This window comes from Pseudomonas sp. CAU 1711 (assembly GCF_039888625.1).
GTDB lineage: Bacteria > Pseudomonadota > Gammaproteobacteria > Pseudomonadales > Pseudomonadaceae > Aquipseudomonas.
In genome coordinates this window covers 1-204755 of sequence record NZ_JBDQQT010000010.1, presented here as the reverse complement: position 1 = coordinate 204755, position 204755 = coordinate 1, and the positions used below count along the sequence as shown (strand labels likewise).

General features: G+C 65.4%; 195 protein-coding genes, 1 tRNA gene and 1 pseudogene. 96 read left to right on the top strand and 101 right to left on the bottom strand.

The genetic code is table 11. The annotated features are described in order from the left end of the window. Positions 1 to 162, bottom strand: a pseudogene (locus AAFN46_RS13495) (IS5/IS1182 family transposase); the annotation flags it as partial. Between the two features lie 256 nt (positions 163 to 418). Here AAFN46_RS13495 and AAFN46_RS13490 point away from each other — a divergent pair. Both AAFN46_RS13490 and AAFN46_RS13485 read left to right on the top strand, forming a co-directional pair. Beyond that, entirely contained in the window at positions 419 to 1120 is a 702-nt protein-coding gene (locus AAFN46_RS13490; RefSeq protein ID WP_347809214.1) for a transposase, read from the top strand. Positions 1121 to 1464: 344 nt separating this feature from the next. After that, positions 1465 to 4200, top strand: coding sequence for an autotransporter domain-containing protein (locus AAFN46_RS13485; protein ID WP_347809213.1), 2736 nt, complete (start codon positions 1465 to 1467; stop codon positions 4198 to 4200). A 70-nt stretch (positions 4201 to 4270) separates the two neighbouring features. Here AAFN46_RS13485 and AAFN46_RS13480 read toward each other — a convergent pair whose 3' ends face one another. The 3 genes from AAFN46_RS13480 to AAFN46_RS13470 all read right to left on the bottom strand — a co-directional run bounded on the left by AAFN46_RS13480 (position 4271) and on the right by AAFN46_RS13470 (position 8295). Then, entirely contained in the window at positions 4271 to 5335 is a 1065-nt protein-coding gene (locus AAFN46_RS13480; RefSeq protein ID WP_347809212.1) for a 3-deoxy-7-phosphoheptulonate synthase, read from the bottom strand. A 407-nt stretch (positions 5336 to 5742) separates the two neighbouring features. Continuing rightward, positions 5743 to 6963, bottom strand: a complete 1221-nt coding sequence (locus AAFN46_RS13475) for a CaiB/BaiF CoA-transferase family protein (protein WP_347809211.1) — start codon at positions 6961 to 6963, stop codon at positions 5743 to 5745. Between the two features lie 150 nt (positions 6964 to 7113). After that, positions 7114 to 8295: an acyl-CoA dehydrogenase gene (locus AAFN46_RS13470; protein ID WP_347809210.1), complete on the bottom strand. Its 1182-nt coding sequence runs from the start codon at positions 8293 to 8295 to the stop codon at positions 7114 to 7116. Between the two features lie 176 nt (positions 8296 to 8471). On the opposite strand from AAFN46_RS13470, the gene AAFN46_RS13465 reads away from it, so the two are divergent. After that, the gene (locus AAFN46_RS13465) at positions 8472 to 9368 is read left to right on the top strand and encodes a LysR family transcriptional regulator (protein ID WP_347809209.1); all 897 of its coding nucleotides are present in this window, start codon (positions 8472 to 8474) and stop codon (positions 9366 to 9368) included. 312 nt (positions 9369 to 9680) lie between these two features. Here AAFN46_RS13465 and AAFN46_RS13460 read toward each other — a convergent pair whose 3' ends face one another. From AAFN46_RS13460 to oscA, 6 genes are all read right to left on the bottom strand, one after another. Continuing rightward, entirely contained in the window at positions 9681 to 10445 is a 765-nt protein-coding gene (locus AAFN46_RS13460) for a hypothetical protein (RefSeq protein ID WP_347809208.1), read from the bottom strand. Positions 10446 to 10631: 186 nt separating this feature from the next. Continuing rightward, on the bottom strand, positions 10632 to 11600 hold the full coding sequence (locus tag AAFN46_RS13455) for a sulfate ABC transporter ATP-binding protein (protein ID WP_347809207.1): 969 nt from the start codon (positions 11598 to 11600) through the stop codon (positions 10632 to 10634). Positions 11601 to 11604: 4 nt separating this feature from the next. Beyond that, positions 11605 to 12474: a sulfate ABC transporter permease subunit CysW gene (cysW, locus tag AAFN46_RS13450; RefSeq protein ID WP_347809206.1), complete on the bottom strand. Its 870-nt coding sequence runs from the start codon at positions 12472 to 12474 to the stop codon at positions 11605 to 11607. Positions 12475 to 12484: 10 nt separating this feature from the next. Continuing rightward, entirely contained in the window at positions 12485 to 13303 is an 819-nt protein-coding gene (cysT, locus tag AAFN46_RS13445; RefSeq protein WP_347809205.1) for a sulfate ABC transporter permease subunit CysT, read from the bottom strand. A gap of 88 nt (positions 13304 to 13391) precedes the next feature. Next, positions 13392 to 14390, bottom strand: coding sequence for a sulfate ABC transporter substrate-binding protein (locus AAFN46_RS13440; protein WP_347809204.1), 999 nt, complete (start codon positions 14388 to 14390; stop codon positions 13392 to 13394). 96 nt (positions 14391 to 14486) lie between these two features. Then, complete coding sequence (gene oscA, locus AAFN46_RS13435) at positions 14487 to 14666, bottom strand: sulfur starvation response protein OscA (RefSeq protein WP_347809203.1); 180 nt, start codon at positions 14664 to 14666, stop codon at positions 14487 to 14489. A 267-nt stretch (positions 14667 to 14933) separates the two neighbouring features. On the opposite strand from oscA, the gene AAFN46_RS13430 reads away from it, so the two are divergent. Next, positions 14934 to 15899, top strand: a complete 966-nt coding sequence (locus AAFN46_RS13430; protein WP_347809202.1) for a sensor domain-containing diguanylate cyclase — start codon at positions 14934 to 14936, stop codon at positions 15897 to 15899. A gap of 21 nt (positions 15900 to 15920) precedes the next feature. On the opposite strand, the gene AAFN46_RS13425 is transcribed toward AAFN46_RS13430, so the two are convergent. Genes AAFN46_RS13425 through AAFN46_RS13415 form a run of 3 tightly spaced genes read right to left on the bottom strand, consistent with a single transcriptional unit; the run spans position 15921 to position 17763 of the window. Continuing rightward, the gene (locus AAFN46_RS13425) at positions 15921 to 16217 is read right to left on the bottom strand and encodes an antibiotic biosynthesis monooxygenase (protein ID WP_347809201.1); all 297 of its coding nucleotides are present in this window, start codon (positions 16215 to 16217) and stop codon (positions 15921 to 15923) included. Positions 16218 to 16275: 58 nt separating this feature from the next. Beyond that, entirely contained in the window at positions 16276 to 16971 is a 696-nt protein-coding gene (locus AAFN46_RS13420; RefSeq protein ID WP_347809200.1) for a YafY family protein, read from the bottom strand. Between the two features lie 3 nt (positions 16972 to 16974). Further along, a complete protein-coding gene (locus tag AAFN46_RS13415) occupies positions 16975 to 17763 on the bottom strand; it encodes a helix-turn-helix domain-containing protein (protein ID WP_347809199.1) in 789 nt (262 codons plus the stop codon). A gap of 124 nt (positions 17764 to 17887) precedes the next feature. On the opposite strand from AAFN46_RS13415, the gene AAFN46_RS13410 reads away from it, so the two are divergent. Together AAFN46_RS13410 and AAFN46_RS13405 are read left to right on the top strand one after the other, a co-directional pair. Further along, a complete protein-coding gene (locus tag AAFN46_RS13410; RefSeq protein ID WP_347809198.1) occupies positions 17888 to 18289 on the top strand; it encodes a hypothetical protein in 402 nt (133 codons plus the stop codon). 134 nt (positions 18290 to 18423) lie between these two features. Further along, positions 18424 to 19005: an alpha/beta hydrolase gene (locus AAFN46_RS13405; RefSeq protein ID WP_347809197.1), complete on the top strand. Its 582-nt coding sequence runs from the start codon at positions 18424 to 18426 to the stop codon at positions 19003 to 19005. Positions 19006 to 19007: 2 nt separating this feature from the next. On the opposite strand, the gene AAFN46_RS13400 is transcribed toward AAFN46_RS13405, so the two are convergent. Next, positions 19008 to 19628, bottom strand: a complete 621-nt coding sequence (locus AAFN46_RS13400; RefSeq protein WP_347809196.1) for a LysE family transporter — start codon at positions 19626 to 19628, stop codon at positions 19008 to 19010. Positions 19629 to 19907: 279 nt separating this feature from the next. Between AAFN46_RS13400 and desA the strand changes: the two genes are divergently transcribed. Next, on the top strand, positions 19908 to 21092 hold the full coding sequence (gene desA / locus AAFN46_RS13395; protein ID WP_347809195.1) for a delta-9 fatty acid desaturase DesA: 1185 nt from the start codon (positions 19908 to 19910) through the stop codon (positions 21090 to 21092). 272 nt (positions 21093 to 21364) lie between these two features. Here the strand turns inward: desA and AAFN46_RS13390 are convergent, their stop codons facing one another. From AAFN46_RS13390 to AAFN46_RS13365, 6 genes are all read right to left on the bottom strand, one after another. After that, the gene (locus tag AAFN46_RS13390) at positions 21365 to 22285 is read right to left on the bottom strand and encodes a hypothetical protein (protein ID WP_347809194.1); all 921 of its coding nucleotides are present in this window, start codon (positions 22283 to 22285) and stop codon (positions 21365 to 21367) included. 7 nt (positions 22286 to 22292) lie between these two features. Beyond that, positions 22293 to 24218: a hypothetical protein gene (locus tag AAFN46_RS13385; RefSeq protein ID WP_347809193.1), complete on the bottom strand. Its 1926-nt coding sequence runs from the start codon at positions 24216 to 24218 to the stop codon at positions 22293 to 22295. Next, complete coding sequence (locus AAFN46_RS13380; RefSeq protein WP_347809192.1) at positions 24215 to 25453, bottom strand: metallophosphoesterase; 1239 nt, start codon at positions 25451 to 25453, stop codon at positions 24215 to 24217. Before AAFN46_RS13380 ends, AAFN46_RS13385 begins: the two co-directional genes overlap by 4 nt. A gap of 12 nt (positions 25454 to 25465) precedes the next feature. Next, on the bottom strand, positions 25466 to 26266 hold the full coding sequence (locus AAFN46_RS13375; RefSeq protein ID WP_347809217.1) for a Dam family site-specific DNA-(adenine-N6)-methyltransferase: 801 nt from the start codon (positions 26264 to 26266) through the stop codon (positions 25466 to 25468). 381 nt (positions 26267 to 26647) lie between these two features. Then, a complete protein-coding gene (locus tag AAFN46_RS13370) occupies positions 26648 to 27172 on the bottom strand; it encodes a Shufflon-specific DNA recombinase (protein WP_347809191.1) in 525 nt (174 codons plus the stop codon). Between the two features lie 111 nt (positions 27173 to 27283). Further along, positions 27284 to 27360, bottom strand: a tRNA-Arg gene (locus AAFN46_RS13365). Positions 27361 to 27887: 527 nt separating this feature from the next. On the opposite strand from AAFN46_RS13365, the gene gabD reads away from it, so the two are divergent. Both gabD and gabT read left to right on the top strand, forming a co-directional pair. Next, positions 27888 to 29339 carry an NADP-dependent succinate-semialdehyde dehydrogenase gene (gene gabD, locus AAFN46_RS13360; RefSeq protein WP_347809190.1) on the top strand — a complete coding sequence of 484 codons (1452 nt, stop codon included), beginning with the start codon at positions 27888 to 27890 and terminating at the stop codon, positions 29337 to 29339. Between the two features lie 202 nt (positions 29340 to 29541). Then, positions 29542 to 30822 carry a 4-aminobutyrate--2-oxoglutarate transaminase gene (gene gabT, locus AAFN46_RS13355; protein ID WP_347809189.1) on the top strand — a complete coding sequence of 427 codons (1281 nt, stop codon included), beginning with the start codon at positions 29542 to 29544 and terminating at the stop codon, positions 30820 to 30822. 309 nt (positions 30823 to 31131) lie between these two features. On the opposite strand, the gene AAFN46_RS13350 is transcribed toward gabT, so the two are convergent. Continuing rightward, on the bottom strand, positions 31132 to 31728 hold the full coding sequence (locus AAFN46_RS13350; protein WP_347809188.1) for a 2-hydroxychromene-2-carboxylate isomerase: 597 nt from the start codon (positions 31726 to 31728) through the stop codon (positions 31132 to 31134). 134 nt (positions 31729 to 31862) lie between these two features. Continuing rightward, positions 31863 to 32594 (bottom strand): SDR family oxidoreductase, encoded by a 732-nt coding sequence (locus tag AAFN46_RS13345; RefSeq protein ID WP_347809187.1) that lies wholly within the window; start codon positions 32592 to 32594, stop codon positions 31863 to 31865. 80 nt (positions 32595 to 32674) lie between these two features. Here AAFN46_RS13345 and AAFN46_RS13340 point away from each other — a divergent pair, with 80 nt between their 5' ends. Further along, a complete protein-coding gene (locus tag AAFN46_RS13340) occupies positions 32675 to 33238 on the top strand; it encodes a TetR/AcrR family transcriptional regulator (RefSeq protein ID WP_347809186.1) in 564 nt (187 codons plus the stop codon). Between the two features lie 2 nt (positions 33239 to 33240). Here AAFN46_RS13340 and AAFN46_RS13335 read toward each other — a convergent pair whose 3' ends face one another. Beyond that, positions 33241 to 33933, bottom strand: coding sequence for a Crp/Fnr family transcriptional regulator (locus AAFN46_RS13335; RefSeq protein ID WP_347809185.1), 693 nt, complete (start codon positions 33931 to 33933; stop codon positions 33241 to 33243). 82 nt (positions 33934 to 34015) lie between these two features. Between AAFN46_RS13335 and AAFN46_RS13330 the strand changes: the two genes are divergently transcribed. The 4 genes from AAFN46_RS13330 to AAFN46_RS13315 all read left to right on the top strand — a co-directional run bounded on the left by AAFN46_RS13330 (position 34016) and on the right by AAFN46_RS13315 (position 37825). Next, positions 34016 to 34540 carry an Mpo1-like protein gene (locus AAFN46_RS13330; RefSeq protein WP_347809184.1) on the top strand — a complete coding sequence of 175 codons (525 nt, stop codon included), beginning with the start codon at positions 34016 to 34018 and terminating at the stop codon, positions 34538 to 34540. A 387-nt stretch (positions 34541 to 34927) separates the two neighbouring features. Beyond that, entirely contained in the window at positions 34928 to 36049 is a 1122-nt protein-coding gene (locus AAFN46_RS13325) for a Re/Si-specific NAD(P)(+) transhydrogenase subunit alpha (protein WP_347809183.1), read from the top strand. Between the two features lie 11 nt (positions 36050 to 36060). Continuing rightward, a complete protein-coding gene (locus AAFN46_RS13320; protein ID WP_347809182.1) occupies positions 36061 to 36375 on the top strand; it encodes an NAD(P) transhydrogenase subunit alpha in 315 nt (104 codons plus the stop codon). A 1-nt stretch (position 36376) separates the two neighbouring features. Next, positions 36377 to 37825 carry an NAD(P)(+) transhydrogenase (Re/Si-specific) subunit beta gene (locus AAFN46_RS13315; RefSeq protein ID WP_347809181.1) on the top strand — a complete coding sequence of 483 codons (1449 nt, stop codon included), beginning with the start codon at positions 36377 to 36379 and terminating at the stop codon, positions 37823 to 37825. A gap of 61 nt (positions 37826 to 37886) precedes the next feature. Here the strand turns inward: AAFN46_RS13315 and AAFN46_RS13310 are convergent, their stop codons facing one another. Genes AAFN46_RS13310 through AAFN46_RS13265 form a run of 10 tightly spaced genes read right to left on the bottom strand, consistent with a single transcriptional unit; the run spans position 37887 to position 48198 of the window. After that, positions 37887 to 39002, bottom strand: coding sequence for a glycosyltransferase family 4 protein (locus AAFN46_RS13310; protein ID WP_347809180.1), 1116 nt, complete (start codon positions 39000 to 39002; stop codon positions 37887 to 37889). After that, positions 39002 to 40132 carry a glycosyltransferase family 1 protein gene (locus tag AAFN46_RS13305; RefSeq protein ID WP_347809179.1) on the bottom strand — a complete coding sequence of 377 codons (1131 nt, stop codon included), beginning with the start codon at positions 40130 to 40132 and terminating at the stop codon, positions 39002 to 39004. Before AAFN46_RS13305 ends, AAFN46_RS13310 begins: the two co-directional genes overlap by 1 nt. Further along, the gene (locus AAFN46_RS13300; RefSeq protein ID WP_347809178.1) at positions 40116 to 41498 is read right to left on the bottom strand and encodes a glycosyltransferase family 1 protein; all 1383 of its coding nucleotides are present in this window, start codon (positions 41496 to 41498) and stop codon (positions 40116 to 40118) included. The genes AAFN46_RS13305 and AAFN46_RS13300 overlap by 17 nt, the downstream gene beginning before the upstream one ends. After that, a complete protein-coding gene (locus tag AAFN46_RS13295) occupies positions 41482 to 42756 on the bottom strand; it encodes an ABC transporter ATP-binding protein (protein WP_347809177.1) in 1275 nt (424 codons plus the stop codon). The genes AAFN46_RS13300 and AAFN46_RS13295 overlap by 17 nt, the downstream gene beginning before the upstream one ends. After that, entirely contained in the window at positions 42756 to 43553 is a 798-nt protein-coding gene (locus AAFN46_RS13290) for an ABC transporter permease (protein WP_347809176.1), read from the bottom strand. The genes AAFN46_RS13295 and AAFN46_RS13290 overlap by 1 nt, the downstream gene beginning before the upstream one ends. Next, a complete protein-coding gene (locus tag AAFN46_RS13285; RefSeq protein ID WP_347809175.1) occupies positions 43553 to 44992 on the bottom strand; it encodes a mannose-1-phosphate guanylyltransferase/mannose-6-phosphate isomerase in 1440 nt (479 codons plus the stop codon). The genes AAFN46_RS13290 and AAFN46_RS13285 overlap by 1 nt, the downstream gene beginning before the upstream one ends. A gap of 5 nt (positions 44993 to 44997) precedes the next feature. Next, a complete protein-coding gene (gmd, locus tag AAFN46_RS13280; RefSeq protein ID WP_347809174.1) occupies positions 44998 to 45969 on the bottom strand; it encodes a GDP-mannose 4,6-dehydratase in 972 nt (323 codons plus the stop codon). A 2-nt stretch (positions 45970 to 45971) separates the two neighbouring features. Next, positions 45972 to 46874 carry a GDP-mannose 4,6-dehydratase gene (locus AAFN46_RS13275; protein ID WP_347809173.1) on the bottom strand — a complete coding sequence of 301 codons (903 nt, stop codon included), beginning with the start codon at positions 46872 to 46874 and terminating at the stop codon, positions 45972 to 45974. Then, positions 46871 to 47314: a divergent PAP2 family protein gene (locus AAFN46_RS13270; RefSeq protein WP_347809172.1), complete on the bottom strand. Its 444-nt coding sequence runs from the start codon at positions 47312 to 47314 to the stop codon at positions 46871 to 46873. Before AAFN46_RS13270 ends, AAFN46_RS13275 begins: the two co-directional genes overlap by 4 nt. Further along, the gene (locus AAFN46_RS13265; protein WP_347809171.1) at positions 47311 to 48198 is read right to left on the bottom strand and encodes a decaprenyl-phosphate phosphoribosyltransferase; all 888 of its coding nucleotides are present in this window, start codon (positions 48196 to 48198) and stop codon (positions 47311 to 47313) included. The genes AAFN46_RS13270 and AAFN46_RS13265 overlap by 4 nt, the downstream gene beginning before the upstream one ends. Between AAFN46_RS13265 and AAFN46_RS13260 the strand changes: the two genes are divergently transcribed. From AAFN46_RS13260 to AAFN46_RS13235, 6 genes are all read left to right on the top strand, one after another. Continuing rightward, positions 48193 to 48633 carry a GtrA family protein gene (locus AAFN46_RS13260; protein WP_347809170.1) on the top strand — a complete coding sequence of 147 codons (441 nt, stop codon included), beginning with the start codon at positions 48193 to 48195 and terminating at the stop codon, positions 48631 to 48633. The two genes, AAFN46_RS13265 and AAFN46_RS13260, sit on opposite strands and share 6 nt — an antisense overlap. Continuing rightward, on the top strand, positions 48633 to 49934 hold the full coding sequence (locus AAFN46_RS13255) for an FAD-binding oxidoreductase (protein ID WP_347809169.1): 1302 nt from the start codon (positions 48633 to 48635) through the stop codon (positions 49932 to 49934). The genes AAFN46_RS13260 and AAFN46_RS13255 overlap by 1 nt, the downstream gene beginning before the upstream one ends. A gap of 4 nt (positions 49935 to 49938) precedes the next feature. Continuing rightward, positions 49939 to 50676, top strand: coding sequence for an SDR family oxidoreductase (locus tag AAFN46_RS13250; protein ID WP_347809168.1), 738 nt, complete (start codon positions 49939 to 49941; stop codon positions 50674 to 50676). Beyond that, on the top strand, positions 50673 to 51680 hold the full coding sequence (locus AAFN46_RS13245) for a hypothetical protein (RefSeq protein WP_347809167.1): 1008 nt from the start codon (positions 50673 to 50675) through the stop codon (positions 51678 to 51680). Before AAFN46_RS13250 ends, AAFN46_RS13245 begins: the two co-directional genes overlap by 4 nt. A gap of 71 nt (positions 51681 to 51751) precedes the next feature. Beyond that, the gene (locus AAFN46_RS13240) at positions 51752 to 52777 is read left to right on the top strand and encodes an acyltransferase (RefSeq protein WP_347809166.1); all 1026 of its coding nucleotides are present in this window, start codon (positions 51752 to 51754) and stop codon (positions 52775 to 52777) included. 103 nt (positions 52778 to 52880) lie between these two features. Then, positions 52881 to 54014: a hypothetical protein gene (locus AAFN46_RS13235; protein ID WP_347809165.1), complete on the top strand. Its 1134-nt coding sequence runs from the start codon at positions 52881 to 52883 to the stop codon at positions 54012 to 54014. A gap of 20 nt (positions 54015 to 54034) precedes the next feature. Here AAFN46_RS13235 and AAFN46_RS13230 read toward each other — a convergent pair whose 3' ends face one another. From AAFN46_RS13230 to AAFN46_RS13200, 7 genes are all read right to left on the bottom strand, one after another. Next, positions 54035 to 55114: an acyltransferase gene (locus tag AAFN46_RS13230; RefSeq protein WP_347809164.1), complete on the bottom strand. Its 1080-nt coding sequence runs from the start codon at positions 55112 to 55114 to the stop codon at positions 54035 to 54037. 426 nt (positions 55115 to 55540) lie between these two features. Next, the gene (locus AAFN46_RS13225) at positions 55541 to 57397 is read right to left on the bottom strand and encodes a hypothetical protein (protein WP_347809163.1); all 1857 of its coding nucleotides are present in this window, start codon (positions 57395 to 57397) and stop codon (positions 55541 to 55543) included. Further along, entirely contained in the window at positions 57394 to 58782 is a 1389-nt protein-coding gene (locus tag AAFN46_RS13220) for a hypothetical protein (RefSeq protein ID WP_347809162.1), read from the bottom strand. The genes AAFN46_RS13225 and AAFN46_RS13220 overlap by 4 nt, the downstream gene beginning before the upstream one ends. 77 nt (positions 58783 to 58859) lie before the next feature. Then, on the bottom strand, positions 58860 to 59687 hold the full coding sequence (locus AAFN46_RS13215; RefSeq protein ID WP_347809161.1) for a class I SAM-dependent methyltransferase: 828 nt from the start codon (positions 59685 to 59687) through the stop codon (positions 58860 to 58862). Between the two features lie 3 nt (positions 59688 to 59690). After that, positions 59691 to 60581 carry a methyltransferase domain-containing protein gene (locus tag AAFN46_RS13210; RefSeq protein ID WP_347809160.1) on the bottom strand — a complete coding sequence of 297 codons (891 nt, stop codon included), beginning with the start codon at positions 60579 to 60581 and terminating at the stop codon, positions 59691 to 59693. Further along, entirely contained in the window at positions 60565 to 62115 is a 1551-nt protein-coding gene (locus AAFN46_RS13205; protein WP_347809159.1) for a glycosyltransferase, read from the bottom strand. Before AAFN46_RS13205 ends, AAFN46_RS13210 begins: the two co-directional genes overlap by 17 nt. Beyond that, complete coding sequence (locus tag AAFN46_RS13200) at positions 62112 to 63605, bottom strand: glycosyltransferase (RefSeq protein WP_347809158.1); 1494 nt, start codon at positions 63603 to 63605, stop codon at positions 62112 to 62114. Before AAFN46_RS13200 ends, AAFN46_RS13205 begins: the two co-directional genes overlap by 4 nt. Positions 63606 to 63902: 297 nt before the next feature. Between AAFN46_RS13200 and AAFN46_RS13195 the strand changes: the two genes are divergently transcribed. Beyond that, positions 63903 to 64223, top strand: coding sequence for a DUF2388 domain-containing protein (locus AAFN46_RS13195; protein WP_347809157.1), 321 nt, complete (start codon positions 63903 to 63905; stop codon positions 64221 to 64223). Next, positions 64220 to 66175 carry a DUF4105 domain-containing protein gene (locus tag AAFN46_RS13190; RefSeq protein WP_347809156.1) on the top strand — a complete coding sequence of 652 codons (1956 nt, stop codon included), beginning with the start codon at positions 64220 to 64222 and terminating at the stop codon, positions 66173 to 66175. The genes AAFN46_RS13195 and AAFN46_RS13190 overlap by 4 nt, the downstream gene beginning before the upstream one ends. Positions 66176 to 66181: 6 nt before the next feature. On the opposite strand, the gene AAFN46_RS13185 is transcribed toward AAFN46_RS13190, so the two are convergent. Continuing rightward, a complete protein-coding gene (locus AAFN46_RS13185; protein ID WP_347809155.1) occupies positions 66182 to 66583 on the bottom strand; it encodes a GFA family protein in 402 nt (133 codons plus the stop codon). Between the two features lie 84 nt (positions 66584 to 66667). Here AAFN46_RS13185 and AAFN46_RS13180 point away from each other — a divergent pair, with 84 nt between their 5' ends. From AAFN46_RS13180 to AAFN46_RS13165, 4 genes are all read left to right on the top strand, one after another. Further along, a complete protein-coding gene (locus AAFN46_RS13180) occupies positions 66668 to 67576 on the top strand; it encodes an AEC family transporter (protein ID WP_347809154.1) in 909 nt (302 codons plus the stop codon). A gap of 149 nt (positions 67577 to 67725) precedes the next feature. Further along, positions 67726 to 68487 carry a TerC family protein gene (locus AAFN46_RS13175; RefSeq protein ID WP_347809153.1) on the top strand — a complete coding sequence of 254 codons (762 nt, stop codon included), beginning with the start codon at positions 67726 to 67728 and terminating at the stop codon, positions 68485 to 68487. Between the two features lie 169 nt (positions 68488 to 68656). Next, positions 68657 to 69652, top strand: a complete 996-nt coding sequence (locus tag AAFN46_RS13170; RefSeq protein ID WP_347809152.1) for a patatin-like phospholipase family protein — start codon at positions 68657 to 68659, stop codon at positions 69650 to 69652. After that, positions 69618 to 70022 (top strand): hypothetical protein, encoded by a 405-nt coding sequence (locus tag AAFN46_RS13165; RefSeq protein ID WP_347809151.1) that lies wholly within the window; start codon positions 69618 to 69620, stop codon positions 70020 to 70022. Before AAFN46_RS13170 ends, AAFN46_RS13165 begins: the two co-directional genes overlap by 35 nt. 146 nt (positions 70023 to 70168) lie before the next feature. Here the strand turns inward: AAFN46_RS13165 and AAFN46_RS13160 are convergent, their stop codons facing one another. The 4 genes from AAFN46_RS13160 to recC form a co-directional block, all read right to left on the bottom strand. Then, on the bottom strand, positions 70169 to 71338 hold the full coding sequence (locus AAFN46_RS13160) for a hypothetical protein (protein WP_347809150.1): 1170 nt from the start codon (positions 71336 to 71338) through the stop codon (positions 70169 to 70171). Positions 71339 to 71347: 9 nt separating this feature from the next. After that, positions 71348 to 73186 carry an exodeoxyribonuclease V subunit alpha gene (recD, locus tag AAFN46_RS13155; RefSeq protein ID WP_347809149.1) on the bottom strand — a complete coding sequence of 613 codons (1839 nt, stop codon included), beginning with the start codon at positions 73184 to 73186 and terminating at the stop codon, positions 71348 to 71350. Between the two features lie 145 nt (positions 73187 to 73331). Next, entirely contained in the window at positions 73332 to 76880 is a 3549-nt protein-coding gene (gene recB / locus AAFN46_RS13150; protein WP_347809148.1) for an exodeoxyribonuclease V subunit beta, read from the bottom strand. Beyond that, positions 76877 to 80173, bottom strand: a complete 3297-nt coding sequence (gene recC, locus AAFN46_RS13145; protein WP_347809147.1) for an exodeoxyribonuclease V subunit gamma — start codon at positions 80171 to 80173, stop codon at positions 76877 to 76879. Before recC ends, recB begins: the two co-directional genes overlap by 4 nt. 107 nt (positions 80174 to 80280) lie before the next feature. Between recC and AAFN46_RS13140 the strand changes: the two genes are divergently transcribed. From AAFN46_RS13140 to AAFN46_RS13130, 3 genes are all read left to right on the top strand, one after another. Then, the gene (locus AAFN46_RS13140) at positions 80281 to 81018 is read left to right on the top strand and encodes a Bax inhibitor-1/YccA family protein (protein WP_347809146.1); all 738 of its coding nucleotides are present in this window, start codon (positions 80281 to 80283) and stop codon (positions 81016 to 81018) included. Positions 81019 to 81174: 156 nt separating this feature from the next. Continuing rightward, positions 81175 to 82848, top strand: a complete 1674-nt coding sequence (locus tag AAFN46_RS13135; RefSeq protein ID WP_347809145.1) for a Na/Pi cotransporter family protein — start codon at positions 81175 to 81177, stop codon at positions 82846 to 82848. A gap of 57 nt (positions 82849 to 82905) precedes the next feature. After that, on the top strand, positions 82906 to 83913 hold the full coding sequence (locus AAFN46_RS13130; protein WP_347809216.1) for a DUF5924 family protein: 1008 nt from the start codon (positions 82906 to 82908) through the stop codon (positions 83911 to 83913). A gap of 115 nt (positions 83914 to 84028) precedes the next feature. Here the strand turns inward: AAFN46_RS13130 and AAFN46_RS13125 are convergent, their stop codons facing one another. Continuing rightward, positions 84029 to 85645 carry a methyl-accepting chemotaxis protein gene (locus AAFN46_RS13125; protein WP_347809144.1) on the bottom strand — a complete coding sequence of 539 codons (1617 nt, stop codon included), beginning with the start codon at positions 85643 to 85645 and terminating at the stop codon, positions 84029 to 84031. A gap of 128 nt (positions 85646 to 85773) precedes the next feature. Beyond that, entirely contained in the window at positions 85774 to 87000 is a 1227-nt protein-coding gene (locus AAFN46_RS13120; RefSeq protein WP_347809143.1) for a nucleoside recognition domain-containing protein, read from the bottom strand. 127 nt (positions 87001 to 87127) lie between these two features. Between AAFN46_RS13120 and AAFN46_RS13115 the strand changes: the two genes are divergently transcribed. Genes AAFN46_RS13115 through AAFN46_RS13105 form a run of 3 tightly spaced genes read left to right on the top strand, consistent with a single transcriptional unit; the run spans position 87128 to position 88915 of the window. Next, positions 87128 to 87589 carry a GNAT family N-acetyltransferase gene (locus tag AAFN46_RS13115; RefSeq protein WP_347809142.1) on the top strand — a complete coding sequence of 154 codons (462 nt, stop codon included), beginning with the start codon at positions 87128 to 87130 and terminating at the stop codon, positions 87587 to 87589. Beyond that, positions 87568 to 88095 (top strand): GNAT family N-acetyltransferase, encoded by a 528-nt coding sequence (locus AAFN46_RS13110; protein WP_347809141.1) that lies wholly within the window; start codon positions 87568 to 87570, stop codon positions 88093 to 88095. Before AAFN46_RS13115 ends, AAFN46_RS13110 begins: the two co-directional genes overlap by 22 nt. A 19-nt stretch (positions 88096 to 88114) precedes the next feature. Next, a complete protein-coding gene (locus AAFN46_RS13105; RefSeq protein ID WP_347809140.1) occupies positions 88115 to 88915 on the top strand; it encodes a glucose 1-dehydrogenase in 801 nt (266 codons plus the stop codon). A gap of 68 nt (positions 88916 to 88983) precedes the next feature. Here the strand turns inward: AAFN46_RS13105 and AAFN46_RS13100 are convergent, their stop codons facing one another. The 4 genes from AAFN46_RS13100 to AAFN46_RS13085 form a co-directional block, all read right to left on the bottom strand. Beyond that, positions 88984 to 89148 (bottom strand): DUF1328 domain-containing protein, encoded by a 165-nt coding sequence (locus AAFN46_RS13100; RefSeq protein ID WP_347809139.1) that lies wholly within the window; start codon positions 89146 to 89148, stop codon positions 88984 to 88986. Positions 89149 to 89253: 105 nt separating this feature from the next. Then, entirely contained in the window at positions 89254 to 89442 is a 189-nt protein-coding gene (locus tag AAFN46_RS13095) for a hypothetical protein (protein WP_347809138.1), read from the bottom strand. A gap of 50 nt (positions 89443 to 89492) precedes the next feature. Continuing rightward, positions 89493 to 89924: a PA2169 family four-helix-bundle protein gene (locus AAFN46_RS13090; protein WP_347809137.1), complete on the bottom strand. Its 432-nt coding sequence runs from the start codon at positions 89922 to 89924 to the stop codon at positions 89493 to 89495. 65 nt (positions 89925 to 89989) lie between these two features. Continuing rightward, positions 89990 to 90820: a BON domain-containing protein gene (locus AAFN46_RS13085; RefSeq protein ID WP_347809136.1), complete on the bottom strand. Its 831-nt coding sequence runs from the start codon at positions 90818 to 90820 to the stop codon at positions 89990 to 89992. 229 nt (positions 90821 to 91049) lie between these two features. On the opposite strand from AAFN46_RS13085, the gene algB reads away from it, so the two are divergent. The 3 genes from algB to AAFN46_RS13070 all read left to right on the top strand — a co-directional run bounded on the left by algB (position 91050) and on the right by AAFN46_RS13070 (position 94886). Next, the gene (gene algB, locus AAFN46_RS13080) at positions 91050 to 92396 is read left to right on the top strand and encodes a sigma-54-dependent response regulator transcription factor AlgB (protein ID WP_347809135.1); all 1347 of its coding nucleotides are present in this window, start codon (positions 91050 to 91052) and stop codon (positions 92394 to 92396) included. Continuing rightward, complete coding sequence (locus AAFN46_RS13075) at positions 92393 to 94168, top strand: ATP-binding protein (RefSeq protein WP_347809134.1); 1776 nt, start codon at positions 92393 to 92395, stop codon at positions 94166 to 94168. Before algB ends, AAFN46_RS13075 begins: the two co-directional genes overlap by 4 nt. Before the next feature lie 61 nt (positions 94169 to 94229). Then, positions 94230 to 94886 (top strand): DUF3313 domain-containing protein, encoded by a 657-nt coding sequence (locus AAFN46_RS13070; RefSeq protein WP_347809133.1) that lies wholly within the window; start codon positions 94230 to 94232, stop codon positions 94884 to 94886. A gap of 39 nt (positions 94887 to 94925) precedes the next feature. On the opposite strand, the gene AAFN46_RS13065 is transcribed toward AAFN46_RS13070, so the two are convergent. Continuing rightward, positions 94926 to 95699 (bottom strand): N-acetylmuramoyl-L-alanine amidase, encoded by a 774-nt coding sequence (locus AAFN46_RS13065; protein WP_347809132.1) that lies wholly within the window; start codon positions 95697 to 95699, stop codon positions 94926 to 94928. 17 nt (positions 95700 to 95716) lie between these two features. Next, positions 95717 to 96310: a MarC family protein gene (locus AAFN46_RS13060; RefSeq protein ID WP_347809131.1), complete on the bottom strand. Its 594-nt coding sequence runs from the start codon at positions 96308 to 96310 to the stop codon at positions 95717 to 95719. A gap of 187 nt (positions 96311 to 96497) precedes the next feature. Between AAFN46_RS13060 and AAFN46_RS13055 the strand changes: the two genes are divergently transcribed. Beyond that, positions 96498 to 97919, top strand: coding sequence for a DASH family cryptochrome (locus tag AAFN46_RS13055; protein WP_347809130.1), 1422 nt, complete (start codon positions 96498 to 96500; stop codon positions 97917 to 97919). Here AAFN46_RS13055 and AAFN46_RS13050 read toward each other — a convergent pair whose 3' ends face one another. The 5 genes from AAFN46_RS13050 to AAFN46_RS13030 all read right to left on the bottom strand — a co-directional run bounded on the left by AAFN46_RS13050 (position 97920) and on the right by AAFN46_RS13030 (position 102567). Continuing rightward, positions 97920 to 99776 carry a diguanylate cyclase gene (locus AAFN46_RS13050; RefSeq protein ID WP_347809129.1) on the bottom strand — a complete coding sequence of 619 codons (1857 nt, stop codon included), beginning with the start codon at positions 99774 to 99776 and terminating at the stop codon, positions 97920 to 97922. Positions 99777 to 99800: 24 nt separating this feature from the next. Continuing rightward, positions 99801 to 100646 carry an endonuclease/exonuclease/phosphatase family protein gene (locus AAFN46_RS13045; RefSeq protein WP_347809128.1) on the bottom strand — a complete coding sequence of 282 codons (846 nt, stop codon included), beginning with the start codon at positions 100644 to 100646 and terminating at the stop codon, positions 99801 to 99803. Positions 100647 to 100656: 10 nt separating this feature from the next. Continuing rightward, positions 100657 to 101286: a thiol:disulfide interchange protein DsbA/DsbL gene (locus AAFN46_RS13040; protein ID WP_347809127.1), complete on the bottom strand. Its 630-nt coding sequence runs from the start codon at positions 101284 to 101286 to the stop codon at positions 100657 to 100659. Between the two features lie 291 nt (positions 101287 to 101577). Continuing rightward, positions 101578 to 102228: a c-type cytochrome gene (locus tag AAFN46_RS13035; RefSeq protein ID WP_347809126.1), complete on the bottom strand. Its 651-nt coding sequence runs from the start codon at positions 102226 to 102228 to the stop codon at positions 101578 to 101580. 45 nt (positions 102229 to 102273) lie between these two features. After that, positions 102274 to 102567, bottom strand: coding sequence for a c-type cytochrome (locus tag AAFN46_RS13030; RefSeq protein WP_347809125.1), 294 nt, complete (start codon positions 102565 to 102567; stop codon positions 102274 to 102276). Positions 102568 to 102755: 188 nt separating this feature from the next. Here AAFN46_RS13030 and yihA point away from each other — a divergent pair, with 188 nt between their 5' ends. Beyond that, entirely contained in the window at positions 102756 to 103400 is a 645-nt protein-coding gene (gene yihA / locus AAFN46_RS13025; protein ID WP_347809124.1) for a ribosome biogenesis GTP-binding protein YihA/YsxC, read from the top strand. A gap of 256 nt (positions 103401 to 103656) precedes the next feature. Here yihA and polA read toward each other — a convergent pair whose 3' ends face one another. Next, on the bottom strand, positions 103657 to 106452 hold the full coding sequence (gene polA, locus AAFN46_RS13020; protein ID WP_347809123.1) for a DNA polymerase I: 2796 nt from the start codon (positions 106450 to 106452) through the stop codon (positions 103657 to 103659). A gap of 74 nt (positions 106453 to 106526) precedes the next feature. On the opposite strand from polA, the gene AAFN46_RS13015 reads away from it, so the two are divergent. Together AAFN46_RS13015 and AAFN46_RS13010 are read left to right on the top strand one after the other, a co-directional pair. Beyond that, positions 106527 to 106811, top strand: coding sequence for a DUF2782 domain-containing protein (locus tag AAFN46_RS13015; RefSeq protein WP_347809122.1), 285 nt, complete (start codon positions 106527 to 106529; stop codon positions 106809 to 106811). A 6-nt stretch (positions 106812 to 106817) separates the two neighbouring features. Further along, positions 106818 to 107768, top strand: a complete 951-nt coding sequence (locus AAFN46_RS13010; protein ID WP_347809121.1) for a homoserine kinase — start codon at positions 106818 to 106820, stop codon at positions 107766 to 107768. A 99-nt stretch (positions 107769 to 107867) separates the two neighbouring features. Here AAFN46_RS13010 and AAFN46_RS13005 read toward each other — a convergent pair whose 3' ends face one another. Next, positions 107868 to 108785 carry a zinc ABC transporter substrate-binding protein gene (locus AAFN46_RS13005; RefSeq protein ID WP_347809120.1) on the bottom strand — a complete coding sequence of 306 codons (918 nt, stop codon included), beginning with the start codon at positions 108783 to 108785 and terminating at the stop codon, positions 107868 to 107870. A 62-nt stretch (positions 108786 to 108847) separates the two neighbouring features. Between AAFN46_RS13005 and AAFN46_RS13000 the strand changes: the two genes are divergently transcribed. The 7 genes from AAFN46_RS13000 (at position 108848) to AAFN46_RS12970 (ending at position 114708) form a co-directional block, all read left to right on the top strand. Then, on the top strand, positions 108848 to 109348 hold the full coding sequence (locus tag AAFN46_RS13000) for a Fur family transcriptional regulator (RefSeq protein ID WP_347809119.1): 501 nt from the start codon (positions 108848 to 108850) through the stop codon (positions 109346 to 109348). Then, a complete protein-coding gene (znuC, locus tag AAFN46_RS12995; RefSeq protein WP_347809118.1) occupies positions 109345 to 110136 on the top strand; it encodes a zinc ABC transporter ATP-binding protein ZnuC in 792 nt (263 codons plus the stop codon). The genes AAFN46_RS13000 and znuC overlap by 4 nt, the downstream gene beginning before the upstream one ends. Before the next feature lies 1 nt (position 110137). After that, on the top strand, positions 110138 to 110926 hold the full coding sequence (gene znuB, locus AAFN46_RS12990; RefSeq protein WP_347809117.1) for a zinc ABC transporter permease subunit ZnuB: 789 nt from the start codon (positions 110138 to 110140) through the stop codon (positions 110924 to 110926). Positions 110927 to 110979: 53 nt separating this feature from the next. Next, positions 110980 to 111972: a hypothetical protein gene (locus AAFN46_RS12985; protein WP_347809116.1), complete on the top strand. Its 993-nt coding sequence runs from the start codon at positions 110980 to 110982 to the stop codon at positions 111970 to 111972. 205 nt (positions 111973 to 112177) lie between these two features. Next, positions 112178 to 113185, top strand: a complete 1008-nt coding sequence (locus AAFN46_RS12980) for a methionine ABC transporter ATP-binding protein (protein ID WP_347809115.1) — start codon at positions 112178 to 112180, stop codon at positions 113183 to 113185. Beyond that, entirely contained in the window at positions 113182 to 113862 is a 681-nt protein-coding gene (locus tag AAFN46_RS12975; RefSeq protein ID WP_347809114.1) for a methionine ABC transporter permease, read from the top strand. The genes AAFN46_RS12980 and AAFN46_RS12975 overlap by 4 nt, the downstream gene beginning before the upstream one ends. 66 nt (positions 113863 to 113928) lie before the next feature. Next, positions 113929 to 114708: a MetQ/NlpA family ABC transporter substrate-binding protein gene (locus AAFN46_RS12970; RefSeq protein ID WP_347809113.1), complete on the top strand. Its 780-nt coding sequence runs from the start codon at positions 113929 to 113931 to the stop codon at positions 114706 to 114708. A gap of 400 nt (positions 114709 to 115108) precedes the next feature. On the opposite strand, the gene AAFN46_RS12965 is transcribed toward AAFN46_RS12970, so the two are convergent. The 5 genes from AAFN46_RS12965 to AAFN46_RS12945 are packed head-to-tail and all read right to left on the bottom strand — an operon-like array spanning position 115109 to position 119087. Further along, positions 115109 to 115744: an SCO family protein gene (locus AAFN46_RS12965; RefSeq protein ID WP_347809112.1), complete on the bottom strand. Its 636-nt coding sequence runs from the start codon at positions 115742 to 115744 to the stop codon at positions 115109 to 115111. A gap of 27 nt (positions 115745 to 115771) precedes the next feature. Then, positions 115772 to 116671: a heme o synthase gene (cyoE, locus tag AAFN46_RS12960; RefSeq protein WP_347809111.1), complete on the bottom strand. Its 900-nt coding sequence runs from the start codon at positions 116669 to 116671 to the stop codon at positions 115772 to 115774. 16 nt (positions 116672 to 116687) lie between these two features. Then, the gene (locus AAFN46_RS12955) at positions 116688 to 117743 is read right to left on the bottom strand and encodes a COX15/CtaA family protein (protein WP_347809110.1); all 1056 of its coding nucleotides are present in this window, start codon (positions 117741 to 117743) and stop codon (positions 116688 to 116690) included. Positions 117744 to 117781: 38 nt separating this feature from the next. Further along, positions 117782 to 118357: a hypothetical protein gene (locus tag AAFN46_RS12950; protein ID WP_347809109.1), complete on the bottom strand. Its 576-nt coding sequence runs from the start codon at positions 118355 to 118357 to the stop codon at positions 117782 to 117784. Further along, entirely contained in the window at positions 118332 to 119087 is a 756-nt protein-coding gene (locus AAFN46_RS12945; RefSeq protein WP_347809108.1) for an SURF1 family protein, read from the bottom strand. Before AAFN46_RS12945 ends, AAFN46_RS12950 begins: the two co-directional genes overlap by 26 nt. Positions 119088 to 119163: 76 nt before the next feature. Here AAFN46_RS12945 and AAFN46_RS12940 point away from each other — a divergent pair, with 76 nt between their 5' ends. After that, positions 119164 to 119367 (top strand): twin transmembrane helix small protein, encoded by a 204-nt coding sequence (locus AAFN46_RS12940; protein ID WP_347809107.1) that lies wholly within the window; start codon positions 119164 to 119166, stop codon positions 119365 to 119367. A gap of 65 nt (positions 119368 to 119432) precedes the next feature. On the opposite strand, the gene AAFN46_RS12935 is transcribed toward AAFN46_RS12940, so the two are convergent. Genes AAFN46_RS12935 through coxB form a run of 4 tightly spaced genes read right to left on the bottom strand, consistent with a single transcriptional unit; the run spans position 119433 to position 123652 of the window. Continuing rightward, on the bottom strand, positions 119433 to 120320 hold the full coding sequence (locus tag AAFN46_RS12935; protein ID WP_347809106.1) for a cytochrome c oxidase subunit 3: 888 nt from the start codon (positions 120318 to 120320) through the stop codon (positions 119433 to 119435). Positions 120321 to 120332: 12 nt separating this feature from the next. Further along, on the bottom strand, positions 120333 to 120911 hold the full coding sequence (locus AAFN46_RS12930; RefSeq protein WP_347809105.1) for a cytochrome c oxidase assembly protein: 579 nt from the start codon (positions 120909 to 120911) through the stop codon (positions 120333 to 120335). 10 nt (positions 120912 to 120921) lie between these two features. Then, positions 120922 to 122523 carry a cytochrome c oxidase subunit I gene (ctaD, locus tag AAFN46_RS12925; protein ID WP_347809104.1) on the bottom strand — a complete coding sequence of 534 codons (1602 nt, stop codon included), beginning with the start codon at positions 122521 to 122523 and terminating at the stop codon, positions 120922 to 120924. Position 122524: 1 nt separating this feature from the next. Beyond that, a complete protein-coding gene (gene coxB / locus AAFN46_RS12920) occupies positions 122525 to 123652 on the bottom strand; it encodes a cytochrome c oxidase subunit II (RefSeq protein WP_347809103.1) in 1128 nt (375 codons plus the stop codon). Between the two features lie 374 nt (positions 123653 to 124026). Here coxB and AAFN46_RS12915 point away from each other — a divergent pair, with 374 nt between their 5' ends. Further along, positions 124027 to 124674: a hypothetical protein gene (locus AAFN46_RS12915; RefSeq protein WP_347809102.1), complete on the top strand. Its 648-nt coding sequence runs from the start codon at positions 124027 to 124029 to the stop codon at positions 124672 to 124674. 46 nt (positions 124675 to 124720) lie between these two features. Here AAFN46_RS12915 and AAFN46_RS12910 read toward each other — a convergent pair whose 3' ends face one another. Both AAFN46_RS12910 and AAFN46_RS12905 read right to left on the bottom strand, forming a co-directional pair. Then, the gene (locus tag AAFN46_RS12910) at positions 124721 to 125446 is read right to left on the bottom strand and encodes a carbonic anhydrase (protein ID WP_347809101.1); all 726 of its coding nucleotides are present in this window, start codon (positions 125444 to 125446) and stop codon (positions 124721 to 124723) included. A gap of 108 nt (positions 125447 to 125554) precedes the next feature. Then, positions 125555 to 126925 (bottom strand): PLP-dependent aminotransferase family protein, encoded by a 1371-nt coding sequence (locus tag AAFN46_RS12905; protein ID WP_347809100.1) that lies wholly within the window; start codon positions 126923 to 126925, stop codon positions 125555 to 125557. A gap of 346 nt (positions 126926 to 127271) precedes the next feature. Between AAFN46_RS12905 and AAFN46_RS12900 the strand changes: the two genes are divergently transcribed. Continuing rightward, positions 127272 to 128024 (top strand): SDR family NAD(P)-dependent oxidoreductase, encoded by a 753-nt coding sequence (locus AAFN46_RS12900; RefSeq protein WP_347809099.1) that lies wholly within the window; start codon positions 127272 to 127274, stop codon positions 128022 to 128024. A 157-nt stretch (positions 128025 to 128181) separates the two neighbouring features. Here AAFN46_RS12900 and AAFN46_RS12895 read toward each other — a convergent pair whose 3' ends face one another. From AAFN46_RS12895 to AAFN46_RS12880, 4 genes are all read right to left on the bottom strand, one after another. Next, positions 128182 to 129240, bottom strand: a complete 1059-nt coding sequence (locus tag AAFN46_RS12895; RefSeq protein ID WP_347809098.1) for a PA0069 family radical SAM protein — start codon at positions 129238 to 129240, stop codon at positions 128182 to 128184. 133 nt (positions 129241 to 129373) lie between these two features. Further along, a complete protein-coding gene (locus AAFN46_RS12890; RefSeq protein ID WP_347809097.1) occupies positions 129374 to 129631 on the bottom strand; it encodes a YheV family putative zinc ribbon protein in 258 nt (85 codons plus the stop codon). Continuing rightward, positions 129628 to 131676, bottom strand: coding sequence for an oligopeptidase A (prlC, locus tag AAFN46_RS12885; RefSeq protein ID WP_347809096.1), 2049 nt, complete (start codon positions 131674 to 131676; stop codon positions 129628 to 129630). The genes AAFN46_RS12890 and prlC overlap by 4 nt, the downstream gene beginning before the upstream one ends. 82 nt (positions 131677 to 131758) lie before the next feature. Further along, complete coding sequence (locus tag AAFN46_RS12880; RefSeq protein WP_347809095.1) at positions 131759 to 133432, bottom strand: diguanylate cyclase; 1674 nt, start codon at positions 133430 to 133432, stop codon at positions 131759 to 131761. 121 nt (positions 133433 to 133553) lie between these two features. On the opposite strand from AAFN46_RS12880, the gene AAFN46_RS12875 reads away from it, so the two are divergent. After that, positions 133554 to 134096 (top strand): gamma carbonic anhydrase family protein, encoded by a 543-nt coding sequence (locus tag AAFN46_RS12875; protein WP_347809094.1) that lies wholly within the window; start codon positions 133554 to 133556, stop codon positions 134094 to 134096. Here the strand turns inward: AAFN46_RS12875 and AAFN46_RS12870 are convergent. Next, a complete protein-coding gene (locus AAFN46_RS12870) occupies positions 134093 to 134320 on the bottom strand; it encodes a DUF1161 domain-containing protein (RefSeq protein ID WP_347809093.1) in 228 nt (75 codons plus the stop codon). The genes AAFN46_RS12875 and AAFN46_RS12870 overlap by 4 nt on opposite strands. A 53-nt stretch (positions 134321 to 134373) precedes the next feature. Continuing rightward, a complete protein-coding gene (locus AAFN46_RS12865; RefSeq protein ID WP_347809092.1) occupies positions 134374 to 135429 on the bottom strand; it encodes an aminopeptidase in 1056 nt (351 codons plus the stop codon). A gap of 95 nt (positions 135430 to 135524) precedes the next feature. Between AAFN46_RS12865 and AAFN46_RS12860 the strand changes: the two genes are divergently transcribed. Beyond that, a complete protein-coding gene (locus tag AAFN46_RS12860; protein ID WP_347809091.1) occupies positions 135525 to 135947 on the top strand; it encodes a hypothetical protein in 423 nt (140 codons plus the stop codon). Between the two features lie 212 nt (positions 135948 to 136159). On the opposite strand, the gene AAFN46_RS12855 is transcribed toward AAFN46_RS12860, so the two are convergent. The 5 genes from AAFN46_RS12855 to AAFN46_RS12835 form a co-directional block, all read right to left on the bottom strand. Then, positions 136160 to 137158, bottom strand: coding sequence for an LLM class flavin-dependent oxidoreductase (locus tag AAFN46_RS12855; protein ID WP_347809090.1), 999 nt, complete (start codon positions 137156 to 137158; stop codon positions 136160 to 136162). 93 nt (positions 137159 to 137251) lie between these two features. Continuing rightward, positions 137252 to 137476 carry a DUF1161 domain-containing protein gene (locus AAFN46_RS12850; RefSeq protein ID WP_347809089.1) on the bottom strand — a complete coding sequence of 75 codons (225 nt, stop codon included), beginning with the start codon at positions 137474 to 137476 and terminating at the stop codon, positions 137252 to 137254. A 97-nt stretch (positions 137477 to 137573) separates the two neighbouring features. After that, on the bottom strand, positions 137574 to 137789 hold the full coding sequence (locus tag AAFN46_RS12845) for a dodecin (protein WP_347809088.1): 216 nt from the start codon (positions 137787 to 137789) through the stop codon (positions 137574 to 137576). Between the two features lie 70 nt (positions 137790 to 137859). Next, positions 137860 to 138099: a hypothetical protein gene (locus AAFN46_RS12840; protein WP_347809087.1), complete on the bottom strand. Its 240-nt coding sequence runs from the start codon at positions 138097 to 138099 to the stop codon at positions 137860 to 137862. Positions 138100 to 138156: 57 nt separating this feature from the next. Further along, a complete protein-coding gene (locus AAFN46_RS12835) occupies positions 138157 to 139047 on the bottom strand; it encodes a LysR family transcriptional regulator (protein WP_347809086.1) in 891 nt (296 codons plus the stop codon). Positions 139048 to 139249: 202 nt separating this feature from the next. On the opposite strand from AAFN46_RS12835, the gene trpB reads away from it, so the two are divergent. The 3 genes from trpB to AAFN46_RS12820 all read left to right on the top strand — a co-directional run bounded on the left by trpB (position 139250) and on the right by AAFN46_RS12820 (position 141642). Then, positions 139250 to 140461, top strand: a complete 1212-nt coding sequence (trpB, locus tag AAFN46_RS12830) for a tryptophan synthase subunit beta (RefSeq protein ID WP_347809085.1) — start codon at positions 139250 to 139252, stop codon at positions 140459 to 140461. Further along, entirely contained in the window at positions 140461 to 141270 is an 810-nt protein-coding gene (trpA, locus tag AAFN46_RS12825; protein WP_347809084.1) for a tryptophan synthase subunit alpha, read from the top strand. The genes trpB and trpA overlap by 1 nt, the downstream gene beginning before the upstream one ends. Positions 141271 to 141411: 141 nt before the next feature. Beyond that, positions 141412 to 141642 carry a hypothetical protein gene (locus AAFN46_RS12820; protein ID WP_347809083.1) on the top strand — a complete coding sequence of 77 codons (231 nt, stop codon included), beginning with the start codon at positions 141412 to 141414 and terminating at the stop codon, positions 141640 to 141642. A 16-nt stretch (positions 141643 to 141658) separates the two neighbouring features. Here AAFN46_RS12820 and AAFN46_RS12815 read toward each other — a convergent pair whose 3' ends face one another. Further along, positions 141659 to 142783: a M14-type cytosolic carboxypeptidase gene (locus AAFN46_RS12815; protein ID WP_347809082.1), complete on the bottom strand. Its 1125-nt coding sequence runs from the start codon at positions 142781 to 142783 to the stop codon at positions 141659 to 141661. Between the two features lie 196 nt (positions 142784 to 142979). Here AAFN46_RS12815 and AAFN46_RS12810 point away from each other — a divergent pair, with 196 nt between their 5' ends. From AAFN46_RS12810 to AAFN46_RS12795, 4 genes are all read left to right on the top strand, one after another. Beyond that, positions 142980 to 144266 (top strand): FAD-binding oxidoreductase, encoded by a 1287-nt coding sequence (locus tag AAFN46_RS12810; RefSeq protein ID WP_347809081.1) that lies wholly within the window; start codon positions 142980 to 142982, stop codon positions 144264 to 144266. A gap of 110 nt (positions 144267 to 144376) precedes the next feature. Then, positions 144377 to 144934, top strand: coding sequence for an XRE family transcriptional regulator (locus tag AAFN46_RS12805; protein ID WP_347809080.1), 558 nt, complete (start codon positions 144377 to 144379; stop codon positions 144932 to 144934). A 17-nt stretch (positions 144935 to 144951) separates the two neighbouring features. After that, on the top strand, positions 144952 to 146301 hold the full coding sequence (locus tag AAFN46_RS12800; protein WP_347809079.1) for a glutamine synthetase family protein: 1350 nt from the start codon (positions 144952 to 144954) through the stop codon (positions 146299 to 146301). Between the two features lie 146 nt (positions 146302 to 146447). After that, the gene (locus tag AAFN46_RS12795; RefSeq protein ID WP_347809078.1) at positions 146448 to 146975 is read left to right on the top strand and encodes a transposase; all 528 of its coding nucleotides are present in this window, start codon (positions 146448 to 146450) and stop codon (positions 146973 to 146975) included. A gap of 103 nt (positions 146976 to 147078) precedes the next feature. On the opposite strand, the gene pbpG is transcribed toward AAFN46_RS12795, so the two are convergent. From pbpG to hemF, 6 genes are all read right to left on the bottom strand, one after another. Continuing rightward, complete coding sequence (gene pbpG, locus AAFN46_RS12790; RefSeq protein ID WP_347809215.1) at positions 147079 to 147951, bottom strand: D-alanyl-D-alanine endopeptidase; 873 nt, start codon at positions 147949 to 147951, stop codon at positions 147079 to 147081. A gap of 128 nt (positions 147952 to 148079) precedes the next feature. Further along, a complete protein-coding gene (locus tag AAFN46_RS12785; RefSeq protein ID WP_347809077.1) occupies positions 148080 to 148682 on the bottom strand; it encodes a hypothetical protein in 603 nt (200 codons plus the stop codon). Next, positions 148679 to 149938, bottom strand: coding sequence for a peptidylprolyl isomerase (locus tag AAFN46_RS12780; RefSeq protein ID WP_347809076.1), 1260 nt, complete (start codon positions 149936 to 149938; stop codon positions 148679 to 148681). The genes AAFN46_RS12785 and AAFN46_RS12780 overlap by 4 nt, the downstream gene beginning before the upstream one ends. After that, positions 149919 to 150905 (bottom strand): hypothetical protein, encoded by a 987-nt coding sequence (locus tag AAFN46_RS12775; RefSeq protein ID WP_347809075.1) that lies wholly within the window; start codon positions 150903 to 150905, stop codon positions 149919 to 149921. The genes AAFN46_RS12780 and AAFN46_RS12775 overlap by 20 nt, the downstream gene beginning before the upstream one ends. 129 nt (positions 150906 to 151034) lie before the next feature. Beyond that, positions 151035 to 151853: a shikimate dehydrogenase gene (aroE, locus tag AAFN46_RS12770; RefSeq protein ID WP_347809074.1), complete on the bottom strand. Its 819-nt coding sequence runs from the start codon at positions 151851 to 151853 to the stop codon at positions 151035 to 151037. 49 nt (positions 151854 to 151902) lie between these two features. Continuing rightward, on the bottom strand, positions 151903 to 152841 hold the full coding sequence (hemF, locus tag AAFN46_RS12765) for an oxygen-dependent coproporphyrinogen oxidase (protein ID WP_347809073.1): 939 nt from the start codon (positions 152839 to 152841) through the stop codon (positions 151903 to 151905). Positions 152842 to 152958: 117 nt separating this feature from the next. Here hemF and AAFN46_RS12760 point away from each other — a divergent pair, with 117 nt between their 5' ends. Then, complete coding sequence (locus tag AAFN46_RS12760) at positions 152959 to 153936, top strand: NADPH:quinone reductase (RefSeq protein ID WP_347809072.1); 978 nt, start codon at positions 152959 to 152961, stop codon at positions 153934 to 153936. 81 nt (positions 153937 to 154017) lie between these two features. Here the strand turns inward: AAFN46_RS12760 and AAFN46_RS12755 are convergent, their stop codons facing one another. From AAFN46_RS12755 to AAFN46_RS12745, 3 genes are all read right to left on the bottom strand, one after another. Continuing rightward, positions 154018 to 154575: a Sua5/YciO/YrdC/YwlC family protein gene (locus AAFN46_RS12755; protein WP_347809071.1), complete on the bottom strand. Its 558-nt coding sequence runs from the start codon at positions 154573 to 154575 to the stop codon at positions 154018 to 154020. 42 nt (positions 154576 to 154617) lie between these two features. Next, positions 154618 to 155703 carry a DNA-processing protein DprA gene (dprA, locus tag AAFN46_RS12750; RefSeq protein ID WP_347809070.1) on the bottom strand — a complete coding sequence of 362 codons (1086 nt, stop codon included), beginning with the start codon at positions 155701 to 155703 and terminating at the stop codon, positions 154618 to 154620. Positions 155704 to 155766: 63 nt separating this feature from the next. Continuing rightward, positions 155767 to 156807, bottom strand: a complete 1041-nt coding sequence (locus tag AAFN46_RS12745) for a LysM peptidoglycan-binding domain-containing protein (protein WP_347809069.1) — start codon at positions 156805 to 156807, stop codon at positions 155767 to 155769. A 133-nt stretch (positions 156808 to 156940) separates the two neighbouring features. On the opposite strand from AAFN46_RS12745, the gene def reads away from it, so the two are divergent. The 5 genes from def to AAFN46_RS12720 are packed head-to-tail and all read left to right on the top strand — an operon-like array spanning position 156941 to position 161492. Continuing rightward, positions 156941 to 157447 (top strand): peptide deformylase, encoded by a 507-nt coding sequence (gene def / locus AAFN46_RS12740; RefSeq protein WP_347809068.1) that lies wholly within the window; start codon positions 156941 to 156943, stop codon positions 157445 to 157447. A gap of 57 nt (positions 157448 to 157504) precedes the next feature. Beyond that, entirely contained in the window at positions 157505 to 158434 is a 930-nt protein-coding gene (gene fmt, locus AAFN46_RS12735; protein ID WP_347809067.1) for a methionyl-tRNA formyltransferase, read from the top strand. Positions 158435 to 158447: 13 nt separating this feature from the next. Continuing rightward, complete coding sequence (gene rsmB / locus AAFN46_RS12730) at positions 158448 to 159761, top strand: 16S rRNA (cytosine(967)-C(5))-methyltransferase RsmB (RefSeq protein WP_347809066.1); 1314 nt, start codon at positions 158448 to 158450, stop codon at positions 159759 to 159761. 11 nt (positions 159762 to 159772) lie between these two features. Next, entirely contained in the window at positions 159773 to 161146 is a 1374-nt protein-coding gene (gene trkA / locus AAFN46_RS12725; RefSeq protein ID WP_347809065.1) for a Trk system potassium transporter TrkA, read from the top strand. A 22-nt stretch (positions 161147 to 161168) separates the two neighbouring features. Next, on the top strand, positions 161169 to 161492 hold the full coding sequence (locus AAFN46_RS12720) for a tetratricopeptide repeat protein (RefSeq protein ID WP_347809064.1): 324 nt from the start codon (positions 161169 to 161171) through the stop codon (positions 161490 to 161492). Between the two features lie 12 nt (positions 161493 to 161504). Here AAFN46_RS12720 and AAFN46_RS12715 read toward each other — a convergent pair whose 3' ends face one another. From AAFN46_RS12715 to AAFN46_RS12705, 3 genes are all read right to left on the bottom strand, one after another. Further along, positions 161505 to 161774 carry a PilZ domain-containing protein gene (locus tag AAFN46_RS12715; RefSeq protein ID WP_347809063.1) on the bottom strand — a complete coding sequence of 90 codons (270 nt, stop codon included), beginning with the start codon at positions 161772 to 161774 and terminating at the stop codon, positions 161505 to 161507. A gap of 51 nt (positions 161775 to 161825) precedes the next feature. Next, positions 161826 to 162713, bottom strand: a complete 888-nt coding sequence (locus tag AAFN46_RS12710) for a lysophospholipid acyltransferase (protein ID WP_347809062.1) — start codon at positions 162711 to 162713, stop codon at positions 161826 to 161828. 83 nt (positions 162714 to 162796) lie between these two features. Next, on the bottom strand, positions 162797 to 163345 hold the full coding sequence (locus AAFN46_RS12705; RefSeq protein WP_347809061.1) for a DNA-3-methyladenine glycosylase I: 549 nt from the start codon (positions 163343 to 163345) through the stop codon (positions 162797 to 162799). 166 nt (positions 163346 to 163511) lie between these two features. Here AAFN46_RS12705 and glyQ point away from each other — a divergent pair, with 166 nt between their 5' ends. The 10 genes from glyQ to AAFN46_RS12655 all read left to right on the top strand — a co-directional run bounded on the left by glyQ (position 163512) and on the right by AAFN46_RS12655 (position 173811). Beyond that, positions 163512 to 164459, top strand: a complete 948-nt coding sequence (glyQ, locus tag AAFN46_RS12700) for a glycine--tRNA ligase subunit alpha (RefSeq protein WP_347809060.1) — start codon at positions 163512 to 163514, stop codon at positions 164457 to 164459. Beyond that, positions 164456 to 166510 carry a glycine--tRNA ligase subunit beta gene (gene glyS / locus AAFN46_RS12695; protein ID WP_347809059.1) on the top strand — a complete coding sequence of 685 codons (2055 nt, stop codon included), beginning with the start codon at positions 164456 to 164458 and terminating at the stop codon, positions 166508 to 166510. The genes glyQ and glyS overlap by 4 nt, the downstream gene beginning before the upstream one ends. Positions 166511 to 166592: 82 nt before the next feature. Beyond that, entirely contained in the window at positions 166593 to 167123 is a 531-nt protein-coding gene (gmhB, locus tag AAFN46_RS12690) for a D-glycero-beta-D-manno-heptose 1,7-bisphosphate 7-phosphatase (protein WP_347809058.1), read from the top strand. A 17-nt stretch (positions 167124 to 167140) separates the two neighbouring features. Beyond that, entirely contained in the window at positions 167141 to 167911 is a 771-nt protein-coding gene (locus tag AAFN46_RS12685; protein ID WP_347809057.1) for a lysophospholipid acyltransferase family protein, read from the top strand. A 184-nt stretch (positions 167912 to 168095) separates the two neighbouring features. Then, a complete protein-coding gene (locus AAFN46_RS12680) occupies positions 168096 to 168719 on the top strand; it encodes a CDP-alcohol phosphatidyltransferase family protein (RefSeq protein WP_347809056.1) in 624 nt (207 codons plus the stop codon). Between the two features lie 10 nt (positions 168720 to 168729). After that, a complete protein-coding gene (locus AAFN46_RS12675; RefSeq protein ID WP_347809055.1) occupies positions 168730 to 170484 on the top strand; it encodes a bifunctional alpha/beta hydrolase/class I SAM-dependent methyltransferase in 1755 nt (584 codons plus the stop codon). Then, a complete protein-coding gene (locus AAFN46_RS12670) occupies positions 170484 to 171803 on the top strand; it encodes a phosphatase PAP2/dual specificity phosphatase family protein (protein WP_347809054.1) in 1320 nt (439 codons plus the stop codon). The genes AAFN46_RS12675 and AAFN46_RS12670 overlap by 1 nt, the downstream gene beginning before the upstream one ends. After that, entirely contained in the window at positions 171793 to 172239 is a 447-nt protein-coding gene (locus AAFN46_RS12665) for a hypothetical protein (protein WP_347809053.1), read from the top strand. Before AAFN46_RS12670 ends, AAFN46_RS12665 begins: the two co-directional genes overlap by 11 nt. Before the next feature lie 14 nt (positions 172240 to 172253). Beyond that, positions 172254 to 172877, top strand: a complete 624-nt coding sequence (locus tag AAFN46_RS12660; protein ID WP_347809052.1) for a lysophospholipid acyltransferase family protein — start codon at positions 172254 to 172256, stop codon at positions 172875 to 172877. Between the two features lies 1 nt (position 172878). After that, on the top strand, positions 172879 to 173811 hold the full coding sequence (locus AAFN46_RS12655; protein WP_347809051.1) for a phosphatidate cytidylyltransferase: 933 nt from the start codon (positions 172879 to 172881) through the stop codon (positions 173809 to 173811). A 286-nt stretch (positions 173812 to 174097) separates the two neighbouring features. On the opposite strand, the gene AAFN46_RS12650 is transcribed toward AAFN46_RS12655, so the two are convergent. The 6 genes from AAFN46_RS12650 to dnaA form a co-directional block, all read right to left on the bottom strand. Then, entirely contained in the window at positions 174098 to 174934 is an 837-nt protein-coding gene (locus tag AAFN46_RS12650; RefSeq protein ID WP_347809050.1) for a bifunctional allantoicase/(S)-ureidoglycine aminohydrolase, read from the bottom strand. Between the two features lie 192 nt (positions 174935 to 175126). Beyond that, on the bottom strand, positions 175127 to 176011 hold the full coding sequence (locus AAFN46_RS12645; protein WP_347809049.1) for a LysR substrate-binding domain-containing protein: 885 nt from the start codon (positions 176009 to 176011) through the stop codon (positions 175127 to 175129). 170 nt (positions 176012 to 176181) lie between these two features. Beyond that, a complete protein-coding gene (gyrB, locus tag AAFN46_RS12640; RefSeq protein WP_347809048.1) occupies positions 176182 to 178605 on the bottom strand; it encodes a DNA topoisomerase (ATP-hydrolyzing) subunit B in 2424 nt (807 codons plus the stop codon). After that, positions 178602 to 179702 carry a DNA replication/repair protein RecF gene (recF, locus tag AAFN46_RS12635; protein WP_347809047.1) on the bottom strand — a complete coding sequence of 367 codons (1101 nt, stop codon included), beginning with the start codon at positions 179700 to 179702 and terminating at the stop codon, positions 178602 to 178604. The genes gyrB and recF overlap by 4 nt, the downstream gene beginning before the upstream one ends. Positions 179703 to 179713: 11 nt before the next feature. Continuing rightward, positions 179714 to 180814: a DNA polymerase III subunit beta gene (gene dnaN / locus AAFN46_RS12630; protein WP_347809046.1), complete on the bottom strand. Its 1101-nt coding sequence runs from the start codon at positions 180812 to 180814 to the stop codon at positions 179714 to 179716. 30 nt (positions 180815 to 180844) lie between these two features. After that, positions 180845 to 182278 carry a chromosomal replication initiator protein DnaA gene (dnaA, locus tag AAFN46_RS12625; RefSeq protein ID WP_347809045.1) on the bottom strand — a complete coding sequence of 478 codons (1434 nt, stop codon included), beginning with the start codon at positions 182276 to 182278 and terminating at the stop codon, positions 180845 to 180847. 525 nt (positions 182279 to 182803) lie between these two features. Between dnaA and rpmH the strand changes: the two genes are divergently transcribed. The 22 genes from rpmH to AAFN46_RS12515 all read left to right on the top strand — a co-directional run bounded on the left by rpmH (position 182804) and on the right by AAFN46_RS12515 (position 203600). Beyond that, positions 182804 to 182938, top strand: a complete 135-nt coding sequence (rpmH, locus tag AAFN46_RS12620) for a 50S ribosomal protein L34 (protein WP_003458028.1) — start codon at positions 182804 to 182806, stop codon at positions 182936 to 182938. Between the two features lie 13 nt (positions 182939 to 182951). Beyond that, positions 182952 to 183347, top strand: coding sequence for a ribonuclease P protein component (gene rnpA, locus AAFN46_RS12615; protein WP_347809044.1), 396 nt, complete (start codon positions 182952 to 182954; stop codon positions 183345 to 183347). Next, positions 183340 to 183576 carry a membrane protein insertion efficiency factor YidD gene (yidD, locus tag AAFN46_RS12610; RefSeq protein WP_347809043.1) on the top strand — a complete coding sequence of 79 codons (237 nt, stop codon included), beginning with the start codon at positions 183340 to 183342 and terminating at the stop codon, positions 183574 to 183576. The genes rnpA and yidD overlap by 8 nt, the downstream gene beginning before the upstream one ends. Positions 183577 to 183579: 3 nt before the next feature. After that, on the top strand, positions 183580 to 185253 hold the full coding sequence (gene yidC, locus AAFN46_RS12605; protein ID WP_347809042.1) for a membrane protein insertase YidC: 1674 nt from the start codon (positions 183580 to 183582) through the stop codon (positions 185251 to 185253). A 77-nt stretch (positions 185254 to 185330) separates the two neighbouring features. Beyond that, on the top strand, positions 185331 to 186698 hold the full coding sequence (gene mnmE / locus AAFN46_RS12600; RefSeq protein ID WP_347809041.1) for a tRNA uridine-5-carboxymethylaminomethyl(34) synthesis GTPase MnmE: 1368 nt from the start codon (positions 185331 to 185333) through the stop codon (positions 186696 to 186698). A 398-nt stretch (positions 186699 to 187096) separates the two neighbouring features. Next, the gene (mnmG, locus tag AAFN46_RS12595; protein WP_347809040.1) at positions 187097 to 188989 is read left to right on the top strand and encodes a tRNA uridine-5-carboxymethylaminomethyl(34) synthesis enzyme MnmG; all 1893 of its coding nucleotides are present in this window, start codon (positions 187097 to 187099) and stop codon (positions 188987 to 188989) included. Then, positions 188989 to 189636 (top strand): 16S rRNA (guanine(527)-N(7))-methyltransferase RsmG, encoded by a 648-nt coding sequence (rsmG, locus tag AAFN46_RS12590; RefSeq protein WP_347809039.1) that lies wholly within the window; start codon positions 188989 to 188991, stop codon positions 189634 to 189636. Before mnmG ends, rsmG begins: the two co-directional genes overlap by 1 nt. A gap of 12 nt (positions 189637 to 189648) precedes the next feature. Continuing rightward, positions 189649 to 190437 (top strand): ParA family protein, encoded by a 789-nt coding sequence (locus tag AAFN46_RS12585; RefSeq protein WP_347809038.1) that lies wholly within the window; start codon positions 189649 to 189651, stop codon positions 190435 to 190437. Between the two features lie 8 nt (positions 190438 to 190445). Next, on the top strand, positions 190446 to 191318 hold the full coding sequence (locus tag AAFN46_RS12580; RefSeq protein ID WP_347809037.1) for a ParB/RepB/Spo0J family partition protein: 873 nt from the start codon (positions 190446 to 190448) through the stop codon (positions 191316 to 191318). A 154-nt stretch (positions 191319 to 191472) separates the two neighbouring features. Then, complete coding sequence (locus AAFN46_RS12575) at positions 191473 to 191880, top strand: F0F1 ATP synthase subunit I (protein ID WP_347809036.1); 408 nt, start codon at positions 191473 to 191475, stop codon at positions 191878 to 191880. Positions 191881 to 191896: 16 nt separating this feature from the next. Further along, positions 191897 to 192766: a F0F1 ATP synthase subunit A gene (gene atpB / locus AAFN46_RS12570; RefSeq protein WP_347809035.1), complete on the top strand. Its 870-nt coding sequence runs from the start codon at positions 191897 to 191899 to the stop codon at positions 192764 to 192766. An 81-nt stretch (positions 192767 to 192847) separates the two neighbouring features. Further along, positions 192848 to 193105, top strand: a complete 258-nt coding sequence (gene atpE / locus AAFN46_RS12565; RefSeq protein ID WP_003457994.1) for a F0F1 ATP synthase subunit C — start codon at positions 192848 to 192850, stop codon at positions 193103 to 193105. Positions 193106 to 193153: 48 nt separating this feature from the next. Next, positions 193154 to 193624 carry a F0F1 ATP synthase subunit B gene (locus tag AAFN46_RS12560; RefSeq protein ID WP_277691501.1) on the top strand — a complete coding sequence of 157 codons (471 nt, stop codon included), beginning with the start codon at positions 193154 to 193156 and terminating at the stop codon, positions 193622 to 193624. A 12-nt stretch (positions 193625 to 193636) separates the two neighbouring features. Next, positions 193637 to 194173 (top strand): F0F1 ATP synthase subunit delta, encoded by a 537-nt coding sequence (locus AAFN46_RS12555; protein ID WP_347809034.1) that lies wholly within the window; start codon positions 193637 to 193639, stop codon positions 194171 to 194173. Positions 194174 to 194194: 21 nt separating this feature from the next. Continuing rightward, the gene (gene atpA / locus AAFN46_RS12550; RefSeq protein ID WP_347809033.1) at positions 194195 to 195739 is read left to right on the top strand and encodes a F0F1 ATP synthase subunit alpha; all 1545 of its coding nucleotides are present in this window, start codon (positions 194195 to 194197) and stop codon (positions 195737 to 195739) included. A 50-nt stretch (positions 195740 to 195789) separates the two neighbouring features. Beyond that, entirely contained in the window at positions 195790 to 196650 is an 861-nt protein-coding gene (gene atpG, locus AAFN46_RS12545) for a F0F1 ATP synthase subunit gamma (RefSeq protein ID WP_347809032.1), read from the top strand. 30 nt (positions 196651 to 196680) lie between these two features. Continuing rightward, on the top strand, positions 196681 to 198057 hold the full coding sequence (gene atpD / locus AAFN46_RS12540) for a F0F1 ATP synthase subunit beta (protein ID WP_347809031.1): 1377 nt from the start codon (positions 196681 to 196683) through the stop codon (positions 198055 to 198057). Positions 198058 to 198099: 42 nt separating this feature from the next. After that, a complete protein-coding gene (locus AAFN46_RS12535) occupies positions 198100 to 198525 on the top strand; it encodes a F0F1 ATP synthase subunit epsilon (RefSeq protein WP_068828730.1) in 426 nt (141 codons plus the stop codon). A gap of 194 nt (positions 198526 to 198719) precedes the next feature. After that, positions 198720 to 200081, top strand: coding sequence for a bifunctional UDP-N-acetylglucosamine diphosphorylase/glucosamine-1-phosphate N-acetyltransferase GlmU (glmU, locus tag AAFN46_RS12530; protein ID WP_347809030.1), 1362 nt, complete (start codon positions 198720 to 198722; stop codon positions 200079 to 200081). Positions 200082 to 200289: 208 nt separating this feature from the next. Next, entirely contained in the window at positions 200290 to 201060 is a 771-nt protein-coding gene (locus tag AAFN46_RS12525; protein ID WP_347809029.1) for a DeoR family transcriptional regulator, read from the top strand. A 12-nt stretch (positions 201061 to 201072) separates the two neighbouring features. Continuing rightward, entirely contained in the window at positions 201073 to 202920 is a 1848-nt protein-coding gene (gene glmS / locus AAFN46_RS12520; RefSeq protein ID WP_347809028.1) for a glutamine--fructose-6-phosphate transaminase (isomerizing), read from the top strand. A gap of 338 nt (positions 202921 to 203258) precedes the next feature. Continuing rightward, positions 203259 to 203600, top strand: a complete 342-nt coding sequence (locus AAFN46_RS12515; protein WP_347809027.1) for a hypothetical protein — start codon at positions 203259 to 203261, stop codon at positions 203598 to 203600. Positions 203601 to 204755 lie beyond the last annotated feature (1155 nt).

Sequence of the window (204755 nt, the reverse complement as noted above, 5' to 3'; positions counted from 1 at the left end):
ATACGCTGGGCGACCGCCTTCACCCTTCGGGTAATGCGGCTCGATCAGGGCAACCAAGCCCTTCCACGGCACCACCTGATCCATCTCGATCAGGAACAACTCCTTGCGGGTCTGCTTGCGCTTACCGGCGTACTCGGCATCGGCGAAGGTCATCTGCTTCATCGGGAAACTCGGGCAACGGGATCGGCGTATTTCACCAGATTCGGGAAGTCTTCTTCAGAATTTCCCTAGTAATAGGGGACAGACCCTGAGTGATCCCCACAAATCTAGCCCAGTCCCTGCGCCTGTTGATGTACCTCCAGGCGCAGGCTCCGCTCCATTTCTAGGAAAAGGGGACCTAGGAAAAGGGGACAGATTTATTTTCTGGCTGATTGTTTAGTCAGCTAGGCTGAAATCTTCCAAGGATGGAGGGTCGTGTATGCCAAGGATGGGGCGTGTTGTGTTGCCGAATTATCCACACCATGTGGTACAGCGAGGGCACAATCGGCAGGTTGTCTTTGCGGCGGAAGACGATTACCGCCGTTATCTGGGGGATCTTCGAGAGCTCAAAGAGCTATTTGGCGTGAAGGTCTATGCCTACTGCCTGATGACCAACCATGTTCATCTATTGCTGGCCCCGGGAGACTCGGTCGCCGGGCTTGGGCAACTGATGAAGGCCCTGGCCGCAAGGGCTACACGCTACCGTAACCGCCTCGAAGGGCGTAGCGGGACGCTTTGGGAAAGCCGCTACAAGTCCAGTGTCGTGCAAACCGATAGCTACCTGCTGGCCTGCTCCCGCTATATCGAACTCAACCCAGTACGCGCCAGAATGACCGCAGAAGCAGGCGATTACCCTTGGTCGAGCTACCGCGAACGCACAGGTAAGGACGCTGGCAGCGATTGGCTGGATACCGACCCCTGCTTTCTAGCTCTGGGTTGTGATCAGTTGAAGCGGCGAGAACGTTACGAGCAGTTTGTTAAGCAGGCCGTGCCCTACGAGGAAATTCGCTTAATCCGCGAAGCGCTGCAACGTGGGCAATTAACTGGCAGCAATCGGTTCATTGATGAGATTGAACGGATTACGGGGCTGCGCATTGAGCAAAGAGGCCAAGGAAGACCGAGAATAGACGCAAGAAAATAAATCTGTCCCCTTTTAGCTGGCAAGCGCGCCATCCAGCAGGCAATGGAGTCGATGGCCGAGGAAGTCACCGGCAACAACTGGAAACCGGCCCAGGCGGCCTGATTCCGGCGCAATGCGACAGAGGCCACCTGCGGGTGGCCTCTGTCATTCTCGGCAAGGGATCCTGGCTGGCGAGTGCCACCCGCATAGAATCTGTGCCTCTGCCATATCCCCTCCTCCACCCAGAAGGCTCGCGCCCAACGGCATGGCGTTTTGCCATAGCCTGACTAGGCTTCAGCTAACTCGGGTGCTCGCGAGGGCGGTGCTCTTTGCCCGGCGTCGTTGCGGCGCCGAGGGAGGCGGAGATGGGGCGAGGTACGCTGTTGGCTGGGGGCTTATGGCTGTTGTGCGCGACCGCCGAGGCGGTGGTGTTCTCCGGCACGGACTCGGCCGGTAGCGGGTCGATCGACAATACCGGCGGCACGCTGATCTTCAATGATCAGAGCACGGCGGGCAGCACCAGCATCAACAACGATGTGGCCGGGCTGGTGCAGTTCAACGACCAGAGCACGGCGGGTCAGGCCAGCATCACCAACATCGACGACTCGGTGACCGAGTTCCACGATCAGAGCACGGCCGGCACAGCCAGCCTGGTCAACCAGCTGGACGGCAGCGTCGAGTTCCATGGCAACAGCAGCGCGGGCAACGCGAGCATAGTCAACGAGAACGGCGGCTCGACGCTGTTCTACGACAACAGCACGGCCGGCAACGCCCGCCTGGTGGCCAATGCCGGCGGCTTCGTGCAGTTCTTCGGCGCCGGGGCGGTGAGCGCCGGCTCCATCGCGGGGGCGGGAGACTTCTACCTGGGCACGGTGCTGCTCAGCGTGGGCAGCAACAACCTGTCCACCCTGATGGCGGGCACCCTCCACGGCGCGGGGGCGAGCGGGCTGGTGAAAGTCGGCACGGGCACGCTGAGCCTGAGCGGCGACAGCAGCGACTACTTCGATGGCAGCATCCGTGTCGAGGCTGGGCTGATCCGCTTTTCCAGTGCCGACAGCCTGGGCAGCAACCTGAGCCTGATCACCCTGGATGGCGGTGGCCTGCAGTGGGCGGCGGGCAATACGGATGACATTTCCGACCGACTGCAGGCGCTGGGCGCCGGCGGCGGCCGGCTGGACACCAATGGCAACGACGTGACCCTGGCGTCGGCGCTCAGCGGTGTCGGTGGGCTGACCAAGGCGGGCGGCGGCACCTTGCTGCTGAATGCCGTGAACGGCTACAGCGGCACCACCCGGCTGGAGAACGGCACGCTGCGCCAGGGCCTGGCGGGCGGCCTGGTGGGCGGCGGGGCCTATGTGATCGACGGCGGGGTGCTCGACCTGAATGGCTTCGACCTCACGATGGCATCGCTATCGGGCAGTGGTGGCAGCCTGAGCCTGGGCACGGCGCAACTGACCGTGAACCAGGCGAGCGACAGCAGCTTCGCCGGCGCCATCGGCGGCTCCGGCGGGCTGGTCAAGAGCGGCGGCGGTACGCTGACCCTCACCGGCAGCAGCGGCTACACCGGCGCCACCCTGGTCAACGGCGGCACCCTGCTGGTCAACGGCTCGCTGGTTTCGCCGGTACAGGTGGCCAGCGGCGGGACCCTGGGAGGTACCGGCAGCGTCGGCGTCGTGGTGGTGGATGGCGGAGGCATCCTGGCGCCGGGCAATTCCATCGGCACCCTGACGGTCAATGGCAACCTGGCCTTCAACGGCAATTCGGTCTATCAGGTGGAGGTGGACCCTGCCGGCAATAGCGACCGCATCGTGGTCACCGGCCAGGCCAGCCTGGCCGGGACGGTGCAGGTGCTGGCCGGACAGGGCAGCTATGCGCTGGGCACCACCTACAGCATCCTCAGCAGCGGTAGCCCCTTGCTCGGGCAGTTCGACGCGGTGACCAGCAACCTGGCCTTCCTCGACCCCAGCCTCAGCTACAGCAGCAATGAGGTGTTCCTGACCCTGCTGCGCAACGACGTCACCCTCGTCAGCCTGGCGCAAACGCCCAATCAGCGGGCCTTCGCCCAGGGCGCCAGCGGCCTGCCGGCGAGCAACGAAGTCGCCCGGACCCTGTTCAATCTCGCCTTCGAGCAGGTCCCGGCGACCTACGACCGGCTCTCCGGCGATGCCCATGCCAGCTTTTCCACGGCCCTGATACTGGATGACCTGGGTCTGCCCTGGGTGCCGCTGGAGCAGCTCGACGCCAACCTCAGCGATCCGCAACGCGCCCTGCCGTTCTGGGTGCAGGTCCAGACCGGTCACCAGCGCACCCGCGACGACGGCAACGCCGGGCTGGTGGTGGCGGACCAGGATGGCGTACTGATGGGTGGCGACTGGGCGCTGCCCGGCGGCTGGCGCATGGGCATGGCCTTCGGTTACGGCGACCAGCAGCTGGAGGTAGGCTCGCGCAGCGCCGACGGTGAGGCGGGCAGCTACCGTTCGGCGCTATACGCCGGCAACCAGATGCCAGTGCCCGGCGGCAAGCTGAAGGTCGCCCTGGGCGCGAGCTACAGCCGGCATCAGGTGGATGGCCGGCGCAGCCTGCAGCTGGCGGACGGCGCGCAGCGCCTGCTGAGCGGCTACGACGTCGGCATCGCCCAGGGTTTCGGCGAGCTGGCCTTGCGCCTGGGCGACGATCAGCAGAGCTACCTGGAGCCCTTTGCGCGGCTGGTCAGCCTCGATCAGCGGGCCGAGGGTTTTCGCGAGCGCGGCGGCAGTGCCGCGCTGAACGCCAGCAGCCAGGCCAACCAATTGCTCAGCTCGACCATCGGCAGTCGCGGCCAGCACAAGACCCAGCTGCTGGGGCGCGAGCTGGTGCTCAACGGCAGCCTGGCCCTGCGCCACCTGCAGGGCGACCTGCAGCCGCAGCTCGAACTGCGCCTGGATGAGGGCGAGCCGTACCGGGTGCTCGGCACCGAGCTGCCGGATAACAGCCTGCTGCTGGACCTGCGGGCCGAGTACGCCATCGCCCCGGGCATCGGCCTGGATCTGCGCTACCAGGGCATGAGCGGTTCGGGCAGCGAGAGCAATGCCCTGGCGGCGAGCCTGCGTTGGCGTTTCTAGATGCGCCCCTAGGCTAGCCGCGCGGCTCGGGACGCCTCGCCACCGCCCGCGCCATGCTCCGCCACATCGCTTACATACCTTGCCCACATGCCTGGCGCAGCCTCTCCGCCGTCTCGCGCAGCAGGTCGGCACTGCTCTCCCAACCGAGGCAGGCATCGGTGATCGACTGGCCATAGCGCAGGGGCTGTCGCAGCGGCTGGCAGCCGTCCAGCAGGTGGCTCTCCAGCATCACCCCGCGCAACGACAGGTCGCCGGCCAGGCGCTGCTCCAGCACCGCGCGCAGGACCTCGGGCTGACGCGCCGGGTCCTTGCCGCTGTTGGCGTGGCTGCAGTCGACCAGGATGCGTGCCGGCAGGCCCCGGCGCTGCAGGGCCTGGCGCGCGGCGGCGACCTCGGCGGCGGCATAGTTGGGGCCGTTGCGGCCGCCGCGCAGCACCAGATGGCCGTCCGGATTGCCGCGGCTAAGCAGCAGCGCCGGCCGCCCCTGCTGGTCCAGGCCGAAGTGGCGATGTGGCTGCGCCGCCGCCTGCAGGGCGTCGCAGGCGATCTCCAGGCCGCCGTCGGTGCCGTTCTTGAAGCCCACCGGAAGATCCAGGCCGCTGACCATCTCGCGGTGTACCTGGGATTCGCTGGTGCGCGCGCCGATCGCGGCCCAGCCCAGCAGGTCGTCGATATAGGCCGCCGCCATGGGCTGCAGCAGCTCGCTGGCCAGCGGCAGCCCCAGGCGCAGCAAATCCAGCAGCAGGCCGCGCGACAGGCGCAGGCCCTCGTCGGCGGCGCCGCTGCCATCCAGGTGCGGGTCGAACAGCAGGCCCTTCCAGCCCACGGTGGTGCGCGGTTTTTCCAGGTAGGCGCGCATCACCAGCAGCAGCTGGTCGCCGACTTCCTCCTGCAGGGCGGCCAGGCGCCGGCCGTAATCGAGGGCGCAGACGGGATCGTGCAGCGAGCAGGGGCCGGTCACCACCAGCAGGCGCGGGTCGTGACCATCGAGCACGGCGCGGATGGCGGCGCGCTGCTGATGCACGCGCTCTGCGAGCAGCGGATCGAGCGGCAGCTGCTGGCGCAGCTGGGCGGGCGTGGGCAGGGTTTCGGCGCGGGGTGTAACGCTGGCGACGAGGTTCAGGGGAGCATTCATGGTCGGCAGTCCTTGGCCGGCGGCGGTGCCGCGCGGCGCTAGCGAAGTGTTCGGCAGTCGGTTCGGTGCGGGTGGGCGAAGCGGCTAAATCGCCAGGCAGAGCTGCGGTAACGGTATGCGGTCATGTCGGTTTCCTCGGTGCAAAACAAAACCCCCGGTCGGGTGGCCGACCGGGGGTTCTGGGGAAACTCTCTGGTGGCGACCCGGGTGTGCGGGGCGCCTGTGGGGTATCAGGCGCGCCCGTGGCTAAACCAGTAACCATGGAAATACGCGCGCGCACCCGACGGCGCTGCGGCACGCGGGGCGGCGCAGACGAGGGCGAGGTGCGGGCGAAGGGTCATGGGGTCGCTGTCTCCTGAAAGCTGGCCTCAACGCTACCCGGCCACGCCGGGCAGCGCAAGCGCCGATTACACCACGCCCTGCTCGCGCAGGCGGGCGATGGCGGCGCTATCCAGGCCGAGCAGGCGCTGCAGCAGGGCATCCGAATGCTCGCCGAGCAGCGGCGGCGCCGAGCGGTACTCCACCGGCGTCTGCGACAGGCGCAGCGGGCTGGCCACCTGCGGCGTGCTGCTGCCCAGGCCGTTGGCCAGCTCCAGGCGCAGGCCGCGGGCCTGCACCTGGGGGTCGGCGAACACCTGAGCCAGATCGTTGATCGGCCCACAGGGCACGCCGGCCGCCTCCAGCAGGCGCACCCATTCGGCGGTGGTCTTGAACACCGTGGCCTGGCGGATCAGCGGGATCAGCTCGGCGCGATAGGTGACGCGCGCCTTGTTGGTGGAAAAACGCGGGTCGTCGGCCAAAGCCGTAAGGCCGGCGACCTCGCAAAACTTGCGGAACTGCCCGTCGTTGCCCACCGCGAGGATGAAGTCGCCGTCGGCGCTGGGGAAATCCTGGTAGGGCACGATGTTCGGGTGGGCGTTGCCCAGGCGCTTGGGTGAAGTGCCGGTGGCCAGGTAGTTCATCGCCTGGTTGGCCAGGCAGGCCACCTGCACGTCGAGCAGTGCCACGTCGATGTACTGGCCGGAACCGCTCTGTTCGCGAGCGTTCAGCGCGGCCAGCACGCCGATGGTGGCGTACAGGCCGGTGAGGATATCGGTGAGGGCGACGCCGACCTTCGTGGGGCCGGCACCGTCCTCGCCATCGGGCTTGCCGGTCAGGCTCATCAGCCCGCCGAGCCCCTGGATCATGAAGTCGTAGCCTGCCCGCTTGGCGTAGGGCCCGTTCTGCCCGAAGCCGGTGATGGAGCAGTAGATCAGGCGCGGGTTGAGCGCTTTCAGCGACTCGTAGTCGAGGCCGTAGGCCTTGAGGCCGCCGACCTTGAAGTTCTCCAGCACCACGTCGCATTGCGCCGCCAGCTCGCGCACCAGACGCTGACCCTCGGGCTGGGTGAAGTCCAGGGTCAGCGACTGCTTGTTGCGGTTGGCGCACTGGAAGTAGGCGGCCTCGCGGCTGTCGTTGCCCTCGGCGTCCTTGATATAGGGCGGGCCCCAGTGGCGGGTGTCGTCACCCGAGCCGGGACGCTCGACCTTGATCACCTCGGCGCCGAGATCGGCGAGGATCTGCCCGGCCCAGGGGCCGGCCAGCACGCGGGACAGGTCGAGGACGCGGATTTTCGACAGGGCGGACATAAGCGGAGCCTCAAGCTGCAAGCTTCAAGCGACAAGAGGTGCCGCCCTGGTTGACGGCAGAACGCCTGAAGCTTGGGGAATGTTCGGGGCGTAAGCCGCGAGCCGTGCCGCTTCTTCTTGCGGCTTGAAGCTTGCGGCTTGGCGCTGTCTTTAGAAGAACGCCTGCAGCCCGGTCTGCGCGCGGCCGAGGATCAGCGCGTGGACGTCGTGGGTGCCCTCGTAGGTGTTGACCACTTCGAGGTTGACCAGATGGCGGGCCACGCCGAACTCGTCGCTGATGCCGTTGCCGCCCATCATGTCGCGGGCCATGCGCGCGATATCCAGCGCCTTGCCGCAGCTGTTGCGCTTCATGATCGAGGTGATTTCCACCGCGGCGGTGCCTTCGTCCTTCATCCGCCCCAGGCGCAGGCAGCCCTGCAGGGCCAGGGTGATCTCGGTCTGCATATCGGCCAGCTTCTTCTGGATCAACTGGGTCTGCGCCAGCGGGCGGCCGAACTGGGTGCGGTCCAGGCAGTATTGGCGGGCGGTGTGCCAGCAGAACTCGGCGGCGCCCAAGGCGCCCCAGCTGATGCCGTAACGGGCGGAGTTGAGGCAGGTGAACGGGCCTTTCAGGCCGCGCACCTCGGGGAAGGCGTTCTCTTCCGGGCAGAACACGTTGTCCATGACGATCTCGCCGGTGATCGAGGCGCGCAGGCCGACCTTGCCATGGATCGCCGGGGCGGAGAGGCCTTCCCAGCCTTTTTCCAGGACGAAGCCGCGGATCTCACCGGCATCATCTTTCGCCCAGACCACAAATACATCGGCAATGGGGCTATTGGTGATCCACATCTTGCTGCCGGTCAAACGGTAGCCGCCGTCGACTTTCTTGGCGCGGGTGATCATCGAGCCCGGGTCGGAACCGTGGTTCGGCTCGGTCAGGCCGAAGCAGCCGATGTATTCGCCAGACGCGAGTTTCGGCAGGTACTTCTGCTTGGTCGCCTCATTGCCGAACTCGTAAATCGGCACCATCACCAGCGACGACTGCACGCTCATCATCGAGCGGTAGCCGGAGTCGACGCGCTCCACTTCGCGAGCGATCAGGCCGTAGCACACGTAGTTCAGGCCACTGCCGCCGTAGGCTTCGGGAATGGTGGCGCCGAGCAGGCCGGTCTCGCCCATCTCGCGGAAGATCGCCGGGTCGGTCTTTTCATGGCGGAAGGCCTCCAGCACGCGCGGGGCCAGCTTGTCGGCGGCGAACTGCTGGGCGCTGTCGCGCACCATGCGCTCTTCCTCGGTCAGCTGCTGGTCCAGCAGCAGCGGGTCGATCCAGTTGAAGCTTGCCTTGGCGGCCATGATTGATCCTCGAAACGTGGCAGTGAAGGGCCGGCACGGAACCGGGCAGTGGTGAAAGCCTAGGCCCCTGCACGGCGCGCGGCAAACGAGTATTTCGCACGCTGTTGTGCGAAATACTCACTCCGAGATAGTCTGAAATGACGTTTATTGCCGTTAAGAGTGAGGCGTTGGCATAAATGCGCCGCAAGATTCCCAGCACCGCCGCCCTGGTGGCCTTCGAGTCGGCCGCCCGCCACCAGAGCTTCACCAAGGCCGCCGAGGAGCTGGCGCTGACCCAGAGCGCGGTGTGCCGGCAGATCGCCGGGCTGGAGGAGTTCCTCGGCATCGAGCTGTTCCGCCGCTCGCGGCGTGGGGTGAAGCTGACCGAAGCGGGCCTGGCCTACAGCCGCAAGGTCGCCGCGCAGCTGGACGCGGTGGAGCGCGACACCCTCGCCGCGATGGGCCGCCAGGGCGCGCAGAGCCTGGAACTGGCGGTGGTGCCGACCTTCGCCACCCAGTGGCTGGTGCCGCGCCTCAAGGCGTTCCAGCAGCTGCACCCGGAAGTGACGGTGCACCTGACCAACCGCACCCGCCCCTTCCTGTTCGCCGACACCGCCTTCGATGCCGCCATCTACTTCGGCGACGGCGACTGGTCGGGTACCGAGGCGCACTACCTGATGCCGGAGGAGCCCGTGCCGGTGTGCAGCCCCGAGCTGCTGGCCGGACGCGCGGCCTTCGCCGCCGCCGAACTGGCCGAGCAGCCGCTGCTGCAACAGAGCACCCGGCCCTACGTCTGGCGCCAGTGGTTCGCCGCCCAGGGCCTGAGCGTGCCGCGCGACCTCAGCGGGCCGCGCTACGAGCTGTTCTCCATGCTGGCCCAGGCCGCCGCCCACGGCATGGGCGTGGCGCTGATCCCGCCGTTTCTGATCGAGCGCGAACTGACCGAGGGCCGCCTGGTGCGGGCCCATCCGGCGGCGCTGCTGAGCAGCGACAAGGCCTACCGCCTGATGATTCCCGAGCGCAAGGTCGAGTCCGCCGCCCTGCGCGCCTTCCGCGACTGGCTGCTGCAGGCGGCTCGCGAGTACCGGGCATGAAAAAGCCGGGCATGAGCCCTAATGCTGCTCACTTAGCGGAATCACGGCCACGGCCGGACTTTTCTTGGTTCAGGTCTGCGGCTGTCGTTCTCCCCCTGGGAGAGGGTCGGGGTGAGGGCCAGGCAACGAGTAGGCGATAGTCCCTCCCCCCAGGGAGAGGGGAGCGCGCGACATCCAGGTCATGGTATTGCGCAGAGCCTTTCGCCGCTGGCCAAGTCGGAAAAACGCCGCAGCTCTGTAAAGAAGTCGCGGCGTTTTCTTAAGTGAACAGCATTACGGGCATGAGCCCGGCTTTTTGCACAGCACAACGGATTATGGCGAACCGGCCACCTGGCCCAGGCCCATCCACTGGTCGGTCAGCGAGCGGGTATGACGATCCACTGTGGTCGGCGCGAAGGCACGGCCGGAGGTGCTGGCCAGGGTGTTGCTGCCGCTGTTCATGTCCATCAGCGCGGCGCGCAGGAACTTCCAGCGGGTCTTCAACCTGGCCACCGCGCCGTTGGCCTTGGTGTCCAGCTGGCCAAGCTCGGCGTCGATCTTCGGGACCAGCTGGCGCTCGTCCTGGCCGACATAGTTGTCGGGCTGCTCGCGGGCGATCTCGAAGCTGCCGATATAGGAACGGCTGAGATACTGCACGCCGAGATACTCGACTTTGGCCGGCAGCTCGCCCGCCGGATCGGCGTTCGGCACGGCACGGGCCACGGTCAGCAGTTCGCGCAGGGCCTTGGCCAGATCCTGGGGATATTCCCAGGGCATGTTGTCTTCGTTGGGGCCAAAGGAAACACCCAGGCGTAACTGGGTAACAAGCTTGGTGGTCAGCCCGGGGATCTCCGAACTGGCGCTCATGGCATTCTGGGCGGCGCCCTCCAGATCGGCGATATCCTGCTCCAGGCGGCGCTGGTGCTCATCCTGGAAGCCCTCGCCGCGCAGCAGCAGCAGGCTGCTGGTGGCCCGGCTGGCATACACCTGGACCTGTTCGGCGGCGGTCATGGCGGCGGCCTGGGCAATCGCGGAGAGGCTCGCCATGAGCCCGAGAAGCATATAAAAGCAAAATCGAATCAAAGGATTACGGTTCATCCCCGGTCGCTCCTTATTATTCTTGTCGGCGCGGATTGGTTATGGGCCCGCAGGCCACAGGCGCAGTGGAAACAGCCTACTGCGCTTGTGATAGCAAAGGATGAGCCAAAAGAGTGATTTGCATCGCAATTTTGGCGTCGTGGCGCCGGCGCGGCCGCACTTGTGCTAGCGGCCGCGCCGGCTCGATCAGACCCTGGGCATGAAGTAGATCGCCTCGCCGCGCGCCAGCCCGCTCAGGCTGGCGTGGTCCTTGCCGACTTCGGCCTCTATCGGCTCCTCCTGACTGGCGATCCGCAGGGTGACCCGGGTGATGGCGCCGAGCGGGCGGATATCGCGCACCTCGGCACGCTGATGCCCCGCCACGGCCAGGCGCGACAGCGACACCTCGTGCGGGCGGAACAGCAGCTGCCGGTCACCACCGAGCTGCAGGCGGTTGGCGTCGCCGAGGAAGTGGTAGACGAAGTCGCTGGCCGGCCGCTCGTAGACTTCGGCGGGCGAGCCGACCTGCTCGATCGCGCCCTTGTTCATCACCACGATGCGGTCGGCCACTTCCATGGCCTCTTCCTGGTCGTGGGTGACGAACACCGAGGTCAGGTTGATCTCCTCGTGCAGGCGCGCCAGCCAGCGACGCAGTTCCTTGCGCACCTTGGCATCCAACGCGCCGAACGGCTCGTCGAGCAGCAGCACCTTGGGCCGCACGGCCAGGGCACGGGCCAGGGCGATGCGCTGGCGCTGGCCGCCGGACAGCTGCTCCGGGTAGCGCTCGGCCAGCCAGTCGAGCTGTACCATGCCCAGCAGCTCGTGCACCCGCGCGGCGATCTCGCGCTCGCTCGGCCGCTCGCGCTTGGGCTTCATGCGCAGGCCGAAGGCGACGTTGTCGAACACCGTCATGTGGCGAAATAGCGCGTAGTGCTGGAAGACGAAGCCGACGTTGCGGTCGCGCACGTCGTGGTTGGACACGTCCTCGCCATGGAACTGGATGCTGCCGCTGTCCGGACTCTCCAGGCCGGCGATGATGCGCAGCAGGCTGGTCTTGCCGCAGCCGGAGGGGCCGAGCAGAGCCACCAGCTCGCCGCTGCGGATATCCAGGTTGATGTCGTCGAGGGCGCGGAAGGCGCCGAACTGCTTGCTGACATTACGCACTGCGATGCTCATGGGGTTACTCCTGATCAGCAGACTTGAGTCGGGACAGACGCGCCTCGCTCCACTGCTTGAGCAGCAGGATGACCAGGGCCAGGGCCAGCAGCAGGCTGGCCACGCTGAAGGCGGCGACGTGGTTGTATTCGTTGTAGAGAATCTCGACGTGCAGCGGCAGGGTGTTGGTGTAGCCACGGATATGTCCGGACACCACCGACACCGCGCCGAACTCGCCCATGGCCCGCGCGGCGCACAGCACCACGCCGTAGATCAGGCCCCACTTGATGTTGGGCAGGGTCACGTGCCAGAACATCTGCCAGCCACCCGCGCCGAGCAGGCGCGCGGCCTCCTCCTCCTGGCTGCCCTGCTCCTGCATCAGCGGGATCAGCTCGCGGGCGACGAAGGGCACGGTGACGAACACGGTGGCGAGGACGATGCCGGGCAGGGCGAAGATGATCTGGATATCGCGCTCCTGCAGCCAGCTCCCGAAGAAGCCCTGAGCGCCGAACAGCAGCACGTAGATCAGACCGGCGATCACCGGCGACACCGAGAACGGCAGGTCGATCAGGGTCACCAGCAGGCTCTTGCCGCGGAACTGGTGCTTGCTCACGCACCAGGCGGCGGCCACGCCGAACACCAGGTTGAGCGGCACGGCGATGGCCACTGCGAGCAGGGTCAGTCGCAGCGCGGACAACGCGTCCGGCTCCAGCAACGCGCCGAAGAAGGTGCCCAGGCCGAGCTTGAGCGCCTCGCTCAGCACCACCAGCAGCGGCAGCAGGAGAAACAGGGCGAACACCAGCCAGGCGCCGGCGATCAGCGCTCGGCGGCCGTTGGCGTTGCCGCGGCGGGCGGCGTTGACCTGGGCCGCGGCCGACAGGGTCAGGGAACTCATGTGGGCCTCCTCAGGGGCGCTCGATGCGGCGCTGCAGCAGGTTGATCAGCAGCAGCAGGGTGAAGGACACCAGCAGCATCAGCACGCCGATGGTGGTGGCGCCGTGGTAGTCGTACTGGTCGAGCTTGACCATGATCAGCAGCGGCAGGATCTCGGTCTTCATCGGCATGTTGCCGGCGATGAAGATCACCGAGCCGTACTCGCCGACGCCACGGGCGAAGGCCAGGGCGAAGCCGGTCAGCCAGGCCGGCAGCAGGGCCGGCAGCAGCACATGGCGGAACACCTGCAGCGGCTTGGCGCCCAGGCAGGCGGCGGCCTCCTCCACTTCACGCGGGATATCGGCCAGCACCGGCTGCAGGGTGCGCACGACGAAGGGCAGGGTGACGAAGGTCAGCGCCAGGGTGATGCCGATCGGGGTGTAGGCGATCTTCAGGCCCAGCGCCGTGGCGAACTGGCCGACCGAGCCGGCCGGTGCGTACAACGCGGTGAGGGCGATGCCGGCGACAGCCGTGGGCAGGGCGAACGGCAGGTCGATCATGGCGTCGATCAGCTTGCGCCCGGGAAACGGGTAGCGCACCAGCACCCAGGCCAGCAGGGTGCCGATCAGCCCATTGAGCACGGCGGCGGCCAGCGCGGTGGCGAAGCTCAGCTTCAGCGCGGCGAGCACCCGCGGCGCGCTGACGATGGCCCAGATCTGCTCCCAGCTGAGCTGGGCGGCGTGGATGAACAGGGCGCCCAGGGGAATCAGCACCAACAAGCTGAGGTACACCAGGGTGTAGCCCAGGGTCAGCCCGAAGCCGGGTATGACGGGGGAAATGCGGCGAGACATGGGACCTCGGCTTAGGCTGCAAGCGACAAGTCGATGCCACCCGCGACGAGCCCGCTTGCAGCTTGGGGCTCGTCGCTCGTGGCCGTTCTTAGTGCGCCAGGTAGATCCGGTCGAAGATGCCGCCATCGTCGAAGAACTTCGGCTGGGCGGTCTTCCAGCCGCCGAAGTCCTGGTCGATGCTCACCAGCTTCAGCTCTGGGAACTGTCCGGCGAACTCGGCGGCGACCTTCGCGTCACGCGGTCGGTAGTAATTCTTGGCGGCGATGCGCTGGCCTTCCTCGCTGTACAGATACTGCAGGTAGGCGCTGGCCACCTCGCGGGTGCCCTTCTTGTCGACGTTCTTGTCGACCACGGCCACCGGCGGCTCGGCGAGAATGGACAGCGAGGGCGCGACTATCTCGAACTGCTCGCCACCCTGTTCCTTGAGGGCCAGGAAGGCTTCGTTCTCCCAGGCCAGCAGCACGTCGCCGATCTGGTTGTTGACGAAGGTGATGGTCGAGCCACGGGCGCCGGTGTCCAGCACCGGCACATGCTGGTACAGCTGCTTCACGTACTCCTCGGCCTTGGCCTCGCTGCCGTACTGCCGCTGCGCCCAGGCCCAGGCGGCGAGGAAGTTCCAGCGCGCGCCGCCGCTGGTCTTCGGATTGGGGGTGATGACTTCCACGCCGTCCCGGGTCAGGTCGGCCCAGTCCTGGATGCCCTTGGGGTTGCCCTTGCGCACCAGGAACACGATGGTCGAGGTGTAGGGCGTGCTGGCGTGTGGCAGGCGGCTCTGCCAGTCCGCGGGGATCAGCTTGCCGAGCCTGTTCAGCTCGTCGATATCGCCGGCCAGGGCCAGGGTCACCACGTCGGCGCGCAGGCCGTCGATCACCGCGCGCGCCTGTTTGCCCGAGCCGCCGTGGGATTGCTGGATGGTCAGCGCCTCGTGGCCCTGGCGCTGCCAGTGCTGGTTGAAGGCGGCGTTGAACTCGTTGTACAGCTCGCGGGTCGGGTCGTAGGAGACGTTGAGGATGGCCGTGGCGGCGAAGGCCGGGCTGGCGAACAGGGCGCCGGCGAGGGTGGCCAGGGCGAAGGTGCGGATAGACATGGTGAGGCTCCTGGGGATGCGGTAGTGGCGTGGCATTGGCGCAGCGTGTTGTCGGTTGTGCTCACGCCCTCCGGTGATCCGGTCGGGCCTGGGGTGTCAGGGTTGTTTGGGCGGCGGCGGCAGGCGGAATTTTTCCTTGCGCTCGATCTGCACCACCTGGCCGTTGTGCACGGTGATCTCCACCGAGCCGAAGCGCAGGCCCTGCAGGACGGCCTGAATCTCGCTCAGGATGCCGGCTTCGGCCTGGGCCGCCACGCCGCTGGGGGTGGTACTCATGCTCTGCTCCTCGACATGGGCCCGGTGGTGGGCGTGGAGCGGATATTAGGGGCGGCCCTTATATTCTTTGAAAGAATATTTATCGATTTATATATTCCATAAAGATCTATACATGCTCGTCCCCTCCGTCGCACGGGGCCGGCGGCCGGCGCTATCCTGACCATGCGGTCCGATTCCATGCCGTCCATCACATCTCGGCCCTGCGCCGGTCGCCGCAGGACCGGGCCAGGCATAGCCTGTAGCCATGTCTGCCGCGAGGTGGCCGCCATGGCCGACGAGCAAAGCCCCAGCGATGTGGAAACCCTGACCCTCGCCCTGCTGCATAGCCGTGGCGAAGTGGAACGCCTGCACGAGCGCGAACGCCTGGTGAACAGCCTGCTGGGCAGCCTCAACGTGGTGCTCTGGGCGCTGGACTGGACGGCGCACAAGGTGGTGTACGTCAGCCCCGCCTACGAGCGCATCTTCGGCCGCAGCGCCGCCCTGCTGCTGGCCGGCTACGACCAGTGGCTCGACAGCATCTACCCGGACGACATGGAGTACGCCGTGCAGAGCCTGCAGTCGGTGCATCAGCTGGGCTCGGTGGAGCAGCGCGAGTACCGCATCGTCCGCGGCGATGGCGAAGTGCGCTGGCTCAGCGACAAGTGCTTTCTCAGCTCGCCGCGCCTGCTCGGCGGGCAGAGCCTGGTCGTCGGCATCGCCGAGGACATCACCGAGAAGAAGGCCCTGCAGAGCGAGTTGCAGCGCCTGGCCACCCGCGACGTGCTGACCGGCGCCAGCAATCGCCGGCACTTCTTCGAGCAGGCGCAGGCGCGGCTCCTGGCGGCGCAGAGCGAAGGCCAGCCGCTGGCCTTCCTGCTGCTGGACATCGACGACTTCAAGAAGATCAACGACGCTCACGGCCACCAGATGGGCGACCGCGTGCTGCAGCGCGTGGCCCACTGCGGCGCCTACGTGCTGCGCCGCGACGACCTGTTCGGGCGCATCGGCGGCGAGGAGTTCGCCGCCCTCTTCCCCGACTGCGACCTGCAGCAGGCCCGCCAGGTCGCCGAGCGCCTGCAGCGCGAGGTGCAGCGGCTGCGCTTCGACGTCGAGGCCGGCAGCTTCGCCGTGAGCATCAGCCAGGGCATCACCGAACTGCGCGCCGGCGATGCGCTGGACGATCTCTACGCCCGCGCCGACGCGGCCATGTACCAGGCCAAGCGCGCGGGCAAGGACTGCATAGTGCTCGGCTGACCCCCGCGCGCCTGCCGGACCTCAACTGCGGAAGTGGCCCATGAAGCGCAGGCTGTGGATCGCCTCCATGTAGGGCGCGAAACGGGGGTCGCCGGCGGCGAAGGCGGTCGCCGCCGCCTGGGCGTTCTCCAGGCTGTCCCAGCGCGCGATGTCGGCGAACACGCGGTCGTCCGCCAGCGGCGAATAGGTCTGCAGTTCGAGCAGGCCGGGGAAATCCCGCAACGCCTGACGCAACCCCGCCCGTAACGCCGGCATCTCGGCCTCGTAGCCCGGCTTGACCTCGAACAGTGCGACTTCCAGTACCTCGGTGGCTTGCATGGTGATGCTCCTTGCTGTGGGAGCCGTCATCCTCGCCGAGGCTGCTGACAGCGTGCTGTCACTGCTCGGCGGCCCGCTGCCAGGCCAGGGCCTGGTGCCGCAGGTAGCGCTGCAGGTCGACACCCGCCGGCAGGGGCACCGGGTCCGGCACCCGCTGCAGGTGCTGGATGCGATCCAGGCGGAAGTCGCGATAGTCCTCGCGCAGCAGGCACCAGCCGCCCACCGTCCACTTGCCGCCCCAGTAGAACAGGCCGAGCGGCCGCAGCAGGCGCTCCGAGGCGCGCTGCTGGCCATCCAGGTAGTGCAGCCGCACCGCCTGGGCATGACGGATGGCGTCGTGCAGGGCGTCCCAGTGGCGCGTCGGCGTCTGGGTATCAGCCAGCAGCGGCGCCCGTAGCGGCGCCGAGGCGGGATCGGGCATGGCCGGCAGCGCGGCCCCCAGCTTGGCCAGCAGCGAGCGCGCCGCCGCGGCCAGCGCGGGGCCGGTGCTGCGGGTCAGCAGTTCGGTGCCGAGCAGCAGCGCGGCCAGCTCGTCCTCGTCGAGGCTCAAGGGCGGCAGCTCGAAGCCCGGGCGCAGGGCGTAGCCGCGGCCCGGCTCGCCATACAGGGGCACGCCGCTCAGGGACAGGTCATCGATATAGCGGTAGACGCTGCGCACCGAGACGCCGAGGCGTTCGGCCAGGCGCTGGGCGCTGATGGGCTGATGGACGCGGATCAGGTTGACCAGCTGGAACAGCCTGTCGGCCTTGCGCATGCCTCAGCCCTCCGCCGCCAGGGCGCGCAACAGCTGCGCGCTGGCCGCGTCGGCCGGGAAGAAGGTCTCCAGGGCCAGCTCGGCCAGGGTCACGTCGTTGGGCGTGCCGAACACCGTGATGGTGCTGATCAGGCTGAGCACGCCCCGCTCGGTGCGGAACTGCAGCGGCATCAGCACGCTCTCCGCCACCGCCTCGACGCGCTCGGCGGGGGCCGGATAGCCCAGCAACTCCTCCTGCAGCGCCAGCAGTTGCGGGTCGCCACTGCGGCCGATGTCGTGCTGCAGGCGCATCAGCAGGTAGGCGCGCCACTGCGCCAGGTTGACGATGCGCGGCGCCAGGCCGTCGGGATGCAAGGAGACGCGCAGCACATTGAGCGGCGGGCCGAGCAGCTCGGCCGGCAGACCGACGAGGAAAGGCGCCACCGCGGCGTTGGCCGCCAGCAGATTCCACTGCCGGTCGATGGTCAGCGCCGGGTAGGGTTCATGGGCCTTGAGCAACTGCTCGATGGCGGCGCGGGCGGCGGCCAGTGCCGGATCGTCCAGGCCATGCTGGCTGTACAGCGGCGCGTAGCCGGCGGCGGTGAGCAGACGGTTGCGCTCGCGCAGGGGAATATCCAGGCGCTCGGCCAGGTGCAGCAGCATGTCGCGGCTGGGCTGGGCTCTGCCGGTCTCGACGAAGCTCAGATGGCGCGTGGAGATATCCGCCTCGCAGGCGAGATCGAGCTGGCTCAGGCGGCGGCGTTGGCGCCACTGGCGCAGCAGGGCCCCGACGGGGTGATTGAGAGTATTCATGCTGGCGGACGATAGCCCAGGGCCGTCATCGCGACCATTACCTGGCAGGTAATCGACGCACCACAGGCGGCGAAGGAACCCTATGGCCAGGCGCCAACCCGGCGCCCTCATCGGAGGATTCGCCATGCATACCCTGAACGCTTCCCCCCTGCTGCGCCGTGCCCTGTTCGCCGATGGCCTGCTCGGCCTGGTCAGCGGCTCCCTGTTGGTACTGGCCAGCGCCTGGCTCGCCGAGTTGCTGGCCATGCCGCGCGAGTTGCTGCTCGGCAGCGGCCTGGCTCTGCTGCCACTCGGCGCCTTCCTGCTCTGGCTGAGCAGCGGCGAGACGGTCAACCGCCTGCTGGTGTGGGCCGTTCTGGCGATCAACGCGCTGTGGGTGGTGGACAGCCTGCTGCTCCTGCTCGCCGGCTGGATCGCGCCCAACCCGCTCGGCCAGGCGTTCGTCATCGGCCAGGCGCTGACGGTGCTGCTGTTCGTGGAGCTGGAGTGGCTGGGACTGCAGCGCTCCGAGGCGCTACCGGCCTGACCCGGCCGACAGCCGCTCGGCCGGCCGCCGCCGGCCGATCCAGCAAAAAAAGAATAAGCAAATAAATTCTTATTCCTTAACTTGCGAAACACCGCCCCCTAGACTGGCCTCTCATCCCTTCCAGGAGGCAGCCCATGGCCAGCCAGACCACCCACTACCTGATCCTGCCGGGCTGGCAGGGCTCTCCGCAGGAGCACTGGCAGAGCCACTGGCAGCGCAGCCTGCCGAATGCCGGCCGGGTCGAACAGGCGAACTGGGAGCGCCCCGAGCCGCGGGCCTGGGTCGCCGCCCTGCAGCGCGAGGTGGCGGCCGCCCGCGGGCCGCTGATTCTGGTGGCGCACAGTCTGGGCTGCGTGACCCTGGCGCGTTGGGCAGCGCAGGCGCCGCAGGCCGCGCTGCTCAAGGTACGCGGCGCCCTGCTGGTGGCGCCGGCCGATGTCGAGCGGGACAACTGCCCCGAGGCCCTGCGCGGCTTCGCCCCCATCGCGCGCCAGCCCCTGCCGTTCCCCAGCCTGCTGGTGGGCTCCGACAGCGATCCCGCCGCCAGCGCCGAGCGTGCCCTGCAGCTGGCCCGCGACTGGGGCAGCGAGGCGGTCATCCTGCCCGGCGCCGGGCATATCAACGTGAAGTCCGGGCATCGCCGCTGGGAGCAGGGCTTCGCCTACCTGTACCGCCTGCAGCGGCGGATCGAGCGCCAGCGGCTGCAACGCGCCTGAAGTCAACCGCGCTGCAGCGAGGAGGCCGCCAGACCCAACCCCAGCGCCACCAGCACGCCACCGATGGCGCGCTCGATCAGATGGCGGCAACGGCCGACGAAGCCGCGCGCGGCCTCCGAGGACAAGCCGTAGGCCACCAGGGCGAACCAGAACAGGTGGGCCGCGGCCATGAACAGGCCATAGCCGAGCTGAGTCAGGGTCGCGGTGTCCGGGCCGATCACCTGGGTGAACAGGGCGACCACGAACAGCGTGGTCTTGGGGTTCAGCGCATTGGTCAGGAAGCCGATCCGCAGCGCCTGCCAGTCGCTCAGCCGGGGCGCGGCCACGACCTGCTGCGGGTCCTGCCTGCGGCTGCGCAGCATGCCGATGCCGAGCCAGATCAGGTAGGCGGCGCCGACGAACTTGACCAGGTTGAACAGCAGGATCGACTGAGAGATCAGCAGGCCGATGCCGAGCATCGAGTAGCCGACGTGGACCAGCACACCGAGGCCGATGCCCAGCGCCGTGAGCAGCCCGGCGCGGCGCGAGAGGAACATGCTGTTGCGGCTGACCATGGCGAAGTCGGCGCCGGGGCTGATCACGGCGAGCAGGGTGATGGTGACGACCGAGACGAGTTCGAGCATGGCGCAGTCCTTCTGCCGGGCGGGCCGCTCAAGATGGCGGCAGAACCGCCGCCACGCAAGTGCCGCGCTCGGCCGGGCGTCGAGGGCGTGGGGCTGCTCCAAGGATTGAGCGAGGATGCCGGCCATGGCGCATATGTGAAATGCCGCGCATTATAGATAGAAGGGCGAGCAGCGCATTCTCGTCTAAAGGCGTACTGGCATTCTCCCGACTCATCCGGATAATGCCAAAGAGGCCCGACAATGGGCCGGCTCTTTCTTCCCCGCGAGGCAATTCCTTTCATGTGGTACAACGGCTTTCTCGACCTGTCGCCCTGGCAGTTGGTGGCGGTCACCCTAGTGCTGACCCATATCACCATCGTCAGCGTCACCGTCTACCTGCACCGCTACTCCGCGCACCGCGCGCTGGAACTGCACCCCGCGCTCAAGCATTTCTTCCGTCTCTGGTTGTGGCTGAGCACCGGCCAGAACACCCGCGAGTGGACCGCCATCCACCGCAAGCACCACGCCAAGTGCGAGACCGTGGACGACCCCCACAGCCCGGTGGTCAAGGGCCTGGGCACCGTGCTGCGCAAGGGCGCCGAGCTGTACCAGGAAGAAGCGAAGAACCAGGAGACCCTGCGCATCTACGGCAAGAACTGCCCGGACGACTGGCTCGAGCGCAACGTCTACAGCCGCTACCCGATCGGCGGCGTGACCCTGATGGCGATCATCGACCTGGCCCTGTTCGGCGTGCTCGGCATGACCGTGTGGGCGGTGCAGATGATGTGGATTCCGGTATGGGCGGCGGGCGTGATCAACGGCCTCGGCCATGCCGTCGGCTACCGCAACTTCGAGTGCCGCGACGCCGCCACCAACCTGCTGCCCTGGGGCATCCTGATCGGCGGCGAGGAACTGCACAACAACCACCATACCTACCCGAACAGCGCCAAGCTGTCGGTGAAGAAGTGGGAGTTCGACCTGGGCTGGGCCTGGATCCAGCTGTTCAGCTTCCTGCGCCTGGCCAAGGTGCAGCGCGTGGCGCCCATCGCCCACCGTGTCGAGGGCAAGCGCAGCCTGGACATGGACACCGCCATGGCCATCCTCAACAACCGCTTCCAGATCATGGCGCAGTACCGCAAGCTGGTGATCAAGCCGCTGGTGCAACAGGAGCTGGCCAAGGCCGACGCCTCGGTGCGCCACCTGTTCCGCCGCGCCAAGCGCCTGCTGGCGCGCGAGACCAGCCTGCTGGACGAACAGCACCAGGCCCGCATCAGCGAACTGCTGGCGCAGAGTCAGGCGCTCAAGGTGATCTACGAGAAGCGCATCGCCCTGCAGCAGATCTGGGTCAGGACCAGCAGCAACGGCCACGACATGCTCGAGGCGATCAAGCAGTGGGTGCACGAGGCCGAGGCCAGCGGCATCCAGTCCCTGCGCGAGTTCGCCGAGCAGCTCAAGACCTACTCGCTGCGCCCGGCCACGGCCTGACCGATATCCGGCCCAAAGCAAAAGGCCCCGGGGCATATGCCTCGGGGCCTTTTCATTTATGGCGCATCCGGCGGGATTCGAACCCACGACCCCTGCCTTCGGAGTCCTAAAAGTCACCCTTTACGATCAAGAGGTTAGCGCGGAGTAGCTGCAAAATCAAAGAGTTGTATTAGCTAACGATCGCTAGATATCACCGAGAAAGTCTGGCTGAGTGTGGCAAAAATGTGGCAACCCTGGCCGCTAGTATTGAGCCTGAAAACTCACAGCACTGATCAAGAAGGGGCTGCGTCCAGAATACATCTGAAGCCCATGATGTACTTAGAGGCAGTTATTTCAGCCGAATTTGAATCCCCCCTCCCAGTAACCCGCCAAACCCCAAGCTCTGGGTGGTTTAAGCATTGGAACAGGCATAGAAAGAAAAATATCTTAGGTCCAAATGGCAGAAGCACAGGGTTCGAGTGTTTTGTTAATGCACTAATGACGAGCTCAAGCTGGCCATATGTAAATTCAGGATCATCAACATCATACTCAATCAAGCGAGTTTCTTCGGTCTTGCTAATTAAGTTATGGTTATTTTTATTAACTTGCTCTAGGAACTCGGGAATTGGAGATCTAGGTATAAAAACCCACTGATCACACGGCTCGAAATACTCAGATGCTCCTTCCGCTTTATCTGGCTCATATCCCAAGCCAAGTATCAAGCTGGTAGGCTTAGTTTCTGGAGTCGCCCACCCTGCAAGCCTCCCATGAACCGGCTCAATACTTTCATTGGCGAGCCTATTTTCAACAGGAAAGGTAAACTCTGCCAGAGAATATAAGGTTATAAGCTCCACCCTACTATTCGGAGAGTCAAACGCCATGACAGAAAATATATTCGCCATGAGCGTTCTAGACATACAAGATATATCTAGGACGACTTTGACTTCAGCCCCCTGCTTTGAGATTAAATCCAGCAAGATATCCGAAACTCTCTCACTGTCGTCAACCTTTACGACATTTTTGCAGCTCACCGGTAAGTCGCTAATATCATCAATTCCATCACTACGAACTATCAAGACATTACCTGCAACCACTCTAAGGCTCCTAAGCACATTAGTAGCGCGCGCCTCTAGGCAGTTACAAACGATAAATAAATCACACTCTAAATCCTGTTCCTGCGCCGGAGTGAATTTCTCAAGTTTAGATAGATTCATATGGCACCTAAAACAGATCTAGTTGATCTTTCTTTTCTAGTGGGCGGTGAGTTTTCTTAGGGCTGGGTGCTGGACTAGCCTTAACCGGCTCCAGCTTGATCTCAAATTTTTTACCACTTAGGGCACTATGCATTTTCACGTCGCGCCCAGCTCTAAGAGGAAGGAAAAATTCCGGTGCTAACCTATAGCATATTCTAACAACTCGCCCTTCCAAAGCTGCAGTACCGGGGATAAAAGCGGACTCTTTTGAGGCATCGTCATCCACTAAAACAAGTGCACCCAGGTGGATGCAAATTGATATAAGCTCCCCGAATTTCTCAACTGACTGCTTATCAATACTGAACGCCAACGCTGGATCCGGCGAAAACCCATTCTGATATATTTTTTGTCGAATATGTTGCGCCAACTCATTTAGAAAATCATATGGAGTTAGCGACAAATCGCTTTCAGACTGCCCTACGGGGTAAACCCTGAGCATTGATATAAATCGGTCTTTGAATGAGGATATAGCATCAGCCTGCACCCCCTGAGCATCAACGCCCTGGCCTTTAGTTCTAGCACCCATAGCTAGGTTCTCAGCCAAATTTAAAATCCAGCGAGGATTACCCTCAGTAAGATCCAATATATTTGGATACCTAAAGTATGGCTGATAACTTATTTTTGACCTGTACTTATGCCCATCAGGCGACCAACTTTTTATTACATGATTTCTCAAATAAACCAGAGGCGTAATTTTTCGCACAAGCGTGCCGCGCTCGGTGTTGTCCGAGGTGGGCAGACTCTCAATATCTATACCCTTCCCCATAATATACTCTTGGAATGAAGAGTCTTTATTCGCAAGCTCCTGAAAAAGCTTCTTTCGCTGCTCTAGAGATATTTTATTGGTCTCACCAGTAGCCTGGCCACCTTGATCCTCTTCACTCGTTCCAGACCAGCCTAAAACATCATTAAGCTCAAGATCAGAATCTATGAGGCCACGTTTTTTGAGTGCTTGCGTGAGAAGAAGAGTAGAGAAAGCCCGAGTGTCTTCCTTTTTGGCATTCCAAAGTGTCAGCGGTGAAAAGTCATTTCCTTGCGTTGGATCACTTTCTTCATTGCTTGCGAGTATATTTGATCCTGCCCCCGTTGGGCTTAACGCATACTTGAATACTAGATTACTTGAAGTAGATCTTAGTGGCGCAAGAATCCTGGTTAGGAGATCGGCCGGAATGATTTCAAGCTCATCAACAAGAAGCGCCCATTTTTGATCTTCAACACCCAGCTGATCATTGATGGTTTCGATTGCCAACGTAAGTGAATTTAGCCAACTCAGCCCGATAAAAGGGTAATCAGTGCATACAGATGTTATATCTCGAGAGGCGAGCTCAGAGCATATTTTAGGTATTTCAGACTGCTGCACTCTTAATGCGTGTTTTAGAGCCGAAAATGAAGGAGTCGACTGAGCCTTCCATATGTCAGAAAAACTTCTAGCAAGCAGCGACTCAGATGTTCGATCAAGAGACTCAACTGATGTGCCAAAAGGCTTTAACACCTTGAGCTGTATAGATTTTTGTACAGCCTCGACAAAGGATAAGTTTACAAAATTGCTAAATGCACTTTCGTGTATTAAGACTCTCTTCTGCGGATCACTTATTCCTTTTGTAATCAGCTCCAGCTGCTTTGCCCATCGAACGTCAGCCGCCACAAATATTCCAACAAACTTAACTAGATCAGCGCTTTCAGCGCTGTCTTTTGAGTACCAACTAGCCAGCGCGGGCGTCTGCAGCATCTTCAAGAGTGTGGTTTTACCGCTTCCACGCGGCCCAACAAGAATGCAGTTATTGAATTCAAGTATTTCGCTAAATTGGGGAGGTGGAATGAAATCCTTGGCAACCTCAGCCGAGGACTTATGCCGCGCATTAAAGGTATCATTTTGGAGAGAGTTATAGCTCATTGGTCTATCCATAGATCTTGTGGAAACCACACCCCCTCCATCGGCGAGCGCTTGATACCGCACTCATCTAACTTCTTATGCAAGATCTGAATTTCTTTGGGCATGAGAAATTTCAGAGCACTTATAGAGTCTTGCAGCTCTTTCCAGTTCATTACCTGGGAAGGACTCGCCTCTATTGCTTCTTTTATTGCCCTTGCCAGCACAGTTGCCCGTGCCGGGCTAGACGGATTGAAACCACATCCATGAGGAAGGCCATGGGCGACGTCACTACAAACATTCCAAGAGCTGCTATCCCAATATATCGACTCAAATTGACCTTTCAGGCGATTATCAGAATCTTTATTCTCTATGCTTAGCTCAACAATATAGAATTGATTCTTTGTTTGATTTGCAAGCTCTGCTGTTAGTAGAGCGCCAAAGCTGGCCGCCCCAAGTATTATTGGAGAATACTCCGTGCTACCTGACTTTGTTAGTCGAAAAAGATGCTTATGCCCATGGATTACAAGCCAATCTTCCCCAGTCTCCTCAAGAGCCTGAAGTAAAAGATCGCCGTTGTACATCGGCGTCCTACCTAAATCAACGTTAAAATCTTCGTGATTTGATGGCGGATGGTGCAGCACAACGATCCGATACAGGTAACTTTTTGACAACCCCTTCAAGCCTTCTCGTAACTCAGCCAAAGCAGCCTGTCCGATTCGGCCTCGCTCATACTCATTAGGGAGAAGTGAGTTATGGTAGTGACAGCTATTTATAATCACTACCACCCAATTATCACCATGAGCTATTTGATAGCCTCGCCCCCAATAGACCCATTTCTTATCAGGAGAGTCAAAGCAGGCAGGATAATTGTTGGTCTCGATAAGGTGCTCAAAAGGCTGAATCGCAATTTCAGCATTACCAGATATGGAGTGCTCTTTAGCAGCCCTTGATATTATTTCGTGATTGCCCGTAGCAGCAATTAAATGCTTCGCCCCTAACTTTTGCTTAAGTTTATTAAGATCATCCCAACCGCGCACAAAGGATTTTGTGCAAGCACCGGTTGTTATGTCTCCCGGACAAATTAGCAAATCTGCTTTAGGGCTAATGGCAGGATCGGGACTATCGAGATAATGAAATAGCGAGTCCATAGGATCAATTTTTGATCCGTGGATACACACCTGAGGAGATATCCTTCCAGACTCATCGGATGTGTAATGAAGATCTGTCGCTATTGCTATTCTAAGTGGAATAGTCACAAATAATTCCATTTAGTAATTTGTGATAATAACTTCCGGCACCCTTTTACGGCCCTTTGCGAAGCCAGATACGCTTCTCTCTACAGATATTTCGCTTACATTCCAACCTGAAAAGCTGGATTTTATAATCGGGATGCTAGCATACGACAACAATATCTTAGCCCCCCTTTCTGACGCTGCTTCAAGAGATAAGCTCAATCTTTTAATGTCATCCTCTTTGAATGAGCATGGGCCATACTCACCCCGATCTCTTGACTCTGTGCCGGCATATGGAGGGTCAAGGTAAATAAAATCTCCAGCCACAGCTTTTCCAATAATCTTTTCGAAATCGGAATTTACAAATTCTGTATGCTTTATTTTCCTAGAGAAGTCCATTATCTCCTCTTGACTGGGAACTTCCGTCAGCTTACTTCCGAACGGAACATTAAATTTCCCAGCCTTATTTGTCCTATAAACACCATTAAAGCAATGCCTATTGAGAAAGAAAAATCTAATGGCTTTTTCTAAGTCATCGAGGGCGCCAGCATCAAGCTCGCGCATTCTGTAATATTCTTCTTTTTCCCGAGGGATACTGTGAATCCCCCGAGACACTTTGAGCGGACGTTTTTTGACTTGCTTGTAGAAATTTATAAGCTCTGCATTTATATCTGCCATTACTGCTCGTTGAGGGGAAAGCTTTAGAAATAAGCTCATCGACCCACAGAAAGGCTCAATATACCGCTCATAGCTACTGGGACTGTGTGACGCCAAGACATTTAGCAAGCGCGTCTTGCTTCCCGCCCACCGAATTAATGGTCTATTTTTTAGTTTCACAGCAACTCTTTTTTCAAGACCCAAACAGGGGCAACTAGATTTTGCCGAATATTTCCTGCCGTCACAATCAAACAAAAAGGCTAGCCTAAGCACGCCTTTTCTTCCTCGGCCTTGGAACACCCTTACCTGCTGGCAATTTAACAGCCCGACTCAGCAAGCGGAAAGCTAAGCCATCCTACTGGAAAGGCTGCTCAGGCAGCAGGGCGTCCTACAACGGGCTTGGGCCTGACGATAGCCTTGGCAAAGGCGGCCATGGCCTAATCCTGGCACTGCACGACGTCTCTTTGGCGCAGACTCAGACCCCGATCCGCTTGATCCAAGGGTTGTGCGATCCGTCCGCATAGGTGCCATCTTCACGACGCTCATGGTATTCGAGTGCACTCAGCAGATAGGCCTCTTCATCGGGAGCCAGGCGGCGGGAACGTTCGTCGTTGTAGCTGGGTCGGCTGACCATCCGCACGGGTTGTCAGCCAGGTGGATGCCCCACTCACGCCGCGCAACCTCAAGCACGCATTGAAACAGCGCGAGCTCGCGTTTGACTGTGTTGCCCTTGCGAATCTTCAAGCGCTCGTCGCGGTAGCGAGCGAAATCGGAAGAGGTGAGGGTAGCGACAATGCGGCCAGCCAGCGGATGCCGTTTGAGGGCCTCGAGGCGTTTGATCTCTGAGTAGGCGCCCTTGTGCTTGGGGGCCACCTCGGCGATGTAGCGATCGATGAGTTCGCTGAATAGCGTGCGCTCTGCTTCGGCTCGGGAGACGAAGACGCCACGGTCCATTTCGCTTTCGATCATGCGCGCCCAGGCTTGGGCATCGGCTTTGGTTTCGAAGGTCTTGCGCTGAGCTGGATAGCCCTTGCGGCGGATCTGCACTTCCCACTGATACTCGCCGCGATTCCTGATCGTTGCCATTCCTACCATCCACGCCACATCAACTGTGGCAAATTTGTGGCAAAAACGACTTTCAGGCCTAGGACAGGTTTTCGTCAGGAGCGCATCCCTTTGATCTCAAAGGGAAAAGGATGGCGCATCCGGCGGGATTCGAACCCACGACCCCTGCCTTCGGAGGGCAGTACTCTATCCAGCTGAGCTACGGATGCGTTGCGGGCGCAATAATACGCATCCGACCAGCGCGCGTCCATGCGGGCCGTCGCGCAAAGCTCGCACCCCGCATTCGGCCGGTAGCGCGACCTAGGACATATGGCGATCGCCCCCGGGGCTCGCCGCGGACCGGGCCACGGGCCCAGCGGAAGCGGCCGCCGGGCCGGGCGAAGCCCCGGCCCGTGCAACGGCAGCCCGAGCAGCTAGGCTGTAGCGTGAGGCGAACGGCACTACAGCCAGCGTTGCGAATATCGAACAGGATAACGATGCTGCCGCCGCGCCCGCCCAAGCCCCGCCAATTCGCGCTCGCCCGCATTGCCGTGGGATATAAGGAAAAATGCCCGGAGCAAATGATGGTTCCCCCTTTTTTGCTATTTTGTTGATTTTATCGAACAAGGCTCTTGCCCTTTGCGCGACTCGGCCCTAGGATTCGTTTGACATTTCAAACGCACCGCCCGCCCCTTTGGCGGGCGAACTTTATGCCCTTACTGCCTTGCCTCCGTGGTGGCGCGTACAGGAGAACGCCATGCAACTGAAAGACGCCCAGCTGTTCCGCCAGCAAGCCTATATCGACGGCCAGTGGCTGGACGCCGACAGCGGCCAGACCATCGCCGTGAACAACCCGGCCACCGGCGAGATCCTCGGCAGCGTGCCGAAGATGGGCCGCGCCGAGACCCGCCGCGCCATCGAGGCCGCCGAGCGCGCCCTGCCGGCCTGGCGTGCGCTGACCGCCAAGGAGCGCGCGGGCAAGCTGCGCAAGTGGTTCGAGCTGATCATGGCCAACCAGGACGACCTCGGCCGCCTGATGACCCTGGAGCAGGGCAAGCCGCTGGCCGAGGCCAAGGGCGAGATCGCCTACGCCGCCTCCTTCATCGAGTGGTTCGCCGAGGAAGCCAAGCGCATCTATGGCGACACCATCCCCGGCCACCAGCCGGACAAGCGCATCATCGTGATCAAGCAGCCGATCGGTGTGACTGCGGCCATCACCCCGTGGAACTTCCCGGCGGCGATGATCACCCGCAAGGCCGGCCCGGCCCTGGCCGCCGGCTGCACCATGGTGCTCAAGCCGGCCAGCCAGACCCCGTACTCCGCCCTGGCCCTGGCCGAGCTGGCCCACCGCGCGGGCATCCCGGCCGGCGTGTTCAGCGTGGTCACCGGCAGCGCCGGCGAAGTCGGCGGCGAGCTGACCAGCAACCCGATCGTGCGCAAGCTGACCTTCACCGGCTCCACCGAGATCGGTCGCCAGCTGATGGCCGAGTGCGCCCACGACATCAAGAAGGTGTCCCTGGAGCTGGGCGGCAACGCGCCCTTTATCGTGTTCGACGACGCCGACCTGGATGCCGCCGTGGAAGGCGCGCTGATCTCCAAGTACCGCAACAACGGCCAGACCTGCGTGTGCGCCAACCGCCTGTACGTGCAGGACGGCGTGTACGACGCCTTCGTCGACAAGCTCAAGGCCGCCGTGGCCAAGCTGAATATCGGCAACGGCCTGGAAGAGGGCATCACCACCGGCCCGCTGATCGACAACAAGGCCGTGGCCAAGGTCGAGGAGCACATCGCCGACGCCGTGAGCAAGGGCGCCAAGCTGGCCGCCGGCGGCAAGCCGCACGCCCTGGGCGGCAGCTTCTTCGAGCCGACCATCCTGATCGACGTGCCGCACAACGCCGCCGTGGCCAAGGAAGAGACCTTCGGCCCGCTGGCGCCGGTGTTCCGCTTCAAGGACGAGGCCGAAGTGATCCGCCTGGCCAACGACACCGAGTTCGGCCTGGCCTCCTACTTCTACGCCCGCGACCTGGGCCGCGTGTTCCGCGTGGCCGAGGCCCTGGAGTACGGCATGGTGGGTATCAACACCGGCCTGATCTCCACCGAGGTGGCACCCTTCGGCGGCGTGAAAGCCTCCGGCCTGGGCCGCGAAGGCTCCAAGTACGGCATCGAGGACTACCTCGAGATCAAATACATGTGCCTGGGTGGGGTATAACCACGCGGCAGTGATTTCCGTGGGTGTCGGGCGACAGGCAGGAGTCGAGTCGCCCGGCGTCGGCGTTTCCGGTGGTGGCACCGGCTGACCCAGCCGACGGCCAGCGGGCAGGCGACAGTTCGATCATCGTTAGCTGCAGCGCCTGCCCCGCCCCGTCATCATCCTTGGACCGGGTCGCCACGAGCGACTTATGAGGACAACCATGAGCAAGACCAACGAATCCCTGATGCAACGCCGCACCGCCGCCGTACCGCGCGGCGTGGGCCAGATCCACCCGATCTTCGCCGCCAAGGCGGAGAACGCCACCGTCACCGACGTCGAGGGCCGCGAGTTCATCGACTTCGCCGGCGGCATCGCCGTGCTCAACACCGGCCACCTGCACCCGAAGATCATCGCCGCCGTGCAGGAGCAGCTGACCAAGCTGACCCACACCTGCTTCCAGGTGCTGGCCTATGAGCCCTACGTGGAAGTGGCCGAGAAGGTCGCCGCGCGCGTGCCGGGCGACTTCGCCAAGAAGACCCTGCTGGTCACCACCGGCTCCGAGGCCGTGGAGAACGCGGTGAAGATCGCCCGTGCCGCCACCGGCCGCGCCGGCGTGATCGCCTTCACCGGCGGCTACCACGGCCGCACCATGATGACCCTGAGCCTGACCGGCAAGGTCAATCCCTACTCCGCCGGCATGGGCCTGATGCCGGGTGGCGTGTACCGCGCCCAGTACCCCTGCGAGCTGCACGGCGTCAGCGTGGACGACTCCATCGCCAGCATCGAGCGCATCTTCAAGAATGATGCCGAGCCGCGCGACATCGCCGCCATCATCATCGAGCCGGTGCAGGGCGAAGGCGGCTTCTACGTCGCGCCGAAGGCCTTCATGCAGCGCCTGCGCGCCCTGTGCGACCAGCACGGCATCCTGCTGATCGCCGACGAAGTGCAGACCGGCGCCGGCCGTACCGGCACCTTCTTCGCCATGGAGCAGATGGGCGTCGCCGCCGACCTGACCACCTTCGCCAAGTCCATCGCCGGCGGCTTCCCGCTGGCCGGTGTGTGCGGCAAGGCCGAATATATGGACGCGATTGCCCCGGGTGGCCTGGGCGGCACCTATGCCGGCAGCCCGATCGCCTGCGCCGCGGCCCTGGCGGTGATGGAAGTGTTCGAGGAAGAGAAGCTGCTGCAGCGTTCCCAGGCCGTGGGCGAGCGCCTGGTCGCCGGCCTCAAGGCCATCCAGGCCAAGCACAAGTCCATCGGCGACGTGCGCGCCCTGGGCTCGATGATCGCGGTGGAGCTGTTCGAGAACGGCGACCTGCACAAGCCGAACGCCGCCCTGACCGGCGCCGTGGTCGCCAAGGCCCGCGAGAAGGGCCTGATCCTGCTGTCCTGCGGCACCTACGGCAACGTCCTGCGCGTGCTGGTGCCGGTCACCGCACCGGACGCCCAGCTGGACAAGGGCCTGGCGATCATCGCCGAGTGCTTCGACGAGCTGGCCTAAGCGCCACGGCCCCTCGGGGCCACCGTCCTGCGTGACGCCCCCAGCGATGGGGGCATCACCCGATTCGCCTGTGGCTCACCAGGCCAGGCGTCTCCCTTGCGACCCGCCCTTTGGCGGGTCTTTTTTTGTGGCCCGCCATCCCTGGCGGCCACCCTTCGGGCCGTCGCAAGCGCCGTCAAAAATGGCTCCCGGCCATTTTTTGCCTGGTGAAATTCATGCGTAGCCCGCTTGCAGCGCCAAGGCAGGTATCAGCGCTTCGCACCTAGCCCTGCAGCGCCTCGCGGGCTGGGGCGGGGGTGAGAAAAGACCTCACCCCGCCTGCAGCGCCTCGCGCACAAAGTCCAGGCGGTCCTGGCCGAAGAACAGCTCGTCGCCGACGAACATGGCCGGCGCGCCGAACACGCCGCGCTTGACCGCCTCGTCGGTGAGCGCCTTGAGCGCGTCCTTGATCTCCTGCTCGGCGGTCAGCGCCAGCAGTTGCTGGGCATCGAAGCCGCCAGCGGCCAGCACTTCGCCCAGCACGGCGGCATCGCCCAGGTTGCGTGCCTCGACCCACATGGCCTCGAAGATCAGCTTGAGGAAGGCTTCGAAGCGCTCCGGCATGCGCAGCTGCACGGCCACGGCGGCACGCATCAGCGCCAGGGTGTTGATCGGGAAGTGCGGGCTGAACTGCATCGGCACCCGGTAGCGACGGGCGAAGCGCGCCAGGTCCTGGAGCATGAAGCGGCCCTTGGCCGGGATGGTCACCGGCGAGGCGTTGCCGGTGGCCTGGAACACCCCGCCGAGCAGCATCGGCTTGTACACCAGGGCCGCGCCGGTCTCGGCGCAGAGCCGCGGCAGCTGGGTCCAGGCCAGATAGGTGGCGGGGCTGCCGAAATCGAAATAGAACTCGACGGTCTTGCTCATGAAAGGCTCTCTCTTATGATTGTTCTGGCGGGGTTTCGCGGCCCTGCGCGCTAGGCCGCGCGAGTCGCAGGGTGGACAACGCCGCAGGCTTGTCCGCCAGGGTGGATGGTTACGGCCATCCACCCTACAGAGCTTTACCAGCGCTCCATCCAGGGACGCAGGTCCAGTTCGAAGGTCCAGGCATCGCGCGGCTGGGCATGCAGGAACCAGTAGTTGTCGGCGATATGGGCGGGGTCGAGGATGCCGTCCTGCTCCTTGCGCGCATACATTTCCGGGAAACTGTCGCGAATAAAGGCGGTATCGATGGCGCCGTCCACCACCACATGGGCGACATGGATGTTCCGCGGCCCCAGCTCGCGCGCCATGCTCTGCGCCAGGGCGCGGACGCCGTGCTTGGCGCCGGCGAAGGCGGCGAAGTTGGCGGCGCCGCGCAGGCCGGCGGTGGCGCCGGTGAACAGGATGGTGCCGCGGCCGCGGCCGACCATGCGCCGCGCCACCGCCTGGGCGCTGAGGAAGGCGGCGAAGCAGGCCATCTCCCAGATCTTGAAGTACTTGCGCGCGGTCTCGTCGAGGATGCTGCACGGCACGTTGGCGCCGATATTGAAGACGAAGGCCTCGATCGGGCCGATCGTGCTCTCGATCTGCTCGATCAGGGCCGCCACCTCCTCTTCCTTGCGCGCATCGGAGGCGAAACCATGGGCCTCGCCGCCCGTGGCGCGGATCTCGTCGACCAGCGGCTGCAGCTTGTCGGCGCTGCGCCGGGTCACGCAGGCCACATAGCCCTCGCGGGCGAAGCGCTTGGCGATGGCGCCGCCGGTGGCATCGCCCGCACCTATCACCAGCACCACTTTCCTGTCGTTATTCATGGCTTCGCCCTTTAATAAACGATCATTTAGTTAACGGACGTTATGCTAAGCTCCCGACATCCGTCAAGCTGGAGTCCGTCATGCGTTATTCCGCCGAACACAAGGCCCAGACCCGCGAGAAGCTGCTCACCAGCAGTGGCGCGCTGGCCAAGCGCGGCGGCTTCTCCGCTACCGGGGTGGACGGCCTGATGAAGGCCATCGGCCTGACCGGCGGGGCCTTCTACGGCCACTTCGCCTCCAAGGACGAGCTGTTCGCCGCCATAGTCGAGCGCGAGCTGAGCCACAGCGTCGCCCTGCTCGGCCAGGGCGACGGCGGGCGCGAGCGGCTGCAACGCTGCCTGGACATCTACCTGAGCATGCAGCACGTCGAGCAGCCGGACAGCGGCTGCGCCTTGCCCAGCCTGGGCGCCGAGATCGCCCGCGCCGACCTCGCCGTGCGCGAGAACGCCGAGCACTGGCTGGAGCGCCTGCAGCAGGCCTGGGCCAAGGAGCTGGCCGATCCGCAACTGGCCTGGGCGATCCTCGCCCAGTGCGTCGGCGCCCTGCTGCTGGCGCGCATGCTGGCCAGCCCGCAGCGCCAGGAGCAGGTGCTGGATGCCAGCCGCCAGCTGCTGGCGCGCGCACTGCAGCCGCCGCAGGCCTGAACTCAGGCGTCTTCGGCGGCCCTGCGCAGGGCGTCGAGGTCGAGAATCTCGATCTCGCCGTAGGTCAGGCGCAGCACCGCGGCGGACTCCAGCGCCTTGAGAATCTGGTTGGTGGTCTGCCGCGACAGGCCGAGCATCAGCGCCAGCTGTTCCTGGGCCAGGTGCAGCACTCGCCGTGGCCCGGTCTCGCCATACCCCTCGGCCATCAACAGCAGGCGCCGGGCCAGGCGCGGCGCGGCCGGCAGCAGGCTCATCTCCTCCAGGGCGATAAACGCCAGGCGTAGCTTCTGGCTCATCAGCAGGGCGAAGTCGCGCCAGTAGCCGGGCTCGCCGGCGAGCAGCGCCAATAGCGCGGCCTGCGGCACCTGCAGCAGGCGGGTCGTGCCCTCGGCATAGGCGTCGTGGGTGCGCGGCTGGCCGTCGAACAGGGAGATCTCGCCGAACCAGTAGGGCGGCTCGACCAGGGTCAGCAGCGCCTCCTTGCCGTCGCGACCGACCGCACCGACTCGCATCATGCCCTCCAGCACGGCATACAGGCCGCAGGGCGGATCGCCGCGGCGGAACAGGCGCTGGCCGGGCTCCAGATGCAGCGGCCGCGCCTGCTCCAGCAGAGCCGTGCGCAGGGCCGGAGGCAGGTGGCTGAACCACTGACCGCTCTCCAGCAGGGCGCGATAGCGGGATGGGGTCTCGGACATGGGCTTTGTCGCCTAGCTGACAGTCGTGACGCGGGAGCTGGCGCGATGATGCCAGTTACCCGCCCCGCTGAGGACCATAACAATGAAGACCCTCGTCGACCATCTCGGCCAGTACGCCGAGTACCACCGCGACCGGCGCAATATCTTCAGCCACTTCATCGGCATCCCCATGATAGTCGTGGCCGTCGCCGTGCTCCTGTCGCGCCCGGGCTGGGACATCGCCGGCCTGTGGCTGTCGCCGGCCTCGCTCACCGCACTGGCCGCCGGCCTGTTCTACCTGCGCCTGGATCTGCGCTTCGGCCTGCTGATGGCCGCGCTGCTGGCCCTGTGCCTGTGGGCCGGCGCCGCGCTGGCCCAGCAGTCCACCCTGGTCTGGCTCGGCGGCGGCCTCGGCCTGTTCGTGGTCGGCTGGATCATCCAGTTCATCGGTCACTACTACGAGGGGCGCAAGCCGGCCTTCGTCGACGACCTGATGGGCCTGGTGGTCGGCCCGCTGTTCGTGGTCGCCGAGCTGGGCTTCCTGCTCGGCCTGCGCCCGGAGGTGCGGGAGGCCGTCGAGCGACGTGCCGGCCCCACCCGCATCCGCCCAGGCAAGGCCCTGGTCTGAGCCGGCCTCCGGCGGCGCGGTAGTCCAGCCGCCGGAGTGACTACAAGAACGACTCCATCTGTCGACTTTGCGACACCGCCCCGGTCATCTTGCGTGACCGACGAACGGCTATTCAGCTCCTTGATGACCCGCCTTCTCAGTATCCCTCTGCAATCCAACGGCATCCCAGGCATGGCGGTGCTTTACGGGGCACTATAGGAATTATCGGTCACCCTGTGACTTGTAGTTACCCCGCAGTGCCACTTCAGAAATTCTTGATGACCCCGGCAATCGCCTGCACAATGCCGCGCCCGCCCACTTTCGGGGCGGCTATGTGCTGATCCCCTTTTGCCCGTGCGCCAGCGTAGTGCCTGGGTTCACCTAAAAGATCACGCAGGAGATTTTGAAGTGCACATCGGTGTTCCTCTCGAGACCCACGCCGGGGAGACGCGGGTTGCCGCGACGCCCGAGACCGTCAAGAAACTGGTTGGCCAGGGCCATCAGGTGACCGTCCAGGCCGGTGCCGGCATCAGCGCCAGCATCCCGGACAGCGCCTTTGAAGCCGCCGGCGCGACCATCGGCAACGAGTCGTCCGCCTTCGGCGCCGACCTGGTGCTGAAAGTGGTCGCCCCGACCGAAGCCGAACTGGCCCACATGAAGACCGGCGCCGTGCTGGTCGGCATGCTCAACCCGTTCTGCAACGACACCATCGCGCGCATGAACGCCCGCGGCGTCACCGCCTTCGCCCTGGAGGCCGCGCCGCGCACCTCCCGTGCGCAGAGCCTGGACGTGCTGAGTTCGCAGGCCAACATCGCCGGCTACAAGGCCGTGATGCTCGCCGCCAACCACTATCCGCGCTTCATGCCCATGCTGATGACCGCCGCCGGCACCGTGAAGGCCGCCCGCGTGCTGATCCTCGGCGCCGGTGTCGCCGGCCTGCAGGCCATCGCCACGGCCAAGCGTCTGGGTGCGGTGATCGAAGCCTCGGACGTGCGTCCGGCGGTGAAGGAGCAGATCGAGTCGCTCGGCGCCAAGTTCGTCGATGTGCCGTTCGAGACCGACGAGGAGCGCGAGTGCGCCCAGGGCGTCGGCGGCTATGCCCGCCCCATGCCGCAATCCTGGATGGAGCGCCAGGCCAAGGCCGTGCACGAGCGCGCCAAGCAGGCCGACATCGTCATCACCACCGCGCTGATTCCGGGCCGCAAGGCGCCCACCCTGCTGCATGAAGCCACCGTGCAGGAGATGAAGCCGGGCTCCGTGGTCATCGACCTGGCCGCCGCGCAGGGCGGCAACTGCCCGCTGACCGAGGCCGACAAGGTGGTGGTCAAGCATGGCGTGACCCTGGTCGGCCACACCAACCTGGCCGCGCTGGTGGCGGCGGATGCCTCCGCCCTGTACGCGCGCAACCTGCTGGACTTCCTCAAGCTCGTGATCGACAAGGAAGGCCAGTTCCAACTCAACCTCGAAGACGACATCGTCGCCGCCTGCCTGATGTGCAACGGCGGTGAAGTCGTGCGCAAGAACGGTTAAGGAGTCGAGAGATGGAACTGATCTCCCCCAGCATCTACAACCTGATCATCTTCGTGCTGGCCATCTACGTGGGCTACCACGTGGTATGGAACGTCACCCCGGCCCTGCACACCCCGCTGATGGCCGTGACCAACGCCATTTCCGCCATCGTCATCGTCGGCGCCATGCTGGCCGCCGCCCTGACCGTGACCCCGCTGGGCAAGCTCATGGGCACCGCCGCCGTGGCCCTGGCCGCGGTCAACGTGTTCGGTGGCTTCCTGGTCACCCGTCGCATGCTGGAAATGTTCAAGAAGAAGGCGCCCAAGGCAAAGGCGGAGGGCAAATAAGATGAGCATGAACCTGATCACCCTGCTTTACCTCGTCGCCTCGGTGTGCTTCATCCAGGCACTCAAGGGCCTGTCCCACCCGACCTCCTCGCGCCAGGGCAACGCCTTCGGCATGGTCGGCATGGCCATCGCCGTGGTCACCACCATCTTCCTGGTGTTCAAACTCGGCGCGGAAATGGCCGAGGGCGGCGCCGCTGCCGGTCTGGGTTACGTGCTGGTCGGCCTGCTGCTCGGCGGCACCGCCGGCTCGATCATGGCCAAGCGCGTGGAAATGACCAAGATGCCGGAACTGGTCGCCTTCATGCACAGCATGATCGGCCTGGCCGCGGTGTTTATCGCCATTGCGGCGGTAGTAGAGCCGCAGTCGCTGGGCATCGTCGCCAACCTCGGCGACGCCATCCCCTCGGGTAACCGCCTGGAGCTGTTCCTCGGCGCGGCCATCGGTGCCATCACCTTCTCCGGCTCGGTGATCGCCTTCGGCAAGCTGTCCGGCAAGTACAAGTTCCGCCTGTTCCAGGGCGCCCCGGTGGTGTTCAAGGGCCAGCACATGGTCAACCTGGTCATCGGCCTGGCGATCCTGGCCTTGGGCCTGTACTTCACATTCACCGGCAACATCACCGCCTTCGCCATAGTCGTGGCGCTGGCCTTCGTCATCGGCGTGCTGATCATCATCCCGATCGGCGGCGCCGACATGCCGGTGGTGGTGTCCATGCTCAACAGCTACTCGGGCTGGGCGGCCGCCGGTATCGGCTTCTCGCTGAACAACTCGATGCTGATCGTGGCCGGCTCGCTAGTCGGTTCGTCCGGTGCCATCCTCTCGTACATCATGTGCAAGGCGATGAACCGCTCGTTCTTCAACGTCATCCTCGGCGGCTTCGGCGCCGATGCCGACGCCGGCGGCCCGGCTGGCGCCCAGCAGGAGCGTAACGTGAAGTCGGGCTCCTCCGACGACGCCGCCTTCCTGCTGACCAACGCCGACACCGTGGTCATAGTCCCGGGCTACGGCCTGGCCGTGGCCCGAGCCCAGCACGCGCTGATGGAACTGGCCGAGAAGCTGACCCACCGCGGCGTGACCGTGAAGTACGCGATCCACCCGGTGGCCGGCCGCATGCCGGGCCACATGAACGTCCTGCTGGCCGAGGCCGAAGTGCCTTACGAGCAGGTGTTCGAGATGGAAGACATCAACTCCGAGTTCGGTCAGACCGACGTGGTCCTGGTGCTCGGCGCCAACGACGTGGTCAACCCGGCGGCGAAGAACGATCCGAAGTCGCCGATCGCCGGCATGCCGATCCTCGAGGCCTACAAAGCCAAGACCATCATCGTCAACAAGCGCTCCATGGCCAGCGGCTACGCCGGCCTGGACAACGAACTGTTCTACATGGACAAGACCATGATGGTGTTCGGCGATGCCAAGAAGGTGATCGAGGACATGGTGAAGGCGGTCGAGTAAGACGCCTTCTCCAAGCCAATAAAAAACCCGGCCGCGTGCCGGGTTTTTTATGCCATGAAGATCAGTGCCTGGTCAGCAGCTCCCGATAGAGAAGGGCCATCTGCCGCCCCATGCGCTCGGCGGTAAACAGCTGGCCATAGCGCTCCTGCGCCTTTCGGCCCATCCGCTCGCACATCTCGGGGTCATCCCAGAGCTTATCCATAGCCGCGCGGAAAGCCTGCGGATCGCTTGGCGGCACCACCAATCCGGTTTCGTTGTGAACATTGATATAGCTGGTACCGGTACCGATCTCGCAGGAAATCATCGGCTTGCCAAACATGGCGCCCTCCAGTAGCGAGATGCCGAAGGCTTCGGAACGCAAGTGGGAGGGAAAGACGATGGCCGCGCATAGCTGCAGCAACGCAACCTTGTCCTCGTCACTCACGCGGCCGAGGAATTGAACCCTCTGCAGCCCCAGCCGCCGGGCCTGCGCCTTGAGCTCCACTTCCAATGGCCCGGCACCGACGATGATCACCGGATAGTCACTACCGTGCACAGCCTCCAGCAGGATATGCAGCCCTTTGTAATAGCGCATGACGCCGACAAACAGGAAGAATCGCCCACCACAGCGCTCACGCCAGTAATTCAGACGACCCGCCTGCGGCACCGGATAGCTACGCTGATCAAGGCCATAGGGGACTACCACAGTCTTGTTCCGGTAGTGGTGCAGCACCTTGCTAGTCGCCAAGTAGTTGGGTGAGGCAGCGACGATGCGATCGGCGCGCTTGAGGAAGCTCTGCATCAACGGGCTGTAGAGACGCATCAGATACTTCTGGCGGACAACGTCGGAGTGGTAGCTAACCACCACGGGCTTTTTCACACCGGCGAGAAAATGCAGTAGGTCCATGAACGGCCAGGGAAAGTGGTAGTGAATCACGTCAGCCTGCGCAGCCAGGTGCCGGAAGCGCTTAAGCACACTGTAGGAGAGCCCGGTAGAGGCAATCTGCAAGTCGAGTTTGGCGCGGTGCACGCAGTGATCGGCGACTCTCAACTCACTGGGAATAGGGTTGTCGCTGAGGGTCAGCACTTCGCTATGGATTCCATGCGGCAGGCTGCTCTGGCATAGCTGGTATATCACTTGCTCGATACCACCCATGGAGTCGGGCAGGTAGGTCTTAAAAAGGTGCAGTACGCGCATCAGTGCCCCAGTATCTCTCGGTAAACTGCCGCAGTGATGCGCGCACAGCGCGCCCAGCTGAAGTCTTGCGCTCGCACCAGTCCGGCATCGCGCAGTGCCGCCCATTGTGCCCGATCCTCAATCAGCGCCCCGATTGCCGCAGCGCATCCCACGTCATCCTGCGGGTCGATGTACAGTGCGGCGCCCCCCGCCACCTCCGGTAGTGCAGAGCTCCGGCTAAGAATCACCGGCGTGCCGCTGGCCATGGCCTCAAGTACCGGCAAGCCAAAGCCCTCGTACAACGAGGGAAACAGCAATAGGTGGGCCCCTGCGTACAGCTCGGCCAGACAATCGTCGTCCTGGTAACCGAGCAGTCGTACCTGTCCGCCGGCCATGGCACGCCGCATGGGGCCCTCCAACTGCTCCGTCCTCCAACCAGGCATCCCGATCAGGACCAGCGGATAACGCTCACGCATCGCCGCTGGCAAGCGCGCATGGGCGCGCAGGGCTAGCTGCAGGTTCTTGCGCGGCTCCAGCGTGCCGACGCACAGCAGGTAGCGCCCCGGCTGCAGGCCCAGCGCAGCTAGGCGCCCGGCCAGCCGCTCGGGCGAACGCGGATGGAAGCGCGCCGCGCAGCCTAGGGGAGCGACCACGACCCTTTCAGCCGGCACGCCATAGTGATGACACAGTTCATCGCCAATGAAGCGCGAATCGACCATGATGCGCTGCGCCCGCTCGACCCCGCGCGCCGCATAGCGCTCGATAGCGGCCAGGCGGTCGGCCGGCTGCGTGTGCGGATAATGAACATGGGTCAGGTCGTGCAGAGTCATGACCATCGGCCCGTCGAACTCCAACGGCCACAAGCTGGGCTCGTGGTATAGGTCTGCACGTGCTGCCTTTTGGCTGAAACGCCGCTGCTCAACCATCCGGCGCAGGGCATAAGCATTGGGCAGCCCGCGCTTCACCAGTGCGCTCCAGCGCGAATAGCCGGGCAGCGCCGCGGCTGGCAGCCGATTCTGCCAACCCCAGCCGTTGAACAACCAGGCCTCAAACTCCGAGTCCATGGCCAGCGCGAGCACCAACTCGACCAAGTACTGACCGATGCCGGTGCGTGGTGCGCGCAGGATCGAGGCGTTAAAGGCGATTCGCATGCACGGAATGGTCCGGCTGCCGCGCGCCACTCCGCAGCCCTGCGAGAGTGCCGGCGATCAATTGCTGGCAGGCCTCGCGCCAACCGAGCCAGCGCCAGTCGCCCAATGGTCGCTGCGCCGGGAACTCGCCCGTGCACTCGAACTGGGCAATCTGAGAGGCCAGGCTCTGCGGCTCGGCCAAATCAAAATAAGCCATGTAGTCGCCACCCACCTCGCGGAAGACCGGGATATCGCTCGCCATGGCCGGCAGGCCGCGCTGCATGGCCTCCACCAATGGCAGGCCAAAGCCCTCCACATAAGATGGGAAGATCAGTGCGCGGGCCTTGGCGTAGGCATATTCGAGACTCTTGTCGTTGATCCGGTTGAACATGAACAGACGCTTGCCCTGCTGCGGGTGCTGCCTGATCCGCTCGACCAGCTCCTCGCACTTCCAGCCGATCTTGCCGATGATGCACAGGCGGACATCGCTGCCCTGCGCCCACAGCAACTCGAAGGCATCGAGCAAGTAGCGATGGTTCTTGCGCGGCTCGATGGTACTGACCATCAGGTAGACGGGCGCCGGATCACGGAACATGCGCTGCAGGTCGGCGTCCAGACGCGCATCCTTGTGCTGCAGATCCAGCTCCGAACCGAGATGAAAATGGCCATGCCAGCGCCGGGCTGCCGCCTCCGCGCCCAGGCGCCGCTGAATCTCGGTGGCAACCTGCCGGCTGATGGTCTGAGAGATGGCCATGAAACCATCGGCCGTCTCGGCGATCCAGTCGAACCAGCGATCGAACACCTTCACCAAGCCCTCGTCGCAGAACTGCGGGTGTGTCAGCGGGATCAGATCATAGATGACCGAAACAATACCGACGCCTTGCCGCTTGAGCTTTTCTGCCAGGGGGAAAAAATCATCATGCCAGGACGAATCGAGCAATATCAGCTGGTCGCCCGCCCGAGCCTGTAGCGGCACCGCACGCTGAGGCGCCGGTTGCGCGTTGCGGTTCGCCCAGAGCAGGCCCCGCAGGGGCAGGGTGATAGCCAGGCTGGCCAACTTGCACGGCCAGTAGAGCAGCCGCCGCGCCAGGGGCGAGCGCCGGAACGGCCATAGCCGCTCCAGTCGAGAATGCCACCACCAGTAGCGGTTGCGCAGATGATCAAGCCTGACGATGAGCGCCTGTCTCCGGGTCGCGCCACGGTCTACCGTCAACGGTGCCAAGCTCAGCACGCGATATAACTGGCCACCGTTCATCATCACCGGCACGCACTCGACCTCTGGCTGCGCCGCGCCAAGCTCACGAACGATATTGCGCACCACCCGCTGAATCCCCGAGTTGTCCTGGGGATGCTCGTAAACATAAGTGCATTCAATGAGAAAACGCATGAGGCTCTCGCGAAATGGGAGTGCAGACCGGCTGCGGCAGGCGTTGAATGCTGAGAGCCGCATCCAGCGAGGCACAGCCGACGAAGTCTGGCTTGTTGATGTTGATCACATGGAATACCAGGGCGAAATCGCGCCACTCGTAATTGGTGTCCAGGTGCGAGTCGAAACGCGACAGGGACAAGGCAATCGAATAGTTGCCCTTGCCCAGGTTCGCCGGAAAGTCGAAACGGTAGATGATGCGCTCGCCTGCTGAGAGATTTTCCAGCTCGCGATTCAGGCGATGGGTATTAATGCCGTAGATCGCCTGCCCCATGCGATCCTTGATCATGAACCCAAGCACTAGGCGAGTGATCGGCGCACGCACTTCGACCGTCACCTCCAGCGTGGCCTGGCTGCCGACCTCCAGCACCTCCACCCGCTGCCCCTGGGCATTGAGCAAGGCGATATCGACGAAGCCCGCTTCGCCGGTGCCGGAAATAGTGCGGATCTTGCCATTGTCCAGCCGCTCCTGGCGTACCGTCTGCTGCTCCTTCTCGGCCAGCATGGCGCTATAGAAATCCATCACTTCCTCGGGGGCGCCCTCCAGGGCCAGACGCCCATGGGCCAGCAGGATCGCCCGGTCGCACAGGTTTTGAATAGCCTGGCGGTCATGCGAAACAATCAGCAGCGTGGTGCCTGCCTTGCGGAACTCGCGGATGCGATCGAAGCTCTTGTGCTGAAAATAGGCATCGCCCACCGACAACGCCTCATCGACGATCAGCACATCCGGACGGCGCGCGGTCGCCACGCTGAATGCCAGGCGCATCTGCATGCCACTGGAATAGGTGCGCACCGGCTGATCCATGTAGGGTCCGATCTCGGCGAATGCCTCGATCTCGGGCATCAGTGCCTGCAGCTCCTCCATGCTCAAGCCCAGCAGTTGGCCGGCCATGAGCACATTCTGCCGGCCACTGAAATCCGGGTGGAAACCCATGCCCAGCTCAAGCAGTGCCGCCACGCGCCCTTGTATATGGATCTGCCCGCTACTCGGCTGCGTTGTGCCGGTAATCATCTTCAGCAGCGTGCTCTTGCCCGCACCGTTGACCCCGATGATGCCCAATGCCTCCCCAGGGTTGACGTTAAACGAGATGTCCTGCAGCACCCACTTCAAGCGGTGGCGTGGGCTGGAGAAGGGAATCAGCCACTCGGCCAGGCGCGCCCAACGGCTGGGGTATTGCTTGTAGGCCTTGCCCAACTGGACAACCTGAATGCTACCCATCAGAGTTCATCCACCATTTCACCGGAACGCTTGCGGAAGAGCCGCATCGCCAACAGACAGAGCACGCCGGCCAGCAGCGCGGGCGGCCAGAGTGCCGACCACAGCGGCCACTGGCCATATACGAAAATGCCCTGGTAGGCGGAAATCAGCGGCACCATGGGATTCGCGTGAATCAGTGGACGGATGCCCTCGGGCAGAATCGACGCCGGATAGACGATCGGCGTAAGCCAGAACCAAAACTGCAGAAAGATGCCGACAAACTGCCCGACGTCACGGAAGAACACGTTGAGCACGCCTAACAGAATGCCCAGACCGATGGAAAACGCGATCTGGATCAGCAACACAGGGATCACCCCCAGCACCGCCCAACCCGGGAAGTTCTGCGTTACCAGCAGGAAACCGAGAAATAGCGCAAAGATGATGGCGAAGTTCAGGCTCGCATTCAGCACCACGATCAGGGGCAGGCAGATACGCGGAAAGCTGAGCTTCTTGATAAGGTTGGCATGCTCCAGAAAAACCGACTGGCTGCGCCCGATAACCTCGGCGAAGAACCCCCAGGCCAGAATGCCGGAGCACAGATAGATGCCATAGGCCAAGCCGTTCTCCACGCCGGGCAGGCGGGCCTGCATCAGCTGGGAGAAGATCACCGTGTAGACGATGATCATCGACAATGGATTGAGGATCGTCCACGCCGCGCCGAAAAGAGAGTTACGATAGCGCGTCTGAAATTCACGCTGCACGCTGCCCAGCACGAAGCCGCGATAGCTCCATACCGCGCGAGCCATAGCTAACGCCATCAGTGCACCCTGCCGTACTGGTCTTCGAAGCGGACGATGTCATCCTCGCCCAGGTACTCGCCGCTCTGCACCTCGATCATCACCAGATCAATCACCCCGGGGTTCTCCAGGCGGTGCTTGTGACCGGCGGGGATAAAGGTCGACTCGTTGCTGTTTACCAGCCGCGGCTCGCCACCGTTGACCACCTTGGCCATCCCCTGCACGACGATCCAGTGCTCGCTGCGATGGTGATGCATTTGCAACGACAAGGCCGCTCCAGGCTTCACCACAATGCGCTTGATCTTGAAGCGCGGCCCCTGCTCAAGCACCGTGTAGGTCCCCCAGGGGCGTGACACCGTGCGGTGCAGACGATATGCCTCGTGGTTCTCCAGTTTCAGGCGCTTGGCCACCTGACGCACGTCCTGGGCATGATCGGCATGGGCCACTAGCACGGCATCCGCCGTGTCGACCACGATCAGATCGTCGACCCCCACCGTGGCAACCAGGCGGCCCTGGCTCTGCACGTAGGTATTGCGGCTATCGATGAACATCGCATCGCCTTGCGCGCGGTTGCCATCGGCATCCGCCGTCACCAGCTCACGCAGAGCCTTCCACGAACCGATGTCGCTCCAGTCGAATTGCGCCGGCACCATCGCTACACGCACGGAGCGCTCCATCACGGCATAGTCGATGGAGATATCCGGCATTGCCGCAAAACTGGCCGCCTGCAGCTCCTGCATCAGCCCACTGGCATTGGTCTGTAGGGGGCTGTTCTCGACGCACGCGCGCGCCTGCTCCAACAGGTCGGGAGCATGGGCCTGAAACTCGCGGATAAGGCTGGCGGCGGTGAAACAGAACATGCCCGAATTCCACAGGAAGCGACCACTGTCGAGGTACTCCTGGGCCGTCGCGCTGTCCGGTTTCTCGACAAAGCGCTGCACCTGACAACCCCCCAACTCATCCAGCGCGGCCCCGGCCTCGATATAGCCGAAGCCGGTCTCCGGAGTGGTCGGGCGCACTCCATAGGTCACCAGATAACCTTGCTCGGCCAGTTGTACCGCATGCTCGGTCGCAGCCTTGAAACCCGCAAGGTCATGAATCAGGTGATCCGCAGCCATCACCACCAGCACCGCCTCATCACCGTGCTCGGCCGCCAAGGCCAGGGCGGCAGCCGCCAGGGCCGGCGCCGTGTTACGCCCCTGTGGCTCGAGTAGGAAACGCGCTCGACATCCCGCCAGCTTGGCCTCGGCAAAGTGATCCCGGCTCTCGAAATAATGCTCGCGGTTGGTCACGGTAACGATCTCGCCACCGGTGCCAAGCAGCCCGGCAGCGCGAGAGTACGTCTTCATCAGCAGCGACTGGCCATCCGGCAGGCGCATGAAGGGTTTGGGGTGATCCTCGCGTGAGGCCGGCCACAATCGGGTGCCGGCGCCGCCGGAAAGAATGACGGGAATGATCATGTGCCTTACTCCTTGGCGACGCGGCGCAGATCAGCGTCAACCATCATCTGAATAAGATCGCTGAGACTGGTCTTGGGCCTCCAGCCCAATTGGCGCTCTGCCTTGGCCGGGTTGCCCAGCAGAATATCGACTTCGGCGGGGCGGAAAAACTGCGGATCGATGACCACATGGTCCTCATAATTGAGGCCGACATGCTCGAAGGCCAGCTTGCACATGTCGCGCACCGTGGTGGTGACACCGGTGGCCACCACATAGTCGTCGGCCCGTTCCTGCTGCAGCATCAGCCACATGGCCTCGACGTAGTCGCCGGCGAAGCCCCAGTCGCGCTTGGCGTCGATATTGCCCAGGCGCAGCTCGCGCTGTTTGCCAAGCTTGATCCGCGCGACCGCATCGGTGACCTTGCGGGTAACGAACTCGATCCCGCGCAGCGGCGACTCGTGGTTGAACAGGATGCCGCTGGAGGCGTGCAGACCGAAGCTCTCGCGGTAGTTCACGGTAATCCAGTGGCCATACAGCTTGGCCACCCCATAGGGGCTGCGCGGATAGAAGGGGGTGTTCTCGTCCTGGCGCTCGGCCTGGATCAGACCGAACATTTCACTGGTCGACGCCTGATAGAACCGGGTCTCCGGGCTGAACTGGCGTATGGCCTCCAGCAGATGAGTCACCCCCAGGCCGTCAACGGTAGCGGTGGTGACCGGCTGATCCCAGGAACTGCCGACAAAACTCTGGGCGCCGAGGTTGTAGATTTCCTGCGGCTTGGCCTTGATCACCGCACGTTGAATGGAGCACGCATCGGCCAAGTCGCCCTCGATGTAGCGAATCCGCTCCTCGATCCCCAACTCACGCAAACGCCAGCGGGTATCCGAGCTACGCCGCGCCACCAGGCCATGCACCTCGTAATCTTTTTCCAGTAACAGGTTGGCCAGATACGCGCCATCTTGGCCGGTCAGGCCGGTAATCAAAGCAACTTTGGGCATCTTTATAGTTCTCTTGCTTCCCAGTCAGAGAGCACGCTCTGCAGGGTCTCCGTGATTGAAATTCCGGGCTTCCAACCGGTGTCTTTTTGTAGTTTCTCGGCACTACCGACGACTCGGCGCTGATCTGCCGGCCGCAGCCGCGCAGGGTCTTGAACGAGCTCGACGCTCACCCCCGCCAACGTGGCCATCTGCATGATCAAGTCGCGAACCGTGCGCTCCACTCCCGAGCACAGGTTGTAGATTTCGCCGCTTCGCCCGCGCTCCAACAGAGCTAAGTAAGCAGAAATCACATCCCGCACATCGAGAAAGTCCCGGCTGACGTCGATATCGCCAACCTCCAGGGTAAGTCGTTGCCCCTCCGCGCGAGCACCTACGATCTGCTGCGCCATGTTGGCAACCACGAAACTTGCCGCCTGCCCGGGTCCAACATGGTTGAACGGGCGGGCAATCAATATGCGCCAGCCTTCGCTGTAGCCCCACTGCTGGCACAGCAATTCCGCGGCGACCTTGCTCACCGCGTAAGGGTTGCGCGGCTTAGGCGCCAAACCCTCGGTAATCGGCAAGGCGGTCTCGGCGACCTGGCCATAGACATCACCCGAGCTGACGAACAGGAAGGTGCCACTGAAACCCGCACGCTTGAGAGCCTGAAGCAGGTTCAAGGTGCCGAGCAGGTTGACCTGTAGCGTATGCGCAGGGTCCTTGAAGGCCGCTGGCACGAAGGTCTGCCCGGCCAGGTGGATCACCGCATCCGGCACCCCCGTCCGCAGCCAGGCATCCAGAGAAGCAGGATCGAGCAGATTGTGCGGCTGCGCCGCCAGCAACTGCCAGCCCTCGCTACCCGCTATCGCTTTTTGCAAATGCCCACCGACAAAGCCGCTGAGCCCGGTAGCCAATAGGGTCTTCATGAAAGCGCCCTCATCACATGACTGATCCATGGCCCGACCTGATCAACCAGCCATGCAACTACAGCCCCCACGGCCAACCCCGCCAGGATTTCCGGGCGACTGTGACCCATACGCTCGCGCAGCGGCTTGCCGGTAGCCCGGACCTCGTTAATCGCCTGGGCATGTAGGCCAACCTGGCGCCGCAGGCTATTGGCATCCAGCAACACGATAAAGGCCAACGTAATCGCAACCCCGAAGGCCGGTTCGGCAATGCCTTCCCGCAGCGCAATCAAGGCGACCATACTGGCCACTATGGCGCTGTGGTTGCTTGGCATTCCGCCGTAACCGATCAGATCGAATGCCAGACGTCTGGCCCGCAGGGTATTGATGACGAACTTGATGCACCCCGCACACAGCCATGCACAAAAGGGCGTAACCAGAAAGGCGAAATCCATCTTCATGCGGTACCGCCGGGCCAAATGGCATAGGCACTCAACCCGCCCCAGAGCAGCACGGTGATCAGCAGCTGCCAATCGCTCAGCAGAGCATCGGTAGGCGATTCGCCCGCCTCTTTTGCCTCGACGATGAACCAATAGCGATACAAGCCATACAGCACCAGGGGAATGGTCATGACCATTTCCGGGCGCGCGGTCATGACAAACAGGCTGTAGAACAACAGCGCGCCGGTAGCCGCCATTTCGGCATACCGATCGATCAGCTGCGGCGTGTAATGCTGCAGCACCTCGCGGCTTTCCGCTCCATTGCTGGCCAGCTCCTGACGCCGCTTCACCGCGGCAAGATAGAGCGCCAGGCACAGGGTCGTCACGAACATCCAGGATGAAACCGGCACCGCAAGGGCCGTGGCGCCGGCATAGACGCGCAGGACGAAGCCCATGGCGATGGTAAAGATATCGATGACCGGCTGATGCTTGAGCACAAAGGTGTAGGCCAAATTGAGCAACATATAGCCCAGCACCACATGCACCACGGCCGGCAGCAACAACCAGGCAATGCCCAGCAGGCCATAGAGCACCAGAAGCAGTGCCACGGCCGATGGCACGCCGACCTGGCCGGACGCCAGCGGACGCTTTTTCGACTTGAGCGGATGGCGACGATCGCGCTCGATATCGTGCAGATCGTTGACGATATAGGTAGCAGAAGAGGCGATGCAGAAAATCAGCGTGGCCAGCAGCGCCTTCTCAATCGAAGCAAGATTGAGAAATTCCCCGGCAAAAATCAGGGGAGCTATGACGAACACGTTCTTCACCCACTGGCGCGGCCGCGCCAGGGTCAACAACCCTCCGGCGAGCGCTAGAGGGGAACGTAGCACTGCGGTAACATGCATGCCTTCGGCCTCATGACATTTAGAATTAATATGAAACTTGCGGCTATCTACGCACTACTGGCAGGGATCGCGACGGCAATCAATATTTCTGCGCAGGCGCTATCGATTTGGCTCTACTCCGGCTTCGCCAGCATCGTCCTGTCCATGCTGATCGGCACCGGAGCCGGGCTGATTGTTAAATATGTTCTCGATAAGCGCTACATCTTTCGCTTTAAAGCGGAGAACGTCGCCCATGATGGACATACCTTCCTGCTTTACAGCCTGATGGGGGTGCTCACCACGGCCATTTTCTGGGGCACCGAACTGGCCTTTCACTTCATCTTCCAGTCCGCCGAACTGCGCTACCTCGGCGGCACCATCGGCCTGGCCATCGGTTACCTGACCAAATACGAACTGGACAAACGTTTCGTTTTCCGTACACAAGGAATCGCCTGATGCGCCTCAGCGGTTGGGGTCGCTATCCGTGCATCGATGCCGACCTGATAGAACCGACAACCCTTAGCGCCGCCCGGGAAAGCCTGGCAGAGCTTGCCAGCCTTGCTCCACGCGGGCTGGGGCGCAGCTATGGCGACAGCGCCCTGGCCGAGAAGATTGTTGGCACCAGACAGCTCCGGCACTTACGCAGCTTCGATGAAAGCAGCGGAGTGCTCGATTGCGATGCCGGCATCAGCCTCGGTGAACTGCTCAATCTGTTTGTTCCACGCGGCTGGTTTTTACCAGTCACCCCAGGCACCAAGTTCGTCAGTATCGGCGGCGCCATTGCCAGCGATGTGCACGGCAAGAATCACCATCTGCACGGCTGCTTCAGCGAATGCGTCGACAGCATCGAGATCATGCTCGCCGACGGGCAGCTCACCCGCTGCTCGCGCACCGAGCAGCCCGACCTGTTCCACGCCACCTGCGGCGGCATGGGCCTGACGGGACTGATTGTCGGCGCTCGATTGCGCCTCAGGCGGATTGAAAGCGCGTACATCACACAGACCACACACAAAGCCGCCAATCTGGATGAGGTCGTGGCCCTGTTCGACAGCCACGGTAGCGCTACCTATTCCGTGGCCTGGATCGACTGCCTGGCCAGCGGCAAGGCTCTGGGGCGCTCGCTACTAATGCTTGGCGAACACGCCAGTGATGGCGAGCTGTCCCTTTCCCCAAAGCCGACCCTAAGCATTCCGCTCGACATGCCATCGACCTTGCTGAACCGCTATTCAGTGCAGGCATTCAACGAGCTGTACTACAGGCGCATTCGCCAGACCGAGTCCCAACAGCGAGTCGGCTACGAGAGCTTCTTCTATCCCCTGGACAGCATTCGGCAGTGGAATCGCCTCTATGGCAAACGGGGCTTTCTGCAATATCAATTCGTCATCCCCAAGGCAGCAGGCCTGGAAGGCATGCGCGCCATTCTGCAGCGCATTGCGGCGTCCCGGCGCGGCTCCTTCCTCGCCGTGCTCAAGGCGTTCGGTGCCGCCAATGACAATCTGCTGTCGTTCCCTGTCGAGGGTTATACCCTGGCCCTGGACTTCAAATACGAGACCAACCTGCTGGAGCTACTCAGCGAACTGGACGCCATGGTGCTGGCCTATGGCGGGCGCCTCTATCTCAGCAAGGATGCTCGCATGAGCGAAGCCACATTCAAACACAGCTACCCGCACTGGACACGGTTTCAGGAAACGCGCGCGCGCTATGGCGCCCTGCATAAATTTGCATCCCTGCAATCCCGTAGACTCGGCCTGGACTAATCCCATGCAGAAAATACTCATCATCGGCGCCACTTCGGCGATTGCCGAGGCCGTGGCCCAGCGTTTTGCGGCCCAGGGCCACACTCTATATTTACTGGCCCGCAATCAGGAGCGCCGGCAAATGCTCGCCGCGGACCTGAAGGTGCGAGGGGCGGGCGAGGTATTTCAGGGCGACCTCGACGCCAACGACTTTGCCAACCATGCCGAGCTGCTCAGGAAAGTAGTGACCGAAATGGGCGGGCTGGACACCACCCTGATCGCTCACGGCACCCTCGGCGACCAGAAGGCCTGTGAGGCGGATTTCCAGAAGACGCTTGCCGAACTCAACACCAATGCAATCAGCGTGATCTCCCTGCTCACCCATCTGGCCAATCACTTCGAGCAACAGCGCCACGGCAGCATCGCAGTGATCGCCTCGGTGGCCGGCGACCGCGGGCGGCAATCCAACTACGTCTACGGCACGGCCAAGGGCGCCCTGAGCATCTTCCTGCAAGGGCTGCGCAACCGGCTGCACAAGAGCGGCGTGCAGGTACTGACCATCAAACCCGGTTTCGTCGACACTCCGATGACCGCCGCTTTTCCCAAAGGCCCGCTGTGGGCCACGCCGGAAAAGGTTGCCGCGGATATCGAGAAAGCCCTTGAGAAGAAACGGGATGTGCTTTATACGCCGGGGTTCTGGACTCTGATCATGACGATTATCAGAAACATCCCCGAAACACTTTTCAAAAGGCTGTCACTGTGACCGCACAGTTCGAAAATATGGGACTTCACTTGCCAAACAGCACAGCTTATACGACACAAACAATGACTTATCGCCCTCTAGCATTAGGTGTGGCGCTGTCATTTTTGCTCAGTTTTCTATCTATGGTTGAGTATGCCAAAGTGGCTGGCGGTATCTTTGACGCATGGGATGCCTGGCATTATGCCAATATGGCCGGCTTGGCTCCATCTCCCCTGCAACAGCGAATACTATCGTTCCTGATACCCGAAGCATTACATCAAAGCTTCGGCCTAAGCATCCTTCACTCTTATCTACTGGAGCGCTTTACCTTTCTAGCACTTTCCGGGACAGCAATGTTCATACTTGCTGCTCGGTTCGTTTCAACTGAAAAGTCCCTGGCCTTGCTACTGATATTCTTTATGTTCTACAACCTGTCTTCATTGGCGCACATTCAACCTGCCGAAGAAGTCAACATATTTGTCTTCGCACTTTGCTTTCTGCTGATAGACAGCAGGCGTTTTACACTGCTCCTGCTAACCGCAGCCGTGGGCGCAGCGGTCAAAACCACTATCATCTTTATCGTCCCTATCTACTTCGTATTTTGCATTCTCACTCGCCGGCCAGCGATTCGGACTTTGGTGGAAAGCGGCGTGCTTGTGGGCGTAATCAGCGCCATCGCCGGCGGAATCGCTCTACACTATTCAGCACCACGCGAATATTTGGGCGGACTCTGGCAGTATACCTACAACACCCAACAGATTCTCGACCTTTCCCCCCAGAGCTTCCCCTTCATCCTCGTTTCGCTTGCGCCGATGCTTTGTGTTTTCCACTCATGGCAAAAGCAGCCACCCATCATCCAGGCCGTCGCTATTGTCTGCCCGCTATTTGTAGCTGGCCACTACCTCATTTCGAGAGTGGAAGAATTCAGAACCTTTATGCCAATTGCTTTAGCGCTACTCATCGGAATGCTTATTTTCAGCAGCCAGTCATTCCAAGCCCACCCTACCAACGCTAGGCGAGGATGACCAGTACCAGCGGAGACTGACGATGGCCTTTCACAGGCCTATCATTAAAACAAACAAGACATTAAATCACTTTGGCTATACAAGACAAAACCTACTTCAAGGCTTTTGACGGTCTTCGTGGACTGGCAGCTATCGCTGTCGCGCTGCTTCATTGGCTACTCAGTTTTGTCGGCTATCTTGCAGTAGACTTCTTTCTGGTGCTCAGCGGCTTCATCCTGGCCCATCGTTACCTCTATGCGGCTAGTCCGGTTAGCAGCGGGAAGTTTGTTCTTAGCCGCTTTGCCAGGCTCTATCCGATGCATTTGTTCGGCCTACTCAGCTATACGCTGGCGCACAGATTGCTAGTTAAGGATATTCCGCGCTATCCAGATGGCACCTTATTCACGCTTCTTCAACAACTCACCTTGACTCATAACATAGGCCTGAATTCGCACGGACAGACATGGAACGTGCCGAGCTGGTCGATTTCCATGGAGTTCTGGTTGAATGTACTGTTTTTCTGCTGTATACACCGCAACACAAGCAGCCTGCCCCTACTATTGATCAGCGTTATCGGCTTAACGGTGATCTACAACCTGACCGGCCATATTGACACCACCTACCAGAATTATTTTCAGATCGCCAACTCCGGCCTGCTGCGCGGCTGGTCCTCTTTCGTGTTGGGGATCATTGCCTACCGCGGTTGGCGGCTGGCTCGCACGATAGAGTGGCCACCTCTGATACTTCTTCTCGCTAAATGCGTGATCTGTATAAGTGCATTAGCCCTGCTCTTCGCCCGTAGTGGAAATCTTAGCCTCCTAGATATTTTTGCCCCTATTGCCTTCACCGCGCTAGTCGTGGAGCTCGCTCTGGAACAAGGGATTCTGGCTTGGTTAGTAGCAAAGCTGCAGTGGCTCGGAACCATTTCTTATTCCATCTATCTGAACCACTTGATTATCTTGATGGTGATAGATTGCGGACTGGTACACCTAAGCCTCAGCCATGTACAGCTAACGCCACTGTACCTCGGAGGCCTGCTGGCTTATTTCGCGATAACTTACCGCCGGGTCGAGACGGCAGGCAAGCGATTGATCACGAAGCTCAGCATAACATGCTGATGCTCCGCACGAATCAGGCGACACCCTAAAGAGTGGTGTTAGATAAACAGCGGAAACCACGCACCAAAATCTTCAGCACAGACCTTTCCCGCGGATTGCCACAATGGTCAGAAATATACACATCAAATGGATGGTTGCAGTTCTTGGCATAGCTGCTGCTGTCAATATATTCACTAAAACCATTATTGTTCCAGAACTGGGCGACGGTAAGTTGATGGCCTTGATCCTCGCCAATCGAGAGATCTTTCCCGCCACAAAATATCTGGCAGGGATGGAGACTCTTCGCATGGGCTATGCAGCCATTTGGCAATTTCCGCCCTTATTAATCCTGCTGCCAGACACTATTATCAATCACTCAGACTTCATACGAATTGCCGGCATCGTTGTCATGGCTTGCATGTCCATTTATCTACTGCAGGCATACCCTGGCAAGTATCGCGTGCTGCTAGTCATAACAACCCCTATCTGGATATTGTTTTCTTTCGGCTACTTGGAATATTACCCATTCATAGCCGGGGTTTATCTAGCATTGCTCTGCTGGGCGTTCGATGGGGATTTTGAAGAAAAATCAGAGTTATCGATCGGCCTGATTGCTGGCAGCCTGCCGCTTTTATACTTGGGCTTTGCCCCTGTCAGTTTCATCATGTTGCTTGTTTATTTGTGGGGAGCCCGCACGGCAGTAGTTGCGCGCACTCTCGCCGCGCTATTTCTGGGCTTTGTCATTACGCTCAAGATTTTCTGGGCGAACAATCTATCGGACTACTTTATCAGTCTCTATCAAGAAATGAATTTCGGAGAGAAGAACACCGTCTATGAGGCATATCGTGGCATGTCCGCAAACGCGACCTCAATTTTCTTTAAGAGCAGCTACGTTTGGTCTGTTGCGCACTTAAAAGAAATATCCGGCATGCTGGCGTATGGTCTTGGCCTGGCCCCCATAGCCATTTTTGCTATCGGGATTTTCGTCCACATAAGAAAGGTAGTTTTTTTCACCAAAAAATCAATCCTTGCCATTCTTATTTTGGGCTGGGCACTGTTTTATCTTATCTACACTATTCCCAAGCTAGGGCCGATCGTAGATATAGACATGTTCTTCATGACATATATTACAGTTGCATTCTTCGGTGGCGCACTGCTAGATATGAGCAAAAATATTAAGCATACCGCCATCGGCACGCTTTGCTTGCTCAGCACCTGCGCATCCCTCATGCTTCTTTTGCGCCTGACCGCTATATAAGTTGCCACCTCAGTGATCGCTTAAAAATACCGGCTCCGCCTTGATAGTATAGGCAACTCAACATATCGGTAGGTCAAATATGCCAACAACAGAGTCGATGGCATAACAATTGCCAGATTGATAATTGGCGAAAAATTGAACTTAACCACCAGCAACCACAGCAAAGGCCAGTGCCACAAATAAATTCCATAGCACATCAAGCCAATACCCTGTATCGGGCGACAACTCAAGAACGACTTCAAACGATTTTTCGTAGGGGCTATCAGCACCAGTATGGTTGCGCTGGAAAGCAATAAGACTAGACTTTGCTGCCAAACGAAATAGTAAATTTCGCGAGGCTTACAAAATAATACAAGCGCACACAGCACTAACGCGGATGCTTGCATAAGCCTTAGAAAAACAGGCGAACGATGCCACCCTTCACCCCATGCATCCCACGCCAGGGCCAAAATCCCCCCCATGAAAAATGCATCCATGCGCGTATCCAAACCATAGTAAACTCTAGACCACTCCACACCCTCATTAATCAAAAAATTACGCCACGCAACAGCAACAACCATAAATCCAGCGAACAGCAACAACACTTTCACCCGACTCAGCCTTAACTTCAAGACCACCAGCAACAGTGCCGGCCACAACAAATAAAACTGCTCCTCTATTGAAAGAGACCATGTGTGCTCAAAATATGTCGGATACACATGCGCATTAAGCTTTGTCCAGTTGGAATAATAAAGCAATGTTCTGACAGCATCTTCCCATACAGGAGCAAGGTCATGAACTAGAAATACAGCAGCAATTAAATAAACAACTATCACCAACATGAGCGCCGGATAAAGTCGCCGCACGCGCCGGCTGAAGAACTTGAACAGCTGCAACTGCCCGGTCCGCTCTATATTTCTGAGCAGAATTAGAGTAATTAAGAACCCCGAGATAACAAAAAATATATCCATCATAATTTGCGCACCCGGAAACCAGGACAGTTTTACGTGCGCAAAAATAACTCCAAGCGCCATCAAGCCGCGCAGCCCATCTAGAGCAGGGAAATACTGCCCCGCTTGATCTGCACGACAAGCTAGCTGATCTGCGGCTAAATTTGACATTAAATAGCTCACCAAACAACGAAATAGAATTAATTATGCTTGAGAATTGATGCCAGATCGCTACAAGCGGGCTCAATAGAGCACGAGATTATGCAAGGAACCTTAAGCTCCCTTAGTTCGACGACTCCGGCACTCTAGACGCCTAGCAACTTAAACTGCCCCGTTACGATTTAACTTACTTGGAACGGCCTGCATTCGACGCACTCGCACTAATCCAAGAGTAAAACTGACAACGCCCTAATTGCTGTCCGCTTGACAATACTAGACCCTTCCGCCTCTCAAAAGTCGCGTTCCAACTTAAAGCGCTCAACATATGCATATAACGGCTATCAGAGCTTGAAAAAGGCGGTACTTAAATAAACACCCCAGCAACCATATGGGTTACAGGGCGGCCATTTCGCAAATTCAGGGCCATTTCATAGCCACCTAACGAATCAGAACTGTTTGTACCCCTATCGCCAATGTGCGCTGATCACCGTTACCAGGCTTGCGCGCATCGGGTAGATCAAATTCGAAAGCATTTAACCCGTCTCCACGGAGTAAGGCAGGAGAAAATCCTACTGACCAGCTACAGCAGCTGGCACTCTCATCCAACCTAACTGTGGAAATCTCTGCGCCATTCAGGCGTATCGTCACCTGTTGAGCCCCTAAAATAGGCCCTCTGACTATGAGTTCGCCCTTATACTTATGCTCCGGCCGGGAGGAAAACAATATTGTTGCGCGATAACCACTACTCCAGCGATGTGTCTTCTCGGCGGCACTCCAATCAGGGAAGCTTCTGTTATCTTTGAAATCAGGCTTATCTGGGAGGACTATAACCTCCAATTGTCCATCATCTCGGATTTCAGACACCTTACCCCGAGCCTGCTCAGGCTGATGCAGCCACCTTAGCCGTGGGTATACAGCCTCCATAATATTAGTCATAGGCTTACGCGCCCCCATAAAACCATATACGAACGCGGGAAAATCTGCAGGCCAAACTACCCGTGGAGAAAGCTCAATGGATGCGGCCTTGAGCGAACGGTCCAGCTCGCTCATAAAGTCATGGGTGAGGCGATGTTGTTCATAAGCCTTTGAAAAAATAGAGCGACTCGCATAATAAGAGCCTACAGGGTAGCAAATAAGCACTGCAAGCAATACCAAAGACCTGTAATGCTTTCTACTTGGAGAAAATGCTTTGGTTGAAGAATCAATATGTTCCGTTATGATCAATATAGTGAAAATGGCAACTACAAAAAGCTCATCCGAGTAGTAGCGCATAGATGCTAAGGGAAAGCCTGCAAGAGCGCCTCGCCCAACCACCGCCAAGGTAAAGCTAATGATCAGTGTTGCAAGCAACGCCGCTATTGGCAATGCGCTACGTGGCCTGCGCCAGATCGACCAGCATGCTAGGCTAACCCAGAATATTCCAGCAACCCATTCTGCCCAACTCTGTTCAATTGGTAAAAATAATAAAACAGCCCCAAGTCGAGTGACAAAATTAAATGCAACCGAAAGTACTTCTGGCACATCCATTTCATTATTAAGTTGTATAGTCGGCGAGCAAAGCAGGTACCAAGCCACATAAACTGCTGAGATCAGTGACATGCATATACACAGCCCCCCCCCCTCGCGAGACAATTTCTTGTTGAAGAAAGAAAGACAACCCTCGACAGCGATTAAGATAACGGGAAACAAAATAGCCTTTATGTAGAATCCGAGCGCAATAACCTGCATTGCCAAGCAGAGCAGCGCCTCAGCTTTTCGTCTATTTTCACGATAGCGCAGGTAGTAAAAACAGGCCATCGCCTGCAGCAGCAGATAGGGAATTCTATGGATAGCTGCGCTCCACCAGATCAAAATGTGCAACCATGCAGGACTCGTCGCAGCTATGAGCGTGACTAATAAAGCCATACGCTGTGGAGCTAGCCGGTTCAAAACAAGGTACAGAAGAAGAACTCCCCCTATCCAGCCTGCGATCATGACCCCCAAAGCAACATCGAAATTTAAGGGAGACAGCTTAAAAAGCAAATAGCTCGCGAGCTGATGCAAGGGGGCGAAATGCACATCTATACGCGTCGCCAGCATCTCGCCTAAACTCTTCGAAATAGCATCATCAAAATGATCAAAGTCATCACTTATAAAATGACTATTATGCCGAACAAAAATAACGGTCGCACTGATGAATAGCAATATCATTAATGATGTAACGAATGGGGTGACTCGATCGATAGAGCCTAGGGTACCTGCGGCTCTTTCGTGCAAGCATCTAATACCAAAGTTCCTCACAAATTGACTATTCACTTGATAGCCTCTTTAATCATCGGAATGATGGTGCAACCACTGTCAAGTCCTTTGCGCGGATAACCATCCCAGTCATAAACAAACAAATAGTTGGGAAACATTGCGCTGTCACAAAGTACTCGATAATCCACACTACGCGCGGGAAAGACTTGGGTCACACTGTGGGCAGAACCTGTCCAGCGCGCACCGGAACGGAAGAAATCGTCAAAGAAGTATTGTTCAACGCCGGAATAACCGAACGAGACGGTAGTATCAGGTGGTAAGGTTGCAATAAAAGCCCTAACCTTATCGATTTCACTGGCTGGCAGGAAGTTACGGGACAACATCGACAAGCGTGGATTGAGTGCATCGATTTGGGGATTGCCACTGCCGGCATGCAGCCCCAATTGGTAAAACAGGCCACCAGCAATCAACGCACAACCTATGCGACACCAAGCTCTACTCAGCGTGGCCGTGCTGACCAACACGCCCAGCAATAATAGCCAGAAACCGAAGTTATATCCAAAGCTGTACCACATGTTGTGACCGTTCAAAGTCATGGCAATAAAGGCCACACCATACAACGACAGAAAAGCCTCCGCTCCGAGACGGCGATGTGCAATCAACTGTAAGAAAGGAATCAATAGCACTAGGCCAAGCAGCGTCCAGCCTTCACTCCCCCCCATCACCGGCGAGCCCAATTTATAGGCAAACTGGAACTGCATGTCCTGCCAAAATCCATCGATATGCTTGATTACAAACAAGCCATAACTAGCCAGCGTCAGTGCGGCGATGACCAACGCCAGCAACTCACCCGGACCGATGCTGAGGGTTTCTCGGTGCAAAATCTTCCATAATACCAGTACGCCATAGGGCAGCAGGAAATACACTGCATTGAAATGCACGATTGCACCGAGCAGCACCAGCGCCAGCCCCAAGGCATACTTATCTCTTAGTACCGCCAACAGAGAGAGCAGAAAGATTAATGTATATAACCCTTCCATCCGCGCAATATTGGAAATCGCCAGCGAATAAGGCGAGAGAAAAGCTAATAGCATCAGCACCAGTGCCAGCCTCTGCCGCCAGCCACTCAGCGTGATGTGAACAATTACGAGCCCCACCCCAAAACAGCCCAAGTACATCAGGGTAGAAGCCCAGCGGGAGATCTCGAAGCTATACCCGAAAATCTTATATATACCGGACAAGAGCAACATGTATCCCGGCGGCATCCACATTACCACACGCTCACTGTTCAACCCGTATACATAAAAACTTCCTGTATGGCTAAACTCGAATGCCTGCGAAGTGAAAGCAGTTTCATCATTCCATGGAATGGGAAATTCGAAACCCAAGCTCATACGGATAAATAAGACCACGGCGCCGACCAAGCCCGTGCAGGCCAGCATCACCCAATACCGTCTAGCACATGCAAGACTGCGATCCAGTGGAAAAAAAGAAGACATCGAAAGTAGTCCTTAGAGCTCTATGCCGGCTTACGAGCAATGATTGCCTGGCTCTTTGGCATGGCCTCATCCAAGGCTTTCTTGATACGCGGGCCGTCGCGCATTTTAAGAAGCATGTCCCATGTTCTGGCCCAACTTTCCAACAACGGGTGCCATGGCGGAGACAGATCCTGATCGCATGTCCAGAAGAACGCCCAAAAGATTGACCAATAGAACCCATAATAGGCATGCTTCTCAATGATCAGGCCGGCGTCCACTATCAACTGTTCGAACTCGGCCCGACTGAAGACATTGATGTGATTGGGCTTCTCGAAGTGCCCCGGAGGGGCTAGGTGCTTTTGAACCAGCTCACTTGTGGCATCTGGAACACTTAGCAAATACAACGCACCTGGTTTTCCTACGCGGACAAGCTCGTGAATGAAACTCGACGGGGAATCAACATGCTCCATGACTTCCATAGCGATGATTTTATCAGCATAGGCATCGGGCAGCGGTAACGGATCTGCATCACTCACCAATCCATGAACGCCACGAGCATTGAATTGCTCTAGGCGGCTACTCACAGTGGCTATTTTCTCCGAATCGATATCGGCAAACGTTACTTCGGCACCAAGTTTTGCACAAAAGCCAATGAAAGTGCCGTCGCCGCAGCCGACATCCAATACATGGTCATCCGCACTGACGGGGAACCCCTCAAGCAACTCCCCGGTCTCTTCCTTGAACCAGCCACTCAAAGAGGCGTCTACCAGCGTGAAGTCTGCCGGCACCGGCTCAACGGGACTGGACTCTTGTACAGACAAAGGCTGAACAGTTTTCTTGCGAAAGAAATTATTAAATGAAGAGAGCATGTTTCACTCAAGTTCGACAGATGAAACGGGTTTACGCGCCAGGATGATTTGCGTTTTAGGCAGGGCCTGATCCAGGGCTGCACGAATTTTTTCACCGCCTGGCAGGTTGATGGTCGCGTGCCAGAGAGTGGCCCAACTATTTAGCAGCGGATGAAAGGGCCCCTCCAGCTGATCGTGAGTCGCGCCGCTGAAGACGTGCCCTTCGGCCTGCTTGGTGCCCCAAAACAGCATCATCCACAGCGTCCAATAAAAGCCATAAGAATCTCGACTTTCGATAATCAGCCCGGCGTTTTCCACCAATTCGACGAATGCTTCGCGGGAGAACACATTGATATGGTTGGGGGGCTCGAAATGCAGCGCTGGCGCTACCGCACGCTGCAGTTCCTCACTCGCCCGATCGGGCACCGAAATAAAATACTGCGCACCAGGGCGACCGACCCTGACCAACTCTTGGAGTATCGCCAATGGCTGCTCGACATGCTCCAACACTTCGAGGGCAATGACTTTGCTGGCCAGATTGTCCGCCAAGGGTAAGGGCAGACTATTCGAGACGATGCCCTCAGCCTGCCGGGCCGACGTCTCGCGAACTTTTTCTCGCAACGCCTCGACTTTCTCCGCCTCGCTGTCGGTAAAGATCACGTGCGCACCGCGACGAGCACAGAACAGCGTCGAACCGCCGTGCCCGCAACCCAGATCCAGCACTACATCGTCTGCGGCTATGCTGAAACCACGAAACAGCTCATCCGAGGCATTCTGAAACCACCCTCCCATCACCGCGTCAACCAAACCGCAGTCACGCGGGTCGACTACTTGCAAAGCAGGCGGTTGCGTAGTCTGAGCAGCACCATGGACGGCCGAACAACAGCGCTGCCACCATTTACGCATGAGCCGCATGAGCCCCTCCCATAACCAGAAACTCTCTTAGGCGCCCTGCGGTAACGGCCTGCGAACAATGGCTCCTCATTCGCTCGATAGCATTGTCTGACAGCCGCCGGTATTCCTGCGGAGCCTGTCGATAGCAGTTGTAGGCAGCGATATAAGCGCTGCGCAAAGAGTCCCAGTCGATCTGGTGACGCACCGTGCGGTACGCCAGACGTGGGTCGTGCGACCAAGCCGTAGCATCTTCCCAACTTGAAACCACGAAGCCGACATCCTCATCCATGTAATCGAGCATGGCCGAATGCCGAGGCGCCACGGCGGGCTTGCCACATGAAAGAAACTCCATCAACGGCAGGCATTGGCCTTCACCATGCGAGGCATTGACGGCGAAGGCGGTGGCCTGAATGAGGCTATCGAACTCCTTGCCGTCCAGGTAGCCTTGTAGCAGCACGACCCGGCATTTGAACTTGGGCATGCGCGCCAGCCAGATCAGCATGTCGTGCATGGCCGACTCGTACTCGCGATGGCCCAGCTTGAACACCAGGGTGGCATCTTCGGTATCGCGAAACGCCGAACAGAACGCGGTCAACATGTCCGCCCAGTTCTTGCGACCATCGTAGGGATTGAACAACGCGGTAAATACCACGCCAGACAATGTCAGCCTGCATTCGCCCGGGGTCCAGACCGGCATTTTCGGCGCCAGGCCTTGAGTGCCAGGATGCGGAGGCTCTACGGGGTTGTCAGGTTCCAGCTTCGCCTTTTCCGAAGTGCGCAGTTCCAGGCCTTCGATGGCGACTGAATGGGGACGACACGCGGCACGCCAGACTGCCTGGGATACCTGTTTCAGCCATTGCCGCAGGTAGCGCCACGTGATAGTCGCGACCGATTCGGTGCGGCAGACAGGAACCTCGGCCTGGGGAGCCTGCCGCCGACGCATGGCGCTCTCGTGCTCACGAATCGCCTGCACTACGCAGGCGATCGCATCCTGCCCTGAGATATAGGGGCTAAGAGCCGGGTCGCAAGTGTCCGCAATCACACCATCGGCAACCTTGATCACGGTTTTCTCGGGAATCCCGCGCCTGTCACGACGAAAAGCCGCGAACTTGTCCCATACCGGTGATGGCATGGAGGCAATCGGGTAGTCCACGCCCAGTTCGGCCCGCACGCTGCGCACAATCAGCTCGGAGTGGGTAATCGCCATTCCAAACCGGGCAAGCATCGCACTCCAATTCTGCCGCTCATCGCCTTGCCAGCTTTCGTTGGGGATGCTGTAGAACTCCCAGGCAAACACAGGTATGACCTTGCACGGCAAATCGGTGGGGGACTTGTGCGGCGGGGTGAACGCCAGTAGCACGCAATCGTCGCCGGTCGAGGTGCAGGCCTCATGCAAGCCTGTCACTTCGGCCAGGTCGCGCACCACAACTACCTCGGCAAGCTCCTGCAGCACCGGTAGGAAGTCTCGTAATACGAAGTAATAGCTGTAGTCCGGCAGGCCAAGACTAGAACCAATCGTGTCGGCGTTTACCGCTGAATACACCAGGATCTTCATGCTCTGTTTTGCCGCTTATCCAGAATACGGGAGGGGTCTAGGGCCTGAATGAACTCGGACAGCTGCCGAGCGACCTGATCCTGCGATGCGAAACCCTGCAGCCGCGCGCAGGCGCTCTTCGACATCGACCGGTAGCGCTCAGGCTCCTCGCGCACCACCCGGAAGCTCTCTCTGAACGCCGCCACCAGCGAAGCCCAGTTCAGCCGGTGCCGATGTGTCATGTAGACGCCTGAGGGGTCATGCGGCCAGCAGAAGGGCTCCCGCGAGCAGTCGACGGTAAAGGCCAGGGAGCCCTGGATATAATCGGCCATGGCGGTGTGCGTTGGCGCCAATGCCGGACACCCCGCGGAAAGAAACTCCATCAGCGGCAGGCACAAGCCCTCCCCGGAAGAGGCATTGACGTAGTAGCTGGTGGCCTTGATCAGCTCCTGATACTGCCCCTCTTCCAGAAAACCATGCACTACCAGTACCCGGCACTTGAATGGCGAAAGACGCGACAGCAGAGTAATCAGGACGATCCGGTAATACTCCAGATCGTAGTGGGTCATCTTGACGACCAGGGTAGCCTCGGCTTCGTCCTTGAAAGCCCAGCAGAACGCCGCGATGATTTCCGTCCAGTTCTTGCGGCTATCCGCCGGATTCAGCAGCGTGGTGTAGACGACTCCGGTCACCTGCAAATTGAGAGGAGTTTCCGTGAACAGCACCCCCGCCGGCACTGCAGGCCGCACGGAAACAGCTGCATCGTCTGCAACGCTTGCGCCATTGGCCTTATCCCGTGACGCACGCGGCAAAGCCAGCTCATTGCGCCACTCCTGGTAGAGTTGCTTGCTCAGGGCCCAGAGTCCGGGCGCATCTTCAGGCATGGCACGCTCTGCAGGCTCGACGCCGTTTGGCGCATTGCTCTCCGGCGCTAGATGTGCGGTTTCCGGCACCAGGCCGTCAGCCGAGAGGCCCAAGATGGCGCTATCAATCAAATATCCGGTGAAGGAAAAATAGCGCGCATCACGCAGTGGCAAATGCCCATCGGCCTCAGCCAGATGGGCGTAGTGATTCCACACCGGGGCGGGGATGGCGGCAATCGGAAAACCAGGCGCCTCCCGCTCCACCAAGTGCTGCGACTCACGGCTGGTGCAAATGGCTCCGGCTATATGGCGAAACACGTACCGCCAATCATTGCGTGGTTCGTCATCCCAGGGCTCGTCAGGTAGAGAGTCGAACTCCCAGGCGAACAGACAAAGCGTCGGGCAGTCCAGGCCGACCGGCGTCTGATGGGGAGGGCTGACACTGAGGAACAGCACCGCCTCCCCCGCCTCGGTATACTGACGGTACAGACTATCGACGTCCGCCACCGAGTCCAGCACCTCGATTTGAGCTATCCGTTCAAGTGCGGGAAGAAACTCCTTCAGCAGGAAGTAATAGCTGTACTCCGGCTTGCCTAGAGACGCTTGGATGCTGGCCTGGCTGATCTTAGAGCAAACGAGAATTATCATCTGTATCGCTTGTTGTGGGGATAGTGCGCCTATCTTGCACTCGGACTCTTGTTATTCACCACATGGCCTTGCGAACGAAACCTGCTCGTCACGTGGTCGCGCGCATAGCAACAGTTATTGCTGTGGCTTGCAATAGTGGGCCGCTTGGAAAGCCTGACCCGCAGGTCGACTTTCTGCCCAATAGACAGACGCCTTTTCATCTTCCTTGTGCGCCAACGCAACTCGCGACTGAGTTGAATAACAGTGGAGCGTTCATGTCCAATACTTCACCTATCTCCCTCCCTGCATAGAGCCACCATGCGCCATCTACTGCTTAGCATCATCGTCACCGGCCTCTGCCTCGCCGCCACCGCCCAGGCGCAGACCCTGGTGGCCACCAGCAATATCCTGGTGCGCGCCCTGGATCGCAGCCTGGACTTCACCTCCGACACCACCACCTCGATCCGCGATATGAAGGTGGTGCTGGCCGCCCGTGACGATGCCGCCAGCTTCGTCGCCAGCGGCGGCGATATCCGTGGCGCGCGCCTGGAGGCGGCCTTCGCCACCCTGCGCGAGCAGCTGCCCGAGGCCCGCGCAGCCTCCGACCGGCAACTGGCCGAAGCCATTCTCGCTCTGTGAACCCCCATCCCGCGCGCTGGCTGCTGGCGCTTGTGCTGCTGGTCGGCGCCGGGGCCCAAGCCGGCCTGCGCCTGAGTCTGGACAACGAGGGCCTGTCCCCCACCCAGCGCCAGGTGAGTCTGGACCTGCTCGAGCAGGCGAGGGCGCATCTGCCGCCCAGCTTCATCGAGCGCCTGGATCGGCGAATCGAGGTGCGCTGGTCCGCCGAGCTGCCGGCCGCCGTCTACGGGCGCGCCACTCGCCGCGATGCCCTGCAGCTGAATGCCGAGCTGCTGCCGCGCCTGCTCGACCCGGCCCAGGCCAGCGCCCCCAGCGGTCGCACCCATGGCAGCCTGCGCCGCGAGTTGCTGGCCACCGTGCTGCACGAGCTGACTCACATATATGACCGCGCGCGGCTCTGGCCTGAGGCACAGCGCCAGTTGCTGGCGCGCTGCCGCCGCGCTACCCAGGTCAGCGGCCTGGTCGGCCAGCGCGGCGAGTGCCGTGGGCAGGACGCGCGGCGCTTCACGCTCAGCGACGACCCACAGCTGCTCGACCTGGCCGGCTGGCCGCAGACCGTGGGCCGCCGCGGCGCCCGCGAGCGGAACAACGGGCAAGCGGCGCGCAGCCCGGATGCCTATGAGCTGAGCAACCCGCGCGAGTTCGTCGCGGTGAACCTGGAGTACTTCCTCCTCGACCCGACCTACGCCTGCCGGCGCCCCGGCCTGCAACGCTACCTGCGCGAGCACTTCGCCTGGCAGCCGGCGCAGCAGGCCGAGTGCCCGGCCGAGCTCGCCTACCTCAACGCCGGCCGCGACTTCGCCCGTCAGCCGCTGGGCCAGCTCGACCCGGAGCGGGTCTACCAGGTCGACTATCTGCTGGCCGAGGCCAACCAGCAGTGGGCCAGCCGCTGGGGCCACAGCATGCTGCGCCTGGTCATCTGCGCCCCGGGCCGGCCGCGCGGTCCGGCCTGCCGGCTGGACCTGGAGCAACACCTGGTGCTGTCCTACCGCGCCTTCGTCGGCGACGTGCAGCTGTCCAGCTGGGACGGCCTGACCGGCGCCTACCCGTCGCGTCTATTCATCCTGCCGCTGGCCCAGGTGATAGAGGAGTACACCAAGGTCGAGCTGCGCGGCCTGGCCTCGGTGCCGCTGCGCCTGTCGCGCGACGAGATCGAGCGACTGGTGCAACGTGCCGCCGAGCAGCACTGGAGCTACGACGGCGACTACTGGTTCCTGTCCAACAACTGCGCGGTGGAGACCCTCAAGCTGCTGCGCGCCGGCACCGCGCGCAGCGAGTTGCAGGACCTCGACAGCATCATGCCCAACGGCCTGCTCGATCTGCTCGCCGCCCGCGGCCTGGCCGACCGCAGCGTGCTGGCCGACCCGCGCGAGGCGCTGCGCCTGGGTTATCGCTTCGACTCCTTCCGCGAACGCTACCAGGCCATGTTCGCCGTCCTGCGCACGCGCCTGCCGGTGCCGCAGCGGCAGGTCGAGGATTGGCTGGCACTGCCGGCCGCCGAGCGCCAGCGCTGGTTCGCTCGCGCCGACCTGCGCTCCGCGGCTGCCCTGCTACTGCTGGAGCAGGCGGCCCTGCGCCGCCAGCTGCTGCTGGCCCAGGAGCGGCTCAAGCAGCGCTACCTGAGCGGCCGCGGCGCCGGGAACCGGCGCCATGCCGAGGCCGATGCCACCCTGCGGCAGATTCTCGCCGGCAGCGGCTTCCTCAGTCGTCCGGCGGAGCTGCTCGACGCCGGCTACGGCCTGCCGCAACCCGGCGAGTGGCGGCAGCTGCAGGCCAGCAGCGGGGCGCGTCAGCTGCGCCTGCGCCAGCTCAGCGCAGCGCTCGACCGCGAGGTGCGCGAGCTGCTGGAGCCGGCGCTGCTGGCCGAGATCGAGGCGGGCGAGAGCAATCTCGAGCGCCTCGGCGAGCACCTGCGCGAACTGCACCGGGCCGGCGGCGGGCTGAGCCTGTAGCCGGTCTCATAGCCGTTCCTCGTCCTCTTCCGGCAACTGCGGGTCCAGCTGCAGCCAGGGCAGCCGGCTGCTGACCCAGATATGCCGGTCGGCCGGCGCCGCCTCGGGGTGGTCCAGGCTGGCCACGGTGATGTCCAGGCTGTCCGGGCTGCGATTGGTGAACAGGCTCAGTTGGCAACCGCAGCGGCCGCAGAAGTAGCGCAAGCAGCTGGCCGACGAGGCATAGGCCGCGGGGCTGCCCTGGCTCCAGCGGAAGCTCGCCAGCGGCACCGTGGCCCAGGTGGTGACGATGCCGCCGCCGGTGCGCCGGCACACCGAGCAATGGCAGTGGGCGATGTCGCGCAACGGCGCGTCGATGCGGTAGCGCAGCCGCCCGCAATGGCAGCCGCCGGTGACGGATTCGCGCATGGGAGCCCTCCTGAGGCATCTGCTCACCCTAGCGCGCCCGCGCGCTTTTGCCCAAGATGGCGTCTTTTCGCCCCGGAACCCGCCGTGACCACCCTGCTGCAAGCCCTCTGGCCCCTGTTCGCCCTGATCGTCGGCGGCTACGCCCTGCGCCGCTGGAATTTCCCCGGTGAGGCCTTCTGGCCGGCCGCCGAGCGCCTCAACTACTTCATCCTGTTTCCCGCCCTGCTGCTCAGCAGTCTGGCCAGCGCACCGCTGGACAACCCGGCGCTGCCACGCCTGGCCCTGGCCGTGCTGGGCGGCCTCGCCGCCGGCTGGCTGGGCCTGCTGCTGATGCGGCACCTACGCGACTGGCCGGCCGGGCGTTTCGGCGCCTTCACCCAGGGCGCCCTGCGCTTCAATACCTACCTCGGCCTGGCCGCCATCGGCAGCCTCCATGGCCAGCCCGGCCTGGTGCTGGCCGCGCTGCTGCTGGCGCTGCTGGTGCCGGCGGTGAATATCCTCTCGGTGTGGTCGCTGTCGGCGGAGCGCGGCATCGGTGCCCGCGGCCTGCTGCTGCCGATCCTGAAGAACCCCCTGATCCTCGCCTGTGCCGGCGGCGCGCTGCTCAACCTGCTCGGCATCGGCCTGCCCGGCGGCAGCGATCGCCTGCTCGGCCTGCTGGCCGCGGCCAGCCTGCCGCTCGGGCTGCTCTGCGTCGGCGCCGCGTTGCGCCCACAGGAGTTCAGGGGCGAGAAGTCCGCGCTGGTGTGGAACTGCGCCCTGCGCCTGCTGGCCATGCCGGCGCTGGCCTATGCCGTGGCCCGCCTGCTGCAGTTGCCACCGCTGGAGAGCGCGCTGCTGGTGCTGTTCTTCGCCCTGCCCACGGCGCCCACCGCCTATGTGCTGACCCGCCAGCTGGGCGGCGACGGTCAACTGATGGCCGGCATCATCACCCTGCAGACCCTCGCCTCGGCCGCCAGCCTGCCGCTGGTGCTGGCCCTGCTCGGCGGCTGACGACCTGCCGCCGCGCGGCCCCGGCGAAAGCCTGGCGCAAGCCATAGCCCGCAGCATTTGGCCACACAAATTCCTCTGCGCCGCCGGCAGCATTCCGTCTGCGGCGACGCTAGAATCGCGCACCGCATCCCCCCTGCAGAGATCCTTCTATGGAATGGCTGACCAACCCCGAGATCTGGGTTGCCTTTCTGACCCTGACCGCCCTGGAGATCGTCCTCGGCATCGACAACATCATCATGATCGCCATCCTGGTCGGGCGCATGCCGCCGCACCTGCAGGCGCGCACCCGCCTGTTCGGCCTGGCCCTGGCGATGATCACCCGCATCGCCCTGCTGCTGTCGATCACCTGGATCATGCGCTTGACCAACGACCTGTTCGAACTGTTCGGCCAGGGCATCTCCGGGCGCGACCTGATCCTGTTCTTCGGCGGTCTGTTCCTGCTGTGGAAGAGCACCACCGAGATGTATCACAGCCTGGAAGGCGAGGACGAAAGCGAGCAGACGCCGGGCAACGCCGCCGCGCGCAACTTCATCGGCACCATCATCCAGATCGCCATCATCGACATCGTGTTCAGCCTGGATTCGGTGATCACCGCCGTCGGCATGGTCGACCAGGTGCCGGTGATGGTCGCCGCGATCATAGTCGCAGTGCTGGTGATGATGCTGGCCGCCGGCACCATCAGCGACTTCATCGACAGGCACCCGTCGCTGAAGATGCTGGCCCTGGCCTTCCTGGTGGTGGTCGGCACCGTACTGATCGCCGAGGCCTTCGAGGTCCATGTGCCCAAGGGCTACGTCTACTTTGCTATGGCCTTCTCCCTCGGCGTCGAGGCCCTGAATATCCGCATGCGCGTGCTGCGCGGGCGCAAGGAAGACCCGGTCAAGCTGCGCAAGGAGATTCCGGGCGAGTAAGCCGGGAACGCCAGAAAACGGGGCCGCATGGCCCCGTTTTGCATGGCGGCGGGATTGCGATCCGCGCTAGCCGCAATCGCGCAAAGGTCTAATGCTCTGTTGCCACTCGTCCTAACTGTTCAAGTGACCGGCCCCGCCGGTCATTCACTACAGGGACAAGGAGGCAGTTATGAAGAAGATACTGAGCATCGATGGCGGCGGCATCCGCGGCATCATCCCGGCGCTGGTACTGGCCGAGATCGAGAGGAAAACCGGAAGGCCTATTGCGGAACTGTTCGACCTGATCATCGGGACCTCGACCGGCGGGCTGCTGGCGCTGGGGTTCGGCAAACGCAGCCAGGCCGGCGGCGCGCAGTATTCGGCCCGGGAACTGAGCGAACTCTACGAGAAGCGGGGAGCCGAGATATTCTCGCGCTCTCTCTGGAGGAGAATGCCGGGCTACAACATCACCGACGAGAAATACTCGCACGAGGGCCTGGAGACGGTGCTCGAGGAGTACTTCGGCGACGACAGGCTCGGCCAGCTGAGCCCGAATATCGTGGTGACCGCTTACGACCTCCATCAGCGCGACCCGCTGTTCCTGAAAAGCTGGAACACAGCGCACCGCGACATCCGGGTCCGCGACGCAGCCCGCGCCACCTCGGCGGCGCCCACCTACTTCGAGCCCCTGCCACTGCAGGTGTGCGAGAACGACTGCGCCCTGGTCGACGGCGGCGTGTTCATCAACAACCCGGCGGTGTCCGGCTATGCCGAGGCGCGCAGGCTGTTTCCCGAGGAAGAGGCGTTCTTCGTACTCTCCCTCGGCACCGGGCAGATGACGCGCAAGATCCCCTACCAGGATGCCAAGGACTGGGGCCAGGCCGCCTGGGTCATTCCCCTGCTCAGCTGCATGTTCGATGGCGTGTCCGACGCGGCGGACTACCAGATGCGCCAGATCCTGCCGGAAGGCTCCTACTTCCGGCTGCAGGCCAACCTGGGCAAGAGAGGCGATCCGCTGCGCGCCAACGACGACATGGACGACGCCAGCGAGCGCAATATCCGCGATCTGCAGGCACTCGCGGTGCACCTCATTCATTCGCATGCGGAAGAGCTGAAGGCGATCTGTGCCGCACTCACGGCGGGAGGTGAGCATGCACAAGCTCGTCGTCGGCCAGACGCGGCATGACATCCGCATCGACTCAAGGCTACGCTGGAACGCCACGGGGATTCGGGTGGGTCCCGGGGAGTCGTACCGGGTGCAGGCGTCCGCCGATCGGTGGTACGACGCCGGCATTCCGGCAGACGCCGACGGACAGCCGGGCAACCTGTTGCAGAAGCTGTTCAAGTGGCTGATTCGCTGCAAGCAGGCGACCTGGTTCCAACTGGTTGGCGCCCTGGGGCAGTCCGACAGGCAGCTGTTCCCGCTGGGGCGGGATGCCTGTTTTACGATTCCCAGCGGTGCGGAGTCCGAGCTGACCCTGTTCGCCAACGACGTGTCGTTCATGTACGGCAATAACAGCGGCTGCATCTCCATCCACATCACCCGGCTGGCCTGAGCGCCACACGGAGGGGCATATCGCCTCTCCGTGCGGCGGCAGGGTCATCGGTCGACGAAGCGCTCGCCGCGGAACCTGCGCCGCGCATTGCCCCGCTCCAGCCGGTGTCGTGCAGGGCGCCCCGGCATGCGTCGGCGATACCCGGCTTACTCCGGCAGTCTCAGCTTCAGCCGGCCGGGGTGCTGTTTGAGCAGCGCGTAGGGCAGCACCGGCCAGTCGACCAGGTCGCAGGGGCGCATGGCCCGGGCAAAGTAGGGGGCGAGGTGAAGTCCCTCGGGGGTGAGGTACCAGGCGGGAAAGTTCCATACCTCGCTGTCGGCGTATCGGCAATCGTCGTCCTCGGGCTCGGCCATGCGATCCGGGTAGAGCCGGCCCAGCTGCTCGACCAGCCAGGGCGCCAGTCGCTCCGAGCGGTAGTCGGAGTAGGTGGTGAAGTCCACCGAGCCGGGCACCGGCCTGCCCTCGCCATCGTCGCGGTAGAGCAAGGCCGGCCCGTCGGCGACCCACAGCACATCCTCCAGCGCCAGCACCTCGCCGGTGCGTGCATCGAGCGTCAGCGGGGAGGCACTGAAATCGGGGTGCGCACCGCCACAGTAGTAGCTGGTGAGGATGTCCAGGCTGACGACCTGGGCCGACAGCAGCGCCGGTTTCAGCGTCTGCATGAACTCGTCGCCACCCAGCTTGCAGCCGTGATAGTCGATCACATCCGTCCACAGCCGCTCGCGCAGGCGTTGATTGATCAGCGCCAGCTGCGCCGGGGGATAGCCATCCAGCACTTCGAATGCAGTCAGGCCTGAGACAGGCTCGCGCCACCACTGCAGTTCATGCCCCATGAAGCGCTGTCGCTTGCTGGGCTCAAGCGGCGAAGCCTTGAGACGCAGGAAGTCGTAGGGAGACTCCGCGTGGATGCGTTGCCAGAAGGGCTCGTCGTCAGTCGGCGGCGGCTCGACGGACAGCCGGCTCAGACTCACGACCAGGCGCTTGCCCTGCGGCCCGCGCCACTCGCCCTGCCAGCCCTGGGCGGTGCGTTGCAGCTGCAGTTCGGGCCGCGGGATATCGTCATAGCGTTCACGCCCTTCCCGCAGGCTGAGCTGCGCACCCTGCAGCTTGCCTTCCAGGGCCAGGTCATGGCGGTACTTGCGGTAGAAATAGCGGCCGGTGACCTGTTCGGGATCGCGCAGATCCAACTCCACCACGACCTCCATCCTGCCCAGCGTGCCGCCGAACAGCTGGGGCCCTTCGGCCGCGAGCAACGCGGGCGAGAGCACAAACAGCATGAGCGCCAGCAGTCGGCGCAGGAACCTTTCCTTGTTCATCGAAAATTCCTAGCTAAAAAGATCGAGTTGGCCCCGTCCCGGGTGGGGACAAGTGTTCTCGGATACCATGATGGCCAGCCGCTGCGCCAACCCCGCCGCGCGCTCGGCCTTGGTGTTCACCGCCTCGCTCAGGCGCGCCGGCAGCCCCCATATCTCCACCTTGTGCTTGGCGCGGGTGATGCCGGTGTAGAACAGCGCGCGGGTCAGCAGCGGGCTGGGACTTTCCGGCAGGGCCAACAGCACCTCGGCGAACTCCGAGCCCTGGCTCTTGTGCACGGTCATGGCGAAGGCGCTGTCGTGGCTGGGCAGGCGCGCCGGGGCGAAGGCGCGAAAGCCCTGTTCCCCCTCGAAATAGACGCGCAGGCCGTGCTCGGAAGCGAGGCAGATGCCGATATCGCCGTTGAACAGACCCAGCGCGTAGTCGTTCTGCCGTACCATCACCGCGCGGCCGGGGTACCAGCGCTCGCGCTCGGGCAGCGAATAGCGGCGCTTGATCCGCACCTCCAGCGCCTCGTTGAGGCCGGCGACGCCCCAGGGCCCCTCGCGTTGGGCTGTGAGCGCGCGGAAGGCGTTGAAGGCGACGAAGGCCTCGCCCGCATCGCCGCGCCGCGCCGCCTGCAGATAGGGCAGATAGCCCTGCTCCAGGCGCGCCAGCAACGCGGCCTGAGTCGGCTCTGCCTGCCAGGCCAGGTCCGCACGATTCTCCCTGAGCAGGTTGAGGGTGCCGGCGGCATCGCCACCGTTGATGCGCCGGGCCAGCTCGCCGATGCCGCTGTCACCGGCAAAACGGTGGCTGTGGGTGAGCAGCACCACGGCGTCGCCCAGCGCCGAGCGCGGCGCCTGCACCGGCACGCTCTGCCCGGTGATGCGCCGCAGCTCGGCGGCGGCCGCCGCATCGAAACCGCGGCCCTCGCACAGCTCGGCGAACACCGCGCCGGCCTCCACGGCGGCCAGTTGGTCCTTGTCGCCGAGCAGGATCAGTCGCGCCTGCGGCGGCAGGGCATCGACCAGCTTGGCCATCAGCGCCAGGTCGACCATCGACGCCTCGTCCACCACCAGCACATCCAGCGCCAGCGGCCGCGCCGCGTCATGGCGCACCGCCGGGCTGTCGCCACGGCTGCCGAGCAGGCGGTGCAGGGTGCGCGCCTCCTCGGGCAGCAGCGCCTTGAGTTCATCGGCCAGCGGCAGGCTGGCCTTGGCATGGCGAAGCGCCTCGGCCATGCGCGCCGCCGCCTTGCCGGTCGGCGCGGCCAGGCCGATGGCCAGGCGCTCGCCGCCGGGCTGCTCCAGCAGCGCGGCGAGCAGGCGCACCACCGTGGTGGTCTTGCCGGTGCCGGGGCCGCCGGAGATCACCGCCAGCCGGCGGCGCACCGCCTGCGCGGCGGCCAGGCGCTGCCAGTCGGGTTGTTGCCCCGCTTGTGATGAAGAGTTAAAGGCGAACAGCCGCGTCAAGCTCTCGCCCAGCTGCCGCTCATCGACCTCGGGGTGCTCGGCCGCCATGGCCAGCAGGCGCTCGCCCAGACGCTGTTCGTAAGCCTGATAGCGCGCCAGGTACAGGCGCTCCTCTTCCAGTATCAGCGGGGCGAACACGCCAGGAGCGCCGACCAGCGCCGAGCCTGACAGCAGCCTGCGCAGCTCGGCCAGCGGCGGCAGAGCGAAGTCGAATTCCGGCCAGGGCCGGCGCCCGGCCAGCCGCGCCAGCGGCAGGCACACATCACCGGCGGCCAGGGCCTCGCTGCACAGCGCCGCGCAGGCCAGCACGGCCTCGTCGGCCAGCGGATCGAGACGCCGCAGGCTGGCCAGCAGGGCGCGCTCCAGCGGGCCGAGGGGGATGTCTGCAATGCTCATGCGGTGCTCTCCCTCACCCCAACCCTCTCCCGGAGGGAGAGGGGGCGGTTGCGGAGTTTATTCGAGACAACCTGGTTGAAAGCTGCAGCGGCCATTCCCCTCTCCCATCGGGAGAGGGCCAGGGTGAGGGTCGCTCTTTCACAGGTCATGGGGCGTCGCCTGCAAAGAGCCGATCCAGCGCATCCAGCAGCCCATCGCTGGGCCGGGCGAAATACACCCCGGCCGCCGGCATGCCGCGCAGGAACAGGTACCAGGCGCCGCCCAGCTGCTCGTCGGCAAAATCGGCCAGGCGCGTGCGCAGGAAGCGGCGCAGCGCCACCAGGTAGATCAGGTACTGCAGATGGTAATGCTCGGCGGCGATGGCCTGCTCCAGGCGCTCGGCGCCGTAGTGGGCGGCGGTGGGGCCGAGCCAGTTGGACTTGTAGTCGAGGATGTACCAGCGCCCGGCGTGCTCGAAGGTCAGGTCGATAAAGCCCTTGAGGAAGCCCTTGAGTTCGTCGAACTGCAGGCGCTCTGCGGCCTGGCGCATGGCCGGCGGCAGTCCATGGGCCGGGTCGGCCAGCAGCGCGCGCAGGCGCTGCACATCCAGGCGTTCGACCGGGAAGGTGAAGCCCAGCTCGGGCAGACGCCGGTTGGGCTGCAGGGCCGACAGGCGCAGGCCCTGGCCGTCCAGATCGGTGTCCAGCACCGCCTGCAGCTGGGCGATGGCAATTTCGCTCCAGGCCTTGGCATCGATGCCGTGATCGGTCAGCGCCGTCGGCACCAGCTGCGCCAGCTCGCCCTTGCCGCGCATCCAGTCTTCGAGGATGGCGTGCAGGCAGGTGCCGGCACGGGCGCCACGGGGGAAGGCGAAGAAGCCGGCGCCCGGCTCGCTGGCATCGACCAGGGCCAGGGCGTCGCGGTCCGGTGCCTCCATATGCATGCCGGCGGCAAGTCCCGAGAAGCTGCCGATGCGCCAGGCGCTGTGTAGCGTGCGGGCGAAGGGCTGCAGCATCTGCGGTGGCTCGGCGCGGCCTTCGCCGGCGGCGCTGGCCTCGACATCCAGCGGTGCCAGTCTGGCGATCAGCCCGTCGCTGCCTTCGGCCAGCCGATCCAGCTCGGCGGCCAGGGCCGGGCCTTCGCGGCTCGACAGATACTGCGCCAGCTCGCCCAGGGCATCCTCGCCGGCAAGCGTGCGGCCGTGCAGCAGCCAGGCCAGGGCACTGCTGTGCAGGCCCTCGTCGGGCAGCGAACCGTCCTTCTTCGGCTTCGGCAGCGCCGCCGGGCCCCAGTGCAGCCATAGTCGATGCTTGGCCCGTGTGAGCGCCACATAGGTCAGGCGCAGCTTCTCGGCGAAGCTCTCACGGCGCGCCGCCTGCAGGCGCTCGTCCAGGCGTTCGCTGCCCAGATCGAGCAGCGGCTGGCCCTGTTCGTCGTGGCAGCGCGCGCTATCGGTGTGCTGGCCGAGCAGGCGGCCGTCCCACAGGAAGGGGCAGAACACCAGCGGGTATTCCAGGCCCTTGGAGGTGTGGATGGTGACGATCTGCACCCGCTCGGCATCGCTCTCCAGGCGCAGCAGGGCATCTTCGCCGGCGCCCTCGCTGGCGCGCTGGGCGGCGAACCAGGCCAGCAACGGCTCCAGCCCGGGACGCCGCAGGCTCTCGGCCTGCAGCAGCTCGCCCAGGTGCAGCAGGTTGGTCAGCCGGCGCTCGCCGTCGATGCCGGCGAGCAGGCGTTCGGCCACCCGTTCCTGATCCAGCCACGCTCTAAAGACGCGCATAAAACCCTGCTGCTGCCACAGCTGATGATACTGCTCGGCGGCGGCGCGTTCGCCGTCCCAGGCACGTTCGTCGTCCTGGCAACGGGCGATCTGCGCGGCGTCGCGGCCGAGCAGGCGGGTGGCCAGGGCATAGCGCAGCACGCCCTCGCGGCCGGGCTCGGCATAGGCGGCCAGCACCGCCGCCAGCTCGCCGGCCTCCTCGCTGTGCCAGACGCTGTCGCGACCACGGCGCACGCTCGGCACGCCGCGCGCGGCCAGCTCGGCGGCGACACTGGCGGCCTCGCGGTGGTTGCTGACCAGCACGGCGATATCGCCGCCTTTAAGCGGCTTTCTGTCGCCATCGTCTTCGAAGTAGGCATTTCCGTTGGCGCTGGCCGCCAGCAACCCGGCAATCCGCCGCGCCGTGTCCAGCGCCGCCAGCTCGCCGGCCCTGGCCTTATTCAGCCCCTCGTCACCCAGCCAAACCAGCCCCAAGGGCGCCGTGCCGTCCCGCTCGGGCAGCACCAGCCTGGCCCGCGACTTCTTCCCGGCACTAACCGGCGGATACACCAACCCGTTTTCGGCAAATGGCTGCGGGCGGTCGAACAGCAGGTTCAGCGCGGCGATCAGCGCGGGCGTGGAACGGTAGTTGAACGGCAGGTCGTACTGCCGCTCGGCGTCATCGCGGGCCTGCAGATAGGTGGCCAGGTCGGCGCCACGGAAGGCATAGATGGCCTGCTTGGGGTCGCCGACGAAGCACAGATCGCCGCCGTCGCGGTACAGGCGATCGAAGATGGCGTACTGGATCGGGTCGGTGTCCTGGAACTCGTCGATCAGCGCCAGCGGGTACTGCTCGCGCAGGCGCGCGGCCAGATCATCGCCGGCGGCGCCTTGCAGCGCCTGGTTGAGGTTGTTGAGCAGATCGTCGAAGGCCAGCAGGCGCTGCGCGGCCTTGCGCCTGGGCAGCTCGGCATTCAGGCGGTCGAGCAGTTCGACCTGCAGGGCGATCAGCTTCTGCTTGCCCGCCGGTAAGGCAGCCGCCAGCGCTTCGCCGAGCGCATCCAGGGCCTCGGCCACGGCGCTCTGCGGCGCGTCGAAACCCTTCTTGGTGGCCTTGAGCAGCGCCGCCGCGCCTAGCTTGGCCAGGCCGTCGGGCACCTCGAACAGCGCCGCCGGGTCGGCGAAGTAGGCATCCAGCTCGGCCGACCACAGCGGCAGCTTGGCCACCTTATGCGTGCTCTGGCTGAGGCCGCCGTGTTCGCGCAGCGCCTCGACCCAGGCATAGCCTTCGGCCTGCCACAGCGCGGCGGCGCATTGCCAGGCGACGCTGGCGGCGTTCAGCTCGGTTTCCCCGGCGGGCCCGCGCGGCTCGACACGCAGATAGGGCTTGCCCAGATGGCTGCGCAGGGCCTGGCGCAGGGTCGCCGGGGTGATGCGCTGTTTGGCCAGGAAACGCGCCCAGGCCGGGTCGGCGCCGGCCAGCACATGGCGCCAGGCATCGCCGAGCAGGGCGTCGAGCAGCTCGCGGTCGTCCTGGGTCAGCTCGGCATCGAAGTCGCCGCCGGCCTCGAAGGCCGAGTCCTGCAGGGCGCGCTGACAGAAGCCGTGGATGGTGAAGATGGCCGCCTCGTCGAAGCCGTGTACGGCCAGCAGCAGGCGACGACGCGCTTGCTCGCCGGGATAACGGCGGCGCAGCTCGTTGAGAAAGCCATCGCCGCTCTCGCCACCCTCGTACAGCGCCAGCAACTCGGCCAGGCGCGCGCGGATGCGCTCGCGCAGCTCGGCGGTGGCCGCCGTGGTGTAGGTCACCACCAGAATCTGCCCGACCGACAGCTCGCGCTCCAGCAGCAGGCGCGCGTACAGCGCGGTGAGGGTCCAGGTCTTGCCGGTGCCGGCGCTGGCCTCGATCAGCGAGCGGCCAGCGAAGGGCGAGTCGTGCAGGTGCAGATCGCTCATTCGACCTCCTCCTCATTGCTGGCCAGGGCCTTGAGCGCCGGGCCGAGCAGCTGTTCGGCCAGTTGCTCGAAGCGCGCGTCGAGCGGCTCGCGCTCGCGGAAGGCCAGGGCGTACCAGGGGTCCTGGCACTCGCCGGGCAGCGGGCTGAACTCGGCGCCCCGCCAGGCGGCCAGGGCGTTGTCGCGGGCGGCGTCGATGGGCTGCTTGCGGCTCCTGGCGCTGGGGGTGACCAGCGCCTTGGCGAATTCATAGCTGCTGCGGGTGATAAAGGGCGACGGCTCGCACAGCGCCTCGCGGTAGGCGGCCAGCCAGGGCTCGAGCAGCGCGCGGGCGTCGTCCAGCGGGCCCAGCTGCCAGTCGCCGGCCGGCGACACCAGCAGGCTCTCGCGGGCAATGGCGGGCGTGGCAGCGATGTTGAGCAGCAGGTGGCGCAGCCAGAAACCGGGCAGATCGCGGGCGTCCGGCGCGCGCAGGCGCCAGTCGAACAGGCCGCAGGAAGTCACCCCGTCCAGCCAGCCGTGCAGGCGTACGCCGGCCAGCTCGATATTCACCAGCAGCGGTTGCGCTGCCTCCCCGGGGCGCGCCTCGAACAGGCGCGGGGCGAAGGCGCGCACCGGGCCGCGCTGCTTGCCCCACAGGGCCAGGCCCAGCTCGCCGGGCGGCAGCCAGCCGGCGGCGCGAGCCACGCGGCGCTCCTGCTCCTCGCTCCAGCCGCGCTCGACCGCCTGCAGGGCCAGCTGGCGCAGGCCCTGGTAGGCGGGGCGCTCCAGGCTGAAGGGTTCGTCGGCGGCGATGCCTTCGTCGGCGTCGGCCAGGCGCAGGCCGAGGCGCTGCTCCAGCAGGAAGCGCGCCGGATGGCGGAAGCAGTAGAGCAGCTGGCTGGGTTCAATCACCAACCAATCGGCATTTGGCTCCGGCAGACGCTGGATAAAAGCCGGCGCCTCGGTCGGCGCCTCGGCCAGGCGCTGGGCGGCGCGGAACCAGCTGGCGGCGAAGCCGCGCCGCGCGCCGGAGCGCTCGAAGTTGCCGGGGGCGAAGGGCTGCAGCGGGTGCTCGGTGGTGATGCAGGCGCTGGCCTTGCTCGGCGGCAGCGGCTCCACACCGCTTGCCGCCCCCCCCGCATCCCTGTGGGTCGCGGTCAGATCGACCGCCTCCAGCAGCTCGCTGACCAGCACCGAGGGCGGCAGCTCGGCGTTGTCGCGCGGGTCGCGGCCGACATAGCTGAGGTACAGACCATCCCGGGCGCTGAGCAGGGTTTCCAGGAACAGGTAGCGGTCGTCCAGCCGCCGCGCGCGGTCGCCGCGCCGTGGGCGTTTGCCGATCAGGTCGAAACCGGCGGCCGGGGTGCGCCGGGGCAGGGCGCCATCGTCCAGGCCGAGCAGGCAGACCAGGCGAAACGGCAGGCTGCGCATCGGCACCATGGTGCAGAAGGTCACCGCGCCGGTGAGAAAGCCCGAGGCGCCGCTGCCCTGTTCCAGTGCCGCGCCGAGCTGCTGGCGCACCAGCGCCAGCTCCACCGGGCGGACGATGGCCGAGTCCTCGGCCTGGCGCGCCAGCGCGGCGCAGGCCTGGCTAAGCAGTAACAAGGTCTCTCCAGATTCGCGCTCGTCGAACAGTGCGTCGAGCAGGCCCTGCAGCTCCAATGCCCAGTCGGCCAGCGGGCGCGCGCGCTGCAGGCGCTCGGCCAGGCCGGCGAGCAGCTCGACGAAGGCGCACAGGCGCCCGAGCAGCTGCGCGCGGGCGCCTTCCAGGGCGTCCAGCGGCAGGCTGTCGCCGAGCAGCGGCAGGCCGTCGCCGGCCAGTTGCGGCGGCGCGGCGAAACCGAGCAGCAGGCGGTCCAGACCCTGGCGCCAGGTGAAGGCCTCGTCGGCCGGCAACTCCAGCGCCGCGCGGTGGCCCGCGTCGCGGCCCCAGCGCACGCCGGCCTGGCGCAGCCAGTCGCGCAGCAGCGCCAGGTCCTCGGCCTCGATGCCGGCGCGGCGGGCGATGGCCGGCTGCTCCAGCCAGGCGAGGATCTCCTCGGCGGCGAAGCGGCTCTCGGGCAAGCTCAAGAGGCCAAGGAAAGCTTCGATCAGCGGCGTCTCGGCGCGCAGGCTGCGGTCGGCCAGGCTGTAGGGCACGTAGGGCGCACCTTCGCGACGAGCGAAGACGGCTTCGATATAGGGCGCGTAGCGCTCGATGTCCGGGGTCAGCACCACCACCTGGTCCGGGCTCAGGCTCGGGTCGGCGGTGAAGCGGGCGAGCAGCTGGTCGTGCAGGATTTCCACTTCGCGCAGCGGCGAGTGGGCGATATGCAGCTCCAGCGAGCGGTCGTCCGCGCGCAGGGCAAGGCGCTCGTCGGCCGAACGGGTGCGCAGGCGCAGGATGTCGTTCTGCAGGGCGTGCAGCAGGCTGTCGTCGGCCAGTTCATCGTCTTGCGGGTAGATGCCGTGCTCCTCGGCGATCTGCCCGAGCAGGCTGTCGAAGAAGTCGCGGCCCTGCTTGCCCAGGCTGGCCAGCAGCGGGTGGCCGACATCGAGATACCAGTCGTCCGGGCTGACCTCGGACTGCGCCAGCTCGCGCACATCGCGAATCTCGCCCCAGGCCTCGCGGCAGGGGTTGAGGGCGAAGACGATAACGTCCGTATGCCGCGCCAGCCCCTCCAGCACCCGCAGGTGGTGCGGCGGCAGCGAGCCGATGCCGAACACCAGCAGGCGCTCGGGCAGGCCGTCGATGGGCGGGTCGCTGTGCAGGCGCGCCAGCAGCTCGCCGAGCAGGCGGGCGCGGTGTGGGTGGCCATCCTTGGTCAGCTCGGCCCAGAGCAGCGCCTGCCAGGCCTCGTCCGCGCCCAGGTCGCACAGCTCGCCGCGCTCCCAGGCCGCCAGCCAGTCGTCGCGATACAGCAGGTACTGGTCGAACACGTCGGCGATTTTCGCCGCCAGGGCCAGGCGGCGGCGCTCGTCGCCTCCCTCCAGATAGCGCTCGAGACGTTCGGCGCGGGCCAGATTGGCCGGCTCGCACAGCCAGTCATACAGGCGCCAGGTCAGCGCCTGCGGATTGAACGCCGACTGCTCCGGCAGCGCGCCGAGCACCTGGCGCGCCAGGGCCCAGACGAAACTGGACGGCAGCTGCACCTCGAGATGCATGGCGATGCCCTGCTCGCGGGCCAGTTGCAGGGTCAGCCAGCGGCCGATGCCCTGGCTCGGCACCACCACCCGTGCCGGCGCCAGCAGGTCTTCCTGCGGCTGGGCGAGCAGACGGCAGGCCAGCAGGCCGAGGGTTTCCAGGTCGGGGGCGTGGTACAGGCTGAGCATCGCGAGGCGTCGACGAATGGACTGCCGGCAAGGTTATCAAGAAGCGCCGCTCAAGCGGCCTTTTTGCTAACCTGCGCGGGCCTATAACAACGACGCAAGGAGCGCATATGGCATCCGGTAATCCCTCGCTTTCCGAAAAGGCCTTCAGCGATCTGGAGGTTTCCGCCAACCCCATGACCCTCGCCGGCACGGTCAACAAGACGGCCATGCTGCTGGCGCTCACGCTGATCCCGGCCATCTGGGTCTGGGGCCGCTATTTCAGCAACCCCGAGGCGGCCGCCGGGTTGCTGCCACTTCTGCTCGGCAGCGCCCTCGGCGGTTTCGTGCTGTCGCTGATCATCATCTTCGCCAAGCGCACCGCACCCTATCTGGCACCGCTGCACGCGCTGGCCGAAGGCGTGTTCGTCGGCGCCATCTCGGCCTTCTACGAGGCCAAGTACCCGGGCATCGTGATGCAGGCGGTGGCGCTCACCTTCGGCACCCTGTTCTGCCTGCTGGCCGCCTACCGCAGCGGGCTGATCCGCGCCACGGAGAACTTCAAGCTCGGCGTGGTCGCCGCCACCGGGGCGATCGCCCTGCTGTACCTGGTCAACCTGGGCCTGCGCCTGTTCACCGACCTGTCGATTCCCTTCATCCATGAGAGCGGCACGCTGGGCATCTGCTTCAGCCTGTTCGTGGTGGTGATCGCCGCGCTCAACCTGGTGCTGGACTTCGACTTCATCGAGCAGGGCGTCGAGCAGCAGTGCCCGAAGTACATGGAATGGTACGCCGCCTTCGGCCTGATGCTGACCCTGGTCTGGCTCTATCTGGAAATCCTGCGGCTGCTGGCCAAGCTGCGTAAGTAGCTCTCCAGCGCCTCCGGGAAGGGCCGCTCGCGCGGCCCTTTTTCTTACCAGGCCGGTGGCGTGTTCGGCGATCAGCGGCCAAGCTGAAGGGTAGCGGAGCCGGCAACGGCACCCATGAAAACGAGCGAGCCCCGATAGCGTTCAGGAGGCTGCGCCATGCTGACCCTGCTCAATCTGCTGTCCGCCATCGCCCTGTTGGTATGGGGCACCCATATCGTGCGTACCGGCATCCTGCGGGTATATGGCTCGCAACTGCGCCGCGTGCTCAGCCACAGCGTGCGCCGTCGGCCGCAGGCCTTCATCGCCGGCATCGGCGTGACCGCCCTGGTGCAGAGCAGCAACGCCACCGCACTGCTGGTCACCTCCTTCGTCGCCCAGGGGCTGATGGCGCTGCCGCCGGCGCTGGCGATCATGCTCGGCGCCGACGTCGGCACCGCGCTGATGGCGCGGGTGCTGACCTTCGACCTGTCCTGGCTGTCGCCGCTGCTGATCTTCCTCGGGGTGATCCTGTTCCTCTCGCGCAAGCAGAGCCGCGCCGGCCAGGTCGGCCGGGTGGCCATCGGCCTGGGCCTGCTGCTGCTGGCCTTGGAGTTGATAGTCGAGGCGGCGCGGCCGATCGCCGAGTCGCACGGTTTCGAGGCGCTGTTCGCCTCGCTGACCGGCGACCTGCTGCTCGATGCCCTGGTCGGCGCGCTGTTCGCCATCCTCACCTATTCCAGCCTGGCCGCCGTGCTGCTCACCGCGACCCTGGCCAGCAGCGGCATGATCGGCCTGCCGGTGGCCATTGGCCTGGTCATCGGCGCCAATATCGGCAGCGGCGTGCTGGCCCTGCTCGGCAGCGGCATGCAGTCCGCCTCCGGGCGCCAGGTGGCGCTCGGCAGCCTGCTGTACAAGCTGCTCGGCCTGCTGCTGATCCTGCCCCTGGTGCAGCCGCTGGTGGACTGGATGGGCCGCCTGGAGTGGTCGGCGGCGACCCTGGTGATCGCCTTCCACCTGCTCTACAACAGCCTGCGCTGCCTGTTGCTGCTGCCGACCGTGGGACCGATGGCGCGCCTGTGCCGGCTGCTGCTGCCGGAGCGCAGTCGCGACAATGGCGTGGCCAAGCCGCGCCACCTGGACCGCGCCGCCCTGGACACGCCGAGCCTGGCGCTGGCCAACGCGGTGCGCGAGACCCTGCGCATCGGCGACCTGGTGGAGCAGATGCTGGCCCACCTGCTGGAGGTGCTGCGCGAGGGCTCGAGCGAGGCCGGCCAGCAGCTGCGCCGCCTGGACGACGACGTCGACGCCCTGTACGGCGCGGTCAAGCTGTACCTGGCGCAGCTGCCGCGCGACTACCTGGCCGCCCACGAGAGCCGGCGCTGGGCGGAGATCATCGAACTGGCGGTGAACCTGGAGCACGCCGGCGACCTGATCGAGCAGATGGCCGGCAAGCTGGACAGCCACAAGCGCACCCGCCACGACTTCTCCGCCGAAGGCCTGGAGGAACTGACCGCCCTGCACGGCCTGCTGGCCGGCAACCTGCGCCTGGGCCTCAACGTGTTCCTCAACGGCAACCGCGACAACGCCCGCAGCCTGCTGGAGGAGAAGCAGCGCTTCCGCCGCGAGGAGCGCCGCCTGGCCCACGCCCATGTCGACCGCCTGGCCCAGCAGGTGGTGCAGAGCATCGAGACCAGCGGCCTGCACCTGGAGCTGATCGCCGACATGAAACGCCTCAACTCGCTGTTCTGCAGCAGCGCCTATGCCCAGCTGGAAGCCCAGAGCGCGCCTTTGCAGGCACCGCCGCCCGGCGAGGACGCCGAGGAGCGGGAGCAGGCGCCGACCCGGCACTGACCACGCCCCCGGCGCCATGCGATGATGCGCGCCCGCGCCACCACCGCTGCGTCGTCGATGCCACACTGGAAACCCCATCTGCTGCGCCTGCTCGCCCTGCTGCAGCGCTACCCCGGACTGATCGCCGCCTTCGGCTTCTGCTCCGGCGTGGCCAGCTTCATCCTGGTCGACCGCCAGGCCGGCGTGGGCCGGGTGATCGCCGTGCTGATGCTGCTGAGCTGGGCCTGGCTGTTGCTGGAGGGCCTGCTGACGCGCGGCGCGGTGCGCTGGCTGGGGATCGAGGTGCCGCCGCTGCTGCTGCGCTACCTGACCCAGCTGATCCACCAGGAGAGCCTGTTCTTCGCCCTGCCGTTCTTCTTCGTCACCACCGCCTGGAACAGCGGCCAGGCGCTGTTCACCGGCCTGCTCGGGGCGGCGGCGCTGCTGGCCATCACCGACCCGCTCTACTACAGGTGGCTGGCCGCGCGGCGCTGGCTCTACCTGAGCTTCCACACCCTGGCGCTGTTCGCCGTGCTGCTGGTGGCCCTGCCGCTGATCGTCCACCTGACCACCGCCGAGAGCTATCGCCTGGCCCTCGGCGTGGCGCTGCTGGTGGCCCTGCCCAGCCTCGGCAGCAGCCTGCGCATCCAGCGCTGGTGGCGCTGGCCGCTGCTCGGCGCCCTGCTGCTGGCGCTGGGCGGCGGTGCCTGGCTGGCCCGGCCCTGGGTGCCGCCGGCGACCCTGTGGCTGAGCCAGGTGGCGGTGACCGAACGCCTGCAGGCACGCAACCCCGGGCGCAGCCTGGAGCGGGTCGCCGGCGCCCAGCTGCGCGAGGCCGGGCTCTACGCCTTCACCGCGATCAGCGCGCCGCGCGGGCTGAACGAGCGCATCTACCATGTGTGGCGCCACCAGGGCCGCGAAGTCGACCGCATCGCCCTGGATATCCAGGGTGGTCGCAAACAGGGCTACCGCGCCTGGAGCCACAAGACCCGCTTCCCCGCCCGCCCGGCCGGCGACTGGCAGGTGCAGGTGGTCACCGAGACCGGCCAACGCATCGGCGTGCTGCGCTTCGTGGTGACGGAGTAGCCGCGCGCCCGGCCCACGCCTGTAGCCCGGATGCAATCCGGGAAAACCGGCCGCTCCGCTCCCGGATTGCATCCGGGCTACGGCCGGGTTTCGCTGCGCTCTACCCAGCCTACTGCTACAGACGGAAGCGCTGCACCATGCCGTTCAGATCGCTGGCCAGGCGCGCCAGCTGGTCGCTGGCCACCGAGGTCTCGTGGGCGCCGGTGGAGTTCTGCGCGGCGATGTCGCGGATGGCCACCAGGTTGCGATCCACTTCGCGCGCCACCTGGGCCTGCTGCTCCGCCGCGCTGGCGATCACCAGATTCATCTCGTTGATCTGCCCGACGCGCTGGGCGATCTGCGCCAGCGCCTCGTCCGCGGCGCTGGCCATCGCGCTGCTGCGGCTGGCGTACTCGCTGCTCTGGCCCATGGCGTCCACCGACTCCTGGCTGGCGCTCTGGATGGCGCTGATCATCCGCTCGATCTCCTGGGTGGAGCTCTGCGTACGCTGAGCCAGGGCGCGCACCTCGTCGGCCACCACGGCGAAGCCGCGGCCCTGGTCGCCGGCCCGCGCCGCCTCGATCGCCGCGTTCAGCGCCAGCAGGTTGGTCTGCTCGGCGATGGTACGGATCACTTCCAGCACCCGGCCGATGGCGATGGCCTCCTCGGCCAGGCGGGCGATGGTGGTCGAGCTATGTTCCAGGCGCTGGCCGAGCTGCTCGATGGTACTGCGCGTGGTGCTCACCTGCTTGCGCCCGGCCTCGGCGCTCTGCTCCGCCTCGCGCGAGGTGTCCGAGGTCTGGTTGGCGTTGCGCGCCACCTCGTCCACCGCCGCCGACATCTCGGTCACAGCGGTGGCGGCCATCTGGATCTCGTCGTTCTGCCGGTTCAGGCCATTGGCCGACTGTTCGGTGACCGTGTGCAGCTCCTCGGCCGCCGAGGCCAGCTGGGTGGAGGCGCCCTGGATGCCCTGCAGGGTGTCGCGCAGGCTCTCCTGCATCTGCTTGAAGGAAACCTGCACCTCGGTGATCTCGTCGCGGCCGCTGCACTGCACCGGCTGGCTGAGGTCGCCGGCGGCATTGCGCGCCACCACCTCGCGCAGCTCGCGCAGACGCAGGTTGATGGTGCGGCTCAGCGACCAGGCCTGCAGGCCGCCGCCGATCAGCAGCACCAGCAACAGCCCGGCGACCAGATTGAAGTCCCGTTCATACAGAGCCAGGCCGGCCTGGTACTGGCGCTCGGACTCCTGCAACTGCACCTCGATCAGCTTGGAGAACTGCTCGGACAGCGGGTCGATCAGCGGGTACAGCTCCTCGACGGTGAAGTCGACCAGGGCCTGCTTGTCGTCGGCGCGCAACATCGCCTTGAGCCGCTGCAGCGGCTCCTCCGCCTTGCGCATCAGGGGTTCGATCTGGGCGATCAGGCGCTTCTCGTCGTCGATCAGGTGAGTGGCCAGGTAGGCTCTCCAGATCTCCTGGATCTTGCCCTGCGCCTCCTCCACCTGGCGCGCCGCCTCGGCCGGCGCGACGCCGCCGTTGCGCGCCTTGTGGCTGGCATCGACTATGTTCACCGCGTAGAGGTCGGCGATCACCTTGAGATCGCGCAGCGGCACCACGCGATCCAGATAAACGCTGTTGAGGCCGTCGAGTACGCCGCGCAGGCCGGTGAGACCGGCGGCACCTATAACCAAGCTGCCCGCCATCATCAGGACGATGAGGACGAACAACCTTGTCCGAATAGTCCAGTGTTTCATGGTAGGTCACCTACTACAGGCTATATGCCTACCAAAACCATAGCCGCATTTTGCCGGCAACGCCGGCCGGCGTGGTGTTCAGCCCGCCAGCGAGGCGGCTGGGCCGCTCCGGGACATGAGGTCGACGCTCAGCCGAAGAACCAGTAGCACACGCCTATGGCCGCCAGCACCCCGGCCAGGTCGGCCAGCAGGGCGCAGCCCACGGCGTGGCGGGCGCGCTGGATGCCGACCGCGCCGAAGTACACGGCGAGCACATAGAAGGTGGTCTCGGTGCTGCCCTGGATGGTCGCCGCGATCAGCGCCGGGAAGCTGTCGACGCCATGGTTCTGCATGGTCTCGATCAGCATGGCGCGCGCCGCGCTGCCGGAGAACGGCTTGACCAGGGCGGTGGGCAGGGCGTCGACGAAACGGCTGTCCCAGCCGGCCCATTCGACCAGCGAGCGAATGCCGTCGAGGCCGAAGTCCAGGGCCCCGGAGGCGCGCAGCACGCCGATCGCGCAGAGCATGGCAACCAGGTACGGCAGCAGGTTCTTGGCCACTTCGAAGCCTTCCTTGGCGCCCTCGACGAAGCTCTCGTAGACCGGCACCTTGCGCAGCCAGCCGACCAGCAGGAACAGCAGGATCAGGCCGAACAGGGTCAGGTTGCCGAGCAGCGAGGACAGCTCCTTGAGCGCCACCGCGCTCAGCCCGGCCAACAGCGCCATGAAACCGCCGAGCAGCAATGCCCCGGGCACCAGGTAGGCCAGCACCACCGGGTCCCACAGGCGCAGGCGCTGCATCAGCGCCACGCTGAGCAGGCCGGCCAGGGTCGAGGCGCTGGTGGCCAGGAGGATCGGCAGGAACACCAGGGTCGGGTCCTCCGCGCCCTGCTGCACCCGGTACATGAAGATCGACACCGGCAGCAGGGTCAGCGACGAGGCGTTGAGCACCAGGAACAGGATCTGCGCATTGCTCGCCACCGTGGCGCTGGGGTTGAGTTCCTGCAGCGCCTTCATCGCCTTGAGGCCGATCGGCGTGGCGGCGTTGTCCAGGCCCAGGCCGTTGGCGGCGAAGTTGAGGGTGATCAGGCCGAGCGCCGGGTGGCCGCGCGGCACCTCCGGCATCAGGCGGGCGAACAGCGGCCCTAGGGCACGGCCGAGCAGGTCGACCAGGCCGGCCTGCTCGGCGATGCGCAGGAAACCCAGCCACAGGGTGAGGGTGCCGAACAGCACCAGCATCAACTCGACCGAGACCTTGGCCATGGCGAACAGGCTCTCGACCATGGCGGCCCAGACGGCCGGGTCGCCACCCAGCCAGCGCAGCGTGGCGGCCACCGCGGCCACCACGAAGAATCCCAACCACAGGCCGTTGAGCATGCCTCATTCCCCCACATCGATTGGCGCGATCATAGCGCGTCCAGCATGGCTCAGCGCCGCCAGTGGCCGACAGCCTGCCCGTTCGGTGTTAGCGTGGAGGCAGGATAAAACCGAGCCCAGGGAAGGTATGAGCATCCGATCAGCCACCATTGACGACGCACCCCGCATAGCCGAGCTGGTGCGCTCGCTCTCTCATCACTATCTCGATAACCCGCAGGGCAAGCTGCCCGACTGGTTCTGCCAAACCCTGAGCCTCCAGGCCTTTCGCCAAAGGGCAGCGAGTGGCGACTATGCCGCGTTCGTCTTCGCGCGCGACGGCGTCATCGCCGGCTACCTGGCCATGCGTGGCGACTCGCACCTCTACCATCTATTCGTGCACGCCGATCAGCAGCGGCGCGGCATCGCGCGCCAGCTGTGGCAGCACGCCCTGGTCCGCAGCCAGGCCGAGTGCATCACCCTGCGTTCGAGCCTGTGCGCCGTGGCGGTCTATCGCCGCTTCGGCTTCAGTTCAACCGGCCCCCGCGGGAACCGCGATGGAATCAGCTTTCAACCCATGGAACTGTGTCGATGCCTCGCTCCGACGCCCTGATACGCACGGCCAGCCTGGACGACCTGCCGCTCATTCAGCAGCTCGGCCGCACCACCTACGTCGATCACTTCGCCGGCCTGTGGTCAGCCGCAGGCCTCGAGCAGTTCCTCGCCCAGGACTTTGCCAGCGCGGCGCTGGAGTCGTCGCTCGGCGATCCGGGTCGCCACCAGTGGCTGCTGGCCTTCGCCGAGGAGGGTGAGGCCATCGGCCTGAGCAAGACCAACTGGGGGCGGGCGAACCCGCTGACCGGGGTGACGGGCGCGGAGCTGCAGAAGATCTACCTGCGCCGCGCCGCGGTGGGACAGGGCATCGGCGAGCGCCTGCTGAGTTCGGTGCTGGGCAGCGCGAGGGAGAAGGAGCAAGCCAATGTCTGGCTCGACGTGCTCAAGAGCAACAGCGGGGCGCAGCAGTTCTATGCCCGCCACGGTTTCCGCAAAATCGGCGAGATCGCATTCGCCAGCGACTTGCAAGAGATCGGCATGCTGGTGATGCTGCGCCAACTTTGAAACCGACAGGGAGGTGAAGATGGGACGTCTCGAAGGCAAAGTGACGCTGGTCACCGGCGCCGCCAGCGGCATCGGTGAGGCCATCGCCAGGCATTTCGCCGCTGAGGGCGCCTTCGTCCTGGTCAGCGACATCGACGTCGAGCGAGGCCGGCAGGTGGCCCTCTCGATCGGCGCTGGCGCCAGTTTCGAGCCTCTGGACGTGCGCGATGAGCGGGCCTGGCAGATGGTCGTCGAACGGGTACTGGCCGAGCATGGCAGGCTCGATGTGCTGGTGAACAACGCGGGCATCACCGGCTTCGAAGCGGGCCAGGTCGCCCACGACCCCGAACACGCGACGCTGGAAGCCTGGCGGGCGGTGCACCAGACCAACCTCGACGGGGTGTTCCTCGGCTGCAAGTACGCCATCCGGGCCATGCGCGCGAGCGGCAGCGGCGCCATCATCAACATGTCTTCGCGCTCGGGCCTGGTGGGCATCCCGGCCGCAGCCGCCTATGCCTCCAGCAAGGCCGCCGTGCGCAATCACACCAAGAGCGTGGCGCTGTATTGCGCGGAGCAGGGGTTGAACGTGCGCTGCAACTCCATTCACCCGGCGGCGATCCTCACGCCGATGTGGGAACCGATGCTGGGCACTGGCGCCGAGCGCGAGCGGAACATGGCCCTGTGCGTGCGCGACACGCCGCTGCAACGCTTCGGCAGGCCCGAAGAAGTGGCGGCGGTGGCCGTCATGCTCGCCTCCGACGAGGCCTGCTACATCACCGGAACGGAGATCAACATAGACGGCGGCATTCTCGCCGGTTCGGCCGCCCCGCCCACGCGCTGATGGCCTGTGCAACACAGGCCGGGAGCAGGGCGGCGGCGAACAGCTTGGCAAGCGCCGTCATCGCCCCCTCAACCTCGTGGCTGGCGGCCGAGGATGAGCGACAGGACGAACATCACCAGGAATACCAGGAACAGGATCTTGGCGATGCCGGCTGCGGTACCGGCGATGCCACCGAAGCCGAGCACGGCGGCGATGATGGCGACGATCAGGAAGGTAATGGACCAACTCAGCATGACGACTCTCCTCGGCTACGAATGAGGGCTGAAGCTGGCATCGACCTGGCGGCGCTGCAGCACGAGCAGCCCCAGGGCGAGCAGCAGATTCATGGCTGGGCCGCCTCAGAACACCCAGCCCGGCCTGCGCCGGAGCTGCAGCAGATCGGCCCGCCGCGCCGGCGACGGCTGCTGTCGCGCAGGCTCGACCAGGGCTTGCGGACGCGGGTTGGACGCGTTCGGCCAGCTCAGGCCGGTGGCGACACCGAGCACGAACAACAGGGCGGCGGGTAACGACAGGTGCAGGCGTTTCATGGCGGTTTCTCCAGGTGTGCGGGCCGCCATGCCGGCGGCCCGCCTCAGGCTCAGATCGCGCGCTTAACCCCGCGCATGCGCTCATGGCAGGCGCGCACCTTGGGCATCTCGTTGGCCAGCAGCGGCCGGAGCTGGGCATCGGCGCACTCCAGGGCGTCCTCGAAGGCATGCAGGATGCGATCCTCGGCCTCCTCCAGCTGGGCCACGTAGGTGGCCGCCTCGTCGCTGGCCAGGGTGGCGCGGGTGTCGGCATAGACCTGGCGCAGCTTGCCGAGCAGGGTGCCGCCAGTGGCGGGCCGCTCGTGGTTGGCGGCGACCCGGGCGGACAGCGCCTGGATCACCTCGACCTTGGCCCGCGACATCTCGCCGAACAGGCTCTTCAGGTGGTTGTCCTTGACCTCCTGGCTGGCGTGCTCGTAGAAGCGCTGGCCGTCGCGAGTGATCTCGATCAGTTCGTTGAGTTGGGCGGTTTGCTTGCTCATGGTTTTCTCCTTTTGCGGCGTCAAACGCCGGTTGGGGCGCCGGCAGCAGTGCCGGCGCCGGGGAGTCAGCCGCCGATCTGCAGGGCGTCGGCGTCGACGCCGCGCACACCGCGGATGTTGCGGGCGATCTCGATGGCCAGCTCCTTCTCGGCCGCGTTGAGCACGCTGCCGCTGAGCTCGACCATGCCGGCCTTGGTCTCCACCGAGATGTCCAGGCCGTCGAGCTGGCTGTCATACAGGTAGCTGGACTTCACCTTGCTGGTGATCCAGGCGTCGCTGATGGCCCGGCTGGTGTCCTGGGCGGCCTTCTGCGCCTGGCCGGCCGTGCCGTCGCCCGCGACGCTGAGGTGGTTGTCGACGCGCTCCACGCCCTTGGTGTTCTCGGCCAGGCGACCGGCCAGCTCCTTGGCCTCGGCGGAGCGTGCGTGGCCCTTGAGGGTGACCACCCCGGAGCGGGTGTCGACATCGATGTCCAGGCCCTCGGTGTTGCTGTTCCACAGCAGCTTGGACTTGACCATGGCGGTCAGGGTGGCGTCGTCGAACTGCTGGGCCAGGCCGGCGTTCTGCTGGCTCGGCTGGGTACCCGGGTCGACCTGCAGGCGGTTGTCGACCTGCTTCACGCCCTCGGTGCCGAGGGCCAACTGCTCGGCCAGGTCGCGGTCGACATCGCTTTCCACCTTGCCGCTCAGCACGGCCACGCCGTTCTCCACGTCCACCTCGATGCTGAACGGGCTGAGGTGGCGGTTGAGAGCGATCGCCGTCCAGATCGAGCCCTCCTGACGCGCCTCGCTGAGCTGCCGACTCAGGTCGCTGTCGGCCGCCTGGGCGGCCAGCGGCGACAGGCCGAGCATGCCGGCAGTCAGGGTGGCCAGGGCGAGTTTCTTCATCTGATACATGGCGGTTCCTCCATCTCTGTTCATGGCGGCCGTCTCGGCAGCCGCTGGAGGGAATATCGCAAGCCCTGTGCCAGCCTTTTATCTCGAAAAAAATCACTTTTATTTCAACAAGTTAACTATTCACAAGGAACTCCGCCGGATTGCATTGTGCAAGGTCGGCCAGAAATCGTCGTGCAACTTGCACGGTATTCCCGGGACTAAGTTCGACAGCGTTCAAGGAGAGCCGCCCATGCCCAACAGCCCGAACAACAGCGGACGCATCCTGCTGGTGGACGACGAAGCCGCCATCCTGCGCACCTTCCGCTACTGCCTGGAGGACAGCGGCTACCAGGTCGCCGGCGCCGGCAGCGCGGCCCAGGCCGAGGCCCTGCTGCAACGCCAGGTGTTCGACCTGTGCTTCCTCGACCTGCGCCTGGGCGAGGACGACGGCCTGCAGGTGCTGCAGCGCATGCGCGAGCAGGCACCCTGGATGCGCGTGGTGATAGTCACCGCGCACTCCGCCGTGGACACCGCGGTGGACGCCATGCAGGCCGGCGCCGCCGATTACCTGGTCAAGCCCTGCAGCCCCGAGCAGTTGCGCCTGGCCGCCGCCAAGCAGCTGGAGGTGCGCCAGCTGGCGGCGCGCCTGGAGGCGCTGGAAGGCGAGGTGCGCAAGAACCAGGGCGGGCTCGACTCGCACAGCCCGGCCTTCATGGCCGTGCTGGAGACCGCGCGGCAGGTGGCCGACACCGATGCCAACGTGCTCATCCTCGGCGAGTCCGGCACCGGCAAGGGCGAGCTGGCCCGCGCCATCCACGGCTGGAGCCGGCGCGCGCGCAAGGCCTTCGCCACCATCAACTGCCCCTCGCTGAGCAGCGAGCTGATGGAGAGCGAGCTGTTCGGCCACAACCGCGGTGCCTTCACCGGCGCCAGCGAGAGCACCCTGGGGCGGGTCAGCCAGGCCGACGGCGGCACCCTGTTCCTCGACGAGATCGGCGACTTCCCGCTGCCGCTGCAGCCCAAGCTGCTGCGCTTCATCCAGGACAAGGAGTACGAGCGGGTCGGCGATCCGCTGACGCGCCAGGCCGACGTACGCATCCTCGCCGCCACCAACCTCGACCTCGACGCCATGGTGCGCGAGGGGCGCTTTCGCGAGGACCTGCTCTATCGCCTCAACGTCATCTGCCTGACCTTGCCGCCGCTGCGCGAGCGCGGCGAGGATCTGCTGCCGCTGGCCGAGGGTTTCCTCGCCCGCTTCGTCCGCGAGCACGGCCGCCCGGCCCGCGCCTTCAGCGACGAGGCCCGGGCCGCCCTGCAGGCCTATGCCTGGCCCGGCAATGTGCGCGAGCTGCGCAACGTGATCGAGCGGGCCAGCATCATCTGCCCCGGCGAGCGGATCGAGCCGAGCCACCTCGGCCTCGACCCGGCCCAGGCCGACAGCGCGCCGCGGGTCGGCGCGGCGCTGAGCCTGGAGCAGCTGGAGAAGGCCCATATCGCCGCCGTGCTGGCCGCCAGCGCGACCCTGGAGCAGGCCGCCGCGACCCTCGGCATCGACGTCTCCACCCTCTACCGCAAGCGCAAGCAGTACGGCCTATGAAGCTGCGCAGCCGCCTGTTCCTCAGCAGCAGCGCGCTGCTCACCCTGGCCCTGCTCGGCCTGCTGCTAGGCATGGCCAGCGTGCTGCTGCTGACCCGCGCGCAGAACCAGGCAATGACCCGCAACCTGGAGATCATCGAGGCCAGCCTCGGCATGCGCCAGGAGATGGGCAGCCAGATCATCCTGCTGCTGCGCGACCGCCTCGACCGCCAGGCCCTGAGTGACTCGGACGAGCGCTTCCGTCATTGGCTGCAACGGGCCGGGGCCGGCGCCATCGAGGCCAGCGACCAGCAGGCGCTGGCCGAGATCGAACGCGCCTACGGCCATTTCGACCAGTACCTCGACAGCCCGGTGCAGGTGCGCCGCCGGCTGCTCGAAGACGACCGCTTCGTGCTCGCCCTGCAGGCCCTGCGCGACCGCATCAACGCCGTGCAGACCCGCTACGTCGGTGCCGTGGAACGGGAACAGCAGGTGACCCGCCAGCGCGCCTGGATGATCGCCGCCCTGCTCGGCCTGATCGGCCTGGCCCTGCTGGTGATCGGCTTCATCACCGCCCACGCCATGGCCCAGCGCTTCGGCCGGCCGATCGAGGCCCTGGCCGAGGCCGCCGACCGGATCGGTCGCGGCGATCTGCAGGTGAGCCTGCCGCTGTCCGGCGAGGCCGAGTTGGCCTCGCTGAGCCGGCGCTTCGGACAGATGGCCGAGGCCCTGCGCCAGTTCCGCGCCAGCCGCGTGGCCGAGCTGATCGCCAGCCAGCGGCGCCTGCAGGCGGTGCTCGACAGCATCGACGACGGCCTGCTGATCATCGACCGCAACGGCTGCCTGGAGCACGCCAACCCGGTGGCGCAGCGCCAGCTCGGCTGGGACGCGGCGCCGGTCGGCCAGCCCGTGCCGCGCCTGCTGGAGCACGAGCCGCTGCGCGAGCAGCTGGGCCTGGCCCTGGCCGGCGAGCACCCGCAACAGAATGGCGAGGACCTGAGCCTGAGCAGCGACGGCGAGCAGCGCCTGTTCAGCTACGGCCTGACCCCGGTCAACGACGAGGGCGGCGGTGTGCTGGGCGCGGTGATGGTGCTGCGCGACGTCACCGCGCAGCGCGCCTTCGAGCGGGTGCGCGGCGAGTTCGTGCTGCGTGCCTCCCACGAGCTGCGCACGCCGGTCACCGGCATGCACATGGCCTTCGGCCTGCTGCGCGAGCGCCTGCAGTACCCGCCGGACAGCCGCGAGGCAGACCTGCTACGCACCCTCGACGAGGAGATGCGGCGCCTGCTGCGCCTGCTCAACGACCTGCTCGATTTCTCGCGCTACCAGAACGGCCTGCAGCGCCTGGAGCTGCAGGCCTGCCTGCCCGGGGAGCTGCTCGAACAGGCCGCCCGGCGCTTCGCCGCCAAGGCCGAGGAACGGCGCATCGCGCTGCGGCTGGAGCTGCAGGAGCCGCTGCCGCGCCTGCAGGCCGACCGCCTGCAGCTGGAGCGGGTGCTGGACAACCTGCTGGGCAACGCCCTGCGCCATACCCCGGCGGGCGGGCACATCCGTCTGCAGGCACGGCGCCAAGGCGAGCAGCTGATCCTCGGCGTCGAGGACAGCGGCGAAGGCATCGCCTACGGCCAGCAGGCGCGGGTGTTTGAGCCCTTCGTCCAGATCGGCCGGCGCAAGGGCGGCGCCGGCCTGGGCCTGGCCCTGTGCAAGGAGATCGTGCAGCTGCATGGCGGGCGCATCGGCCTGCACTCGCGCCCCGGGCAGGGCGCGCGCTTCTACCTGGCCTTGCCGCTGTAATACGGCTGAGCGGAAAGCGGTCTAGGCTGAAACTGCCTCCAGACCCAAAGGGAATTACCCAATGCAACGTTCAGCACTATTCGCCGTAGCCCTGGGCGCCGGCCTGCTGCTCGCCGGCTGCGCCAGCCAGACCACCCAGCCCTCGCAGTACTCCGGCTTCCTCGGCGACTACTCGCAGCTGCAACCGGCCACCTCGGCCAGCGGCGCACCGGTGATGCGCTGGGTCTCGCCGAACTACCAGGCCACTCAGTTCCGCTCGGTGTATATCGAGAAGCCGGTGTTCTATCCGGCACCGACGCCCAGCGCCCAGGTCAGCCAGGCGACCCTCGACCAGGTCACCGGCTACCTGCAGCAGGCCATGCGCCGCGAGCTGCAGGGACGCATGCCGGTGGTCGAACAGCCCGACACGGACAGCTTGGTGCTGCGCAGCGCCATCACCGCGGTGAACGTCTCGACCGAGGGCCTGAAACCCTACGAGGTGATTCCCGTCGCCCTGGTGCTGGCCGCCGCCTCCACCGCAGCCGGCACCCGCGACCGCAACACCGATATCTATGTCGAGATGGAAGCGCTGGACGCGCGCACCAGCCAACCCGTGGTGCGGGTGGTGCGCAAGGGCCACGGCCTGACGCTGGAGAACAGCAGTAGCCAGCTGAGCCTCGACGACCTCAAGCCGGTCCTCGACGTCTGGGCTCGCGACGCCCGGGCCTTCCGCCCCTGAGCGGCTCGCCGGCGCCCGGCCGCCTGCCGCCGCGTCGCCTCAGCGGCCGTTGAGGGTCGCCAGCAGGGCGGCCGTCTCCGCATCCGCCTCGCCGTCGTAGCGGGCCTGGCGGTACTTCATCTGGAAGGCGGCCAGCACCCTGCGCGTCGGCTCGTCGAACTGACCGCTGAACTCCAGACCGTAGCCGACCCGCGCCAGCTGCTGCTGGAACCACAAGGCATCCGGCAGCGCCCGTTCGAACTCGGCGCGCCGCGCGGCGACCCGGGCGGCATCCGGCCAGCGGATCAGGCCGGCCTCGGCCAGGCGCCGCCAGGGGAACAGCGGGCCCGGGTCGACCTTGCGCTGCGGGGCGATGTCGCTGTGGCCGACGATGCTGTCGATCGGCAGCCCGTGGCGCTTGACCAGGTCCTTGAGCAGGGCGATCAGCGCCTGCATCTGCGCCTCGCCGTAGGGCTGCCAGTAGCGCCCCTGGGGGCCGTCGAAATAGCCCTGGTTGACCAGTTCGATGCCGATGCTGCTGGCGTTCAGCCAGGTGCGCCCCTGCCACTCGCTCTCCCCGGCGTGCCAGGCGCGGCGGTCCTCGTCGACCAGGCGGTAGACCTTGGCCGGGGCGTCGCCGATCAGGTAGTGGGCGCTGACCTCGCCCTGGGTCAGCAGGGCAAGGGAGCGGGCCATGCCGGTGGAGGTGTAGTGCAGCACTATGTACTGCACCCGGCTGCTCTGGCCGCGGGCGGTGAAACTGTCGTCGATGCGCGGGCCGCTGGCGCAGCCGCCGAGCAGCAGGGCGACGAGGGTTAACGCGATAAATCTCATGGGCGGATCGACAAGACTCAGGGGGCGATATGGAAGACGCTCTGCAGGTTGTCCAGCAGCATGTCGACGCTGAGCATGATCAGCAGCATGCCGGTCAGCCGCTCCACCGCGGTGAGGCCGCGCTGGCCGAGGAAGCGCTGCAGCCAGGAGGCCTGCAGGAGGATGCTGGCGGTGGCCAGCCAGGCCAGGCCGACGGCCAGGTACAGCTCCCACAGCGGGCCGTCGTGGGTGTTGCGCAGGGTCATCAGCACCGCCAGGGCCGAGGGGCCGGCCACCGCCGGGGTGGCCAGCGGCACCAGGAGCGGCTCGCCGTCCGGCAGGTCGCCGAGCACGCCCTCGGGGCGCGGGAAGATCAGGCGCATGGCGATGACGAACAGGATGATGCCGCCGGCGATGGCGGTGGCCTCGCGCGACAGGCCCAGGCCGCTGAGAATCTTGTCGCCGAAGGTGAGGAACAACATCAGCAGGGCCAGGGCGATCAGCAGCTCGCGCAGCGCCACGCGCATGCGCCGCTCGGGCTTCACGCTCTTAAGGGCGGCGAGATAGATGGCGATGTTGCCGAAGGGGTCGGTGACCAGAAACACCAGGACGGCGATGCCGAAGATTTCCATGCGAGGCTCCTTGCGAATAGACACAGTTTATCCGCCGGCGCCGGCAGCGTCTTGCGCGCGAAAAACCGTGAAATGCATCACAGTCGAGTCCATACAACGGACGCAGGGGCAAGCGGTCTGGACAAACGGCCGTGCAACCCGCGCAGAAGGGCATATCGTCAATCCTAGGCCCCTCGAGGATCGCCCCATGCACCGCGTGCTGCTGTGGATCAAACAGGATCTGCGCCTCGACGACCATCCGGCCCTGCAGGCCGCGCTGGACGCCGACCGGCTGCTGCCCGTCTATGTCTTCGACCCCGAGCTGCTGCAGCCGGGCCCCCTCGGTTGTCGCCGCCTGGGCGTGCATCGCGCCCGCCTGCTGCTGGAGAGCCTGGCGGCGCTGGACGGCGAGCTGCGCCAGCGCGGCTCCGCCCTGCTGGTGCTGCAGGGCAGCGCCGAGCGGCTGATCCCGAGCCTGGCCGAACGCCTCGACATGGACGAGGTGCTGACCCTGGACGAGGTCGCCCCCGAGGAACGCGCCCAGCTGGATGCGGTGAGGCAGCGGCTGGGCGACATCCGCCTGCTGCTGGCGCCCGGCAACTTCCTCCTGCGCGACGACGAGCTGCCCTGTCCGGTCGACCAGCTGCCGACCGCCTTCGGCCCGTTTCGCCAACTGGTCGAGCAGCGCCTGCCGGTGTTCCAGCCGCGCCCGGCACCGGCGCGCCTGCCGGCCCTGCCGGACAATGCCGGCGCCTACTTCGCCAGCCTGCCCAGCTTGTCCCAGCTCGGCCTGGGCGAGCCGCTCAGCGTGGCCAACAGCGCCTTCCCCTTCTCCGGCGGCGAGCCGGCCGCGCAGGCGCGGCTGCGCGACTACCTGTGGCTGAGCCAGGGAGTCCGCCAGCACCAGCAGACGCGCAACGGCATGATCGGCAGCGAGTACTCCTCCAAGCTCTCGCCCTGGCTGGCCAGCGGCTGCCTGTCGCCGCGCCGGGTACTCGCCGAGCTGCGCCGCCACGAGGCCCAGTATGGCCGCAACGACTCGACCCAGGCCCTGTGGCAGGAACTGCTGTGGCGCGACTTCTTCCGCTGGACTCTGCTGCGCCATGGCGGCGCCCTGTTCCGCGCCGGCGGGCTGAAGGCCACGGCGCGCGCGCCGCGCCAACTCGACCGGCGCTTCCAGCGCTGGTGCCAGGGCCGTACCGGCGTGCCGCTGGTGGACGCCAACATGCGCGAACTGGCCATCACCGGCTTCATGTCCAACCGCGGGCGCCAGGTGGTGGCCAGCTACCTGGTGGGCGAACTGCAACAGGACTGGCGGCATGGCGCGGCCTGGTTCGAGGAGCATCTGCTGGACTACGACCCGGCCAGCAACTGGGGCAACTGGGCCTATCTGGCCGGCATCGCCAGCGACCCACGGCAGCGGCGCCTGTTCAACGTCCTGCGCCAGGCCCGCCAGTACGACCCGGACGCCGCCTATGTCAGCCTCTGGCTGCCGGAACTGCACGGCGTGCCACAGCACCTGCGGCATACGCCCTTCCTGCTGCCGCACCTGCAACTGGACGCCCTCGGCTATCCGCGCCTGGAGAGCATTCCGGAGAACTGGCGGCCCTACCTGCCCAGCGCCGCCTGATCAGCCCCGCTCGATGCGGTTGCGCCCCTCGCGCTTGGCCCGATAGAGCGCCTGGTCCGCGCGCTCGAAGGCCGCCTCGCTGCTCTCGCCCGGAACGAAGGCGGTCAGCCCGGCGGACAGGGTGATGGTCAGCGGTTCGCCGCGAAAGTGGAAGGGGCAGGTCTCGATGGCGCCGCGCAGGGTCTCCAGCAACTGCTGGCCACCCTCCAGCGGCGTGCTGGGCACCAGCAGGACGAACTCCTCGCCGCCGAAACGGGCGAGGAAGTCGGTCTTGCGCAGACGCTTGCTCAGCTCGCCGGCGATGATCTTCAGCACCTTGTCGCCGGCCAGGTGGCCGTAGCCGTCGTTGATCCGCTTGAAATGGTCGATGTCCAGCACCGCCAGCAGCAGGTCGCCGCCGTAGCGCCGCCAGCGCGCCACCTCCAGCTCCAGGCGCTCGGCCCAGCCGGCCCGGTTGGCCACCCCGGTGAGCGGATCGGTGAGGGCCTTCTGCCGCTGCTCCTCGATATGCTCGCGAAAGCCCTGGGCCTCCAGCTCCATCTCGGTGACCTTCTGCGACAGGGCCTGCAGGCGCTGCGCCACCTCCTCCTCGCTCCCCTCGCGCTGGCGCTGGTGCTCGATCACCGTGTCGAGCAGGCCGTCCAGCCGCCGTTCCAGGGCCTGCTTGAGGCTGGCCAGGTCGGCCGCCTCCTGCACGCTGGCCTGCAGGTCGCTGACCTGCTCGCGCAGCTCGCGGTTGAAGCTGCGCGCGCTCTCCACCGACTCGCTGTAACCCTCGTGGGCCAGGCTCAGGGTATCGATGAAGGCCGCCAGACGCTCGTTGAGCTGCTTGAGGTAGCCGGCGAACTCGCGCTGGCCGCCATCGGTCACCGCCAGCACCAGCACCGCCAGGTCGTCCAGCAGCGGCACCAGCTCGTACCAGTTGACGCCGCCCTGCAGGCGCTCGCGCAGCGACTCGCCCTGCGCCTGGTAGTGTTCCGGCAGCTCCAGTTCGTCGAGCAGGCCCAGCAGGCTCTCGGCGATATGCGGGGCCACCGCGCTGTAGCCCGGTTCGGGACGCTCGGGCAGCGCGTAGGCGGGATCGCCGGCGCCGCCGGTGACGAGGCTGGCGTCCAGCGGCAGGCTGTCCAGCGTGGGGACCGGCGCCGGATCGGCCTGCCGCTGGGCGGCGGCCTGGGGCGCCGGCGCGAGGGGAGCGGCGCCGCGCGGCGCCTCGTCGACATCCACGGCGGCCTGCTCGGCAGGCGCCGGCGGCGGCGCGGGCGAAACCGGTGCGGCCGTTGCCTCATCGCGCGCAGGCGCAACCTCGGCTTGAGGCTGGCCCCCGGGCTCGGCCTCGTCGCGCCCGCCGAACAGGCGCTGCAGCAGGCCGGGGCGCGCCGCCGGGGCGCTGCCCAGCACGGCCAGGGCCTTGCCCTGCAGGCTGCTCAGCTCCGCCAGCAGGGCCGGCAGCTCGCGCGGCTGGCCGGCGCGCTCGTCGATACGCTTGGCGAACTGCTTGAGCGCCTTGCGCACCTCGCGCGGCGGATCCAGCTCCAGCAGCTGCTGGGTCAGCCCGGCGAAGCCGGCGACATTCTGCTCGAGCCGTTGCTGGCGACGCTGCTCGGAGTCCAGCACCGCCTTCTCCAGACGCGGGATCAGCGCGGACAGACCCTCCATCTGCTCCCCGCGCAGCAGCTCGCGCAGTTCCTGCATGCACTGGTCCACGGCCTTGTCGCTGCCCTCGGCGGCCAGCGAGCTGCGCACCAGGCCGCGGCGCAGCAGGTCGAGGCGCTGATTCCAACGCTGCTCCTGGTGCTCCTGGCGCTCCAGGGATTCCAGGTACTTGGCTTTCCAGCGCTGGGCTTCATCGGTCATGGTGGCGATCCAGTGGCAAAGCCACTACAGCATAGGCAGGTTCAGGCCGCTCGGCAGGCGGATGTCGACCGCCACCGGCAGGTGATCGGAAATCGCCTGGCTGAGCACCTCGACCCGCTCCAGGGCCAGCTCCGGGCTCAGCAGGATATGATCCAGGCAGCGCTGCGGACGCCAGCTGGGAAAGGTGGCCTCGATCTGCGGGGCGACCAGGCCGAGGTCGCGCAACGGCGAGTGCTGCAGCAGATCGGCGGCATGGGTGTTCATGTCGCCCATCAGCACGACATGCCGATAGCCGCCGATCAGCTCGCGGATATAGGCCAGCTGGCGGGTGCGGGTGCGGGCGCCGAGGGCCAGGTGCAGGTTGACCACCGCCAGCGCCTCCGCGCCCTCGCCGAAGCGCGCGAGAATGGCGCCGCGGCCGGGCGGCCCGGGCAACGGGTGGTCCTCCAGCAGGCTGGGCTGCAGGCGGCTGAGCATGCCGTTGCTGTGCTGGGCCAGGCGCCCGAGATTACGGTTGAGCTGCTGGTACCAGTAGGGGAAGGCGCCGAGCATGGCCAGGTGCTCGACCTGGTTGACGAAGCCGGAACGCAGGCTGCCGCCGTCCACTTCCTGCAGGGCGACCAGGTCGTAGTCGCCGAGCAGGGCACCGATGCGCTGCAGGTTGAGCTGCCGCCCGGGGTGGGGCAGCAGGTGCTGCCAGCCACGCGTCAGGTAGTGGTGGTAGCGTTCGGTGCTGATGCCGACCTGGATATTGAAGCTGAGCAGGCGCAGGCAGCCGTCGCCGCGCTGGCCGGCGGAGTCCCGGCAGAAACCGTTGACCTGCGCCTGGCGCAGGCCCGCGATACGCCCGGAACCCCAACGGCGCAGCATGGCTCCGCACTCAGTTGGCGGCGCGCTCTTTGCCGATCAGGAAGTCGGCGACTTCCAGGGCCTGCTCCGGACCGCCCGAGCTGCGAATGTCGAAGCGGTACTTGCCACCGACGATCAGCACCGGCACGCCCTTGATCTGATAGGCCACGGCCAGTTTCTTGGCCTTGGCCATCTGCCCCTTCACGGCGAAGGAGTTGAATGTGCCGAGGAACTTGTCCTTGTCCACGCCCTGGGTGGCGAGGAACTCGGCCATTTCGTCGACATCCGCCAGCTTGCGCTTGTCCTTGTGGATGGCGTCGAACACCGCCTCGTGGACCTTGCGCTCGACGCCCATGGACTCGAGGGTGATGAACAACTGGCCGTGCACGTCCCAGATGCCGCCGAACAGGGCGGGAACGCGCACGAAGTTGACGTCATCAGGCAGCTTCTCGACCCAGGGATTGAGGGTCGGCTCGAACTGATAGCAGTGCGGGCAGCCGTACCAGAACAGCTCGACCACCTCGATCTTGCCGGGCTGCGAGACCGGCACCGGACTGCTCAGTTGCTCGTACTGGCGGCCGGCCTCGATGCTTTCCGCCTGAGCGGTGGCGCCGAGCAGGCCGAGACTGGCGAAGACGGCGCTGAGAATCAGGTTACGCATACAAAACTCCTTGGCGATGGGACCGCGCATGGGGCGGCTGGCACGGTTCGACCGGCGGCGCGGCAACGGGTTCCGGCATTGTAGCGGCAGCGCCAACGAAAAAGGGTGGCCATGGCCCCCCTTTTGTTTCCGCTTATCAGCGCCGGTCTAGAACCTGCTTACGATCTCGCGAGCTAGAGTCAGGCTAGGCGGGGAAGGGCCGAGGGCGCGGAGTTTACAACTAGTAAATGAGCACCCGAGGCCCTTTTCCAACGACGCATGGCCGACGCGCAGCAGATCGTAAGCGGGTTCTTAGTGCAGGCCCTGGATATAGCTGGACACGGCGTCGATGTCCTTGTTGCTCAGTTTGGCGGCGATGGCGCGCATGATCATGGCGTCGCCGTCGTTGGTACGGTTGCCTTCGCGGAAGTCGGTCAGCTGCTTGGCCACATACTGCGCGTGCTGGCCGCCCAGTTTGGGGAAGCCCGCGGCGGCCAGGCCGGCGCCGTTCGGCGAGTGACAACCGGTGCAGGCCGGCATGCCTTCTTCCAGCTTGCCGCCACGGAACAGCGCTTCGCCGCGCTCGACCAGCTTGGGATCGGCGGCGCCGACGCTGCCCTGCTGGCTGGCGAAGTAGGCGGCGATGTCGGCCATGTCCTGGTCGCTGAGGTTATCCAGCAGACCGGTCATTTCCAGCACTTTGCGCCCCTTACCTGCCTCGGCGGTAGGTGCAGTACCCTCCTTGATATCGTGCAGCTGCTTGAGCAGGTAACGCTCGCCCTGACCGGCCAGCTTGGGGAAGTTCGGCGCGGCGCTGTTGCCGTCGCCGCCATGGCAAGCGGCGCAGACGGCGGTCTTGGCCTTGCCGGCCTCGGCATCGCCGACGATCTTGGCGGCGTCGGCGGCTTGCGCGGCCACCGAAACACCCAGGCTCAACAGGAGACTCACCAGTACTTTGTTCATCAGCTAATCCAATAACGGCTAGAGGTAGAAAGTTTTCTTACGGGACTACTCGCTCATCAACTCGATGACGGCCTGGTAGTCCTCGGCACTGCAATCCATGCACAGGCCACGGGGCGGCATGGCATTCAAACCATTGGTGACGCTCTGCACCAGCGCGTCCATGCCCTTGGCCAGGCGCGGTTCCCAAGCGGCCTTGTCGCCGCGCTTGGGTGCCATCGGCAGTTGACCATTGTGGCAGGCCGCGCAGGACTTGGCATAAACCGCTTCCGGATCCTGCGCCGCATTCGCGACACCCGACAGACACAGCACGACTGCGCCGACAACCAGCACTTTCTTCATAGCCAAACCTCGATCAGGGAGGGAACGGCCTGCGTCTGTCGCGCAGCATGTTCTGTCGCGTTCCCGGCGGAAGGACAAAGCGCACACAAAATCTGCGGCATTATATACTGGCGTCGCCGAAACGGAAGCGACAGCATGCCGCGCCCCGAGGCCCGATGGGCCTCAGCCCCCCGCCATACGGATTGTCCATGTCATCCAAGAACCCCATTCTCGGGCTGTGCCAACAGGCCAGCTTCATGATCAGCGCCGCCAAGGTCGACCAGTGCCCGGACGACAGCGGCCTGGAAGTGGCCTTCGCCGGCCGCTCCAACGCCGGCAAGTCGAGCGCGCTGAACACCCTGACCCACGCCAGCCTGGCGCGTACCTCGAAGACCCCGGGGCGCACCCAGCTGCTCAACTTCTTCCGCCTGGACGACGAGCGCCGCCTGGTCGACCTGCCGGGCTACGGCTACGCCAAAGTGCCGATCCCGCTCAAGCAGCACTGGCAGAAACACCTGGAGGCCTACCTGGGCAGCCGCGAGAGCCTGTGCGGCCTGGTGCTGCTGATGGACATCCGCCATCCGCTGACCGAGTTCGACTGCATGATGCTGGACTGGGCCAAGGCCAGCGGCATGCCGCTGCATATCCTGCTGACCAAGGCCGACAAGCTGGCCTTCGGCGCGGCGAAGAACGCCCTGCTCAAGGTGCGCCAGGAAATCCGCAAGGAGTGGGGCGACGAGGTCGCCAGCATCCAGCTGTTCTCCGCGCCCAAGCGCCTGGGCGTGGACGAGGCGCAACTGGTACTGGCGCAGTGGCTGGGGCTGATCGAGGACGATGAAACGCAGCCCGAGTGACCCCCGCGCAGCAAATCGCGAACAAAAAAAACCCCGGGCTTCGTATGGGGAGGGAGAAGACCGGGGTTCAATTCTGAACCGCTAGGGCGGGGTTCAGAGATCTGCCAACACTAAACACAGCTAGGAGCATCGAAGGGCCTCATTGCCATTCACGATCTCTGACCGGCCTCCCTGTCGATTAGTTCAGCGCCTTTTTAGAACTCATCGCCATATGAATCAGGATAATTTCTGATTTTTCATATATGACAGAGACACCTCAGTGCGCCTCGTCCCAGTTGTCGCCCACGCCCGCCTCGACCAGCAGTGGCACGTCCAGCTCGGCGGCGCCACTCATCAACGGCAGCAGGCCGGCCTTGAGCGCCTCGACCTGATCCTCGCGCACCTCCAGCACCAGCTCGTCGTGCACCTGCAGTATGACTTTCACGTCCAGCCCGGACTGCGGCAGCCAGGCGTCCACGGCGATCATCGCGCGCTTCATGATGTCCGCCGCGGTGCCCTGCATCGGCGCGTTGATCGCGGTGCGTTCGGCGCCCTTGCGCAGCGCCGGGTTCTTCGCATGGATATCCGGCAGGTACAGGCGGCGACCGAACAGGGTCTCGACGAAACCCTGCTGGCTGGCCTGCTCGCGGGTGCGTTCCATATAGGCCAGCACGCCGGGGTAGCGGGCGAAGTAGGTGTCGATATAGGCCTGCGCCTGCTTGCGGTCGCAGCCGAGCTGCTTGGCCAGGCCGAAGGCGCTCATGCCGTAGATCAGGCCGAAGTTGATCGCCTTGGCACTGCGCCGCTGATCGCTGGTCACCTGCTCCAGCGTCACGCCGAACACCTCTGCCGCCGTCGCCCGGTGCACGTCGCGGTCGTGGCGGAAGGCGTCCAGCAGGCCCTCGTCCTTGGCCAGGTGGGCCATGATGCGCAGCTCGATCTGCGAGTAGTCGGCCGCCAGCAGCTTGTAGCCCCTGGGGGCGACGAAGGCCTGGCGAATACGCCGTCCTTCCGCCGTGCGGATCGGGATGTTCTGCAGGTTGGGGTCGGTCGAGGACAGCCGCCCGGTGGCCGCCACCGCCTGGTGGTAGCTGGTGTGGATGCGCCCGGTGCGCGGGTTGATCTGCTCCGGCAACCGGTCGGTGTAGGTGCTCTTCAGCTTGCTCAGGGAGCGGTACTCCATCAGCAGCTTGGGCAGGGCGTGGTCCTGCTCGGCCAGTTCGGCCAGCACCGCCTCGGCGGTGGACGGCTGGCCGGTGGCGGTCTTGCTCAGCACCGGCAGGCCGAGCTTGTCGTAGAGGATGGCGCCGAGCTGCTTGGGCGAGCCGAGATTGAACTCCTGGCCGGCCAGTTCGAAGGCCTGACGCTCCAGGGCCACCAGGCGCTCGCCCAGCTCGACGCTGTGCTGGCCGAGCAGCTTGGCGTCGACCAGCGCGCCGTTGCGCTCGATGCGCGCCAGCACCGGCACCAGCGGCATCTCGATCTCGCGCAGCACCTTGGCCAGCGAGGGCGTGGCTTCCAGCCTGGCCCACAGGACCTGATGCAGGCGCAGGGTCACGTCGGCGTCCTCGGCGGCGTAGGGGCCGGCCTGCTCGATGGCGATCTGGTCGAAGGTCAGCTGCTTGGCGCCCTTGCCGGCGATGTCCTCGAAGCGGATGGTGCTGTGGTCGAGGTACTTCATGGCCAGGCTGTCCATGTCGTGGCGGGTCGCCGTCGAATCGAGCACATAGGATTCGAGCATGGTGTCGAAGGCCAGGCCCTGCAAGGCGATCGGCGTGCTGGCGTGGGCCAGCACGTTCATGTCGTACTTGCCGTGCTGGCCGACCTTGGCCTTGGCCGGGTCCTCCAGGATTGGCTTGAACGCTGCGAGCACGGCGTCACGATCCAGCTGCGCCGGCACGCCCATATAGGAATGGGCCAGAGGCACATAGGCGGCCTCGCCGGCGCTCACGGCGAAGGACACGCCGACCACCTCGGCCTGCTGCGGGTCGAGGCTGGTGGTCTCGGTGTCGAAGGCGATCAGCTCGGCGGCCCGCAGCTTGTCCAGCCAGGCATCGAAGCGCGCCTGTTCCAGCACGGTTTCATAGCGCGACTCGGCCGCCGGTGCCTCTGGGGCTGGTTCTTTCTCAGCCGGCGCGGGCCGATCGAACAGCCCGCCCGTGGGCGCCGGCACAGTGGCAGGGCGTGTCTTCGGCTGCTGGCGCTGCAGCTCATCGAGCCAGCCCTTGAACTCCAGTTCGGTGTAGAGAGCGACCAGCGCGGCACGGTCCGCCTCGCCGGGGTAGAGGTCGTCGACGCCCACCTCCAGCTCGACATCGGTCTTGATGGTCGCCAGCTGGTAGGAGAGGAAGGCCATGTCCTTGTGCTCGGCCAGCTTGGCCGGCAGGGTCTTGGCGCCGCGGATCGGCAGCTCCGGCACCTTGTCCAGGCTGGCGTAGAGCACGTCGAGGCCACCGCCGACGCCGACCAGCAGGCCCAGCGCGGTCTTCTCGCCGACGCCCGGCACGCCGGGGATGTTGTCGACCTTGTCGCCCATCAGGGCCAGGTAGTCGATGATCAGCTCGGGGCCGACGCCGAACTTCTCGCGCACGCCCTCGATGTCGTAGACGCTGCCGGTCATGGTGTTGACCAGGGTGACGTGGGGGCAGACCAGCTGCGCCATGTCCTTGTCGCCGGTGGAGATCACCACATCGCGCCCGAGCGCGGCGGTCTGCCGGGCCAGGGTGCCGATCACGTCGTCGGCCTCCACGCCCTCGACGCACAGCAGCGGGTAGCCGAGGGCGCGCACGGCGGCGTGCAGCGGCTCGACCTGGCCGCGCAGCTCCTCGGGCATCGGCGGGCGGTTGGCCTTGTACTCGGCGAACATGGCGTCGCGGAAGGTGCCGCCCTTGGCGTCGAACACCACGGCGAAGGGGCTGTCCGGATACTGCTTGCGCAGGCTCTTGAGCATGTTCAGCACGCCCTTGACCGCGCCGGTCTGCTGGCCCTTGGAGTTGGCCAGCGGCGGCAGGGCGTGGAAGGCGCGGTAGAGGTAGGAAGAACCGTCGACCAGAACGAGAGGGGCGTTGGACATGCGCAAGATCAACCTTTTGCCGAGTGCGAACGCTAGAATGAACGCACCAACCTGAAGAAAGGGACAAGGTTACCATGCGCCTGCTCACCCGCCTGACTCTGGCCGCCCTGCTGGCCGCCAGCCCCGTGTTCGCCCTGGCCGCGGACGAGGTCACCGGCGATCCGGATGTGACCATCCGCCAGGATGGCGACAAGACCATCACCGAGTACCGGCAGAACGGCTTCCTCTATGCCATCAAGGTCACGCCGAAGAACGGCAAGCCCTACTTCCTGGTGCGCGCCGACGGCAGCGAGGGCAACTTCATCCGCTCCGACCAGCCGGACATGCTGATCCCGGCCTGGGAAATCTTCAGCTGGTAAGCGCCCATGTCCGTCTTCACCCCCCTGGAACGCCATGAGCTGGAAGTCTTCCTCGAACCCTACGGGCTCGGCCGCCTGAAGGACTTCCAGGGCATCGCCGCCGGTAGCGAGAACAGCAACTTCTTCGTCAGCCTGGAGGGCGGCGAGTTCGTCCTGACCCTGGTCGAGCGCGGCCCGCGCGGCGACATGCCGTTCTTCGTCGAACTGCTGGAGCGCCTGCACCAGGCCGGCCTGCCGGTGCCCTACGGCGTCGCCACCCGTGGCGGCGAGGTGCTGCGCGAGCTGGCCGAGAAGCCGGCGCTGCTGCAGCCGCGCCTGGCCGGCAAGCATGTCAGCCAGCCCAACGCCCATCACTGCGCGGAGATCGGCGCCTGGCTGGCGCGCCTGCATCTGGCCACCAGAGGCGACATTCTGGAAAGGCGCAGCGATCGCGGCCTCGACTGGATGCTGGAGGAGGGCCCGGTGCTGGCCCTGGAGCTACACGACGAGCAGCTGCCGCTGCTGCGCGACAGCCTGCAGGAAGTGGCCGAACTGAAGGCGCGCATCCTCGCCCTGCCGCGGGCCAACCTACACGCCGACCTGTTCCTCGACAACGCGCTGTTCGACGGCAATCACCTGACCGGGGTGATCGACTTCTACAACGCCTGCTCGGGGCCGATGCTCTACGACCTGGCGATCACCCTCAACGACTGGTGCTCGCTGGCCGACCAGCGCCTCGACCTGCCGCGCGCCCAGGCCCTGCTCGGCGCCTATGCCGCGCTACGCCCGTTCAGCCGCGCCGAGGCCGAGCTGTGGCCGGCCATGCTGCGCGTCGCCTGCCTGCGCTTCTGGCTGTCGAGGCTGATCGCCGCACGACGCTTCCAGGGCCGCGACGTGCTGGTCAAGGACCCCGGCGAGTTCCAGCGACGCCTGGCGCAGCGCCAGCAGGTCGGCCTGGAGCTGCCGCTGGCGCTGTAGGCCGGCTAATGTGCCCCGTAGGCTGGGTAGAGGCGCGCAGCGCAGAAACCCAGCGCCGCGTCCATGCTGGGTTTCGCTGCGCTCTACGCCAGCCTACGGCTACAGGCTTTCCAGGCAGCCGGCCAGCTCTTCGGCCAGGTTGCCCAGCAGCTGCTCATAGCTCAGCGCCTCGGCGCCCAGGGCATCCAGCTCGGCCAGCCTGACCGGCAGGCCGGCGGCCAGGGTCTCGGCCAGGCGCGGGCGCAGCGGCGGTTCGCTGAACACGCAGGCCGGGCCGGCGGCCTTCAGGCGCTCGCGCATCGCGGCGACCTGGCGGGCGCCCGGCTGCACTTCGCTGGCGGCGACGAACACCCCGACATGCTGCAGGCCATAGGCGCTCTCGAAGTAGTCGAAGGCCTGGTGGAAAACGAAGAACGGCTTGCCGGCCAGCGGCGCCAGGCGCGATTTCAACTCGGCATCGAGGCCGTTCAGGCGCCGCTCGAAGGCGGCCAGATTGGCCTGGTAACGCGCGGCATTGGCCGGGTCGGCGGCGGCCAGGTCGGCGGCCATCCGCGCCGCTATCGCCCGGGCATTGGCCGGCAGCAGCCAGAGGTGGGCATCCAGGCTGCCGGGGCGGTGGTCGTGGTCATGCTCGTCGGCGTGCCGCTCGTGTTCATCCTCGTGTTCGTGCTCGCCGCCTTGTTCCTCGCCGAAGTGGCGCAGGGTCAGGCCGGGCAGGGCCTGCACGGCGACGCTCGGCTGATCGCGGCCCTCGAGCAGGCGCGGCAGGAAAGTCTCCATGTCCGGGCCTATCCAGTACAGCAGGTCGGCGCTCTGCACCCGGCGCACATCGGAAGGGCGCAGGGCGAAGTGGTGCGGCGAGGCGCCGGGGGGCAGCAGCACTTCCGGCCGGCCGAGCTCGCCCTGCACGGCGGCGGCGATCAGCTGCAGCGGCTTGATGCTGGTCAGTACGCGGACTTCGGCCTGGGCGGCCAGGGGCAGGAGGCTGAGCAACAGGAGGGCAAGCTGGCGCGACACGGAACAACACTCGGCGGGTAAAGAGTAATAGAATAACGTCTCTTCACCCGGACGTCCTCGTCATGTTCAAGCCCCTGCCCGGCAACACCCCGCTGGCCTGCCTGCCGCACGACCACTCGCGCTGCGTGGCCGAGGCCCTGGCCGAGGCCGAGCAGCTCTGCGCCCGCCAGGGCACGCGCCTGACCGCACTGCGCAAGCGCGTGCTGGAGCTGGTCTGGGCCAGCCACAAGCCACTCGGCGCCTACGACATACTCGCCGTGCTGAGCGAGGAGGACGGCCGCCGCGCCGCGCCGCCGACCGTGTACCGGGCGCTGGACTTCCTCCTGGACAACGGCCTGGTGCACCGCATCGCCTCGCTCAACGCCTTTATCGGCTGCGTCCATCCGGGCCAGCTGCACCAGGGCCAGTTCCTGATCTGCCGGGCCTGCCACGCGGCCATCGAACTGGAGCTGCCGGCCATCAGCCAGGCCATAGTCGCCGGTGCCGGCGAGGTGGGCTTCGCCGTGGAGAGCCAGACGGTGGAAGTGGTCGGCCTGTGCGCCGGCTGCAGGAGATCGGCATGAGCGAGACGCTGATCCAGCTGGATGACGTCAGCCTGGCCTTCGCCGGCCAACCGGTGCTGCAACGGGTACGACTGGTCCTGCGCCCCGGCGAGATCGTCACCCTGATCGGCCCCAACGGCGCCGGCAAGACCACCCTGGTGCGCACCGTGCTCGGCCTGCTCAAGCCGGACAGCGGCAGCGTGCGGCGCAAGCCGCGCCTGCGCATCGGCTACATGCCGCAGAAGCTGCACGTCGATGCGACCCTGCCACTCTCGGTGCTGCGTTTCCTGCGCCTGGTGCCGGGCGTGGACCGCGCCGCCGCGCTGGCCGCGCTGGCGGAGGTGGGCGCCGAACAGGTACTCGACAGCCCGCTGCAGAGCATCTCCGGCGGCGAGTTGCAGCGCGTGCTGCTGGCCCGCGCCCTGCTGCGCGAGCCCGAGCTGCTGGTGCTCGACGAGCCGGTGCAGGGCGTCGACGTGGCCGGCCAGGCCGAGCTGTACCGCCTGATCACCCGGCTGCGCGACCGCCACGGCTGCGGCGTGCTGATGGTGTCCCACGACCTGCACCTGGTGATGAGCGCCACCGATCAGGTGATCTGCCTGAATCGCCATGTGTGCTGCTCGGGGCACCCGGAGCAGGTCAGCAACGACCCGGCCTTCATCGAGCTGTTCGGCCAGGACGCGCGCAGCCTGGCGATCTATCACCACCATCACGATCACAGCCACGACCTGCATGGCGAGGTGGTCGCCGAGCCGGGCCTGCGCATCCACGGCCCGGTCCATGTCCACGGCCCGGACTGTAAGCACTGATATGCCAGACTTCCTGCTCAACGCCCTGCTCGCCGGCCTGGCCCTGGCCCTGGTGGCCGGCCCGCTCGGCTCCTTCGTGGTGTGGCGGCGCATGGCCTACTTCGGCGACACCCTGTCGCATGCCGCCCTGCTCGGCGTGGCCCTGGGCTTTCTGCTCGACCTCAGCCCGACCCTGGCGGTGACCGCCGGCTGCCTGCTGCTGGCCGTGCTGCTGGTAACCCTGCAGCAGCGCCAGCCACTGGCCTCGGACACCCTGCTGGGCATCCTGGCACCGACCACCCTGTCGTTGGGGCTCGTCGTCCTGAGCTTTATGGACGAGGTGCGCATCGACCTGATGGGCTACCTGTTCGGCGATCTGCTGGCGGTGAGCGCCAGCGACCTGGCCTGGATACTGGGCGGCTGCGCCCTGGTCATGATCCTGCTGCTGCCGCTGTGGCGCCGCCTGCTGGCGATCACCGTGCACGAGGAACTGGCGCGGGTCGAGGGCCTGCCGGTGGCCGGCCTGCGCCTGGCGCTGATGCTGCTGATCGCCGTGGTCATCGCCGTGGCGATGAAGATAGTCGGCGTGCTGCTGATCACCTCGCTGCTGATCATCCCCGCCGCCGCCGCCCAGCGCCACGCGCGCACCCCGGAGCAGATGGCCACCGGCGCCAGCCTGCTGGGCATGCTCGCCGTGTGCGGCGGCCTGGCCCTGTCCTGGTACCAGGACACCCCGGCCGGGCCGTCCATCGTGGTGACCGCCGCGTCGATTTTCCTCATAGGCTTTGCTCTGCCCCGTCGGGCCCGCTAGGATTGGGCGTTTTTTGCCCAAACCAAAACGATACAGAACCGACAGGTCACAAAATGAACATCAATACGGGCCGCCATCTCGCCGGACTCGCCTTGGGACTGCTGGCGAGTGCGGCTCAGGCCGAATACTGGACAGTCGACGAGCAGGTCAAAAGCTTCAACCAGGTCTCGGCGCAGATCATGCACGGCGACCTGCAGGCCGCAGAAGCCAAGCTGGAAAGCATCCGCCAGAACATCGACAAGAGCGACGTGCGCATCGGCCAGTACCAACGCGAGCTGGCCAGCGCCTATCTGCAACGCGGCCGCCAGCAGCTGAGCGCCGGCGACAGGAGCGCCGCCGTGGCCACCCTGGGCCAGGGCGAGCGCCATCTGGCCGCCACCTCGCCGGCATTCAGGCAGCAGTACCGCAGCAGCCTGGACCAGGCCGCCCCGGCCACGGCCTCCGCCCAGCCGACGCCCGCACCGGCCAAGCCCAAGCCCACGCAGCAGGTCGCGGCCAAGCCCATGGCGGCCGACCAGGCGCAGAGCCAGGAGGAGCGCCGCGAGGACGTCGAGCGGCGCCTGCGCGAAGCCGAGGCGAGCATCGCGCGCAAGGAGGCCGAGCGTGCCCGCCAGCAGCAGTTGGCCGAACAGCAGGCCGCCGCCGAGCGCGAAGCCGCGCAGCAAGCCGTGGCCGCTCCGGCCAAGCCGCTGCCGGCTGCAGCACCCGTGGCCAAGGTCGAGACGCCCAAGCCCGCCGTGGCCGCCGCCCCGCGCGCGCGCCTGATCGACCCGGCCGCCGCCAGCAGCAGCGTGCCCATGCCGATGCTCGACGCCGACGACCGCGACAGCCTGCGCCTGCTGCTCGACCAGGTGGCCGCCGACGTGGTCGCCTTCGACTGCGCCGTGCGCCTGGAAGTGCGCGAGGCCAAGGACTACCCCTACGTCGCCGCCCTGCTCTCGGCGCGGATCAAGAAGCTGGACCCGGGCTTCGCCCCGCAGTTCTCCCCGGTGCTCAAACCGGACCAGCAGCCGCGCCTGGTGCTCAGCCCGCAGAGCAACAGCTGAGGCCCCGCCTCTGGCACGACGGCCGCCCTCGGGCGGCCGTTTGCTTTTTATGCCCTTATGAAAGTAATTCAGACCAAGAAAGACTAAGAGCGCATAAACAAAGTCGTTAAAATGCGCGGCTTTCGGCCAACCGCCTAGGCTAGCTGGAGTCGTCGCCCCGACCGGATCGCGACCGTTACTCCCCCGTACCCACAAGGTTCGCGCAGTGATCGAGTTCCACCACGTCAACAAATCCTACCGGGTCGCCGGCCGCGAAGTGCCGGCCCTGCGCGCCACCAGCCTGCGCATCGAGCGCGGCCAGGTGTTCGGCCTGATCGGCCACTCCGGCGCCGGCAAGAGCACCTTGCTGCGCCTGATCAACCGCCTGGAAGAGCCCAGCGGCGGCCGTATCGAGGTCGACGGCGAAGACGTCACCGCCCTCGACGCCGACGGCCTGCGCCGCTTCCGCCGCCAGGTCGGCATGATCTTCCAGCACTTCAACCTGCTGTCGTCCAAGACCGTGACCGCCAACGTGGCCATGCCGCTGGAGCTGGCCGGCGAGCTGAGCCGCGCCGAGATCGCCCGGCGCGTTGCGGAACTGCTGGCCCGGGTCGGCCTCAGCGAGCACGCCAACAAGTACCCGGCGCAGCTGTCCGGCGGGCAGAAACAGCGCGTCGGCATCGCTCGCGCGTTGTCGACCAACCCGAAGATCCTGCTGTGCGACGAGGCCACCAGCGCCCTCGACCCGCAGACCACCGCGCAGGTCCTGCAGCTGCTGGCCGAGATCAACCGCGAGCTGGGCCTGACCATAGTGCTGATCACCCACGAGATGGACGTGATCCGCCGAGTCTGCGACCAGGTGGCGGTGATGGATGGCGGCTCGATAGTCGAACAGGGCCCGGTGGCCCAGGTGTTCCTGCATCCGCAGCACCCGACCAGCAGGCGCTTCGTCCAGGAAGACGAGCATGTCGACGAGAACGAGCAGCGCGACGACTTCGCCCATGTCAGCGGGCGCATCCTGCGCCTGACCTTCCAGGGCGAGGCCACCTACGCCCCGCTGCTGGGCACCGTGGCCCGCTCCACCGGCGTGGACTACAGCATCCTCGCCGGGCGCATCGACCGCATCAAGGACACCCCCTACGGCCAGCTGACCCTGGCCATCACCGGCGGCGACTTCACTGCCGCGCTGGCGCAGTTCGCCGCCGCCGACGTGCATCTGGAGGTGCTGCGATGATCGATTCCCTGCTCGCCACCTGGCTGCCCAACGTCGACTGGCAGGAGATCGGCTACGCCAGCCTCGACACTCTCAATATGCTCGGTGGCGCCACGCTATTTACCGTACTCCTGGGTCTTCCCCTGGGCGTGCTGCTATTTCTCACCGGCCCGCGGCAGATGTTCGAGCAGCGCGCGCTGTATGCCGTGCTGTCGCTGCTGGTCAACGTGCTGCGCTCGGTGCCGTTCGTGATCCTGCTGATCCTGATGATCCCGCTGACCGTGCTGATCACCGGCACCTCGCTGGGCGTGGCCGGCGCCATCCCGCCGCTGGTGGTCGGCGCCACGCCGTTCTTCGCCCGCCTGGTGGAAACCGCCCTGCGCGAAGTCGACCGCGGCATCATCGAAGCCACCCAGGCGATGGGCGCCAGCACGCTGCAGATCATCTTCCGCGCCCTGCTGCCGGAAGCCCTGCCGGGCCTGATCGCCGCCGCCACGGTGACCGCCATCACCCTGGTGTCCTACACCGCCATGAGCGGCCTGATCGGCGGCGGCGGCCTCGGTGACCTGGCCGTGCGCTACGGCTACCAGCGCTACCAGCCGGACGTGATGGCCGTCACCGTGATCCTCCTGCTGGTCCTGGTGCAGGTGCTGCAGATGGTCGGCGATCGTCTGGTCGTGCATTTTTCCCGCAAGTAAATCCCGCTAGAAGCGCGGGGCCCGTTATCCACGGGGCCCCGCATCACCTTCCCACAAGGAGCCCCCATGAAGAATCTGCTGACCGCCCTGGCCGCCTCCCTGGCCCTCACCACCACCGCCGCCCAGGCCGGCGAAATCAGCGTCGCCGCTACCGCCGTGCCGCACGCGGAGATCCTCGAATTCGTCAAGCCGGCCCTGGCCAAGCAGGGCGTCGAGCTGAAGATCAAGGTCTTCACCGACTACGTGCAGCCCAACGTGCAGGTGGCCGAGGGCCGCCTGGACGCCAACTTCTTCCAGCACCAGCCCTACCTGGACGAGTTCAATGCCTCGCGCGGCACCGCCCTGGTGAGCATCGCCGGGGTGCACGTCGAGCCCTTCGGCGCCTACTCCAGCAAGGTCAAGAGCCTGGACGAGCTGAGCGAGGGCGCCCAGGTGGTGATCCCCAACGACGCCACCAACGGCGGCCGCGCCCTGCTGCTGCTGCAGAGCACCGGCCTGATCAAGCTCAAGGAAGGCGCCGGCATCACCGCCACAGTCCGCGACATCGCCGAGAACCCGAAGAACATCAAGGTGCGTGAACTGGAGGCGGCCACCCTGCCGCGCGTACTGCCGCAGGTCGACCTGGCGCTGATCAACACCAACTACGCCCTGGAAGCCGGCCTCAACCCGACCCAGGACGCCCTGGCGATCGAGGGCTCCGACTCGCCCTACGTCAATATCCTGGTGACCGCCAGCGAGAAGAAGGACGACGCCGACCTGCAGAAGCTGGCCCAGGCGCTGCACGGCGCCGAGGTGAAGCAGTTCATCGTCGACAAGTACCAGGGCGCCGTGGTGCCGGCGTTCTGAGCGCCGCGCAGCGATGGGTCGAAGAACCCGCTCAATGCGTATGCTGTTCACTTAAGAAAACGCCGCGACTTCTTTACAGAGTCGCGGCGTTTTTCTGGCTTGGCCAGCAGCGAAGGACACTGCGCAATACCATGGCCTGGATGTCGCGCGCTCCCCTCTCCCGCCGGGAGAGGGGCTGGGGGGTGAGGGACAATCGCCTACTCGTTGCCTCCCTCATCCGCCCGCGGCCCGCCCAGCCCTCTCCCAGGGGGAGAGGGAGAACAACAGCCGCAGACCTGAACCAAAAAAAGTCCGGCCATGGCCGTGATGTCGCTAAGTGAACAGCATTACGCTCAATGCGGGCTTTTTCGTTTCAGCGTGTAGGGTGGACAACGCCGCAGGCCTGTCCGCCCTACGAGCGCTATTGCAGAACGAGCAGGCTCGGCAGCTGGGCAGCCAGCTTGTCGTTGTTCAGTGGCGCGCGGATGAAGCCACGCTGGGTGCCGTCCGGACCGATGATCACCAGGTTGCCGCTGTGGTCGACGGTGTAGTTCTCCTGGCTGGTGTCGGCCGGGATGAAGGGAATGCTGACGCCATTGGCCAGCTTCTGGATGTCGGCCTGGGCACCGGTCAGGCCCTGGAAAGCGGGGTCGAAGAAGCCCAGGTACTTCTTCAGCTGCTCCGGTGAGTCACGGTGCGGGTCGACCGTCACCAGTACCACGCGCAGCCGATGCTTGGCTTCGTCCGGCAGCATGCCCAGCAGCTGGCGCAACTGGGCCAGGGTGGCCGGGCAGATGTCCGGGCAGAAGGTGTAGCCGAAGAACAGCAGGCTCCACTTGTCCTTGAGGCCATCCACGGCCACCGCCTGGCCGTCCTGATTGGTCAGCGACAGCGCCGGCAGGCTGCGGCTCTGCGGCAGCAGGACGATGCCGGCGTCGAGCAGCGCCACCTTGTCGGTGCCGTCGCCCTTGCTGTTGAGCACCTTGTTGACGGTGAGGCCGAGCACCAGGGCGACGAAGGCGGCGAGGACGATGACGGTTTTCTGCGTACGGCTCATGCAATCTCTCTTGGATAGGGGCGGGCGCTACAGGTTGAGCAGCAGGTAGTGATCGGCCAGCAGGGCGATGAACAGCAGGAACAGGTACCAGATACTGTACTTGAAGGTGTTGATCGCGGCGTGCGGCCGGCTGTCACGGTACAGTACCCAGGCCCAGAACATGAAGCGCCCGCCGAGCAGCAGCGCCGCCGCGAGATAGAGCGGCCCGCTCATGTGGATGGCGTAGGGCAGCAGGGTCACCGCCAGCATCGCGGCGGTGTACAGCAGGATGTGCACCTTGGTGTAGTGCTCGCCGTGGGTGACCGGCAGCATGGGAATATCGGCCTTGGCGTACTCCTCCTTGCGATGGATGGCCAGGGCCCAGAAGTGCGGCGGGGTCCAGGCGAAGATGATCAGCACCAGCAGCAGCGGCTCGGCGCTCAGATGCCCGGCGGCGGCGACCCAGCCGAGCAGCGGCGGGGCGGCGCCGGCCAGGCCGCCGATCACGATGTTCTGCGGCGTGGCGCGCTTGAGGAAGCCGGTGTAGAGCACCGCGTAGCCGAGCAGCGAGGCCAGGGTCAGCCAGGCGGTCAGCTCATTGGTGAAGGCCAGCAGCAGGGCCTGGCCGGCCACCGCCAAGAGCAGGGCGAAGCCCAACGCCGCCGGCACCGAGACGCGCCCGGCGGTGACCGGGCGCTTGTGGGTACGCGCCATGATCGAGTCGATGCGCCGGTCGACCACGTGGTTGACCGCCGCCGCCGCGCCGGCGCACAGGCCGATGCCGAGGTTGCCGAACAGCAGCACGGTCCAGGGCACCCCGGCGCGGGTGGCGAGGAACATGCCGACCAGCGAGGTGATCAGCATCAGCAGTACCACCCGGGGTTTGGTCAGCTCCAGGTAGTCACGCCAGCTGGCGGATTCGGAGTGGGCTCGCAGCGCTGTAGCCATGGCGTTTCTCCTCTACTTATTTACCGACCGCCGCCAGGGCACCGGCGGCGGTCGCGGTCTGCGCCATGCGAGCAAGGCTCGCGGCACGACGCAGGCGATAGTTGATCAGGACCAGCACCAGCAGCAGGGTCGCGCCGCCGCCGTTGTGCGCCACCGCCACGACCAGCGGCAGGTGCAACAGCACGTTGCTCACCCCCAGGCCGATCTGCACGGCCAGCGCCAGCAGCAGCAGCCCGGCCAGGCGACCGAGGCCGGCCGCGCGCAGGCGCCAGGCCAGCAGCAGCAGGACCAGGGCGAGCACCACGGCACCCAGCCTGTGGGTCATATGGATGGCGGTGCGCGCGTCGCTGTCGAGCTGCCCACCGAGGTAATTCGGGCCGATATGCTGAGTCAGATGAAAGCCGTTGGCGAAGTCCATCGCCGGCCACCACTGGCCATGACAGGTCGGCAGGTCGACGCAGGCGACCGCCGCGTAATTGGAGCTGACCCAGCCGCCCAGGGCGATCTGGCACACCGCCAGGACCAGCGCCATGCCGGCCAGCAGGCGCAAGCGCAGGGGCAAGCCGGGCAATACCGGCAATGCGCCGGACAGGCGCAGGCTGAGCAGGAACAGCAGCGCCAAGGTGGTGAAGCCGCCCAGCAGGTGGGCGGTGACCACCTGCGGCCAGAGCTTGAGGGTCACGGTCCACATGCCGAAGGCGGCCTGGGCGATGACCACGCCGAGCAGCAGCAGCGGCAGCTTCAGCGGCTGGCCGCCGGCGCCGCGACGACGCAGGGCCTGCACGGCCAGGCCGAGAATGATCAGACCGAGAGTGCCGGCGAAATAGCGGTGGACCATCTCGTTCCAGCCTTTCTCCGCTTCCACCGGGGCATGGGGGAAGTTGGCCTCGGCATGGGCCAGCTGCGCCTCGCTCTGCGGCACACCGATAAAACCGTAGCAGCCCGGCCAGTCCGGACAGCCGAGGCCGGCATGGGTGAGCCGGGTGTAGGCGCCGAGCAGCACCACCACTACCGCCAGGGCGGTGGCGAACAGGGCCAGGCGGTAACCGGGCAGGGTCTTGCGTTCACTCATCCGGGGCCTCTCTTGTTGTTGTGCTGGCCGTTTGGGGGCTAGCCGATCTGCGAGAGTTTCAGCAGCAGGCGCAGGTCATTGAGGATGTCCTTGCCCCTAGCCTTGGCGTCATAGCGCAGCACCAGGTTGCCGTGCGGGTCGACTATCCATAGCTGCGCGCCCTCGGTCACCGGGACCTGCCTCCGGTAAGCCAGCTCATCCAGGCCGTAACGGCCGAGCTGCGGGTACTCGCGCCTGAGCTGTTCGTCGTAGTCGCCCGCCAGCGGCCGGCTCAGGGCCAGGCCATGGGCCGCGCGGGAAGCGTCGCGATTCAGGCCGATATGGATCTGCCGGGCGGCATAGACCAGCTGGCGGCAGTCCGCCGCGCAGTCGCCGGCGCTGGTGACCAGCAGTTGCCAACGCTCCTGCTCGGCGCCCTGCACGCCGATGTCGGCCAGCTGGCTGCCATCGCCGATCAGGCTGCCGTGGTAATTGCGCCCGTCCGGCACCCAGAAACGCCACTGGTACATGGCGGTGGCGAGGATCATCGGGCCGATGGCCACCAGCAGCAGCAGGATCAGCTGCCAGCGCCCGCGGGGCCGCGGCGCCTCAGGAGTGGAAAGGGCCGGATTCATGGCTGGGCTCATGCTGATTCTCCCGCGCGAATTGTCTTGAGTTGTGGATGCCGAGATAGAGGTAGAGGCCGAGCAGGGCGGCAGCCAGGGCGAACCACTGCACGGCGTAGCCGTTGTGCTTCTCCGGGCCCATGGCCACCACCGGCCATTCGGCCCGGTAGGCGGCGGGGCCGGGTTCGAGGCGTACCTCGTAGGCCATGCCGCCGCGGCCGAGCTGGCGCCACAGGCGCTCCGGCTGCACCGCCGTGATCAGCCGTGGCCAGTCGCCGCCGGCCGGGTCGGCACCCAGCTGGAAGGCCTCGCCGAGCGGCACATGGACCCGCGCCACCAGTTCCAGCGGCTGTTCCGGGGTGGTGAATTGCGGCGGCGTGCGCCGGTCCGGCCAGGGCAGCCAGCCGCGGTTGACCAGCAGCCAGAGGCCGGAGGCCTGATCGTAGAAGGGTTGCAGCAACTCGACGCCGACCCGGCCGTCACGCTGGCGGTTGTCCAGCAACAGGCTGTGGCGCTCATCGAACTGGCCACTCAGGCGGATGCGCAGGTGGGCGAGATCAGCATGCCGTTCCAGTTCGGTCACGCTCATGGGCGCGGCCTGCTCGCGGGCGGCGAAGCCTTCCAGCAGCGCACGCTTCTCCTCGGCACGGGCCAGCTGCCACAGGCCCAGACCGAGCAACAGCGGCAACAGCAGAGCCACCGCGATGCTGGGCAACCAGCCCGGACGAAAGCCGCTCATGGCCCTACGCCCGAGACGCGGATGCGGCTGGCTATACTGATACTGCACACCATCCCCCCATCCCCCGGAGTCACGCATGCTCAAGGCCGCGATCATCCTCCTGCTGCTGGCCACCCTGGCCAGCCTGTTCAGCGGCCTGTTCTTCCTGGTCAAGGACGAGGGCCGCGGCTCGCGGCTGGTCAACGCCCTGACCGTCCGCGTGATCCTGGCCGCCGTCACCCTGGCGTTGATCGCCTGGGGCTTCTACAGCGGCCAGCTGGTTTCTCATGTCACCTGGTAACGACAAAACGCAAGCGGTCCGCACTGTTTTCTCTTGCGGCTTGAGGCTTGCGGCTCACCGCTGCCTCACAGCACATAGACGAAGATAAACAGGCCTATCCACACAACGTCGACGAAGTGCCAGTACCAGCTGGCCGCCTCGAAGCCGAAGTGGTGATCACCGTCGAAGTGCCCGCGCAGGATGCGGATCAGCATGATCGTCAGGATCAGCGCGCCGAGCGTCACGTGGGCGCCGTGGAAGCCGGTGAGCATGAAGAAGGTGGCGCCGTAGATGCCCGAGCCCAGAGTCAGACCCAGCTCGTTGTAGGCGTGGATGTACTCCTCGGCCTGGAAGAACAGGAAGGTGACGCCGAGCAGCACGGTCAGCGCCAGCCAGATCTTCAGCGGCTTGCGCTTGTTGTGCTTGAGCGCGTGGTGGGCGAAGGTCACGGTGAAGCTGGAGGACACCAGCAGTATGGTGTTGAGCAGCGGCAGCTCCCAGGGCGAAATGATGTCCGTGGGCCCGGGGAACAGCTTGGGGTCGGGGTTGCTGAGCAAGGGCCAGGTGAAGTCGAAGTTCGGCCAGAGCATGTTGGCCACGCCCTTGTCGCCCTCGCCACCGAGCCAGGGACCGGCGAAGGTGCGCACATAGAACAGGGCGCCGAAGAAGGCGGCGAAGAACATCACCTCGGAGAAGATGAACCAGCTCATGCCCCAGCGGAACGAGCGGTCCATCTGCGGGCTGTACAGGCCGCCGCGGCTCTCCCTGATCACGTTGCCGAACCAGCCGAACAGCATGTAGGCGAGGATCAGGCCGCCGACGAAGAAGATCAGCGGGCCGTTGGATTCGGCGCGTTCGGCCTTGAGGTCGTTGAACCAGGTGCCGACCCCATACACCGAGGTCAGCATGCCGAGGGTGGCGATGATCGGCCACTTGCTCTGGGCCGGGACGTAGTAGTTCTCGTGACTCGACATTTGTTGTTCTCCTTATGGAGCCGCCCGCTGAGGGGCTGTCTGGGCAAGAGTCGCCTGCGCGACGGGTGGCTTGCGCGCAGTGATATCGAACAGGGTGTAGGCCAGGGTCAGGTGCTTCACGTCCTTGGGTAAGTCCTTGTCGACGATGAAACGCACCGGCATCTCGATACGCTCGCCGGGTTGCAGCACCTGCTGGGTGAAACAGAAGCACTCGGTCTTGTGGAAGAAGGCCGCGGCCTTGGACGGCGCCACGCTGGGAATGGCCTGGGCGGTCATCGGCCGATTCGTCGGGTTGTGGGCGACAAACAGCATCTGGTTGCTCGCCCCCGGCGCCACGCTCAGTTCGTCAGCGAGCGGGCGGAACTCCCAGACCATGTCGGCGGCATTGGTGGCGAGGAACTGCACGCGCACCCGGCGCGCCTCGTCCACGGCCTGCTCGCCCTGGTAGGCCCCGGCGGTCTTGCCGTTGATGCCGAAGGCCTGGCACATCACGTCGTAGATCGGCACCAGGGCGAAGCCGAAGGCGAACATGCAGGCCACCACCACCAGCAGGCGGGTGACCAGACGTCCGGTGCTCAGGCTTTCGCTCATGGCCCAGCCCCTACTTCACTTCCGGCGGAGTGGTGAAGGTGTGGTAGGGCGCCGGCGAGGGCACCGTCCACTCCAGCCCCTCGGCGCCGTCCCAAGGCTTGGCCGCGGCCGGCTTGCCGCCACGGATGCACTTGATGACGATGAACAGGAACAGGAACTGGGTTGCGCCGAAGGTGAAGGCGCCGATCGACGAGATCATGTTGAAGTCGGCGAACTGCAGGTTGTAGTCCGGAATACGCCGCGGCATGCCGGCCAGGCCGACGAAGTGCATGGGGAAGAAGGCCATGTTCATGCCGATGAAGCTCAGCCAGAAGTGCAGCTTGGCCAGGGTCTCGTCGTACATGTGGCCGGTCCACTTGGGCAGCCAGTAGTAGGCCGAGGCGAAGATGCCGAAGATCGCCCCGGGCACCAGCACATAGTGGAAGTGCGCCACCACGAAGTAGGTGTCGTGGTACTGGAAGTCCGCCGGGGCGATGGCCAGCATCAGCCCGGAGAGGCCACCGATGGTGAACAGGATGACGAAGGCCACGGCGAACAGCATCGGTGCCTCGAAGGTCATCGAACCCTGCCACATGGTGGTCACCCAGTTGAACACCTTCACCCCGGTGGGCACGGCGATCAGCATGGTGGCGTACATGAAGAACAGCTCGCCCGTGAGAGGTATCCCCACGGTGAACATATGGTGGGCCCAGACGATGAACGACAGGAAGGCGATCGAGGCGGTGGCGTAGACCATCGAGGTGTAGCCGAACAGCGGCTTGCGCGCGAAGGCCGGGATGATCGCGCTGACGGCGCCGAAGGCCGGCAGGATCATGATGTACACCTCGGGGTGGCCGAAGAACCAGAACACGTGCTGGAACAGCACCGGATCGCCGCCACCGGCGGCATTGAAGAAGCTGGTGCCGAAGTGCACGTCCATCAGCATCATGGTCACGCAGCCGGCCAGCACCGGCATCACCGCGATCAGCAGGAAGGCGGTGATCAGCCAGGTCCAGACGAACAGCGGCATCTTCATCAGAGTCATGCCCGGTGCGCGCAGGTTGAGGATGGTGGCGATCACGTTGATCGCGCCCATGATCGAACTGATGCCCATCAGGTGCACGGCGAAGATGAAGAAGGTCACCGACTCCGGCGCGTAGGTGGTCGACAGCGGCGCGTAGAAGGTCCAGCCGAAGTTCGGCCCGCCACCCTCGCTGAACAGGGTCGAGACCAGCAGCAGGAAGGCCGCCGGCAGCAGCCAGAAGCTGAAGTTGTTCATCCGCGGCAGGGCCATGTCCGGCGCGCCCACCATCAGCGGGATCATCCAGTTGGCCAGGCCGACGAAGGCCGGCATCACGGCGCCGAACACCATGATCAGGCCGTGCATGGTGGTCATCTGGTTGAAGAACTCCGGCTGCACGATCTGCAGGCCCGGCTGGAACAGCTCGGCGCGGATCACCATGGCCATGGACCCGCCGAGCAGGAACATGGCGAAGCTGAACCACAGGTACATGGTGCCGATGTCCTTGTGGTTGGTGGTCAGCACCCAACGCATCAGGCCCTTGGCCGGGCCGTGGTGATGGTCATGGCCGGCATGACCATGCTCTTTGTGAGAGTCGATCACTGCACCCATGTCACTTCTCCTCGGCCTGCTTGAGCTCCAACACCTCTTTCGGGGTGACCATGTCGTTCATGGCGTTACCCCAGGCATTGCGCTCGTAGGTGATGACGGCGGCGATATCCACTTCCGACAGCTGCTTGCCGAAGGCGGCCATGGCGGTGCCGGGCTTGCCGTGGAAGACGATGTCGAGATGGCCCTGTTTGGGCCCGGTGGCGATCTTCGAGCCCTTGAGTGCCGGGAACATCGGCGGCAAGCCTTGGCCCTCGGCCTGGTGGCAGGAAGCGCAGTTGGTCTGATAGACCTTGTTGCCACGCTCGACCAGTTCCTCCTGGGTCCACTCCTTGCTGGTCAGCTCCTTGAGTTTTGCCGCCTCTTCCTTGCGCGCGGCCAGCCACTCGGCGAAGTCCTCCTTGCTCTTGGCCTCCACCACCACCGGCATGAAGCCGTGATCCTTGCCACACAGCTCGGTGCACTGGCCACGGTAGATGCCGGGCTCCTCGATGCGCGTCCAGGACTCGTTGATGAAGCCGGGGATGGCGTCCTTCTTCACCGCCAGGGCCGGCACCCACCAGGAGTGGATCACGTCGGCGGCGGTGATGAGGAAACGCACCTTGGTACCCACCGGCACCACCAGCGGCTCGTCCACCTCCAGCAGGTAGTGCTCACCCTTGGCGTCCTGGTTATGGATCTGGCTGGCGGGCGTGGCCAGGTTGCTGAAGTACTCGACGTCCTGGCCCAGGTACTTGTAGTGCCATTTCCATTGGTAGCCGGTGACCTGGATGTCCAGCTCCGACTCGGAAGTGTCGTAGAGGTCGATCAGGGTCTTGGTGGCCGGAACGGCCATGGCGACCAGGATGACGAAGGGCACCACGGTCCAGAGAATCTCCACCGTGGTGCTCTCGTGGAAATGCGCCGGCTGCTGGCCGGTGGAGCGGCGATGGATCAGCATGGACCAGAACATCACGCCGAACACCACCACGCCGATCACGACGCAGATCCAGAAGATGATCATGTGCAAATCGAAGACGGTGCGGCTGACCTCGGTGGCGCCGGGAGCCATGTTCACAGTCCAGGCGGCATGTGCCGAGCCGAACGCAAGCCACAGCAACAGGCCCATCCAGACGCGTGGATGTCGCATCATTGCGGGTTCCCCTCGTTGTTCTTTTTATCCCGCCGGCTGGGCCCGCGGCTTAAGGGATCGACCTTGCCGATACTGCTGGCTACCGCTGTCGAAACCTTTCCGTGCCACTGCCCGTCCGGTTCCATCAGGTAACGCCTTGCGCTTCGAGTATAGACAGGGAAGCGTGGTGCACAACGCAGTCAGAAAAATAGCGCCGGAATCCGATGGAATGATCCGACTCAGACTCGGCGGGGCCTGCACCGGGGATTGCGACGCCTTTTATGCCTGGCACGAATAAACATTAAGTAAATATGACAATCCGTTCTTAGCTGCCCCTGCAGGCCGGCTAAGGTGAATTCTCGTTTGCTCGCCTCATGTCCCATACCGGAGCCGTCATGAATACCGCCGCCCTGCGTGCCCAAATCCAGCTTGCCCTGACCCACGAAGCCAGTAGCGGTGACCTCGCTCGGCAGATCGCCGGCCAGCTCGAGCATCTGCACCCGATCATCCAGCTGCCCGTCGAAGGTGCGGGCGCCGCCCTGCAGGGCTTCGTCGCCGCCTATGTCGAACAGGTGCCGGACATGCTCGACGCGGCCAACAGCGTGGCCCGCGAGGCCGGCATCGAAGCCCAGGTGAAGCCGGTGCTGAAGCTGGCCGAGCAGTTCTTCCTCAGTCCGCCACAGATCATGGACGGCCAGCAGGGCCTGGCCGCCCTGCTCGACGAGGCCTACCTGGCCCATCGCCTGGTCGAGGAAGTGAACGACCGCTATATCGCCCACCTCGGCCAGCCGCTGATTCCGCTGGACACCACGGTGGCCAACGTCATCGCCCACCGGCTGATCGGCGAACCCTTCGCCAACCAGCTGGACGAGGCGGTGCATCACGCCCTGAGCGGGCTGCTCGACGCCAGCGTGTTCCAGCAGGAGTCGGTGCAGGAGTACCGCGCCCGCCTGGGCAGCCCGCAGACCCTGGCGGCCTGGCAGAGCTGGCCCTGCCTGTCGCGCCAGCTGGGCGTGGAGCTGGGCCTGCCGCTCGGCGCCTGAGCCTCTCCCAGAAACGACGAGGCCCGCTTTAGCGGGCCTCGTCGTTTCACTGCGCCTGGTAGCGCGCCCTCGGCGTGGCCATGGGCACCACCTCGCCGTCCAGCGGCAGGAAGGTGCCTCTCTCGGCGTCGTAGGCACGGATGGCGCTGGTCTCGATGTCGTAGACCCAGCCGTGGATGAACAGCTGACCGCTGGCCAGCTTGGCCGCCACCGAGGGGTGGGTGCACAGGTGGTTGAGCTGGGCGATGACGTTCTCCTCGGTGAGGATGCCCAGGGTGTCCGGGCCATTGCAGCCACAGTTCTCCTCGACCACCTTGAGCGCCACCTCGCTGTGGCGCAGCCAGGCCTTGACCGTGGGCATGCGCTCCAGATTCTGCGGCGCCAGCACCGCCTTCATCGCGCCGCAGTCGGAGTGGCCGCAGACGATGATGTGCTGCACGCCCAGGGCCAGCACCGCATACTCGATGGCGGTGGACACGCCGCCCATCATCTGCCCGTAGGGCGGCACCACGTTGCCGACGTTGCGGCTGACGAACAGATCGCCCGGCGCGCTCTGGGTGATCAGCTCCGGCACGATGCGCGAATCGGCGCAGGTGATGAACATGGCGCGCGGGTTCTGCGCGCCGGCCAGGGCCTTGAACAACTCTTCCTGCTGCGGGAAGACCTCGGTGCGGAAGCGCTTGAAGCCTCCGACTATGGCACTCAGCGCCTCGTCGGCGCTTTCCGGCGCGGTGCGCGCCCGCAGGGGAATGGCGTTGTGCTTGTAGGGCATTGCATCTACCTCGTCTGAAGCGTTGCGCTGAGCGAATTATCGACCTGGCATGCGGACAGCCGCCAGCCTCGCCGAGTCACATTGCTCGGCCGTCAAGAGCGAGCCGGCTCAATAGAACAGCCTGGGCTCGGGCGCCGCCAGCAGCCCGGCCAGCTTGGTCAGGGCGAGGCGCAGCTCGTCCCGGCTCGGCGCCATCAGGGCGATGCGCACGCCGCGGGTGGTGCCGCTACGCTCGGCGAGGAACTGGCTGCCGCTGACCAGGCTCACGCCGTTGGCCCGCGCCAGGTAGGCGAACTCATCGCTGCTCCAGGGCTGCGGCAACTCCAGCCAGACGTGGTAGCCGTTGGCCTGGCCGCGCAGCTCGTAGATGCCGAGGATATCTCTAGCCATCTGCTGGCGCAGCGCCGCCTCTTGCCGCTGGCGCGCCGCCAGCTCCCGGCCCTGGCCGCTGTCGATCAGCTCGCTGGCGAGCTGGGCCATCAGCGGCGAGGGCATCCAGACACTGCTGCGCACCATGGAGGCGAAGCGCGAAAGCATGGCCTGCGGAGCATGCAGGTAGCCGATGCGCAGCGCCGGCAGGATGCTCTTGGACAGGCTGGTCAGGTAGATCGAGCGCTCCGGGGCGAAAGCCGCCAGCGGCGCATGGGCGTTGTCCGCCTCGAGGAAGCCGTAGATATCGTCGTCGACGATGAACAGCTCGAACTCGCGGGCAATCGCCGCGATTTCCGCGCGCCGCTCGCTCGGCATGATCGAGTTGCACGGGTTGTGGTGGCTGGCGACGCAGATCAGCAGCTTCGGCCGGTGCGCCGCGCACAGCTCGCGCAGCGATTCGGGGAGCATGCCATGGGCATCGATCCTGACGCCTTTCAGGCGCCGTCCGAGGCCGTGCGCGAGGGAGATGATGCCGGGGTAGCAGAGCTCCTCGCAGAGGATCAGATCGTCGTGCTGGGTGAGGCTGCCGATGGCCACCATCAGGCCGTGCTGGGCGCCGGAGGTCAGCACTATCTGCTGCCAGGCGGCGCCTGGCAGGCGCTGCCCGACCCAGGCGGCGCCCGCCTGCTTGTGCGCGACATGCCCGCCGTCGGCGCTGTAGTCCAGCACCCGGGATAGCTCGGTGCCGTGCGCCAGCTCGGCGAGCGCGCCCGGCAGCCAGTCGGCGACGCCGCTGTCGTTGGGCTTGATGATGGAGAGATCGATCTGCCCGCTCGCCATGCTCGGCGCGTCCACCGCGGACGGCTCGGCACGCCGCGCGACGAAGGTGCCGCGGCCCACCTCGCCGACCAGCAGCCCGCGCCTGCCCGCTTCGTCATAGCCCCGGCCGACGGTGCCGGGGGTGACCTGCAGGGCCGCGGCCAGCTCCTTCAGCGTGGGCAGGCGCTCTCCCGGCAGCAGCCGGCCGGCGGCGATGTCGCGCTCTATGGCGTCGGCGATCAGCAGGTACAGCGGCTGGTTCTGTTCGGTGAATTGCGGAAGCCACATAGGCGCTACACCCGAGAAATCTGACGGCGCAGCCTAGCATGCCTCGGCCTCGATGTAATTCGCAGCGCATCGATTCAATACCCCCACAGAAGGAGTTGGCCATATCGGCTACGAGCACCGATATTCAGCCGAATACCCGGGACTATGCGGAGATTCGAGGCAACAGGTTGATCTTTATCGATCGATGCAATTACGATGATTGCATCGATTTAATCGAAACGCTTATCCCGGCGCCGCCGGCCATGCGCCGGAGCGGGATGTGCTATGCCAAGCTTATCGGGCCGCCCCGTTCGGCCACCTCGGGATCAACAGCCGCCGTAGCGGCACTGCAATCAGGAGTCTCGCGATGAAAACTGCACTGGTCACTGGCGCCTCTTCCGGCTTCGGCGCGGCGATCTGCCGGCGCCTGGTCGCCGAGGGTTATGCGGTCGTCGGCACGGCGCGGCGCGGCGACAAGCTGGAGGCGCTGCGCGCCGAACTGGGCGACAATTTCATGCCGGTGGTCATGGACGTCACCGAGCCGGCCTCCATCGATGCCGCCTTCGCGCAGATCCAGCAGCGCTGCACCAGCCTCGACGTGCTGGTCAACAACGCCGGCCTGGCGCTGGGGGTGGAGAAGGCGCAGCAGGCCAACGCGGCCAACTGGGAGCGGATGATCGCCACCAACGTCACCGGCCTGGCACTGGTCACCCACCGCGCCCTGCCGGCCATGGTCGCGGCCAACCGCGGGCTGATCATCAATATCGGCTCTACCGCCGGCAGCGTTCCCTATCCCGGCGGCAACGTCTATGGCGCGACCAAGGCCTTCGTCAAACAGTTCAGCCGCAACCTGCGCGCCGACCTGAGCGGCACCCGGGTGCGGGTGACCAATATCGAGCCGGGCCTGTGCTCGGGCACCGAGTTCTCCATGGTGCGCCTGGATGGCAACGCCGAGGCGGTGGCCGAGCTGTACCGCGACGTCGAGGCCATTCGCCCGCAAGACATCGCCGAGACGGTGGCCTGGGTCTGCCAGCTGCCGGCGCACATGAACATCAACTCGATGGAGATCATGCCGGTGGCGCAGAGTTATGCGGCGCTCAGCGTGGCACGCAACCTCTAGTGGCCTGTTTGGCTAATTCAAGTATCCAATTTCGGCGCCAGACTTCGCCATACGTCGTTGCCGTTCCTCGCCGTAGCTCTGCTACGACTCGTCGCGGCGCCTAGTCTGGCAAACCCTGGCACTCGAACTTGAATGCACGAATTAACCGCACAGGCCACTAGAGCAGCGCCAGCTGGCGGCCCGGCGGGGCGAACTGGCTGCAGTCCAGTTCGAAACCGCGGCGGTCCAGGCCGAAGCGCTTGCGCGCCAGGGCGAAGCGCTGCGCCAGCAGGTCGGCGAAGGCGCCTTCGCCACGCATGCGGGTGCCGAAACGGCTGTCGTAGTTCTTCCCGCCACGCGACTGGCGGATCAGGCTCATGACGTGTTCGGCGCGCTCGGGGAAGTGCGCGCGCAGCCACTCCTCGAACAGCTCGGCGATCTCCAGCGGCAGGCGCAGCAGCACGTAGCCGGCCGAACGCGCGCCGGCATCGCGGGCCGCTTCGAGCATGCGCTCCAGCTCCATGTCGTTGAGCGCCGGGATGATCGGCGCCAGCAGCGCGGTCACCGGCACGCCGGCCTGCCGCAGCTCGCGCATGGCGCGCAGCCGCGCGCCGGGCGAGGCGGCGCGTGGTTCCATGATGCGCTTCAATTCGTCGTCCAGAGTGGTCAGGCTGAGCGCCACGCCGACCAGATTGTGCGCGGCCAGTTCCTGCAGCAGGTCGAGGTCGCGCAGGATCAGCGCACTCTTGGTGATCAGGTGCACGGGGTGGCGATAGCGTAGGAGGATTTCCAGGGCCTGCCGGGTCAGGCGCTGCTCGCGCTCGATCGGCTGGTAGGCGTCGGTGTTGATGCCCAGGGCGATGGGCCGCGGCACGTAGCCGGGCTTGCTCAGCTCCTCTTCCAGACGCTCGGCCAGGTTGGTCTTGGCGATCAGCCGGGTTTCGAAGTCCAGGCCCGGCGACAGGTCCCAGTAGGCGTGGCTGGGGCGGGCGAAGCAGTAGATGCAGCCGTGCTCGCAGCCGCGATAGGGATTGAGCGAACGGTCGAAGCCGACGTCCGGCGACTGGTTGCGAGTGATCACCGTCTTGGCCCGTTCGGCGCGCACCTCGGTGGCGCGACAGGGCGGCGTCTCGTCCTGGAACCAGCCGTCGTCCTCGGCCTGGCTGCGGGTCGGGGCGAAGCGGTTGTGCGGATTGCTGGCGGTGCCGCGGCCGCGCGGCGGGATGGAAGCGGGCATGGCGAAGGCTCACTAATACTGTATATGCAAACAGTATTCGGTTTGCCTCCGCCTGGCCAGCCCGTCAGCGACGACCGGCAGCCACGCCCTGGCTGGCGGGCCGTCGCTGCGCGAGGTTAAAAATAGCTCCCTGCTATTTTTTCAGCTTGGGATTGGGGAAGAACTGCACCGTCTGGCCCTTGCCCGCCGCCGGCTTGGCCGCGGCCTGGTTGACCCGCGTGCCGAGCTCGCGGGGCACCGACTGGCCCTGGGCGTTGAGGGTGTCGGCGTAGCCGCAGGCCACGCATTCGCGGTGCGGCACGCCGTCCTCGTCCCACATCTTGATGGTGTCCTGGGCGCTGCACGCCGGGCACACGGCGCCGGCGATGAAGCGCTTCTTCGCCTCGCTCATGCCGCCTCCTCACTCAGCCCGCTGTGGCGCAGCAGCGCGTCGATGGTAGGCGTACGGCCGCGGAAGTCGACGAACAGCAGCATCGGCTCCTGCGAGCCGCCGCGGGCCAGGATGGCCTCGCGGAAGGCACGGCCGGTGGCCGGGTTGAGTACGCCCTCTTCCTCGAAGCGGGAGAAGGCGTCGGCGGACAGCACCTCCGCCCACTTGTAGCTGTAGTAACCGGCCGCATAGCCGCCGGCGAAGATATGCGCGAAGCCGTTGGCGAAGCGGTTGAAGGCCGGCGGGCGCACCACCGCCACCTCGTCGCGCACGCTCTCCAGCACGTCCAGCACGCTGCGGCCGTCGCCGTGGCTGGCGTGCAGTTCGAAGTCGAACAGCGAGAACTCCAGCTGGCGCACCATCATCAGGCCCGACTGGAAGTTCTTCGCCGCCAGCATCTTGTCCAGCAGGGCCTGCGGCAGCGCCTCGCCGGTCTCGAAGTGACCGGAGATCAGCGCCAGGCCCTCGGGCTCCCAGCACCAGTTCTCCATGAACTGGCTGGGCAGCTCGACCGCATCCCAGGCCACGCCGTTGATGCCCGAGGCGCCGGCATGCTCGACGCGGGTCAGCAGGTGGTGCAGGCCGTGGCCGAACTCGTGGAACAGGGTGGTGACCTCGTCGTGGGTCAGCAGCGCCGGCTGGCCGTTCACCGCGGGGGTGAAGTTGCACACCAGGTTGGCCACCGGGCTGATCAGCTCGCCGCCGGCCGTGCGGCGCTTGTCGCGGGCGCCGTCCATCCAGGCGCCGCCGCGCTTGTTGGCGCGCGCGTAGAGGTCGAAGAAGAAGCGCCCGACCCGCTCGCCGTTCTCGCGGATCTCGAACAGGCGCACGTCCGGGTGCCAGCTGTCGAAGCCCGACAGCTCCTCGATCTGGATGCCGTAGAGCTTCTCGACTATGGCGAACAGGCCGGACAGCACCTTGTCCACCGGGAACCAGGCGCGCACTTCCTCCTGCGACAGGCTGTAGCGCTGCTGGCGCAGCTTCTCGCTGTAGTAGCCGACGTCCCAGCTCTGCAGATCGGCCAGGCCCTGTTCGGCGGCGAAGGCTCGGAGTTCCTCCAGGTCGCGCCGGGCGAACGGCTTGCTGCGCACGGCCAGATCACGCAGGAAGTGCAGCACCTGCTCGGTGGATTCGGCCATCTTGCTGGCCAGCGACAGCTCGCCGAAATGGGCGAAGCCGAGCAGGCGGGCCAGCTCCTGGCGCAGGCCGAGGATCTGCTCCATCACCGGGCCGTTGTCGTGCTGGCCGGCGTTCGGCCCCTGGTCGGAGGCGCGGGTGCAGTAGGCGGTGTACACCTCTTCGCGCAGGGCGCGGTCGTCGGCGTAGGTCATCACCGCGTAGTAGCTGGGGAACTCCAGGCTGACCAGCCAGCCGTCCAGCCCCTTGGCCTGCGCGGCCTGGGCCATCTGCGCCTTGGCCGAGTCGGTGAGGCCGGAAAGTAGAGATTCGTCGGTGACGTGCTTGGTCCAGGCCTGGGTGGCATCGAGCAGCTGGTTGGAGAAGCGGCTGCCCAGCTCGGACAGCTTCATCTGGATCTCGCCGTAGCGCTTCTGCTGCTCGGCCGGCAGGTCGATGCCAGACAGGCGGAAGTCGCGCAGGGCGTGTTCGAGGATGGTCTTCTGCGCCACGTCGAAACCGGCGGCCGCCGGGCTGGCGGCCAGCGCCTCGTAGGCCTGGAACAGCGCCCTGTTCTGGCCGATCTCGGTCCAGTACTCGGACAGCTTGGGCAGGCAGGCCTCGTAGGCGGTGCGCAGCTCGGCGTTGTTGCACACGGAGTTGAGGTGGCTGACCGGGCTCCAGGCGCGGCCCAGGCGTGCGCCCAGCTCGTCCAGCGCCAGCACCAGGCCGTCCCAGTTGGGGTTGCTCTGCTGGGTCTGCAGCAGCTCGGCGATGGCCGCGCGGCTATCGGCCAAGATGCTGTCTATGGCCGGCTCGACATGCTCGGGCTTGATCTGGGAGTAGGGCGGCAGGTCGAAGTCCTGCAGCAGGGGATTGGTCGCGGTCACGGCGGCACCTCGGCATTGCGAAATGCCGCCATAGTAATACAAGCGCCGCCGACTGCCGCGGCAAAGCTGTCTATCGGCGCGATCAGGCCTGCGCCTGCCACTGCACCACGCGGTTGCGCCCGGCGCTCTTGGCCGCGTACAAGGCGCTGTCGGCGGCGGCGAACAGCTGCTCGGGCGTCTCGAACGGGCCGTCGTCCAGGCTGGCCACGCCGATGCTCAGGGTCAGCGCCTCCTGGTCGCGGCAGACCCGCGCCAGCTCTCCGCGCAGCCGCTCGGCCAGCACCGTGGCGGCGCCACCGTCGGCCGCCGGCATGATCACGGCGAACTCCTCGCCGCCATGGCGACAGGCGGTGTAGGGCTTGCGCACCTCGCACTGCAGCAGGCGGGCGACGCGCTGCAACACGCGGTCGCCGGCCTGGTGGCCGAAGCTGTCGTTGAAGCGCTTGAAGTGATCGATATCCAGCAGCAGCAAGCTCAGCGGCGCCTGCTGCGCGCGCGCCGCCTGCACCTGCTCGGCCATGCGCTCGTCGAACTGGCGGCGGTTGGCCAGGCCGGTGAGGGCGTCGCGATAGCTGTCCTGGCGCAGGTCGCGCACGCGGCTGCCGAGGGCCAGGGACAGCAGCAGCATCTCGATCAGCGAGCCGAGCTGGAAGGCGTTCTGCGTCATCCAGTTGTGCGGCAGCCAGCCGAAGGTCTTCAGCATGTACACCGTCACGCCGAGCAGCAGGGCGCTCCAGGCCAGCATGTAGTAGCGCGCCGGGCGGCTGCCGGCGAGCAGGGCGACCACGCCGAGCAGTAGCATCTGCAGCACTATGACCAGGGTCAGAATGGAGAACGGCTGGATCAGCTGCGCATAGCTGAACAGCGGGATCGCCAGCATCAGCAGCAGGCACAGCCCCTGCAGCGCGCGCCCGAGCCGGTCCAGGCGGCTCGCCAGATGGCGGGTGCCGAGGATGCTGCGGGTGAACTGCAGACCCCAGAACAGCGACAGGCCGAGCAGCCAGAGCAGGCTGTCGTTGGCCAGCGCCGGGCTGTTCGGCCACAGGAACTGGTAGGTCAGGCCGTTGTGCACGGCCATGTACAGGCCGTAGCTGCACACGTAGAGCAGGTAGAAGAGGAAGGCGCGGTCGCGGATAGCGAGGAACATGAACAGGTTGTACAGCACCAGCGCCAGGAAGCCGCCGTAGTAGATGCCGTAGGCCAGTTGCTCCTGGCTGATACGCTCGAGCAGCGCCTGCGGCGAGTACAGGCTCAGGGCGATATTGATCGGCCCGCCCGAGGCGTAGCGCAGGTAGAAGGTGCGCCGGCTCTCGGGCGGCAGGTCGAGGCCGAAGATGAAATCGCGGTGCTGCACCTCGCGGCTGGCGAAGGGCGTGCGATCGCCGGTATGGCGCACCTGCCAGGTGCCGTCGGCATCCTGCCACCAGAGCTGCAGATGATCGATCAGCGGGTAGTCCTGGCGCAGCAGTGCCTGGACATGGCGCGGCTGCGGGTTGGCCAGGTCGAAGCGGACCCACCAGGCCGAGGTGCTGAAGCCGAAGTTGGCCGAGTCGGCGGCATTGGCACGGAACTCCATGCCGCGCACCCGGGCGAAGTCCAAGGTGCCGGCGGGGTCCTCCAGCAGCTCCAGTTCGGGGGCCAGGTTGTGCCCGCGCAGAACTTCTGCACTCAGGGGGAGCGCGGCAGGCTGCGCCCAGGCGACACAGGCGAGCCACCACAACAGCATCGGCAAGCAGTGCCGACAGTGGTACTTCATCGCTTCTCTCCGCCGACCATGCGGTGGTGTGTACTCGATGAGTCTGGCAGCTGAAGTGGCCGACGGCCATTATCCGCCGTTGGGTACAATCGAAGGCTCACGCCGACCAGGAGACTCCCCCGTGGCCATTCGCAGCTACCAACAGAACACCCCCCGACTGGGACGAGGGGCGTTCGTCGACGCCAGCGCCCTGGTGATCGGCGACGTCGAGCTGGGCGAGGACAGCTCGGTCTGGCCCATGGCCGTGGTGCGCGGCGACATGCACCGGATCAGGATTGGCAAGCGCAGCAGCGTGCAGGACGGCAGCGTACTGCACATCACCCACGCCGGGCCGTTCAACCCGGACGGCTACCCGCTGCTGATCGGCGACGAGGTGACCATCGGCCACAACGTCACCCTGCACGGCTGCACCCTGGGCAACCGCATCCTGGTCGGCATGGGCTCGATCGTGATGGACGGCGCGGTGGTCGAGGACGAGGTGGTGATAGGCGCGGGCAGCCTGGTGCCGCCGGGCAAAGTGCTGGAAAGCGGCTACCTCTACGTCGGCAGCCCGGTGAAGCAGGCCCGCGCGCTGAGCGACAAGGAGCGTGCCTTCTTCGCCTACAGCGCGGCCAACTACGTGAAGCTCAAGGAGCTGCACCTGGCCGAGGGTTACGACCGCTAACCGTTGTTCTGGTAGATGATCTTCTTGCTGCCGTTCTCGCAGCTGCCGACCATCATGGCGGGGTCTTCGACCTCGTCGGCCGGGACTATCTCCAGGGTGTAGCTGTTCACGCCCGAGGCCTGGATCTTCACCTCGATCTCCTGCTTCAGCTCCTCGCAGGGCTTGGGTGCGGCCAGGGCCGCGCCGCTCGCCAGGCTGAGCATCAAGACCAGCAACGCTTTCATCGTCCACCTCCTGCCCCCGCTGGCCATTCGACCGCGGCCGTCGGCCTCTGGTTCTACTGCGCCGCCTGCAACGCCGTCAGCCGCCGCTCGCGCTCGGCCGGTGCCAGCGCGCCGAGATCGGCGGCGCGCCGGTAGAACCGTACCCAGTCGCCGCCGGCCTCGGCGAACAGCGCGGCGAAGGCCGGCACCCAGCGGTCGTAGAGGCCGAAGGGCAGCAGCTTGGCGTTGTTCAGCGGGGCCATGATCCAGGCGTCGTAGCGCGCATCGCCGCGCCACGGGCCGTCGCGCAGGGCGCGGTACTCGGCGCGCAGGCGCTCGAACTCGGCGGCCTTGCCGGCGCGCTTGTGCTGCTCGCTGCCCGGGCCGTCGTAGAGCGCTTGCAGGCGCTCACGGCTGGCCAGGATCAGCTCGCTGAACTGGCGACGCATGGATTCCTCGCGCGCGTCGCCCGGCGCCAGGCCGCGGGCGGCGCGCCACTGGCGCAGGCCCTGACGCTCGACGAAGCTGGCGAAGGACTCGTTGAAGGCGGTGTCGTCGGCGATGTACAGCCGCTGGTGGGCCAGCTCGTGGAAGATCACCGCGGCCAGACGCTCGTCGCCCCAGCGCAGCATGGTGTTGAGCAGCGGGTCGGCGAACCAGCCCAGGGTCGAGTAGGCCTCGATGCCGGCGACATGGGTGTCCAGCCCCCGTTGTTGCAACAATGCGGCGGCGCCACGGGCGCGCCCCTGCCGGTAGTAGCCGCGATAGGCCACGCAGCCGGCCACGGGAAAGCAGTGGGTCAGCGGCGCCAGCGACAGCTCGGGCGTGGCGAAGACATTCCACACCACATAGGGCCGGCCGAGGTCGGCATACAGGCGATAGCTACGGTTGTCCGGCAGGCCCAGCTCGGCGCTGGCGAAGTCGCGCGCCTGCTGGGCCAGGGCCAGGCGGCGCTTGAGCTCGGCATCGCCGGCGGGATCGGCGAGCAGCTCGCTCACCGGCTGGCGCGCCGCCAGCAGCTCGAGCTGACCACGGCCGAGCTGGGCGTAGTAGTCGAGGCTGGTGCAGCCGCTCAGCAGCAGGGCGAGCAGCGCCGGGGCCAGGCGGAAGACGGGCAGGGCGATGGGCATGCGCCGAGACTAGTGCATCGCCAGCGGCCGAGAAAGCCCGCGCCAATCTGCTGCCTGCGGCGCTATGCTGAGCCATCGCAACGGAGGATCGCCCCATGCGCCTGCTGCTGACCCTATCCCTGCTGGCCCTCGCCGCCTGCGCCAGCCCGCTGCCCCAGCCCGACCCGCGACAGGCCTGGGTCGAGCTGCAGATCCACGGCGGCCAGACCCTGATGGCGCACCGCCTGGACGACCGGCGCTGGCCCGACGGGCGCTACTTCCAGGTCGCCCCCGGCGCCCATCGGCTGGAGGTGCGCTTCCAGTTCGAGGTGGCCGGCGGCGGTGGCGGCGACGACTTCAATGGCGAGCCGATCCAGATGACCTGCCACCTGCGCATGGACTACGACGGCTTCGCCGCCGGCCAGCGCTACCGCATCGAGGCCCGGCCCATGCAGTACAAGGCCAGGGGCTGGCTGTACGACGACCAGGGCCAGGTGCTGGCGCGAGCCAAGGTGCTGCGCTGCAACACCTTCGGCTGACTCTCCCCCTCACAAGCACAGCAGCTCCCCTCTCCCCCTGGGAGAGGGGCCGGGGGTGAGGGTGCCTGGACCCCCTCGCCACCTATCCCTCAGCCTGCGCGGACCGCGCCAATCCTCTCCCGGCCGCTCCGCAAATCCCGCAACGCCGTGGTTGCCCGAATGCAATCCAGGTCCGCTGCCTGTTTCCCGGATTGCATCCGGGAAACAGCCTCTCAGCGCAGGCCGGCGACTATCTCGAAGCTGCGCAGGCGGTGTTCGGGCTGGTACAGGTCGCAGGTAAAGATCAGCTCGTCGGCGCCGGTCTGCTCCAGCAGCACCTCCAGCCGTGCGCGCACCTTCTGCGGGCCGCCGATGGCGGCGAGGCCGAGGAAATCGCCCACCGCCGCCTGTTCGTGGGCCTGCCAGCGCCCGGCCATGCTCTCCACCGGTGGGCGCAGCACCAGGCTCTGCCCACGGATCAGCGCCAGCACCCGCTGGTAGGCGCTGGTGGCGAGAAACTCGGCCTCCTCGTCGCTGGGCGCGGCGATCAGCGGCACGCCCACCATGGCGTAGGGCCTATCGAGCTGCTCCGAGGGGCGGAAGTTCTCGCGGTAGATGCGCAGCGCCTGGTGCAGGTAGCGCGGCGCGAAATGCGAGGCGAAGGCGTAGGGCAGGCCGCGCTCGGCGGCCAACTGGGCGCTGAACAGGCTGGAGCCGAGCAGCCAGATCGGCACCTGGCTGCCCACCCCGGGCACGGCAATCACGTCCTGCCCGGTTTGGCGCGGACCGAGCAGGCGCTGCAGCTCGGCGACGTCCTCGGGAAAGTCGTCCGCGCTGCCCAGGCGGTCGCGCCGTAGCGCGCGGGCGGTGGCCTGGTCGGCGCCCGGCGCGCGGCCCAGGCCCAGTTCGATGCGCCCGGGGTAGAGCGCGGCGAGGGTGCCGAACTGTTCGGCCACCACCAGCGGCGCATGGTTGGGCAGCATCACGCCGCCGGAGCCCAGCCGCAGGGTCGAGGTGCCCGCCGCCAGGTAGCCCAGCAGCACGGCGGTGGCCGAACTGGCGATGCCTTCCATGTTGTGGTGCTCGGCCAGCCACAGGCGCGAGAAGCCGAGCCTCTCCACATGCCGGGCCAGGTCGAGGGAACGGCGCAGGGCCGGACCGGCGTCGGCGTCGTCGTCGCGCATCGGCGCCAGGTCGAGCACGGCGAAGGGGGTGTCGGACAGCTTGCGCATGGGGCCTCCTCGGTTGATGCCGGAGCATATGGGGCCGCACGGGACAAATGAAAAGGCCGGAGCAAGCTCCGGCCTCGAACGCGCGGCGTTACGTCAGCCGCGCTGGTAGGCGATTTCCTTGCTGCCGGCCTCGCAGCTGCCGACCACCTGCTTGTCGCCGGCCGTGCCCTTGTCGACCACTTCCAGGCTGTAGGCGGCCACGCCCTTGGCCTTGAGCCTGGCGTCGATCTCCGCCTTGAGCTCCTCGCAGGGCTTGCCGGCGGCCAGCGTGGTGCCGGCCAGGGAGAGCAGGGCCAGGCCCAGTATCGTGCGGTTCATCTGCAACACTCCTTCGTCGATGGATGCACGGGGCAACCCGCCCCGGCGCCGCGCAGCTTAGCCCGGGGCGAGTGAAGATTCTGCGTAGCGCTTGGCTTTAGCTGTTGCTGATGCGGAAACCGATCTTGAGGGTGACCTGGAAGTGGCCGACCTGGCCGTTCTCGATATGGCCACGGGTCTCCATGACCTCGAACCAGTCCATGTTGCGCACGGACTTGGCGCACTCGCTCAGGGCGTTGTTGATGGCGTCCTCGATGCTGGTCTTTGACGAGCCGACCAGTTCGATCAGCTTGTAGGTGTGGTGATCGGACATGTGCTTCTCCTCGGGCAGGCAGGCCTCTTCTTCACGCTAGCCAAGCCGGGGAAAAGCACAAGCGGACGACTCAGAACTGCAGTTCGGCGCGCAGAGCGGCGATCTTGTCCTGCATCTCGGCGTTCAGCTCGGCCGGGTTGAGGCGGGCGATGATGCCGGCCAGCACGCGCTTCTCGTTGGCATCCACCACGCCGTCGCGGCGGGCGATGTCGACCAGGCTCTCCAGCTCGTGCACCAGCAGCTTGCCGTCGTCGGCGAAGCACTTGATCGAGCGGAAGGCCATTTCCAGGTAGTCGCGACTCTCTTGCATCGTGGTTCTCTCCATGTCGAGGGCTGGCCGCGAGTGCCGCCAGCGTGGCCGGCCACGCTAAACCAGAACAAGCTCGCGCGCCAACCATTGCGCCAGGCGCGCGGCGCGGCCGTCCTGCACCCGCCCGGGCACCCACAGGGCCAGGCGCGCGGGGGTTTCGACGAACCCCCAGGGGGCGACCAGGCGCCCGGCCGCCAGGTCGTCGGCCACCAGCGGCTGCGGCGCGATGGCCACGCCGAGGCCGGCGGCGGCGGCCTCCAGCAGGTAATAGAGGTGCTCGAAGCCCTGGCCCTGGCGCAACCTGGCCGGGTCGAGGCCCTGCGCCCGGGCCCACTGCGGCCAGGCCTGCGGCCGCGAGGCGGTGTGCAGCAGCGGCTCGCCGAGCAGGCTGACGGCCGGCGCGCCCTGCAGGCGCGGGTAGTGCTGATAGCGCGGGCTGAGCACCGGACCTATACGTTCCACCTCGAGTTCGAGCACCCGCATGTCCGCCGGCCAGGGCGGCGCGGCGAAGCACAGGGTGGCGTCCACCCCGGGGCGGCGCGGGTCCAGCTCGCCCTCGCTGGCCGACAGCTGCAGCCTCAGCTCCGGCAGCTCGCGATTGAGCCGGTCCAGGCGCGGAATGAACCAGCGTGCCAGCAGGCTGCCGGGACAGCCGAGGACGAATGGCGCATCGCTCTGGCGCTGTTTCAGCTCGGCACAGACAACGCGCAGCCGCTCGAAGGCATCGGAGGAGGCATCGCGCAGGCGCAGGCCGGCATCGGTGAGTTTCACACCGCGGCCATCCTTGTCGAACAGGGTCACCCCGAGCTGTTCTTCCAGCGCACGAATCTGCCGGCTCACCGCACCGTGGGTCACATGCAGTTCCTTAGCCGCCTTGCTAACGCTGTGCAGGCGGGCGGCGGCCTCGAAGGCGCGCAGGGCGTTCAGGGGGGGCAGTTCTCGGCTCATCGAATATGTGACTTTTACTGACAGGTATCGGCAATCTAATCGCTTTTCCGCCGAGCGGCCAGGGGTAGAATGGCGGCCATGTCCTTCTCCCGCCGGGAGAAGCTGGCCGCAGGCCGGACGAGCAATTGTCCCCTGCCGAGCCGCCCCTCACCCCCAGCCCCTCTCCCGATGGGAGAGGGGTGAGAACAGCAGGAGCATGCCCATGACTTCACTTCGCACCGGCCCGGACGCTACCGGCCTGTTCGGCAACTTCGGCGGCCAGTACGTCGCCGAGACCCTGATGCCGCTGATCCACGACCTCGCCGCCGAGTACGAGAAGGCCAAGGCCGATCCGCAATTCGCCGAGGAACTGGCCTACTTCCAGCGCGACTACGTCGGCCGCCCGAGCCCGCTGTACTTCGCCGAGCGCCTGACCGAGCACTGCGGCGGCGCCAAGATCTATCTGAAGCGCGAGGAGCTGAACCACACCGGCGCGCACAAGATCAACAACTGCATCGGCCAGATCCTGCTGGCCAAGCGCATGGGCAAGCAGCGCATCATCGCCGAGACCGGCGCCGGCATGCACGGCGTGGCCACCGCCACCGTGGCCGCGCGCTTCGGCATGGAGTGCGTGGTGTACATGGGCACCACCGACATCGACCGGCAGCAGGCCAACGTGTTCCGCATGAAGCTGCTGGGCGCCACCGTGATCCCGGTCACCGCCGGCACCGGCACCCTCAAGGATGCGATGAACGAGGCGCTGCGCGACTGGGTGACCAACGTGCACAACACCTTCTACCTGATCGGCACCGTCGCCGGCCCGCACCCCTACCCGGCGATGGTGCGCGACTTCCAGGCGGTGATCGGCAAGGAGACCCGCGAACAGCTGCAGGACAAGGAGGGCCGCCTGCCGGACTCCCTGGTCGCCTGCATCGGCGGCGGCTCCAACGCCATGGGCCTGTTCCATCCCTTCCTCGACGACGCCGGCGTGCAGATCGTCGGCGTCGAGGCGGCCGGCCACGGCATCGAGACCGGCAAACACGCGGCCAGCCTCAACGGCGGCGTACCGGGCGTGCTGCACGGCAACCGCACCTTCCTGCTGCAGGACGAGGACGGCCAGATCATCGACGCCCACTCCATCTCCGCCGGCCTCGACTACCCGGGCATCGGCCCCGAGCACGCCTGGCTGCACGATATCGGCCGGGTGGAATACTGCTCGATCACCGACGACGAGGCGCTGGAAGCCTTCCACACCTGCTGCCGCCTGGAAGGCATCATCCCGGCCCTGGAGAGCTCGCATGCCCTGGCCGAGGCCTTCAAGCGCGCGCCCAAGCTGCCCAAGGATCACCTGATGGTGATCAACCTGTCCGGCCGTGGCGACAAGGACATGCAGACCGTGATGCACCATATGCAACAGAATCAGGAGAAGCACTGATGAGCCGCCTGCAGACCCGCTTCGCCGAGCTGAAACAGCAGAACCGCGCCGCCCTGGTGACCTTCGTCACCGGCGGTGACCCGGATTACGCGACCTCCCTGGCCATCCTCAAGGGCCTGCCGGGTGCTGGCGCCGACGTGATCGAGCTGGGCATGCCCTTCACCGATCCGATGGCCGACGGCCCGGCCATCCAGCTGGCCAATATCCGCGCGCTGAACAACAAGCAGACCCTGGCCAAGACCCTGCAGATGGTCCGCGAATTCCGCGCAGGCGATGCCAGCACCCCGCTGGTGCTGATGGGCTACTTCAACCCCATCCACCATTACGGCGTGGACAGGTTCATCGCCGACGCCCAGGAGGCCGGCGTGGACGGCCTGATCGTGGTCGACCTGCCGCCCGAGCATAACGCCGACCTGTGCGTCCCGGCCCAGGCCGCCGGCCTCGACTTCATCCGCCTGACCACCCCGACCACCGACGATCGGCGCCTGCCGACCGTTCTCAACGGCAGCTCGGGCTTCGTCTACTACGTCTCGGTGGCCGGGGTGACCGGCGCCAACGCCGCCACCCTGGAACATGTGGAGGAGGCCCACGCGCGCCTGCGCCGCCACACCGAGCTGCCGGTATGCATCGGCTTCGGCATCCGCACTCCACAGCACGCCGCCGACGTGGCGCGCCGTGCCGAAGGCGTGGTGGTCGGCTCGGCGCTGGTCGAGCAGATCGCCAAGGCCGACAGCCCGCAGCAGGCCATCGACGGCGTGCTCGGCCTGTGCGCCCAGCTGGCCGAGGGCGTGCGCGGCGCACGCCGCTGAACACGCCCGTCCGGAGGGGCGCCCGGCCCTTCCGGACGAACGACCTGGCGGGCCGCCGGCGGCCTGGCTAGGTTCTAGGGGGAAAGCTCCGGCAGCCTGTCCGCACTTGCGCGTGTGAGCGCCGGGAGCAGGAGTCAGCCCATGGCCGAAGACCTCTCGCCCCTCGAATTCACCCTGGAACCCCTGCCGCAGGCGCCCACCCAGGCTCCCGCACGCAAGGCCAGCTTCCAGATCGACACCCGCGACCACCAGCACGGCGACCGTCGCAAGGGCGGCGAGCGTCGTCAGACCATCCGCTTCGAGGCGGACCGCCGCAGCGGCAAGGACCGCCGACCGGTCAGTGCCGGCTGGGACAAGGGCATAGATATCTGAGCAGGCGCAGCGGGCCTCAGCGCAGCCTGTCGACCATCTCCGCCAGCACGCTCAGCACGGCGTGAGCCAGGCGCTTGGAGCGCGCGCCGTTCCAGCCGGTGCGCGGCTGCGGGTTGTCGTCGTGGTCCTTGAACGGCATCTCGATGGTGAAGGCCAGGCAGTCGTGGGTCTGCCCGACCCAGTTGCAGGCCAGCGCCAGGTTGGCCTGGCCCGGGGCATCCAGCGGGTAGCCGTGTTCCACCTGGAACTCGCCGGCGGCCATCAGGCGGCGGCGGAACTCCTGTTCCAGGGCATCCAGACGCGGGGTGAAGCCGGGGTTGCCCTCGCAGCCGGCGGCGAACACGTGGGGGATCTCCTCGTCGCCGTGGATGTCGAGGAAGCAGTCGACGCCGATGGCGGCCATCCGCTCCTGGACGAACAGCACCTCCGGGCTGCGCTCGGCCGAGGGCGCCTGCCAGGCGCGGTTGAGGTCCTGGCCGGCGGCGTTGGTGCGCAGGTTGCCGAGGAAGGCGCCGTCCGGGTTCATGTTAGGCACCAGGTACAGATCGGCCTGGGCCAGCAGCCGCTGCAGTTCGCCATCCGGTTGAGCGAGCCTTTCGATCAACCCCTCCATAAACCATTCGGCCATATGCTCGCCCGGGTGCTGCTGGGCGATCAGCCACAGCCTGCGCGGCGCCGCGGCCGTGCCGCGCACCTGCAGCAGCGGTAACTCGCGGCCCTGCAGACTGCTGCCGCAGGCGAGCAGTTCGACATTCGGCAATGCCAGGGCGCGCGTCAGCAACCGGGCATGGCGGGCGCGGGAGTAGGGCTCGAAGTAGGCGAAACGGGCCGATCCGCGCTCGGCCTGCAACTCGAAGTGCAGGCCGCCCTCGTCGTAACGGGTCGGTACGCGGAACCAGTCGTCCCCGTCGTAACTGGCCAGCGCCTGGTAACCGCTCCAGGCGTTCTTGTAGCTGGACTGCGGCGCGTTCTCCAGACTGAAGCGATGCACCTGGCCGGGCACCAGGCCCTCGGCGAGGAAGTGGAACCACTGGAAGTGCTCGCTGGCGAAGTCCTTGCGAATCGCCAGGCGCACCCGGCTCGGGTCGCTGGCGTCCAGCACCTGGATATTGCCGCTGTCGAAGTCGCTGCGAATCTGCATGCTCTGGCCCCGAAGGTGAAAGTCGGCAGGATAGCCTCGCAACCGCCTGCACGCATGCGCGCAACCGGCCCATGTCGCATTGGTGCAACTAATCCCGGGTGGGCTGGGCGAAAAACTGACCGAACGGTCTTGGCCTTGTGAATTTTCTTGTGTATTTTTTCATGAAATCGACAAGAACAAATTTCACGAGGCCCTCATGTTCAAGCAATCCGCCCAGCATATAGGCACCTACTACGCCGGTACCTACGGCCAGATTCCCCTGCGCCAGCACCTGCAGGAGTCCATCGACTGCGACGTGATCATCGTCGGCGGTGGCTTTAGCGGCCTGCACACCGGCCTGCGCCTGACCATGGCCGGCAAGAAGGTGGTGATAGTCGAAGCCAGCCGCCTGGCCTGGGCCGCCTCCGGGCGCAACGGCGGCCAGGCGCTGCCGGGCTGGTCCTGCGACATGCCGCCGTTGGAGAAGGCCCTCGGCCTGGAACGCGCCAAGCGCCTGTGGGACAGCATGGTCTGGGCCGCCGACGAGATGCGCGAGCTGCCCGGCCGGCATGGCTTCGACATCGACTACCGCACCGGCGCGATCTACACCGCCGTGCTGCCGCGCCGGGTGCGCCTGCTGCAGGAGAACCTGGAGGAGGCCGAGCAGAAGTACGGCTACCGCCAACTGAGCTTTATCCCCAAAGAAGAGTTGCCGGAGTGGATCGCCAGCCCGCGCTACCTGGCCGCCCTGCATGACGCCGGCGCCGCCCACCTCAACCCGCTGAAACTGGCCCAGGGCCTGGCCGCGACCATAGAGGCCAACGGCGGGCGCATCTTCGAGCAGAGCAAGGCCCTCGACTGGCAGGAAACCAGCGACGGCTACCGCGTGCGCACGGAGAAGGGCGAGGTGCGCGGCCAGGTGCTGGTGCTGGCCTGCAACGCCTATGTCGACGGCCTCGACCGCGAACTGGCGCGGCGCCTGCTGCCGGTCGGCTCCTACCAGGTGGCCACCGCGCCGCTCGACCCCGAACTGGCGCGCTCGCTGTTCCCCCAGGGCACCTGCGCCATCGACAACCAGTTCGTGCCCGACTATTTCCGCGTCACCCCGGACAGCCGCCTGCTGTTCGGCGGCGGCTGCACCTACCTGGGCGGCATCCCCAAGGACGTGCCGGCCGCCACCAGGCCCTATCTGGAGCGGGTGTTCCCGCAGCTGCGCGGGGTGCGGATCGACTACGGCTGGGGCGGGCATATCGACTGCACCATGCACCGCACCCCGGACGTCGGCCGCCAGGGGCAGAAGTACTGGCTGCAGGGCTTCTCCGGCCACGGCATCCTGCCGACCCTGGCCGCCGCCCGCGCGGTCAGCGACGCCATTCTCGGCGACGCCGAGCTGCTCGGCCTGTACCAGGGCCTGAACAACCCGCGCTTCCCCGGCGGCGACCTGCTGGCCGCGCCGATCGAGGCGGTGGGCAAGGCCTGGTACCGGCTGCGCGATCTCTTTTAACCCCCTCTCCCCTCGGGAGAGGGGCCGGGGGTGAGGGCCGAGTGGCCTGCCAATCCCTCACCCCAGCCCACTCCCATAGGGAGAGGGAGCAGCGCGGAGGAATCCTCAGCTTGGACAAGCAAGACGAAATCGAAGGCCTGGCGATCCTGCTGCGCGACCTGCGCAAGCACAAGAACGTCACCCTGGGCGAACTGGCCGAGCGCATCGGCCGCTCGGTGGGCTTCCTGTCCCAGGTCGAGCGCGGCCTGTCGCGCCCGACCGTGGCCGACCTCACTGCCATCAGCGAGGCGCTGGGCGTGCCGACCACCTACTTCTACAACCCCGGCAAGCCGCGCGCGGTGCGCTGGGTGACCCGTCCGGACGAGCGCCGCACCCTGTACTACGCCGGCGGCATCACCGACGTGCTGGCCTCGCCCGGCATGGCCGGCGGCTTCGCCATGCTGGAGAGCTTCCTCGAACCCGGTGCGACCAGCGGCGAGGGGCATCTGAACGACAGCTCGGAGCAGGGCGGTTTCGTCCTCGAAGGCGAACTGACGGTGTGGTACGGCGAAGGCGCCGAACCGGTCACCCTCGGCCCGCGCGACAGCTTCCAACTACCCCCGCACGCCCGCTTCCGCTACGCCAATCTCACCGATCGGCCCACACGCGTCTTGTGGGTCTTCACCTGAACCCTGCAGATATCGCCATGACAACAACAAGATTCCCCGACCTGCTCAGCGAAGTGCGCGCCTTCCGCGCCGCCCACCCCGACGTGCGCTACGTCGAACTGATCTGCCTGGACATCCCCGGGCACTTTTACGGCAAGCGCTACCCCCTCGACATGCTGGAGAAGGTCGCCGCCGGCGGCCCGCTCAAGCTGCCGCAGAACTGCGTGCTGCTCGGCGCCCAGGGCGGCCTGCACCCGATCGGCGACTACTGCTTCCACGACGGCGACCCGGACGCGCCGCGCCGCCTGATCCCCGGCACGCTCAAGCCGGTGCGCTGGGAGAACCAGCCGCTGGGGCAGATGCTGATCAGCTCCGACGGCACCGAGGCGCCCATCGAGTTCGAGCCGCGCGAGGTGCTGGCCCAGGTGCTGGGGCGCCTGCAGGCCAAGGGCATCCGCCCGGTGGTGGCCTTCGAGCTGGAGTTCTACCTGTTCGACCGCAAGCTGCACAACGGCCTGCCGCAGTTCCCCCGCGACCCACTGACCGGGGACGAGGACGACCAGCCGAACATGCATATCGAACGCCTGACGCGCTTCTCCGACGTGCTGCACGAGATGGTCGAGGCCGCCCAGGAACAGGGCGTGGACGCCAACGTGATCACCGCCGAGCTCGGCCCCGGCCAGTTCGAGATCAACTTCGCCCACTGCGCCGACGGCCTGCACGCCGCCGACCAGGCCGCCCTGTTCTGCCGCAGCACCCGTGGCGTGGCGATGCAACACGGTTATCGCGCCAGCTTTATGAGCAAGCCCTACCTGGACGCGCCGGGCAGCGGCATGCATGTGCATGTCAGCCTGTACGACGAGAGCGGGCGCAACCTGCTCGACGGCGATGGCCAGCGCCCGCTGCGCCACGCCGTGGCCGGCTGCCTGGAGCTGCTGCCGCACTGCATGCCGATCTTCGCGCCCAACCACAACGCCTTCCGCCGCTACGGCGCCATGGTCAACTCAGCGAGCAAGGCCAGCTGGGGCTTCGAGGACCGCGACGCGTGCATCCGCATCCCCGAATCGGACGGCAAGAACCTGCGCATCGAGCACCGCCTGGCCGGCGCCGACGCCAATCCCTACCTGGTGCTGGCCGCCATCCTCAGCGGCATGGAGCACGGTCTGGAACAGCGCCTGGAGCCCATAGCCCCGCTCAACGAAGACCGCGCCAGCGGCATCGACTTCCCCAAGGACATGCTCACCGCCGTGGCGCAGATGGAGAGCCACGAGGTGGTCAGGGACAAGCTCGGCGGCGAGTTCGTCTTCGTCTACTGCGAGAACAAGCGCCACGACCATCTGGACTTCATGAACGAGGTCAGCGCGCGGGAGTATCGCTGGTTCCTCTGAGGTAGCTTCGTAGGATGGGGGAGGAGCGCAGCTCCGATTCCCATCGGCAGAGTGATGGGTATCGCCTGCGGCTCCACCCATCCTACGTCATGCGCCAGGCCCACCTGGCCTAGACTGCGGCGAGGACATGCAAGGGAATGCAGCCCATGACCGCCTACCGACGCGACCGCACCCCGGGTGCCACCTGGTTCTTCACCCTCAATCTGGCAGATCGAAGCCAGTCCCTGTTGACCGACAGCATCGATCTGCTGCGCGCCAGCTTCCGCCAGACCATGAACCGGCATCCCTGGCAGATTGACGCCATAGTCGTGCTGCCCGATCACTTGCATGCTCTGTGTACCCTGCCGCCAGGCGATGTCGACTTCGCCCTGCGCTGGCGCTTGATCAAGACCGAATTCTCCAGGGCCTTGCCATGTACCGAGCACAGATCGCCTAGCCGGCAGAGCAAGGGGGAGCGCGGGATCTGGCAACGTCGCTACTGGGAACACCGCATTCGTGACGAGAAGGACTTCGGCCAGCACGTCGATTACATCCACCACAATCCGCGCAAGCATGGCTATGTGCAGTGTGTCGCCGACTGGCCCTGGTCGTCCTTTCACCGTTATGTCCAAGCCGGCCTGTTACCGGAGGAGTGGGCGGGCGAGGATGAACCACTCCTGCAGGCGGGCGAGTAGCCCTACGTAGGATGGGTGGAGCCGCAGGCGATACCCATCAGTCCAGGCACCGCCGACGGGTAGCGGAGCTGCGCTCCACCACCCATCCTACTGCGCCATGTCCCTATTGCGCCGCCTGCATGCTGCGCGCGCGCTCGGCCTGCTTGTGCTTCTTGTAGGCCAGCGCCGCCGGCGCCACCGGGGTCACCTGGCCGGTTTCCACCCAGCGCTTGAGACGATTGGCGTCGGCCATATGGGTGTACTTGCCGAAGGCGTCCAGCACCACGAAGGCCACCGGCTTGCCGGCCATCTGGGTGCGCATCACCAGGCAGTGGCCGGCGGCGTTGGTGAAGCCGGTCTTGGTCAGCTGGATGCTCCAGTTGGCCTTGTGCACCAGGCCGTTGGTGTTGCGGAAGCCCAGGCTGTAGCGCGGCTTAGCGAACTGCTGGACGTGCTCGCGGGTGCTGCTGAACTGGCCGATCAGCGGGTATTGGCCGGCGGCCTTGAGCTGCTTGAGCAGGTCGTTGGCGGTGGAGACGTTGCCCTCGGACAGGCCGGTCGGATCGCGATAGCGGGTGCGGCTCATGCCCAGGGCGCGGGCCCTGGCGTTCATCGCCGCGATGAAGGCCGGCACACCGCCCGGGTAGTGGTGGGCCAGGCTGGCGGCGGCGCGATTCTCCGAGCTCATCAGGGTCAGCAGCAGCATGTCGCGGCGGCTCAGCTGGCTGCCGATGCGCACGCGCGAGTAGATGCCGCGCATTTCCGGCACGTCGCGGATCACCACGTCGAGCTGCTGGTCCAGCGGCAGCTTGGCGTCCAGCACCACCATGGCGGTCATCAGCTTGGTCACCGAGGCGATCGGCACCTGCAGGTCGGGGTTGCTGGAGTAGAGGATCTGGTTGCTGTTGAGGTCGACCAGCAGGGCGCTGCCGGAGGCCAGTTCCTGGGTCTTGGGAGCGGCCAGGGCGGGGCCGGACAACAGGCCGCACAACAGCAGGCCGAGCAGGGAGGGGAATAGTTTCACGACTAGGGCATCCGCGGGCTGATGAGTGACAAGCCAAGCGGTCCCTGCCGGCGCGCGGCAGTATACGCAAGCCTCCTGGGCCGCGCCCTGCCTTTCTCAGCTTAGTCCGGACTCGCCGCGCCTGTCGGCAGCAGCGACGGATCGCTCTGGCGTAGATGCTGCTGCAACTGCTCCAGTTGCTCCAGCGCCTGGTTGGCCTCGGCCAGCTCGGCCGCGCTGCGTTCGCCACTTTGCGCGGCCTGGTCGATGCGTTCGCGGATATGCGGGATCTGCTGCAGGCCCAGGGTCCAGGCCTGCACCTCGCGGCGCTGGCCGGCGTCCTCGAAGGCCGCGTACTGCTTCGGGTCGGCCAGCTGCGCCGGGGTGGCGGCCGGGCGCGGGCGCAGGCCGCCGGCCGGCGGTTGACGACGCTCGCCCTGTTCGGCCGCCTCGCGCATCAGCGCTTGCGCCTGCTCGACCGTCAGCGCCTCTTCCGCCAGCGGCGGCCGAGCCGGCGCGGCACCGGACGGTGCGGCTGCCAGCGGCTGGTGGCTGGGCGCCGGCACGGGCACTGGGGTGGACGGCGGCGGGGGCGCAATGCTGTCCCGCGGCACGGCAGCAGGCGGTACGGCCACGGCGGCGTCGGCCGGCGCCTCGCCGAACTGCAATTGCGCCCAGACGCCCAGGGCCACCGCCAGGCCGCCCAGGGCCAGTTGCAGCCTCATAGCCCGCGCACCTCGGCCTTGGCCAGCAGAGCGGCCAGGCGCGCCTCGAACTGGCTGGCCAGTTGCTGGCGCGCCACCGCCTGGTTGACCTCGTAGCGCACACTCGGGTCGCTCAGCGGCAGCTGGCGATCCTCGCGGCTGCGCACGCGGATGATCTCGAAGCCGCGCTCGCCGCGCAGCGGCTGCGACAGGCTGTCGGCCTTCTGGATCAGCGCCGCCTTGCGGGCGAAGTCCAGCCCAGGCTGGTCCGGGCGGATCGGCCCGAGGTCGCCCGGCGGGGTGCGCTGGCGATCCTCGGCCAGCGAATGGCGGCGCACCGCCTCGTCGAAGTCCAGGCCGGCCTGCAGCTCGGCGTACACGCGGTCGGCGCTGGCCTGGTCGGCCAGCAGGATATGCGCGGCCTGCACCGCGGCGACGTTGCGGTACTGGCGCAGGTTGGCCCGGTAGTAGGCCTCGGCGTCGGCGTCGCTGACTTTGGCCGCCAGGGCGCGCAGGCTCTCGGTCTCGTGGTGGAAGTCGCTGTACAGGCCGATCTGGTGCAGGTAGCGGTGGCGTACCAGCTTGTCGCGCACCAGCAGGCGCAGCCCCTCCTGCTCGGCGGCACCATAGCCGGCGCGGCCCAGCTGGTACCAGAGGTAGTCGCGCCGCGCGTACTCGGCGACCAGCTCGGCCATGCGCGCCAGGTTGCCCTGCTGCAGTTCGACCTGGTCCTGCACGTTGCTGCCCTCGTACAGCTGCAGCAGGTCCAGCCGGCGTGGCGGCGCGCCCGGGAACTGCCAGCCGATCAGCTCGACGGCCGCCGCGGCGCTACGCTGGTCCGGGGCCAGCAGCAGGCTGTTCTGCACCAGCCGCCCGGGCGCTGGCGCCAGTGCCGCGCGCAGGCGCTCGGCGCCGAGCCCACGGGGTTCGCGCAGGAAGGGACGCACGTCCTGGTCGAAGCCGCGACCATGCACCTGGTCGATCAGGTTGGCCGCCTCGATCTCCACCTGGGCATCCAGGTCCTGCAGATTCGCCGGGCTCAGCTCGGCCTCCACCGCGCGGGCCAGCAGGCGGTTTTCCACCACGCCGCGGCGCAGGGCGGCCGGCGCGGTGTTGAATTTGACCCGGGTCAGGGCCTGCTGCAGCAGCTCGACACTGCGCCCGGGAATGATCTCGTCGTCGATCCGCAGGTCCGCCGCCGCGCCTGCCGACAGGCTGAAGCCTGCCAGCAGGGCGAACAGCAGCGCGCGGCCGAGCTCAGATACCCGACTGGCCATGGAAGTGGTTGGCTCCCTTGGTCAGCACGGTCACGGTCAGGGCGATGGACTCGGGGATCAGCTGGCGGGCGATGCTCAGGCGGCCGGCGTAGCTGGTGTCATACAGGGGTTCCGGGTGCTGGTAGGCGACCTGGGCGGTCTGCGTGAGCAGGTCGCGCAGCGGCCGGGCCGTATTGTACTGGCCGACCAGGTTGGCCACCGCCACCGGGTCGTTGAGGCGCTCGCGGGCGTAGTGGTCGTTGACCCAGCCTTCCCAGCTGGAGTGGCCGTTGGCCGAGGTGATCCAGGCATGGTGCGGCTGCGCCACGTCGCCGGTGGCGTGCAGGGCGAAGCCGATGGTCTGCAGCGAGGGCGCGGCCTTGAACTGCTCGAACCAGTAGTTGGCCAGGTTGTCGATCGGCTGGAAGGCGGCGGTCTGGAAGTCGCCGTAGTGCTTCTGCCAGTCGGAGCGGCTGCCCTGGCGGTAGTGCGCCTCGGTGCTGTCGAAGTCGCTCTTCTTCAGCTCGCGGTTGTACAGGTAGACCATGGCGTACCAGTCGACGTCGGACACCCCGCCATCGACCTTGTGGTAGCGGTAGTCGTAGCCGCCGTGGTCGTTGCCGTGGTCGTCGCCCACGCGGCCCATGTTGATGAAGTGCCAGTAGGAGGTGTAGTTGACGATGGAGGCGGCGGCGCCCCATAGCGGCGCATGCTCGTAGCCGACCCACCAGCCACCCAGGCGGGTGTCCTTGAAGTCGTCGACGTCGTAGGCGGCCTGGCCGAGGATCTCGCCGGCGGCGGCCTCGGAACCGGCGGCGCCGACATAGAACTGGTAGGCCCGGCGCATCTCCGCCGTGGCATGGGCCGAGTTCATGAAGGCCAGGGCGTCCTTGACGATGTTCTTGTGGGTGGGTTGCGACCAGGCGGCGGCGTTTTGGGCCGCGCACAGCAGGCCTAGACCAGCGAGGATCAGAGACGGTTTATGCATGATGGGCGCTCGGTATTGTTGTTGGAGTGGCGCAGTATGTTCGGCCCGCATAACGGCAATGTTGCAGGCTGACGAGGGAATATAGCGGGATTATGAAGAATTTCTTCGTTGGACTAGACCAATACCGATCTAGCCCAACATTTGGCGGATATGCCCCAGCACCGGGGCGCCGTCCGGGCGCACCCCACGCCACAGCAGGAAGGCCTCGGCGGCCTGCTCCACCAGCATGCCCAGGCCGTCGATGCAGCGCGCCGCACCCTGTTCAGAGGCCCAGCGGTTGAAGGCGGTCGCCTCCTTGCCGTACATCATGTCGTAGCAGACCGTGTGACCGGGGCGGATCAGGCTCGGCGAAATCGGCGGCAGCTCGCCGGCCAGGCTGGCCGAGGTACCGTTGATGATCAGGTCGACCGGCTCGTTGAGCCAGTCGAACCCGCTAGCGGCCAGCGGGCCCAGGTCGGCGAATTCCTGGGCCAGCTGCTCGGCCTTCTCCACCGTGCGATTGGCGATGGTCAAGCTCTGCGGGCGCTCGGCCAGCAGCGGCTCCAGCACACCGCGCACGGCGCCGCCGGCGCCGAGCAGAAGGATGCGTTTGCCGCTCAGATCGAGGCCGGCATTTACCTTGAGGTCGCGCACCAGGCCGGCGCCGTCGGTGTTGTCGCCGAGCAGGCGGCCGTCATCGAGCTTCTTCAGGGTGTTCACCGCGCCGGCGCGGCGGGCGCGCTCGGTAAGCTCATCGGCCAGACGATAGGCCTGTTCCTTGAACGGCACGGTGACATTGCCGCCACGGCCCTCGCCGAAGAAGGCACGGGCATAGCCGGCGAAATCGTCCAGCGGCGCCAGCAGGGCCTCGTAGCTCATGTCCTGGCCGGTCTGCGCGGCGAACAGGCCGTGGATCAGCGGCGACTTGCTGTGGCCGATGGGGTTGCCGAATACGCCGTAGCGGTCCATGGGAGTCCTCAGTTGTAAGCTGCAAGCCTCGAGCTGCAGGCGTGGTTGCTTATGGCTTGCCGCTTGCGGCTTGGGGCTGCTCTGTCAGCCAGTCGCGATCCTGCAGGAAATACTCGGTCAGGCGCGCCTCTTCGCTGCCCGGTTCGGGCTTCCAGTCGTAGCCCCAGCGCACCTGCGGCGGCAGCGACATGAGGATCGACTCGGTGCGCCCGCCGGACTGCAGGCCGAACAGGGTGCCGCGGTCGAACACCAGGTTGAACTCGACGTAGCGGCCGCGACGGTAGGCCTGGAACTCGCGTTGCTGCTCGCTGAAGGGCGTGGCCTTGCGTCGCTGCACGATCGGCAGGTAGGCCTGGAGATAGGCGTCGCCGATGGCGCGCAGGAAGGCGAAGCTGGTGTCGAAGTCCCACTGGTTGAGGTCGTCGAAGAACAGCCCGCCGATGCCGCGCGGCTCGCCGCGGTGCTTGAGGTGAAAGTAACGGTCGCACCATGCCTTGAACTTGGGATAGACCTCGGCGCCGAACGGCGCGCAGGCGTCACGGGCGACCCGGTGCCAGTGCACACAGTCTTCCTCGACGGCGTAGTAGGGGGTCAGGTCGAAGCCGCCGCCGAACCACCAGACCGGCTCCTCGCCGGCCTTCTCGGCGCTGAAGAAGCGCACGTTGGCGTGCGAGGTGGGCACGTGCGGGTTCTCCGGGTGGATCACCAGCGACACGCCCATGGCCTCGAAACCGCGCCCGGCCAGCTCCGGGCGGTGGGCGCTGGCCGACGGCGGCAGGCTGTCGCCGAACACATGGGAGAAGTTGACCCCGCCCTTCTCGATCAGCGCGCCGTTCTCGATCACCCGCGTGCGACCGCCGCCACCGGCGGGCCGCTCCCAGCTGTCCTCGAAGAAGCGGGCACCGCCGTCCTCGGCTTCGAGGGCGGCGCAGATGCGGTCCTGCAGGTCGAGCAGGTAGGCCTTCACGGCCTGGGTACGTTCACTCACGGCATGGGTCCGGGCAGCTCAAAAGAGGGCGCCAGCATACCATCGTCGTATCCCGCCGGGCTTGACGAGGGTCAGTCGTGGCGCTTGGATGGAGCCCTTTGCAGAGGAGCGCACGACATGGCCAAACGCATCGAGTTTTCCCGCCACGGTGGCAGCGAGGTGCTCGAACTGGTCGAGCGGCCGGTGGCCGAGCCCGGCCCGCAGGAAGTGCGGGTGCGCAACCGCGCCATAGGCCTGAACTTCATCGACACCTACTACCGCAGCGGCCTGTACCAGCCGCCGGCGCTGCCGTCCGGCCTGGGCGGCGAGGGCGCCGGCGAGGTGGAGGCGGTCGGCAGTGCGGTGACCCATCTCAAGGTCGGCGACCGCGTGGCCTATGGCACCGGGCCGCTGGGGGCCTATGGCGAGCTGCATGTGCTGCCAGCCCAGCATCTGGTCAGGCTGCCGGACTCGATCTCCTTCGAGCAGGCCGCGGCGCTGATGCTCAAGGGCCTCACCGTGCAGTACCTGCTGCGCCAGACCTACCGGGTCGAGGCCGGGCAGACCATCCTCTGGCACGCCGCGGCCGGCGGCGTCGGGCTGATCGCCTGCCAGTGGGCGCGGGCGCTGGGCGTGAAGCTGATCGGCACCGTGTCGTCGCCGCAGAAGGCCGCGCTGGCCGAGGCCAACGGCGCCTGGGCGACCATCGACTACAGCCGCGAGGATGTGGTGCAGCGGGTGCTGGAGCTGACCGACGGCGCCAAGTGCCCGGTGGTGTACGACTCGGTGGGCAAGGACACCTGGGAGCGCTCGCTGGACTGCGTGGCGCCGCGCGGCCTGCTGGTCAGCTTCGGCAACGCCTCCGGCGCGGTCACCGGGGTCAACCTCGGCGTGCTGGCGCAGAAGGGCTCGCTCTACGTGACCCGGCCGACCCTGGGCAGCTACGCCAGCAGCGCCGAGAGCCTGCAGGCCATGGCCGACGAGCTGTTCGCCCTGGTCGAGAGCGGTCAGATCCGCGTGGAGATCGGCCGGCGCTATCCGCTGGCCGAAGCCGCCGCCGCCCAGGACGCGCTGAGCGGCCGGCAGACCACCGGCTCGACCATTCTGTTGCCGTAACGACAGCGACAAGCTTCGAGCCGCAAGTCTGCCGTCGCGGCACTCGACTTGCGGCTCGAAGCTTGCGGCTTGTCGCTGCTCTCAGGACGGACGAATCACATCGCCCGTGCGCAAATCGCGGATCAGGCTGGGGTTGCGCCGTCCGCCCAGGGCGCCGCCGAGCACCGCGTCCAGCTCGCCGTGGAAGTACTGCTCGACGCGCAGGCGCGAGCGCGCCGAGGGCCGCCCGGCGGGGTTGGCCGAGGTCGATACCAGCGGCCCGGTGAGGGCGCACAGCTCGCATACCAGCGGATGGTCGCTGACGCGCAGGGCGACGCTGTCGTGCTGGCCGGCGATCCACTCCGGCACGCGGCCCTGGTGCGGCACCAGCCAGGTGTTGGGCCCCGGCCAGGTGCTGGCCAGACGGTCGATCCAGCGCTCGGGCAGGTCGTGGAGGAGGAAGTCGAACTGGTGGATATTGTCCGCCACCAGGATCAGCCCCTTGTGCATGGGCCGCTCCTTGAGCGCCAGCAGGCGCTCGACCGCGGCCTCGCTCCAGGGATCGCAGCCGACCCCCCAGACCGCCTCGGTGGGGTAGGCGATCACGCCGCCCGCCCGCACCACGCCCGCCACCCGCTGTACTCGCCAACTGCTGTGCATGCTCGCCTCCGCACCCTTATTCGCCGGCGAGTGTACCCAAGCTCAGGGGGCGCGGTGTACCCAGAAGCCCGCCTCGCAGGCCACCCGTCCGGCGATTTCCAGCTCGCTCAGCGCCGCCAGCACTTCGCCGATCGACAGGCCGCAGGCCAGTGCCAGCCCCTCGCTGGTCAGGGGCGCCGCGCGCAGCTGCGACAGCAGGGGATGCTCGTCGACCATCGGCGCCTCGGTTGCTGGCGACGTGCGCTGCCAGCCACGCAAGGCCTGCAGCACGTCCTCGACGCTCTCGACCAGGGTCGCGCCCTCGCGGATCAGCTGATGGCAGCCGCGCGCGCCCGGATGGTGAATGGAGCCGGGAATGGCATACACCTCGCGCCCCTGCTCGGCGGCCAGCCGCGCGGTAATCAGCGAGCCGCTGGAGGGGCTGGCCTCGACCACCAGCACCCCCACCGACAGGCCGCTGATGATCCTGTTGCGCCGCGGGAAGTTGCTGGCCTGCGGTGGGCAGTCCAGCGGCAGTTCGGAGACCAGCGCGCCGCCCTGCTCGACGATGCGTGCCGCCAGGCCGGCGTGGCGCTGCGGATAGAGGCATTCCAGCCCCGTGCCGAGTACCGCCACCGTCGCGCCGCCGGCCTCCAGCGCGCCCTCGTGGGCGGCACCGTCTATGCCCAGGGCCAGGCCGCTGGTGATGGCGAAACCGCCGCCGGCCAGGCTGCGGGCGAAGGCCCTGGCGGTATCCAGCCCGGGACGCGAGGCGCGGCGACTGCCGACCATGGCCAGCTGCGGGCGCTCCAGCGCCGCCGGGTCGCCGGCGACGAACAGCAACGGCGGCGCGTCGTGCAGCTCGCCGAGCAGCGCCGGATAGGTCGGGTCATCCCACATCAGCAGCTGGCGGTGCGGCTGCTCCAGCCAGCGCAGGGCGGCGCTGGCGCGCTCGCGGATCGCGGCGCTGCGCCTGGGCTCGGCGCAGGTGGCGGGCAAACCCAGCGAACGCCAGGCCGAGGCCGGGGCGCTGAGGGCGGAGGAGGCGCTGCCGAACGCCTGCAGCAGACGCTGGAAACGGCGCGGGCCGAGCTCGGGCAGACAATGCAGGCGCAGGCGCGCCTCCAGTTCGGCGGGGCAGTGGTGCATGGCGATCATCCCTGATCGTGAAGCAGAAAGCGGAACCCCCGCACTGGGCGGGGGTTCGGGGTGTTACGGGTTCTTCACCTTGTCCATGATCGCCAGATCGCGGGTGGCGTAGAGCACCAGGCCGTAACTGAGCTTCTCGTAGGCGCGGAACACCATCAGCAGGCCGGAGCGCTCGTCCGGAATCTTCACCGACTCGCCGGTGATGCGATCACGCACGGTCTCGCCGGTCTTGTACACGGCCAGCACGTTGCCTTCGCTGAGGCCGTCGATCTTGCCCTTGTTCAGGGTGACCACGTCGAACTGACCGATGCGGTTGACCCCGCGCGGCACGTCGAGGATCACGCCGTCCACATCGGTGGCCGGCTCGCTGGGCATGAAGATGGAGTTGACCGCGCGCTCCTCGGTGGGGAACAGACGATCGCCCAGACGCACTTCCTGGGTCGAGCGGGTCAGGCTGATGGTGGCGATGTCGCCTTCCTCGGCCACCAGTTCGCCGCTGCCGATGTCGTCGGCATTGATGCCGAGGAATTCCTGGGTCTCGGGGTCGGTGTAGACCTTGCCCTGGCGGAAGATGCCGTAGACGGCCTGGCCGTCGTCGAACCGACCGCGGGCATAGATGCGGTCGCCGGCGCCGGAAATCACGCTCTCCTGCTTGCCGGCTACCACATAGGGGCGGCCGCCGAACTCTTCCGGGGTATCGACGATGCGGTTGCTCAGCAGGAAGCTATTGATCGCCTCCAGCGGAATGGTCGGGATGGCCTCGGCCATCGGCGTGCTGCGAATCTGCGGCGACAATTTGATGGTGCCACGCGACTCGCCGCGGTTGAGCATCAGGCGCGGCTGGCCGTCGACGTACACCAGGCTGAGGGTGTCGCCCGGGTAGATCAGGTGCGGGTTCTCGATCTGCGGGTTGGCGTGCCACAGCTCGGGCCACTTCCAGGGCTGACTGAGGAATTTGCCGGAGATGTCCCAGAGGGTGTCGCCCTTGACCACGGTATAGCGGTCGGGATGACCTTCCTTGAGCTGTACTGCGGCCTGGACCAAGCCGGTCTGCGCCAGACCGCCCGCGGCGACCAGCAACAGGGCGAGTAGTGATTTCCTCATACGGTGAATCCCTTTATTATGTGGCTGGCGCCTGTAAGCCGCAGAGGTCGCGGCTTCTGAGCCGTTTTTCAAAGCTGCTCATCATCTTAGCAGCGGTTTTTTACTTTATTCCACAAGTGCATCACAAACAGCCATGGCGATACTCAACATCCTCGAATTCCCCGACTCGCGCCTGCGCACCATCGCCAAGCCGGTGACCGAATTCGACGCGGCCCTGTCGCAGCTGATCGACGACATGTTCGAGACCATGTACGCCGCCCCGGGCATCGGCCTGGCCGCCACCCAGGTCAACGTGCACAAGCGCCTGGTGGTGATGGACCTGTCCGAGGACCAGTCCGAGCCGCGCGTGTTCATCAACCCCGAGTTCGAGCCGTTGACCGAGCAGATGGACCAGTACCAGGAAGGCTGCCTCTCGGTGCCGGGCTTCTATGAAAATGTAGACCGTCCGCAGAAGGTACGGATCAAGGCCCAGGATCGCGACGGCAAGCCCTTCGAGCTGATCGCCGAGGGGCTGCTCGCCGTGTGCATCCAGCACGAGTGCGACCACCTCAACGGCAAGCTGTTCGTCGACTACCTGTCCAACCTCAAGCGCGACCGGATCAAGAAGAAGCTGGAAAAACAGCACCGCCTGCAGGCTTGATTCCCGAACCGCAAAGGCTTGCCCCGGCAAGCCTTTTTCTTTTCCCGTGAGTGATACATGCGCATCGTCTTCGCCGGTACCCCGGAATTCGCCGCCCAACATCTGCAGGCCCTGCTCGACGCGGGTCGCGAGATAGTCGCCGTCTACACCCAACCGGATCGCCCGGCCGGGCGTGGGCAGAAGCTCACACCCAGCCCGGTCAAGCACCTGGCCCAGCAGCACGACCTGCCGGTGTACCAGCCGCAGACCCTGCGCGACCCCGCCGCCCAGGCCGAGCTGGCCGCGCTCAGGCCGGACCTGATGGTGGTGGTGGCCTACGGCCTGATCCTGCCGCAGGCGGTGCTCGACACTCCGCGCCTGGGCTGCATCAACAGCCATGCCTCGCTGCTGCCACGCTGGCGCGGCGCGGCGCCGATCCAGCGCGCCATCGAGGCCGGCGACGCCAGCAGCGGCGTCACCGTGATGCGGATGGAGGCAGGCCTGGACACCGGGCCCATGCTGCTCAAGGTCGCCACCACCATCACCGCCGCCGATACCGGCGGCAGCCTGCATGATCGCCTGGCCGAGCTGGGCTCGGCCGCCGTGGTCGAGGCCGTGGCCAAGCTGGCCGCCGGCACCCTGCAGGGCGAGGCGCAGGACGACAGCCTGGCCACCTACGCGCACAAGCTGAACAAGGACGAGGCGCGCCTCGACTGGACGCGCCCGGCCGTCGAGCTGGAGCGGCTGATCCGCGCCTTCCATCCCTGGCCCATCTGCCACAGCAGCCTCAATGGCGAAGCCATCAAGATCCACGCGGCCGAGCTGGGCCAGGGTAGCGGCCAGCCCGGCGTCATCCTCGCCGCCGACAAGGCCGGCCTGACCATCGCCTGCGGCCAGGGCGCCCTGCGTCTGACCCGCCTGCAGCTGCCGGGCGGCAAGCCGCTGAACTTCGCCGACCTGTACAACAGCCGCCGCGAGCAGTTCGCCCCCGGACTGGTACTGTCATGAATCGGGGGCGCCGATGAACCCACGCCTGGCCGCCGCCCGCGCCCTGGCCGCCGTGCTGAACGGCAAGGCCTCGCTGGGCAGCAGCCTGCCGCCGCTGCTGGACAGGGTCGAGCCACGCGACCGCGGCCTGGCCCAGGACCTGGCCTTCGGCACGGCGCGCTGGCAGCCGCGCCTGCAACTGCTCGCCGACAGGCTGCTGCAGAAGCCGTTCAAGGCCGCCGACCGCGACGTCGAGGCCCTGCTGCTGGTCGGCCTGTACCAGCTACTGCACACCCGCATCCCGGCCCACGCCGCCATCGGCGAGACGGTGGCCTGCGTCGACAAGCTGAAGAAGTCCTCGCTCAAGGGCCTACTCAATGCCGTGCTGCGCAATGCCCAGCGCGAGCATGAAGCGCTGTTCGTCGAGTTGGACCGCGACCCCGTGCTGCATACCGCGCACCCCCGCTGGCTGCAGAAACGCCTGAAGGCCGACTGGCCCGAGCACTGGCAGGCCATCTGTGCGGCCAACAACCAGCATCCGCCGCTGATCCTGCGGGTCAACCGCCGCCATGCCGGCCGCGACGCCTATCTGGCCGAGCTGCGCGCAGCAGGCCTGGCCGCCGAGCCTTGCGCCTACAGCCAGGACGGCATCCGCCTGCTGGCGCCCTGTGACGTGAAGACCCTGCCGGGCTTCGCCGAGGGCCGCGTCAGCGTGCAGGACGAAGCCGCCCAGCTGGCCGCCGGGCTGCTCGACCTGGCCGCCGGCCAGCGCGTGCTGGACGCCTGCGCCGCCCCCGGCGGCAAGACCTGCCATCTGCTGGAAGCACAGCCGCAGCTGGGCGAAGTGATAGCCCTGGACCTGGAACCGGAGCGCCTGGCGCGGGTACGGGAAAACCTCGAGCGCCTCAAGCTGCAGGCCACCCTGATCGCCGCCGACGGCCGCGATGTGGCCACCTGGTGGGACGGCAGGCCGTTCCAGCGCATCCTGCTCGACGCGCCCTGCTCGGCCACCGGGGTGATCCGCCGCCACCCGGACATCAAGCTGACCCGCCAGGCCGACGATATCGCCGCCCTGGCCCAGCTGCAGGGCGAGCTGCTCGACGCCCTGTGGCCGACCCTGGAGGTCGGCGGCGTGCTGCTCTACGCCACCTGCTCGGTGCTGCCGCAAGAAAACGCGGACAACATCGCCGCGTTTCTCGCCCGCACGCCGGGCGCGCGCGAGCTGGACATCGCCGGCGCCTTCGGCCTCAAGCAGGCCCATGGTCGCCAACTGCTGCCGCAGGCCGACGGCCACGACGGCTTCTACTATGCCAAGCTGATAAAGATCGCCGCCTCAGCGCGCGGCTAACGGAGCGATCAGTGAAGATCATCATTCTCGGCGCCGGCCAGGTCGGCGGTACTCTGGCCGAGCACCTGGCCGGCGAGGCCAACGACATCACCGTGGTCGACACCGACGGCGATCGCCTGCGCGACCTCGGCGACCGCCTGGACATCCGCACCGTGGTCGGTCGTGGCTCCTTTCCCACCGTGCTGCGCCAGGCCGGCGCCGACGACGCCGACATGCTGGTGGCGGTGACCAACAGCGACGAAGTCAACATGATCGCCTGCCAGGTCGCCTACACCCTGTTCCACACCCCGACCAAGATCGCCCGGGTGCGCGAGTCGGCCTACCTGACCCGCGAGGCGCTGTTCGACAACGAGGCCATCCCGGTCGACGTGCTGATCAGCCCCGAGCAGGTGGTGACCAACTACATCAAGCGCCTGATCGAGTACCCCGGCTCCCTGCAGGTGATCGACTTCGCCGAGGGCAAGGCCCAGCTGGTGGCGGTGCGCGCCTATTACGGCGGGCCGCTGGTCGGCCACCAGCTGCGCCAGTTGCGCGAGCACATGCCCAACGTCGACACCCGGGTTGCGGCCATCTTCAGGCGCAACCGGCCGATCATGCCGCAGGGCGACACCGTCATCGAGGCCGACGACGAGGTGTTCTTCATCGCCGCCAAGGCCCATATCCGCGCGGTGATGAGCGAGTTGCGCCGCCTGGAGGACAGCTACAAGCGCATCGTCATCGCCGGCGGCGGGCATATCGGCGAGCGCCTGGCCGAGGCCATCGAGAGCCGCTACCAGGTGAAGATCATCGAGATGAACCCGGCGCGCTGCCGCTACCTGTCGGAAAACCTGGAGAGCACCGTGGTGCTGCAGGGCAGCGCCTCGGACCGCGACCTGCTGGTGGAAGAGAACATCAACGACGCCGACATCTTCCTCGCCCTGACCAACGACGACGAGGCCAATATCATGTCCTCGCTGCTGGCCAAGCGCCTGGGCGCGCGCAAGGTGATGACCATCATCAACAACCCGGCCTACGTCGACCTGGTCCAGGGCGGCGAGATCGACATCGCCATCAGCCCGCAGCTGGCCACCATCGGCACCCTGCTGACCCACGTGCGCCGCGGCGACATCGAGAGCGTGCACAGCCTGCGGCGGGGCGCGGCCGAGGCGATCGAGGCGATCGCCCACGGCGACGCCAAGTCGAGCAAGGTGATCGGCCGCATGATCGAGGACATCGCCCTGCCGCCGGGCACCACCATCGGCGCGGTGATCCGCGACGAGGAAGTGCTGATCGCCCACGACGACACTGTGATCGAGAGCGGCGACCATGTGATCCTGTTCCTGGTCGACAAGAAGTACATCCGCGACGTGGAGCGCCTGTTCCAGGTCGGTCTGACCTTCTTCTGAAATCAACGCCGAGGACCGCCGCATGACCACGCCGGACTCCCTGGAAAAACTGCTGGCCCGCGGGGTGGACAACGCCCTGCTGCGCTTCGGCCTGGGCAAGGCCTATCTGGACGGCGGCGATGCCGCGCGGGCGGCCGAGCACCTGCAGAAGTGCCTGAGCTTCGATCCCAACTATTCGGCGGCGTGGAAGCTGCTGGGCCAGGCCTGCCAGCGCCAGGGCCTGCTGGAGGAGGCGCGTCAGGCCTGGCACAACGGCCTGGAGGTGGCGCGCAGGCGCGGCGACAAGCAGACGGAGAAGGAGATGACGGTGTTCCTGCGGCGCCTGGAGAAGGCGGCGCAGAGCTGAACCGGGGGAGGGTTAGCGCTGGAAGGCCAGGGCCACGCCGCTGGCCTCGAAGCGCACCACGCGCATCAGCACCACCGGCGCCTCGATCGGCAGGCCCTGGACCTGGCCGCTGACCAACTCGCCGATCTGCAGCAGCTTCTGCGCGTCGTCTATCACCACGAACACCCCGCTCTCGGAGATGTCGCGCGTGGTCACCAGCATCCGGCCATGCAGCGGATGGTCGATGCGCAGCTGCACCTTGAGCGGGGTTCGCACGTGTTCGCGCTTGTTGTCCATGCCCATGCCTGACTCCGCGGGAAGATGCTCAGACGGTAATGGCTAAGCGCCGCCGCATCAATACCACTTTTGCTCGCCGGCCGGTCGCTTCTTGAAGCGCTTCATGCTCCACATGTACTGGCTGGGCGCTATGCGCACCTGTTTCTCGATGCCGGCGCTGAGCGCCGCCACCGCGGCCTCGGGGTCGTCACCGTAGAGCGCCTCGTCGGCCTCCTCGATCACCACCCGGTAACCGCTGCCATCGTCCAGGCGCAGCGCGTGGATGAACACCGCCTCGGCCTTGTGCCCCTGCACCAGCGAAGGCACGAACTTGCTGGTCAGCGTCGGCACGCCGAAGAACGGCACGAACAGGCCGCTGGACAGGCTCGGCTCGGGATCGGCGGCGATACCCGCCACGCCACCCTTGCGCACGGTCTTGATCAGGTTGAGGATGCCCTCCTTGGTCGAGGGCGCCAGCTGATTGCCCAACTGGGTGCGCTGGCGCACCAGCAGCTCGTCCACCGCGCGCAGCTTGGGCGGGCGGTAGAGGATGATCGGCTGGCTGATGGAGCTGACGTACTGCAGCAGCAGCTCCCAGTTGCCCAGATGGCTGCTGATGAACACCACGCCCTTGCCCGAGGCCTTGGCCCGCTCCCAGACCTCGACGCCATCGACCCGGCGGATCATCCGCAGCGACTTCTGTGCCGGCCAGATCCAGGCGCAGGAACTCTCGGTCAGGGTGCGGCCGATGTCGCGCAGGCTGGCACCGACCAGGCGCTCGCGCTCGGCGGCATCCATGTGCGGAAAACACTTGGCCAGGTTGATGCGCACCACCTCGCGCGAGCGGTTGGGCAGCCGCCACATCAGCCAGCCGATGGCGGCGCCCACCGCCTGGGCGGCACGCCAGGGCAGCAGGGCGAACAGACGCAGAAAGCCGACGACCAGGGCGCCTTTGAGTTTCTCCACAGAGGGACTCCGGAAAACGACAGGGGTGGGCATTGTAGCGATTGTGACCGCCGGGTATAGCCGCGCCCGGCAAAGTCCAGGCCCTAGGCCAGCTGGCGATACCTGTCGCAGTCGGTGGTGTGGTCCATGACCATGCCGGCGGCCTGCATGAAGGCATAGCAGATGGTCGGGCCGACGAAGGTGAAGCCGGCCTTCTTCAGCGCCTTGCTCATCGCCTCGGCTTGCGGCGTCACGGCCGGCACCTGGCTGCGCTCGGTGAAGTGGTTGATCTGCGGCACGCCGCCGACGAATGACCAGAGCAATCCGGCCGGATCCTCCAGCCGCAGCCAGGCCTGGGCGTTCTTGCGCGCGGCCTGCAGCTTGAGGCGGTTGCGGATGATGCCGGGGTCCTGCATCAGCGCCTCGATCTGCGCGTCGCTCATCCGCGCCAGAGCCTGCGGGTCGAAACCCCAGAGCACCTGACGATAGCGCTCGCGCTTCTTCAGCACGGTGATCCACGACAGGCCGGCCTGGAAGCCCTCCAGCAGCAGCAGTTCGAACAGGCGCTCGGCATCGCGCAGCGGCACGCCCCATTCCCGGTCGTGATAGGCGATGTACAGCGGGTCGTCGTTGCACCAGAAGCAGCGGGGCATGGCAGTGGCACCTGAGCGGAAGAGACGGGACGAACTATAGTCGAAAAGCACTGTATGCAAATACAGCCGTACCCCGCGTCCCGTAGCGCCTGCCCCGAGCCGCAAGCCTTCGCCCTTGGGGTATACTGCGCGGCTTTCCGCCTCAGCCTCGATACCGGTGAAATTCGTGAGCCAGACCAAGCCCGACGCCAGCACCTTCCAAGGCCTGATCCTCGCCCTGCAGAGCTACTGGGCCGAGCAGGGCTGCGTGATCCTGCAACCCTACGACATGGAAGTGGGGGCCGGCACCTTCCACACCGCCACCTTCCTGCGCGCCATCGGCCCGGAGACCTGGAACGCCGCCTACGTGCAGCCCTCGCGCCGCCCGGCCGACGGCCGCTACGGCGAGAACCCCAACCGCCTGCAGCACTACTACCAGTTCCAGGTGGTGCTCAAGCCGAACCCGGAAAACTTCCAGGACCTCTACCTCGGCTCGCTGAGAGCCATCGGCCTGGATCCGCAGGTGCACGACATCCGCTTCGTCGAGGACAACTGGGAATCGCCGACCCTCGGCGCCTGGGGTCTGGGCTGGGAAATCTGGCTGAACGGCATGGAAGTCACCCAGTTCACCTACTTCCAGCAGGTCGGCGGCATCGAGTGCTACCCGGTCACCGGCGAGATCACCTATGGCCTGGAGCGCCTGGCCATGTACCTGCAGGGCGTCGACTCGGTGTACGACCTGGTGTGGACCGACGGCCCGTTCGGCAAGGTCACCTACGGCGACGTGTTCCACCAGAACGAGGTGGAGCAGTCCACCTACAACTTCGAGCACGCCAACGTCGACAAGCTGTTCGAACTGTTCGACTTCTACGAGTCCGAGGCCAACCGCTTGATCGAGCTAGAGCTGCCGCTGCCGACCTACGAGATGGTGCTCAAGGCCTCGCACACCTTCAACCTGCTCGACGCCCGCCGCGCCATCTCGGTGACCGCGCGCCAGCAGTACATCCTGCGCGTGCGCACCCTGGCCCGCGCCGTGGCCCAGAGCTACCTGCAGGCCCGCGCCAAGCTCGGCTTCCCCATGGCCACCCCCGAACTGCGTGACGAAGTGCTGGCAAAGCTGGAGGCTGCAGAATGAGCGCACATGATTTCCTCGTCGAACTGGGTACCGAAGAGCTGCCGCCCAAGGCCCTGAACAGCCTCGGCGAAGCCTTCCTCGCCGGCGTCGAGAAAGGCCTCAAGGCCGCCGGCCTGGAATACCGTGGCGCCCGCTACTACGCCGCGCCGCGGCGCCTGGCCGTGCTGGTCGAACAGCTCGCCACGCAGCAGCCGGACCGCAGCGTGCGCCTCGACGGCCCGCCCGTGCAGGCCGCCTTCGACAAGGACGGCAACCCAACCCAGGCGGCGCTGGGCTTCGCCAAGAAATGCGGCGTCGAGCTGAGCCAGATCGACACCAGCGGGCCGAAGCTCAAGTTCGAGCAGAGCATCGCCGGCCAGCCGGCCGTCGGCCTGCTGCCGGGCATAGTCGAGGCTTCGCTTAACGAGCTGCCGATTCCCAAACGCATGCGCTGGGCCGCGCGCAAGGAAGAGTTCGTGCGCCCGACCCAGTGGCTGGTGATGCTGTTCGGCCACCAGGTGGTCGACTGCCAGATCCTCGCCCAGAAAGCCGGCCGCACCTCGCGCGGCCATCGCTTCCATGCCGACCTGGAAGTCAGCATCGAGAGCCCGGCGCACTATGCCGAGAACCTGCGCGGCGCCTTCGTGGTGGCCGACTTCGCCGAGCGCCGCGCGCTGATCGCCAAGCGCGTCGAGGAACTGGCCCGCGCCGAGAACGGCAGCGCCATCGTGCCGCCGGCGCTGCTGGATGAAGTCACCGCCCTGGTCGAGTGGCCGGTGCCGCTGGTGTGCAGCTTCGAGGAACGCTTCCTCGAGGTGCCGCAGGAGGCGCTGATCGCCACCATGCAGGACAACCAGAAGTACTTCTGCCTGGTCGACGCCGAAGGCAAGCTGCTGCCGCGCTTCATCACCGTGGCCAACGTCGAGTCCAAGGACCCGGCGCAGATCGTCCAGGGTAACGAGAAGGTGGTGCGCCCGCGCCTGACCGACGCCGAGTTCTTCTTCAAGCAGGACAAGAAACAGCCGCTGGAGCAGCGCAACCAGCGCCTGGCGGGCGTGGTGTTCCAGGCCCAGCTGGGCAGCGTGTTCGACAAGGCCGAGCGGGTATCGAAACTCGCGGCCTTCATCGCCGAGGGCATCGGCGGCGATGCCAGCCGCGCCGCCCGCGCCGGCATCCTGAGCAAGTGCGACCTGGCCACCGAGATGGTCGGCGAGTTCCCGGAGATGCAGGGCATCGCCGGCTACTACTACGCCAAGCACGATGGCGAGGCCGACGACGTGGCCCTGGCGCTGAACGAGCAATATATGCCGCGCGGGGCAGGGGCAGAATTGCCGAGCAGCCTGACCGGCGCCGCCGTGGCGGTGGCCGACAAGCTCGACACCCTGGTCGGCATCTTCGGCATCGGCATGCTGCCGACCGGCTCCAAGGACCCCTACGCCCTGCGCCGCGCCGCGCTGGGCGTGCTGCGCATCCTGATCGAGAAGCGGCTGGACCTGGACCTGGTCGCCGCCGTCGAGCAGGCCATCGCCCTGTATGGCGACAAGGTCAAGAGCGAGGGCCTGGCCGGCCAGGTGCTGGACTTCGTCTTCGACCGCCTGCGCGCGCGCTACGAGGACGAAGGCGTGGAAGTGGCCGTGTACCAGGCCGTACGTGCGCTGCAGCCCGCCGCGCCGCTGGACTTCGACCAGCGCGTGCAGGCCGTGCAGGCCTTCCGCCAGCTGCCGGAAGCCGCCGCCCTGGCCGCCGCCAACAAGCGCGTGTCGAACATCCTGGCCAAGGCCGAAGGCGAGCCGCCGGCCGGCGTCGATGCCCAACTGCTGGAAGCCGGCGCCGAGCAGGCCCTGGCCCAGGCCGTGGCCGCCGCCGCCGATGCGGTGGCGCCGATGGCCGCCGCGCGTTGCTACCGTGAGGCACTGGAGCGCCTGGCCGCGCTGCACGAGCCGGTGGACGCCTTCTTCGAGGCCGTGCTGGTGAATGCCGAGGACGCCCGGGTACGAGCCAACCGCCTGGCTCTGCTGAGCCAGCTGCGCGGCCTGTTCCTCGGCGTCGCCGATATCTCATTGCTGGGCTAACGCCCCAGCAGCGGCAAGCTACAAGTTTCCAGCGGCAAGCAGGCCGCTCTGACTTGTAGCTTGCGGCTTGGAGCTTGCAGCTATGAAACTGCTGATCCTCGACCGCGACGGCGTCATCAACCAAGACTCCGACGCCTATATCAAGTCGCTCGACGAGTGGGTGCCGATCCCCGGGTCGATCGACGCCATCGCCCGCCTGAGCAAGGCCGGCTGGACCGTGGCGGTGGCCACCAACCAGTCGGGGCTGGCGCGCGGCTACTACGACGCGGCCACCCTGGAGGCCATGCACGCCCGCCTGCGCCAGCTGGTGGCGCAACGCGGCGGCGAGGTCGGTATGATCGTCCACTGCCCGCACGGCCCGGACGATGGCTGCGACTGCCGCAAGCCCAGGCCGGGCATGCTCCGGCAGATCGCCGCGCACTATGGCGCGGAGCTGACCGGTGTGTGGTTCGTCGGCGACAGCTCGGGTGACCTGGAGGCGGCCCTGGCCGTCCACTGTCAACCCGTGCTGGTGAAGACCGGCAAGGGCGAGCGCACCCTGGCCAAGCCGTTGCCAGCGGGAACCCTGATATTCGATGATCTGGCGGCGGTTGCCGATCAGCTTCTTCTCTAGAGAGAACGCGAGCCCCCATGACAATAGTGCAGGCCATCAGAACCTTCTTCTTTTACCTGCTGCTGTCGTCCAGCTCCTTCTTCTGGTGCATTCTCTGCGTCTTCATCGCTCCGCTGCTGCCGTTCCGCGCCCGCTATCGCCTGGTGATCCAGGCCTGGTGCCGCTGCGCCACCTGGCTGGCCAGGGTCGTGGTCGGCATCCGCTACGAGGTGCATGGCCTGGACAACATCCCCCAGCAGCCCTGCGTGATACTCGCCAAGCACCAGAGCACGTGGGAGACCTTCTTCCTCTCCGCCCACTTCGAGCCGCTGTCCCAGGTGGTCAAGCGCGAGCTGCTGTTCGTGCCCTTCTTCGGCTGGGCCCTGGCCATGCTCAGGCCTATCGCCATCGACCGCAGCAACCCCAAGGCCGCGCTCAAGCAGTTGGCCAGGCAGGGCGCGGAGCGCATCCGGCAGGGCGCCTGGGTGCTGATCTTTCCCGAGGGTACGCGCATCCCGCCCGGGCAGATCGGCAAGTTCTCCCGCGGCGGCGCGGCCCTGGCGGTGAACTCCGGGCTGCCGGTGCTGCCGATCGCCCACAACGCCGGCGAGTTCTGGCCCAAGCAGGGCTGGGCCAAATATCCAGGCACCATCCAAGTGGTGATAGGCCCGCTGATGCACGCCGAGGGCGAGGGGCCACGCGCCATCGCCGAGCTCAACGAGCGGGCCTTCGCCTGGGTGCAGCAGGCCCAGGAGCAGATCAGCGGCCAGGCCCCAGGGCTCTGCGAGTCGCGCGTCTACTCCGGCTGAGCACCCTGTGGATAAGCTGTGCGTCAAATAACAGCAGAGTGCTATCAGAGTGTGCAAACTGCTGATCTACGGGACTTTCCAGAATGCGTAGGAGCTCATGCCCAAGCGGTATAAGTCTCCGCGCGATACCCCGGGCCAAGCGACTAAGCTAGGCCCACCCGCAGCGTGAAAAGGATTTTCGCTCATGCCTTCCATCTACCAGCTCAAGCCAGCCTTCCAGAACCTGCTGCGCCCGGGCGTGCGGCGCCTCTATGAACGCGGCGTCAGCGCCAACCAGGTGACCCTGGCGGCAGCTGTCGTCTCCGTACTGCTCGGCGCGCTGCTGGCAATTTTTCCCACTGTCACCTGGCTGTTCGCCCTGATCCCGCTGTGGATGCTGCTGCGCATGGCCCTGAACGCCGTGGACGGCATGCTGGCCCGCGAGTTCGGCCAGCAGTCGAGGCTCGGCGCCTACCTCAACGAGCTGTGCGACGTGGTCGCCGACAGCGCCCTGTATCTGCCTTTTGCCTTACTGGCTGGCGTCTCGCCGCTGCTGGTCGTGCTGGTGGTGGTGCTGGCGGTGATCAGCGAATACGCCGGCGTGCTCGGCCCGATGGTCGGTGCCTCGCGCCGCTACGACGGGCCCATGGGCAAGAGCGACCGCGCCTTCTGCTTCGGCGTGCTGGGCGCCGGTGTGGCGTGCGGCCTGTTGCCGTCGTCCTGGATAAACGGGCTGCTGCTGCTGATCCTGCTGTTGCTGCTGGCGACCCTGGTCAACCGCGTGCGCCAAGGCCTGGCCGAGGTGGCGCAACCCTCTCAAGCGGAATAAGGATATTTCGATGCGCGACTGCAAGACGGCGGTCTTCCTCACCCATGACGGCGTGGAGCTGTTCTATCGCCACTGGCCCGCCAGCCAGCCCGGCGACGGGCCGCGCAAGGCGCTGGTGATGTTCCATCGCGGCCACGAGCACGGCGGGCGCATGGCCCATCTGGTCGACGAGCTCGACCTGCCCGACTACGACTGCTTCGCCTGGGACGCCCGCGGCCATGGCCAGTCGCCCGGCGCGCGTGGCGACAGCCCGAGCTTCGCCACCAGCGTGCGCGATGTGCAGACCTTCATTGGCCATATCGCCGAGCGGCATGGCATAGCCGAAGAGAATATGGCCGTGCTGGCGCAGAGCGTCGGCGCGGTGATCGTCAGCACCTGGGCCCACGACTACGCGCCCAAGGTGCGCTGCCTGGTGCTCGCCTCGCCGGCGTTCCAGGTCAAGCTCTACGTGCCCTTCGCCCGCCCGGGCCTGAAGCTGCTGCGCCAGTGGCGCGGCAACTTCTTCGTCAACAGCTACGTCAAGGCGCGCTTGCTCAGCCACGATCCCGAGCGCATCGCCTCGTTCGAGCAGGACCCGCTGATCAGCCGGCCGATCTCGGTAAATATGCTGCTGGGTCTCTACGACGCCGCCGAGCGGGTGGTGGCCGACGCCCAGGCGATCCAGATTCCCACCCAGCTGCTGATTTCCGGCGCCGACTTCGTGGTGCAGCGCAAGCCGCAGGAGCTGTTCTTCGAACGCCTGGGCAGCCTGCGCAAGGAGAAGCACATCCTTCCCGGCTTCTTCCACGACACCCTCGGCGAGCGCGACCGTGGCCATGCCCTGAGCCGTGCGCGGCGCTTCATCCTGGAAAGCTTCGCCCAGCCGGCCACGCGTCCCTCGCTGCTGGATGCCGACCGCTGCGGCTGGAGCTGCGCCGAGGCCGAGAGCCTGGCCGCGCCGCTGCCGAACAACTCCCTCGGCGACCTGTACTGGCGCGCCACCCGCGCCGGTCTCAAGCTCGGTAGCGGGCTGTCCGACGGGGTCAAACTCGGCTTCGCCACCGGCTTCGATTCCGGCAGCACCCTCGACTACGTCTACCGCAACCAGCCGTCCGGCAAGGGCGCACTGGGTCGGCTGATCGACCGGAACTACCTCAACTCCATCGGCTGGCGCGGCATCCGCCAGCGCAAGCTGCATGCCGAGGAGCTGCTGCGCCTGGCCATGGCCCGCCTGCGCGAATCGGGCCGGGCGGTGCGTATCGTCGATATCGCCGCCGGCCACGGCCGCTATATCCTCGAAGCGCTGGAGGGCCTGGAGCACAAGCCGGACTCGATCCTGCTGCGCGACTACAGCGAGATCAACGTGCACGACGGCGGTGCGCTGATCGAGCACAAGGGCCTGGGCGACATCGCCCGCTTCGTCAAAGGCGACGCCTTCGACAGGGCCGACCTGGCCGCTCTCGATCCCAAGCCGACCCTGGCGGTGGTCTCCGGCCTGTACGAGCTGTTCGGCAGCAACCGGATGGTCGGCGACTCGCTGGCCGGCCTGGCCGCGGCGGTCGAGGAGGGCGGCTACCTGGTCTACACCGGCCAGCCCTGGCACCCGCAGCTGCAGCTGATCGCCCGCGCCCTGACCAGCCACCGCGAGGGCCAACCCTGGGTCATGCGTCGGCGCAGCCAGGCGGAGATGGACCAGCTGGTGGAGGCCGCCGGCTTCCGCAAGCTGGAGCAGCGCATCGACGAATGGGGCATCTTCAGCGTGTCCCTGGCCCAGCGGGTGTCCTGATGCAGACTGCCCGCGAGACCGGATTGTGGCGGCGCGGGCTCCTCTGGCTGCTGCTGCTCGGCCCGCTGTTCTTCGCCAGCTATGGCTTCGCCAACTGGCTGACCGCGCAACGCGACGATGTCGGCAGCCTGGTGTTCGCCTGGGAACAGGCGATACCGCTGTGGCCCTGGAGCATAGTGCCCTACTGGTCGATCGACCTGCTCTACGGCCTGTCCTTCCTGCTGCCGGCCACGCGCCGGGAGATGGACCGGCATGCCCTGCGCCTGCTCAGCACGCAGATCCTCTGCGTCGCCTGCTTCCTGCTCTGGCCGCTGCGCTTCACCTTCGAGCGCCCGGCGCTGGACGGCTCCTTCGGCTGGATGTTCGATGTGCTGATGGGCTTCGACAAGCCGTTCAACCAGGCGCCCTCGCTGCATATCGCCCTGCTGGTGGTGATCTGGGTGATGTTCGCCCGGCACACGCACGGCGCCCTGCTGCGCGGGTTGCTGCATGGCTGGATGGCGCTGATCGGCCTGTCGGTGCTGACCACCTGGCAGCACCACTTCATCGACGTGCCGACCGGCGCCCTGGCCGGCTGGCTGTGCGTCTGGCTGTGGCCGATCGAGGGCCGCAGCCCGCTGCACAGTCTGCGTCTGGCCCGCGAGCCGCAGTGCTGGCGCCTGGCCCTGCGCTACGGGCTGGGCAGCACCATCTGTGCCGCGCTGGCGGTCAATCTCGGCGGCGTCTGGCTGTGGCTGCTGTGGCCCTGCGCCGCGCTGCTGCTGGTGGCGCTGAACTACGCGCTGTTCGGTGCGGCCGGGTTCCAGAAACAGGCCGATGGCGCGCTCGGCGCGGCCAGCACCTGGCTGTTCGCCCCCTACCTGCTCGGCGCCTGGATCAACTCGCGGCTGTGGACGCGCAAGCACCCGCAGCCCGATCAGATCCTCGATGGCGTGTGGCTCGGCCGCGTGCCGAGCGCACGGCAGGCCAAGCCCTTCGCCGCCGTGCTCGACCTCTGCGCCGAGCTGCCGGTACGCCTGGCGGGCAAGCACTATCACAGCCTGCCGTTGCTGGACCTGGTGGCGCCGGATGCCGAGGCCTGTCGCCAGGGCGCCGAGCAGATCGAACGGCTGCGCCAGCAGGGTCCGCTGCTGGTCTGCTGCGCCCTCGGTTACTCGCGCAGTGCCACAATGGTGGCCGCCTGGCTGCTGCATAGCGGTCGCGCTAGCAGCGTCGAGCAGGCCGTCGCCCTGATCCGCGCGGCGCGCCCGCAGATCGTCCTCGGCGAGCCGCAGCGCCAGGCGCTGCAGGCGGGGCTGGAGGTGGTCCATGGCCTCTGAGATGCAGCTGGCCCTGGTCGCCGGCCTGCTGCGCCGCGGCCGCGGCCTGGACCTGCTGTCCTGCGCGCTGAGCCTGCTGGCCCTGGCCTACGGCCTGGCGCCGCTGCTCGGCGCCACTCCGGGCACCGCCGCCGGCATGCTCTGCGCGGTCCTGGTGCTGCTCGGCCTGGTGCAGAAGTACTGGGCCATGCGCGTGGCCCTGGATGCCGAACTGTTCGCGCGCCTGGCCGACGATAGTGCGCGCCTGATCGCCAGCACCGGCGCGCTGGACCAGGCGCTGCGCAACCTCGGCCTGCAGCCCGCCCACTCACAGCCGCGCGACTGGGACGACCGCTGCCGCGGCGCCCTGCGCCTGCTGCGTCTGCAGACCTTCTGGCTGGCGGCGCAACTGCTGCTGGCCCTGTTTGCCATGCTCTGGCTTGCCCTGGCCGGATAGAGGAGTCATTCCCTATGCTCGCTTCGTTCACCGCCTTCGCCATCACCTCGGCAGCTCGCCTGCTCACCGGGGCCCGCGCCCTCTGGCTGGGCTGCACGGCCCAGCCGGCGCAGCGCCTGTACTTTGCCAACCACAGCAGTCACGGCGACTTCGTCCTGCTGTGGGCCTCGCTGCCGCCGGAGCTGCGCCGCAGCACCCGACCGGTGGCCGGCTCCGATTACTGGATGAAAGGCGAGCTGCGCCGCTTCCTGATTCGCGACGTGTTCAACGGCGTGCTGGTCGATCGCGAGCGCAGCGAGCCCGGCGCCAATCCGCTGCAGCCGATGCTGGAAGCACTCGGCCAGGGCGACTCGCTGATCATCTTCCCCGAGGGCACGCGCAACCTCGGCGACGAGCCGCTGCTGCCGTTCAAGAGCGGGCTGTTCCACCTGGCCCAGGCCAGGCCCGAAGTGGAACTGGTGCCGGTGTGGATCGCCAACCTCAACCGGGTGATGCCCAAGGGCAGGGCGCTGCCGCTGCCGCTGCTGTGCACCCTGAGCTTCGGTGCGCCGCTGGAGCGCATCGCCGGCGAAGACAAGAGCGCCTTCCTCGAACGCGCGCGCAATGCCCTGCTGGCCCTGGCTCCGGAGGTCGTCTGAGATGGATCGCAACACAATCCTGCTGTTCGCCGGCATCGGCGCCGTACTGCTTCTGGCCACCCTGATCGGTCGCATCCTGCGCCGTCGCGCCGGGGATGCGCCCAACGCGGTGCTCGATAACCTCAACGCGCGGATCGACGCCTGGTGGGCCATGGTGCTGGTCATCGGCATCGCCTTCCTGTTCGGCAACAACGGCGTGATCCTGCTGTTCTACTTCGTGTCGTTCTATGCCCTGCGCGAGTTCCTCACCCTGACGCCGACCCGGCGCAGCGATTATCCGGCACTGGTGGCGGCGTTCTATTTCGCCCTGCCGATGCAGTACCTGCTGATCGCCCTGGACTGGTACGGCCTGTTCGCCATCTTCATCCCGGTCTACCTGTTCCTGCTGCTGCCGATCCTCGCTTCCCTGGGCGGCGACACCACGCGCTTCCTCGAGCGCGCTTCGGAAGTGCAGTGGGGCTTGATGATCGCCGTCTACTGCGTGTCCGCCGTACCGGCGCTGCTGACCCTGGACATTCCCGGCTACGAGGGACGCAACCTGCTGCTGATCGCCTGGCTGATCATAGTGGTGCAGCTGTCGGACGTGCTGCAGTACGTCTGCGGCAAGCTGGCCGGCAAGCACAAGATCGCCCCCAAGCTGTCGCCGTCGAAGACAGTGGAGGGCTTCGTCGGCGGCGTGGCCCTGGCCAGCCTGATCGGCGCCGCGCTGTTCTGGATCACCCCGTTCGACTTCTGGCAGGCCGCGCTGATGGCGCTGATCGTCAATCTGCTGGGCTTCGCCGGCGGCCTGGTGATGTCGGCGATCAAGCGCGACCGTGGGGTGAAGGACTGGGGCCACATGATCGAAGGCCACGGCGGCATGCTCGACCGCATGGACTCGGTGTGCTTCGCCGCGCCGATCTTCTTCCACTTCGTGCGCTACTGGTGGGCCTGAGCTGCCATGGCTGTCGCCCCTACGGGCGGCAGCCTCCCCAATAGCAGCAAATCGCAGACAACAAAAAACCCGCCGAAGCGGGTTCTTTATGACCTTCCGACATCCTGTCGTCTGCCATCCTGGCGCGGTCTGTCTTCCGTGACCCGGGTCTTCCTGTTCCCGGCATGTGTGTAGATTAGCCAGCGGCCGCTCCGGTAGAAATGGCTAGATTGCATCTGCTCGTGTAAGCCTTTCGCCATAGATGGCGGAAAAGCAAACCGGGAGCCTGGCTCCCGGTTGGTCTGGATCAGTGCGGCTGATTCAGGGTCAGGCGCATGTGGCGGTTCACATCCTTGTACAGCAGGTAGCGGAAGCGACCGGGGCCACCGGAGTAGCAGGCCTGCGGGCAGAAGGCGCGCAGCCACATGAAGTCGCCGGCCTCGACCTCGACCCAGTCCTGGTTCAGGCGGTAGACCGCCTTGCCTTCCAATACGTACAGGCCGTGCTCCATCACGTGGGTCTCGGCGAAGGGGATCACGCCGCCCGGCTCGAAGTTGACGATATTGACGTGCATGTCGTGGCGCATGTCGCTCATGTCGACGAAACGGGTGGTGCTCCAGCGGCCTTCGGTGTCCGGCATCACCAGCGGCTGGATGTCCTGCTCGTTGGTGACGAAGGCTTCCGGCAGCGGCACGCCGTCTACGCGCTGGTAGTGCTTGCGGATCCAGTGGAAGCGGGTGTGCTGGCCACTGGTGTTACGCACCTTGTAATCGGCGCCCGGCGGAATGAAGGCGTAGCCGCCCGGCTGCATGTTGTGCACCTGGCCTTGCAGGGTCAGGGTCAGCTCGCCTTCGACCACGAACAGCACCGCCTCGGCATTGATGTCCTGCTCGGGCTTGTCGCTGCCGCCATTGGGCGCCAGCTCGACTATGTACTGGGAGAAGGTCTCGGCGAAGCCGGACAGCGGGCGGGCAATCACCCACATGCGCATGTTGTCCCAGAAGGGCAGGTGGCTGGTGACGATGTCACGCATCACGCCCTTGGGAATCACGGCGTAGGCTTCGGTGAACATGGCACGGTCGGTCAGCAGCTCGGTCTGGGCCGGGTGACCGCCATGCGGCGCATAGTAGGACGTCTTGGACACGGGATGTCTCCTGTTGATCTTCGGCTCCCCGCCGATGGTCGGCAGCTTGCGGAGCGGCTCCGGGCCGGCGCAGAGACGCGGCGGAGCAGGGGGCAAAGCCAATTTATCCAGTCGCCCTTTTATCGACAAATTAAATGTTGGGATGCGCCGTATTCGATTGTCGAATTCATTCACGAGCGTTGCGGGCACCGCTCAGGCGTCTCGCTCCTGCTCCAGCAGGCTCGCCAGCGACTCCGCCAGCGCGGTGATCACCGGCCCCGCAGTAGGCCGATGGATGATCGCCACCTCGAACATATCCACCTCCGGCAGGCCTGACTCCCTGGGCAACACGCAATGCTCGGCGGTCACCGCCCGCAGTGGCAGCAGGCCGATGCCCATGCCATCGGCCACGGCGTCCTGTATGCCGCTCAGGCTGGAACTGGTGAAGCTGATCCGCCAGCGTCTGCCAATCGACTCCAGCGCCGCGATCATTTCGTCGCGATACAGTCCCCTGGGGGGAAAGGTCACGATAGGCAGGGGGTCCAGGTCGAACGCAGGGCTGCGCAGGCTGTCGACCCAACGGGTCTTCTCCGACCAACGCGCCACCGCGTCGCGGCTGTTGCGGCGCTGCTTGAGCAACACCAGGTCCAGCTCGCCACGGTCGTAGCTGCCGGCCAGGTCGCGACTGAGACCGGCGGTGACTTCCAGCTTGATATGTGGATAGCGCCGGGTGAACTCGGCCAGATGATGTGTGGTATGCCCGGCGGCAAAGTCTTCCGGCACGCCGATCCGCACCACCAGCGAGACGCTGGCGCCGTCCAGTGCCTCGTGCAGCTCGTCATTCAGCGCCAGGAGGCGCCTGGCATAGCCCAGCACCGTTTCGCCGGCATCGGTGGGTAGCACATCGCGGTTACCACGCTCCAGCAGGCGATGCCCGGCGAGCTCTTCGAGACGTCGCACCTTCTGGCTCACGGTCGACTGGGTGGAACTCAGGCGCAGGGCAGCGGTGGTGAAACTGCCGCAGTCGGCCACCGTAACCAGCGCCCGCAGCAGGTCCAGCTCGAACAGACGGTTATTCGTTCTATCTATACGCCCCATGCCAGTATCCACTTTTCGAATCCGCGTGCAGTGGCTTTTAGCAGGGCGAACCGGGGGTCGGCAACCAGGGACTCAGTTGGGCCTTTCTCTCGGCCAGTAAAAAGCCCCTGGCAACTCACGTTGGCAGGGGCTTCGCAGCGCAGGTCAATCACTGACCTGGTGGGACCGATTTAGAAGTCCAGGTTCGACACCGCCAGGGCGTTGGACTCGATGAAGTCGCGGCGCGGCTCCACGGCATCGCCCATCAGGGTGTTGAAGATCTGGTCGGCGGCGATGGCGTCCTCGATGGTCACCTTGAGCATGCGCCGCACGGTCGGGTCCATGGTGGTCTCCCACAGCTGGTCCGGGTTCATCTCGCCGAGTCCCTTGTAGCGCTGGATGCTGTGGCGCTTGGTGCTCTCGGTCTTCAGCCACTCGAAGGCTTCCTTGAAGCTGGTCACCGCCTTCTTGCGCTCGCCGCGCTGCACATAGGCGCCGTCTTCCAGCAGGTTGTTCAGCTGGTCGCCCAGAGCGGTGACGGCCTTGTAGTCGTTGCTGGCGAAGAAGTCGCGGTTGAAGGTGATGTAGCTGGACAGGCCGTGGGCCAGGACCTCGACCTCGGGCAGCCAGAGATGGCGCTCGCGGTCCTCGCGCAGGCTGGCGCTGTAGCTCTGGCCGGACTTCTCGACGCCCTTCAGGCGCGCCTGGAAGGCCTGCAGCCAGGCCTGCATGGCGGCCTGGTCGGCCAGTTGCTCGACCGGGATGCGCGGCAGGTAGACGAGGTGCTCGGTGATGTCCTTCGGGTAGACGCGCGACAGGCGCTCGAGCGTCTTCATCACCCCGCGGTACTCGTTGACCAGCTTCTCCAGCGCCTCGCCGGAGAGGCCGGGGGCGTTCTCGTTGACGTGCAGGCTGGCCTCTTCCAGGGCCGACTGGGTCATGTACTCGTCCATGGCCTCGTCGTCCTTGATGTACTGCTCCTGCTTGCCGCGCTTGACCTTGTACAGCGGTGGCTGGGCGATATAGATGTAGCCGCGCTCGATCAGCTCCGGCAGCTGACGGAAGAAGAAGGTCAGCAGCAGGGTACGGATGTGCGAACCGTCGACATCGGCATCGGTCATGATGATGATGTTGTGGTAGCGCAGCTTGTCGATGTTGTACTCCTCGCGGCCGATGCCACAGCCGAGGGCGGTGATCAGGGTACCGACCTCCTGGGAGGAGAGCATCTTGTCGAAGCGCGCCTTCTCGACGTTGAGGATCTTGCCCTTGAGCGGCAGGATCGCCTGGGTCCTGCGGTTGCGGCCCTGCTTGGCGGAGCCGCCCGCGGAGTCACCCTCCACTATGTAGAGTTCGGACAGCGCCGGGTCTTTCTCCTGGCAGTCGGCCAGCTTGCCGGGCAGGCCGGCGATATCCAGGGCACCCTTGCGCCGGGTCATCTCGCGGGCCTTGCGCGCGGCCTCGCGGGCACGGGCGGCGTCGATCATCTTGCCGACCACGGCCTTGGCCTCGTTGGGGTTCTCCAGCAGGAAGTCGGCGAAGTACTTGCCCATTTCCTGCTCGACCGCGGTCTTCACCTCGGAGGAGACCAGCTTGTCCTTGGTCTGCGAGCTGAACTTGGGGTCCGGCACCTTGACCGAGATGATCGCGGTCAGGCCTTCGCGGGCGTCGTCGCCGGTGGTGGCGATCTTGAACTTCTTCGCCAGACCTTCCTGCTCGATATAGTTGTTCAGGTGGCGGGTGAGGGCGGAGCGGAAACCGGCCAGATGGGTGCCGCCGTCACGCTGCGGGATGTTGTTGGTGAAGCAGAGGATGTTCTCGTTGAAACTGTCGTTCCACTGCAGCGCCACTTCCACGCCGACGCCGTCTTCCTCGCGCTGGATGTTGAAGTGGAACACCTGGTTGACGATGGTCTTGTTGGTGTTCAGGTACTCGACGAAGGCCTTGAGACCGCCCTCGTATTTGAACAGCTCCTCCTTGCCGCTGCGCTCGTCCTTGAGGACGATGCCGACGCCGGAGTTGAGGAAGGACAGCTCGCGCAGGCGCTTGGCCAGGATGTCCCAGCTGAAGTGGATATTGCTGAAGGTCTCGCCGGAGGCTTTGAAGTGCACTTCGGTGCCGGTGCTGTCGGTCTCGCCGATCGGAGCGAGCGGAGCCTGCGGCACACCGTGACGATAGATCTGCTCCCACACCTGGCCGGCGCGGCGGATGGTCAGACGCAGCTCTTCGGACAGGGCGTTGACCACCGACACACCCACGCCGTGCAGACCGCCGGATACCTTGTAGGTGTTGTCGTCGAACTTACCGCCGGCGTGCAGCACGGTCATGATGACCTCGGCCGCTGAGACGCCTTCTTCCTTGTGAATGTCCACCGGGATGCCGCGACCATTGTCGCGCACGGTGATGGACTCGTCGGGATGGATGGTGATGCTGATCTCGGAGCAGAAGCCGGCCAGCGCCTCGTCGATGGAGTTGTCCACCACCTCGAACACCATGTGGTGCAGACCGGTGCCGTCATCGGTGTCGCCGATGTACATGCCCGGGCGCTTGCGTACGGCATCCAGGCCCTTGAGTACCTTGATACTCGAGGAGTCGTACGTGTTCTTCTCGTCGCTCATGCGTTCACTCCCGATGCGGTGATCACTCCATGTTCCACGTGGAACATGGCGACCGGCGTATCCGTGCGCCAGCCATCCTTCAAATATTCGTGGTCGACACAGGTGATGAACACCTGGCACTGCAAATCGTCCAGCAGGCGGCACAGGGCCTGTCGGTGTCGCTCATCCAGCTCCGACGGCAGGTCGTCTACCAGATAGATGCATTGGCCATGTTTGGCCTGGTTCAGCAGATGTCCCTGGGCGATGCGCAAGGCGCAGACCACCAGCTTCTGCTGGCCGCGGGACAGAATCTCCGCGGCATTGTGTGCCCCCAACCGCAGACGCAGATCGGCACGCTGCGGGCCGGCCTGGGTATGACCGAGCTGTTGATCGCGGGGCAGGCTAGCGGCGAGCACTTCGCCCAGCGGCTTTTCCCTGTCCCATCCGCGGTAGTAACTGAGGGACAACCCCTCCAATTCCACCAGCTCCCCCAGGACCCTCTCGAATACCGGTTTCAGGGCCTGGATGTAAGCCCGTCGGTAACCGTCCAACTCGTCGCTGGCGAGGCCCAGTTCACGGTCCCAGGCCGCTTGCGACGCGGCGTCCAGTGTACCATGGCGCAGCCACGAGTTCCGCTGCCGCAAGGCCTTCTGCAGGCGTTGCCAGGCTGGCAGAAAGCGTTGTTCCACGTGGAACACTCCCCAGTCGAGAAACTGCCGGCGCACCTTGGGCGCACCTTCCAGCAGGCGAAAGCTGTCCGGATTGATCACCTGCAGTGGCAGCAGCTCGGCCAGCTGTGCGGTGCTACGCGCGTTCTGCCCATCGATGCGAATCTGCAACTCGCCCTGACGGTCGCGGGAAATGCCCAGGTTGCTGTGCATACCATCTTGTCGCTGCACCTGACCGAACACGGTGCAGGCCGGCTGCTCGTACTGGATCATCGGTTGCAGCTTGTTGCTGCGGAAGGAGCGGGCGAGGCCGAGCAGGTGGATGGCTTCCAGCAGGCTGGTCTTGCCGCTGCCGTTGGCGCCGTGAAGGATGTTGATGCGGGGGGAGGGGGAGAGCGTCACCGGGTGCAGGTTTCGCACCGCGGTGACGGTGACACGGGACAGGGACATTCAGCGAGAGATTACAGACGCATCGGCATAACGACGTAGGAAGAGTCGTCGTTGTCCGCTTCCTGTACCAGGGCACTGCTGTTGGCATCGGACAGGATCAGACGCACCTGCTCGGTGGTCATCACGCCCAGTACGTCGAGCAGGTAGCTGACGTTGAAGCCGATCTCCAGGGCGCCGCCGCCGTAGTCGACCATCACTTCTTCCTCGGCCTCTTCCTGCTCCGGGTTGTTGGCCTGGATCTTCAGCAGACCGGCGGCCAGCTGCAGGCGGATGCCGCGATACTTCTCATTGGACAGAATCGCGGTGCGGCTGAAGGCCTCGCGCAGCGCCTGACGATCGCCGACCACCAGCTTGTCGCCGCCGCGCGGCAGCACGCGCTCGTAGTCCGGAAACTTGCCGTCGACCAGCTTGGAGGTGAAAGTGAATTCACCGGTGGTGGCGCGGATGTGGTTCTGACCGAGGACGATGGCCACTTCGCCATCCTGCTCGGTGAGCAAGCGGGCCATCTCGAGGATGCCTTTGCGCGGCACTATGACCTGATGCTTCTCGCTCTGCACCTCGGCCTGCATGGCGCACATGGCCAGGCGGTGACCGTCGGTGGCTACGGCGCGCAGCACGCCGCTCTGTACTTCCAGCAGCATGCCGTTGAGGTAGTAGCGCACGTCCTGCTGGGCCATGGCGAAACTGGTGCGGTCGATCAGCCGACGCAGCTTGCTTTGCACCAGGTTGAAGGTCAGCGAGCCCGGACCTTCCTCCACGGTGGGGAAATCGTTGGCCGGCAGGGTCGACAGGGTGAAGCGGCTGCGCCCGGCCTTGACCACCAGCTTCTGCTCGTCGAGGCGGATATCGATCAGCGCATCGTTCGGCAGGCTCTTGCAGATATCCATCAGCTTGCGTGCCGGCACGGTGATCTCGCCCGGCTCGGCAGCCTCTTCCAGCGTCACCCGGCCGACCAGCTCGACCTCCAGGTCGGTACCGGTCAGCGACAGCTGCTGGCCATCCACCACCAGCAGCACATTCGACAGGACCGGCAGGGTCTGGCGGCGCTCGACGACGCCGGCGACCAGCTGCAGGGGTTTCAACAGGGCTTCGCGTTGAATGGTGAAGTGCATGGTCTCGTCCCTTGCCTTGTGGGCTGCGATTTAAGTGGTCAGGGTGCGCAGCAGGTTCTTGTAGTCCTCGCGGATATCCGCGTCGGCTTCCCGCAGTTCGGCAATCTTACGACAGGCGTGCAGCACTGTGGTGTGGTCTCTGCCGCCAAAAGCATCGCCGATTTCCGGCAGGCTGTGGTTGGTCAGTTCCTTGGACAGGGCCATGGCCACCTGACGCGGCCGCGCCACCGAGCGCGAGCGGCGCTTGGACAGCAGGTCGGCGATCTTGATCTTGTAGTACTCGGCCACGGTGCGCTGGATATTGTCCACGCTGACCAGCTTGTCCTGCAGGGCCAGCAGATCCTTCAGCGACTCGCGGATCAGCTCGATGCTGATCGGCTGGTTGGTGAAGTGCGAGTGGGCGATCACCCGCTTGAGCGCACCCTCCAGTTCGCGCACGTTGGAGCGGATGCGCTGGGCGATGAAGAACGCGGCGTCGTGCGGCAGATCCACCTTGGTCTGCTCGGCCTTCTTCATCAGGATGGCCACGCGAGTTTCCAGTTCCGGCGGCTCCACCGCCACGGTCAGCCCCCAGCCGAAACGGGATTTCAGACGCTCCTCCAGGCCCTCGATCTCCTTGGGGTAACGGTCGCTGGTGAGGATCACCTGCTGGCCGCCCTCGAGCAGGGCATTGAAGGTGTGGAAGAACTCCTCCTGGGAGCGCTCCTTCTTGGCGAAGAACTGGATATCGTCGATCAGCAGCGCATCGACCGAACGGTAGAAGCGCTTGAACTCGTTGATCGCATTGAGCTGCAACGCCTTGACCATGTCGGCGACGAAACGCTCGGAGTGCAGGTACACCACTTTGGCGTTGGGGTTCTTCTTCAGTAGATGGTTGCCCACCGCGTGCATCAGGTGGGTCTTGCCCAGGCCGACGCCGCCATAGAGGAACAACGGGTTGTAACCATGCTTGAGGTTGTCCGCCACCTGCCAGGCAGCGGCGCGTGCCATCTGGTTGGACTTGCCCTCGACGAAGTTCTCGAAGGTGAAAGTGCGGTTCAGATAGCTGGTGTGCTTGAGCGCGCCTTCGACCTGCACCGTGCGCTCGGTCGGCCGGGTGGGCGGTGGCACGGCAACGGGTTCGCCGTGCACCGGAGCAGTCGCCATCACGGGCGCGGCCGGCGGGGCACTATTAATAGCAGGAGCGGGCGCTGGCGCGGCCATCCGAGGGGCGGGGCTGCGCTTGCTGCCGATCAGCAGCGACAGGGCGGGCGCCAGGCCGTTGGCACGCTCGGCCAGTAGCTCGAGCAGGCGCACCATGTATTTCTCGTTGACCCAGTCGAGCACGAAACGATTGGGCGCATAGACGCGCAGCTCGTCGCCGGCCGATTCCACCTGCAGGGGGCGGATCCAGGTATTGAATTGTTGAGCGGGCAACTCGTCGCGAAGCAGCTCCACACACTGCTGCCAAAGTTCTACGGACACGGATATCCCCTGGGATCGCTACGGTTGGCGAAGCAAAAAACAGCCTGCATTGTAGCCTCGAGGGGACGAGTTATCCACACGAAATGGCGATTCCAGCCGAGTAAAATCAATGATTTATTTATGTTTCCAGGATTCACGAAACGCGCGCGCAAAGCTGTGGATAAAGGTAACCATAAGGCACTGGATAAGCCTGGGGGAAAGCCGTCCGCGAACGTCGCTGTGGATAACCCGCCACTTTGTCCACGCTCTCCCCACAGCAGCCACACAAGACCCGCACGGGCTACCGACAGACTTTTACCGCGCGAATAGCCAGAGCTCATCGGCGATGCCGGGCTTTTTCCACAGCCCGGTACCTCACTAGAAAGAGCTACTAGAACCATCTTTTCAAATCTCTCTTTCCTTTTATCTTTCTTTCTGCATTCCAGGCTGGTTGGAAATTGACCTGGGCACGCGGTTTCACTAGAATCGCCGGTCTCTTTAAACGGGGGCCATCCAGGCCCGTATGGACCACCCAGGTAAATCGCCATGAAACGTACTTTCCAACCCAGCACCCTCAAGCGCGCCCGCACCCACGGCTTCCGTGCCCGCATGGCCACCAAGAACGGCCGTCAGGTTCTGTCCCGCCGTCGCGCCAAAGGCCGCAAGCGCCTGACCGTCTGATAATCCGGAACGGGTGGTGAGTCGAGACTTCGGTCGGGAAAAGCGCCTGCTGACACCCCGGCACTTCAAGGCGGTATTCGACTCACCCAGCGGCAAGGCTCCAGGCAAGAACGTCCTGCTCCTCGCTCGCGCCAACGATCTCGACCATCCCCGCCTGGGGTTGGTGATCGGCAAGAAAAGCGTCAAGCTCGCCGTCGAGCGCAATCGACTCAAGCGTGTGATCCGGGATTCCTTCCGGCTCAACCAGGAGTCGCTCGGCGGTCTGGACATTGTCGTGGTGGCCCGCAAGGGGCTGGGCGATCTGGACAACGCGGAACTGCACGAGCAGTTCGGCAAACTCTGGAAGCGCCTGGCCCGACAGCGCCAACAAGCCGCCCCTCCCGGGGTAAGCGACAGCTCCCATGCGTAAACTGGTCATTCTGCCGATCCAGTTCTACCGCTACGCCATCAGCCCCTTGATGGCCAGTCACTGCCGCTTCTATCCCAGCTGCTCCTGCTACACCCAGCAAGCCATAGAGACCCATGGCGTGTTGCGTGGCGGTTGGCTCGGCATCCGTCGCCTGAGTCGCTGCCATCCTTGGAATCCCGGTGGTTACGATCCGGTTCCGCCTCCTTCTTCTCCTTCGATGACCGAGTAATCCATGGATATCCAACGCTCGATCCTGCTCGTCGCCCTGGCCATCGTCTCCTACCTGATGGTGTTGCAGTGGAACGAGGACTACGGCCAGGCCGCCATTCCGGCCAGTGCCAGCGCCACAGTCGGTGGTAACCAGGCCGCCTCGCTGCCGGACAGCCCCACCAGCGCTACCGTCGCCGACGACGTACCGACCGCCAACGGCGAGCCCGCCGCGCAACTGGCCGCCAACCCGGCCGTCAGCGACGAGCTGATCCGCGTGAAGACCGATGTGCTGGAGCTGGCCATCGATCCCAAGGGCGGCGACATCGTCCAACTGACCCTGCCGCAGTACCCGCGCCGCCAGGATCGCCCGGACGTGCCCTTCCAGCTGTTCGACAACGGCGGCGAGCGCACCTACCTGGCGCAGAGCGGCCTGATCGGCAGCAACGCGCCGGACAAGTCCAGCGGCCGTGCCCTGTGGAACAGCGCCCAGCGCAGCTACGAGCTGGCCGCAGGCCAGGACCAGCTGGTGGTCGAGCTGACCTACGCCGAGGCCGGGGTCAACTACGTCAAGCGCTTCAGCTTCGAGCGCGGCCAGTACGATCTGCGCGTCGACTACAAGATCGACAACCAGAGCGGCCAGGCCTGGAGCGGCAACTTCTACGCCCAGCTCAAGCGCGACAACAGCGCCGACCCCTCGTCCACCACCGCCACCGGCACCGCCACCTACTTGGGCGCCGCGCTGTGGACCGCCGAGGAGCCCTACAAGAAGGTGTCCATGGGCGACATGGACGACAAGAGCCTGCGCGAGACCGTGCAGGGTGGCTGGGTCGCCTGGCTGCAGCACTACTTCGTTACCGCCTGGGTCGCCGACAAGGACGCCAGCAACAACGTGCAGACCCGCAAGGACAGCCAGGGCAACTACATCATCGGCTTCACCGGCCCGCAGCTCAGCGTCGCCGCCGGCGCCAGCCTGGAGACCGGCGCCACCCTGTACGCCGGCCCGAAGATCCAGGACAAGCTGGCCGCGCTGTCGCCTGGCCTGGAGCTGACCGTCGACTACGGCATCCTCTGGTTCATCGCCCAGCCGATCTTCTGGCTGCTGGAGCATATCCACAGCCTGCTGGGCAACTGGGGCTGGTCGATCATCGTCCTCACCATCATCATCAAGCTGGCCTTCTTCCCGCTGTCGGCCGCCAGCTACAAGTCGATGGCGCGCATGCGCGCCGTGTCGCCCAAGCTGCAGGCGCTGAAGGAGCAATACGGCGACGACCGGCAGAAGATGTCCCAGGCGATGATGGAGCTGTACAAGAAGGAGAAGATCAACCCGCTCGGTGGCTGCCTGCCGATCCTGGTGCAGATGCCGGTGTTCCTGGCCCTCTACTGGGTACTGCTGGAAAGCGTCGAGATGCGCCAGGCGCCGTGGCTGGGCTGGATCACCGACCTGTCGATCAAGGACCCGTTCTTCCTGCTGCCGATCATCATGGGCGCCACCATGTTCATCCAGCAGCAGCTCAACCCGACTCCGCCGGACCCCATGCAGGCCAAGGTGATGAAGCTGATGCCGATCATCTTCACCTTCTTCTTCCTCTGGTTCCCCGCCGGTCTGGTGCTGTACTGGGTGGTCAACAACGTCCTGTCCATCGCCCAGCAGTGGTACATTACCCGCAAGATCGAGGCGGCCACGGCGAAAGCCTGAACCCGCTGAGCTGCACAAGACGCCCCCTCGTGGGGCGTTTTGCTATCCGCCAGAAACCCATAGCCGAGAACGCCAGCATGACCACCGCCCGCGAAACCATAGCCGCAGTCGCCACCGCCCAGGGCCGCGGGGGCGTCGGCATAGTGCGGGTCTCCGGCCCCCTGGCGCGGGCCATCGGCATCAGCCTGGCGGGGCTGGAACCCAAGCCGCGGCATGCCCATTACGGCGCCTGGCACGACGACGAAGGCCTGGTGATCGACCAGGGCCTGCTGCTGTTCTTCCCCGGCCCCCACTCCTTCACCGGCGAAGACGTGCTGGAACTGCAGGGCCATGGCGGCCCGGTGGTGCTGGACATGCTGCTGCAGCGCTGTCTCTCGCTGGGGGCCCGCCAGGCACGCCCGGGCGAGTTCAGCGAGCGCGCCTTCCTCAACGACAAGCTCGACCTGGCCCAGGCCGAGGCCATCGCCGACCTGATAGAGGCCAGCTCGGCGCAGGCCGCGCGCAACGCCCTGCGCTCGCTGCAGGGCGAGTTCTCGCGGCGCGTGCACGAGCTGACCGAACGGCTGATCCAGCTGCGCATCTACGTCGAGGCGGCGATCGACTTCCCCGAGGAGGAGATCGACTTCCTCGCCGACGGCCATGTGCTCAGCCAGCTGGACGGCGTGCGCGACTACTTATCCACTGTGCTGCGCGAGGCCGGCCAGGGCGCCCTGCTGCGCGACGGCATGAACGTGGTGATCGCCGGCCGGCCCAACGCCGGCAAGTCCAGCCTGCTCAATGCCCTGGCCGGGCGCGAGGCGGCCATCGTCACCGATATCGCCGGCACCACCCGCGACGTGCTGCGCGAACATATCCACATCGACGGCATGCCGCTGCACGTGGTGGACACCGCCGGCCTGCGCGATACCGCCGACCAGGTCGAGCGCATCGGCGTGGAGCGCGCGCTGAAGGCCATAGGCGAGGCCGACCGGGTGCTGCTGGTGGTCGACTCAACCGCCCCGGAGGCGGCCGACCCCTTCGCCCTGTGGCCCGAGTTCCTCGACGAAAAACCCGATCCGGCGCGGGTCACCCTGATCCGCAACAAGGCCGACCTGTCCGGGGAGAGCATCGGCCTGGAAACCTGCAACGACGGCCACGTCACCCTGACCCTGTCCGCCAAGTCGAGCGCAGGCCTGGACCTGCTGCGCGAACACCTGAAGGCCTGCATGGGCTTCGAGCAGACCGCCGAGAGCGGCTTCAGCGCCCGCCGCCGGCACTTGGAGGCGTTGCGCCAGGCCCAGGCCAGCCTCGAGCACGGCCGCAGCCAGCTGACCCTGATGGGGGCCGGCGAGTTGCTGGCCGAAGACCTGCGCCAGGCCCAGCACGCCCTCGGCGAGATCACCGGCGCCTTCAGCTCGGACGATCTGCTGGGGCGCATCTTCTCCAGTTTCTGCATCGGCAAGTAGCCAGGAACCCTGTGGAAAACCCGGACTGAACTCGGTCGATAAGCCTGGGTACAAGTCGTTGGAAAACCCCGCTGTGCATAAACCATGATTCCATCCACAGGCGTTATCCAGCTTGCCCAGCGGTTAGGGCCAGGAACGGCACAGCCTTATACAGCGCTGCAGGCCTCTAATGGCGAGGACTGTAGCCATCTATCCACAGAAAGTGCCCGCACCATACATAAACATAAAAACCAAGCTTTATAAGATTTCTCTCTTTTATTCTCTATTTTCCTGAAAGCCCGTCAGCTGGCTATTTTTTGTGCAGAAGGCTTCATTCGGGCAGGCCAACTCCCTATACTTGCCAGCCTTTCCGCTTTCCAATCAAAAAGCCCCTTACTCAACAGGCATCGAGGTGCGTGGTGGACTTCCCTTCCCGTTTTGACGTGATCGTGATCGGCGGCGGCCATGCCGGCACCGAGGCCGCACTGGCGGCCGCACGCATGGGCGTGAAGACCCTGCTGCTGACCCACAATGTGGAAACCCTCGGCCAGATGAGCTGCAACCCGGCGATTGGCGGCATCGGCAAGAGCCATCTGGTCAAGGAAATCGACGCCCTCGGCGGCGCCATGGCCATCGCCACCGACAAGGGCGGCATCCAGTTCCGCGTGCTCAACAGCCGCAAGGGCCCAGCCGTGCGCGCCACCCGCGCCCAGGCCGACCGCGTGCTCTATAAAGCCGCGGTGCGCGAGATACTGGAGAACCAGCCCAACCTGTGGATATTCCAGCAGGCGGCCGACGACCTGATCGTCGAGCAGGAGCGGGTCAAGGGCGTGGTCACCCAGATGGGCCTGCGTTTCCATGCCGACAACGTGGTGCTGACCACCGGTACCTTCCTCGGCGGACTTATCCACATCGGCCTGCAGAACTATTCCGGCGGCCGCGCCGGCGATCCGCCCTCGATCGCCCTGGCCAAGCGCCTGCGCGAACTGCCGCTGCGCGTCGGCCGGCTGAAGACCGGCACCCCGCCACGCATCGACGGCCGCTCGGTGGATTTCTCGCAGATGACCGAGCAGCCGGGCGACACGCCGATCCCGGTGATGTCCTTCCTCGGCAGCAAGGAACAGCACCCGGCCCAGGTCAGTTGCTGGATCACCCATACCAATGCGCGCACCCACGACATCATCGCCAGCAACCTGGATCGCTCGCCGATGTACTCGGGCGTGATCGAGGGCGTCGGCCCGCGCTACTGCCCGTCGATCGAGGACAAGATTCATCGCTTCGCCGACAAGGACAGCCACCAGGTGTTCCTCGAGCCCGAGGGCCTGACCACCCACGAGCTGTACCCCAACGGCATCTCCACCTCGCTGCCGTTCGATGTGCAGCTGGAGATCGTGCGCTCCATTCGCGGCATGGAGAATGCCCATATCGTGCGCCCGGGCTACGCCATCGAGTACGACTACTTCGACCCGCGCGACCTCAAGTACAGCCTGGAGACCAAGGTCATCGGCGGCCTGTTCTTCGCCGGCCAGATCAACGGCACCACCGGCTACGAAGAGGCCGGCGCCCAGGGCCTGCTGGCCGGCTGCAACGCCGCGCTGCGCGCGCAGGGCAAGGAGGCCTGGTGCCCGCGCCGCGACGAGGCCTATATCGGCGTGCTGGTCGACGACCTGATCACCCTGGGCACCCAGGAGCCCTACCGCATGTTCACCTCGCGCGCCGAGTACCGGCTGATCCTGCGCGAGGACAATGCCGACCTGCGCCTGACCGAGAAGGGCCGCGAACTGGGCCTGGTCGACGATGCGCGCTGGGCCGCCTTCGAGGCCAAGCGCGAGGGCATCATTCAGGAAGAGCAGCGCCTGAAGAGCACCTGGGTGCGCCCCGGCACGCCGCAGGGCGATGCCATCGCCGCACGCTTCGGCACCCCGCTGGCGCACGAATACAACCTGCTCAACCTGCTGGCCCGTCCGGAGATCGACTACGCCGCCCTGGCCGAAGTGACCCAGGCACCGGCCATCGACGCTCAGGTCGCCGAGCAGGTGGAGATCAAGACCAAGTACGCCGGCTACATCGACCGCCAGCAGGACGAGATCGAGCGCCTGCGCGCCAGCGAGAACACCCGCCTGCCGGCGGACCTCGACTACGGCAGCATCTCCGGCCTGTCCAAGGAGATCCAGCACAAGCTGGGCAACGCCCGCCCCGAGACCCTCGGCCAGGCCGGGCGCATCCCCGGTGTGACGCCGGCGGCCATCTCCCTGCTGCTGATCCACCTGAAGAAGCGTGGTGCCGGGCAGAAGCTGGAGCAGAGCGCCTGATGTCCATGGTCAGCCAACGCCATGCCGAGGAGCTCGCCCAGGGCGCCCAGACCCTGGGGGTAGAACTCTCCGCCCTGCAGCACGAACAGCTGCTGGCCTACCTGGCCCTGCTGATCAAGTGGAACAAGGCCTACAACCTCACCGCCGTGCGCAACCCGGACGAGATGGTGTCGCGCCATCTGCTCGATAGCCTCAGCGTCGTGCCTTTCGTCGCCCGGTATGGCGATAACTGGCTGGACGTCGGCAGCGGCGGCGGCATGCCCGGCGTGCCGCTGGCCATCCTGTTCCCCGAGCGTCGTTTTACCCTGCTCGATTCCAACGGCAAGAAGACCCGCTTCCTCACCCAGGTGAAGCTGGAGCTCAAGCTGGCCAATCTGGAAGTTATCCACAGTCGGGTCGAAGAGTTCCGTCCCGAGCAGCCGTTCAGCGGAATCTGCTCGCGCGCCTTCAGCGCGCTGCAGGACTTCAGCGACTGGACCCGCCATCTCGGCAACGGCGACACCCACTGGCTGGCGATGAAGGGCGTGCAGCCGGACGACGAGCTGCAGGCGCTGCCGGCGGACTTCCGTCTGCAAAGCTGCGACCTACTCAAGGTTCCCGGTTGCCAAGGTCAGCGCCATCTGTTGATACTGCGTCGCTCGGTCTAGGGGGAAGCACAGATGGCCAAGGTATTCGCGATCGCCAATCAGAAGGGCGGGGTCGGCAAGACCACCACCTGCATCAACCTGGCCGCCTCGCTGGTCGCCACCAAGCGCCGCGTGCTGCTGATCGACCTCGATCCACAGGGCAACGCGACCATGGGCAGCGGTGTGGATAAGCAGGATCTGGAGCACTCCATCTACGACGTGTTGATCGGCGAGAGCACGGTCGGCGAGGCCATGCAGTTCTCCGAGCACGGCGGCTACCAGCTGCTGCCGGCCAACCGCGACCTGACCGCCGCGGAAGTCGCCCTGCTCGAGATGAAGATGAAGGAGAGCCGTCTGCGCCATGCCCTGGCACCGATCCGCGAGAACTACGACTACATCCTCATCGACTGCCCGCCGGCGCTGTCGATGCTCACGGTCAACGCCCTGGTCGCCGCCGACGGCGTGATCATCCCCATGCAGTGCGAGTACTACGCGCTGGAGGGCCTGACCGACCTGATGAACAGCATCCAGCGCATCGCCCAGCTGCTCAACCCGACCCTGAAGATCGAGGGCCTGCTGCGCACCATGTACGACCCGCGCATCAGCCTGACCAACGACGTGTCCGCCCAGCTCAAGGCGCACTTCGGCGAGCAACTGTACGACGCAGTCATCCCGCGCAATGTGCGCCTGGCCGAGGCGCCCAGCTTCGGCATGCCGGCGCTGGCCTACGACAAGCAATCGCGCGGCGCCATCGCCTACCTGGCGCTGGCCGGCGAACTGGTGCGCCGTCAGCGCGCTAGCGCGAAAACCGCAACCGCATAAGGAATCCCATGGCCACCAAGAAACGAGGCCTCGGCCGCGGACTGGACGCCCTGCTCGGCGGTAGCACCGCCGCCACCCTGGAAGAAGAAGCGGTCAAGGCCGACAGCCGCGAGCTGCAGCACCTGCCGCTGGAACTGATCCAGCGCGGCAAGTACCAGCCGCGCCGCGACATGGACCCGGGCGCCCTCGAGGAGCTGGCCAACTCGATCAAGGCCCAGGGCGTGATGCAGCCCATAGTCGTGCGTCCCATCGGCGGCGGCCGCTTCGAGATCATCGCCGGCGAGCGGCGCTGGCGCGCCAGCCAGCAGGCCGGTCTGGACAGAATTCCGGCCATGGTCCGCGAGGTGCCGGACGAGGCCGCCATCGCCATGGCGCTGATCGAGAACATCCAGCGCGAGGACCTCAACCCCATCGAGGAGGCCGTGGCCCTGCAGCGCCTGCAGCAGGAGTTCGAGCTGACCCAGCAGCAGGTCGCCGATGCGGTGGGCAAGTCGCGGGTGACCATCACCAACCTGCTGCGCCTGATCGCCCTGCCGGAAGAGATCAAGACCCTGCTCGCCCATGGCGATCTGGAGATGGGCCATGCCCGCGCATTGCTCGGCCTGCCCCTGGAGCGCCAGGTGGAAGGCGCGCGACATGTTGTCGCACGCGGCCTCACCGTGCGCCAAACCGAGGCACTGGTGCGCCAGTGGCTGAACGCCAAGGAAAAACCTGTCGAAAAGGCCAAGGTCGACCCGGACATCAATCGCCTGGAACAGCGTCTGGCCGAGAAGCTAGGGGCTCCGGTGCAGATCAAGCATGGCGCCAAGGGCAAGGGCCAGCTGGTGATCCGCTACGCCTCGCTGGACGAGCTGCAGGGCGTGCTGGCGCATATTCGTTGAAGCGCGACACATTTGCTTATCTAACGAGCGGTCGGAATTCGCCGGTGGCCAGTTGAACAGGGGGGGAACCCCCCCTATACTCTGCGCGCATTTTGTCGGCACAAAGTATGCCAAGTCGTTGATTTAATGTGCCGATCCAGAGGAACAGCGAGAGATGGATGCCCGCACGCCGAACCGCCTGCCCTTCCATCGTCTGCCGGTTTTCCCGGTACTGCTGGCCCAGCTGGTCGTGATACTGCTGGCCGCCGCCGCCCTGTATGGCTGGCGCGGCACGGTGAGCGGCTACTCGGGACTCTGCGGGGGGCTGATTGCCTGGTTCCCCAACCTGTATTTCGCCCACAAGGCGTTCCGTTTTAGCGGCGCGCGGGCTGCCCAGAGCATCGTGCGGTCGTTCTACGCCGGCGAGGCGGGCAAATTGATTCTGACGGCGGTGCTCTTCGCACTGGCGTTCGTGGTGGTGAAACCGCTGGAGGCGCCGGCCCTGTTCGGCGTGTTCGTGCTGGCGCTCAGCGTCGGCTGGTTCGCCCCGCTGCTGATGAGAACAAGACTTTCGAGACCTTAGAGCGTTTGAGGCAAACATGGCAGAACAAACCGCTTCGGGCTATATCCAGCACCACCTGCAGAACCTGACCTTCGGTCAGCATCCGGTGAACGGCTGGGGCTTCGCCCACACCGCGCAAGAAGCAAAGGAAATGGGCTTATGGGCCTTCCACGTCGACACCCTGGGCTGGTCCGTCGTCCTAGGCCTGATCTTCATCCTGCTGTTCCGCATGGCCGCCAAGCGCGCCACCAGCGGCCAGCCGGGCGGCCTGCAGAACTTCGTCGAAGTGCTGATCGAGTTCGTCGACGGCAGCGTCAAGGACACCTTCCACGGCCGTAACAACCTGATCGCGCCGCTGGCCCTGACCATCTTCGTCTGGATCTTCCTGATGAACCTGATGGACCTGGTGCCGGTGGACTTCCTGCCGGTGCTGGCGGCCAAGATCGCCGGTAACGATCACCTGTTCTTCCGTGTGGTGCCGACCACCGACCCGAACGCCACCCTGGGCATGGCCCTGTCGGTGTTCGCCCTGATCGTGTTCTACAGCATCAAGGTCAAGGGCATCGGCGGCTTCCTCGGCGAGCTGACCCTGCATCCGTTCAGCAGCAAGAACATCTTCATGCAGATCCTGCTGATCCCGGTCAACTTCCTGCTCGAGTTCGTCACCCTGATCGCCAAGCCGATCTCTCTGGCTCTGCGTCTGTTCGGCAACATGTATGCCGGCGAACTGATCTTCATCCTGATCGCCGTGATGTTCGGCAGCGGCCTGTTCCTGCTGAGCACTCTGGGCGTGGCGTTGAACTGGGCGTGGGCGGTGTTCCACATCCTGATCATCACCCTGCAGGCCTTCATCTTCATGATGTTGACCATCGTCTACCTGTCGATGGCGCACGAAGACAACCACTAAGCGGCCCGCCGCTTTAGGTAAAACGAAAACCGCTTTATCGCTTCAACCTAAACCAATACGACGTAAAAGTCGGGAGGAAAAATGGAAACTGTAGTTGGTCTCACCGCGATTGCTGTTGCCCTGCTGATCGGTCTGGGCGCTCTGGGTACTGCCATCGGCTTCGGTCTGCTGGGCGGCAAATTCCTGGAAGGCGCTGCTCGTCAGCCGGAAATGGTTCCGATGCTGCAGGTGAAAATGTTCATCGTCGCCGGTCTGCTGGACGCCGTGACCATGATCGGCGTGGGTATCGCTCTGTTCTTCACCTTCGCTAACCCGTTCATTGCTCAAGTAGCCCAGTAATTCTCGTTTCTGAGAGTTTTGGACTGACAACGAGAGCGAGGTATTGGCGTGAACATTAATGCAACCCTGATTGGCCAGGCCGTTGCGTTCTTCATTTTCGTGATGTTCTGCATGAAGTTCGTATGGCCGCCGGTCATCACAGCTCTGCGTGAACGTCAGAAGAAGATCGCCGATGGTCTGGACGCCGCCAACCGCGCGGCTCGCGATCTGGAGCTGGCCCACGAGAAAGTTGCCCAGCAACTGCGTGAAGCCAAGGCCCAGGCCGCCGAGATCATCGAGCAGGCCAAGAAGCGCGGCACTCAGATCGTCGACGAAGCCCGTGATCAGGCTCGTGTCGAAGCTGACCGTGTGAAGGCTCAGGCTCAGGCCGAGATCGAACAGGAACTGAACAGCGTCAAAGACGCCCTGCGTGCCCAAGTGGGTGCCCTGGCCGTCGGCGGTGCCGAGAAGATCCTGGGTGCATCCATCGATCAAAACGCGCATGCGGAGCTGGTTAACAAACTGGCTGCCGAAATCTAAGCGAGGGCGATCATGGCAGAACTGACCACGCTGGCCCGACCTTACGCCAAGGCGGCCTTCGAGCACGCTCAGGCCCACCAGCAACTGGCCTCCTGGTCAGCCATGCTCGGCCTGGCTGCGGCGGTGTCGCAGGACGACACCATGCAGCGCGTACTCAAGGCCCCGCGTTTGACGAGTGCAGACAAGGCCACCACTTTCAACGAAGTGTGTGGTGACAAGTTCGACGCCCAGGCACGCAACTTCATTTCCGTGGTAGCCGAAAACGGTCGTCTCGACCTGTTGCCGGAAATCGCCGCCCTGTTCGAGCTGTACAAGGCCGAGCAGGAGAAGTCGGTGGACGTGGAAGTGACCAGTGCCTTCGCATTGAGCACAGAACAGCAAGACAAACTCGCCAAGGTTCTCAACGCACGGCTCAGCCGAGAAGTGCGTCTGCATGTGACGGAAGACGCCGCCCTCATCGGTGGCGTGGTGATCCGCGCAGGCGACCTGGTTATCGATGGCTCGGTTCGCGGCAAGATCGCGAAACTGGCCGAAGCGTTGAAATCTTGAGTTTGAAGGGGCAGCAGAGCAATGCAGCAACTCAATCCTTCCGAAATTAGTGAAATCATCAAGGGACGTATCGAGAAACTCGACGTCTCTTCCCAAGCCCGCAACGAAGGTACCGTGGTCTCCGTCTCCGACGGTATCGTGCGTATCTACGGTCTGGCCGACGTCATGTACGGCGAAATGATCGAGTTCCCGGGTGGTGTCTACGGCATGGCGCTGAACCTGGAGCAGGACTCCGTCGGTGCCGTGGTGCTGGGTGCCTACACCAGCCTGGCCGAAGGCATGAGCGCCAAGTGCACCGGCCGCATCCTGGAAGTCCCGGTCGGTCCGGAACTGCTGGGCCGCGTGGTCGACGCCCTGGGCAACCCGATCGACGGCAAAGGCCCGATCAATGCTCAGGCCACCGACGCCGTCGAGAAAGTCGCCCCGGGCGTGATCTGGCGTAAGTCGGTCGACCAGCCGGTACAGACCGGTTACAAGTCGGTCGACGCCATGATCCCGGTAGGCCGTGGCCAGCGCGAGCTGATCATCGGTGACCGTCAGATCGGTAAGACCGCCCTGGCCGTCGACGCCATCATCAACCAGAAGAACAGCGGCATCCGCTGCGTCTACGTGGCCGTCGGTCAGAAGCAGTCGACCATCGCCAACGTGGTACGCAAGCTGGAAGAAGCCGGCGCCCTGGCCAACACCATCGTGGTGGCAGCAAGCGCGTCCGAATCGGCTGCCCTGCAGTTCCTCGCGCCGTACGCCGGTTGCACCATGGGCGAATACTTCCGCGACCGCGGTGAAGACGCCCTGATCGTGTACGACGACCTGTCCAAGCAGGCCGTTGCCTACCGCCAGATTTCCCTGCTGCTGCGCCGTCCGCCGGGCCGCGAAGCCTACCCGGGCGACGTGTTCTATCTCCACAGCCGTCTGCTGGAGCGCGCTTCCCGCGTTTCCGAAGAGTACGTCGAGAAGTTCACCAATGGCGCCGTGACTGGCAAGACCGGTTCCCTGACCGCCCTGCCGATCATCGAAACCCAGGCCGGTGACGTTTCCGCGTTCGTTCCGACCAACGTGATCTCCATCACCGACGGTCAGATCTTCCTGGAATCGGCCATGTTCAACTCGGGTATCCGTCCGGCCGTCAACGCCGGTATCTCGGTATCCCGCGTGGGTGGTGCCGCGCAGACCAAGATCATCAAGAAGCTCTCCGGTGGTATCCGTACCGCTCTGGCTCAGTACCGTGAACTGGCGGCCTTCGCCCAGTTCGCTTCCGACCTGGACGAAGCCACCCGCAAGCAGCTCGAGCATGGTCAGCGTGTAACCGAGCTGATGAAGCAGAAGCAGTACGCGCCGATGTCGATCGCCGACATGGCCCTGTCGCTGTACGCCGCCGAGCGTGGCTTCCTGGCCGACATCGAAGTCGCCAAGATCATCAGCTTCGAGCAGGCCCTGATCGCCTACTTCAACCGTGAGAACGCCGCGCTGATGGCGAAGATCAACGAGAAGGGCGACTTCAACGACGACATCGATGGCCAGCTGAAAGCCGGTATCGAGAAGTTCAAGGCCACCCAAACCTGGTAAGCCGCAGCGGGGGCCGCGAGGTCCCCGCTTGCTAACCTGATAGGTGTTACATGGCAGGCGCAAAAGAGATTCGCAGCAAGATTGCGAGCATCAAAAGCACGCAGAAGATCACCAGCGCCATGGAAAAGGTGGCGGTCAGCAAGATGCGCAGAGCACAAATGCGCATGGCTGCCAGCCGCCCCTACGCGGAGCGTATCCGCCAGGTGATTGGTCATCTGGCCAACGCCAACCCGGAATACCGCCACCCGTTCATGATCGAGCGCGAAGTCAAGCGCGTCGGTTACGTGGTGGTGAGCTCCGACCGTGGTCTGTGTGGTGGACTGAATAGCAACCTGTTCAAGGCTCTGGTCAAGGACATGGCGAGCAATCGCGAGCAAGGCGTGGAGATCGATCTCTGCGTGATTGGCAGCAAGGGTGCGGCATTCTTCCGCAACTTTGGTGGCAATGTCGTTGCTGCGATCAGCCACCTGGGCGAAGAACCCTCGATCAACGATCTGATCGGTTCCGTCAAGGTCATGCTCGATGCTTACCTGGAAGGTCGCATCGATCGTCTGTCCGTGGTCTCGAACAAGTTCATCAATACCATGACGCAAAAGCCGACAGTGGAGCAGCTGGTTCCGCTGGTGGCGACTCCGGATGAAGGTCTCAAGCATCACTGGGACTACCTGTACGAACCCGACGCCAAGCAGCTGCTCGACGGCCTGATGGTGCGCTATGTGGAGTCGCAGGTGTACCAGGCGGTGGTCGAGAACAACGCTGCCGAACAGGCCGCGCGGATGATCGCGATGAAGAACGCCACCGACAACGCTGGCGAGCTGATCAAAGACCTGCAGCTGATCTACAACAAGGCGCGTCAGGCAGCGATCACCCAGGAAATTTCGGAAATCGTCGGCGGCGCTGCCGCGGTTTAAGAACGGTTCAAATATTCAGAGGAACCAAAGATGAGTAGCGGACGTATCGTTCAAATCATCGGCGCCGTTATCGACGTGGAATTCCCGCGTGATCAAGTGCCGAGTGTTTATGAAGCGCTGAAAGTAGTTGGCGCCGAAACCACCCTGGAAGTTCAGCAGCAGCTGGGCGACGGCGTGGTGCGTTCCATCGCCATGGGCTCGACCGAAGGTCTGAAGCGTGGTCTGGAAATCACCCGTACCCACAAGGCCATCTCCGTGCCGGTCGGTAAGGCGACCCTGGGCCGGATCATGGACGTACTGGGCAACCCGATCGACGAAGCCGGCCCGATTGGCGAAGAAGAGCAGTGGGAAATCCACCGCGCCGCGCCGTCCTACGCCGAGCAAGCCGGCGGCAACGACCTGCTGGAAACCGGCATCAAGGTAATCGACCTGGTCTGCCCGTTCGCCAAGGGTGGTAAGGTCGGTCTGTTCGGTGGCGCCGGTGTCGGCAAGACCGTGAACATGATGGAACTGATCCGTAACATCGCCATGGAACACAGCGGTTACTCCGTGTTCGCTGGTGTGGGTGAGCGTACTCGTGAGGGTAACGACTTCTACCACGAGATGAAGGATTCCAACGTTCTCGACAAGGTAGCCCTGGTCTACGGTCAGATGAACGAGCCGCCAGGCAACCGTCTGCGCGTGGCGCTGACCGGCCTGACCATGGCCGAGAAGTTCCGTGACGAAGGCCGTGACGTACTGCTGTTCGTCGACAACATCTACCGTTACACCCTCGCCGGTACCGAAGTATCCGCACTGCTGGGCCGTATGCCTTCCGCAGTAGGTTACCAGCCGACCCTGGCCGAAGAGATGGGCGTTCTGCAGGAGCGTATTACCTCCACCAAGAACGGCTCGATCACCTCGGTACAGGCCGTATACGTACCCGCGGACGACCTGACCGACCCGAGCCCGGCGACCACCTTCGCCCACTTGGACGCCACCGTCGTACTGTCGCGTGACATCGCTTCCCTGGGTATCTACCCGGCCGTTGACCCGCTGGACTCCACCAGCCGTCAGCTGGACCCGAACGTGATCGGCCAGGAGCACTACGACACCGCTCGCGGCGTGCAGTACGTGCTGCAGCGCTACAAGGAGCTGAAGGACATCATCGCGATCCTCGGCATGGACGAACTGTCCGAAGAGGACAAGCAACTGGTGGCCCGCGCTCGTAAGATCCAGCGCTTCCTGTCGCAGCCGTTCTTCGTGGCCGAAGTCTTCACCGGCTCCCCGGGCAAGTACGTTTCCCTGAAGGACACCATCGCTGGTTTCAGCGGTATTCTGAAAGGTGACTACGATCACCTGCCGGAGCAGGCGTTCTACATGGTTGGCAGCATCGACGAAGCAATCGAGAAAGCCAAGAAACTGTAATCCCCTGTGCGCCCGGCAACGGGCGCTCATGTGAGGCTAGATATGGCTATGACAGTCCATTGCGACATCGTCAGCGCAGAAGCGGAGATCTTCTCCGGTCTGGTCGAGATGGTGATTGCGCACGGCAACCTGGGCGATCTGGGTATCGCACCGGGCCACGCCCCGCTGATCACCGACCTCAAGCCGGGTCCGATCCGTCTGATCAAGCAGGGTGGTGAAGCGGAGGTGTTCTACATCTCCGGTGGTTTCCTCGAAGTGCAGCCGAACATGGTGAAGGTCCTGGCCGACACCGTGCAGCGCGCTGCCGATATCGACGAAGCCGCAGCCCAGGAGGCCCTCAAGGCCGCCGAGAAGGCCCTGCACGAGCAAGGCGCGGAGTTCGACTACGGTTCCGCCGCCGCTCACCTGGCCGAAGTCGCAGCCCAGCTGCGCACCGTCCAGCAGCTGCGCAAGAAGTTCGGCGGCTAAGCCACCAGCTTCAACCGCGTTGGGAGAAAGGGTAGCCTTGGCTACCCTTTTTCTTTTTCCGCCGGGGCTTTCTCCCCTTTCCCCTTGGAAGAGGGGCGGGAGTGAGGGACAGGTGCACCGCACAACTCTCACCGGCCTCAGGCACTCTCTCCCGAAGGAGAGAGGAATAGTTCAGCCGATTAGGATCTGCCTTCATGTCCCTCGATATCGTCATCCTCGCCGCCGGCCAGGGCACCCGCATGCGTTCGGCCCTGCCCAAGGTGCTGCACCCGGTGGCCGGCACACCCATGCTCGGCCATGTCATCGCCACCGCACGCCAACTGGAGCCGCGCAAGATCCATGTGGTGATCGGCCATGGCGCCGAGCTGGTGCGCGAGCGCCTGGCGGCGGACGACGTCGACTTCGTCCTGCAGGCCGAGCAGCTGGGCACCGGCCATGCCGTGGCCCAGGCGCTGCCGCATATCGAGGCGGACAAGGTGCTGATCCTCTATGGCGACGTGCCGCTGACCCGGGTCGAGACCCTGCAGGGCCTGCTGGCCCAGGCCAACGACGAGCAGCTGGGCCTGCTCACCGTCAACCTGGTCGACCCGACCGGCTACGGCCGCATCATCCGCGACGGCGCCGGCGTGGTGCAGGCCATCGTCGAGCACAAGGACGCCAGCGAGGCGCAGCGCGCCATCCGCGAGGGCAATACCGGCATTCTCGCCGTGCCCGGCAAGCGCCTCGGCGACTGGCTGGGCCGCCTGTCCAACAGCAACGCCCAGGGCGAGTACTACCTCACCGACGTGATCGCCATGGCCGTGGCCGACGGCCTGCGGGTGGCCACCGAAACGGCCCGCGACGAGATGGAAGTGCTCGGCGCCAACGACCGCATCCAGCTGGCTCAGCTGGAGCGCTACTACCAGCAGCGCGCCGCGCGCAGCCTGATGGCCCAGGGCGTGACCCTGCTGGATCCCGCGCGTTTCGATCTGCGCGGAGAAGTCACGGTCGGCCGCGATGTGCTGATCGACGTCAACGTGATACTCGAAGGCAAGGTGGTGATCGAGGACGGTGTGCAGATCGGCCCCAACTGCGTGATCAAGGACAGCACCCTGCGCAAGGGCGCCATCGTCAAAGCCAACAGCCACCTGGAAGGCGCCGAGCTGGGCGAGGGCGCCGATTGCGGTCCGTTCGCCCGCCTGCGTCCGGGCGCCAAGCTCGGCGCCAAGGCGCATGTCGGCAACTTCGTCGAACTGAAGAACGCGGTGCTGGGCGAGGGCGCCAAGGCCGGCCACCTGAGCTACCTGGGCGACGCCGATATCGGCGCGCGTAGCAACATCGGCGCCGGCACCATCACCTGCAACTACGACGGTGCCAACAAGCACCGCACGGTGATGGGCGAGGACGTGTTTATCGGCTCCAACAGTTCGATTGTCGCGCCCGTGACCCTGGGCAATGGCGCCACCACCGGCGCCGGCTCCACCGTGACCCAGGATGTGCCGGCCGCGGCGCTGGCAGTGGGCCGCGCCAAGCAACGCAATATCGAGGGCTGGAAGCGCCCCAAAAAGCAGCCATAAGCTTCAAGCCACAAGCTGCAAGTAAGAGCGCAAGCTTGACCCTGCCTGAGCGACCCTCAACCTGATTAGCTTGCAGCTTGCAGCTTGCAGCTTGCAGCTTGCAGCTTGCAGCTTGCAGCTTGCAGCTTGCAGCTTGCAGCTTGCAGCTTGCAGCTTGCAGCTGCTTTATGTTTTGATTCGCGCCATTATCTTTCGAATCGAAACTTACATGTCGAAACGCAACACGCCCCAGCGCCGCCACACCATCCTTACTCTGCTCACCGAGCAGGGCGAGGTGTCGGTGGACGCCCTGGCGGCGCATTTCGCCACCTCGGAAGTTACGATTCGAAAGGACCTGGCCGAGCTGGAGAAGAGCGGCCTGCTGCTGCGCCGCTACGGCGGTGCGATCCCCATGCCGCAGGAGCTGATCGGCGAACCGGCCCAGCCCGTTTCCCCCTACAAGCAGGCCATCGCCCGCGCGGCGGTCGGCCTGATCCGCGAGCACGCGCGCATCATCATCGACAGCGGCAGCACCACGGCGGCGATGATCCCGCAGCTCGGCCACAAGCCCGGCCTGGTGGTGATGACCAACTCGCTGAACGTGGCCAACGCCCTGCGCGAACTCGAGCACGAGCCGGTGCTGCTGATGACCGGCGGCACCTGGGACCCGCACTCGGAGTCCTTCCAGGGCCAGGTCGCCGAGCAGGTGCTGCGTTCCTACGACTTCGACCAGCTGTTCATCGGCGCCGATGGCATCGACCTGGAGCGCGGCACCACCACCTTCAACGAGCTGCTGGGCCTCTCGCGAGTCATGGCCGAGGTGGCCCGCGAGGTCACGGTCATGGTCGAGAGCGACAAGATCGGCCGCAAGATTCCCAACCTGGAGCTGCCCTGGAGCAGCGTCCAGACCCTGATTACCGACGACCGCCTGGATGCCCGGGTGGCCGAGCAGATAAGCGCGCGCGGGGTTCAGCTGATCCTCGCCAGCGTGCAGCCCTAAAGGAGAACAGCCATGTGTGGCATCGTTGGCGCCGTCGCCGAACGCAACATCACCCCGATCCTGGTAGAAGGCCTCAAGCGCCTGGAATACCGCGGCTACGACAGCGCCGGGGTGGCGGTCTTCACCCAGGCCGGCGAACTGCAGCGGCGGCGCCGCGCCGGCAAGGTCGCCGAGCTGGAACAGGCCCTAGCCGGCGAGCCGCTGACCGGCCACCTGGGCATCGCCCACACCCGCTGGGCCACCCACGGTGCACCGAGCGAACGCAATGCCCACCCGCATTTCTCTGGTAAAGAGCCCGGCGAGCAGCTGGCCGTGGTGCACAACGGCATCATCGAGAACCACGAGGAGCTGCGCGAGCGCCTCAAGGGCCTCGGCTACGTTTTCGCCTCGGACACCGACACCGAGACCATCGTCCACCTGCTCGACCACAAGCTGCAGCAGCTCGGCGACCTCACCGCCGCGCTCAAGGCAGCCATTCCCGAGCTGCATGGCGCCTACGGCCTGGCGGTGATCAGCGCCAGGCAGCCGGACCGCATCCTCGCCGCCCGCAGCGGCAGCCCGCTGGTGATCGGCCTGGGCCTCGGCGAGAACTTCCTCGCCTCCGACCAGCTGGCCCTGCGCCAGGTCACCGACCGCTTCGTCTACCTGGAAGAAGGCGATATCGCCGAGATCCGCCGCGACTCGCTGCAGATCTGGGACGCCGCCGGCCAATCGGTGCAGCGCGAAGCCGTGCAGTACCACGAAGGCGCCGAGGCGGCGGACAAGGGCGAGTATCGCCACTTCATGCTCAAGGAGATCCACGAGCAACCCAAGGTCGTACAGCGCACCCTGGAAGGCCGCCTGGGCGGCGACCAGGTCCTGGTGCAGGCCTTCGGCCCGCAGGCCGCCGAGCTGTTCGCTCGCGTCAAGAATGTGCAGATCGTCGCCTGCGGTACCAGCTACCACGCCGGCATGGTCGCCCGTTACTGGCTGGAGGCGCTGACCGGCATTCCCTGCCAGATCGAAGTGGCCAGCGAGTTCCGCTACCGCCAGGTGGCCGTGCAGCCGGATAGCCTGTTCATCACCATCTCCCAGTCCGGCGAGACCGCCGACACCCTAGCCGCGCTGCGCAACGCCAAGCAGTCCGGCTACCTGGCCAGCCTGACCATCTGCAACGTCGGCACCAGTTCCCTGGTGCGCGAGTCCGACCTGTGCCTGCTGACCCAGGCCGGCCCGGAAATCGGCGTGGCCTCGACCAAGGCCTTCACCACCCAGCTGGTCTCCCTGCTGCTGTTGACCCTGGCCCTGGGCCAGGTGCGAGGCACCCTGGACGCCGCCGTCGGCGCCGAACTGGTGGAAGAACTGCGCCGCCTGCCGACCCGCCTGGGCGAGGCGCTGGCCATGGACAAGACTGTGGAGAAGGTCGCCGAACTGTTCGCCGAGAAGCACCACACCCTGTTTCTCGGCCGTGGTGCTCAGTACCCGGTGGCCATGGAAGGCGCGCTCAAGCTCAAGGAAATCTCCTACATCCACGCCGAGGCTTACCCGGCTGGCGAGCTCAAGCACGGCCCGCTGGCCCTGGTCGATGCCGACATGCCGGTGGTCACAGTCGCGCCCAACAACGAGCTGCTGGAGAAGCTCAAATCCAACCTGCAGGAAGTCCGCGCCCGCGGCGGCGAGCTGATCGTCTTCGCCGACCAGAAGGCGGGACTGGGCAACGGCGAGGGCACCCATGTGGTGGCCATGCCGCATATCCACGACGTGCTGGCGCCGATCCTCTACACCGTGCCGCTGCAGCTGCTGTCCTACTACGTGGCGGTGCTGAAGGGCACCGATGTGGACCAGCCGCGCAATCTGGCGAAATCGGTGACGGTGGAATAAGCCGAAAGCAAAACGAAAAAGCGGGCCGTTGGCCCGCTTTTTCTTTACCGATCAGGAAGCGGAGTCGCCTCGTATTCCAGTTTCTCCAAGTCCGCGTGCCCTGATAGGTTATGCGGAAAACATGATCCTCGATGCCGGTATCAGCGATGCTCTCCAAGAGGTTTCGCGCATGTGATTTTTGCCTGCGTGTCGGCCAGGACTGCACACTGAACGACCAGAACCACCGCAGTGACGCCACCCCCAAGCGGTGTCGATATGCGCATGGCACCGCCACGCGGGCTATCTAAAATGAGGTCAAGGCGTGCTCATACCCCGGCATCCACTACAGGAGACCAAGCATGAATACCTTGACCATCGAAGGCTGGTGCAAGGCCAGCGGCGCCACCAAGTCCACACCTATGGGACAGTTCCATTTTCGCGTCAGCGAATCCGACCACATACGCCTGGAACAGGCCGAAGAGCGCCTGCAGCAGACCCACGAGAAAGAAACCCTGATCGATGTCGAGATGGACACCCTGGAGCTTGTCACCCCGGAAGACTGCGGTCCCCTGGCCGATTGCCAGTGGCGCGTTTACCTGAGCAAGGGCGACGAACGCGGCCAGTTCCATCTGGTCGGTCATCGGTCGAGCGACGGCAGCCTCGTTTACACCAATGCGGTGATGATCGACCAGCTGGGGTAGCCCTAGGCCGAGGGTCCACGAACAGGCTGCGCGGGTGGCTGCGTTCACTGCGATCCGGGCAACGCTCAGCTGAGGCTGGGGGCGCGGTGCTTTGTGTCCCAGCATCTCAAGATTCATCTTGTGAATAAAAAGACTCCAGAATTCTCTTGCACTCCGTAGTTCTACATTGTGTATTGTTTTGCTCAATGAAGGATTCAGCAGAATAGCAATAAGGTGAGGAACCACTGGTACTTGGCATCTTGGTGAGGATGGTGATTGAGCTGTCTACCGCCTGTGTCTTCTCGCAAAGAGGAACTGGTCCGAAGGTGTCCGGAATAGCATCGCGACCTTTAAATTCCAGTGTGGAAACTGCCTTGCTGGCGTCCAATTGGTAAATATCTCGGGTCTTATCCAAAATTATCCAGATTCTATTCTCTTGCGCAGTGCAATCACAATCGCAATTCAGGAGGAAAGCGTCTGCCGAGGCAATGAATTTACTGGATTGCATTTCACCGGGTTCACAAAATTTTCCGATTGCCTCGACCTTGGGCGAGTCTGCCTGGGTAGCTGCGTTAGCGTCGCTTGCGATGAGTGTGGTTACGAGCAATAGGAAAATATATGGTGTATTAGAAAATTCGAATGTTTTTATCTTCGTCGATAGCATATTTCGTATTGCTCTCCATATTCCTTTTCGCACAGAAAGGTGGGGCGACAGAAGTGGGAAGATTTACTTATTGGCGAATAATCTACCGGAAAATAGATCTGTCCAATATTTAGTCATGCCCTGAATAGGTCATGCGGAATACATGATCCTCGATGCCCGTATCCGCGATGCACTCCAACAGGTAGTGGCTACCTAATTCGGGAATGATCTCGTGCACTATCCAATCCACTGTACTGAACACTGGTATCGAAAACCACCTGTGCAGAAACTGCATCTGCCGTAATGTAGGGTGTTGGAAGTTTCTATCCAAGAATTGATGGTGTTTATACGGGCTGAGCGATCTGGCTGTAAATGTTAATTGGTTTAATTTTTTTATTGGAGATTAAGCGTCTTAAGGAAGGTCTGAAGTAGAGCGGTTTTTCTGGCTGACTTCGGCCTTCGCCAATTTTGAAAGCGGCCAGTGGGTCAAAATCGACCAGATGGCTCGCTCATTTCGGTGTTTCTGGCCGCCG

Excerpts from the sequence above, each read along its gene's own strand:
- dnaN (WP_347809046.1), bottom strand. The coding sequence starts at position 180,814 with ATGCACTTCACCATTCAACGCGAAGCCCTGTTGAAACCCCTGCAGCTG.
- AAFN46_RS12855 (WP_347809090.1), bottom strand. The coding sequence starts at position 137,158 with ATGCGCAAGCTGTCCGACACCCCCTTCGCCGTGCTCGACCTGGCGCCG.
- AAFN46_RS13370 (WP_347809191.1), bottom strand. The coding sequence starts at position 27,172 with ATGGCAACGATCAGGAATCGCGGCGAGTATCAGTGGGAAGTGCAGATC.
- AAFN46_RS12905 (WP_347809100.1), bottom strand. The coding sequence starts at position 126,925 with ATGTGGCTTCCGCAATTCACCGAACAGAACCAGCCGCTGTACCTGCTG.
- AAFN46_RS13015 (WP_347809122.1), top strand. The coding sequence starts at position 106,527 with ATGCGCCTGCTCACCCGCCTGACTCTGGCCGCCCTGCTGGCCGCCAGC.
- AAFN46_RS12930 (WP_347809105.1), bottom strand. The coding sequence starts at position 120,911 with ATGAGCGAAAGCCTGAGCACCGGACGTCTGGTCACCCGCCTGCTGGTG.
- AAFN46_RS12575 (WP_347809036.1), top strand. The coding sequence starts at position 191,473 with ATGGATGCCCGCACGCCGAACCGCCTGCCCTTCCATCGTCTGCCGGTT.
- AAFN46_RS13070 (WP_347809133.1), top strand. The coding sequence starts at position 94,230 with ATGCAACGTTCAGCACTATTCGCCGTAGCCCTGGGCGCCGGCCTGCTG.
- yidC (WP_347809042.1), top strand. The coding sequence starts at position 183,580 with ATGGATATCCAACGCTCGATCCTGCTCGTCGCCCTGGCCATCGTCTCC.
- recB (WP_347809148.1), bottom strand. The coding sequence starts at position 76,880 with ATGAGCGATCTGCACCTGCACGACTCGCCCTTCGCTGGCCGCTCGCTG.
- recF (WP_347809047.1), bottom strand. The coding sequence starts at position 179,702 with ATGTCCCTGTCCCGTGTCACCGTCACCGCGGTGCGAAACCTGCACCCG.
- AAFN46_RS12865 (WP_347809092.1), bottom strand. The coding sequence starts at position 135,429 with ATGCCCATCGCCCTGCCCGTCTTCCGCCTGGCCCCGGCGCTGCTCGCC.
- AAFN46_RS13045 (WP_347809128.1), bottom strand. The coding sequence starts at position 100,646 with ATGCTGCGCCGTTGGGGTTCCGGGCGTATCGCGGGCCTGCGCCAGGCG.
- znuC (WP_347809118.1), top strand. The coding sequence starts at position 109,345 with ATGAGCGAGACGCTGATCCAGCTGGATGACGTCAGCCTGGCCTTCGCC.
- AAFN46_RS13345 (WP_347809187.1), bottom strand. The coding sequence starts at position 32,594 with ATGAATAACGACAGGAAAGTGGTGCTGGTGATAGGTGCGGGCGATGCC.
- AAFN46_RS12660 (WP_347809052.1), top strand. The coding sequence starts at position 172,254 with ATGCTCGCTTCGTTCACCGCCTTCGCCATCACCTCGGCAGCTCGCCTG.
- AAFN46_RS13120 (WP_347809143.1), bottom strand. The coding sequence starts at position 87,000 with ATGCTCAACGGCCTGTGGTTGGGATTCTTCGTGGTGGCCGCGGTGGCC.
- AAFN46_RS13130 (WP_347809216.1), top strand. The coding sequence starts at position 82,906 with ATGCCACACTGGAAACCCCATCTGCTGCGCCTGCTCGCCCTGCTGCAG.
- rpmH (WP_003458028.1), top strand. The coding sequence starts at position 182,804 with ATGAAACGTACTTTCCAACCCAGCACCCTCAAGCGCGCCCGCACCCAC.
- AAFN46_RS12580 (WP_347809037.1), top strand. The coding sequence starts at position 190,446 with ATGGCCACCAAGAAACGAGGCCTCGGCCGCGGACTGGACGCCCTGCTC.
- AAFN46_RS13140 (WP_347809146.1), top strand. The coding sequence starts at position 80,281 with ATGGCATCCGGTAATCCCTCGCTTTCCGAAAAGGCCTTCAGCGATCTG.
- AAFN46_RS13465 (WP_347809209.1), top strand. The coding sequence starts at position 8,472 with ATGCGCCGCAAGATTCCCAGCACCGCCGCCCTGGTGGCCTTCGAGTCG.
- AAFN46_RS13290 (WP_347809176.1), bottom strand. The coding sequence starts at position 43,553 with ATGGCGTTAGCTATGGCTCGCGCGGTATGGAGCTATCGCGGCTTCGTG.
- AAFN46_RS12555 (WP_347809034.1), top strand. The coding sequence starts at position 193,637 with ATGGCAGAACTGACCACGCTGGCCCGACCTTACGCCAAGGCGGCCTTC.
- AAFN46_RS13235 (WP_347809165.1), top strand. The coding sequence starts at position 52,881 with ATGGTCAGAAATATACACATCAAATGGATGGTTGCAGTTCTTGGCATA.
- AAFN46_RS13050 (WP_347809129.1), bottom strand. The coding sequence starts at position 99,776 with ATGACCGATGAAGCCCAGCGCTGGAAAGCCAAGTACCTGGAATCCCTG.
- AAFN46_RS12950 (WP_347809109.1), bottom strand. The coding sequence starts at position 118,357 with ATGAATCCGGCCCTTTCCACTCCTGAGGCGCCGCGGCCCCGCGGGCGC.
- AAFN46_RS12705 (WP_347809061.1), bottom strand. The coding sequence starts at position 163,345 with ATGCCCCGCTGCTTCTGGTGCAACGACGACCCGCTGTACATCGCCTAT.
- AAFN46_RS13460 (WP_347809208.1), bottom strand. The coding sequence starts at position 10,445 with ATGAACCGTAATCCTTTGATTCGATTTTGCTTTTATATGCTTCTCGGG.
- AAFN46_RS13200 (WP_347809158.1), bottom strand. The coding sequence starts at position 63,605 with ATGATAATTCTCGTTTGCTCTAAGATCAGCCAGGCCAGCATCCAAGCG.
- AAFN46_RS12585 (WP_347809038.1), top strand. The coding sequence starts at position 189,649 with ATGGCCAAGGTATTCGCGATCGCCAATCAGAAGGGCGGGGTCGGCAAG.
- AAFN46_RS13385 (WP_347809193.1), bottom strand. The coding sequence starts at position 24,218 with ATGAGCTATAACTCTCTCCAAAATGATACCTTTAATGCGCGGCATAAG.
- algB (WP_347809135.1), top strand. The coding sequence starts at position 91,050 with ATGCCCAACAGCCCGAACAACAGCGGACGCATCCTGCTGGTGGACGAC.
- AAFN46_RS12715 (WP_347809063.1), bottom strand. The coding sequence starts at position 161,774 with ATGGGCATGGACAACAAGCGCGAACACGTGCGAACCCCGCTCAAGGTG.
- AAFN46_RS13035 (WP_347809126.1), bottom strand. The coding sequence starts at position 102,228 with ATGAACAAAGTACTGGTGAGTCTCCTGTTGAGCCTGGGTGTTTCGGTG.
- AAFN46_RS13315 (WP_347809181.1), top strand. The coding sequence starts at position 36,377 with ATGAGCATGAACCTGATCACCCTGCTTTACCTCGTCGCCTCGGTGTGC.
- glmS (WP_347809028.1), top strand. The coding sequence starts at position 201,073 with ATGTGTGGCATCGTTGGCGCCGTCGCCGAACGCAACATCACCCCGATC.
- AAFN46_RS12645 (WP_347809049.1), bottom strand. The coding sequence starts at position 176,011 with ATGGGGCGTATAGATAGAACGAATAACCGTCTGTTCGAGCTGGACCTG.
- AAFN46_RS12945 (WP_347809108.1), bottom strand. The coding sequence starts at position 119,087 with ATGAGCGGCTTTCGTCCGGGCTGGTTGCCCAGCATCGCGGTGGCTCTG.
- AAFN46_RS13455 (WP_347809207.1), bottom strand. The coding sequence starts at position 11,600 with ATGAGCATCGCAGTGCGTAATGTCAGCAAGCAGTTCGGCGCCTTCCGC.
- AAFN46_RS12935 (WP_347809106.1), bottom strand. The coding sequence starts at position 120,320 with ATGTCGAGTCACGAGAACTACTACGTCCCGGCCCAGAGCAAGTGGCCG.
- AAFN46_RS12850 (WP_347809089.1), bottom strand. The coding sequence starts at position 137,476 with ATGAACCGCACGATACTGGGCCTGGCCCTGCTCTCCCTGGCCGGCACC.
- AAFN46_RS13060 (WP_347809131.1), bottom strand. The coding sequence starts at position 96,310 with ATGGAAATCTTCGGCATCGCCGTCCTGGTGTTTCTGGTCACCGACCCC.
- AAFN46_RS12795 (WP_347809078.1), top strand. The coding sequence starts at position 146,448 with ATGACCGCCTACCGACGCGACCGCACCCCGGGTGCCACCTGGTTCTTC.
- AAFN46_RS13425 (WP_347809201.1), bottom strand. The coding sequence starts at position 16,217 with ATGCAAGCCACCGAGGTACTGGAAGTCGCACTGTTCGAGGTCAAGCCG.
- AAFN46_RS12915 (WP_347809102.1), top strand. The coding sequence starts at position 124,027 with ATGAATACCGCCGCCCTGCGTGCCCAAATCCAGCTTGCCCTGACCCAC.
- glmU (WP_347809030.1), top strand. The coding sequence starts at position 198,720 with ATGTCCCTCGATATCGTCATCCTCGCCGCCGGCCAGGGCACCCGCATG.
- AAFN46_RS12525 (WP_347809029.1), top strand. The coding sequence starts at position 200,290 with ATGTCGAAACGCAACACGCCCCAGCGCCGCCACACCATCCTTACTCTG.
- AAFN46_RS13420 (WP_347809200.1), bottom strand. The coding sequence starts at position 16,971 with ATGCGCAAGGCCGACAGGCTGTTCCAGCTGGTCAACCTGATCCGCGTC.
- cyoE (WP_347809111.1), bottom strand. The coding sequence starts at position 116,671 with ATGGCTACAGCGCTGCGAGCCCACTCCGAATCCGCCAGCTGGCGTGAC.
- AAFN46_RS13095 (WP_347809138.1), bottom strand. The coding sequence starts at position 89,442 with ATGAAACGCCTGCACCTGTCGTTACCCGCCGCCCTGTTGTTCGTGCTC.
- coxB (WP_347809103.1), bottom strand. The coding sequence starts at position 123,652 with ATGATGCGACATCCACGCGTCTGGATGGGCCTGTTGCTGTGGCTTGCG.
- AAFN46_RS13055 (WP_347809130.1), top strand. The coding sequence starts at position 96,498 with ATGCACCGCGTGCTGCTGTGGATCAAACAGGATCTGCGCCTCGACGAC.
- AAFN46_RS12860 (WP_347809091.1), top strand. The coding sequence starts at position 135,525 with ATGCGCCTGCTGCTGACCCTATCCCTGCTGGCCCTCGCCGCCTGCGCC.
- recD (WP_347809149.1), bottom strand. The coding sequence starts at position 73,186 with ATGAGCATTGCAGACATCCCCCTCGGCCCGCTGGAGCGCGCCCTGCTG.
- AAFN46_RS13065 (WP_347809132.1), bottom strand. The coding sequence starts at position 95,699 with ATGAGATTTATCGCGTTAACCCTCGTCGCCCTGCTGCTCGGCGGCTGC.
- AAFN46_RS13415 (WP_347809199.1), bottom strand. The coding sequence starts at position 17,763 with ATGAATACTCTCAATCACCCCGTCGGGGCCCTGCTGCGCCAGTGGCGC.
- AAFN46_RS13390 (WP_347809194.1), bottom strand. The coding sequence starts at position 22,285 with ATGAATCTATCTAAACTTGAGAAATTCACTCCGGCGCAGGAACAGGAT.
- AAFN46_RS12895 (WP_347809098.1), bottom strand. The coding sequence starts at position 129,240 with ATGCCCGCTTCCATCCCGCCGCGCGGCCGCGGCACCGCCAGCAATCCG.
- AAFN46_RS12655 (WP_347809051.1), top strand. The coding sequence starts at position 172,879 with ATGGATCGCAACACAATCCTGCTGTTCGCCGGCATCGGCGCCGTACTG.
- gmd (WP_347809174.1), bottom strand. The coding sequence starts at position 45,969 with ATGCCCAAAGTTGCTTTGATTACCGGCCTGACCGGCCAAGATGGCGCG.
- atpD (WP_347809031.1), top strand. The coding sequence starts at position 196,681 with ATGAGTAGCGGACGTATCGTTCAAATCATCGGCGCCGTTATCGACGTG.
- AAFN46_RS13110 (WP_347809141.1), top strand. The coding sequence starts at position 87,568 with ATGCCTCGCTCCGACGCCCTGATACGCACGGCCAGCCTGGACGACCTG.
- AAFN46_RS13230 (WP_347809164.1), bottom strand. The coding sequence starts at position 55,114 with ATGTCAAATTTAGCCGCAGATCAGCTAGCTTGTCGTGCAGATCAAGCG.
- AAFN46_RS13265 (WP_347809171.1), bottom strand. The coding sequence starts at position 48,198 with ATGCATGTTACCGCAGTGCTACGTTCCCCTCTAGCGCTCGCCGGAGGG.
- AAFN46_RS12775 (WP_347809075.1), bottom strand. The coding sequence starts at position 150,905 with ATGCATAAACCGTCTCTGATCCTCGCTGGTCTAGGCCTGCTGTGCGCG.
- AAFN46_RS13275 (WP_347809173.1), bottom strand. The coding sequence starts at position 46,874 with ATGAAGACCCTATTGGCTACCGGGCTCAGCGGCTTTGTCGGTGGGCAT.
- AAFN46_RS13305 (WP_347809179.1), bottom strand. The coding sequence starts at position 40,132 with ATGCGAATCGCCTTTAACGCCTCGATCCTGCGCGCACCACGCACCGGC.
- ctaD (WP_347809104.1), bottom strand. The coding sequence starts at position 122,523 with ATGGGTGCAGTGATCGACTCTCACAAAGAGCATGGTCATGCCGGCCAT.
- trpB (WP_347809085.1), top strand. The coding sequence starts at position 139,250 with ATGACTTCACTTCGCACCGGCCCGGACGCTACCGGCCTGTTCGGCAAC.
- recC (WP_347809147.1), bottom strand. The coding sequence starts at position 80,173 with ATGCTCAGCCTGTACCACGCCCCCGACCTGGAAACCCTCGGCCTGCTG.
- AAFN46_RS12665 (WP_347809053.1), top strand. The coding sequence starts at position 171,793 with ATGGCCTCTGAGATGCAGCTGGCCCTGGTCGCCGGCCTGCTGCGCCGC.
- AAFN46_RS13400 (WP_347809196.1), bottom strand. The coding sequence starts at position 19,628 with ATGCTCGAACTCGTCTCGGTCGTCACCATCACCCTGCTCGCCGTGATC.
- AAFN46_RS13075 (WP_347809134.1), top strand. The coding sequence starts at position 92,393 with ATGAAGCTGCGCAGCCGCCTGTTCCTCAGCAGCAGCGCGCTGCTCACC.
- AAFN46_RS12975 (WP_347809114.1), top strand. The coding sequence starts at position 113,182 with ATGATCGATTCCCTGCTCGCCACCTGGCTGCCCAACGTCGACTGGCAG.
- AAFN46_RS13270 (WP_347809172.1), bottom strand. The coding sequence starts at position 47,314 with ATGAAGATGGATTTCGCCTTTCTGGTTACGCCCTTTTGTGCATGGCTG.
- desA (WP_347809195.1), top strand. The coding sequence starts at position 19,908 with ATGTGGTACAACGGCTTTCTCGACCTGTCGCCCTGGCAGTTGGTGGCG.
- AAFN46_RS12845 (WP_347809088.1), bottom strand. The coding sequence starts at position 137,789 with ATGTCCGATCACCACACCTACAAGCTGATCGAACTGGTCGGCTCGTCA.
- AAFN46_RS12970 (WP_347809113.1), top strand. The coding sequence starts at position 113,929 with ATGAAGAATCTGCTGACCGCCCTGGCCGCCTCCCTGGCCCTCACCACC.
- AAFN46_RS12685 (WP_347809057.1), top strand. The coding sequence starts at position 167,141 with ATGACAATAGTGCAGGCCATCAGAACCTTCTTCTTTTACCTGCTGCTG.
- znuB (WP_347809117.1), top strand. The coding sequence starts at position 110,138 with ATGCCAGACTTCCTGCTCAACGCCCTGCTCGCCGGCCTGGCCCTGGCC.
- AAFN46_RS12840 (WP_347809087.1), bottom strand. The coding sequence starts at position 138,099 with ATGCAAGAGAGTCGCGACTACCTGGAAATGGCCTTCCGCTCGATCAAG.
- AAFN46_RS13485 (WP_347809213.1), top strand. The coding sequence starts at position 1,465 with ATGGGGCGAGGTACGCTGTTGGCTGGGGGCTTATGGCTGTTGTGCGCG.
- AAFN46_RS12535 (WP_068828730.1), top strand. The coding sequence starts at position 198,100 with ATGGCTATGACAGTCCATTGCGACATCGTCAGCGCAGAAGCGGAGATC.
- AAFN46_RS12675 (WP_347809055.1), top strand. The coding sequence starts at position 168,730 with ATGCGCGACTGCAAGACGGCGGTCTTCCTCACCCATGACGGCGTGGAG.
- dprA (WP_347809070.1), bottom strand. The coding sequence starts at position 155,703 with ATGCACCACTGCCCCGCCGAACTGGAGGCGCGCCTGCGCCTGCATTGT.
- AAFN46_RS13160 (WP_347809150.1), bottom strand. The coding sequence starts at position 71,338 with ATGAACAAGGAAAGGTTCCTGCGCCGACTGCTGGCGCTCATGCTGTTT.
- rsmG (WP_347809039.1), top strand. The coding sequence starts at position 188,989 with ATGTCCATGGTCAGCCAACGCCATGCCGAGGAGCTCGCCCAGGGCGCC.
- AAFN46_RS13490 (WP_347809214.1), top strand. The coding sequence starts at position 419 with ATGCCAAGGATGGGGCGTGTTGTGTTGCCGAATTATCCACACCATGTG.
- AAFN46_RS13205 (WP_347809159.1), bottom strand. The coding sequence starts at position 62,115 with ATGAAGATCCTGGTGTATTCAGCGGTAAACGCCGACACGATTGGTTCT.
- AAFN46_RS12800 (WP_347809079.1), top strand. The coding sequence starts at position 144,952 with ATGACAACAACAAGATTCCCCGACCTGCTCAGCGAAGTGCGCGCCTTC.
- AAFN46_RS12670 (WP_347809054.1), top strand. The coding sequence starts at position 170,484 with ATGCAGACTGCCCGCGAGACCGGATTGTGGCGGCGCGGGCTCCTCTGG.
- AAFN46_RS12870 (WP_347809093.1), bottom strand. The coding sequence starts at position 134,320 with ATGAAAGCGTTGCTGGTCTTGATGCTCAGCCTGGCGAGCGGCGCGGCC.
- AAFN46_RS12880 (WP_347809095.1), bottom strand. The coding sequence starts at position 133,432 with ATGAAGTACCACTGTCGGCACTGCTTGCCGATGCTGTTGTGGTGGCTC.
- AAFN46_RS12965 (WP_347809112.1), bottom strand. The coding sequence starts at position 115,744 with ATGAGCCGTACGCAGAAAACCGTCATCGTCCTCGCCGCCTTCGTCGCC.
- AAFN46_RS13100 (WP_347809139.1), bottom strand. The coding sequence starts at position 89,148 with ATGCTGAGTTGGTCCATTACCTTCCTGATCGTCGCCATCATCGCCGCC.
- oscA (WP_347809203.1), bottom strand. The coding sequence starts at position 14,666 with ATGAGTACCACCCCCAGCGGCGTGGCGGCCCAGGCCGAAGCCGGCATC.
- yihA (WP_347809124.1), top strand. The coding sequence starts at position 102,756 with ATGTCATCCAAGAACCCCATTCTCGGGCTGTGCCAACAGGCCAGCTTC.
- AAFN46_RS13470 (WP_347809210.1), bottom strand. The coding sequence starts at position 8,295 with ATGGCCGCCAAGGCAAGCTTCAACTGGATCGACCCGCTGCTGCTGGAC.
- AAFN46_RS13475 (WP_347809211.1), bottom strand. The coding sequence starts at position 6,963 with ATGTCCGCCCTGTCGAAAATCCGCGTCCTCGACCTGTCCCGCGTGCTG.
- AAFN46_RS13030 (WP_347809125.1), bottom strand. The coding sequence starts at position 102,567 with ATGAAGAAAGTGCTGGTTGTCGGCGCAGTCGTGCTGTGTCTGTCGGGT.
- AAFN46_RS13090 (WP_347809137.1), bottom strand. The coding sequence starts at position 89,924 with ATGAGCAAGCAAACCGCCCAACTCAACGAACTGATCGAGATCACTCGC.
- AAFN46_RS13320 (WP_347809182.1), top strand. The coding sequence starts at position 36,061 with ATGGAACTGATCTCCCCCAGCATCTACAACCTGATCATCTTCGTGCTG.
- AAFN46_RS13330 (WP_347809184.1), top strand. The coding sequence starts at position 34,016 with ATGAAGACCCTCGTCGACCATCTCGGCCAGTACGCCGAGTACCACCGC.
- AAFN46_RS12720 (WP_347809064.1), top strand. The coding sequence starts at position 161,169 with ATGACCACGCCGGACTCCCTGGAAAAACTGCTGGCCCGCGGGGTGGAC.
- AAFN46_RS13300 (WP_347809178.1), bottom strand. The coding sequence starts at position 41,498 with ATGCGTTTTCTCATTGAATGCACTTATGTTTACGAGCATCCCCAGGAC.
- AAFN46_RS12780 (WP_347809076.1), bottom strand. The coding sequence starts at position 149,938 with ATGGCCAGTCGGGTATCTGAGCTCGGCCGCGCGCTGCTGTTCGCCCTG.
- AAFN46_RS12785 (WP_347809077.1), bottom strand. The coding sequence starts at position 148,682 with ATGAGGCTGCAACTGGCCCTGGGCGGCCTGGCGGTGGCCCTGGGCGTC.
- cysW (WP_347809206.1), bottom strand. The coding sequence starts at position 12,474 with ATGAGTTCCCTGACCCTGTCGGCCGCGGCCCAGGTCAACGCCGCCCGC.
- AAFN46_RS13210 (WP_347809160.1), bottom strand. The coding sequence starts at position 60,581 with ATGCGGCTCATGCGTAAATGGTGGCAGCGCTGTTGTTCGGCCGTCCAT.
- AAFN46_RS13430 (WP_347809202.1), top strand. The coding sequence starts at position 14,934 with ATGGCCGACGAGCAAAGCCCCAGCGATGTGGAAACCCTGACCCTCGCC.
- mnmE (WP_347809041.1), top strand. The coding sequence starts at position 185,331 with ATGACCACCGCCCGCGAAACCATAGCCGCAGTCGCCACCGCCCAGGGC.
- AAFN46_RS13040 (WP_347809127.1), bottom strand. The coding sequence starts at position 101,286 with ATGCGTAACCTGATTCTCAGCGCCGTCTTCGCCAGTCTCGGCCTGCTC.
- AAFN46_RS13295 (WP_347809177.1), bottom strand. The coding sequence starts at position 42,756 with ATGGGTAGCATTCAGGTTGTCCAGTTGGGCAAGGCCTACAAGCAATAC.
- AAFN46_RS13340 (WP_347809186.1), top strand. The coding sequence starts at position 32,675 with ATGCGTTATTCCGCCGAACACAAGGCCCAGACCCGCGAGAAGCTGCTC.
- AAFN46_RS12745 (WP_347809069.1), bottom strand. The coding sequence starts at position 156,807 with ATGAGGAAATCACTACTCGCCCTGTTGCTGGTCGCCGCGGGCGGTCTG.
- yidD (WP_347809043.1), top strand. The coding sequence starts at position 183,340 with ATGCGTAAACTGGTCATTCTGCCGATCCAGTTCTACCGCTACGCCATC.
- AAFN46_RS12940 (WP_347809107.1), top strand. The coding sequence starts at position 119,164 with ATGCTCAAGGCCGCGATCATCCTCCTGCTGCTGGCCACCCTGGCCAGC.
- AAFN46_RS13115 (WP_347809142.1), top strand. The coding sequence starts at position 87,128 with ATGAGCATCCGATCAGCCACCATTGACGACGCACCCCGCATAGCCGAG.
- atpE (WP_003457994.1), top strand. The coding sequence starts at position 192,848 with ATGGAAACTGTAGTTGGTCTCACCGCGATTGCTGTTGCCCTGCTGATC.
- AAFN46_RS13440 (WP_347809204.1), bottom strand. The coding sequence starts at position 14,390 with ATGTCTATCCGCACCTTCGCCCTGGCCACCCTCGCCGGCGCCCTGTTC.
- AAFN46_RS13165 (WP_347809151.1), top strand. The coding sequence starts at position 69,618 with ATGCACAAGCTCGTCGTCGGCCAGACGCGGCATGACATCCGCATCGAC.
- AAFN46_RS13250 (WP_347809168.1), top strand. The coding sequence starts at position 49,939 with ATGCAGAAAATACTCATCATCGGCGCCACTTCGGCGATTGCCGAGGCC.
- AAFN46_RS12810 (WP_347809081.1), top strand. The coding sequence starts at position 142,980 with ATGTTCAAGCAATCCGCCCAGCATATAGGCACCTACTACGCCGGTACC.
- AAFN46_RS13010 (WP_347809121.1), top strand. The coding sequence starts at position 106,818 with ATGTCCGTCTTCACCCCCCTGGAACGCCATGAGCTGGAAGTCTTCCTC.
- rsmB (WP_347809066.1), top strand. The coding sequence starts at position 158,448 with ATGAACCCACGCCTGGCCGCCGCCCGCGCCCTGGCCGCCGTGCTGAAC.
- fmt (WP_347809067.1), top strand. The coding sequence starts at position 157,505 with ATGCGCATCGTCTTCGCCGGTACCCCGGAATTCGCCGCCCAACATCTG.
- AAFN46_RS13220 (WP_347809162.1), bottom strand. The coding sequence starts at position 58,782 with ATGCTGGCCTGCACGGGCTTGGTCGGCGCCGTGGTCTTATTTATCCGT.
- AAFN46_RS12815 (WP_347809082.1), bottom strand. The coding sequence starts at position 142,783 with ATGCAGATTCGCAGCGACTTCGACAGCGGCAATATCCAGGTGCTGGAC.
- AAFN46_RS13125 (WP_347809144.1), bottom strand. The coding sequence starts at position 85,645 with ATGAAACACTGGACTATTCGGACAAGGTTGTTCGTCCTCATCGTCCTG.
- AAFN46_RS12755 (WP_347809071.1), bottom strand. The coding sequence starts at position 154,575 with ATGCACAGCAGTTGGCGAGTACAGCGGGTGGCGGGCGTGGTGCGGGCG.
- AAFN46_RS13170 (WP_347809152.1), top strand. The coding sequence starts at position 68,657 with ATGAAGAAGATACTGAGCATCGATGGCGGCGGCATCCGCGGCATCATC.
- atpB (WP_347809035.1), top strand. The coding sequence starts at position 191,897 with ATGGCAGAACAAACCGCTTCGGGCTATATCCAGCACCACCTGCAGAAC.
- trpA (WP_347809084.1), top strand. The coding sequence starts at position 140,461 with ATGAGCCGCCTGCAGACCCGCTTCGCCGAGCTGAAACAGCAGAACCGC.
- AAFN46_RS12900 (WP_347809099.1), top strand. The coding sequence starts at position 127,272 with ATGAAAACTGCACTGGTCACTGGCGCCTCTTCCGGCTTCGGCGCGGCG.
- AAFN46_RS13285 (WP_347809175.1), bottom strand. The coding sequence starts at position 44,992 with ATGATCATTCCCGTCATTCTTTCCGGCGGCGCCGGCACCCGATTGTGG.
- AAFN46_RS13255 (WP_347809169.1), top strand. The coding sequence starts at position 48,633 with ATGCGCCTCAGCGGTTGGGGTCGCTATCCGTGCATCGATGCCGACCTG.
- glyS (WP_347809059.1), top strand. The coding sequence starts at position 164,456 with ATGAGCGCACATGATTTCCTCGTCGAACTGGGTACCGAAGAGCTGCCG.
- AAFN46_RS12890 (WP_347809097.1), bottom strand. The coding sequence starts at position 129,631 with ATGAGCGAGGCGAAGAAGCGCTTCATCGCCGGCGCCGTGTGCCCGGCG.
- gabD (WP_347809190.1), top strand. The coding sequence starts at position 27,888 with ATGCAACTGAAAGACGCCCAGCTGTTCCGCCAGCAAGCCTATATCGAC.
- gabT (WP_347809189.1), top strand. The coding sequence starts at position 29,542 with ATGAGCAAGACCAACGAATCCCTGATGCAACGCCGCACCGCCGCCGTA.
- gmhB (WP_347809058.1), top strand. The coding sequence starts at position 166,593 with ATGAAACTGCTGATCCTCGACCGCGACGGCGTCATCAACCAAGACTCC.
- AAFN46_RS13105 (WP_347809140.1), top strand. The coding sequence starts at position 88,115 with ATGGGACGTCTCGAAGGCAAAGTGACGCTGGTCACCGGCGCCGCCAGC.
- AAFN46_RS12910 (WP_347809101.1), bottom strand. The coding sequence starts at position 125,446 with ATGCCCTACAAGCACAACGCCATTCCCCTGCGGGCGCGCACCGCGCCG.
- def (WP_347809068.1), top strand. The coding sequence starts at position 156,941 with ATGGCGATACTCAACATCCTCGAATTCCCCGACTCGCGCCTGCGCACC.
- AAFN46_RS13000 (WP_347809119.1), top strand. The coding sequence starts at position 108,848 with ATGTTCAAGCCCCTGCCCGGCAACACCCCGCTGGCCTGCCTGCCGCAC.
- AAFN46_RS13350 (WP_347809188.1), bottom strand. The coding sequence starts at position 31,728 with ATGAGCAAGACCGTCGAGTTCTATTTCGATTTCGGCAGCCCCGCCACC.
- AAFN46_RS13175 (WP_347809153.1), top strand. The coding sequence starts at position 67,726 with ATGGAATGGCTGACCAACCCCGAGATCTGGGTTGCCTTTCTGACCCTG.
- AAFN46_RS12985 (WP_347809116.1), top strand. The coding sequence starts at position 110,980 with ATGAACATCAATACGGGCCGCCATCTCGCCGGACTCGCCTTGGGACTG.
- aroE (WP_347809074.1), bottom strand. The coding sequence starts at position 151,853 with ATGGACCGCTACGGCGTATTCGGCAACCCCATCGGCCACAGCAAGTCG.
- polA (WP_347809123.1), bottom strand. The coding sequence starts at position 106,452 with ATGTCCAACGCCCCTCTCGTTCTGGTCGACGGTTCTTCCTACCTCTAC.
- AAFN46_RS12955 (WP_347809110.1), bottom strand. The coding sequence starts at position 117,743 with ATGAGTGAACGCAAGACCCTGCCCGGTTACCGCCTGGCCCTGTTCGCC.
- gyrB (WP_347809048.1), bottom strand. The coding sequence starts at position 178,605 with ATGAGCGACGAGAAGAACACGTACGACTCCTCGAGTATCAAGGTACTC.
- AAFN46_RS12680 (WP_347809056.1), top strand. The coding sequence starts at position 168,096 with ATGCCTTCCATCTACCAGCTCAAGCCAGCCTTCCAGAACCTGCTGCGC.
- AAFN46_RS13335 (WP_347809185.1), bottom strand. The coding sequence starts at position 33,933 with ATGTCCGAGACCCCATCCCGCTATCGCGCCCTGCTGGAGAGCGGTCAG.
- AAFN46_RS13405 (WP_347809197.1), top strand. The coding sequence starts at position 18,424 with ATGGCCAGCCAGACCACCCACTACCTGATCCTGCCGGGCTGGCAGGGC.
- AAFN46_RS12820 (WP_347809083.1), top strand. The coding sequence starts at position 141,412 with ATGGCCGAAGACCTCTCGCCCCTCGAATTCACCCTGGAACCCCTGCCG.
- AAFN46_RS13195 (WP_347809157.1), top strand. The coding sequence starts at position 63,903 with ATGCGCCATCTACTGCTTAGCATCATCGTCACCGGCCTCTGCCTCGCC.
- AAFN46_RS13410 (WP_347809198.1), top strand. The coding sequence starts at position 17,888 with ATGCATACCCTGAACGCTTCCCCCCTGCTGCGCCGTGCCCTGTTCGCC.
- AAFN46_RS13135 (WP_347809145.1), top strand. The coding sequence starts at position 81,175 with ATGCTGACCCTGCTCAATCTGCTGTCCGCCATCGCCCTGTTGGTATGG.
- cysT (WP_347809205.1), bottom strand. The coding sequence starts at position 13,303 with ATGTCTCGCCGCATTTCCCCCGTCATACCCGGCTTCGGGCTGACCCTG.
- AAFN46_RS12515 (WP_347809027.1), top strand. The coding sequence starts at position 203,259 with ATGAATACCTTGACCATCGAAGGCTGGTGCAAGGCCAGCGGCGCCACC.
- AAFN46_RS13260 (WP_347809170.1), top strand. The coding sequence starts at position 48,193 with ATGCATGCCTTCGGCCTCATGACATTTAGAATTAATATGAAACTTGCG.
- AAFN46_RS13185 (WP_347809155.1), bottom strand. The coding sequence starts at position 66,583 with ATGCGCGAATCCGTCACCGGCGGCTGCCATTGCGGGCGGCTGCGCTAC.
- AAFN46_RS13310 (WP_347809180.1), bottom strand. The coding sequence starts at position 39,002 with ATGCGCGTACTGCACCTTTTTAAGACCTACCTGCCCGACTCCATGGGT.
- AAFN46_RS13215 (WP_347809161.1), bottom strand. The coding sequence starts at position 59,687 with ATGCTCTCTTCATTTAATAATTTCTTTCGCAAGAAAACTGTTCAGCCT.
- AAFN46_RS13085 (WP_347809136.1), bottom strand. The coding sequence starts at position 90,820 with ATGTATCAGATGAAGAAACTCGCCCTGGCCACCCTGACTGCCGGCATG.
- AAFN46_RS12760 (WP_347809072.1), top strand. The coding sequence starts at position 152,959 with ATGGCCAAACGCATCGAGTTTTCCCGCCACGGTGGCAGCGAGGTGCTC.
- AAFN46_RS12835 (WP_347809086.1), bottom strand. The coding sequence starts at position 139,047 with ATGAGCCGAGAACTGCCCCCCCTGAACGCCCTGCGCGCCTTCGAGGCC.
- atpG (WP_347809032.1), top strand. The coding sequence starts at position 195,790 with ATGGCAGGCGCAAAAGAGATTCGCAGCAAGATTGCGAGCATCAAAAGC.
- AAFN46_RS13480 (WP_347809212.1), bottom strand. The coding sequence starts at position 5,335 with ATGAATGCTCCCCTGAACCTCGTCGCCAGCGTTACACCCCGCGCCGAA.
- atpA (WP_347809033.1), top strand. The coding sequence starts at position 194,195 with ATGCAGCAACTCAATCCTTCCGAAATTAGTGAAATCATCAAGGGACGT.